Consider the following 230686-nt stretch of genomic DNA (forward strand, 5'->3'; position numbering starts at 1 on the left):
GTATAAAAAAGGCCTGGTGTACAAGAAAACCTCCGCGGTGAACTGGTGCCCTAACGACCAGACCGTTCTCGCCAACGAACAGGTTATCGACGGCTGCTGCTGGCGCTGCGATACCAAAGTTGAGCGCAAAGAGATACCGCAGTGGTTTATCAAAATTACCGCCTACGCCGACGAACTGCTGAGAGATCTGGATAACCTGGATCACTGGCCGGATACCGTTAAGACTATGCAGCGCAACTGGATCGGTCGTTCTGAAGGGGTAGAGATCTCCTTCAACGTCAACGACTACGCCGACAAGCTGACGGTCTACACCACCCGTCCCGATACCTTTATGGGCTGCACCTACCTGGCCGTAGCCGCGGGCCACCCGCTGGCGCAGCAGGCGGCGGCCAGTAACCCGGCGCTGGCCGCGTTTATCGACGAATGCCGCAACACCAAAGTCGCAGAAGCTGAAATGGCGACGATGGAGAAAAAAGGCGTCGATACCGGCTTTAAAGCGATTCACCCGCTGACCGGCGAAGAAATTCCGGTATGGGCGGCCAACTTCGTGCTGATGGAGTACGGTACCGGCGCGGTGATGGCGGTTCCAGGCCACGACCAGCGCGACTACGAGTTTGCCAGCAAATATGGCCTCAACATCAAGCCGGTTATCCTCGCGGCAGACGGCTCAGAGCCCGATCTGTCCGAACAGGCAATGACGGAAAAAGGCGTACTGTTCAACTCCGGCGAATTCAGCGGGCTGAGCTTTGAAGCGGGCTTCAACGCCATCGCCGACAAGCTGGCGGCGATGGGCGTCGGCGAGCGTAAAGTGAACTACCGTCTGCGCGACTGGGGCGTTTCCCGTCAGCGCTACTGGGGCGCGCCGATCCCGATGGTCACCCTCGAAGACGGCACCGTTATGCCGACCACGGAAGATCAGCTGCCGGTTATTCTGCCGGAAGACGTGGTCATGGACGGCATCACCAGCCCGATTAAGGCCGACCCGGAGTGGGCTAAAACCACCGTTAACGGCCAGCCTGCGCTGCGTGAAACCGATACCTTTGATACCTTTATGGAATCCTCCTGGTACTACGCGCGCTACACCTGCCCGCAGTACGACCAGGGCATGCTGGATCCGGAAGCGGCAAACTACTGGCTGCCGGTTGATATTTATATCGGCGGCATCGAACATGCGATCATGCACCTGCTCTACTTCCGCTTCTTCCACAAGCTGATGCGCGACGCGGGCATGGTGAACTCTGACGAACCGGCTAAGCAGCTGCTGTGTCAGGGTATGGTGCTGGCGGACGCGTTTTACTACGTCGGCGACAACGGCGAGCGTAACTGGGTCTCCCCGGTTGACGCCACCGTCGAGCGCGATGAGAAAGGCCGTATCGTCAAAGCCTTCGACCCACAGGGCCGCGAGCTGGTGTATACCGGCATGAGCAAAATGTCCAAGTCGAAGAACAACGGCATCGACCCGCAGGTGATGGTTGAGCGCTACGGCGCGGACACCGTGCGTCTGTTCATGATGTTCGCCTCTCCGGCGGATATGACCCTCGAATGGCAGGAGTCCGGCGTTGAAGGGGCAAACCGCTTCCTGAAGCGCGTCTGGAAGCTGGTGTACGAGCACACGACTCAGGGGCCGGCCATCGCCCTCGACGCTGCCAGCCTGAGCGAAGATCAGCAGGCGCTGCGCCGCGACGTGCACAAAACCATTGCAAAAGTCACCGATGATATCGGCCGTCGTCAGACCTTCAACACCGCGATCGCGGCGATCATGGAGCTGATGAACAAGCTGGCGAAAGCGCCGCAGGAAGGCGAGCAGGATCGCGCGCTGATGCGTGAAGCGCTGCTGGCGGTGGTGCGTATGCTCAACCCGTTCACCCCGCACGCGAGCTTCACCTTATGGCAGGAGCTGGGCGGCGAAGGCGATATCGACAGCGCGCCGTGGCCGGTCGCCGACGACAGCGCAATGGTGGAAAATACCACTCTGGTCGTCGTCCAGGTTAATGGTAAGGTTCGTGGTAAAATTACCGTACCGGTCGATGCCACCGAAGATCAGGTCCGCGCCCGCGCGGGTCAGGAACATCTGGTCGCGAAGTATCTTGACGGCGTCACCGTACGTAAAGTGATCTACGTTCCGGGCAAACTGCTCAATCTGGTCGTTGGCTAAGCGCAGGAGGAAGCGTGCGATATCTGGCAACATTGTTGTTATCTCTGGCGGTGTTAATCACCGCCGGATGCGGCTGGCACCTGCGCAGTACTACCCAGGTCCCGACCGCAATGAAAACCATGATCTTCCAGTCGGGCGATCCAAACGGTCCGCTGAGCCGCTCGGTGCGTAACCAGCTGCGCCTGAACGGGGTTGAACTGATCGATGGCAGCACGCTGCGTAAGGATGTTCCTTCTCTGCGTCTGGAATCATCGTCTATTCAGAAAGATACGGCCTCCATTTTCCAGGACGGACGTACCGCTGAGTACCAGATGGTGATGACGGTTCATGCCAGCGTGCTGATCCCGGGCCATGATATCTATCCGATCACGACGAAAGTCTACCGCTCCTTCTTCGATAACCCGCAGGCGGCGTTAGCGAAGGATGCCGAGCAGGATATGATAATTCAGGAGATGTACGACAAAGCGGCGGAGCAGCTGATTCGTAAGCTGCCAAGCGTCCACGTTGCGGATGTCGAAGCCACCAAAGGCGAGGAGAAGCCGGTCACCACGGCCCCAGCCTCCTCCACCTCCGGCAACCGCGTCTCCACCACGCTGGGTAACTGATGATTCGGCTGTACCCTGAACAACTCCGCGCGCAGCTTACCGAAGGGCTGCGCGCGGCCTATTTACTGCTGGGCAGCGACCCTCTGCTGCTGCAGGAAAGCCAGGATTCTATTCGCGAAGCCGCTACGCCCCAGGGCTTTACCGAACACCACACCGCGACCCTCGATGCCAGCACCGACTGGCCCGCCCTCTTCTCGCTGAGCCAGGCCATGAGCCTGTTCGCCAGCCGTCAAACGCTGCTTCTCGTCCTGCCGGAAAACGGCCCCAATGCGGCCATTAACGAACAGCTGGCGACGCTTATCGGTATGCTGCATGACGATTTGCTGCTGATAGTGCGCGGCAATAAGCTGACCAAAGCCCAGGAGAACGCCGCGTGGGTCACCGCCCTCGCCAGCCGCGCGGTGCAGGTAAGCTGTCAGACGCCGGAACATGCGCAGCTCCCACGCTGGCTGGCGGCGCGGGCCAAACAGCATAATCTGCAGCTTGACGACGCCGCCAGCCAGTCTGCTGTGCTACTGTTACGAAGGCAACCTGCTGGCGCTGTCGCAGGCGCTGGAGCGTTTGTCCCTGCTGTGGCCAGACGGCAAGCTCACGCTGCCGCGCGTAGAGCAGGCGGTAAACGATGCCGCCCACTTTACGCCGTATCACTGGGTCGATGCGCTACTGGCGGGCAAAAGCAAGCGCGTGCTGCATATTCTGCAGCAGCTCAGGCTCGAGGGCAGCGAACCCGCAATCCTGCTGCGCACGCTGCAGCGAGAACTGCTGCTGCTGGTAAACCTGAAGCGCCAGTCGGCCCATACGCCGCTGCGCGCGCTGTTCGATAAGCATCGCGTGTGGCAAAACCGCCGACCGCTGTTAACCGACGCGCTCACCCGCCTCGGTAGCGACCAGCTGCGGCAGGCCGTCACCCTGCTTACCCGCACGGAGCTCACCTTCAAGCAGGATTACGGAACCAGCGTCTGGCCCGAATTAGAGAGCCTTTCTTTATTGCTCTGCCACAAAGCGCTGGCGGACGTGTTTATCGATGGTTGATATGACTCAGCTGCAGGCAATGTACGGTGGCACCTTCGATCCGGTGCATTACGGTCACCTCAAACCGGTCGAGATTCTGGCCAATCAGATAGGCCTGGCGAAGGTGATTATTGTGCCTAACAACGTGCCGCCGCATCGCCCCCAGCCGGAAGCAACCAGCGCCCAGCGCAGGCATATGCTCGAACTGGCTATCGCCGATAAGCCGCTGTTCGTGCTGGATGAGCGCGAGCTGCAGCGCCAGACGCCCTCCTGGTCGGCGCAAACGCTGCAGGAGTGGCGCCAGGAGCAGGGGCCAAAGCCGTCGCTGTCATTTATCATCGGCCAGGACTCTTTGCTCACCTTCCCGACCTGGCACAACTACGCCAGCATTCTGGATAACGTGCATCTGATCGTCTGCCGTCGTCCGGGCTACCCGCTGCTCATGCAGCGCCCGGAGGACCAGCGGTGGCTCGATAAACACTTAACGCACGATGTCGAGCAGCTGCGCCGCCGCCCCGCCGGGGCTATCTATCTGGCGGAAACGCCGTGGTTTGATATTTCAGCCACCCTCATTCGCCAGCGGCTTGAGCGCGGCGAATCCTGTGCCAATATGCTGCCGGCCGCCGTTCTGGACTATATTCATCAGCAAAAGCTCTATTGCTAACCCTCCGCGCGGGCGCCCGAGCGGCGCTCCCCTTTCGGCTCAGCGAGGATAATCATGAGATTATGGTTAGTTCGTCATGGCGAAACCCAGGCTAACGCCGCCGGTCTGTACAGCGGACGGGCCCCCACGCCCCTGACCGAACGCGGCGAGGCCCAGGCCGCCCGGCTTGGCCAACGCCTGCGGGCGGTGGCGTTCGACCGCGTTCTTTGCAGCGAGCTTGAGCGCACCCGGCGCACCGCCGATCTGCTGCTCGGCGACAGGCCGATCCCCCGCGAGATTGTTCCCAACCTCAACGAGATGTTCTTCGGCGACTGGGAAATGCGCCACCATCGCGATTTGCAGCATGAAGATGCGGAAAACTATGCCGCCTGGTGCGCGGACTGGCAGCACGCGGCGCCCACCAACGGCGAAAGTTTTCAGAATTTTGCCCGGCGGGTCGCGGCATTTCGCGAGGAGCTGACGCAGTATCAGCATCTTGACCATCTGCTTATCGTCGGCCATCAGGGCGTGCTTAGCCTGTTAACCGCCCTGCTGCTGGAAATGCCGGCGGCGGCTATGTGGCGCTTTCCCATCGCGCAAGGCGCGTGGAGCATGCTCGATCTGCGTGCAGATTTCGCCACCCTGCGGGTACTAAATAGCCGGGCCGTCTGGCGGGCGGAAGAAGAATTCAGCCCAGACCATTGACAGGTCGGAGCAGGCTGCTATTCTCCGCAGCCTGAAGGTATCCGCCATACAGATGTTTTACAAAAATGGCGATGCAATCGGCGGCGATGGATGGGATGATAGCCGCCTCCAACGCCCGCTGGCAGACATTTATCCCGACTTTTTTATGAGTTCAGGTATACTGCCGGGCTGTTTGTTATTATCACTCTTCACTCACCCAGGGGGAACTCTTGCAGGGTAAAGCACTCCAGGATTTTGTTATCGACAAAATTGATGACCTGAAAGGTCAGGACATCGTAGCCATTGACGTTCATGGCAAATCCAGCATTACAGATTGCATGATTATTTGCACCGGCACGTCTACGCGCCACGTCATGTCCATCGCCGACCATGTGGTGCAAGAGTCCCGCGCCGCCGGCATGCTGCCGCTGGGCGTAGAAGGCGAAAGCGCCGCCGACTGGATTGTTGTTGACCTTGGCGACGTCATGGTTCACGTCATGCAGGAAGAGAGCCGTCGTCTGTACGAGCTGGAAAAACTCTGGAGTTAATGCGTGAAGCTGCAGCTGGTGGCCGTTGGCACCAAAATGCCGGACTGGGTTCAGACCGGCTTTAGTGAATATCTGCGTCGTTTTCCAAAAGATATGCCGTTCGAGCTGTTGGAAATCCCCGCCGGTAAGCGCGGTAAAAACGCCGATATCAAGCGCATCCTCGAAAAAGAAGGGGAGATGATGCTGGCGGCGGCGGGTAAAAACCGCATCGTGACCCTGGATATTCCGGGGAAGCCGTGGGATACGCCGCAGGTGGCGCGCGAGCTGGAGCGCTGGAAGCAGGATGGCCGCGACGTCAGCCTGCTGATCGGCGGCCCGGAGGGGCTTTCTCCGGCGTGTAAAGCCGCGGCGGAACAGAGCTGGTCGCTCTCTACCCTGACTCTGCCTCACCCGCTGGTGCGCGTACTGGTTGCGGAGAGTCTGTATCGGGCGTGGAGTATTACAACCAACCACCCTTACCACCGTGAATAATGATGACCAGGGTAGACTAAGCAGCGAATGAAATTACAGAATTCTTTCCGCGACTATACGGCTGAATCCTCGCTGTTTGTGCGCCGGGCGCTGGTCGCTTTTTTGGGGATTTTGCTGCTTTCCGGCATACTGGTTGCCAATCTTTATAACGTACAGATAGTCCGCTACACGGACTATCAGACGCGCTCGAACGAAAACCGCATCAAGCTGGTTCCCATCCCGCCAAGCCGCGGCATTATCTATGACCGTAACGGCACGCCGCTGGCGCTGAACCGCACCATCTATCAGCTGGAAATGATGCCGGAAAAAGTCGATAACGTGCAGCAGACGCTGGACGGGCTGCGTGACGTCATTGACCTGACGGATGACGACATCGCCGGCTTTAAAAAGGAGCGCGCGCGTTCCCATCGCTTCACCTCTATTCCGGTCAAGGTTAACCTGACGGAAGTGCAGGTGGCCCGTTTCGCGGTCAACCAGTACCGCTTTCCCGGCGTCGAAGTTAAAGGCTATAAGCGCCGCTATTATCCCTACAACTCCGCCCTCACCCACGTCATCGGCTATGTCTCGAAAATTAACGATAAAGACGTCGATCGCCTGGATAAAGAAGGCAAGCTGGCGAACTACGCCTCAACCCACGATATCGGCAAACTGGGTATCGAACGCTACTATGAAGACGTCCTGCACGGGCAGACCGGCTACGAAGAGGTCGAGGTCAACAACCGCGGCCGCGTCATTCGCCAGCTCAAAGAGGTGCCGCCGCAGGCCGGGCGCGATATCTATTTAACCCTCGATCTCAAGCTGCAGCAGTATATTGAAACGCTGCTGGCCGGCAGCCGCGCCGCGGTGGTGGTCACCGACCCGCGCACCGGTAGCGTTCTGGCGCTGGTTTCCACCCCGAGCTACGATCCGAACCTGTTCGTGGACGGGATCTCCAGCAAGGACTACTCCGGGCTGCTCAACGATCCGAATACGCCGCTGGTCAACCGCGCCACCCAGGGGGTCTACCCGCCTGCCTCAACGGTGAAACCTTACGTTGCCGTCTCGGCGCTGAGCGCCAACGTCATCACCCGCAATACCAGCCTGTTCGATCCCGGCTGGTGGCAGCTTGCCCGGCTCCGATAAACGCTATCGCGACTGGAAAAAGTGGGGCCACGGGCACCTGAACGTGACCAAAGCGCTGGAAGAGTCTGCGGATACCTATTTCTACCAGGTTGCCTATGATATGGGCATCGACCGCCTGTCGGAATGGATGAATAAATTCGGCTACGGCCACTATACCGGTATCGACCTGGCGGAAGAGCGCTCCGGGAATATGCCCACCCGCGAATGGAAGCTGAAGCGCTTTAAAAAGCCCTGGTATCAGGGGGACACCATTCCGGTCGGTATCGGCCAGGGCTACTGGACCGCAACGCCGATTCAGATGAACAAGGCGCTGATGATCCTGATTAACGATGGCGTGGTAAAAGTGCCGCATCTGCTGCAAAGCACCGTCGAAGACGGCAAGCAGGTGCCGTGGGTTCAGCCGCACGAGCCGCCGGTCGGCGATATTCACTCCGGCTTTTGGGAGATAGCCAAAGACGGCATGTTCGGCGTTGCCAACCGCGGCAACGGCACCGCGCATAAGTACTTCGCCAGCGCGCCTTATAAAATCGCGGCGAAATCCGGTACGGCGCAGGTATTCGGCCTGAAGGCCAATGAAACCTATAACGCGCACAGAATCGCTGAGCGCCTGCGTGACCATAAACTCATGACGGCGTTCGCGCCTTACAACAACCCCCAGGTTGCCGTGGCGATCATTCTCGAGAACGGCGGCGCGGGTCCGGCGGTCGGGACGATTATGCGCCAGATTCTCGATCACATTATGCTGGGCGATAACAACACGAATCTGCCGAGTGAAAATCCGGCGGTGACGGCGGGGGAGGATCAATAATGACCGATAATCCAAACAAAAGATCGCTATGGGATAAAATCCATCTCGATCCCACCATGGTGCTGATACTGCTGGCGCTGCTGACCTACAGCGCGCTGGTTATCTGGAGCGCGAGCGGCCAGGATATCGGGATGATGGAGCGTAAAATTGGCCAGATCGCGATGGGCATCGTGATTATGATCGTTATGGCGCAAATCCCGCCGCGCGTGTATGAAGGCTGGGCGCCCTATCTCTATATCTTCTGTATTATCTTGCTGGTGGCGGTAGATGCCTTCGGCGCCATCTCGAAAGGCGCCCAGCGCTGGCTGGATCTCGGCGTCGTGCGCTTTCAGCCCTCGGAAATCGCCAAAATCGCCGTTCCGCTGATGGTGGCGCGCTTTATTAACCGCGACGTCTGCCCGCCCTCGCTGAAAAATACCGCCATTGCGCTGGTGCTGATTTTCCTGCCGACCCTGCTGGTTGCGGCGCAGCCTGACCTCGGGACCTCTATTCTTATCGCCCTCTCCGGCCTGTTTGTGCTGTTCCTTTCCGGGCTGAGCTGGCGTCTGATCGGCGTCGCGGTGGTGCTGGTCGCCGCCTTTATCCCTATTCTGTGGTTCTTCCTGATGCACGACTACCAGCGTCAGCGCGTTATGATGCTGCTCGATCCGGAAACCGACCCGCTGGGCGCCGGCTATCACATTATTCAGTCTAAAATTGCTATTGGCTCCGGCGGATTGCGCGGCAAAGGCTGGCTGCACGGCACCCAGTCGCAGGCTGGAGTTTCTGCCGGAACGCCATACCGACTTTATCTTCGCGGTCCTGGCCGAAGAGCTTGGGCTGATTGGCGTGCTGGTTCTGCTGGCGCTCTATATTCTGCTCATTATGCGCGGGCTGTGGGTTGCCGCCCAGGCGCAAACCACCTTCGGTCGGGTCATGGCCGGTGGTTTAATGTTGATTTTATTCGTTTATGTCTTCGTAAATATTGGTATGGTGAGTGGTATTTTGCCAGTGGTGGGGGTACCGTTGCCGCTGGTCAGCTACGGGGGCTCAGCCCTGATCGTCTTGATGGCCGGGTTTGGTATCGTAATGTCGATCCACACCCACAGAAAAATGTTGTCGAAAAGCGTTTAAAGGGGTTCGCAATGCGTAAGCAATGGCTGGGGATCTGCATAGCAGCGGGGCTGCTGGCGGCATGTTCGGGTGAAGACGTTCAACAAAAAACCGTCAGCACGCCGCAGCCGGCGGTTTGTAATGGCCCAAGCGTCGAAATCAGCGGCGCCGATCCGCATTATGAAGCGCCGAATCCGACGGCGAATCAGGATTACGAACGCGACGGTAAAAGCTATAAAATCGTGCAGGACCCGTCTAATTTTACCCAGACTGGCCTGGCGGCGATTTATGATGCAGAGCCTAACAGCAACCTGACCGCATCCGGTGAAGCCTTCGATCCTACCCAGCTCACCGCGGCGCATCCGACGCTGCCCATTCCCAGCTACGCGCGTATTACTAACGTCGCCAACGGCCGGATGATCGTGGTGCGTATTAACGATCGCGGCCCGTACGGCAACGATCGCGTGATCTCGCTTTCGCGCGCCTCCGCCGATCGCCTGAACACCTCGAACAATACCAAAGTGCGCATCGACCCGATCGTCATCGCGCCGGACGGCTCGCTCTCGGGCCCGGGAATGGCCTGTACCACCGTCGCCAAACAAACCTATGCGCTACCGGCGCGTCCGGATCTCGACGGCGGCGCCGGCGTCTCGACCGATCAGCCGGCGCAAACCGACGTGCGCGCCATCAGCAACTCAACGCTGAAATCCGACGATAGCATCGGCGCACCGGTCAACAGCAGCGGCTTCCTTGGCGCCCCCACGCCGCTGAATAACGGCGTGCTGGAAGGCAGTGAACCCGTCGCTCAGCCCGCGGCCGCAACCGCGCCGGTCACCGCTCCGGGTTCCATCCAGGGCAGCGTTGCGCCAGCTGCCGCCGCAGCGACGGCGACGACGGCTGTCGCCGCCTCCACCAGTTCCAGCGCTGCCGCCAGCGGCGATTATGTGGTGCAGGTTGGTGCCGTGAGCGACCAGGCCCGCGCCCGGCAGTACCAGCAGCGCCTGAGCCAGCAGTTCTCCGTTCCCGGCCGCGTGGTGCAAAACGGCGCGGTGTGGCGCATTCAGCTGGGCCCGTTCGCCAGCAAACCGCAGGCCAGCACCGTTCAGCAGCGTCTGCAAAGCGAAGCTCAGCTGCAGTCATTTATTACTCACGCCAACTAAACGCGTCGGACCGCCGTCCGTAGCGCATTGCGCATGACAAAATCGTTAACAAAGTCATGCGCAATGTCGGATGCCGGTCCGCAGAGCATTTGTTATAGTAAGGCACTTTTTTTAACTCCATCACGGATGCCGTTGTTCAGACCATGAAGATCTCTTTCACCGCACGTTTACTCGTTACGGCCCTCTCCGTTGCCGCGCTCACCTCCGCAGCCCACGCCGATGACCTGAATCTCAAAACCATGATCCCAGGCGCGCCGCAGATTGACGCCGAATCCTGGATACTTATCGATTACAATTCAGGCAAAGTGCTGGCGGAAAATAACGCCGATTCCCGCCGCGATCCGGCGAGTCTGACCAAAATGATGACCAGCTACGTGATTGGTCAGGCCATGAAGGCGGGTAAGTTCAAAGAGTCTGATTTGGTCACCGTGGGCAACGACGCATGGGCCACCGGTAACCCGGTATTTAAAGGCTCCTCCCTGATGTTCCTCAAGCCGGGAATGCAGGTGCCGGTTTCTCAGCTGATTCGCGGCATCAACCTGCAGTCAGGTAACGACGCCTGCGTGGCGATGGCGGACTTCGTTGCCGGCAGCCAGGACGCCTTCGTCAGCCTGATGAACAGCTACGTCAACGCCCTCGGCCTGAAAAACAGTCATTTCCAGACCGTGCACGGCCTGGATGCCGAAGGTCAGTTCAGCTCCGCGCGCGATATGGCGCTGATTGGCCAGGCGCTGATCCGCGACGTGCCGAACGAATACACCATCTACAAAGAAAAAGAGTTCACCTTTAACGGCATCCGCCAGCTCAACCGTAACGGGCTGCTGTGGGACAACAGCCTCAACGTCGACGGCATCAAAACCGGCCACACCGATAAAGCGGGCTATAACCTCGTCGCCTCGGCGACCGAAGGCCAGATGCGCCTGATCTCCGCCGTGATGGGAGGCCGCACCTATAAAGGTCGCGAGTCCGAGAGCAAAAAACTGCTGACCTGGGGCTTCCGCTTCTTTGAAACCGTCAATCCGCTGAAGGCGGGCAAAGAGTTCTCTTCCGAGCCGGCTTGGTTTGGCGATAGCGATCGCGCATCGCTGGGCGTCGATAAAGACGTGTACCTGACCATTCCGCGCGGCCGCATGAAGGACCTGAAGGCCAGCTACGTGCTGAGTAATACCGAGCTGCACGCGCCGCTGCAGAAAAACCAGGTTGTCGGCACCATTAACTTCCAGCTGGACGGCAAAACTATCGACCAGCGCCCGCTGGTGGTGCTGCAGGAGATCCCGGAAGGTAATTTCTTCGGCAAAATGATTGATTACATTAAATTAATGTTCCATCACTGGTTTGGTTAAAAATCGAACGCTTGAAAGTGTGATTTACATCCCCATATACTAACTATCAAAGTAACCTGATAACTCCCGCATCTTGTGGGAGTTATTATTTTTTGTCGTAACACCGGAGCTGACATGAAAACCAAACTTAACGAACTGCTTGAATTCCCTACTCCATTTACTTACAAAGTAATGGGGCAGGCGTTGCCTGAGCTGGTTGATCAGGTGGTGGAAGTGGTACAGCGCCATGCGCCTGGTGATTACTCTCCGCAGGTAAAGCCGAGCAGCAAAGGTAACTACCACTCGGTTTCTATCACCATCAACGCCACCCACATCGAACAGGTCGAAACCCTGTACGAAGAGCTGGGTAATATCGAGATCGTCCGGATGGTGCTGTAACCATCCCCTTGCCCGGCCCCGCGCCGGGCAATCCCCCTCCCCGCTGTGATATACTCGCTGATCTAAATCACTTCTCTGTGCGGAGACGTTGTTTTGCAGCACAATAAAATCCTCATTCGTCAACTCGGCCTGCAGCCTTACGCCCCCGTCTCGCAGGCAATGCACGACTTTACCGACGCGCGCGATGAGACCACTCTCGATGAAATCTGGCTGGTTGAGCATCATCCGGTCTTTACCCAGGGCCAGGCGGGGAAAGCGGAACACGTTCTGGTGGCGGGGGATATTCCGGTCATTCAAAGCGATCGCGGCGGCCAGGTGACCTATCACGGGCCAGGCCAGCAGGTGATGTACGTGTTGCTCAATCTCAAACGCCGCAAGCTTGGCGTACGCGAACTGGTGACGCTGCTCGAGCAGACCGTGGTTAATACGCTAGCGGAGTACGGCATTGAGTCGCACCCGCGCGCCGATGCGCCCGGGGTTTACGTCGGCGAGCAAAAGATCTGCTCGCTGGGCCTGCGCATTCGCAAAGGGTGCTCGTTCCATGGCCTGGCGCTCAATATCGCGATGGACCTCTCGCCGTTCCTGCGGATTAACCCCTGCGGCTATGCCGGCATGGAGATGGCGCAAATGCGCCAGTGGCAGCCCGAAGCGATGCCGCAAATCGTGGCGCCGCGCCTGGTTGCCAACCTGCTGGCGCTGCTCGACAACCCGCCGCACGAGTACATTTCCGTAGAATAAATCCCGGCGGTCCCGGCTTTCCGGGGCCCGCTTTTAGGTCGGACCTTCGTTAAGCCATTATATTTGCAATTAATTGCCGCCAGGCGGCGACGCTGCCCGAGGGCCAGCGCTATCCGGCGCCGCTGAGCGCGAGCGATATGCCGGGGCTGATGCCGAAGCGAATGTTTTCGCTATTGGCTAAAACCTGGACTCTGGCAGCGCTGGACTACCCGCCGATCGCGGATGAAACTATCGATATTTCACTGTATTACAACAAGCTCAGCGCCCGGGAACCGCTGCTAAATGAGGTTATCGAGGCGGTTCGTCAGGCTTTTTAAGCTATACCGCACGTGAGGGAAAGCATAAAACAACAACTATTTTACAATTTGCCGAACAGGTAGGCTGCTTTCTGTCCCATATCAATGGTATACTGCCTCTCCCTAATTCAAAAATAGTTGATAAATACAACATTTACTTGAATTAATTCGCTTTCCTTCGTACTCGCAACTGGAACACGCACGCTATGAGTAAACCCATTGTGATGGAACGCGGTGTTAAGTACCGCGACGCCGATAAAATGGCCCTTATCCCGGTGAAAAACGTGGCAACTGAGCGTGAAGCTCTGCTCAGAAAACCGGAATGGATGAAAATCAAACTTCCGGCTGACTCGTCCCGTATCCAGGGTATCAAAGCAGCGATGCGTAAGAACGGTTTGCACTCCGTGTGCGAAGAAGCTTCTTGCCCAAATCTTGCGGAATGCTTCAACCACGGAACGGCAACCTTTATGATCCTCGGTGCTATCTGCACCCGCCGCTGCCCGTTCTGCGACGTCGCGCACGGTCGTCCGGTGACCCCGGATGCCAATGAACCGCAGAAGCTCGCGCAAACCATCGCCGACATGGGCCTGAAGTACGTCGTCGTCACCTCCGTCGACCGCGATGACCTTCGCGACGGCGGCGCTCAGCATTTCGCCGATTGCATCAGCGCCATCCGGGAGAAAAACCCGTCGATTAAGATTGAAACCCTGGTTCCGGACTTCCGCGGCCGTATGGATCGCGCGCTGGACATCCTCAAGGTTACGCCGCCGGACGTCTTTAACCACAACCTGGAAAACGTGCCGCGTCTCTATCGCCAGGTACGCCCGGGCGCCGATTACAACTGGTCGTTAAAGCTGCTGGAAAGCTTCAAAGAAGCGCATCCGGAGATTCCAACCAAATCGGGTCTGATGGTCGGCCTTGGCGAAACCAACGCTGAAATCGTCGAAGTTATGCGCGACCTGCGTCGCCACGGCGTCACCATGCTGACCTTAGGCCAATATCTGCAGCCGAGCCGTCACCACCTGCCGGTACAACGCTACGTTAGCCCGGACGAGTTCGAAGAGATGAAAGCCGAAGCGATGGCCATGGGCTTCACCCACGCCGCCTGCGGCCCGTTCGTCCGTTCGTCCTATCACGCCGATCTGCAGGCCAAAGGGATGGAAGTGAAGTAATTCTCCCCTCGACCGCCGCGCGTTTCCCGCATGCGGCGGTCAGCTCTCCTTGCGTTATGCCATCTTTTCGCCAACAGCGAATCCGCCGGCGCGGTTACAGTCGGTTGCATTTTTTCTGTCAATGACCTTGCAGGATACAAAAAGAGGCCGCAACGATAATCGCTGCGGCCTCTTATCCGTGCAGGCTGACGCCTGGCGGTAACCTGTTCCCGCTGTCGGGGAGCAGGCGTTTAATTACTCTTTATGAGAGAGCTTCTGTGCCGGAGTTTCTTCTTCCGCACTGGTTTTCTTCGCACTATCGTCATCGTCGTTCATGGCTTTCTTAAAGCCTTTGATAGCCGAACCCAGGTCTCCACCCAGCGTACGTAGTTTTTTGGTACCAAACACTAAAATAATCAGTGCTGCGACAACCAGCAGTTTGGTAATACTAATCTCACCCATAGCTAACCTTCTTCTCTAAAACAATCTGCGAATACGCCATCATACACGCGAACAATTAACGGCTATTTGACGCGCGGACACAATAGCAATCTGTAACAAGGTGAATCAAGCTCTGTTTAAAAAAACGTCACAATAATTGCGGTGGCGCAAAGCGGCGGTTCTGCAGCACCGGCAGGCGCTCGCGCACCTGACGAAGATAATCCACGGAAACGTCGGCAAAAATCATCTGCGGCCGCTCCCCCGCGCCGGCCAGCGTCGTGCCGAGCGGATCGATAATCCGGCTTTGGCCAATATTACGGTTGCCGCACTCGCCCGCCGCCACGATATAGCAGGTCGTATCCAGAGCGCGAGCGGCCAGCAGCGTCGCCCAGTGATGCTCCTTCATTGGCCCTCTCACCCACGCGGTGGGGAGAACGAGGATCCCGGCGCCGCTCAGCGCGAGGCTTAACGCCAGCTCCGGGAAACGCAAATCATAGCAGGTCATCAGGCCAACCCGAACCCCGTCGACGTCAATCAGCGCCGGGATCTGCCGGCCGGCATCAACCCGCCGCGACTCCTGTATAGTAAACGCATCGTATAAGTGTAGCTTCTGATATTGCGCGATAACCTCGCCGCGGCGTATCGCCACCAGCGTATTAGCCGCGCGTCCCTCGCCAGAAGGCACGTGAATCGTCAGAATGGTGGTTAAGCCGTTATTACGGCTCTCCTCGCGCAGCAGCCGCAAGAAGCCGCCATCCACCTCCTGCGCCGATTTAACCGATAGATCCGGGTCGTTATCGTCACGCGCCAGCAGCGCCTCGGGCAGCACCAGTAGCGACGCGCCCCGTTCAGCGGCTTCGGCCATCAGCGCTACGCAGGTTTGCGCATTCACCCGCCACTCCGGGGTGACGGCAAATTGTCCAGCAGCAACCAGCATCTTAGTCTCCCGTTTGCGAATTCATAGCCAGCGACGCATTCTGCGCGCTACACTCACTCCCCATTATTAACCAAATAGCAGGGAACACGCGTGTCACAACTACTTTTAGCCGTTTTTCTTGGCGGCGGCACCGGCAGCGCACTGCGCTGGTGGTTAGGAATGAAGTTTAACCCCATGCATCACGCCATTCCCGTCGGTACGCTAACGGCCAACCTGCTGGGCGCATTTATCATCGGCGCCGGTCTGGCCTGGTTTAACCGGCTGACCGATATTGACCCGATGTGGAAACTGCTCATCACCACCGGCTTCTGCGGCGGATTGACGACCTTCTCCACCTTCTCAGCGGAAGTGGTGTTTCTGCTGCAGCAGGGGCGCTTCAGCTGGGCCCTGCTCAATATTCTGGTCAACCTGCTGGGCTCTTTCGCCATGACGGCAGCGGCATTCTGGCTGTTTTCTCACGCCGCCAGCCGTTAAAAGCGAGCAAAAAAAAACCCGCTAAGCGCGGGTTTTTATATTCTGCTGACGCGTTGCTTAGATAGCGTTTACGTTTGCAGCAGAAGGGCCTTTGGCACCGTTAGTGATTTCGAACTCTACGCGCTGACCTTCAGCCAGAGTTTTGAAACCGTTGGACTGGATTGCAGAGAAATGTACGAATACATCTTTGCTGCCATCTTCCGGAGTAATGAAACCGAATCCTTTGGACTCATTAAACCACTTAACGTTACCTTTAATCTTAGACATCAAAATTACCTTTATATGAAAAAAAGACACTGATACTGTGTCGCGGTCCAGTACATCAATTGTGGTGCCTTTTGTCCAGTCGAACTTTGCTAAAAAGTGACAAAAGTCGCTATCTTTTTTAGTGGTTGCGCTTTAGTTATTGTTTTTCCACATAAGATAACGCTCAGCTCTTTTATCGCTAAGCTATTGCGGATTTAAAACTGAAAGCGGGCCCAGGCAAAATAAACGTTACCGTTGTTATAGGTGCCGGGGATATAGGTCATCTGGAACGTCGCCGGGCCGTAGCCGATAGACGCCAGCGGCAATACCAGCGGCAGCGGAATATAGTGCCAGTTGTCGCGCGCGGTCACCCCAAGCGTATAGCCGAGCCCAAGGTGAAAGTTATCGTCGGCGAGCGGACGCCAGGTTTTCTCCCAGCCGTAGCCTGCGATGGGTTCCCATTTGTTATATGAGTCCTTAAACGCCATCGCATACAGGCCGTGCCAGTTGCCTTTATCATCCCAGCGCGACACGCCGAAACCCGCTCCCCAGGGACGCTCGTTGTAGCGGTCGGTTTTCTCTTTGTCATAGGCAAAGCGGGCGTGCCAGGTGATCGCGGGAACATACAGGTCGTAGTGTTCCGGCTCCTGCCAGGTCTCTGCAACGTTATCGCTTAAGGTGTTATAGCCGTCGCGAAGCGTCGAGTCTGAATGAGGCATTTGCCACCCCGCCAGAGAGTAGCAGGCCGGAAAAACTGAGCAAAAACAGTACAACACAACGTAGTCTTAACACTTATCTGTTACCAATATCGATTTTAAAGCGGAATAAAGTAGCAAATATAATCTTAATATAACCTTAACGAAATAAGGCAAAGTCTTGATTTACCGCCCACGAAATCGCAACAAGCCCGCCCACTGACTTTGTGATAGCGCCCTCGCGCCGGCTGATGATTAGATAATTCTCATCGGTTTATTGATTTGCATCAGCATGTTTCGCCGATTTATTCGGCACATTCCCTCACTTAATTTTTCACTACTTTATTTATCAGCAGATTCTTTGGGTTAATGCCTCAGGGGTAAAATAATGCTTACGCTAGTTGAGATCCTTATCGGGATTGTGGTCATTGTGGGCGTCGCCCGCTATATCATCAAAGGGTATTCCGCCACCGGCGTGCTCTTTGTTGGCGGTCTGACGCTGCTTATCATCAGCGCGCTGATGGGACATAAAATTTTGCCCGGCGATGCGAAAAGCACGGGATACTCAGCAACCGACATCATCGAATACATCAAAATTCTGCTGATGAGCCGCGGCGGCGACCTCGGCATGATGATCATGATGCTCTGCGGATTTGCCACCTATATGACGCATATTGGCGCCAACGATATGGTGGTCAAGCTGGCCTCAAAGCCGCTGCGCTACATTAACTCCCCCTACCTGCTGATGATCGCCGCCTACTTTGTCGCCTGCCTGATGTCGCTGGCCGTCTCTTCGGCGACCGGCCTCGGCGTTCTGCTGATGGCAACGCTGTTCCCGGTGATGGTCAACGTCGGGATCAGCCGCGGCGCGGCGGCGGCTATTTGCGCCTCCCCGGCGGCCATTATCCTCTCCCCGACCTCCGGCGACGTCGTCCTCGCCGCGAAGGCCGCCGAAATGCCGCTCATCGATTTTGCCTTTAAGACCACGCTGCCGATCTCCATCGTGGCGATTGTCAGCATGGCGATTGCCCACTTTTTCTGGCAGCGCTATCTGGATAAGAAAGAGAACGCCTCCCACGAAATGCTCGACGTCAACGAGATCACCACAACCGCCCCCGCCTTCTACGCCATTCTGCCCTTCACGCCCATTATCGGCGTACTGATCTTCGACGGAAAATGGGGCCCGGAGCTGCATATTATTGCCATCCTGGTTATCTGCATGCTGCTGGCGGCGGTGCTGGAATTCTGCCGCGGCTTTAACACCAAAAACGTCTTTAACGGACTGGAAGCCGCCTATCGCGGCATGGCCGACGCCTTTGCCGGCGTGGTTATGCTGCTGGTCGCCGCCGGCGTTTTTGCCCAGGGCCTGAGCACCATCGGCTTTATCAATAGCCTGATTTCGATTGCCACCTCGTTTGGCTCCGCCAGCATTATTCTGATGCTGGTGCTGGTGGTGCTGACGATGCTGGCAGCCATGACAACCGGCTCGGGCAACGCCCCGTTTTACGCCTTCGTGGAGATGATCCCGAAGCTGGCGCACTCATCGGGCATTAATCCGGCCTATCTGTCAATCCCGATGCTGCAGGCCTCCAACCTCGGACGCACCATTTCCCCGGTATCGGGCGTGGTGGTTGCCGTCGCCGGGATGGCAAAAATCTCGCCATTTGAGGTGGTGAAGCGGACCTCGGTACCGGTTCTTGTGGGCCTGCTGGTGGTAATTATCGCCACCGAAATTCTGGTGCCCGGAACCACCGTTCAATAAACGTGAAAAGGCGCCAGCAGGCGCCTTTTTTATGCTTTAATAATTCGAGGAACTCATTACTATCCACTATCAGGAATAAAAATGTTCAGGAAGGATTTCGTCGCCATTGCCCTCTTGCTAACGGCAACTCAGGTCGGCGCTGAACCGCTCACCGCAACACAATACGGCGATTTCGACCGCTATGTACTGGCCCTCTCCTGGCAAACCGGCTTCTGCCAGAGCATGCATGACCGAAACCGCAGCGAACCGGAAGAGTGCCGCCTGCAGCAGGAAACGGCCAACAAAACCGATTACCTCACCGTACACGGCCTGTGGCCGGGTCTGCCGAAATCCATCGCCGCTCGCGGCGTGGACGATCGCCGCTGGATGCGTTTTGGCTGCGCCACGCGCCCGGTGCCCAATATGCCGGAGGTCAAAGCCGGGCGGAAATGCCAGGCGGCGGAAACCGGCCTGTCGCTGGAGATGGCCAATAAGCTCAATAGCGTGATGCCCGGCTCCGGCGGCAACTCCTGCCTTGAGCGCTACGAATACGCGAAGCACGGCGTCTGTTTTGGCTTCGATCCCGACAGCTACTTCGGCACCATGGTCCGCCTCGGCGGCGAAGTGAAGCGCAGCGCCCTCGGGGCGTTGCTGGCGAAGCGCTACGGGCAGAGCGTCAGCCGCGACGACTTCGATGCGGCCATCGCCGAGGCCTACGGCAAACAGAGCGTTAAGGCCTTCAAGCTGACCTGCAGCGGCAATCCGGCCTATCTAACCGAAATCCAGATCGCCATCAAGGCCTCGGCCATCAATGCGCCGCTCTCCGCCGATGCCTTCCTGCCCCAGCCCCATCCGGGCAACTGCGGCAAGCAGTTCGTTCTGGATAAGGTCGGTAATTAAAATAGAGATAGCAGCCGTCATCGCGAGTGAATTTATCAAAAGCGCTCACCGGCGCTCCTGCATGTACCGGAAGGGGCGAGCCGACGATTTTTCCCGCGATGACGGCTGCGGCATAAATTTCACATCCCCCTTTCGCGATCGTTGCTTAATGTGCGTTTAATCACTTCAAACCGCCGACAAGTCTCAGTATGATGGGAAGACATTAACCCTTGCCATTTTCGGTAAGGGTTTTCTTTTACGGACAGGTTCCTGGATAACATGGAGTATGCAATGACCAGACCCGCAATCATCATTAATGAGTTCGATGCCGAACGCATCGACAGGCTGCTCGAGCAGCCGGCGTTCGCCAGTTCCCCGGTCGCCGATGCGCTGAACGATGAGCTGGACCGCGCGCAGATGCTGGCACCGGAAGCGATGCCGCATGATGTTGTCAGCATGAACAGCACCGTCAGATTCCGCGATTTGTCCAGCGGCGAAGAGCGCGTGCGGACGCTGGTTTTTCCCTCTCAGGTCACCGATAGCGCCACCCAGCTTTCGGTACTCGCCCCCGTCGGTGCCGCGCTGCTGGGCCTGAAGGTCGGCAGCGCCATTCACTGGCAATTACCCGGCGGCGCCTCCGCGCACCTCGAAGTCCTGGAGCTGCTGTACCAGCCGGAAGCCGCGGGCGAGTTTCACCGCTAACCCTCCCGTCGCCTGAGGCGTTCCGCGCCTTATCCAGAGGATGTCTTCGCATCCTCTTTCTGTCCCTCCCCGCCCTGACAAACCTTTACGCCTCCCTGAAGCGGATCTGACAGTTTTGCGACCTGAATGGCACAATATCTTCATATAATATGTTGATATAGAAACAGTCAAACAAGGAGGAATGCATATGTATAAAACAATCATTATGCCGGTTGACGTTTTCGAGATGGAGTTAAGCGACAAGGCCATCCGCCATGCGGAGTTTTTGGCCCAGCAGGACGGAATTATTCACCTGCTCCACGTATTGCCGGGCTCATCCAGCTTCACCATGAGCCGATTCACCGCCGACCTGCGCCGCTTTGAAGAGCATCTACAGCATGAAGCGGAAACCCGGCTAACCACCATGGCCGGGCACTTCAGCATCGATCCCTCGCGAATTAAAAAGCACGTTCGCTTCGGTAACGTGCGGGATATGGTGAACGAGCTGGGCGATGAAATTAACGCCGACGTGGTCGTCATTGGCTCACGCAATCCGTCTATCAGCACCCATTTGCTTGGTTCTAATGCCTCGAGCGTCATTCGCCACGCGCATATTCCGGTAATGGTGGTCAGATAAGCGAAAGGCGTGTAGAAAGGCGATAAAAAAAGAGGCTACCGTCGGGTAGCCTCTTTACTGTGCAGGTTAGTCTTACTTGCTTTTATTATGCGGTTTTAGTCCGAATCAGATAATCGAACGAGCTCAGGGAGGCTTTTGCCCCTTCGCCGGCGGCGATAATAATCTGCTTGTACGGTACGGTGGTGCAGTCGCCCGCGGCGAACACGCCCTTGACGTTAGTTTCGCACTTCGCATCGATGATAATTTCACCCATCCGATTACGTTCAAGCGCGCCTTCCAGCCAGGTGGTATTAGGCAGCAGGCCAATTTGAACGAAGATCCCCGCCAGCTCGACGTGATGCTCATCACCGCTCAGCCGATCGCGATACTGCAATCCGGTCACTTTACTACCATCGCCGACCACTTCCGTGGTCTGCGCGCTAAGAATGATATCGACGTTTTTCAGGCTGCGAACTTTGTCCTGCAGCACCTGGTCCGCCTTCATCTCAGGGGCGAACTCCAGCAGCGTCACGTGTTCAACCACGCCCGCCAGATCGATTGCCGCCTCAACGCCCGAGTTCCCGCCGCCGATCACCGCCACGCGCTTGCCTTTAAACAGCGGGCCGTCGCAGTGCGGGCAGTAGGTCACCCCTTTCGTCCGGTACTGATCTTCCCCCGGCACGTTCATGTTACGCCATTTAGCGCCGGTGGCGATGATCACGCTGCGCGCTTTCAGCACCGCGCCGGAGGCGGTTTCAACCTGATGCAGGCCGCCTTCTACCGCCGCCGGGATCAGTTTCGACGCGCTCTGCGAGTCAATGACGTCCACATTATAGTCATTGACGTGAACCTTCAGCGCCGCGGCCAGCTTCTGGCCTTCGGTTTTAGGTACCGAAATGTAGTTTTCGATATCCACGGTATCCAGCACCTGGCCGCCGAAACGTTCGCCCATCAGGCCGGTACGAATGCCTTTACGCGCCGAGTAAACCGCCGCCGCCGCGCCGGACGGACCGGAGCCGACGATCAGCACATCGTAAGCATCGCGCTTGTTCAGCTCTTCCGCCGCGCGTTTCTCTGCGCCGGTGTCAACTTTCGCGACGATCTCCGCCAGCGTCATGCGCCCCTGGCCAAACTCCTGGCCGTTGACAAAGACCGCCGGAACGCCCATCACGTTACGATCGGTAATCTCATTCTGGAAGGTCCCGCCGTCAATCGCCGTATGCTTAATGCGCGGGTTCAGCACCGCCATCAGGTTCAGCGCCTGCACCACGTCCGGGCAGTTATGGCAGGTGAGCGAGTAGTAGGTTTCAAACTCAAAATCACCGTCAAGGTCGCGGACCTGTTCCAGCAGCGCCTGGGCCTCTTTCGACGGATGACCGCCGGTCCATAGCAGCGCCAGAACCAGAGAGGTAAACTCGTGCCCCAGCGGCGAGCCGGCAAAGCGCGGCCCCTGGGTAGAACCTGGATTAGTAATCAAGAAAGACGGTTTGCGCACGGCGAGCGCGTTGTCTTCTTTAAACGTCACTTTCTCAGACAGCTCGGCGATTTCCGCCAGCAGTTCTTTGATTTCTGCCGATTTAGCGCTGTCGTCCAGCGTGGCAATCAGCTCAACAGGCTTAGTCAGTTTCTCAAGGTAGGCCCTGAGCTGGGTTTTCATATTTGCATCGAGCATCTCGTGTCCCTCTCTTAAAACGTCATCATGCAAGCGGCCTCGCGGCTGCCTGAATGCGGCTTGCATTATGATTTTTTGAATTAAAACGGGCGTAATAAAACACCCGTTATTCGTTATCAATTTCCGGCGGATTTCGCGTCAGGGCAAGGCGGCTAGCCTGGGAATCCCCGGGAGCTTACTCAAGTAAGTGACCGGGGTGAGCAGGTGACGCCAGCGCCGCCATGGCGTGAAAGACATGGAAATTTTAGATTTTGCCGACCAGGTCCAGGGACGGAGCCAGAGTCGCATCGCCTTCTTTCCATTTAGCCGGGCAAACTTCGCCTGGGTGGGAAGCAACGTACTGCGCGGCTTTGATTTTACGCAGCAGGTCAGACGCATCGCGGCCGATACCTTCAGCGGTAACTTCGATCGCCTGAATGATGCCCTGCGGGTCAACGATAAAGGTGCCGCGGTCAGCCAGGCCCTGGTCTTCACGCATGTTTTCGAAGTTACGGGTCAGGGCGCCAGTCGGGTCACCAATCATCGCATACTTGATTTTAGCGATGGTGTCAGAGTCTGCTGTGCCATGCTTTGTGAGTAAAGTGGGTATCGGTGGAGACAGAGTAGACGTCTACGCCCAGTTTCTGCAGCTCTTCGTGATGGTCAGCAACGTCGCCCAGTTCAGTCGGGCATACGAAGGTGAAGTCAGCCGGATAGAAGAAGAAAACGCTCCAGCGGCCTTCGGTATCTTTCTCGGTAACTTCGATGAATTCACCGTTTTTGAACGCCTGGTTTTTGAAAGGTTTGATTTTAGTGTTAATTAAGGACATCTATACTTCCTCCGTGTTTTCGTTGAGGTCTAAGGTAACTAATTTTTCCTGACCCGACCAATGCGTTTGCATTATCAAATCAATAAGCAATATCTAACAACCGCAACAAGACAACTTTGTGAACCCGTCGGGACAAGTCGCGCCGCCGATAACGTAAAAAGGCCGCCCTCTCAGGCGGCCCTATTACCTGAAATACCCGCAGGTAGCTTCAGCGCCAGGCAGGCTGGCTATGCGTTGCGCTCTACATTACCTTAATGTAACAGCATGGGCGATTACACCATTCGCCTCCGCAAAGGGCAATCCGCCCGGATGCAGGTCTTGCCTATAGCTGCGATAGGTTCCATCATCTGCCGTACCTTCTATATTGATTTTACAAGGAATAATCATGTTAAAACGTCTGCTTTTCCTGAGCCTCTTCCCCTTATGCAGCTATGCAGAAGATCTCCCGGCTCCCGTAAAAGCGATTGAAAAACAGGGTATTACTATCATTAAACCCTTCGAAGCGCCGGGCGGAGTGAAAGGCTGGCTGGGTAAATATCAGGATATGGGCGTCGCTATCTATCTGACGCCCGACGGCAAGCACGCCATCTCCGGCTACATGTATGACGAAAACGGCACCAATCTTAGCGAACAGCTGTTCCAGAAAGAGCTCTATACTCCGGCAGGCCAGCAGATGTGGCAGCAGATGGAGGCCGCCAGCTGGCTGCTCGACGGCAAAAAAGAGGCGCCGATTATTCTCTACGTCTTCGCCGATCCCTTCTGCCCGTACTGCAAGCAGTTCTGGCAGCAGGCCCGGCCCTGGGTAGAGTCGGGGAAAGTGCAGATCCGCACGCTGCTGGTCGGCGTTATCAAACCGGAGAGCACGCCGACAGCCGCCGCCATTCTCGCCAGCGGCGATCCGGCAAAAACCTGGCACGATTACGAAAAATCGGCCGGGAAAATGAAAATTGAGATCCCGGCAAACATCCCGGCGGAAAAAATGCGCATCCTCAACCAAAACCAGCAGCTGATGGATCGACTGGGGGCTAACGCCACGCCGGCTATTTACTATATGAATAAAGAAAATATGCTGCAGCAGGTTGTCGGCCTGCCGGAGGCGGATAAGCTGCAGGTGATGATGGGCGAAAAATAAAGCGTCCCGCTATATTTCGTTTAGCCAGACTATTCACCCGAAAAGGGTCTGGCTAAATCACTTTTGGTCGTATACATTCAGAGCTATTAATAAAACCGGCCTTAAATAATTCAGCCCACCAATTGCCACGCAAATTAAATACAATAAACAAATAGAATAACAAGATAATAATTCACACCGGACACAGCAACGGACAGGATGCTAGCAATGGCTAAACTTTACGAACTTAAAAAGTTCGATCTTAACCTACTGGTTATTTTTGAATGTATCTATCAGCATTTAAGTATAAGCCAGGCCGCGGGAACCTTATTTATTACCCCTTCCGCCGTCAGCCAGTCGCTGCAGCGCCTGCGCAATCAGCTCAACGATCCGCTGTTTATCCGCACCGGTAAAGGGATGAGCCCCACCACCCTGGCGGTTAACCTTCATCACCATCTGGAAAAAAACCTCAACCAGCTGGAGCAGACGATTAATATCGTCCACGGCGCCGAGCTGAGAAAACGCTTTGTTATCTACAGCCCGCAGTTTTTCCTCTCGCCCTCCTCCGCAACGCTCATCAGCGCGCTCTACCGTGACCCCAACCTGCAGGTGGAGCACCACGACCTGCAGCTCGCCGCGGAGTCGGCGGAGAGCCTGCTCGCCTACCGCAAAGCCGATCTGATTTTTAGCCTCTCGCCGCTCGTCAGCCCGACCACCGTGTGCCTGCCGTTTCAGGAAATAGAGATGGTGCTGGTCTGCCGGCAGAATCATCCACGAATAGCCGAATTCACTTCCACAGAAGCCATTGCGCGGGAGAGCTTTACTGACTATCTGCCCAAAGAGGCGGGAATGCAGGCGGTTGACTACTGGCTTGAAAAACGGTTCCCCGAACGAAATATTGCCTTCAGCAGCGACTCACACATTGCCATCCTCAATATTATTAGTCAGACTGATTTTATCGGCTTAATGCCCAAAATTGCGTCAACGCCGCAACTCTTCGATCTCAGGCTGAGAATAATATCGCTTCCGGCGGATATTCCCCGGGCGATGATTCATATGATTTATAATCGGGTGCAGATGGACCATCCTGCTTTAGCCTCTCTGATTAAAGAGGCGGCATTATAATAAAAGTAGCCGCCGTTAATTATCGACCACGTGAATATCCGCACATAAATCAGAAAATAAAATAGCGAAAACAGCCAGCGGAGAAAATTAATGGTCGGCTTAAAACGTCCGGCGACCATCAATTCTCTCAGCGACCCGACGCCGGCGCGCTACAGCTGGCGCAGACGCTCCGCGGCGGCCAGCAGGGTTGCCGGCTGCTTGGCAAAGCACAGCCGAATCAGCCGATGCGGGAACGGATCGGCGCAGAACACCGACAGCGGGATCGCCGCCACGCCGATTTCCGTGGTCAGCCAGCGGCAAAAGCTGACGTCGTCGAGATCGGAAACCGCGCTGTAGTCCGCCAGCAGGAAGTAGGTACCCTCGCAGGGAAGTATCTCCAGACGGGTGGCGCGCAGGGCCTCGATAAACAGGTCGCGGCGCTGCTGGTAAAACTCGGGAAGCTGACGATAGTGCTCCGGCTCATGGCGCAGCATATCGGCGATGGCCAGCTGCGCCGGCGTGTTCACCGAAAACGTCAGATACTGATGCACCTTACGCAGCTCGGCGCTGATTGCCGCAGGGGCGACGCAGTAGCCGACCTTCCAGCCGGTCATATGGAAAGTTTTACCAAACGACGAGACCGCCACCGCCCGCTCGCGCAGCTGCGGATGGGCCAGCACGCTGGCGTGTCCCTGCGCCGCAAAGCAGATATGTTCGTAGACTTCGTCGCTGATCACGTAAATCTCACGCTCGGCAATCGCCTGCCACAGCGCGGCGAAATCCTCGCGCTGCCAGACCGTCGCCGACGGGTTGTGCGGGGTATTGAGGATCACCAGCCGGGTACGCTCGCTCAGCGCGGCGGCAAACTGCTGCCAGTCAACGCGAAAATGCGGCGGCTGCAGGGCAATGCGCTTCAGCACGCCGCCGGAGAGCTCAACCGCCGGGGCATAGCTGTCGTAGCTCGGGTCAAAGCAGATCACCTCATCCCTGCTACGCACCAGGGCGGTAATGGCCGCATACAGGGCCTCGGTTGCGCCCGCCGTCACGGTCACATCGCTGTCGGCGTCCGGTCGGTAGCCGTAAAGCTCGGCGGTTTTATCGGCGATGGCTTCGCGCAGCGCCGGCACGCCGGTCATCGGGGCGTACTGGTTGGCGCCCTGGGCGACATGAAAAGCCAGTCGCTCCTGCAGGTAGCGCGGCCCGTCAAAATCCGGGAAGCCTTGCGAAAGGTTTATCGCCTGATGCTGCTGCGCAAGCGCGCTCATCTGGCTAAAAATAGTGGTGCCCAGTGAAGGGAGTTTACTCTCAGGAATCAGTCGCTTATTGCTCATTTTGTTATTACCGATTGTAATGCCGTTGTTGAAGCCACTATAACACGATGTTAATATTTGGCAATCGAGACGCTTAGACGTCTATATGCGCCGTTATGCAAAAAAGCCGCAGCGCGCTTTGCGCAATGGCGTGTATAAATGATGATGTCAGGCCGGCTAAGGTCTGCCGCCACCATCAATGCGGCGTAACGCCCACTCTGGAGAAACCATGATCCGCGCCATCGTGACCGATATTGAAGGTACCACCAGCGACATTCGCTTCGTACATAACATTCTGTTTCCGTACGCCCGTGAGCGATTAGCGAGCTTCGTGACCGCCCGGCAGTACGCTGAGCCGGTCAAAACGATCCTTGATAACCTGCGCCAGGAGATCGCCGCTCCCGCCGCCGGCACCGCCGAGCTTATCGATACCCTATTTGCCTTTATGCAGGAGGATCGCAAATCCACCGCGCTGAAGGCGCTGCAGGGGATGATCTGGCGCGATGGCTACCTTAACGGCGACTTTACCGGCCATCTGTATCCCGATGTTCTGCCGGCTCTGGAAAAGTGGAAGTCGCAGGGGATTGATTTATATGTATATTCCTCGGGCTCGGTCGCCGCGCAGAAATTGTTATTTGGCTACAGCGACGAAGGTGATATTACTCATCTGTTCAGCGGCTATTTCGACACCCTGGTAGGGGCGAAGCGCGAAACGCAGTCCTACCGCAACATTGCTGAACAGCTGGGTCATCACCCCGCCGCCATCCTGTTCCTTTCCGATATCCATCAGGAGCTGGATGCCGCCGAGGAGGCCGGTTTTCGCACCTTGCAGCTGGTGCGCGGCGATCGCGACCCCGCCAGCCATCATCCGCAGATTCAGCGTTTTGACGACATTCATCCGGAGCAAATACCTGCATGAGCGCATTAACGATTTTTTCTGACCACGACGCCGCAACCGCCATCTGGCACAGCACCGACGCCGACGAAATTCAGCAGCAGCTAAAAGCGAAAGGCGTCCGCTTTGAGCGCTGGCAGGCCGACCGCGATTTAGGCGTCGCGCCAACGCCGGAAACGGTGCTTGAGGCCTACCAGCACGCGATTGATAAGCTGGTTGCCGAAAAGGGCTACCAGAGCTGGGACGTTATCAGCCTGCGCGCGGACAACCCGCAGAAAGAGGCGCTGCGCGCGAAGTTCCTCAACGAGCACACCCACGGCGAGGACGAGGTGCGTTTCTTCGTCGAGGGCGCCGGGCTGTTCTGCCTGCATATCGGCAATGAGGTGTTCCAGGTGCTGTGCGAGAAGAACGATTTAATCTCCGTCCCCGCCGACACGCCGCACTGGTTTGATATGGGCTCGGAACCGAACTTCACCGCCATCCGTATTTTCGATAACCCGGAAGGCTGGGTGGCGAAGTTTACCGGGGATGATATTGCCGACGCCTATCCGCGGCTGGCGTAATCTCCTTCATCCAGCCCGGCGGCCCTGCGCCGCCGGGCTGCCGTTCAGGACAACGCGTCCGCGCTGATAAACGCCGGCGGATCGAACGCGGTAATGGGCGGCAGCGCCTCGCGCCACGGGACAATCTCAACCCAGCAGCTCTGCGCGCTACAGCCCTGGCCCAGCCGCGAGCTGCCGCGATCTTCGGTCAGCACGTTCGGATTACCGTGCTTATCCAGGGAGCCTTTTTCGCTGGGGTCCAGCGGATCGTACCAGGCGCCGGTGGCCATCTGCACGACCCCCTGGCGGATCCCTTCGCTGAGATGCACCCCGGCCAGAATCGCTCCGCGGGCGTTATGTACCTTCACCACGCTGCCTTCGGTTACTCCCCGCGCCTGCGCATCCTGCGGATGCATCCACAGCGGCTCGCGCCCCTGAATTTTGGTCGCCCGGCTGACGCTGCCATGATCGTACTGGCTGTGCAGACGCGTGCGCGGCTGGCTGGACAGCAGATGCAGCGGCCAGCGGCTGGCCTCTTCCCGCTGCCAGCTCGCTTCCTCTTCATCCCACCACGGATGGCCCGGACACTCGCGGTAGCCGAAGTCGGCGACGGTTTGCGAGAAGAGCTCAATCTTGCCGGACGGCGTGGAGAGCGGAGCGCCCAGCGGGTCGGCGCGGAAATCGGCCAGGAAGACCTGCGGCTGCTCCGGCGCGCTGTACTCCAGCACCCCCTGCTGCCAGAAATCCTCAAACGACGGCAGCTCAATGCCCTCTTCCCGGGCCCGCGGGCGCGACTCATCATAAATATGCCGCAGCCACTGCCCGACGCTGCGCCCTTCGCTGAAACGCTCGCCGCAGCCCAGCCGGGCGGCAAGATCGCAGAAAATCGCGTAGTCGTCGCGGGCTTCGGCCACCGGCGGGATCTGCGCGCTCATGGCAATCATAAATCCGTCATGCCCGCCGCTGCCGATATCCTCCCGCTCGAGGGAGGTGGTCACCGGCAGCACGATGTCGGAAAACTTGGCCTGCGCGGTCCAGTACTGCTCATGCACCACCACCGTTTCCGGCCGTCTCCACGCCTCGCAGAGCTGGTTAAGGTCCTGATGGTGGTGAAAGGCATTGCCCCCCGCCCAGTAGACCAGGCGGATATCGGGATAGCGCAGATGCTGGCCATCAAACTCATATTCGCCGCCGGGGTGCAGCAGCATGTCCGCCAGCCGGGCCACCGGGATCGCACTGTTAACCGCATTTTTTCCCGCCGGCAGACGGGGGCCGGAAAAGGCTTTGCGCGCCGCGCCCGCCAGGTTGGTACAGGCGTAGCCGAAGCCCAGCCCTCCGCCCGGGGTGCCAATCTGCCCCAGCAGCGCGGTCAGGGCCACCGTTGCCCAGTAGGCCTGCTCCCCCTGGCGGGCGCGCTGAATGGACCAGGAGATATTAACCATCGTGCGCTGGCTGGCCATGTCGCGCGCCAGGGAGACAATCTGCTCCGCGGAAATCCCCACGATCGCCGCCGCCCAGCGCGGCGTTTTTGCCACCCCGTCACGCTCTCCCAGCAAATAGGCGCGATAGGGCGCAAAGCCCACCGTGTGGCTGGCCACAAAGTCGCTGTCGTACAGGGATTCGGTAATCAGGACGTAGCACAGCGCCAGCAGCAGCGCGGTATCGGTCCCCGGACGCACCGGCAGCCACTGCGCGGAGTCGACGGCGCTTAGATCGTTGCTGACCGGGCTGATATTGATAAAGCGCGTGCCGTTGGCCTGCATCTTCTCCAGCCAGTGCTTCAGCATATGGTCGTTGGCGCCGCCGCCGTTAACCTGAGAGTTACGCAGCGGCAGGCCGCCAATCGCCACGAACAGTCTGACACTCCCGCGCCAGCTCAGAGAAGTGCGTATGCTGACGATGCAGCGGACTCAGCGGCCCCAGCACATGCGGCAAAATACGCTCGCCGGCGGCGCTGCTGTAGGTATTGGTACTGGCGGTGTAGCCGCCGAAAGACTTCAGGAAACGATGCAGCTGGCTCTGGGCGTGATGAAAACGCCCGGCGCTGGCCCAGCCGTAGGAGCCGCCGTATATGGCTTCGTTGCCGCAGCGCGCCTTCACCGAAGTGAGTTCACGGGCCAGCAGGTCGAGGGCCACCTCCCAGCTCACCTCGACAAAGGGCTCTTTGCCGCGACCTTCCCGCGACGCGGGACCATTTTTCAGATAGCCGGCCCGTACCGCCGGACGACGAATGCGCGTTTTGCTGGTGACCGCATCGGTGAGGGACTGACCGATGCGCGAGGGATTTTTATCCCAGGCGACCGGTACGACGGCATCAATGGCGCCATCGCGGGTTTGCACCTGCCAGGTTCCCCAGTGCATCACCGCCAGATTATGTTGTTTATTCATGTTGCCCGTTTTTTTGTCACCCGATAAAGGCCGCTATAATAAGTCGGGAGCTGGCTGAAGATAAAATGCCGATGACACTATAATATCCTGTCGCTTTAGCCAATAACCATCCGCATGACGCGAGCCCTGGGTTATATTCACCATATCCCACCATAAATATAGTCATCATTAAGCAGCAATTACCGTTTGCAATAAAAGGCGGCGTTTTTATCCTATACCCACAATATAAATATGGCTTAATTCCGGCATCATGAAATAATTTCAGGTTACCGCGAGTAAAATTAATTTTCCCGGCCCTATTCCGTCGATATACCATTATTGGTATAACTTAGACATATTTTGTATTTGAGGTTGCGTGGTCGTTATTGTCATGCTACGAATCCGCAAACACCTTTATCACAGGACTATAATAAGAATGTCGCAGAGAATAAAATTACTGCCCGCCGCGCTGGGACTGATGACGCTCGTCTCCGTCGGCGCCTCCGCCGCAGAACCCCTGTCGCTGCAGGGGAAAACCATCGGCGTCGCCGTTGTCGGCACCCAGCACTTCTGGGATCGCGAAGCCTATAAAGGCGCCACCGAAGAGGTTGAAAAGCTGGGTGGTAAAGTCATCGGCGTCGACGGCGGTCGTGATAATCAGGTACACGCCAATAACCACGATATTTTATTATCCCGTAAGGTCGATGCCGTAATTAGTATTCTCGGCGACAGCGCCGTTGAACCTAAATTTAAAGCGCTGCGCGATGCCGGCATCCCGGTATTTACCGTGGACCACGTCTCTAAATACTCCGTCAATAACACGACCTCCGACAACTACACCCTGGGTTCAACCATTGGCCGCTATATGGCCGATGAATTAGGCGGCAAAGGTAACGTTGCGGTATTTAATGCGTTCTCCAGCTCACTGCGAATTTGCGGCATCCGCTACGACCAGTGGAAATATGTCCTTAAGGATTACCCGGATATTCATATTATTCAGCCGGAGCTGGCCGAACAGTTTGCCAACTCTCCGGAAGATGCGCGTAAGAAAACCCTCGAACTGCTCAGCCAGTATCCGAAAGGCAAACTCGATGCCATCCACGTCGCCTGCTGGGATCAGCCGGCCATCGGGATCGTGCAGGCGCTGGAAGAGACCGGACGCGATAAAGACGTGAAGGTCACCGCCATCGATGCCGGCCCGGAAACGCTGGAGATTATGGCCGAACCCGGCAGCCCGTTCGTCGCTAACGTCGCTCAGCAGCCGCACCTGATTGGCCAGACGTCGGCCGACAACGTGGCGCACTACTTCGCTAAACAGGCTCTGCCGCTGCAAACCTTTATTCCGGTGGTGCCGGTGAAGGGCCCGCAGGAAGCGAAAGCGGTCTACAAACAGCTGGGATATGGCGAACTGCAGTGATTAATCAACCCCTCGGCGGGGAGCGCCCCGCCGCTGGTCTGGTCATGAGCCAGATCGGCAAAAGCTTTGCCAACGTGACTGCATTAAATGCGGTCACGCTGCTTCTTAACCCCGGTGAAATTCACGGTCTGATCGGCGAAAACGGGGCGGGAAAATCCACCCTGATCAAGATCCTTGCCGGCGTGTACCAGGCCGATAGCGGCAGCGCCACCCTCGACGGCGCGGCGATCCCGTTCGGCAACCCTGCGGCCATTGAAGCAATGGGCATCCGCGTGATCCACCAGGAACTCAACCTGATTGCCCACTTCACGGTGGCGGAATCCGTTTTTCTCGGCCAGGAGTATCGCCACCGCTGGGGCGCGCTGGACAGAAAGCGCATGAACGCCGCCACCGAGGCCTTTTTCCGCGAGAGCTGGCAGCTGAGCATTAACCCGCGGCGGCTGATTCGCGATCTCAGCCTTGCCGAGCGCAAGCTGGTGCAAATCGCCCGGGCGCTGATCGACGGCGCCGCGAAGCTGGTGGTCTTTGATGAACCCACCGCGCCGCTGGAAGCGCAGGAGGCCAGCCTGGTCTCCTCGGCGATCCTGCGCCTGCGCGAGCAGGGGATCGCCATTCTCTATATTTCCCACTATCTGAACGAAATCGCCGCCCTCTGCGATCGCGGAACCGTGCTGCGCAACGGCGAGGTGGTGGGCTACCCTGACCGCTCGCTGCTGCAGGATACCGATGCGCTGATCAAAATGATGGTCGGCCGGGAAATAGAGCAGCTCTATACCCCGCGCCAGTCCGCGCCGCCTGAAGCCGACGCCAGCGCGCCGCTGCTGTCGGTGCGCGCGCTCGGCGACGGCCATCAGCTGCGCGACATTACCTTTGATATTCAGCCCGGAGAAATCGTCGGCGTCGCCGGCCTGCTGGGCGCCGGGCGGGACGTGCTGGTCGACCTTCTCTACGGCCTCAAGCGCGTGGATAGCGGCGTGATTAGCATCGACGGCCAGCCGAAGCGCATACGCACGCCGAAGCAGGCGATTCGCGCCGGCATGGCGCTGGTGCCCCGCGACCGCCGTCATCAGGGGCTAATCCTCCCCTTCACCACCGCCGATAACATTAATCTGGCCTCCCTGGCGGACACCGCCACCTTCGGCTGGGAACATCGAGGCCGGGCGCTGGAGAAAGCCCGCAGCTGGATTGAGCAGCTCTCTATCCGCCCCGGCCGCCCGGAGTTGCCGGTGCGGCTGATGAGCGGCGGCAACCAGCAAAAGGCGATTCTGGCCCGCTGGCTCGGCACCGATGCGCGGCTCTTTATTCTCGATGAACCGACCCTCGGGGTCGATATCGGCGCCCGCAGCGACATCTATCAGCGCACCCGTCAGCTGGCGGATCGCGGACGCGCGGTGCTGGTCTCCTCCAGCGATGCGCCGGAGCTGCTGGGACTATGCGATCGGATCCTCGTGATGTGGCGCGGCGAGCTGGTGGCCAATCTCACCACCCGTGGACTGACGCTCGACGCCCTGCTGGCAACGATTAACGGTGGACAGGAACAACAGCTATGAGTACGGATATCCAGCGCCGCGGCCTGCCGGGCATAACGACGCTTATCGAAAAATTTCCGCTGATTCTTTTCTTTGCCCTGCTGGTCTGGCTTAGCCTCCAGTCGCCCTTCTTTTTAAGCTGGCAGAATATCAGCATGATGCTGGTGCAGAGCGTGCCGCTGGCCATTCTCTGCTTCGGACTGGTTTGCGTGATTGCCGTCGGCGGCGATGACGTGGTCACCGGCGGGATCGACCTCTCGCTTCCCGCCATCGCGGTGCTCGGGGTCGCGCTTTTGAGCCTCGGCATGGTGGAGTGGCAGATGTCCTATCTGTGGCTGCTGCTCCTGCCGCTGGTGGTCTGCCTCGCCTGCGGGGCGATCAACGCCGGGCTGGTGCTGGTCGCCGGGCTGCCGCCGCTGCTGGCAACGCTCTCAACCTCCGTGGCCTTTACCGGCCTGACCGATTTGCTCACCGGCCAGCGGCGTATTGCGGTCAGCGATCCGCTGATGGTGGCTTTTCGCGACCAAGCGCTGCTCGGCATCCCCTGGCCGCTGATCTATCTGCTGGCGGTCTTCGTCCTGTTCCAGCTGCTGGTGCACCACTCGCGCTTCGGCCAGCATCTGCAGGCGGTCGGCGGCAACCGCGATATGGCGCAAATGAGCGGGCTTAACGTGCGCCGGCTGACGGTTTACGTCTGGCTGCTGGCCGGCATCGCCGCCGGTCTGGCGATCCTGCCGCTCTTAAGCCAGGGCTCGGGCAGCTCCAGCGGCACCGCCACGCCGCTGCTGCTGGAGACCGTGCTGGCGACCTTTATCGGCGCCGCCTTCTCGCGCCGGCGCGTCGTCACCATCTGGGGCGCGCTGCTTGGCGCGGTGCTGGTCAACGCCCTCTCCAACGGCCTTGGGCTGCTGGGGGTCAATATTTTCTGGATGGGCGCCATCAAAGGCATCCTGATCCTTATCGTGCTGGCGGCTTCTGCGGTCAGACATCACGGAGGCAATCAATGAGCCAGCTGACGCTCAAATCCTCATCGCCGCAGCAGACCGCCGGCGGCCCGCTGGCCTATCTGTCGCGGGCGGGCTTCGGCATTATCACTCTGCTGGCCATTGCTCTGTTCGGCTGGGCTAACCCGGTATTTCTCACCGTTGATAACTGGGCAAACCTGCTGCAGGGCAGCGCGATTCTGCTGATTGTGGCGATGGCGATGACCCTTATCGTCAGCGCCGGGGCCATCGATCTCTCGGTTGGCGTCGCCCTCGACTTTGGCGCCGCCTTTGCGCTGGTGGCCCTGAAAACCTGGCACCTGCCGTGGCAGGCCGCGGTGGGCTATGCCCTGCTCGGCGGGGCGATCATCGGTCTGCTGAACGCCTTTCTGATCCTGATTTGCCGGATCCGTCCGTTCCTTGCCACCCTCGGGACCTGGTTTATTGCCAGCAGCGTGGAGCGGATCTATACCGACGGCGGCGGCTCGATCGCCTATCGCCGGATGGCGCCGGAGTACCACGATCTGGCGGTGGGGAATATCGCCGGTATTCCGACGCCGGTGGTTATCGTGCTGGCGCTGTGGCTGGTTGCCTGGCTGATTACCGAGCGCACGATCTTCGGCAAGTACGTTCGCGCCATTGGCCAAAACGGGGAAGCGGCGCGGATCGCCGGGATCCGCGATCGGCTGACCATGCTGTGGGTGCTGGTCGCGGCCTCAGCGCTGTGCGCCATCGGCGGCGTGATCCTCTCCGCTAACCTGCGGCAGTTTACGCCGCTGGCCGGCCAGTCCTATCTGATGGATGCGATTGCCGCCGTCTTCATCGGCACCGCCTTTAACCGCCAGGGGCGGGCCAGCATCGCCGGTACCCTCGGCGGGGTGCTGTTCCTCGCCATCATTGATAACGGCCTGAACCTGATGGGTCTTAACTACCTGGTTAAAGACGCGCTGGTCGGCGTCATTCTGGTGGTCGCGCTGGCCCTCTCTTTCTGGCAGGCGCGTCTGCGTCAGCAGCATCGTTAACGGAGTATCTATGGCAGCCTTTGACGCCGTTTTTGTCGGCCTGACGATCCTTGATATCGCCGGTTGCCCGGTTCTCGACATCCCGCCCCGCGGCGGGGTGGCCTTTATCGAACAAATTCGCCTGAACCCCGCGGGCACCGCCGCCGGAGCGAATATCAACGCCGCGAAGCTCGGCGTTCGCACCGCCGCCGTCGCCTGTCTTGGCCACGATGAAAAAGCCGATTTTATTCTCGCCAGCTACGCGCGCCTGGGGATCGACTGCTCGCTGATCCAGCGCACGACGCAAAAGGAGACTTCGGCAACGATCCTGCCTATCCGCCCGAACGGCGAGCGGCCCGCGCTGCACTGCCGCGGCGCCTCGGATGCGCTGTTTGTCAGCGAAGAGGCCTTTGCCTCGATTCTCGACTGTCGCTTCCTGCATCACGGCGGCACGGGTCTGCTGGCGGCGATGGATCAGGGTCAGAGCGCGCGGCTGCTGACGGCGGCCAGGGCGCGCGGCGTCACCACCAGCTTCGACCTGATCGCCCCTGACGAACGAACCCTGGAGCTGCTGCGCCCGCTGCTGCCGTCGGTAGACTACTTTATGCCCTCGCTGGAGGAGGCCGCCTATCTGTCGGGACGCAGCGAGCCCGCCGAAATCGCCCGTTTCTTCTTCGACCTCGGCGTGGGCACCTGTATTTTGAAAGACGGCGCCAACGGCTCCTGGCTGCTGACTCGTGACGGTCGCGTCGAGCATATCGCCCCGTGGCGCGTAGAGGCGGTGGATACCACCGGCTGCGGCGATAGCTACTGCGGCGGCTTTATTGCCGCGCTGGCCCGCGGGTTGAACGAAAAAGAGGCCTGCGAAGTGGCGTCGGCCGTGGCGGCGCTGGTCGCCACCGGCCTGGGATCGGATGCGGGCGTGATCGACTGGGATCACACCCTGGCGTTTATGGCCGCGAATCGGGCCGGATAGCCCGCGGCCCCGCGCTTAGCGCCACTGGTATAGCAGCGGCTCGCCGGCGACGTAGCGCTGGAGATCGGCGGCAATCATCGCCGTATGCTTGCTGATGCTTTCGCGGGTCGCGCCGGCAATATGCGGCGTAATAATCACGTTAGCAAACTCGGTGACAAACGGGTGATCGCGCCACAGGGGTTCGCGATGATAAACGTCCAGCGCCGCGCCGCCCAGCGGTCCGTGGCGCAGAGCGTGAATAAGCGCCTCCTCGTCAACCACCGCCGCGCGGGAAGTATTAATCAGCAGCGCGCCGGGCTTCATGCTGTTCAGCAGCGGCGCGTTTACCAGGCCGTCGCTGCCGGCGCCGCTGCTCAGATGCAGGCTGACGATATCCGCCTCGCGGAACAGCGCTTCGAGCGTGGTTTTCCGCAGCCCCGGCTCGTTGATATCCTCGCCCGCCACGAACGGGTCCACCACCAGCACCGCCATACCGAACGCGCGGGCGATACGCGCCACCCGGCGACCAATATTACCGTAGCCAATCAGCCCCAGCGTTTTATTGCGCAGCTCGCTGCCTTTAAACACTTCGTAAGGGCTCTGCGGGCTCACGTCCCACACCACGTCGCGGCGCAGCCCGGCCTGAGTGACCGCCGCCGCATTGTCGGCGTTGGTAAACTCGCCGCGCTTCAGCGCCGCGTGCGCCTGCGGGATATGCCGCGCCAGGCTCAGCATCAGCCCAAGCGTCAACTCCGCCGCGGCGTCGGCGTTGCGGCCCGGCGTGTAGAGCACGCGAATGTCGCGCGCCGCGGCGGCTTTAACGTCGATATTCACCGGATTGGCGCGGGTACAGGCAATCACCTTCAGACGCGGGCAGGCGGCGATCACCTCTTCCGTCACGTCATCGTAGCTGGTCACCAGCACTTCGGCATCGTGGGCCAGATCGATCAGCTGGCCGGCGCTGAGCTTCGGTTTACCCAGCGCCCATCCCTCCACCCGCAGCTCGCCCAGTTGCTGGAACGCGGTGAGATCGCCGGAGTGTTCGGCGGTAAATACAATTTTCATTGGTCTGATTCCTGAGAAATACGTTGAAGCGCCTCCTGCCGGGCCTGCCAGACGAGCAACAGACTGTTCGCGCAGCAGGCGATAAACCGGATAGAGCGCGGCGTAGCGGGCGTGCGCCCGCGGATCTGGCTGATAGCGCGTCTGCTCCAGTGCGGGTCGTGCGAGAGTCCGTTAACGCTACGGGCAGCCAGAATCGCCGCCCCGCGGGCGCTGAGTTCGTTAAAAGTGCTGGAGACCACCGTTCTGCCGCTGCAGTCGGCAATAATCTGTAACCAGGTCGCGGAGGCCGCGCCGCCGCCGGTCAGATACAGTTCGCCGCCCTGCGGATAGCCCTGCAGCGAGTCGACGATGGCGTATGCCAGCCCTTCAAACACCGCCCGCTGCAGCTCGGCGCGGGTGGTATGCTGGCTGATGCCAAAATAGCCGGCTCGCGCATCCGGGCTATAGAACGGCGCGCGTTCGCCGTTCAGATAGGGCTGCCAGAACACGCCCCCGCTGCCCGGCTCGACGTCGGCAATCGCCCGCTCAAGCTGCTGGAGATCCGGGCTCAGGGAGATATGCTGCTGCAGCCAGTCGATATTCGGCGTTCCGGCCTGCATCGGGAAGAGGTTAATAAAGCTCCCCGCTTCGGTATGGGTGACGTAGCGCGTTCCTTCGTTCACCGTCTGACGACCGTGACAGACGATGCCGGTACAGCAGGTGGTGCCGAGGATCGTATAGATATCGCCGTCATTCACCGCGCCGCAGCCGAGCGCCGCGCTGCACACGTCGAGCGCGCCGGCGGCCACCGGCGTACCGGCCGCCAGCCCGGTCAGCTCCGCCACCTCGTCGCGCAGAACGCCGGCCTGCGCATCCGGCGCCAGCAGCGGCGGGAAGAGATGCTGCAGATCGGCAAGCCCCATTTCATTCAGCACCACCGCCGACAGCTCCCCGCTCTGCTGATTGAGCAGCGAGGTGCTGGCATCGGTGATATCCAGCGCCGCGACGCCGGTGAGACGAAAACGGATCCAGTCTTTAGCAAAAAACAGATAGCGCGCCGCCGCCAGCCGCTCCGGCTGATAATGCCGGAGCCAGCATAGCTGCATGCTGGTATTGCACGGCTGCAGATGGGTGCCGGTCTCGGCAAAAAAGCGGCGATCGAAGCCCGGGCGGCGCAGCAGATCGCTCATCAGCTCCCGGCTGCGGGTATCGCTCCACAGGATCCCCGGCCCGACCGGCTCGCCTTCGGCATCGCTTAGCCACACCCCTTCGCCCTGCCCGGCAAGGCCAATGGCTCTTAAGCGCCCGCCCTGCAGCTCCGGGCGTTGCGCAATCTGGCGCAAAATAGCGATGACCGACTGCCACAGCTGCGCCATATCCTGCTCGGCGTAGCCGTTAGCCGACAGACGCGGCCCGGTACTCTCCGCCGCGCTGGCCCGCGCCTGAAAATGCTCATCAAACAGCACCGCCTTGACCCGCGAGGTGCCGATATCGATACCCAGATAAAAATCCATGCCTGATCCGATCGCTTAGTGAAAATTAGTCGCGCTCGTAGCGGCGACGCATCAGCTCGCACTCGAACAGGAATTCCAGACCTTCCAGCTGACGACGCGCCTCGTTAATATCTTTCCCCCAGCAGGTCAGACCGTGGCCGCGCAGCAGGAAGCCGTAGCGCAGCGGGCGGGTTTGCGCATAGTCTTCGATGCGCGCCGCCAGGGCGTCGATATCCTGATCGTTATCGAAAATCGCTACCGGGACGGTGTCGAGATGGCTGTGCTGGCCGGTCAGCGTTTTCTGCATTTCGTAGCCCTGCAGCGCCAGCGTCCCGCTCTTCTCGATGCGCGACAGCACCGTCGCGTTGACGGTATGGACGTGCAGCACGACGTTAGCTTCGGGGAACAGGCGATAGACCAGGGTATGCAGCCCGGTTTCCGCCGAGGGCTTGCGCCCGGAAGGCGCGGTATTGCTGGCAATATCCACCTGCAGAAAATCGTCGCTGGTCAAGCTGCCCTTATCGCGTCCCGACTCGCTGAGCCAGCACCAGGTCTCATCCTGGCGCACGGACATATTGCCGCCGGTCGCCGGCGCCCAGCCCTTCGCGCCGATCCAATGACAGGTGGTGACCAGTTGCGCGAGTCTCTCTTGCCACATAGCAGTTCCTTAGTTTAGCGATGGTATTTGGCCCGAGCGCCGCGGAGGCGGCTGTGACGCAAAATGGCAGACAGACTCGCCCGGGACAAGATTATTTAGCCGTCTAAATGGCTATTTATCCGATACTAACACCGCCTGCCCGGCTGAACAATATTTCAGGAAAGGCTTACATTAAGAATGGTTATATCAGAAACGAATATGAAATTACCGTTTTTAACAGCGATACAACTGAACGTTTTCATGACGCCAATATTACCCGCTGCCGGTCGCTAAAAAGACGGGGGATCGTTCTGCGTTCAGCTTGCGTAAATTTCAGCGCCGGCGATAGCGACCGCCCGCGATGGCAAAGACCGAACGGCTGCCCCACGCTGGTGCAAAACTTTGCACCATGCACACCATTCTGGCAAAACGGCGCCGTTTAACGCCTTTTTATGTGCATACTGCCCACCCCAATATGTTCCCGTTGCCCCGCTTTTTTTGGCACACCTCTTGCTACCCCTCTGCCATCGCCATTCGGGTGACCACTCAGAGGTTCCACTATGTCAAACAGCAACGATTTCCCGCTCGTCGAAGCGCCGGCCTCAGGGCGCAAGGGCCTGTTTTCAATCTCCATGGTTCTGTTCAGCTTTACCTTTTTTACCGGCACGATGTTCGCAGGCGGTAAGCTCGGCGTCTCCTTTTCCATCGTTAACCTGCTGTGGATTGCGGTTATCGGAAACTTTTTGCTGGCCCTGTACGCGGCGTCGCTCGGCTGGATTGCCGCCCGCAGCGGGCTGAACACCGTACTGATGGGGCGTTTTTGCTTCGGCGAGATCGGCAGCAGGCTCGCCGATTTTATTCTCGGTTTCGCCGAGCTGGGCTGGTACGCCTGGGGTACCGCCACGGTGGCTATTTCGCTGGTCAAAATACTCGCCCTGCCCGAGGCGATGACCATTCCGCTGATGGTGCTGTTCGGCATCCTGTTCTGCGTCACCGCGCTGGTGGGCTATAAGGGGCTGGATGCGCTATCAAGGGTTTCGGTCCCGCTGATGTTTATCCTGCTGGTGCTCTCGATGTACCTTGCCGCCCACCACGCCGGCGGCTGGCAGGCGATGACCAAAATCGAACCGGGCGAAACCATGACCTGGTCGGCGGCCATCACCATGGTATTTGGCACCTTCGCCAGCGGCGCGACCCAGGCGACGAACTGGACGCGGCTGGCTAACTCCAGCCGCACCGCCATCCTCGCCAGCATGGGCAGCTTCCTTATCGGTAACGGGTTGATGATTGTGGCCGGGGCCTGGTGCGCCATCGTTTATCAGCAGGCCGATATCGTGGAAGTGCTGATTTTGCAGGGGCTCTCCGTCGCCGCGGTGGTGATGCTGTGCCTCAATCTGCTGACGATTCAGGGGCCGACGATCTATAACGTTTCGGCCGCCGCCTGCCACCTGCTGCGCAGCGAACGCCGCCGGACCCTGACCGTTGTCGCCGCCGGCGTCGGCATTCTGCTGGCCATTGGCGGGATGTACGAAATGCTGATCCCGTTCCTGGTTCTGCTGGGCAGCATCATCCCGCCCATCGGCGGCGTGATCCTCGCCGACTACTGGTTTTATCGCGGCGGGAGCGATCCTCTGCTGCACACCGCGCGCTTACCGCGCTTCAACTGGCTGGGCCTGGGCGCCTATGCCGTCGGCGCGCTGGTGGCCTACCTGTCGCCGTGGGTTGCGCCGCTGGTCGGTATCTCCGTCTCCGCGCTGGTCTATATCGTCCTGACCCGCCTGAGCAAACGCCAGCCCGCGGCTGACGCGGCCGCGGAGCAGTAGCCATGAGCCTGACGGTCAGCGAAATCCTCGCGCTGGAGGGACTCTCGGCGATGCGGCTACGCGCGGGGCGGCAGGGGCTCCAGCTGGCGGTGCGCTGGTACTACGTCGCGGAAAATGAAAATATCGCCGAGTGGATCATGGGCGGTGAGCTGGTGTTTATCACCGGGATCAACCATCCCCGCAATGAAGAGAACCTGATCCATCTGCTGATGGAGGGCAAGCAGCGCGGGATCGCCGGCATGGTGATCCTCACCGGCGACGCCTATATCCAGACGATCCCGCCGCGGTTGATCGCCCTGGCCGACGAGCTGGGCATTCCGCTGATCGAACAGCCCTATCTGCTCAAAATGGTGATCGTCACCGAGCGCATCGGTACCGCGCTGGTGCGCAGCGAAAACGCGCTGCAGTCGCAGCGCGATATTCTGCTGCAGCTGTTAACCGGCGACTATCCCGACCTGCAAATCCTGCATCAACGCGCGCTTCATCAGCAGCTGGATTTTACCCGCCCGCTGCGGGTGGCGGCGCTGCGCCTTGAGGGTATTCAGCGCCTGTTTCGCCAGTTTCCGCCGGAGCAGGCCGAAGCCTGGCTGCAGCAGGCCCGTCGCACCGTGCGCCAGCGGTTGCAGCAGCAGCTTAACCAGCAGGACAACCCTTTCCCGCTGGTCGAGCGCAGCAATATGTTGCTGTTCCTGCTCCCGGGTGAGGAAGGCGAATTTTATCAGCAGAAAAAGTGGCTACAGCAGTGGCTGCTCCAGCTGGCGGAGGGCGATGACGGGCTGTCGCTGCTGTGCGGCCTCTCCGCGCCGGTGCAGGAGCTGCAGGGCTATCAGCGGGCGCTGTCGCAGGCGCGCCAGGCGCTGGATCTCAGCGATACCCTGCGCCCGGCTCAGCGCATCAGCGACTATCAGCAGCTGGGCTTTATCAAGCTGCTCTCCGCCGTCGGCGATCCGACGCTGCTGAGCGATTTTATGCACGACACCCTTGGCTGCCTGATCGAACCCGATCGCAAAAGCCCGTGGCTGCTGATGGAGACCCTGGAAACCCTGCTCCAGGAGAACGGCAACGTGATGAGGGCCGCCGAGCGGCTGGGCATTCACCGCAACACCCTGCATCAGCGTATCCAACGTATTGAAAAGCTGACCCGCTATCCGGTCAGCCATCCGCAGTTTCATCTCAACGCCTCGGTCGCCTTAGCGATCTGGCGTATGTCGCAAAACCATTTACGGGAACAACCATGAAAATTATCAACGCGCGCCTGCGCCATAAAGAAGCGCTCTATACCCTTGAGTTACAGGACGGCGTGATTAAAAGCATCGCCCCGCAGGCCGCCGTGCGGGCGGCTGACGCCAGCGATATCGACGCGCAGCAAAAGCTGGTTATCCCGCCGTTCGTCGAGCCGCATATCCATCTGGACGCCACCCTCACGGCGGGCGAGCCGGAGTGGAATATGAGCGGCACGCTGTTTGAGGGCATCACCCGCTGGAGCCAGCGTAAAGAGAGCGTCACGGTAGAAGATACCCGTCAGCGCGCGCTGAAGACCATCGGCATGCTGCGCGATAACGGCGTGCAGCACGTGCGCACCCACATTGATGTCACCGACCCTTCCCTGACGGCGCTGGAGGCGATGCTGGAGGTGAAAAAAGAGGCTGCCGATCTTATCGACCTGCAAATCGTCGCCTTCCCGCAGGAGGGGATCGAGTCGTTCCCCGGCGGACGAGAGCTGATGATCCGCGCCATTGAAATGGGCGCCGACGTGGTGGGCGGCATTCCGCACTACGAGAACACCCGCGACAAGGGCGTCAGCTCGCTGGTCTTTCTGATGGACCTGGCCCAGCGCCACGGCTGCCTGGTGGACGTGCACTGCGATGAAATCGATGACCCGCAGTCGCGCTTTCTCGAAGTGCTGGCGGAGGAAGCCCGGGTTCGCGGCATGGGCGCGCAGGTCACCGCCAGCCATACCTGCGCGATGGGTTCCTACGATAACGCCTATTGCTCGAAGCTGTTCCGCCTGCTCAAGGCCTCGGGCATCAACTTTATCTCCTGCCCCACCGAAAGCATTCACCTGCAGGGGCGCTTCGACGGCTGGCCGAAACGCCGCGGCGTGACGCGGGTAGCGGAGCTGGACCGCGCCGGGATTAACGTCTGCTTTGCCCAGGACTCCATTCAGGATCCGTGGTACCCGCTGGGCAACGGCAACATCATGCGCATCCTCGATGCCGGGCTGCACATCTGCCATATGCTGGGATATGAAGATTTGCAGCGCTGTCTCGATTTGATTACCGATAACAGCGCCCGGGCCCTGTGCCTCGGCGATAATTACGGTATCGCCGAAGGCCGCCCGGCGAACCTGCTGATCCTCGATGCGCAAAATGACTATGACGCCGTGCGGCGTCAGGCCAAAGTGCTGACCTCCATTCGCGGCGGCAAAATCATTCTGCAGCGCCAGCCGGAGCAGATCCGCTATCCGGCGCCAGACCCGCGCCGTTAGCCAATATTTGGCGCAAATGCCCCGGCCGCCACCTGCTCGCGGGTAACGACGCCGCTGTCCAGCACCCAGCCGCTGATTAATGCCGCCGGGGTGACGTCAAACGCCGGGTTATAAACCGAGGCATCCGCCGGCGCCCACTGCACCGCGCCGAAGCTGCCGGCCACGCCGGTTACTTCCGCCGCCGCGCGCTGTTCAATAGGAATGGCCTCGCCGTCCGGGCAGCCGCGGTCGAGCGTGGTTTGCGGCGCGGCGACATAGAACGGAATGCCGTGATATTTCGCCAGCACCGCCAGCGAATAGGTACCGATTTTGTTGGCCACGTCGCCGTTGGCGGCAATGCGATCGGCGCCAACCCACACCGCATCAACCTGCCCTTTAGCCATCAGGCTGGCGGCCATCGAATCAGTAATCAGCTGATAGGGCACCCCCAGCTCACCCAGCTCCCAGGCGGTCAGACGGCCGCCCTGCAGCAGCGGGCGGGTCTCGTCGACCCACACGTTCGCCACCAGGCCGCGCTGATGGGCCAGCGCGATCACCCCTAACGCCGTGCCCACCCCTGCGGTCGCCAGCCCGCCGGTGTTGCAGTGGGTCAGCAGGCGACTGCCCGCTTTAACCAGGCTGACGCCGGTTTCCGCGATGCTGGCGCACAGCTGCTTATCTTCAGCGATCAGGCGTAACGCTTCTTCTTCAAGAGCCGGAATATAGTTTTCTTTCGCCAGCGCCAGCTTCATGCGGTCGAGGTTATTCATCAGGTTGACCGCCGTCGGACGCGCGGCGCGCAGCGTATCCAGCGCCTGCGATAGCTCATCGCGGGTCAGGCCGCGCTGCGCCAGAAGGGCTAACAGCAGACTGGCAGAGAGACCGATTAACGGCGCGCCGCGCACCCGCAGAGCGTGAATATGGTCAACCAGTAACGAAACGTTATCTGCCGCCAGCCAGCGTTTTTCCTGCGGCAATGCCTGCTGGTCAAGAATAAAAAGCTGATTTTCGCTTACCCGCAGGCTGGTGGTCTGTAGTGTCTGCATGTCGTTAAATCCCTGTTGCGTTGTTGTATCACATTGTGTCAGGATGGAATCCAGAAGTATAGACGTCTGAACGGCTTAATCAGAACTTTGAGGATCGAGGCAATGTCGCAATACCATACCTTCACGGCCAGCGATGCGGTGGCTTATGCACAACAATTTGGCGGTCTCGACGACCCGTCGGAACTGGTGTCCGCGCAGGAAGTGGGTGACGGTAACCTCAACCTGGTATTTAAAATTTTTGATGCCGAGGGCGTGAGCCGCATTGTGGTGAAGCAGGCGCTGCCCTATGTCCGCTGCGTCGGAGAGTCCTGGCCGCTGACTCTCGATCGCGCCCGGCTCGAGGCGCAGACGCTGGTCAGCCACTATCAGCACTGCCCGCAGTACACGGTGAAAATTCACCATTTCGATCCCGAGCTGGCGGTGATGGTGATGGAAGATCTTTCCGATCACCGCATCTGGCGCGGCGAGCTTATCGCCAACGTTTACTATCCGCAGGCGGCGAGCCAGCTGGGCGAATACCTGGCCCAGGCGCTGTTCCATACCAGCGATTTTTATCTCCATCCCCACGATAAAAAAGCCCAGGTCGCGCGCTTTATTAACCCGGAGATGTGTGAAATAACCGAGGATCTGTTCTTCAACGACCCCTATCAGGTGCATGAACGCAACAGCTATCCGCCGGAGGCTGGAGGAGGATGTTGCCGCCCTGCGCCACGATAGCCAGCTCAGGCTGGCGGTGGCCTCGCTCAAGCACCGCTTCTTCTCGCAGGCGGAAGCGCTGCTGCACGGCGATATCCACAGCGGCTCCATTTTCGTTGCCGAAGGCAGCTTTAAAGCCATCGACGCCGAGTTCGGCTATTTCGGCCCGATTGGCTTTGATGTCGGCACCGCCATCGGCAACCTGCTGCTCAACTACTGCGGCCTGCCGGGCCATCTGGGCATTCGCGACGCCGCCGCCGCGCGCGAACAGCGCCTGAACGATATTCAGGCGCTGTGGACGACCTTTGCCGAACGCTTCCAGGCGCTGGCGGCGGAGAAGAGCCGCGATGCGGCGCTGGCGTACCCCGGCTATGCCTCGGCGTTCCTGAAAAAAGTGTGGGCGGATGCGATTGGCTTCTGCGGAACCGAGCTGATTCGCCGCAGCGTCGGCCTGTCGCACGTTGCCGATATCGACAGCATTGAGGATGAGGCCATGCGCCACGAGTGCCTGCGCCACGCGATTTCGCTCGGCAAAGCGCTGATCGTGATTGCCGAACGTATCGACAGCGTCGAGGATCTGATCGCCCGCATTCGCCAGTACGGCTAAGCCGTTCCCCGTCTGTTCCCGGGCAGCGCGCTGCCCGCACTTCCTTAGCCCAAATACTCAATCACCGACAGCCCGCCGTTATAGTCGGTGCTGTAGATAATCCCCTGCGCATCAACGAACACGTCGCAGGACTGGATCACCCGCGGACGACCCGGGCGAGTGTCCATCATCTTCGCCGGCGCCGCGGGCACCAGCGCCCCGGTTTCTACCGGCCGGTACGGGTCGGAGATGTCGTAGGCCCGCACGCCCGCGTTTTGGTAAGTGGCGAAAATCAGCGTCGAGCTCGACAAAACTCCCGGGGCGATTCTCATGCAGATTATGCGGGCCAAAATGCGCCCCTTTCGCCACGTAGTCGCTCTCCCGCGGCTGCGGGAAGGTCGAGATGCTGACCGGATTCGCCGGGTCGCGGATATCGAACAGCCAGATCAGCTTCTCGCCATCCTGCTGGTTGTCGAGCACCGCCTCGTCCAGCACCACCAGTAAATCGCGATCCGGCAGCGGCAGCGCGGTATGGGTGCCGCCGCCAAACGGCGGACTCCAGTTGCGGTGGCTAATCAGCTTCGGCTGGGCGCGGTCCTTGACGTCGAGCAGGGTCAGACCGCCGTCGCGCCAGCTGCCGTAGGCGGTATCCCCGGCGATAATGGCGTGATGCAGGGCGTAGCGTTTACCCTGCGGCCAGCTCGCCGTCTCCCCTGCCGCCTGGTTCATCCCCGGCAGCCACCAGCGCCCGGCGACCTGCGGCTTGCGCGGATCGGCGAGATCGATGGTCAGGAAAATATAGTCGCTAAAACCGTCGATCAGCGCGGAAACGTAGGCCCAGCGGCCGCCGACGAACCAGATCCGATGAATGCCGATCCCGTCGAGCGACAGAAAGCTGATTTCACGCGGTTTATCCGCAACGGAGATATCAAAAATACGCAGCCCGGCGCTCCAGCCCTTCTCCCGCACGTCGCTGACCGTCTCCCCCACCGAACGGGTGTAGTAGACCTTCTCGTCGGCAAAGCGGGCGTCGGCAAACAGATCCCGGGCGTTAATCACCAGCAGCAGGTCGTCGTGCGCCTGCAGGTGGACGTTCCAGGTGCCGGGCGGGGCGGCGACGTAGTTCACCGCTTTGGGGTTTTTCGGGTCGCGAACGTCCACCACCGAAAAACCCCGGGACACCATGTGGCCGATATAGGCGAAACCACGATGCACCATCAGCTGGACGCCATCCGGGCGTCCGCCCTGATCGCTATGCCCAATCAGCCGCATATTGCGGCTGTAATCGGGACGCGGGAGTTCCGTCGCCATACCTGCTCCTTACTTGTTTTTAGCTTCCAGGGTGGCGAACCACGGGGCGATAAAGTCTTCGGTCTGGCCCCAGCCCGGAATGATTTTACCCAGCGACGCCACGTTTACCGTTCCCGGCTGCGCGGCCAAAAGCGCCTGAGGGATTGCCGCGGCTTTAAAATCGTAGGTTGCAGGCGTCGGCTCCCCGGCAATCTTGTTGGCCACCAGGCGTACGTTGGTCGCCCCGATAAGCTTCGGATCGACGGCCACGCTCACCTTCCACGGGCTGCCGGATTCGCGCATCAGCTGCAGATCCTGGTTAGAGATATCAATGCTGTAGAGCTTAATTTCGGTACGGCCGTTCTCTTTCAGCGCCTTATAAGCTCCCTGGCTGAAGGCGTCCCAGGTGCCCCAAATCGCGTCAATTTTGCCTTTCGGGTATTTCGCTAAGATCGCCCCGACTTTGTTGGCGGTATCGCCCTGCACGTCGGAGGAGACGGCGCCGATCGACTCCAGCTCTTTGATGCCGGGGTTCTGCTTGAGCAGCGCCTGGTAAGCCACCTGACGGCGCTCCATCGGCGGGAAGCCGGCGACCCACAGCTTGATAATGTTGGCTTTGCCGTTGAAATCTTTCACCAGCTGACCAAAGGAGAGATCGGTCAGGGAGGCGTCATCCTGCTGGGTCACGGTCACGCCCGGGATCTCGCCGCTGACCGCGGTGTCGAATACCGCGACCTTAATCCCGGCGTCCACCGCCTTCTTCACCAGCGCGGTTGAGTAGGGATCGCGCCCCTGGGAGAGAATAATGCCGTCATATTTCTGGCTAATGGCCTGATTGACGAAGTCCTGGAATTTCGCGTCGTCGCCGTTGCTCAGAAAGGTGCTCATTTTAAAGCCGAGCTTCTTGCCTTCCTGGATCGCCCCGGCCACAAACTGGGTGGTGTTATCATCGGAACCCAGGTTGCGGATCACCGCAATGCGGATCGGCCCGCTGTGTTCAGCGATAGCGGCCGGCACCGGCGTTGGGGTCTGAGCATAGGCGGCTACGGAGTTGAGCAGCCCCAGCGCAATAAGAGAAAGCGTTATTTTTTTCATCATGTTTACCCTGTTTATAATTAGGTACGGCGCTGAAAATAGGTCAGTGCTAACGCGCCAGCCAGCACCAGCCCTTTAATAATGTCCATTGCGTAGTACGGCACCGAGAGCATCACCAGGCCGTTGGAGAGTACCCCGAGGATCACCGCCCCCACCAGCGTGCCCAGCGCGTTCGGTTTGCCCGAGCCCGCCAGTGAGAAGCCGATCCACGCCGCCGCCACCGCGTCCATCAGGTAGCCCCCGCCGGCGTTAACCTGGGAGGAGCCGATGCGCGACGCCAGCAGGATGCCGCCGAGGCCCGCCAGCAGCGAGGCGATAACGTACGCCGCCACCTTATAGCGCGTGATGCGCAGGCCGGAGAGGCGCGCGGCCTCCGGGTTGCCGCCGATGGCGTACATCCGCCGTCCGTGGGTGGTGAAAGAGAGCGCCAGCTGCGCGATAACCGTCACCACCAGCATTACGATAACGATGGTTGGCACCTGGCCCAGCGCGCCAAAGGCCGCCGGAATGGTCCCTTCCGCCATCTCGCCGCTCGGCAGCACCATGTTCTCGGTAATCGAGCCGCCGTAGCTGTAGGTCATCGCCACGCCCTGAATCACGAACAGGCTGGCGAGGGTCGCAAGCATGTCGGGAATGCGCAGCACCACGATCAGAAAGGCGTTAAACAGCCCCACCAGCGTACACAGCGCCAGGGTGATCAGAATCGCCTCTGTGGTGCCAAATCCGTGCCAGACGAACAGCGAAATCACCAGCGCGTTCGCCAGCGAGGCGGTTGAGCCGACCGACAGGTCGAATCCGCCGATGGTGAGCGAAATCGACACCCCGATGGCGATCACCGTCACGATGGCAATCGAGCGCAGGATGTTGATGATGTTGAACGGGTCGAGGAAGTTATCCGATGCGAGGCCAAAAACGGCGATCAGCAGCACAACGGTCAGCAACATGCCCCATTTGTAGAGAAAATCGAAAAATCGCTGACGGCTCGATGCCGTCGCGGTAGCGGTCAGGGCCTTGCTCACGCTGCTGCTCCTCCGGTGGAGTAATAAAGTAGGGTCTCTTCGCGGGCCTCTGCGCCCGCTATTTCTGCCACAATGCGGCCATCCCACAGCACGCAAATGCGGTCGCACAATCCAACCAGCTCCGAGAATTCGCCCGAGGCGTAGATCACCCCTTTGCCTTCTCGCGCCAGGCCGTCGATTAAATTGAACAGGTCGGTCTTTGCCTTCACGTCGACGCCTTTGGTCGGCTCATCAAAAATCAGCACGTTGGCGCTGCCGCGCAGCCATTTACCGATCGCCACCTTCTGCTGATTGCCGCCGGAAAGACGACGCAGCGTCTGGCCTGGACCGGTGGTGCGAATACCGATCCGGGCCACCACCTCCTCCGCCCAGCGCCACGCCTGGCGATGGCCAAACAGGCTCCAGCGAGAAAAGCTGCGATCGGCGCTCACAGCGAGGTTCATGGCGATAGGCTCTTCGATAAAAATCCCCTCCTTGCGCCGCTCCTCTGGCACCAGCGCCAGCCCGCGAGTGACGGAGTCCGCCGGGTCGCGCGGGCGCCACGGCTGGCTGTTCAGCTCGCCGCGCGTCAGACGGCTTTTACTGGCGCCGAACAGCGCCTTGCACAGCTCGGTTTTACCGGCTCCCGCCAGCCCGGCGATGCCGAGAATTTCGCCTTTGCGCAGGCGCAGCGAGATATCCTGCAGCAGCCCCTCGTCGTGCAGCCCTTCCACCTGGAGCAGCACCTCTTCACCGTGCGGCGGGCGCTTCGGCGGAAAAATATCGCTAAGCTCATGGCCAAGCATCTTTTCCACGATCTGCTCGCCGCTAAGCTCCGCCATCGGGCCGCTTTCGATCAGCCGTCCGTCGCGCAGCACCGTTAAGGTGTCGCAAATGGCCTTCAGCTCGTGAATGCGGTGCGAGATAAACACCACCCCGATCCCCTGCAGCTGCAGGCGGCGCACCACGGTAAACAAGCGTTCGCTTTCGTGGCAATCCAGCGGCGCCGTCGGTTCATCAAGGATCAGGAAGCGGCAGTGGTGCGACAGGGCGCGGGCCAGCAGGATTTGCTGCTTCTCAGCCAGAGAGCAGCTATCGATAGCGCGCCGCACGTCAAGAACGATATCCAGGCTGGGCCAGCGCGGCCCGTGCCTGCTCGCGGACCCGCCGCCAGCTAAAGCCCTGGCCCGGCAGCGCCAGCCGGTCCAGCATGATGTTCTCGGCAATGCTCAGGCCCGGCACCAGCGCCACGTCGACTTCCTGCTGCACCAGATGAATGCCAAGCTGCTTTGCATCGCGGGGAGAACGAATATTGACCGGCTGATTATTGATGACAATCTCGCCCTCATAGTGCGCATGCGTCCCGCAGAGCACCGCCATCAGCGTCGATTTTCCCGCGCCGTTGGCGCCGGTCAGCGCGTGCACGGTTCCCCCCATCAGGGAAAATGCCACGTTGCTCAGCGCCCGAAAGCCGGAAAAGGCCAGGTTAATGTTGTGCATCTCGAGGCGATTGGCTGTCATCCCCTGCTACCCTTTACGATTAATATTTTGATTTAATGAATTTTTCACAGCCGCCCTTGACTGACAACTGCGTAAAAGGCATAAGATAAAACGAAATAATATTAGCCATCCGGATGTCCAGACATAACATCAGGTTAGCGAAACGACAATAAGGTCAGCTTCTATGAGCAACAGCGATATCCGCGTGGTCCCCGGCCCCGCCAACTACTTCTCCCATCCCGACAGCCTCTCGCGGCTGCATGATTTTTACAGCGCAGAGCAGCTTTCCCGGGCACTGTGGATCTACGGCGAGCGGGCCATCGCGGGCGCCGAACCCTTTTTACCCGCGGCCTTCAATGCGCCCGGCGCCAAAAAAATCCTCTTTAAGGGCCACTGCAGCGAAAGCGACGTCGCCCGGCTGGTTCGCGAGGCCGGTGACGACCGCTCGGTGGTGATTGGCGTCGGCGGCGGCGCGCTGCTGGATACCGCCAAAGCGCTGGCCAGACGGCTTGCGCTACCGGTGGTGGCGATCCCGACCATCGCCGCCACCTGCGCGGCGTGGACTCCGCTATCGGTGTGGTACAACGACGCCGGCCAGGCGCTGCATTTTGAAATTTTCGACGACGCCAACTTCCTGGTGCTGGTGGAGCCGAGGATCATCCTCAACGCGCCGCAGGAGTATCTGCTGGCGGGGATCGGCGATACGCTGGCGAAATGGTATGAGGCGGTGGTGCTGGCGCCGCGGCCGGAAGCCCTGCCGCTGACCGTACGCCTGGGGATTAACGGCGCGCTGGCGATCCGCGACGTCCTGCTGGAGAGCAGCGAAACGGCGCTCGCCGACCGGCAGCGCGGCGAGCTGAGCCAGCCGCTACGGGACGTTATCGATGCGATTATCGCCGGCGGCGGAATGGTCGGCGGCCTCGGCGAGCGCTACACCCGGGTTGCGGCCGCCCACGCGGTGCACAACGGTCTGACGGTGCTACCGCAGACGGAGAAATTTCTCCACGGCACCAAGGTCGCCTACGGCATCCTGGTACAGAGCGCCCTGCTCGGCCAGGACGATGTATTAGCCCAGCTGGTGAGCGCATATCAGCGCTTTAACCTGCCGACCACCCTCGCGGAGCTCGACGTGGATATCCACAACCAGGCCGAGCTGGAGAAGGTGATAGCCCATACGCTGCGCCCGGTGGAATCGATCCACTTCCTGCCGGTGGAGCTGACCCCGCAGACCCTGATGGCCGCCTTTGAGAAAGTGGAAAATTTCCGCCGACAGGTGCACTGAGCGCGGGAAAGCGTGAGAAATGACCGGCCGCCGGGAAGATTTCCGGCGCCGGTCTGGACGTAGATGGCGGGTTTAACGCCTCAGGGAGCGGCCTAGCAGCACTTAGCGCCGCCCTTGCCGCCGTAGCGCGCGTCCTGGCGCTCGCGGAAGAACTCTTCGTAGGTCATCGGCGTCTGCTCAGGGTGAGTCTGGCGAATATGCTCGACGTAGTTATCGTAATCAGGCACGCCAATCATCATTTTTGCCGCCTGGCCTAAGTATTTTCCCGCTTTCGAAAGGCTATCGAACATTTTCATCTCTCACATCATCCTCTCCCTTGCGGGAGAGGATTGGGCTAACAAAAAGCGGCTGGCTAATGCGCGCGTTTCGCCTGGCCGACCAGGCGCTCGGCGCCGGCGGGCATCGCTTCGTAGGGCGTCTCTTTGGCCGTTGGCCGGTCCTCTTTCAGCGCCGCCAGCGCGGTTTTGATTGAGAACAGCGCCAGCACCACTACCACCACCATAAAGAAGATGGTCAGACCGGCATCCAGACGGTTGTTAAAGACCAGTTGCGCCAGCTGGGATTCGCTGTACTGCGGCGGGATAGCGCCGCTGTCGATCATCGCCTGGAACTTATTGGCGATGGCCAGGAAACCGACTTTGGTATCCGGGCTGAACGACTTCTGCCAGCCGGCGGTCAGGGTACAAATCAGCAGCCACGACGTGGGCAGCAGCGCGACCCACGCATAGCGCTGACGCTTCATTTTAAACAGTACCACCGCACAGAGCATCAGCGCCATCCCTGCCAGCATCTGGTTGGCGATGCCGAACAGCGGCCACAGGGTGTTGATCCCGCCTAGCGGGTCCACCACCCCCTGGTGCAGGAAGTAGCCCCACGCCAGTACGCACAGCGCCGTCGCCAGCAGGTTCGCCGGCAGCGAGCTGGTTCTCTTCAGCCCCGGGCTTATCACGCCGAGCAGATCCTGCAGCATAAAGCGCGCCGCGCGGGTGCCGGCATCCACCGCCGTCAGAATAAACAGCGCTTCAAACAGAATGGCGAAGTGGTACCAGAAGGCGACATCCATCAAGCCGCCCAGCGAACCGTGCAGGATGTAGGCCATCCCGACCGCCAGCGTCGGCGCGCCGCCGGCGCGCGAGATGATCGACTGTTCGCCGACCTCGCTGGCTATCTGGCGCAGCGTATCCGGGGTGATGCTAAAGCCCCAGCCGCTGACCACTTGCGCGGCGGACGCCACCACGTCGGTGGTTCCGGCCGGCGCCAGCACCGCCATCGGGCTGTTCATCGCGAAGTAGACGCCGGGGTCGATCACGCAGGCCGCCACCAGCGCCATAATGGCGACAAATGATTCCATCAGCATGCCGCCATAGCCGATAAAGCAAGCCTGGCCTTCGTTGGCCAGCATTTTCGGCGTGGTGCCGGAGGCGATCAGCGCGTGGAAGCCCGACACGGCGCCGCAGGCGATAGTGATAAACAGGAACGGGAACAGGCTGCCGCTCCACACCGGGCCGGTGCCGTCAATAAATTTGGTCAGCGCCGGCATGGTTAGCGTCGGGCGCATAATCAGAATACCGATCGCCAGCCCGACGATGGTGCCGATTTTCAGGAAGGTCGAGAGGTAGTCGCGCGGGGCCAGCAGCAGCCAGACCGGCAGCACCGAGGCGATAAAGCCGTAGCCCACCAGAATCCAGGTCAGCTGTACGCCGGTGTAGTCAAACCACGGCGCCCAGGTCGGGCTTTCGGCGACCCATCCGCCGGAGACGATGGCAAACACCAGCAGCACCAGGCCAATCACCGACACTTCGCCAATGCGCCCAGGACGCAGATAGCGAATGTAGATCCCCATAAAAATCGCCAGCGGGATGGTGAAGGCGACGGTATAGGTTCCCCACGGGCTGTGGGTCAGCGCTTTCACCACGATCATCGCCAGCACCGCGAGGATGATCACCATGATCATAAAGCAGGCCACCAGCGCCAGCACCCCGGCGGTAGGCCCCATCTCCTCTTTCACCAGCTCGCCGAGCGAGCGGCCGTCGCGGCGGGTCGAGACGAACAGCACCATAAAGTCCTGCACCGCGCCGGCCAGCACCACGCCGGCGAGGAGCCAGATCATCCCCGGCAGGTAGCCCATCTGCGCCGCCAGCACCGGACCGACCAGCGGCCCCGCGCCGGCAATAGCCGCAAAATGGTGACCGAACAGCACTTTTTTATCGGTCGGAACGTAGTCGAGGCCGTCGTTGTGCCGCACCGCGGGCGTCATCCGCGTCGGGTCAACCGCCAGCACGTTTTTGGCGATATAGAGGCCATAGAAGCGATAGGCAATCAGATAGATACAGACCGCCGCCACGACAATCCATAGCGCATTAATCTGTTCGCCGCGGTTTAAGGCTATGTAGCCGAGGGCAAAGGCTCCGATGACGGAGAGCAGTGTCCAGATGAGGTATTTCCCTGAATTATTCATTATCGGGTTCCACGGGTAGGGTAATCAATCTGTTACATTTTGTTTCTAGAACACAACGCAGATTTTAACAACTTCGAAACCCTGGAGATGTCGCCCGAAGGCAGGGATTTATCTCACATTGCTAGCGAGATCACTTCTGGCAGGAAAATGGATGAAAATCGCGGCGTCAGAAAGACGCTCGTCCGGGCGACAGAAATAAAACCGTAGCCCGGACGGGACCCGGCGCGAGCCGGAGAAAGGCAGAGAGCTAGCCGAGCACCGCGGTGCCCAGGCGGCAGGTGCAGCAGCGCCGTCCGCGGGCGTCGAAAACGGCAATTTCCCAGCTTTGCCCCTGGCGGCCGAGGTGCAGAGGACGGCACTCGCCGCGGACTTTACCGCTGGAGACCGCCCGATGATGGCTGGCGTTCAGCTCGGTCCCGACCACGCACTGCCCCTCTTCGGTCATCAGCCAGCCGGCCATCGAACCCAGCGTCTCCGCCAGCGCCGCCGAGGCGCCGCCGTGCAGCAGGCCAAAGGGCTGATGGGTGCGGGTATCGACCGGCATTTCGGCCTCCAATAGCCCCTCTTCCAGCCGGGTATAGACAATCCCCAGATGGGCCACCATCGTATTCGCGCTGGTGGCGTTAAGCTCCTCCAGCGTCAGCTGACGTTTCCAGGCCATTTATGCCCCCAGCGTCGAGCCGCCGTCAACCACGATATCCTGCAGCGTGATATGGCTGGCGTGATGGGAGGCGAGGAACAAGATGGTGCTGGCAATCTCCTGCGGCCGGGCGATCTTACCCAGCGGAATGCCGAGCTTGAACTGCTCGCCAAAACCGCGAATGCGCTGCTGCTCGGCGTCATCGCTAACCCACAGCGTGCGCTGCATATCGGTGTCGGTGGAACCCGGCGAGACGAGGTTACAGCGCACCCCGCTGCCCGCCAGCTCAAGTCCGACGGTCAGCGCCAGGCTCTTCAGCGCGGCCTTCGACGCGCCGTAGGCGCTCATGCCGATGCGCGGCGTATGCGCGGCGTCGGACGCCACGGTGACAATCGCCCCGCCCCGCTGGCGGCGGAACTGGGCCATCGTCTGCTGAAACAGGTTAAACGCGCCGCCGACGTTAACGGCGAAGGTCTGCTGCCACTCTTCAACGCTCAGCGCATCGGTCGCGCCCATGCGTAAAATACCGGCCGCATTAACCAGCACGTCGAGACGCTCAATACCGTTCAGCAGGCGCCCGCACACCTCGGCCACCTGCGGCGCGTCGGCCACGTCCAGCGTCTCGGTGGCGAACGGATAGCTTTCGCCCGCGAACGCGAGGTCAAAGCCGGTTACCTGCGCCCCGGCCTCGACGAAGGCCAGCGCGGTGGCGTAGCCGATGCCCTTCCCCGCTCCGGTAACCCATACGGTCTGGCCCTGAAAATCGAGAGCGGCCATTATTTCACCTCGCGGGAGAGCAGCGCCCACCAGGCGTCAATCGACGGATTTTTCGCCAGCATCACGAAGTCGATATCGCCGTGCACTTTGCGCCAGCGCGCGGCCAGCGCCATCATGCGCACCGAATCCAGGCCGTAGTCGATCAGATTTTCATCATCCATCGGCTCGTCCGACTCATCGAGCAGCGGCAGGATCAGCGCGCGCAGCGCCGCCTTTGACGCCGGCAGCGGCAGCAGCTCTTCGGTCATGACCACCCGACCGCAGCGTCCGGCGACATATTTCAGCGCCATCAGATGATCTTCGCGGTTAAAGTCCGCCAGCGCGTCGGCCACGAAGAACGGCTTGATGTCGCGCATAAACGCGTCGGTCGCGGTCGTCATGCAGCCGATATGGGCATACACACCGGTGACGATCAGCTGGTCGCGTCCGCTCTCTTTCAGCATCTCTTCCAGCGGCGAACGGTGGAACGCGCTGTAGCGCCACTTCACCAGCACGGTGTCGTTTTCGTCCGGCGCCAGGGCGGCAATCACCCGCTGCTGCTCCGGCGAGCGGGTCAGGCCCGGTCCCCACATATCGTTCAGCAGGGCGCGGTCTTCATCGCTCTGCTCTTTCGGCTGCGCGGTGTAGAACACCGGAATACCGTGCTGCTTGCAGAAATCGCGCAGCGCGGCAATGTTGGCGACCACTTTCGCCATCATCGCGCTGTCTTCACCCCAGAAGTTGAGGAAATACTCCTGCATATCGTGGATAAGCAGCGCGGCGCGGGACGGCTCAAAGGCCCAGCTCACTTTGTTCGCCGGGATATCGCTGGCTTCCGGCAGCGCGTAAGCCTGTAATTGAGGAATGGCCATTCTGTCTTCTCCTTCAGCCCAGCTTGCGTTCAGCCAGCCACTGACGTAATTGTTTTTTATCGACTTTGCCCACCGGCGTCAGCGGCAGCGCGTCCACGCACTCCACGCGATCCGGCAGCTTAAATTCAGCCACGCCCTGCTCGCGCAGAAAGCGGCGGACCGCGACCGCGCGCAGCGGCTCTTTGACCACCAGATACGCACAGCTTTTCTCGCCCAGCAGGCTATCCTCCATGCTCACCAGCGCGGCATGGATCGTCGCCGGGTGGCGCAGCAGCAGATTTTCAATCTCTTCCGCGGCGATCTTCTCCCCGCCGCGGTTGATCTGATCTTTCTCACGCCCCTGCACGGTGATATAGCCGTCTTCGTCGATCGAGATCAGATCGCCGGAGCAGTAGAACCCGTCGGCGTCAAACGCCTCCAGATTATGCTGCGGGCTTTTATAGTAGCCGCGGAAGGTGTAGGGCCCGCGGGTCATCAGGCGGCCGACTTCGCCGCGCGGCAGCGGGTTGCCTTCGGCATCGGCGACCCACACTTCGTCGTCGGGGCTCATCGGGCAGCCCTGGGTATTGATAATGCGTTCCGGGCTATCGTTGAGGCGGGTGTAGTTCACCAGCCCTTCCGCCATGCCGAAGACCTGCTGCAGCTGGCAGCCAATCTCCGCCGGAATGCGCGCGGCGAGCGTCGCGGACAGGCGCGCTCCGCCAACCTGCAGCAGCCGCAGCGACCGCAGCTGCGCATTGCTGCCCCATTCGTGGATCGCCTGCAGCCACAGGCTGACCGCCGGCGGCACCAGCGCGGCAACGTTAATCTGATGCTTTTCAATCAGCGGGAAGCACAGCGTGGCGCTCGGGTCGGCGGCAAGGATCACCCGGCCTCCGGCCAGAAACACCCCCAGCGATCCCGGCGAGCTCAGCGCATAGTTGTGCGCCGCGGGCAGCGCGTTGAGATAGCACGTATTGGCGCTAATCGCACAAATTTCATTGCTGCGGCGAATGCTGTATTCGTAATCGTTGTGGGTACGCGGGATCAGCTTAGGCGTGCCGGTGCTGCCGCCGGAGAGCTGGAAAAAAGCCACCTCATCGGCAGGCGTCGGGTTCGCAATGAAGCCATTGGCCGGCTGGGCGATCGCCGCGGCCAGGTCATACTCGCCGCTATCGCCGCGCAGCAGCGCCACCCGCACCGACGGATGCTGATCGATAAATCCGTTGAGGAAGCTATCGTCGGCAAACAGCGCGTGCTGGCGATCGGCAATCAGCAGCGCGGGTTCAATTTGCGTAGCGTAGGCGTTGAGCTCGCTGCGCTGATGGCTGAACAGCGCGTTGACCGGCGCCACGCCGATGCGCAGCAGCGCAAAGAAGGTGATATAGAATTCGGCGACGTTGCCCAGCTGCACCAGCGCGGTTTCCCCGCGTTTGAGCCCCATGCCCTGCAGGGAGCAGGCGAGATTATCCACCCGCTGGTTGAACTGGCGATAGCTGTACTGAACTTCGCCGTCGATAATCGCCACGGCATCGCTCGCCGCGTGACGGGTAATCAGCTCGGTTAACGGCCGATCCTGCCAGTAGCCTTTTTCACGGTAGCGGGCGGCAAAACTTTCCGGCCAGCGGTTAAATGCAATCATCATCGCCTCTTAATACAAGCCAAATACGTTCAGCATAGTGGTCAGTTTGACGCCGGTTTCGCGCCACTCTCCCAGCGGGGAGGAGGCCGGAACGATCCCCGCGCCGGCAAACAGGCGCAGCGTGTTCTGCTGCAGGCGGGCGCAGCGGATGGTCACAACCCACTCGCCGTTGCCTTCGTCATCACACCAGCCGACGATGCCGCCGAACAGCTGGCGATCGAACGGTTCCAGTTCGCGGATCAGGCGCGTGGCGGCCTGATGCGGGAAACCGCTGAGGGCCGGCGTCGGATGCAGCAGGCACGCCAGCGACATGGCGTTCTCCCCGGCCGCGGCGGTCCCGGCGATGGGCGTCGCCAGATGCCATAAAGTTGGGGTGGTGATCAGCTGCGGAGAGTCCGGCAGCGACAGCTCGCGGCAGCGCGGCGCGAGCACCGCTTTCATCGCCTGGGTCACCAGACTCGTGCTCGTGGCGATCTTTGCCGGAGGCCAGCAGCTTATTGCCGGCTTCGCGATCCAGCACATCGTCCGGCTGGCGCCGGGCCGATCCCGCCAGCGGCAGAGAGCTAAAGCTATCGCCCTCTTTGCGCAGCAGCAGACTCCGGGCTGGCGCCGAGCAGCACGCCGCCGTCCGAGAGCGGCACGTGGAAGTTATAGCTGGCGGGGTTTTGCGCAATCAGGCGCTCCAGCAGCGCACCGCTGTCCACGCGATCGCGGGTGGTGATATCGATCAGGCGCGACAGTACGACCTTATCGACTTCCGGCGTCGCGGTCAGCGCGGCGGCGCGCTCGACCATCGCCATAAATGCGTCCTGCTCGGGGATCTCCCGGCGGGCCACCACGTCCATCGCCGCCTGGCCCGACGCGTAGCGCGCAGAGCGCTGCTTGCCGGTGCGGGAGAAGGTTTCCCAGCGCTCGGGAATAAACAGTTCGGACGGCTGGCGGGTATCAAAGGGGATCGCGCCGACCATCACCGGCTTGTCGATCCCGGCGGCCTTCGCCTCCCGGAACGCGGCGGCCATTTGCTGCTGGAACTCGCCGGTCAGGGCCTCGCCGTCGGCGGCGGAATGAGAGAAGCGCCTGAAACAGCCCGAAGTGCTAAAACTGCGGTACGGCGACATAAAGAAGAAGCTTTCTGCTGCCAGGGTCATGTTTTGCTCCCGTGCATCCTCGGCTATTGACGTTTCCATATCATCCTCCAAAAAAACGATAAAGATATTAAGAATAATTATCATTTATATTTTGGTTGGCTAACCTAAAAGGTATTGCTCTGCATGTCAACCGTACAAACAGCATGTTGTGCTACTTAGGCTTGCATCCCTGTGGCACAAAGCTGAAAATGAGACGCATTTATTCCAACTCAATCAGGATGCGAATTCGTGAATTTCTCCACTTTGTGCCGCCGTACTCTGCTGGCCTGCGGGCTGGCCTGTTTAGGAATGACCTCAGCGTTCGCCGCCGACTGGCCGCGTCAGATCGCCGACAGCCGCGGCGCGCATACCCTCGAGCACCGGCCGCTGCGCATCGTCTCCACCAGCGTCACCCTCACCGGCTCGCTGCTGGCGATTGACGCCCCGGTGGTAGCCAGCGGGGCCACTACGCCGAATAACCGCGTGGCCGATGCGCAGGGATTCCTGCGCCAGTGGAGCGGCGTCGCCCGGGAGCGTAAGCTGGCGCGGCTCTATATCGGCGAGCCGAGCGCCGAAGCCGTGGCCGCGCAGATGCCGGACCTGATCCTGATTAGCGCCACCGGCGGCGACTCCGCGCTGCCGCTCTACGATCAGCTTTCTACTATTGCGCCGACGCTTATCATCAACTACGACGATAAGAGCTGGCAGGCGCTGCTCACCCAGCTCGGGGAGATCACCGGCCAGGAGAAGCAGGCCGCGGTGCGCATTGCCGAATTTGATAAACAGCTGGCGGCGCTGAAGCAGCAGATGAAGCTGCCGCCGCAGCCGGTCAGCGCGCTGGTGTATACCGCCGCAGCCCATAGCGCCAATCTGTGGACGCCTGAATCGGCCCAGGGCCAGATGCTCGAACAGCTGGGCTTTACGCTGGCCACCCTGCCCGCCGGGCTGCACGCCAGCCAGAGCCAGGGTAAACGCCACGATATCATCCAGCTGGGCGGGGAGAATTTAGCCGCCGGCCTCAATGGCCAAAGCCTGTTCCTGTTCGCCGGCGACGAGAAGGACGCTAAGGCGATTTACGCCAATCCGCTGCTCGCCCACCTGCCGGCGGTCGCAGCCAAACGCGTCTATCCGCTGGGCACCGAAACCTTCCGTCTCGACTACTACAGCGCCATGCTGGTGCTGCAGCGCCTCTCAGCCTTATTCGGCTAAACCCCGTTCCCGGCCGGCGCCATGCCCGGCCGGGAAGCCAATCAACTTTCGCTCACCGTCTCCGGGCGCTGAAAACGGCGTAGTTCGCTCAGCAGCCCGATCAGGATCGCACCAACGATAACCAGCACCCAGCCGCTGGCGCTTGCCGACGCGACCGGGGTCATCATCACGCCGAGGCCGCCCAACAGCGCGGCGCCAATGGCATCGCCGGTAACGTTCTGCGCGGTCCACAGGCCGTTAATGCGCCCGAGCATCGCCTCCGGCGTCTGGGTTTGGATCAGGGTGTACTGCAGCAGCGAGTCTGATGGCGCTCAGCCAGCCAAACAGCGCCAGACACAGCGCGCCCAGCTGCCACAGCGGCATCAGGCTAAACAGCGCGATGGCAATAAAGGAGCCGACGGTGGTGGCCAGCATCAGCGCGCCCGGCCTGGCGGTCTGCGCCAGCCGGCCGCTGGTGAGCGCCCCGAGCGCTGCGCCCAGCGGGATCGCGGCGTACAGCAGGCCAATCTGCGAGGCCGACATCCGCCAGCCTTCAGCCAGCGCCGGGTAGAGCACGCGCACCGCGCTCGCCATCGTCAGCAGGCCGCCGAGCAGCGCGATACCGCCAATCAGCGGGCTATTAAAGAGGAACTTAAGCCCCGCCAGCAGCGACCTCAGCGGATGCTCGCGCGGCTGCGGCGGCGGCGGTAGCTGCGGTAAGCGCAGCAGGGTCAAGGTGGTGATAAAGGTTCCGGCCGCCGCCAGGCCGTAGTTCCAGGCCACGCCGCCGGTCGCCAGCAGCAGGCCGCCGATCATCGGCGAAATCACCGAGCCCAGGCGTACCGTCAGCATGGTAATCGCCCCGGCCTGCATCAGATTTTCCCGCCCGACCAGCGCGGGGGTTGCCGCCAGCAGCGCCGTCACGCCCAGCGAGGCAAAGAAGCCGTCCCAGATGCCCAGCAGATAGATGGCGATCAGCGAAGGCTCGGGCAGCAGCGCGTTCAGGCACAGGCCGACAAAACCGATTCCGCAGGTACCGCGCGCCAGCAGGATCAGACGCTTGCGCTCGTAGCGATCCGCCAGCACGCCCCCCACCATCAGGCCGACAAACATCGAACCGCCGGTCAGAGTGACCGAGAGGCCGACCTGCAGGGTGGAGTGGGTCATCAGCTGGATTTGTAGCGGGATGGCAACGCCCAGCAGGCCAAGCGAGAGAATAGAGATAAAGCGGGCGATAAAGACGGCGCGAAACGCCGGATGCGTTTTCAGCAGGCTCAGGTCCAGCAGACGGGATTGTCGGTTCATTACAACACCTTGTTATTATTTTCCATCGATACTCGTCATACGGCGGGCTACCAATGAGCCGGCGGCGACCGAACGACCCGCCTGGCGACGCCCTGGGCCATGACGGGTGAATTGACTCTGCGCCCGCAGACTTACGCCCCGGCCGTCGCGACGCATCCCGAATGATTTGCGTATACCACTCTTAGGGGCCGCCATGCTAACATAACTGAATAGAATCGATAACGATAATTACTATCGTTATCATGTCAGGGATGTGAACTATGTCGTTTTCTACGACCACGGTGCGCGCCGTTGCCGTGCCTGGTCTGCTGCTGGTTTTAGCCGTTGCGATTGCGCTCAGCCTGCTGGTCGGCGCCAAACCTCTGCCACTCAACGTCGTTGTGGATGCCTTTAGCGGCGCCTGTCAGAGCGCTGACTGCACCATCGTGCTCGATGCCCGCCTGCCGCGCACCCTTGCCGGGCTGCTCGCCGGCGTCGCGCTGGGCCTGGCGGGGGCGCTGATGCAGACCCTCACCCGCAATCCGCTGGCCGACCCCGGCATTCTGGGCGTCAACTCCGGCGCCAGCTTCGCAATCGTGCTGGGCGCCGCGCTGTTCGGCATTCATTCTCCGCAGGAACAGCTGCTGATGGCCTTTTGCGGCGCCTTTGCCGCCTCGCTGCTGGTGGCCTTCACCGGCAGCCAGGGCGGAGGTCGAGCTGAGCCCGGTGCGCCTGACGCTGGCCGGCGTCGCGCTGGCGGCGGTGCTCGAAGGCCTCTCGAACGGCATTGCGCTGCTTAACCCCGATGTATACGACCAGCTGCGCTTCTGGCAGGCCGGCTCGCTGGATATCCGTACCCTACAAACGCTTAAAATCGTCCTGATCCCGGTGCTGATCGCCGGCGCCGTCACGCTGCTGCTCAGCCGGGCGCTGAACAGCCTGAGCCTCGGCAGCGATACCGCCACCGCGCTCGGCAGCCGGGTGGCGCGCACGCAGTTTATCGGCCTGCTGGCGATCACCGTCCTGTGCGGCAGCGCCACGGCGGTGGTCGGCCCCATCGCCTTTATCGGCCTGATGATGCCGCACATGGCGCGCTGGCTGGTGGGCACCGACCACCGCTGGTCGCTGCCGGTCACCCTGCTGGCCACCCCGGCGCTGCTGCTGTTTGCCGATGTTCTTGGCCGCCTGCTGGTGCCCGGAGAGCTGCGGGTCTCGGTGGTCAGCGCCTTTATCGGCGCCCCGGTGCTGATCTGGCTGGTGCGTCGTCAGCCGCGCGGAGGTGCAATGTGATCGCCCCTGCCCGTCGTTTGCTGCTCAGCTGTTTTATCCTGATCGTCGCCAGCGTGCTGGTTTCCCTTTGGGGGCTCGGCAGCGGCCTGGTGCCGCTGCGGGTGGAGCAGGTTATCTCCGCGCTGCTGGGCGATGCGCCGCGGAATATCACCATGGTCGTTACCGAATGGCGGCTGCCGCGGGTGCTGATGGCGCTGCTGATCGGCGCCGGGCTGGGCGTCAGCGGCGCGATTTTTCAGTCGCTGATGCGCAACCCGCTGGGCAGCCCGGACGTCATGGGCTTCAACACCGGCGCGTGGAGCGGCGTGCTGGTGGCGATGGTGATCTTTGGCCAGAACCTGACGGCTATCGCGCTGGCGGCGATGGCCGGCGGCGTGCTGACCGCCCTGCTGGTCTGGCTGCTGGCCTGGCGTAACGGGATTGAAACCTTCCGGCTGATTATTATCGGCATCGGCATCCGCGCGATGCTGGTGGCGTTCAATACCTGGCTGCTGCTGCGCGCGTCGCTGGAGACCGCGCTCTCCGCCGGGCTATGGAACGCCGGCTCGCTCAACGGGCTGACGTGGAGTAAAACCTGGCCGTCGGCGCCGCTTATTGTGCTGATGCTGGTCTGCAGCGCGCTGCTGGCGCGGCGCATGCGCCTGCTGGAAATGGGCGACGACACCGCCTGCGCGCTGGGCGTACGCGTTGAACGCTCTCGCCTGCTGCTGATGCTGGTGGGGGTGGTGCTGACCGCCGCCGCCACCGCGCTGGCGGGCCCGATCTCCTTTATTGCGCTGGTGGCTCCGCATATCGCCCGCCGCCTCAGCGGCACCGCGCGCTGGGGCCTGACCCAGTCGGCGCTGTGCGGCGCGCTGCTGCTGGCGCTGGCTGACTATAGCGCCCAGCGCCTGTTTATGCCCTATCAGCTGCCGGTGGGGGTCGTCACCGTCAGCCTCGGCGGCATCTATCTCATCGCACTGTTAATTCAGGAGTCCCGCAAAAAATGACCGCTGTAACCCCCCGTTTGCGCGGCGACCAGTTGACCCTCGCATACGGTAAAAAGATCATCGCCGAATCGCTGAACGTGACCATTCCCGACGGCCACTTCACCGCCATCATTGGCCCCAACGGCTGCGGAAAATCGACGCTGCTGCGCACCCTCAGCCGCCTGATGACCCCGACCAGCGGCCATGTTTATCTCGACGGCGAGCAGATCCAGCGTTACGCCAGCAAGGACGTGGCCAGGCGCATCGGCCTGCTGGCGCAAAACGCCACCACCCCGGGCGATATTACCGTCCAGGAGCTGGTCGCCCGCGGCCGCTATCCGCATCAGCCGCTGTTCACCCGCTGGCGTAAAGAAGATGAGGACGCGGTCAATCGGGCGATGGAGGCCACCGGCATCACCAATCTTGCGCAGCAGAGCGTCGATACGCTCTCCGGCGGCCAGCGGCAGCGCGCGTGGATTGCGATGGTGCTGGCGCAGGAAACCGCCATCATGCTGCTCGACGAGCCGACGACCTGGCTGGATATCAGCCATCAGATCGATCTGCTGGAACTGCTGAGCGAGCTAAATCGCGAGAAGGGTTATACCCTGGCGGCGGTGCTGCACGATCTCAACCAGGCCTGCCGCTACGCCAGCCATCTGATCGCCCTGCGCGACGGCAAAATTATCGCCGAAGGGGCGCCGAAAGAGATCGTTACCGCCGAGCTTATCGAGCGGATTTACGGCCTGCGCTGCACCATCATCGACGATCCGATCGCCCATACGCCGCTGGTGGTGCCGCTGGGCCGCCGCTAGCCGCCCCTTTTCTCCCTGGCCAGAGCATAAAAAAACCCCGGTACGCGCGACGCCTACCGGGGGCTGCCGGGCTATACGCCGGGGGCCGGGGTCGCCCGGAAAGCCCGGACGACGCTCGGCCTATCCCAGAATCTCCCGTACCACCGGACCTATCGACTCAAAGGCCTGGGGCGAGATGATCTCGACGTGCGCGCACGCCTGGCTGAAGATCTCCAGCTCGCCGACCCACGGCCCCCACAGCGCCTGCGGGTCCATCCCCGGCTGGCGCGTTTTTTCCGCCACGAACAGGGTCGCCTTGCCGTCGAACTTCGCGCTGTGCGCGGTGGTCAGCAGGCGCACCGCGTCGGCGTAGTTGCCCTCGATGGTGCTAAACAGCTCGCCGGACGGCTGCCCCTGCTGGGCGGCGAGGAACGCTTCCCGCTCGCGGTCGATTTCGGCCAGCACCTGCGGGTCGAGGCCGTTGGCCTCTTTTTCCGCCCAGTTTTGCGACTCCGGCGGCCAGGTATCCAGCAGCCCGAGGAACGCTACCGCTTCGCCGCGCTGGCGTAAGCGCGCGGCAATTCCCTGCGCCAGGGTGCCGCCGAGGGAGTAACCGAACAGGTAATATGGCCCGTGCGGCTGCTGCGCCAGTAAAGTTTGCAGATGAGACTCGCAGACTTCATCCAGGGCAGCGGCGCTCGCCATCGGCCCCTGCGGGCGCGGCGACTGAATGCCGGTAATTGACCAGCGCGGGTTGAGATAGCGCGCCAGCACGCTGAACTGCCAGGCAAAACCGGAGGCCGGATGGAAGCAGAACAGCGTCGGGCCGTCGCTTTTACGCAGGGGTAAAAGCGTATCAAAGCCCAGACGCTGCGCCTGCTCGTCGCTCAGATCGGAAGCCAGCAGCGCGCTCAGCTGGCCGACCGTCGAGGCGACCATCACCTGGCCCGGCGTCACCTGGCGCGCAAAGCGGCGGCTCAGCTGCGCCGCCAGGCGCATCGCGAGCAGCGAGTGGCCGCCAAGGGCAAAGAAATCGGCTTCGATGTCGTTCACTTCGCAGCCCAGCAGCTGGCTGAACGCCTCGGCAACCGCGCGCTCGCTCTCTGACGCCGGCGGCCGGCCGCGACGCTCCTGGCTCAGCGTGGGCAGCGGCAGCGCTTTACGATCCAGCTTGCCGTTAGCGCTCAGCGGCAGCGCCGGCAGCGGGATCAGCACCACCGGCACCATATGCGGCGGCAGCTGCTCGCCGAGACGCGCTTTCAGCGCCGCGGTATCCAGCGGCAGCCCGGACTCAGACACCAGGTAACCGACCAGCTGGCGGGCATCGCCGCCGGTCGCCGCCGCCTGATTAAAGACGCAGGCGTGGGCGACCGCCTGGGCCACGCCCGGCAGCGCCGCCATGACGCGATCTATTTCCCCCACTCGATGCGCTGACCGCGAATTTTCAGCTGATCGTCGCTGCGCCCCAGATACTCCACCGCCCCGTTATCGAGCCAGCGCGCCACGTCCCCGGTACGGTACATGCGCTCGCCGGCGCTAAACGGATCGGCAATAAAGCGGCTGGCTGTCAGGTCCGGTCGTCCGAGATAGCCCTGCGCCAGCTGGATGCCGGTGAGATACAGATCCCCCGCGACGCCGGGCGGTACCGGGCGCATCGCGGCATCAAGAATGCGTAATCCGGTGTTCCACACCGGCCAGCCGATCGGCACGCTGCTGCCGGTCACCGCCGCCAGCCTCCGCGCCGCAGGCCGGGTACCAGCTGACGTCTACCGCCGCTTCGGTCGGACCGTAGAGGTTATGCAGCGCCACGCCGGTCAGCTCTTGCCATTCGCGGCACAGCCCGGTCGGCAGCGCTTCGCCGCTGCAGAATACCCGCCGTAGCGTGTGGCAGGCGGCGACGTTTTCCGCGTCGAGCGAAGCGACGAACGCCGCCAGCATCGACGGCACAAAGTGGGTCGTGGTCACGCCGTAGCGGGCGAAGAACTGCTGCATCGCCAGCGGATCGCGATGCGCTTCGGGTTCCGCCATCACCAGCCGGGCGCCGGCGATAAACGGCCACCAGAACTCCCATACCGAGACGTCAAAGCTGCACGGCGTTTTCTGCGCCACCACGTCATCGGCGCCGAGCGGATAGTGATTTTGCATCCACAGCAGGCGGTTGACGATCGCGGTCTGCCCCACCATCACCCCTTTCGGGCGTCCGGTGGAGCCGGAGGTAAAGATGATATAGGCGGTATGCTCCGGCGCGGAGAGCGCCAGCGGCGCGTCATCCCCCGCCGCCAGCGGCTGCTGATAGCACAGGCTGGCAAGCCCGGGGATATCGCTAAAGCGCGCCAGCTGATCGTCGGAAGTCAGCAGTAGCGTCGGACGCGCGTCTTCGAGCATCATACGCAGGCGATCGTCAGGATAGCCGGTATCGAGCGGCAGCCAGGCGGCGCCCGCTTCAACGATGGCGTGCAGCGCCAGGGTGAGGAAAACCGAACGCGGCAGCGCCACCGCTACGCTATCGCCGGGCTTAACCCCGCGCGCGCGCAGCACCTCTGCCAGCGCCACCACCTGCTGGCGCATTTCGCGGTAGCTGAACTGCCAGCTGGCGTCCGCCAGCGCGGGCGCATCCGGGGTCTTCATCGCCTGCTCCGCGACCAGCGCGCTCAGCGTGGTAGCGGGCAGCGCGATGCCGGTATTATTGATTTCCGCCAGCCGCTGCGTTTCCCGCGCGGACAGCATGTCCGCTTCGCCGCAGCGCAGCGCCGGGTCGGCGGCAAACTGGGCCAGCAGCGCGGAGAGGCGCTCAACGTGCGCGCGCAGCGTGGCCTCATCGTAGCGCTGCTTATTGGCCAGCACTTCCAGCGACAGGCCGCCGGCTTCGTCCGGGAACAGCGCCAGCTCAAGATCGTTAACCGGGCCGGTCGCCAGGGTGTGCGTTACCGCCTGCACGCCGTCAATATCGAGAACGTAATCGAAGACTTTAATATTTAATACCGGGCCAAACAGCGGCTCATCGCCCGCGGCCTTGCCGCTATCGCGGACGATTTGCTCCGCATCATAGCGCTGGTGGCGACGTATTTTTTTCAGCCTGTCCGGCGAGGCGCAGCGCCAGCTCGGCCAGGGTTTCCTGGGCATCGATGTTGATCGCCAGCGGCAGGACGTTAAGTACCGGGCCGGTCGCGGTCAGCGCCGCCGAGCCCATGCGGCGCATAAAGATAAAGCCGGCGGCATAGTCCATCCGCCCGCACAGGCGTCCCAGCCACAGGGCGGTAAGCGCCAGCGCCAGGTCGGCGCGCTGGCACTGCGGGGCGCCGGCGGCCAGACGGCTGAAGGTCGCGGCGTCAGCGTCAAGCTTCAGGCGCCAGATCTCCGTGCCCGTTGCTCGTCCCGCCAGCGGCGCGGCGGAGAGCGAAACCGGCGCCGGCAGCGCCCTGCGCTGCTCCTGCCAGAACTGCTTGTCCCGCTGCCAGCCATCGCTGCCGTAGTAGCGCTGATACTCTTCCACCACCTCGGCGAACGGCGTAAACGGCGACTCCGGCGTCGCCTCTCCGCGCTGCCAGGCGCGATAAATGGCGGCGATCTGGCGGGTAATGGCGGGGAAACTAAAGCCATCGACGAGTAAATGATGATAGCGCTGATACCAGTACCAGCGATTATCCGCCGTGCGCAGCAGACTGGTGGCAGACCAGCGGATTTCCGCTATCGACGCGCAGGTTCTGTCCGAGGTCGGCCTGCATAATGGCCAGCGCCGCCGCGTGCGGATCGTCCGCCGCGCGCAGGTCGCGGTACTGCGGTTCGTCGAAGGCGCGGTCCTCATCGACCCACTGCCAGGCTTCGCCGTTGTCTTCGCAAAAGCGCATGCTTAGCGTATCGGCCTGGCGCAGGCCGGCGACGATCGCCCGACCGAGCAGCGCCGGATCGAGGCTGCCGCTGAGCTCGACGTAGTGAGCAACGCTCCAGGCCCCGGGCAGCGTAGACAGCCGCTCCGCCATCCAGATCCCCGGCTGCGCGGCAACCAGCGGTAAACGAGTGGTCATCATCGGCTCCTTAGGACGCGTAGTGCGCGGGGGTGAGGGTTGACCAGTTCGCCGCCAGCCAGGCATTGCACGCTTCCAGCGACTGCGGCGGACACTCTACCGCCCAGCCCTCCGGCAGCGCGCAGTGATGAGGCCACAGACTGTACTGCTGCAGCTCGTTACGTAGAATGTAAAACTGCCCTTGCGGATTATCGAAGGGGTTACTGAATTGCATTTCAAACTCCTGTTAATACTCGCTATCCTGCTGGCCGCCTCGGCAGCCCTCGCGCATGATCAATGATTGGGTTCCGAAGGGGCGGATTCGGTAGATTGCCACAGCTGAATCAGTCCCGCCGTCAGCCCGCCGCGCCAGCACAGCGCATCGTGCCCGCCGTCAATCTGACGCCAGAACACCGTCCCTTCCGACCGCCGCAGCAGGGCTAAAAGCGCCTGATTCGCGCGGAAAATAAGGGGCTCCCGCTCGCCGGCTTCGAGCCACACCCGCAGCCCGTCGGCGCGCAGCTCGCCCGATCTCAGGCCTTCAATCAGCACGCCATCCTGCGCGCCGCCGCGGTGCGGCCACCAGTAGGAGCCGGACTGGCTGAGCGCGCAGCCAAAACGCTGCGGCCAGTTCAGGGCGGCGAACAGCGCCGCCAGGCCGCCAAAGCTTTGCCCGGCGACGACGGTACGCTCGGCCCGCTCGCTAAAGGCTGCGATTTGACGCACCTGCGGCAGCAGCTCCTCCTGTACCGCCAGCCAAAAATCGCGGTTGCACGGCAGCTCGCGGCCGCGGTGCGCGTTATCAATCACGTCGATCAGCAGATATACCGCCGCCGGCAGCCGGCCCTCGCGGGTGAGTCCGGCCAGCGGCGACCACACCGGCATGCTCTCGGCCCAGAACTGGCCGTCCAGCAGCACCGCCAGCGGGCGCTCTTCCGCCGCGCCGTCGCCGGTGGCATAAATCCATACCCGACGGCTGTTGCCAAGCCGCGCGCTGCGCCACTGGATGCAGACCGGCGGGGCATAGTTTTCATCGCGCAGCGCCCAGCCGGGCTGCTCCGGCGCCTGCGCAAGCTCCAGCGCCGAGACCGCGTGGCCGCGCCCGCCCTTCCAGCTTTGCGGGTTGAGCGGGTCGGCTACCGCGCGCGGCAGCAGGCGTCGCCAGCCCTCGCGCAGCAGGGTGCGGTCTGGAGCGTCGCCGTTAAAAATCTCAGGAGCAAAATCGTCATCGCGTTCGGAGGGGATAAAACAGTAGCTGCCGCGCCAGGTCGACGAGAGCGTGGTCTGCCATTGCCAGGCATCGGTGCCCAGGACGCGCCGCAGGGTTTGCGGGACGGCATTTTTGTGGTGGTCGGTGACGCCGGTGATGTAAATCCACACCCGCCGCGTCGCCGAAGTGGCCTCGCTGCCCGCCGGATCCCGCCACCAGAACGTTACCCGGTACGCCTCGCCAGACGCCTCCGACTGCGGGCCGCTCAGGCTTTGCCACCACTCATCGCTTCCTGTCTCGAGCATTAAATAACCCTATGTTTATCATGATATTTATCAATAAACGTAATGTTTTGTTGATAATATTATTGATAACTATTTGTATTTGCAATAGCGTACTACCGCGCGTTGGTATGAGTAACTTCTAAAAACATGTCAGAGATGGCGGGCATTTGTCCTCTACTGGCAACATTTGTGTATGCCGTCACCTCTCCCGGTGGGAAGAGGCCTTTGGGGAAAGCGGCAACAGACAGCAGGATTTAATAAAATGAATAACAGGATCAAATCCCTGGCCTTGCTGGTCAATCTGGGTATTTATGGTGTTGCCCTCCCGCTGTGCGCGGAAGAGACCACAAACAGCAAAAAAACGGCCGCCGAAGAGACCATGGTCGTTACCGCAGCGGAGCAGAACCTACAGGCTCCCGGCGTCTCCACCATCACCGCCGATGAAATTCGTAAACGTCCACCGGCCCGCGATGTCTCAGAAATCATCCGCACCATGCCGGGCGTTAACCTGACCGGCAACTCCACCAGCGGCCAGCGCGGCAACAACCGCCAGATTGATATTCGCGGCATGGGCCCGGAAAATACCCTGATCCTGATTGACGGTAAGCCGGTCACCAGCCGTAACTCCATTCGTCTCGGCTGGCGCGGCGAGCGCGATACCCGCGGCGATACCAGCTGGGTGCCGCCAGAGCTTATTGAGCGCATTGAGGTCATTCGCGGCCCGGCGGCGGTACGCTACGGCAACGGCGCGGCGGGCGGCGTGGTCAATATCATCACCAAAAAAGGCGATAGCGAGTGGCACGGTTCATGGAATACCTACATGAACGCCCCGGAGCATAAAGACGAAGGCTCGACCAAACGTACCAACTTCAGCCTTAACGGCCCGCTGGGCGGCGATTTCAGCTTCCGCCTGTTGGGTAACCTCGATAAAACGCAGGCCGACGCCTGGGATATTAACCAGGGACATCAGTCCGAGCGTACCGATACCTACTCCGATACCCTGCCGGCCGGGCGCGAAGGGGTCGAGAACAAAAACATCAACGGCGTCGTGCGCTGGGACTTTGCGCCGATGAACTCGCTGGAGTTTGAAGCAGGCTACAGCCGCCAGGGCAACCTGTACGCCGGGGATACGCAGAACACCAACAATGATAACAGCAGCAGCGGCCTGGTGAAGAAAAACTACGGCAAAGAGACTAACCGTCTCTATCGCCAGAACTATGCGATCACGTGGAACGGCGGCTGGGATAACGGCATTACCACCAGCAACTGGGCGCAGTACGAACACACCCGCAACTCGCGCCTCGGCGAGGGGCTGGCGGGCGGCCTGGAAGGCCTGTTTAACAGCGATAAGTTTAGCGATATCGACCTCTCCGACGTGATGCTGCACAGCGAAATCAGCATTCCGTTTGACCTGCTGGTCAATCAGAACCTGACCCTGGGCACCGAGTGGAACCAGCAGCGGATGAAGGACATGTCCTCTAACGGCCAGGCCCTACAGGGCGGCCCAATTGGAGACATGAGCAACGATCGTAGCCCGTACTCGCAGGCGGAGATCTTCTCGCTGTTTGCCGAAGATAACCTTGAGCTCACCGATTCCACCATGCTCACCCCGGCATTGCGCTTCGATCATCACTCTATCGTCGGCAATAACTGGAGCCCGTCGCTGAACCTGTCCCAGGGCCTGGGCGACGACTTTACCCTGAAGATGGGCATTGGCCGCGCCTATAAGGCGCCAAGCCTCTACCAGACCAACCCGAACTATCTCCTGTACAGCAAAGGCCAGGGCTGCTACGCCAGCGCCGATAACGTCGGGTGCTACATGCTGGGTAACGATAACCTGAAGGCAGAAACCAGCATTAACAAGGAGATTGGCCTCGAATTTAAACGCGACGGCTGGCTGGCGGGCGTGACCTGGTTCCGTAACGACTACCGCAACAAGATTGAAGCCGGCTATGCGCCAATTGGTCAGACCGGAACGGGTAAAGTCGTCACCGATATTTACCAGTGGGAAAACGTGCCGAAAGCGGTGGTTGAAGGACTGGAAGGTACGTTAAACGTTCCGGTTAGCGAAACCGTTAACTGGACCAATAACATCACCTGGATGCTGCAGAGTAAGAATAAGGAGACCGGCGATCGCCTGTCGATTATCCCGGAATATACCCTCAACTCGACCCTCAGCTGGCAGGTATACGACGATGTTTCCGTGCAGTCGACCTTTACCTGGTACGGTAAGCAGCAGCCGAAAAAGTATAACTACAAGGGTCAGCCGGTCACCGGCAGCGAGAAGAACGAGGTTAGCCCATACAGTATCCTCGGCCTGAGCGCGACCTGGGACGTGACCAAAAACGTCAGCCTGACCGGCGGCGTGGATAACGTCTTCGATAAGCGCCACTGGCGTGCGGGTAACGCCCAGACAACGGGTAACGCAACGACCGGCGCTTATATGTACGGCGCAGGTGCCGAAACCTATAACGAGTCGGGCCGTACCTGGTATCTGGGCGTCAACACTCACTTCTGATTGCTCGTCTGAATCCCGCCGCCCTCTTGCCATAGAGGGCGGCGGGCAAATCGGTTAACATCCCTTCATGCAGACACGTCACAGCACCCTTTTACTTGCCGGGCATCTTATCCAGCGGATTGATTTCGACCCTGCCAGCTTCCAGCCAGCGGATCTGCTGTGGCTGCCACATCACGCCCTGCTCGCCGCAAGCGGCCGTAAGCGTCAGGCTGAACATCTTGCCGGACGCATCGCCGCCGTTCACGCCCTGCGCGAAGTTGGCGAAAAAACGCCCCCGCCGCCCGGCGAGCGGCGCCAGCCACAGTGGCCCGCGCCGTGGTTCGGCAGCATCAGCCACTGTGAAAATAGCGCCCTGGCGGTGGTCTCTTCTCAGCCGGTGGGGATTGATATTGAGCGCTGCTTTACGCCGGCGCTGGCGACGGAGCTCGAAAGCAGCATTATCAGCGCCGCGGAAAAAACGCGGCTGGCGGCCAGCGGCCTGCCCTTTGCGTTGGCGCTGACGCTGGCGTTCTCGGCGAAAGAGAGTGGGTTTAAGGCGCTCCCTCTTCCCCGTCAGCCTCGGGATGGATTTTCTGCGCATGCGAGTGACGTATATAAAGGAAGGAACGCTGCGGATGCAAATTGATGATGAGATAGTTCAGGTGCACTGGCTGCAAAGCGACGCGCGGGTCATCACCCTCTGCGGGACGGCAAAATAGCGCCACCCGCGCGGCTGCCCGCACGGGTTTTCGCCAGGGTTAGCGCAGCGTGCGGGCCAGCGCCGCGATCGCCGGCGCGTCGAAACCGTGATGCTGACGAAGCCAGCCGCGATCCGCCGCCGCCGCATACTCGCCGTCAGGGATCCCTAGGCGCTTCAGAGGGATACCGGCGCCGCCTTCGGCCAGCACTTCGGCAACCAGGCTGCCAAGCCCGCCGTTGACGTTGTGCTCTTCAACCGTGATGACCGCGCTACAGCCCTTCAGCGCCGCCAGCAGCGCTGCGGTGTCGCAAGGGCGAATCGACGGTACGCTCACCACCTTCGCGTCAACGCCCTGTTCCGCCAACAGTTGCGCAGCGTCAACGATCTCATGCACCGTCGAGCCCGTCGCAACCAGCGCAATATCCCGGCCTTCGCGCAGGGTAACCACCACCCCCGGCACAAAGCGATAGCTCTCGTCGAGCAGTTCCGGCAGCGCCTTGCCGTCAAGGCGGATATAGACCGGCCCCTGATACTGAATGGCGTAGTCGATTATCTGCCGACATTCGCGCGGCGTAGAGGGGGCAAAGATTTGGATATTGCCGAACCCGCGCATCACGGCCAGGTCGTCAATGGAGTGATGGGTGCTCGCCAGCGGGCCGTAGCTGGCTCCGGCGTTCAGGCCAAACAGCTTAACGTTGGTGTTGTTGTAGCAGACGTCGACTTTGATCTGCTCATTGGCGCGAGAAATCAGGAAGGGCGCGGCGTTACAGGTCACCGCAACTTTCCCCCCCAGCGCCAGCCCGGCCGCCATGCCGACCATACTTTGTTCGGCAATCCCGACGTTAACCAGACGACCGGGGAATTGTTTAATAAAAGGCGCAATTTTCGCCGTCGAGGTGGAATCAGCAACGACCGGCACCAGATCAACGCCGCTTTCTACCGCGTCAATAAACGCTTGCACCATTACGCTTGCCAGGTGTTCTGCATTACTCATCTTTCAGTTCCTCCAGTGCCAGTTCAATCTCTTCGCCTTTCGGTACCCGGTGGTGCCATTCCGGACGCCCCTGGATAAAGGAAATACCGGCGCCTTTTGTCGTATTCGCGATAATAACGTTAGGTTTACCCGCCTGCTGCAGCCCTTCCAGAGCGGCCACCACTGAGGCCATATCGTTTCCCTGACACTCGGTCACGGCCATGCCAAACGCTTTCCATTTATCGGCAAGCGGGTCGGTATTCATAATCTCGCGGGTCGGCCCGGCAAGCTGGAGATTGTTTTTATCGTTGATAATAATCAGGTTATCGAGCCCGTAGTGCGCCGCGGCCAGCGCCGCTTCCCAGTTGCTGCCCTCCGCCAGTTCGCCATCGCCGGTAATTAAAAAGATGCGCCGGGCGCTGTTGCTCTTTTTCGCCGCCAGCGCCAGCCCCACCGCAACCGGCAAACCGTGGCCCAGCGCCCCGGTATTCAGCTCAATGCCGGGAGTTTTTTGACGAACCGGGTGGCCAGGAAGGTGCGAGTTGGCATGCTGATAGGTCGCCAGCCACTCGACCGGGAAAAAACCGGCTTCCGCCAGCACGCAGTAATAGCACCCCACCGCATGGCCTTTAGACTGGATGTAAATATCCCGCTCAGGGTCGGCAATCTGCTCCGGGGAGACGTTTAGCACGCGGAAATAGAGGGCGGTTAAAAGTTCTACCTGCGACAGATCGGCGCCGGTGTGGCCCCCGGCCGGGCTGTTGGCGTTCAATCTGATAATATGGCGGCGCACCGCGCGAGCTTGACGCTCAAGAGCCTGGACATCGTAGCTATAGGGATTCATTTAATACCTCTGAATTTAATTTCAACTTGGAATATTTATTCCGTCAGGGACTAAAAAAACCAGACATCCCCAGGCAGCGCATCATCAGGCTTCCGCCGCTGCATCATACTCAGGAACATTCTGCCTCCTTACTATCAGGCCTGTCTGCGCCTGGATAAGTTTTCAGTTGACTTGATATCACCATGAATATATATTCAATGATGATTCTTTATTCAATTATGCGACAGATGTTCTGTTTTTGTCCATAGCTGATTTTGAGGATTGATAAAAGTTAGAGTTTCATCACACTTAGTTCTCTTTCTTTTTCACGTATGATAAAAGCCTCTATACCCTGAATTATTCGCACTGCAGTCTGCTCAGGCAGAGGGCCGGCGCGGTAGATGCGCAACGCCAGCGGACGGGCAATTTTCGGCCTGACGGGTATAGCATAATGGATAGACGTTAATGATTTTCGGGGATATATATGGCTAAGCAGGATGAACAAAGGCTGTTAGTTAAGATTGCCACGCTTTACTATCTTGAAGGACGAAAGCAGTCCGACATCGCACAACTTCTGTCGCTCTCCCAGTCATTTGTCTCCCGCGCCATCACCCGCTGCCAGAAGGAAGGGGTGGTAAAAATTAGCGTCGTTCAGCCCTCGAATATTTTTCTTAACCTCGAAAAAGGCATCGAAGATCGCTACGGAATTAAGCAGGCTATCGTCGTCGATACCGAAGAGGATGCCAGCGATCATACCCTCAAGCGCGCAATTGGCTCCGCTGCGGCCCACTATCTGGAAACCCGCCTGCGGCCAAAAGATCTGATCGGCGTCTCCTCATGGAGTTCGACCATCAGGGCGATGGTCGATGAGGTCCACGCGCAGAACCTGAAGGCCAGCGGCGTCATCCAACTGCTTGGCGGCGTGGGGCCAAACGGCAACGTGCAGGCCACCATCCTGACCCAGACGCTCGCCCAGCATCTTAACTGCCAGGCCTGGCTGCTGCCTTCGCAAAGCATTGAAGGTTCGATGGCCGAGAAAAACCGCCTCATTGCCAGTCAGGACGTCGCCGACGTGGTTTCGCGCTTCGATGAGGTCGATATTGCCATCGTCGGGATCGGGATCCTCGAACCTTCACAGCTGCTGAAAACATCAGGTAACTATTACCACGAAGATATGCTGCAGGTGCTGGCCGAACGCGGAGCGGTGGGGGATATCTGCCTGCACTATTACGACAAAAAGGGCCAGGCCGTGTTACGCGATGATGAAGATCCTGTTATTGGCATGGCGCTGGAAAAAGTAAAAAAATGCCCCAACGTCGTGGCGCTGGCCGGCGGTAGCGATAAGGTAGCGGCGATCAAAGGCGCCCTCTCCGGCGGCTATATCGACGTTTTAATCACCGATTACCCGACCGCAAGGCTGCTGATCGCCGGCTAATTTTCCCGCAGATATTTTTTGCATGCCTCTGCGCCGCCCTTTCCGATGCCGAGGCGTGCAAAATAAACATATATATTTCAATGGACTGATAAAATAGCGCCGCGCTTAGCCCGCCAGCCCTCCGCGCATTTATCCATGCAGATAAGTGTGATTGCCAGCACAATTGATAACTTTCCCTCTAGCCCCGGGGAAAGTTTCTGGCTAAGGTATTTAAATAAATAATCACTATCGAATATATATTCAGTGATTACAAAAGTGATAACGAAATGTCACATCATGCCCTGCTAAATCGCAACGCGATAGCGAGGAATGTTCGCCCCTCAGCGCCAGGACGAAATGTGACTCAGGAGACTATCTCATGTCGGCAACACAGCAAGAGTTCATTATTGCACTCGACGAGGGAACGACCAATGCCAAAGCGGTCGTGCTCGACGGCCGTGGCAACGTTATTGTGAAATTTTCACAGCCCCTGGCGATTCAAACCCCGCGCGATGGCTGGGTCGAGCAATCCGGCGAGACGCTGATCGAAGCCTCGCTTGCGGTGATTGCCAAAGCGGTTGCGCACGTTGGCGCGGATAACGTGGCCGCATTAGCCATCAGCAACCAGCGGGAAACCGCCATCGGCTGGTATCGCCACAGCGGAAAGCCGGTTAACGCCGCCATCACCTGGCAATGCACCCGCAGCGCCGCGTTTTGCGACGAGCTGCGCCATGCGGGCAAAGAGCAGCAGATTAAAACCACCACCGGCCTACCGATTGCGCCGCTGTTCTCCGCCTCCAAAATGCGCTGGCTGCTGGAGTCCATCCCCGAGGGTCACCTTCTCGCCGAACGCGGCGAGATCTGCCTCGGCACCATCGATAGCTGGCTGCTGTGGAACTTAACCCACGGCGACGCCTTCTGCTGCGACTACTCCAACGCCGCGCGCACCCAGCTGCTCAATTTGCAAAGCGGGCAGTGGGATGACGACATGCTGGCCCTGTTCCAGATCCCCCGCGCCGCGCTGGCGGAAATTAAGCCATCCAGTGGATTATTTGGCTACACCCGCGGACTCGCGGCGATACCTGACGGCATTCCGATCATGTCAATGGTCGGCGACTCCCACGCCGCGCTTTTTGGCCATGCGCTGGGGGAACTCGGGTGCGTGAAAGCCACCTACGGCACAGGCTCGTCGGTGATGGCGCCGGTTAAATCAGCCCAGTGCGATATTGACGCGCTGGCCACCACCATTGCCTGGCATGACGGCGAGCGCATCACCTACGGGCTGGAAGGCAACATTCCCCACACCGGCGATGCCGTAGCGTGGATGGCTGACAGCACCGGCCTGAGCGAACTCACCGCCGACGAACTGGGCCACGAGCTGAACACCCTGCCCGCCTCGGTTGAGTCGACGATGGGGGTCTATTTTGTGCCGGCGCTGACCGGGCTCGGCGCGCCGTGGTGGGACGATAGCGCCCGCGGCGTGATTTGCGGGCTGAGCCGCGGCGTTAAGCGGGCGCACCTGATCCGCGCCGCGCTGGAATCTATCACCTACCAGATTGCCGACGTGGTTGTCGCCATGCGCCAGCATGATGATTTCAGCCTCTCGGCGCTGATGGTCGACGGCGGACCGACCAAAAACGACTGGCTCATGCAGTACCAGGCCGATCTGCTGGGCTGCCCGGTTATGCGCAGCGATGTGCCCGAGCTCTCGGCCATTGGCGCGGCCCTGCTGGCCCGCAAGGCGCTCAATCCCAATGCGCCGGTCGATTTGACGAGCTTTTTAACCGCACACGGTACATTTAATCCCGACATGGCCCGCCACCAGCGCCTGCAGGCACGATGGCAGGAGTGGCGCCATGCGGTGGAGAGAACATTATGGAAACCGGCGACGTGCGCCTGACGCCCACCAGGGAATCCGCGGGTGACGAACCTTAATCATTAACAGAAGGAGAATTCCGGCCCATACAACCGCCTTTCCGGACTTACGTTGTTTCACCGTACCCGACAATAACAACACAGAGAGAACATTGTCATGAAATTACGTTTAACGCTTTTAACCGCTGCAACCCTGACCGCGCTTTCTTTTACTGCCCAGGCAGTAGAAAAGGGCACCATCATGATCATGGTTAACTCGCTGGATAACCCCTATTACGCTTCTGAAGCCAAAGGGGCCAGCGAGAAAGCAAAAGCACTCGGATATAACACCACCATCCTGTCTCATGGCGAAGATGTAAAAAAACAGAACGAATTGATTGATACCGCTATCGGTAAAAAAGTTCAGGGCATTATTCTGGATAACGCCGACTCCACCGCCAGCGTCGCGGCGATTAAAAAAGCTAAAGATGCGGGTATTCCGATTATATTAATTAACCGGGAAATTCCTGTCGATGACGTAGCTCTGGAGCAGATTACGCATAATAACTTCCAGGCTGGTTCGGAAGTCGCCAACGTCTTTGTTGAGAAAATGGCGGAAAAAGGGAAATACGCCGAACTCACCTGCAACCTTGCGGATAATAACTGCGTTACGCGTTCTAAATCATTCCACCAGGTGATTGACCAATATCCGGATATGGTCAGCGTCGCTAAACAGGATGCTAAAGGTACGCTAATTGACGGTAAGCGCATTATGGACAGCATCCTGCAGGCCCACCCTGACGTCAAAGGCGTGATCTGCGGCAACGGTCCGGTAGCGCTTGGCGCCATCGCCGCCCTCAAGGCGGCAAACCGGACTGACGTCGTAGTGGTCGGCATCGACGGCAGCAACGACGAGCGTGATGCGGTCAAGGCCGGCACGCTGCAGGCAACCGTTATGCTGCAGGCCCAGTCGATTGCGGCGCAGGGCGTTACCGACCTCGATAACTACCTGCAAAAAGGCGTCAAACCCGCGAAGCAACGCGTCATGTTCCGCGGCATTCTGATAACCAAAGATAACGCAGATAAAGTTCAGGACTTCAACATCAAATCCTGAGTTCGGGTTGTTGCGCCCCTTCGGGGGCGCGTAGGAGAGTAATATGTACAAAAAAACCTGGCTGGCACTGGCCGTACTTGCTCTCGGAGGCTGTCGTATCGTCTCCCAGCAGGAGCTGGCCGATCTTAAATCCCCGCCCAATCCGCATATGGCAAATATCGATCAAACGTGGCAGAACAAAATCGTACCGCAGGTTGTGGCTCAGGCCCGCCCGGTCAGCGAACTGATGGCCGCGCTGCGCGCCGCTAAGGATTTCGATAGCGCCTGTCAGGCTCTGGGCTATCGCGCCCAGGAGGAGAATCCCTGCATTTTTTACGTCAAGGTCGCAGGTAAAATCGACAAGATCGACTCTACCTCCCGCAGCGGAAAAATGACGGTTGCAGATAGCGCCGGCGGCCCGGTAGTGGTGCAAATTGGCCCGACGCTTCGCGGCACCCAGCTGCGGGATGGCGATAAAGGCACCAGCTATCAGGACTTTAATGACCAGGTGCTGTTTGGCGAATACGGCCGGGCCATTAATGAACAGGCGGTGAAAATGATTCAGACTGCGCAGGTAAAAAGCGGTGAAACCGTCGAGATATACGGCGTCTTCTCCGCCTGGGATATTCCACAAGCGGTTCCCGATATTACGCCAGCGAAAATCGTACGCTCCGGAGGACAATAAGATGCCGTCGCAATCCCTCGTCGCTCCCCAACCAGTCGAATCTGAAGTTATTATCGAAACGCGCGCCCTGTCCCGCGTTTATCCGGGCGTTATTGCCTTAGATAACGTTAATTACCGGGTATATCGAAATAAAGTAAACGTTCTGATCGGAGAAAATGGTGCGGGTAAATCCACCATGATGAAAATGCTTGCCGGTGTCGAAACGCCCTCCTCCGGACAGATTATTCTCGACGGTGCCGAAGTGTCATTAAGCTCAACTCACCAGGCCGAAAGCCAGGGAATTAGCATTATTTTCCAGGAGCTCAATTTATTCCCCAATATGAACGTCATGGATAATATTTTCATGGCGAACGAATTTTTCCAGAAAGGCCGGATTAACGAAAAATATCAGTACGAACTGGCGAAATCGCTGCTGGAAAGGCTCGAACTTAATGTCGACCCCTACACCCCGCTGGGCGAGCTGGGGATCGGCCATCAGCAGCTGGTGGAGATCGCCCGCGCGCTCTCAAAGGACACCCGGGTGCTGATCATGGATGAGCCCACGTCGGCGCTCAGCCAGTCGGAAGTTAAGGTCCTGTTTAACGTTATTGAGCAGCTAAAACGACGCGGCGTCACCATCATTTATATCTCCCATCGCCTGGAAGAGCTGATGGAGATTGGCGACCACATCACGATTTTCCGCGACGGCCGCTTTATCAGCGAACGTACCGTTAGCGAGGCCAGCATTCCCTGGATCATTGAGCAGATGGTCGGGGATAAGAAAAAGCACTTCGACTATCAGCCGGCGCCGCAGGGCGAAGCGGTGCTTGCCGTGGAGGGCCTGACCGCGCTGCATCACAGCGGCGGCTACAAGCTTAATGACGTGACCTTCACGCTGAATAAAGGCGAAGTCATCGGCATCTATGGCCTGCTGGGCGCCGGGCGCACCGAACTGTTTAAGGGGCTGATCGGCCTGATGACCTGCCAGACCGGTAGCGTCCATCTTAACGGAGAAAATATCGCTAAAGCTCCGTTTCAAACCCGGCTAAAAAAGGGGCTGGCGCTGGTACCGGAAGACCGCCAGGGCGAAGGCGTGGTGCAGATGATGTCCATTCAATCCAATATGACGCTCTCTGACTTTAGCCTGCAGGGCTTTCGCCGGGCGTGGAAATGGCTGAATCCGCATAAAGAGAACGCCAGCGTGAAGGAGATGATCCGCCAGCTCGCCATCAAGGTCAGCGATCCCGAGCTGCCTATTACCTCCCTGAGCGGCGGCAACCAGCAGAAGGTTGTGCTGGGTAAAGCGCTGATGACGCAGCCGCAGGTGGTACTTCTCGATGAGCCCACCCGCGGGATTGACGTCGGCGCCAAAACGGACGTCTATCACCTGATTGGCAAAATGGCGCATCAGGGGCTGGCCGTCATGTTCTCCTCCTCGGAGCTGGACGAAGTGATGGCCCTGGCCGATCGCATTCTGGTGATGGCCGATGGCCGTATTACCGCCGATTTACCGCGCCATGCGGTTACCCGCGAAAAGCTTATCGCGGCTTCAACACCCCAAGATTAATCAGGCTGGAAACCATCATGAACCAGAAATATATGATTTATATGTACCTGCTGAAGGCCAGAACGTTTATCGCTCTGCTGCTGGTCATTGCATTCTTCAGCGTGATGGTACCGAATTTCCTGACCGCTTCTAACCTGCTGATTATGACCCAGCACGTGGCGATCACCGGCCTGCTGGCCATTGGGATGACGCTGGTGATCCTCACCGGCGGTATCGACCTCTCGGTCGGGGCCGTCGCCGGGATCTGCGGCATGGTCGCCGGGGCGCTGTTGACCAACGGGCTGCCCCTGTGGAACGGCAGCATTATTTTCTTCAACGTGCCCGAAGTGATCCTCTGCGTGGCCATTTTTGGCATCCTGATCGGCTTTATTAACGGCGCCGTGATCACCCGCTTTGGCGTGGCGCCCTTTATCTGCACGCTCGGCATGATGTACGTCGCCAGGGGCTCTGCGCTGCTGTTCAACGACGGCAGCACCTACCCTAACCTCAACGGTATGGAAGCGCTGGGGAATACCGGCTTCTCAATCCTCGGTTCCGGTACCGTGCTCGGCATTTACCTGCCCATCTGGCTGATGATCGCCTTCCTCGTGCTCGGCTACTGGCTGACGACCAAAACGCCCCTCGGTCGCTACATCTACGCGATCGGCGGCAACGAATCCGCCGCCCGCCTCGCCGGGGTGCCTATCGTGAAGGCGAAGATCTTCGTCTACGCCTTCTCCGGCCTCTGCGCGGCATTCGTTGGGCTGATCGTCGCATCCCAGCTGCAAACCGCCCACCCGATGACCGGCAATATGTTTGAAATGGACGCCATCGGCGCCACCGTGCTCGGCGGCACGGCGCTGGCGGGCGGCCGGGGTCGGGTCACCGGCTCTATTATTGGCGCCTTCGTTATCGTATTCCTCGCCGACGGCATGGTCATGATGGGGGTCAGCGATTTCTGGCAGATGGTCATAAAAGGCGTGGTGATTGTGACCGCCGTCGTCGTTGACCAGTTCCAGCAAAAGCTGCAGAACAAAGTCATCCTGATGCGTCGTCACGAAGAGAAGCAGGCCGACGCGCTGCCCGGCGGCGCCGCCTCCAGCTAACATTGCGCCGGGCGTCGCCCGCCCGGCCTCGCTAAAGGGAAAATAATATGAACAGAAATTTTCACAACAAAACGATTGTTATTACCGGAGCCTGTCGCGGTATTGGCGCGGGAATCGCCGAGCGCTTTGCGCGCGATGGCGCCAGGCTGGTGATGGTCTCTAACGCCGACCGCGTTCATGAAACCGCGGAAACCCTGCGCCAGCGCTACCAGGCGGACATTTTGTCACTGGTGGTCGACGTGACCAACGAAGCCCAGGTTCAGTCTCTTTATGAACAGGCCGCCGCGCGCTTTGGCACCATTGACGTCTCCATTCAAAATGCCGGGGTGATCACTATCGACTACTTCGATCGTATGCCAAAGGCTGATTTTGAGAAGGTGCTGGCGGTGAACACCACCGGCGTCTGGCTGTGCTGCCGCGAAGCGGCTAAGTACATGGTCAAGCAAAACCACGGCAGCCTGATTAATACCTCCTCCGGTCAGGGCCGTCAGGGCTTTATCTATACCCCGCACTACGCCGCCAGCAAGATGGGCGTTATCGGGATTACCCAAAGCCTGGCCCATGAGCTGGCGCCGTGGAATATCACCGTCAACGCCTTCTGCCCCGGGATTATCGAGAGCGAAATGTGGGACTACAACGACCGCGTGTGGGGGGAAATCCTCAGCAGCGATCGCAAACGCTACGCCAAAGGCGAGCTGATGGCCGAGTGGGTTGAAGGTATTCCGATGAAGCGCGCGGGGAAACCGGAGGATGTCGCCGGGCTGGTGGCGTTTCTCGCCTCCGACGACGCGCGCTACCTCACCGGACAAACGATTAACATCGACGGCGGCCTGATTATGTCCTGATGCCCACAGGGGATTGTCGGGCAGCGCCGTTACGCGATGGTTCACAACGGATAGCCCGGAAAGCGCGCACTGCGCCGCTCCGGGCAACGGGATATTCATTAAAAGAGTAATTACTATGATCGCCAAAGATTTTGCTCAGCAGCTGTTTAATCTGCAGGGACGCGTCGCCTTCGTCACCGGCGCGGGCAGCGGGATCGGTCAGACCATTGCTTACGCGCTTGCCAGCGCGGGCGCGCGGGTCCTGTGCTTCGATCTGCGGGAAGACGGCGGGCTCACCGAGACCGTGAATAACATCGAAGCCATCGGCGGCCAGGCCTGCCTGTACACCGGGGACGTGCGCCAGCTCGGCGATCTCCGCGCCGCCGTCGCGCTGGCGAAAAGCCGCTTCGGCCGCCTCGATATCGCCGTTAACGCCGCCGGTATCGCCAACGCCAACCCGGCGCTGGAGATGGAGACCGAACAGTGGCAACGGGTGATTGATATCAACCTCACCGGGGTGTGGAACTCCTGTAAAGCCGAGGCGGAGATGATGCTGGAATCCGGCGGCGGCTCGATCATTAATATCGCCTCCATGTCCGGCATTATCGTTAACCGCGGCCTTGAGCAGGCGCACTACAACAGCTCTAAAGCGGGCGTCATCCACCTGTCAAAAAGCCTGGCGATGGAGTGGGTCGATAAAGGGATCCGCGTCAACTCCATCAGTCCCGGCTATACCGCCACGCCGATGAACACCCGCCCGGAAATGGTCCACCAGACCCGCGAGTTCGAAAGCCAGACGCCGATTCAGCGGATGGCGAGAGTTGAGGAGATGGCGGGCCCGGCGCTATTCCTCGCCAGCGACGCCGCGTCATTCTGCACCGGCGTCGACCTGGTGGTCGATGGCGGATTTATCTGCTGGTAAACAGCGCCTCCCCCTCCGTCCTGTTCAGGAGGGGGACATCGCTGACCTGAACTCCTCCAGCCGCTTTATCTGCCGCCCCTGGGCATCAAAATTGTCCGCCGCCAGCCACGCCCGCAGCGCCGCCTACCACCCTGGTCGTTGCCCAGGGCCTCGACGACATCGTCAGCCTCGACCCGGCGGAAGCCAACGAACTCTCCAGCATCCAGACGGTCCCAAGCCTCTACCAGCGTCTGGTGCAGCCGGACCGCGACAACCCTGAAAAAATCACCCCTATTCTGGCAGAGAGCTGGCAGGCGGACCCGGCGGCGAAAACGCTGACCATTAAGCTCAAGCCCGAGGCGAAGTTCGCCTCCGGTAACCCGGTACGTCCGGAAGATGTTATTTTCTCCTACACCCGCGCGGTGACCCTGAATAAATCACCGGCCTTTATCCTCAACGTCCTCGGCTGGCAGGCGGACAACATTGCCGGCCAGCTGAAAAAGGTCGATGACCACACGCTGACGCTGCACTGGACCGCCGAGGTGAGCCCGGCGGTGGCGCTGAATATTCTCTCCACGCCTATCGCCTCTATCGTCGATGAGAAGCTGGTGGCGCCGAATGCCAAAGATAACGATTTCGGCAACGGCTGGCTGAAGATGCACTCGGCGGGCAGCGGGGCCTTTAAAATGCGCGGTTACCAGCCGCATCAGGCCATCGTGCTGGAGGCTAACGACAGCTCGCCCACCGGCGCGCCGAAGCTGAAAAGCATCATCATCAAAAACGTTCCCGATCCGGCCTCCCGCCGCCTGCTGATCCAGCAGGGCGACGCCGACGTGGCCCGCGATCTGGGCGCCGACCAGATTGCCGCCCTGCAGGGCAAGCCCGGCGTGAAGGTGCTGAGCATCCCGTCGGCGGAACAAAACTATCTGGCGTTTAACACCGGCAACGCCGCCAACCCGCTGCTGAAAAACCCGGCGCTGTGGGAGGCCGCGCGCTGGCTGGTGGATTACGACGGCATCACGAAGGACCTGCTCAAAGGCCAGTATTTCGTCCATCAGAGCTTCCTGCCGGTCGGTCTGCCGGGGGCGCTGGACAACAATCCGTTTAAATTCGACCCGGCGAAAGCCAAAGCGATCCTCGCCAAAGCCGGAATTAAAGACGCCCACTTCACCCTTGATGTCGAAAACAAACCGCCGTTTATCACTATCGCCCAGTCCATGCAGGCCAGCTTCGCCCAGGGCGGCGTGAAGATCGACCTGCTGCCGGCGGCCGGTAGCCAGGTGTACGCCCGGGTGCGGGCGAAACAGCATCAGGCGGCGATTCGGCTGTGGATCCCCGACTACTTCGACGCCCACTCCAACGCCAGCGCCTTTGCTTACAACGACGGTAAGTCGAGCACCGTGGCCGGTCTTAACGGCTGGCAAATCCCGGAGCTGAATAAAGCCACCCTCGCGGCGGTGGCCGAGCCGGATGCCGTCAAACGCCTCGGACTCTATAAACAGATGCAGGAGGAGCTGCAGCGCAGCTCGCCGTACGTGTTTGTCGATCAGGGGAAAACGCAGATCGTGGTCCGCGACAACGTCAAGGGCTATCAGCAGGGGCTGAACGCTGATATGGTCTGGTACGATCGGGTCAGCAAATAGCGGTGCTGTAGCTACCCGGAGGCGGGGTTACGCCGCGCTCCGGGGAGTTTATCCGCAACGGCCACACGACACTCTTTATCTACGGAATAACCATGTCTGCTGCTTCACCCACCGGAGCGGAGCGGCGCGTAAAGCGCCCTCTGCTCGCGCTATTTCAGGGGCTTCTCACCCTGGCGCTGACTCTGCTCGGCCTGCTGCTGGTGACCTTCGCGCTCTCGGCGCTGTCGCCGGTTGACCGGGTTCTGCAAATCGTCGGCGACCACGCCAGCCAGTCCACCTACGATCAGGTACGCCATCAGCTCGGCCTTGACCGGCCGCTGCCGGTGCAGTTCTGGCACTATCTCACCCGGCTCGCCCACGGCGATCTCGGCACCGCCAGCGCCACCGGCCAGCCGGTGCTTCACGACCTGCTCTCCACCTTCCCGGCAACGCTCGAACTGGCGACGCTGGCGCTGATTATTGGCGCCCTGCTTGGCGTCATTGCCGGCGTGCTCTGCGCCCGCTACGTCGGCTCGCCGTGGGACCTGGCGGTACGCACCTTTACCCTGCTCGGCAACTCGGTGCCGATTTTTTGGCTCGGCCTGCTGATGCTGGCGCTGTTCTACGCCAGGCTGCAGTGGACGCCGGGTCCGGGGCGGCTGGACGATATCTATCAGTACAGCGTCGAGCCGCGCACCGGGTTTGCGCTGATTGACACCTGGCTTTCTGGCGATAAAGAGGCGTTTAAAAATGCCGTCGGCCACCTGCTGCTGCCGGTGCTGCTGCTGGCCTACTACTCGCTGGCCAGCATCACCCGCCTGACGCGATCCGCTTGCCTGAGCGAGATGAACAAAGAGTACATCCTGCTGGCGCGCGCCAAAGGGGCCGGCGAAATGACGATCCTGGTGCGCCACGTGCTGCCCAATATTCGCGGCACCCTGCTGACGGTGATCGCGCTGGCCTGGACCGCCATGCTGGAAGGCGCGGTGCTCACCGAAACCGTCTTCTCATGGCCGGGAATCGGCCGCTATCTGACCACCGCGCTGTTTGCCGGCGACACCACGGCGATCATGGGCGGCACGCTGCTGATTGGCGTCAGCTTCGTCCTGATTAATAACCTCACCGACCTGCTGGTGCGGTTAACCGACCCGAGGGTACGCTGATGCCAACCTGGCTGTTTTTGCGCCGCCTGTGCCGCTCCCCCGCCGCCTTCTGCGGGCTGGTGATTATTCTGCTGCTGGTGCTGGTGGCGCTGTTCGCGCCGTGGCTGGCGCCGCTGGATCCCAACTGGCAGGATGCCGCCGCCCGCCTGCAGGGGCCGGGAGCCCGGCACTGGCTCGGCACCGATAGCTACGGCCGCGACCTGCTTTCGCGCCTGATCTATGGCGCCCGCCCGCCGATGGCGGAATGGGGGGCGATGATCGCCGATGGAATGCAGGTGATTTTCGATCAGTGGTGGATTGCCGCCGCGCCCGGGGCGGCGATCCTGATCGCCAGCCTGGCGTTTAACCTGCTGGGCGACGGCCTGCGCGACGTACTGGAGCCGCAACATGACTGATATCCGACTCAACGTCCAGGGGCTCTCCATTGATTACCCCGGCGCCCGGGTGGTGAACGATTTAAGCTTTACGCTCGGCAACGAACGCCTGGCGCTGGTGGGCGAATCGGGTTCCGGGAAATCGATGACCGCCCGCGCCCTGATGGGGCTGGTGCGCAGGCCGGGGGTGGTCAGCGCCGGCGCGCTCAACGTGCTGGGCCGCGACGCGCTAACCCTCAACAACCGCGGCTGGCGCGCGCTGCGCGGCAACGATATGGCGATGGTGCTGCAGGACCCGCGCTATGCGCTAAATCCGGTGCTCAGCATCCAGGCGCAGGCTGGAGGAGGCGCTAACGCTGCACCAGCGTCTGAACCGCCGCCAGCGGCTGGAGGCGGTAAAGGCCGCCGTTGCCGCCGTGGGCCTAGATTTACCGGTGCTCGGCCGCTATCCAGGGGAACTCTCCGGCGGCATGGGCCAGCGGGTGATGATCGCCCTGGCGCTGCTCAACAACCCGCAGGTGCTGATTGCCGATGAGCCCACCTCGGCCCTCGACGCCCGCCTGCGCAGCCAGATCCTCGAACTGCTGGTCGAACAGTGCGAGCAGCGGCAGATGGCGATGCTGCTGATCAGCCACGACCTGCCGCTGGTGGCCGAACACTGCCATCGGGTGCTGGTGATGTATCGGGGATCGCAGGTCGACGGGATGGCGGCGCGCGATCTGCCGGCGGCCGGCCACCCCTATACCCGCACGCTGTGGACCTGCCGTCCCGACGCGCGGACCTACGGCCGGATGCTGCCGACCCTCGACAGAAATCAATCCTTTACGGAGGCGGCGCATGACGATCGTTAATCTCGCGGGGTTACGGGTTACTTTCGCCGCTAAAACGGCGGTTTCTGCCGCCAGCTTCAGCGTTGACGCCGGGGAGACCTTCAGCCTGATCGGCGCTTCCGGCTGCGGAAAATCGACCATTTTGCGGGTACTCGCCGGCCTGCAGCGCGACTGGAGCGGCGACGTGGCGCTGTTCGGCAAGGCCATTGCGCCGGGCGTGCGCTTTCAGGGCCAGCTGCGGCGCAACGTGCAGATGGTGTTTCAGGACCCGTACGCCTCGCTGCATCCAAACCATACCCTGTGGCGCACCCTCGCCGAGGCGCTGAAAATTCATGGCATCAGCGATATTGCGCAGCGGGTTACCACCGCCCTGGAGCAGGTAGGGCTGCCCGCCGACGCCGCGCGCCGCTATCCGCACCAGCTTTCCGGCGGCCAGCGCCAGCGAGTGGCGATTGCCCGCGCGCTGCTGCTGCGCCCGCAGATTCTGCTGCTGGATGAGCCGACGTCGGCGCTGGATATGTCGGTACAGGCGGAGATCCTCAACCTGCTGAACCGGCTGAAGCAGGAGCACGGTATGACCTACCTGCTGGTCAGTCACGACGCCGATGTGGTGGCCCATATGTCGGACCGGGCGGCGTTTATGGCTGAAGGGGCGATCCAGCGCTTCTTCGATCGCGAAGCGCTGGTCAACGGCGAGCATCGGATGAGCTGAGGCTGTCGATCCGCAGACCGCTCCCGGCGTAAATGCCCTGGCCGGGAGGTGGCCGCGGCGCGTGTTCTACTGCGCCAGATCGGCAAAGCGGGCGAACACCGCGTCAAAAATAGCCAGCCCTTTGGCGACCTGCTCGGCGCTGATGGTGCACGGCGGCACCACGTGAATGCGGTTTTCCACCACGAAGGCCAGCAGGCCGGCCTCGGTCAATGCACCCTTGATCGCCGCCATATCGGAGGCCGCCAGCGGCGTTTTCCGCGCGCGGCTGCTGACCAGCTCCAGCGCCTGGAACAGCCCGCGCCCGCGCACCTCGCCGATAATAGCGTGCTTTTGCGCCAGCGCCTCCAGCCCCTGACGCAGCACGCCGTTGCCAATCGTCGCCGCGTTTTCGACGATCTTTTCCTCTTTCATCGCGTCGATAGTGGCCACAATGGCCGCCATCGCCAGCGGGTGGCCGGAGTAGGTCAGGCCGCCGGCGAAGAAGTGGTCGTCAAAGTGACGGGCGATCGGCTCGCTAATCAGCACCCCACCCGCAGGCGCGTAGCCGGCGTTAACCCCTTTGGCGAAGGTCACCAGATCCGGCACAACGCCATCCTGCTCAAAGGCGAACCAGCTGCCGGTACGGCCAAAGCCGGCCATCACCTCATCAAGGATCAGCACGATGCCGAACTCGTCGGCCAGCGCCCGCACGCCCTGCATATAGCCATCCGGCGGCACGAGGATCCCGGCGGTGCCCGGAATGGACTCCAGCAGGATCGCGGCGATAGCGCCAGGGCCTTCGCACTCGATCATTCTGCGCAGGTGCGCCAGCGCGCGCCGGCACTCCTCCTCTTCGCTGACGGCATTAAATTCGCTGCGGTAGAGGTACGGGTTGAAGAAGTGAACGTGGCCGCGCGAATACTCGTTCGGCACCCGGCGCCAGTCGCCGGTGGCGGCAATCGCGCTGCCGGTATTGCCGTGATAGGAGCGGTAGGCGGAGAGAACCTTATCGCGCCCGGTATACAGCCGCGCCATGCGGATCGCATTTTCGTTGGCGTCCGCGCCGGCGTTGGTGAAGAACACCTTGCTAAAGCCCTCCGGCGCCAGCTCGACGATGCGCTTCGCCGCTTCGCCGCGGGCGAGGTTGGCGGTAGCCGGCGCGATGGTCACCAGCTCCTCCAGCCTGCGCCTTCATCGCCGCCAGCACCCGGGGATGCTGATAGCCGATATTGACGTTGACCAGCTGGCTGCTGAAATCAAGGTACGTTTTACCTGCGTAATCCCACAGCTCGCAGCCTTTGGCTCCGGCAATCACCAGCGGGTTTAAATTGCCCTGCATCGACCATGAGTGAAATACATAAGCGCGATCCAGTTGGCGTACGTCATCGTTGCTTACCGATACATCGTCTTGTAGTGCCAGCTTCATACCCTGCCCCTCTGATGGCGTTGTTGTTGTCCCTATCATTGGGCGCATTGCCGAAAAAGGGATAGAGCCAGTGCGCGGCAGGCGATGTGACACGGTGTCACAACGTCGCATGACGACTGGCCCTGTGCGCGCCCGTCGCCGGTTTTTATAGTGGATGAACCAGGCACACAGGAGAATGAAATGACGACCAACAACGTGGTATTTATTACCGGGGCAACCTCGGGTTTTGGCGAAGCGGCGGCGCAGGTGTTTGCCGAGGCGGGCTGGTCGCTGGTGCTCAGCGGCCGCCGTCTGGCGCGGCTGGAGAAGCTGAAGGATGCGCTGAGCCAAAAGGTGCCGGTGCATATTATCGAGCTCGACGTGCGCGACGGCTACGCGGTGGAGGCGGCGGTGGCCGCGCTGCCGGCGGCCTTCGCCGATATCAAAACCTTGATAAACAACGCCGGGCTGGCGCTGGCGCCGCAGCCGGCGCAAAAGGTTGACCTGCAGGACTGGAAAACGATGATCGATACCAACGTTACCGGGCTGGTCACCGTCACCCATGCGCTGCTGCCGACGCTGATTAAGCACGGCGCCGGGGCCTCGATTATCAACATCGGCTCGATCGCCGGCCAGTGGCCCTATCCGGGCAGCCACGTCTACGGCGCGAGCAAAGCGTTCGTCAAGCAGTTCAGCTACAACCTGCGCTGCGACCTGCTGGGGACCGGGGTGCGGGTCACCGACCTCGCGCCGGGGATCGCCGAGACCGAATTCACCCTGGTACGCACCAAAGGCGACCAGGCGGCATCCGATAACCTCTATCGCGGCACCACGCCGCTGAGCGCGCAGGATATTGCCGGGCAGATGTTCTACATCGCCACCCTGCCGGATCATATGAATATCAACCGCGTGGAGGTGATGCCGGTGCGTCAGGCCTGGCAGCCGTTCGCCATCGATCGCGATTAAAACAGCGTATTGAGAAAGCCCGGTCGGCCAGCCGAGCGGGCTTTTTAGCGCTAGCGGCTGCTCTGCAAAAACTGCCGCACCCGCTCGGAGTCCGGGTTAGTGAAGAACTTCTCCGGCGGCGCTTTCTCAATCAGCAGCCCCTTTTCCAGAAACACCACCTCGTCGGAGACCTGACGAGCAAAGTCCATCTCGTGGGTCACCACCACCATGGTGTAGCCCTCGGCCGCCAGCGCTTTCATCACCCCCAACACCTCATTGACCAGCTCAGGATCCAGCGCCGAGGTGGGCTCATCGAAGAGAATCACCTCCGGCGACATGGCCAGCGAGCGGGCAATCGCCACCCGCTGCTTCTGCCCGCCGGAGAGGGTGATCGGCCAGACGTCCGCTTTGTGCGCCATGCCGACTTTCTCCAGCTGACGCAGGGCTATCTCATTGGCTTCGCCGCGCTTCATCCCCTTCACGTGCAGCAGCGCTTCGCTGACGTTCTGCTGCACGGTCAGGTGCGGCCACAGGTTAAAGCTCTGGAAGACCATGCCCACCCGCTCTCGTACCTTCGACAGCTGGCGGTGGGACATCGCCCGGCCGCTGCGCTCATCAACTCCGAGGCGCAGGCCGCCGATATGGATCTCGCCGCGATCCGGCTGCTCCAGCCAGTTCATGCAGCGCAGCAGCGTCGATTTTCCGGACCCCGACGACCCCAGGATGCTGACCACCGTGCCTTTTTCAACCGTCAGGTTGATGTCGCGGAGCACTTCAATATTATCGAACTGTTTGGAGACGTTTTTAATGCTGACAGCGGTTGAATCAGGCATGGCTCATTCCTCTTTTCGCTCCCCAGGCGCTCAGCCGCTTAATCAGCAGCTCCAGCAGAATGCCGATCGCCCAGTAGAGCGCAATGGCGACGATAAACGCGTTGAACGGGATAAAATAAGTCGCCTGGACGCTGTTGGCGGCGGCGGTAATTTCCTGGACGGTGATAATGCTCAGAAAGGCGGTATCTTTCAGGCAAATGATCAGCTGGTTGCCGAGCAGCGGCAGCGCCGACGAGACGATATTGGGCAGAATAATGCGGGTAAATATTTTGTAGCGCGAAAAGCCCTGGGCCACCGCCGCCTCAATATAGCCGCTGGAGAAGACCCGCCGCTGGCTGCGCAGTATTTCAAAGAAGTAGGCGCCGTGATAAATAATCAGCGCTACCAGCCCTGCGGTCCAGGCCTCAAGGCTGATACCGACTTCAGGCAGCCCGTAATAGAGCAGGTAGGCGAGAATTAAAAAAGGGATCGCCCGCATCAGGCTGACGAAGCCAATAATGAGCCGGTTAAGACACTTCTTCTGATATTCGCTGAGATAGCACAGCGCAATCCCGATAAATAGACCGGCCAGCGCCGCGATGATAAATAGCTCAAGGGTGGCGAGCAAACCGGCAATAAAGCTGTCGCGCACCGACCAGATAACGGCCCACTGATTCATAGGATCTCCTGTTTTAGCGCGCCAGGCGTTTAGCTTTGCGTTCCGCCATACTCTGCAGCTTCAGCAGCAGCCCGATAATGACCACATACAGCAGCCCCGCGGCGAGGATCGGCGATAGCGGTTCGTAGGTCACCGAGGAGATGCGGTTAGTGACGCGGGTTAAGTCCACCACCCCAATCACCGCAATCGCCGGGCTGCCCTTGATCAGAAAGGACATCTCGTTAACCAGCGCCGGCAGGCTCTCGATCCACATTTGCGGCAGCATAATGTAGCGGAAGTAGGTCCAGCGCCGCATGCCGACGGACTCCGCGGCCTCGCGCTGCTCGCGGGGAAAGGTGCGAAACGCGTTGCGCCAGATCTCGGCGTTAAAGGCCGAGGTATTCAGCGTCAGCGCGGCGATTGCCGCCAGGTTTTTATCGAGGTTAATCCCTATCGTCGGCAGCGAAAGGAACAGAAACAGCACCAGCGTTACCAGCGGCGTGGCGCGGGCGAGGCTGATATAGACGACCAGCAGTTGATCGACAAGCGGAATTCGCAGCATCCGCACCAGGGCGATCAGCAGGCCAATCACCACCCCGAGAGCGATGGCGATGGCCGATATCCAGAGGGTCGTCCACGCGCCTTCAATCAGTAACTGCCAGGAAATTGCGTCCATGTGGCCCTCCTTCGCATCAACAGGCGGCGGTTGCCCGCCGCGACGTGTTACAGACCCGCCAGCTTATGGAACTGCTCGGGGCTGGTTATCGCCTCCGTCGGGAGGTTGTCGTAGGTTTCGCCGAACCACTTTTTCTGCAGCTCCGCCAGGCGACCCGTTTCTCGCATATGGTTGATAAACTTGGTCATATAGGCCAAAAGCTGCGGCGAGCTTTTAGGAATCGGCCACGCCATATAGCCCGGACCGGACACCGCCAGCCCTTTGGCGAATACCTTGGGCTTCGACTTCGCCAGGTCGTTGACCGAAATCACCACGTTAATCACGTAGTCGAGGCGCTTGTTGGCAAGATCCGCGTAGGCTTCCGGATAGGAGGGATACTCCACCACCGGCCCGAGCTTGCCGCCGGTTTTCTCCAGCATCGCTTTCAGCTCCGGCAGCCGCGCCAGCAGCGCGCTCCCGGCCTGCAGGCCAACCTTTTTGCCGCTTAGGGCGGCGATGGTATCGAGGGAGTTATCCCCGGCGCGTTTCACGAAATAGTGCTGGGCCGACGCCCACGGCGGAGTGAAGTCAAACACCTTCAGCCGGTCGTCGGTAATCACCGCGCCGGTGAGGGCCATATCGTACTGGCCGGTTGAGACCGCCGCCAGCAGTCCGGTCCACGGCAGAATGCTCTGGTCGACGTTGAATTTCGCGTATTTGCGTAATTCATCGAGCATATCTTTGTTAAAACCATCCGCCTGGCCGTTATTCATAAAGTTAAAAGGCGCGTAGTCATCCTCGGTCGCGACCTTCAGGGTGCCCGCTTTTTCGATTGCCGGCAGATCGGCAGCGGCGGCGTGATAAGAAAAAGCCATTGCCATAACGGCGCCCAGACATACTGAACCCAATGATTTGTTCATCAATCTACCCCTTATTAATTCGCCAGACTGGTTCACTCCGGAACACGGAAAGGTTTTGCAAAATATGTGCCGACGGACGTTCCGATCCGCGACCGATAGACGGTTTCTTACTGTATGGAGCATTTTCAATTTCTCCATAGAGCCAGATTCACCGCGCAGATGTGTCAGTCATTTTCAGGGTGGTATGGAGATTGCAACATGACCGATATCGTTTTTTGCGTAAGGAGCCGAGCATGATCCGTCACCTTTTACACGTTGATTTCGACCCGCATCGCGGGCTGCAGGAACAGGTGCGAGAGACGCTGATTAACGCCATTCTGGGCGGCATCTTCGCCGCCGATACGCCGCTCCCCTCCTGCCGCCAGCTGGCCAGCCAGCTGCGGGTCTCGCGCAATACCACGGCCCTGGTTTTTGAAAGCCTGGTCAACGAAGGCTATCTCATCAGCCGGCCGCGCAGCGGCTTCTATCTGCACCCGGATTATCCCCCGCCCGTCGCCGTGCAAAGTGCACCGCTGGACGAGGCCGCTGCACCACGCTGGGGCGCCCGGCTGCGCATCACGCCCAGCCAGCAGGAGTCGATCCTCAAACCCGCCGGCTGGATGAACTACCGCTATCCGTTTATCTACGGCCAGCCGGATACCCGCCAGTTCCCGCTGGCCACCTGGCGCTCGGCGGCCAACTGGCTGCACGGCGGCGTGCGCGACCCGGCGTGGGTAGTCGATCACGTTGACCAGGACGTGCCGATGCTGATTGAGCAGATCCGCACCCGGGTGCTGCCGAAGCGCGGAATTGTGGCCGCCGCGGATGAAATCCTGATCACCCTCGGTTCGCAAAATGCGCTGTACCTGCTCACCCGCCTGCTGATGTCCTCCGCCACCCGGGTGGGCGTGGAGAATCCCTGCTTTCGCGAGGCGATTAATACCTTCCTGCTGGCGGATGCCGATATCGTGCCGCATCCGGTGGATGACGAAGGGATCGTGCTCAACGACGCCCCCTGCGATTACTACTACGTGACCCCCGGCCATCAGGTCCCCACCGGCGTGGCGATGAGTAAGGCCCGGCGTAGTCAGTTGCTGGAGTACGCCGCGCGCCATGACGCGGTGATCGTTGAGGATGATTACGATTCGGAGAGTAACTTTATGCTCAACCCGCTGCCGGCGCTGAAGGCCAGCGATCGTAGCGGGCGCGTGGTCTACATCAGCAGCCTGTCAAAGGCGCTGTCGCCGGGGCTGCGCCTGGGCTTTATGGTGGCCGATCCGGATCTTATCGACGAGGCGCGGGCGCTGCGGCGCCTGATCTATCGCCATCCGCCTACCAATATCCAGTATCAAATGGCGCATTTCCTCGCCCAGGGACACTATGAAACGCACCTGCGGCGCTACCATTACGATTCGGCCCAGCGCTGGGAGCGGCTCAATGGCGCCCTGCAGAACTATCTCCCGGAGTGCCGGATCATTCCCGGCAGCGAGTACGCCAACGCCTTTTGGCTGGCGACGCCGGAGCATATCAATACCCAGCAGCTCACCTGGCGCGCCGCCCATGCGGGAGTGCTGATTGAGCCCGGCGCGCGCCATTTTCTCAGCGACGATCCGCCGGATAACTTCTTTCGTATGGGCTTTCACGCCATCAACCCCGACGCCATCGAGCAGGGAGTCGAGGTGCTGTGCGGCCAGCTGGAGCAGATGGGGTAGCCCGGGGCCGGGCTACCGTTACGCAGGACTATACCGCCCGGGCGTACTGCAGCATCACCTGCAGCAGCACGTTAGCGCCGGCGGTGACGTGTTCCGGCGAGGCGTACTCAATTTCGTTATGGCTGATGCCGTCCTTGCAGGGGATAAAAATCATGCCGGTGGGCGCCAGATAGCTCATGTACACCGCGTCATGACCGGCGCCGGAGACGATCGCCCGGGCCGGATAGCCCAGCCGCTGCGCCGCGGCGGCAATCGCCGCCTGGCAATCAGGGTGGAACGGCGCGGCCGGATAGTGGCTGACCTCCTTCAGCGCTACCGCGAGGCCGCTCTCCTGCTCGATTTTGCCGATAAACGCCCGCAGACTGGCGGTCCATCTCATCCACCAGTTCGTCGCTGAGATTGCGCATATCAATAGAGAAGCTCACTTCGCCCGGCACCACGTTGCGGCTGTTCGGATACACCTGCACCCGGCCAACGGTGCCGCGCCCCTCTTCGCTGCGCCCGGCGATCGCCACCACCTCCTGCATAATGTGGGTGGCCACCTGCAGGGCGTCTTTGCGCAGGCGCATTGGCGTCGGCCCGGCGTGAGACTCCTGGCCGCTGACCACGCAGTCGTACCAGCGAATGCCCAGCACGCCCTGCACCACGCCAATCACCTTCTCTTCGGCTTCGAGGATCGGGCCCTGCTCAATATGCGCTTCAAAGTAGGCGCCGATCGGCCGCTCCCCCGGCGTCTGGCTGCCGATATAGCCGATTCGCGCCAGCTCTTCGCCCACCGTTTTCCCTTCCGCGTCCCGCACGGCATAGATATCTTCCAGCGCAAACACGCCGGCAAACACCCCGGAGCCCATCATCACCGGGACAAAGCGCGATCCCTCCTCGTTGGTCCAGAACACCACCTCAATCGGCGCTTCGGTTTCGATATCGAGGTCGTTGAGCGTACGCACCACCTCCAGCGCCGCCAGCACGCCGTAGTTGCCGTCAAACTTGCCGCCGGTGGGCTGGGTATCGATATGGCTGCCGGAAACGATCGGCGGCAGCTGCGCGTTGCGTCCTTCCCGGCGCATAAACACGTTGCCGATTTTATCCACGCTGACGCTCAGCCCGGCCTCTTTCGCCCAGCCGATCACCAAATCCCGCCCCTGCCTGTCGAGATCGGTTAAGGTCAGACGGCAGCAGCCGCCTTTCGGCGTGGCGCCAATCTCCGCCAGCGCCATTAGCGAATCCCACAGCCGTTCGCCGTTGACCCGACCGGCATCAATCCCGGCGGCCGGGGTAAAAAGGACATCACTGCTCATGATCTTCTCCTTGCATAAAAGCGGCGGCCAGCTCCACCAGCAGACGATCGCTGCCGCGCGGCCCCAGGAATGAAATACCCAGCGGCAGGCCGCCCACCTGGGCGACCGGCAGCGTCACCTGCGGGCGCCGGGTCATTACGGAAATCAGCAGCAGATCGTGCGACAGGCGGCGTACCGCCTCAATTTCATCGGCCTGCGCCGTTAGCAGCGGCGCGCCGTCGGGCACCGTCGGCAGCACCAGAATGGCCTCGCCCAGCTGCCGATCCCACCAGGCGCTGAAGCTGGCCCGCTGCTGGCAGGCGCCGTCGAACTGCGCCGCCGTCACCGCTTTCCCCCACAGGAAACGCTCGCGCACGTCCGGCCCCAGCTGCAGCCCGTAGCGCTCAATCGTCTCGCCCTGCGCCTGCCAGGCTTCATAGCCCTGAATCTGGCGGAAGGCGAGATAGATCTCGTCGACGTCCGGCAGCGGTTCGCTGAGCGATTCTATTTCGCCAAAAGCGCGGCTCAGGCGCTGGCGCACCGGCAGCAGCGCCTGCTGGCTGCGCAGCGGCAGGCGGGAAAACAGCGCCTCGTGACAGGCCAGCCTGACGTCATCTAGCGCCGGGCGCTCGCCGCCGAGCAGGCATCCGGCGACGGCGCGAAAGACCTCCGCCGAACGGGCAAAGAAGCCGCAGGTATCCATCGTGGCGCACAGCGGCTGGCAGCCGTCGAGGGAGATCCCCCCGTGGCTTGGCCGCAGGCCGAACAGCCCGCAGTAGCTCGCCGGCGTGCGCACCGAGCCGCCGGTGTCGGTGCCGAGGGCAAAATCACAGACCGCGCTGGAGACCGCCGAGGCCGAGCCCGAGGAGGAGCCGCCGGGGATATGGTTCGGCGCCGCGCCGTTGCGCGGGGTGCCGTAATGCACGTTGTGGCCGCTCATCGAATAGGCCAGCTCGCTGGTGTGGGTTTTGCCCATAAACCGCGCGCCGCTGTCCAGCAGCGTTTGTACGACCGGCGCGGTGCGGCTTTTAATCCCCGAGAGCGCCAGCAGATGCGGATTACCGCCGCCGGTCGGGTAGCCCGCCACGTCGAATAGATCTTTGACCGCAAAGGTCATGCCGCTCAGCGGCCCGCCCTGGGCGTGCGGCACCGGGTGGGCCGGATAGGGCATAAACGCGCGAATATCATCCTGCATATTTTTGTCTCCTTATTGCTTCAGGCGTACTGCGCCTGGTTCTCGACGTCGGCGGCCAGCCTCCGCCAGCGATGGCAGACTCACTACGTGACGCTGGCCAACCTGCTCCGTCGGCGGCTGGCTTTGCCCGCAGGCCGCCCGCGCATGGGGGCAGCGCTCGGCAAACGCGCAGCCCGCCGGCAGGCGCGCTAAGTCCGGCGGCGCGCCGGGAATGCAGCGCAGGGCATCGCCTTTTTTAAGCCCCTCTTTCGGGCGGCTGCCCAGCAGAACCTGGGTATAGGGGTGGCGCGGACGGTAGAGAATATCCGCCATCGATGCCTCTTCGACGATGCGCCCGGCGTACATCACCGCCACGCGGTCGGCAATTTCCACCGCGGCGCCGATATCGTGGGTAACAAAGATAATCGACAGCCCGCGCTCCTTTTGCTGCTCGCGCAGCAGGATCAGGATCTGGATCTGCACCGTCGCGTCGAGGGCGGTGGTCGGTTCATCCGCCAGCAGCAGGCTGCGGGTTGCACGACAGCGCGAGGGCGATCATCGCCCGCTGGCGCATCCCGCCGGACATCTCGTGCGGATAGGCGTCCAGCCGCCGCTCTGGGCTCGGAATGCGCACCTGACGCAGCGCCTCCAGCGCCCGCGCCCTTGCCGCCGGGCGCGAAAGCCCTTCATGGCGGCGCAGGCCTTCGGCGATCTGCTGGCCGACGGTGTAGACCGGATCGAAGGCCAGCAGCGGCTCCTGGAAGATCATGGCGCAGCGCGCGCCGCGGTAGCGCCGCAGTCGGGAAGCGTTCATCTCCAGCACCGCTTCGCCATCCACCCGCAGGGTTCCGGAAAGGACGCTGCTTTTGGGCGGATGCAGGCGCATCAGCGCTCTGAGGGTCACGCTTTTTCCGGAGCCGGACTCGCCAATCAGCGCCAGCACCTCGCCCTTTTGCACGTCAAAAGAGACGCCGTTTACCGCATTGATGGTCTGACCGTCGCGGCGGAACTCAACCCGCAGATCGCGGATATGGACAAAGGCTTCATGCGACATGGCGCACCTCCCGGACGGCAATAGCCCGATGCCAGGGCGACGCCGGCTGCGCCATCAGGCAGGCGCTTTGATGCCCCTCCCCCACGCTTTCGAGGATGGGTTTCACCTCGGCGCAGACCGTTCTGGCGTGCGGGCAGCGGGTATGGAAGCGGCAGCCCGCCGGCGGTGAAATCGGGCTGGGCGGATCGCCGCTAAGCGGCGAGGTCAGGGTGCGGTTTTGCGGGTCCATTGACGGCATCGAGCTCAGCAGCGCCCGGGTATAGGGATGGGCCGAGGCGCTAAACAGCTGCTCCGCGGGCCCGATCTCCACCACCTCGCCGAGATACATCACCAGGATCCGGTCCGACAGCCAGCGCACCACGTGCAGGTCGTGGCTGATAAATACGTAGGTCAGCTCCAGCGTGCGCTTGAGCTCCTGCAAAAGCTGCAGCACCTGCGCCTCCACCGATTTATCCAGCGCCGAGACCGCTTCGTCGAGGATCACCAGCCGCGGCTTCATCGCCAGCGCGCGGGCGATATTCACCCGCTGGCGCTGGCCGCCGGAAAGCTCGTGCGGATAGCGGTGGGCGAAGCGCCCCGGCTCAAGGCCAACGTGCGCCAGCAGATAGCGCGCGTACTCGCCGGCCTCCTTTGCGCTGACCCCGTGCACGCGCTGGCCGAAGGCGATGCTCTCCTCCATAGTCATCCGCGGGTTGAGCGAGGCGTAGCTATCCTGAAACACCATCTGCACCTGGCGACGGTACTCTTTCATCGGCAGGCGGGACGATCCCACCGCCAGCCCGTCGAAAACCAGACTCCCCGCGATCCTGGTTCAGGAGCTGCATCAGCAGCCGCGCGGTGGTGGATTTCCCGCAGCCCGACTCCCCGACGACGCCCAGCGTTTCGCCTTTAACCACCGTAAAGCTGACGTCATCCACCGCCTGCACCACTTCATGTCCCTTCCCGCCGCCGGCGCGAAAGTACTTCAACAGATTGTTGACCTGCAGCAGCGGCTGGGCCGGGCCGCCGAGGTCAATATTGACAAAAGGCTGCATCGTTTACTCCTTGATCGCCATCGCCGCGCGCAGGCGGTCGGCGAGGATATTGAACGAAATGGAGGTGATAAAAATCATCAATCCCGGCAGGGCCGCCACCCACGGCTGGGTGTAAATCGCCGTGCGCAGCGTGTTGAGCATCAATCCCCACTCCGGCTCGGGCGGACGCACGCCGAGCCCAAGGAACGAGAGCCCGGAGGCGAGGATCATGCAGACCGAAATTAAACCGGTTGAGAAGACGAAGATCGGTCCCAGCACGTTGCCCAACACCTGAACCCGGATAATGGTCAGCGCGCTGGCCCCGGTTGCCCGGGCGGCATCGATATAGTCCATGTGCCGCACCTGGGCGGTGACGCTTTCGGCGATGCGCGCCACCTGCGGGACGAACACCAGCGTTAACGACAGCAGCGCGTTGCCGATGCCCGCCCCCAGTGCGCCGGAGAGCGCAATCGCCAGCAGGACCGAGGGAAAGGCGTAAAACACATCGACGGTGCGCATGATGAGGGTGTTGGTTTTACCGCCCGCGTAGCCGGCCACGATGCCGATCGCGCCGCCGATGAAAAAGGCGAAGACCACCGGGACAATCCCCATAAACAGCGACAGCCGGGTGCCGAGAATCAGCCGCGACAGCATATCCCGGCCCAGCTCGTCGGAGCCCAGCGGAAAGCCGTCGCTGCCAATCGGCTTCAGGCGCAGAAACATCGACGTCTGGTAAGGATCTTTCGCTATCAGCCACGGGCCAAACAGCGCCAGAATCAGCAGCAGCAGAATGATTGACCCGACCGCCACGCCGCCGGGATCGCGCAGCAGGCGGCGGAGTACGCCGCGCCAGTAGCCCTGGCGGGCGGGGATGGCCACAGACGCGGGTCGCGCTTTTGTCGTCAAAGTATCCGCCATGGTCAGCTCCTCTTAATACGCGGGTCGAGGGCGGTTTGCAGCATATCCACCAGCAGATTGAGCAGCACAAAGAACAGCGCCAGCACCCAGATGGTGCCCTGCAGCAGCGGCAGATCGCGCTGGAAGATGGCGGTGTTGAGCAACAGCCCGGTGCCGGGCCACGAGAACACCGTTTCCACCAGAATCGAGCCGCCCATCAGATAGCCCACCTGCAGCCCCATCACCGCCAGCGCGGTGGGGGCGGCATTTTTCACCACGTGGAGGAAAATGCGCGATTCGCCCAGACCGCGGGCGCGCAGTCCGACGATAAACTCCTGGCTCAGAATGTCGGCGACCTGCGAGCGCACGGTGCGGGCGATGATCCCGGTCGGGATCACCGACAGGGTTACCGCCGGCAGCAGCATAAACTGCAGATGATCCCAGTCCCACTGCCAGCCGGTTTCGCCGATCGGCCCGCCGCCGGTGGCGGGTAAGACCGCCAGCTTGACGCTAAAGGCGATCACCAGCAGCATTCCCAGCCAGTAGTGCGGCACGCTGACGCCAAACACCGATAGCACCGATGCCAGACGATCGATGATGCTGTTGCGAAAGTAACCGGCGACAAAGCCAAACAGGCTGCCGAGCACGAAGCCGATAATCGTCGCCAGCAGCGCCAGGCGCAGGGAGTAGCTGACGGCGGTCATCACTTCGCCGATCACCGGTCGTCCGGTGGCTACCGACATCCCTAAGTCGCCGTGCAGCGCCCGCCACAGCCAGTGAACGAACTGCAGCGGCAGCGGTTTATCAAAACCATAGGCCTGCATCAGCGTCTGGCGCAGCGCCTCCGAGGCGTCCGGCGGCATCACCGACACCAGCGGATCCCCCGGCGCAATCTGCACCAGCATGAAACAGATTACCGCCACGCCGAGCATGGTTGGCACGGCCAGCAGAACCCGGTACAGCAGCGTCTTGATCATCTTTGGCTCCCGTCACTATTACTCTTTCTTACTCACCAGGCTGAGATCGATAAACCAGCCTCTGCGGCTGCACCACGCCGCTCACCGCCGGCGAGATAGCCCGCGGCCCCACGTCGTGAGCGACAAACAGGAACGGGACCTGGTCCACCAGCGCGGCGTGGAGTTCGCCGGCCGCTTTGTTCATCTCTTCGGGAGTAAAGGCGTGCTTCACCGCCGTCGCCAGCTTTTCGGTTTCCGGGGTGGAGAAGTAGCCCCAGTTGGTCGCCACCGGCGGGAAGGCTTTGGCGGTTGAGAAGCGGATCATGCCGAAGTAAGGGTCGTTAACCGCCGCGCTAACGTTAATGGCATCAATACCTTTTGCCGAAGGATCTTTTGCCCCAAGGCGCCAGTTGGTGAACAGGGTGTTCCATTCGGTCACCTTGATGTCGACGTTAAAGAAGCAGCTTTTCAGGCTCTGCTGAATGTACTCATTCATCGGCAGCGGCTGCATCTGTCCGGAGCCGGAGGCCGAGGTGGCGACGGTAACGTGCAGCGGTTTACCGGCGCTGTACCCCGCTTCGGTCATCAGCTTACGGGCGGCTTCCGGGTCATATTTGATCTGGAAGGTGGGCTTGCCGCGCCACGGGCTATCGGCCTCATAGACGCCGGTCGCTTCGCTCATATAGCCGCCGAGGTAGCTCTTCAGCTCCGCGCGGTTAAGGCACAGGTTGGCCGCCTTGCGCACGCGAATATCCTTCCACGGCGAGCCCTCTTCGAATGAGAACTGCCACGGCCACAGGTGCGGCTGGGTATTGGCATAGATTTTAAAGCCCTGGGCTTTGATTTGATCCACCGCATCCGGGGCCGGGGCCTCAATCCAGTCCACCTGCTTCGACAGCAGCGCCGCGGTGCGGGCATTGGCCTCCGGCAGCGGGATCAGCACCACCTTATCGACCCGCGGAATGCGCTCTTTATTCCAGTAGTCCGGGTTTTTATCGAGGATCAGCTGCTGGCGGGGAACCAGTTTTTCCATTTTGAACGGGCCGCTGCCCACCGCGTGGGCGGCGAACTCCGTCCACGCCAGCTTGCCGCGCGCGGCGGTATCGCCGGCGCTGGCCGGCACCGCGTCATACAGCTTCTGCCATGCGGTCGGCGAGACGATAAACAGGTTGGTAATGTTGTACGGCAGCAGGGCGTCGGCTTCGGAAGTGGTAAGCGCCACGGTGCGATCGTCAATTTTTTCCGCCCCGGTCAGCGTCGGCATGCGGGACAGCGTATTGCCGATCTGCCCCGGGGCATACTGTGGCGCATTTTTGTTTAAGACCTTATCGACGTTCCAGACGATGGCGTCGGCGTTAACCTCGGTGCCGTCATGAAACTTCACCCCAGGGCGCAGGGTAAAGATCCAGCGGGTCTGATTTTGCGGGTCAACGTGCCACTCCGTCGCCAGGCCCGGCACCAGCCCGCTCGGTTTCTCCCCCTGCGAGAGGTCCCACTCCACCAGCGCATCGTACAGCGGAATGCCGGTGAAGCGGTTGCCCTCATAGCCCTGGTCCGGCTGGCCGAGGGTTAACGGGATGTCGGCGGCGGTCATCGCAATTCGCAGCGTTGAGGCGCTCGCCTGCAGGGAGGCCAGCAGCGCCAGCGCCCCAACCGCCGCGGCCACGGGGCGGCGTTTACGCAAGGATAAGGTATTTTTGAGCATCACAATGTCCCTGTTAAATAAAAGTCGTTATTTAACAGGCAAGATGCATACCACATCTGAAAGCAAGAAAAATAAGTGTGAAAGCGCTTATAAAATAAGAATAAATTATACTATCTATATGATATGTATTGATAAAATAATATCACCTTATTCTCCCGCACCGTCAGCGGGAAATCTGTTGCAGAACTGCACCAGATTATTTTTTCGCGGCAGGTAATAATAACGCTGCGGAAGTTTATATAAAATAAATTCATAATCCCCCTCAGTTTATAAGAGTTTGTGCCATTCGCCCGACGGGACAGGCGCTAAGCCGGAGAAATTTTACCTATACTTTTGGCATATCCGTACGCAAGGAATCGCCATGTCATTACCTGATTTTCACGTTTCGGAGCCTTTTACGCTCGGTATCGAGCTGGAGCTGCAGGTAGTCAACCCGCCGGGATACGATCTGAGCCAGGACTCCTCGGCGCTGATTGCCGCCGTGGAGGACGCCATTTCCGCCGGGGAGGTGAAGCACGATATCACCGAGAGCATGCTGGAAGTGGCGACGGGGATTTGCCACGACATTCACCAGGCGATGGCGCAGGCTGACTACTATTCAGCAGGAGATACTGCGCGCCGGCGCGCAGCAGCATTTGCAGATATGCGGCGGCGGCACCCATCCGTTTCAGGCCTGGCAGCGCCAGCAGATCAGCAGCAACCCGCGCTACCTGAAGACCGTCGAGCACTTTGGCTACCTCGCGCAGCAGTCAACGGTGTTCGGCCAGCACGTCCACGTCGGCTGCCAAAACGGCGACGATGCGATCTATCTTGTCCACGGATTATCGCGCTACGTGCCGCATTTTATTGCGCTTAACGCGGCATCGCCGTGGCTCGATGGCGCCGACAGCGGCTTCGCCACCGCCCGCCTGAACCTCTTTTCCGCCTATCCTGACAACGGTCCGATGCCGTGGGTCACCGGCTGGCAGGCGTTTAACGGGCTGTTCCGGCGCCTCAGCTATACCAGCATGATCGACAGCATGAAGGATCTGCACTGGGATATTCGTCCCAGCCCGCGCTTCGGCACCGTCGAGGTGCGGGTGATGGATACCCCGCTGACCGTAGCGCAGGCGGTCAATATTGCCGGCTATATTCAGATCCTTGCCTGCTGGCTGCTGACGGAAAGGCCGTTTAAGCCGCAGCCCGAGGACTATCTGCTCTACCCTTTCAACCGCTATCAGGCCTGCCGCTACGGCCTCGCGGGGATCGTCACCGACGTCCACTCCGGCGAGCGGCGCAGCGTCCGGGAGGAGATTTTACGTCTGGCGGATCGCCTGACCCCCTTCGCCCACCGGCTCAACGCCGCCAGCGCCCTCGACGCCATCGTCCGCCAGGCGCAGCAGGATCGCAGCGAAGCCCGGCGGATGCGCGAATTTGTCGCCAACGGCGGCTCGCTGATCGGCCTGGTGCAAAAGCACTGCGAGATCTGGGCGGCGTAGCGCCGGCAAAAAGGTATACTGCCCGCCTTAGCCGCTTCAAGGAATGCCCATGCTCCCGCGCCTCTCTCCGCGACTCGTCGCGCTGATGCTGTTACCGTTTTCCGCCTTTGCCGCCGGAAAATGTACCCTCACCGACCCGTCGCTGACGCTGCAAAGCTACGCCGTCAATCCGCAGCAGGAGCGGATCGCCATGTACTGGAAAAACGGCGACGGTAGCGCCTGGGGCTCCCTGCGATCGCTGCTGGCGGATATCAACCGCGACGGTCGGGTGCGGATGGCGATGAACGGCGGGATTTACGATAAAGCCTATGCGCCGCTGGGGCTGTATATCGAAAAGGGCAAACGGCTGACCGCGCTCAACCGCGCCTCCGGCGGCGGCAACTTTTTCATTCGTCCCGGCGGGGTCTTTTTTGTTAAAGGCCAGCGGGCGGGGATTGTCAGCATCGATAAATACCGGCCGTCGCCGGCCATCGATTACGCCGTGCAGTCCGGCCCGATGCTGATCGAAAACGGCAGGATAAACTGGCGGCTGAAGCCGTCGGCCGCCTCGCGCAAGCTGCGCAACGGCGTCGGCCTCACCCGCGAGGGCCAGGTAATATTCATGCTCAGCGAGCGGGAAACCAATTTCTACGATTTCGCCTGCTACGCGCAGTCAAAGCTCAACGTCCGGCAGATGCTCTACCTCGACGGCACCATTTCGAAAATGTACCAGCGGGGCGGCGGCGTACCCTGGCAGTACCATCCGTTCGTCAGCATGATTACGGTGGAAGCCCGCTAGCGCCGGACCTACATCCGGCGGTGCCCCCACTCGCGCAGGCGCTGAAAGAGCACGAACAGCGAGGGAATAAACAGAATGCCGATCAGCGTCGCCACCAGCATGCCGCTGAACACGGTGGTGCCGATAATCCGCCGACTCTGCGCCCCGGCGCCGGTGGCGAACATCATCGGCAAAATCCCGATAATAAACGAGACCGCGGTCATCAGCACCGCGCGAAAGCGGCGGATAGCCCCTTCCCGGGCGGCGTCGGCTATCGACATCCCCTCTTCGCGCTTCGCCCGGGCGAACTCGACGATCAGGATCGCGTTCTTCGCCGCAAGGGCGATGAGCAGCACCAGGCCAATCTGCACGTACACGTCGTTGGCGTAGCCGGCTACCCACAGCCACAGCAGCGCCCCGCCGATGGCGAACAGCACCGACAGCATCACGCTCGCCGGCAGCGTCCAGCTTTCATACTGCGCGACGAGGAACAGCCACGCCATCGCCACCGCCGCCAGCACGATCCAGATGGCCTGATTACCGGTCTGCTGCTCCTGCCACGAGATCCCGCTCCAGGCGTAGTCGTAACCTTGCGGCAGATTGGCCTGCAGAATAGCCGCCATCGCGGACATCGCCGCGCGGCTGCTGACCCCTTCAGCCGCCGAGCCGCTTATCGATACCGACGGGGACTGATTGTACTGCTGGATAAACGGCGCCCCCACCGCCGGGGTGACGGCGACCAGATTGCTCAGGCGCACCCGATCGCCGTGGTTGCTGCGCACGTAGAGCTCGCTTATCTGTTCCGCCCGCTCGCGCCACTGCATCTCGTTTTGTATTACCACGTGGTAGACCCGATTATTGAGGCTAAAGTCCCCGGCGCGGGTGCCGCCAAATGCCGTTTGCAGGCTGCTGAAGATCCGCGAAACCGGGACATCCAGCCGGGCGGCGCGATCGCGATCGACGCTCAGCGTCAGCTGCGGCACGTTGCTGCTCCAGGTGGTAAAGACCCGGTTCAGCCTGCGGATGCTGATTGGCAATTTGCAGCACCTGCAGCGCCACGCGCTCCAGCTCCGCCGACGATTGTCCGGCCTGGGCCAGAATGCGCAGGTTAAAGCCCGAGGCGTTGCCCAACCCCGGCAGCGTCGGCGGCGCAAAGGCCATAATCGTCGCCTCCGGCAGAGCCAGCAGCTGCCCCTGCAGCTTTCTCATCACCTGCTCCAGCGGCGGCCGCAGGTGCCAATCTTTCAACATCACCGAGATAAACCCGCCGTTTGAGGCGCTGGTGCCGTTCAAAATATTGAAGCCCGACACCTGAATCACATCCTCCACCGCCGGGTTGGCCAGCAGCAGCTCCCGCGCCTGGGCCATCACCGCTTCGGTACGCTCCAGGGAAGCCGCCTCCGGCAGCTGAACGCTGGCGAAGAAGTAGCCCTGATCTTCCTCAGGCAGAAAGCCCTTCGGCATGGTGCTGAAGCTGAACGCCACCGCCCCGGCGGCCAGCGCGACCGCCGTCAGCGCCAGCCACGGGCGGCGGTTCATGCGCACAACGATCGCTCCGTAACCGTCGCGCAGGCGATCGAGGCCGCGGTTGAATAGCCGCCAGACGGCCGCGGGCTGCGCCGGACGCGGGCGCAGCAGCAGCGCGCAGAGGGCCGGCGTCAGGGTCAGCGCCACGATGCTCGACAGCGTGACCGCCGTGGAGAGGGTGACCGCAAACTGGCGATAGAGCTCGCCGACAATGCCCGGCAGCAGCGCCACCGGCACAAATACCGCCAGCAGCACCAGGGTGGTGGCGATAACCGGCCCGGCGATTTGGCGCAGCGCCTGGGCGGTGGCCTCCAGGCGGCCCGCGCCTTCCGCCATCTGGCTCTCGACGCTCTCCACCACCACGATGGCGTCGTCCACCACCATCGTCAGGGCGAGGATAACGGCAAACAGGCTGAGGGTATTGGCGCTGTAGCCCAGCAGGTAGAGCACCGCGAAGGTGCCGATCAGCGATACCGGGATCGCCAGGGCGACAATCAGCGTCGCCCGCCAGCTTTGCAGGAACAGCGACACCACCGCCACTACCGCCAGCAGGGTGAGCGCCAGCGAAACGCCAATCTCTTTGATGGTCGCCGCCACAAAGCGCGTGGTATCGAATTTCACCTCCCAGGTGAGATCCGGCGGGAAGCGCGCGTGTAGCCGCGTGAGCTCGGCGCGCACCGCGCTGGCAACCTGCAGCGCGTTGGCGGTCGGCGTGGGATAAACCCCGAGATAGGCCGAGTCGCGACCGTTGAGCTGCGCGCCGGAGCTGTAGCTGCGCGCGCCGAGCTCGATAGTCGCCACCTCGGAAAGGCGCACCAGCTGCCCCTGCTCGCCGCTGCGGATCGCTATCTGTCCGAAGCTTGCCGCATCGCTCAGGCGCCCGATACCGTTGATGGTCAGCGTTTGCTGCTGACCGTTAAACACCGGCGGCGTCCCCACCTGCCCGGCGGCGCCCTGCACGTTCTGCTCGCGCAGCGCCTGGGCGATATCTTCGCTGGTGACGTTGAGCGCATTCATGCGATCCGGACGCAGCCAGACGCGCATGCTGTAGTCGCGGGCGCCGAACATCTGCACCTCGCCGACGCCCGGCAGCCGGGCCAGCGCCTCGCGCACCTGGGTACTGGCGTAGTTGCTGACAAACAGCGGCGAGAGCGTTTCCGTCGGCGAATAGAGGCTGATCCCCAACAGCAGATTGGTCGCCCGCTTGCGTACCTGCACCCCGTTCTGCTGCACCTCGGCGGGCAGCTGCGCCACCGCCTGCGAGACGCGGTTTTGCACGTCAATTGCCGCCAGGTCGGGGTCGGTGCCGGCCGCAAAGGTCAGGCTTAGGCTGTAGGTTCCCTCATCGGAGCTGGTGGACTCCATGTACAGCATATGGTCAACGCCGTTGAGCTGGGTTTCCAGCGGCGCGGCGATGGCCTCGGCCACGTCTCCCGCGCTGGCGCCCGGCCAGCTGGCGCTGACGTTGATCACCGGCGGCGTAATTTGTGGATATTGCTCAACCGGAATCAGCTTCAGCGCTACCGCGCCGATAAAGGTTATCAGCAGCGCAATCACCATCGCAAAGCGCGGGCGGCGGATAAAAAACGTCAGCATCCCTTCTCCTTCCTTATTTCAGTAGCCGCACGGCAGTACCGTCACGCAGGCGCTGTACGCCTTCCGTCACCACCCGCTCGCCGACGTCCAGCCCCTGCGCGACCGCGTAGCGCTGCCCCTGCTGCTCGCCGAGGGTCAGCCGACGCAGCGCGACGGTGTCATTTGCCGTCAGCACCCAGCAGTAGAAGCCCTCCACGTCCTGCTGCACGGCCGCCAGCGGGATGGTCAGGCTTTCCTGCTGCTGGCGCGGGCGCAAAATCACCGTCACGCTGCCGCCCGGCAGCAGGCGATGCTGCGGATTGGCAAACTCGGCGCGCATCACCACGCTGGCGGTGCGGCTGTCGATGCGGTTATCAACCGAGGTCAGTACGCCCTCTTCGCGCTCGCCGCCCGGGGCAATCAATGCCTGCCACGCCTGCTTCAGCGCGCCAATATCGTCGTGCTGCCCCGCTTTACGATAAAAAGCGTTTTCATCTAAGGCGAAAGAGACGCGGATCGGGTCGAGCTGGACGATATCCACCAGCGTGCCGCTGGCCGGATTGACCAGGCTGCCGACGTGAAAGAGGCTGTGGCCCACGCGCCCGGTCACCGGCGAGTCAATGCGCGTATAGCCGAGCGTAATCTGCTGCGCGGCAACGCGCGCCTGCGCCTGCTCCACGGCGGCGGCGGCGACATCGCGCTACATCTGCGCGTTATCGACATCGTTGCGGCTAATCGAGTGGTTGTTTTTCAGGCGCTGATAGCGGCTCAGCAGCTGTTCGGCCTGGCGCAGCGAAGCCCGGGCGCTTTTCAGCTCGGCCTGGGCCAGCGCCAGCGCGGCGCGGGGCTGGGCGTCGTCAAGGGTAAACAGGCGCTCGCCCTGCCTGACGTACTGTCCGTCCGCAAAATGGCGCTGGACGATGGCGCCTTCGGTACGGGCGCGGATCGCGACCGCGTGAATCGCCTCGACCCGTCCGGGAAGCTGACGTTCATCGACGTGGGCGGCGCGTTCGACGGTCGCCACGCGGACCGGGATCGCCGGCGCGGCGGCGGCGGCGCTGAGGGTGCTGCCGGCCAGGCCGCAGGCCAGTAAGGCGCAGCGGAGTATTTTTTTCATGAGGGGAATTCCTTGCTGACGTTATCGCGCCCCTCCCGAACGGGGAGAGGCGCGAAGGTTCAGGCGGTTTTACGCCAACGGCGGGTCAGACGCTTCTCAACCTCCACCACCAGGAACATCGCCACGCCGATGGCGAGAGTGACAAACCAGTAGCGCGGCGGCAGCCCTTCGGTGCCGAACATCGTCTGCATCAGCGGGACGTAGATGATGACCAGCTGCATCAGCAGCAGCACGCCGCTCACCAGCCAAATGCCTTTATTACGCAGCAGGCCCATGTTCAGCGAGAAGCTGTCGCTGCTGCGGCAGTTAATCATATACACCCACTGGGCGGTCACCAGCATCTGCAGCAGCACGGTGCGGATAAACTCCGGGCTGTGGCCGCGCGGCGCCAGCCAGGCCTCAAGGATAAAGGCGGCGACGGCGATCATCGTGCCGACGAACGCCACCCGCCAGACGGCAAAGGCGTCCATCACGTGCTGGCCGGTTTTACGCGGCGGACGGTTCATGGCGTTGCGCTCGGCGGCTTCAAAGGCGAGGCCGAAGGAGAGCGTGGTGGAGGTCGCCATGTTCATCCACAGGATCAGCACCGGCGTCAGCGGAATAATGTTTCCCGCCAGCAGGGCGATGATAATCAGCAGCCCCTGCGCCAGGTTGGTGGGCATGATAAACAGGATGGTTTTTTTCAGGTTGTCGTAGACCCGACGCCCCTCTTTTACCGCGCTGGCGATGGTGGCAAAGTTGTCGTCGGTCAGAACCATGTCGGCGGCTTCTTTGGTGACTTCCGTCCCTTTAATCCCCATCGCAATACCAACGTCGGCCTGGCGCAGCGCCGGCGCGTCGTTGACGCCGTCGCCGGTCATCCCGACCACTTCGCCGCTCTCCTGGAGAGCCTTCACCAGCCGCAGCTTATGCTCCGGGCTGGTGCGGGCGAAAATATCGTACTCGACGGCGGCTTTTGCCAGCTCGGCATCATCCATATGCTCCAGGCGGTAGCCGGTCATCGCTTCGCTGCTGTTGGCGATTCCCAGCATCTGGCCGATGCTCATCGCCGTCTGCGGGTGATCGCCGGTGATCATCTTCACGCGGATCCCCGCGTTCTGGCAGGCGTGAATGGCGTCGATGGCTTCCGGACGCGGCGGATCCATCATCCCGGCAATGCCGAGGAACACCATGCCTTCGCGCAGATCATCGTGGGTCAGCGTCGCGCTGCCGGCGGCGGCTGGCTTGCCGGCGGCGGCGACCATGCGCAGGCCCTGACGGGCGAAGCGCGCCATCTCATCTTCCCAGTACTGCAGGTCGAACGGCACCGCGCCCTGCTTACTCATCTGCTGGCGGCACATGGCGAAAATAACGTCCGGCGCGCCGGTCATCAGCACCCGCGTCTCATCGCCAATCTGCTGCAGGGTAGCCATATATTTGTACTGCGAATCGAACGGAATTTTGGCAATCAGATGCGTGTCAACCGGCGCCAGCACCTTCAGCGCGCCTTCGGTTGGCCCGCCGGTGATGCCCCACAGCCCGCGCTCGTCCTGAATAATCTGGCTGTCGTTGCACAGGTCGATGGTCCGCAGCCAGCTTTCCAGCACGCTGCCCGGCTGAATCTGCACCGGCTCGTCGCTGCCTTCGAGGCAGATATCGCCCCGCGGCTCGTAGCTGTCGCCTTCGACGCGGTAGCAGCAGTCGGCGGTCACGATCGCTTTGACGGTCATTTCGTTCATCGTCAGGGTGCCGGTTTTATCCGAGCACACCACGGTCATCGCCCCGAGAGTTTCGACGGTCGGCAGCTTGCGGATAATCGCCCGCTGCCGCGCCATCGCCTGCACGCCGAGGGATAAAATAATCGAGATGATGGCCGGTAAACCTTCCGGTACCGCCGCCACCGCCAGGCTAATCAGCGACAGCAGCAGTTCGCCGATCGGGATGTCGCGCAGCGCCAGGCTAAAGATGAATAGCGCGGCCATCATCGCGAGGATGATGACGAAAATCGCTTTGCCGAGCTTGTCCATCTGCACCAGCAGCGGCGTGCGGTGCTTCTCAATTCCCGCCATCATCTGGTTAATATGGCCGAGTTCGGTCTGCTGGCCGGTGGCGGTCACCACGCCAACGCCGGCGCCGGCGCTGATGGTGGTGCCGGAGAACAGCATATTGGTGCGATCGCCCAGCGGCAGCTCGCCCTGCAGCGCGTCGGTGGTTTTATCCACCACCGTCGATTCGCCGGTCAGGATCGCCTCCTCCACCCGCAGGCTGTGGGTTTCAATCAGGCGCATGTCCGCCGGGACGCGGTCGCCGGCGCGCAGAAGGACGATATCGCCCGGCACCAGCTCGCGGGTCGCCACCGTTTCATGCCTGCCGCCGCGCTGCACCCGCGCATCGCTGGAGAGCATATTGCGAATGCCCTGCAGGGATTTTTCGGCGTTGCTCTCCTGCACGTGGCCAATCAGGGCGTTGATAACGGTGACGCCAAGAATAACCAGCGTATCCACCCAGTGGCCCATCACCGCGGTGAGCGCGGCGGCGGCCAGCAGGACAAAAATCAGGACGTCGTTAAAGTGCGCGAGAAAGCGCAGCCAGCCCGGCTTGCCTTTCTTTTCCGGCAGCGCGTTAGGGCCCCAGGTTTTCAGGCGCTCTGCGGCCTCTCCTGAAGGGGGCGCGCTGCGGGGATTTATCATTCTGCTCAAATTAAATTTTCCTTATAAACGCCGTGAAGCGGAAAACCTGAAATCATTTCTGGCCAATGAAAGATTATAATTTCACGGGGCGAGAGAAATGACTCAGGGGAAATCTTTAATCTCTCGCAAAATTTAAAAAATGTGTTAAGTTGTTTCTCACAGCAACTATTACAGAAGATTAATAAACCTATATTAAACGAGGCCCATTATGTCTAAAATCTACCGCGGACGCCGACTGGCGCTGTACGTCCTGCTGGCCATCCTGATCGCCACGCTGGTGGGCTACAGCACCTATAGTTTTGTAAAAGCGACGATCTAATAATGACTTTAATTTACATTAAAGTGTTATTAACTTAATCACAAAAATTTCGATTTAAATTAACAGAAATATTAAAAATGGAGCATCAGAGATAATACAAAGAGGCGAGAATAATAGCCGGCGAAAGAATATTGCGTTAAATAATATTTTGCCCGACAATATGTTTTTTAACTGACGATTAACAAGTAATGAAACATCCGCTTGAAACGCTGATCTCTGCCGCCGGTATCCTGCTGCTGGCGCTGCTCTCCTGCCTGCTGCTGCCGGCCCCCTCCCTTGGGCTAACGCTGGCGCAGAAGCTGGTTGCGACCTTTCATCTGCTCGATCTCAACCAGTTCTACACCCTGCTGTTTTGCCTGTGGTTTTTAGCGCTGGGCGCGATTGAATACGTGGTGCTGCGCTGGATCTGGCGCCGCTGGTTTTCCCTTGAGCGTTAGGCCGGTAAAATCGCGCATCCCCGCCACCAGCGCCTCACACCACGCGGCGTAATCGTGGCCGCTGGAGAAGGGGTGGAAGCTGACGCGATAGCCTTTGTCGCGCAGCACCCGCTCAAACTCCAGCGTATTGGCATAAATCCCGCCGTCCGGTCCCGCGGTCTCAAACCTGCCCGCCTGCAGCCAGAAGCGCACCGGATAGCGCGGCGACTGCTGATACTGCCGCGTCAGCCAGCTCGCCTCCTCCCCCTTCGGCGCCCACCAGTACGACCCCGACAGGCTGATCACGTTGGCGAACTGGCGCGGATAGCGCAGCGCCACCCATGAAGCGGCCAGGCCGCCGTAGCTCGAACCGGCGACCACGGTCTTTTGCCGCGTCGGGTTCAGCCCCTGCTGGCGCAGCCACGGCAGCAGCTCGTGGGCCATAAAGTCGGCGAAGAAGGGGTTGGGCGGCAGCTCTTTGGCCCGCCGCGGGTGATCGAGGCTATCGATAAACACCACGTTCACCGGCGGCAGCGCGTGGCTGGCGATCAGGCTATCGAGGACGTTGGCGAAGCGGTATTCATCCTGGTAGGTTTTGCCGTCGAACAGCATCAGGGTCCAGCGCGCCGGCTGCGGCAGGCGCGGGCGATAGATCGACACCTCCCGGCTATTTTGCAAAAAGTCGCTGTACAGCTGATGGCGGGTCAGGGTGCCGTAGCGCAGCGGCTGCGCCATCCGCTGCGGGGTGCAGAAACGCGCCGGGTTGAGGGCCAGCAGCGAATAGCGGTTCCAGCGATCGCTGGCGGCGTTGACGCTGTGCGGATTCAGCGGATCGGCCTGGGCGCTGACCAGAATCGCCCGCCGCTGGTCGCGCGCGCTGCCGTCAATCACCGGCACGTCCGGCGCCAGCTTGTACTGCATCAGCGTGTCCGCCGGGACCACGTAGCTGCGGAACCAGACGTCGGAGCTGCCGAGACGAAACAGCGGATCGTGATCGCCCGCCGGCGATCCCAGGATAAACACGTTGCGGCTCGCCCCGCGCCACAGGAAGGTGACGCGCTTATGGCCCGCGTCCAACGCCTCAACCATCGGCGTCCCCTCCTGCTCGCGCTCCAGCCAGAAGCCCGCCGTTGAGCCTCCCGCCGCCAGCTCCCGCATCAGCCGCTGCAGACGCGGGCTAACGGGGTCCAGAGGCTGATTTTTCGCCAGCGCGGTCGTCTCCTTCATCCGCCACTGAAAGCGCCAGCGGGTGCCCTCTTCGCCGTGCAGCAACAGCGCCGAAGGGCGGTTTACCGGCAGCGAGAACAGCAGCGTCTGTTCGCCGTCCGCCGGTCCGCCCGCCAGCAGCGTGCGCAGGCGGCGGCTGTGCTCATCCAGCAGGCGGGCATCCGTCACCCCGGAGAGGGTCGCGGTGACGTAGTTTTCACCCAACGTCGGCAGGTCAAAACAGACCTCACCGCTGGCATCGAATTTTCCCTGCAACTCCCCCTGCAGCGAGGGAGACTCGCAGTTCATTGCCGCCGCCGGTAGCGCGCTCATCCCCACCAGCAGACCACTCCATGCCATCTTCATTGCCCGATTATCCCTGTAAGAATTTGTTGCCAACGCTAATGCAAATGGGAATGATTTGCAATAACATCTATCCGGTTAGTGATGACCGTTAGATTTCCTCTTAACGGAAGAACGGCTTTCTATGGCAATTAAAATCAAGGATGTAGCTAAAAATATGTTTAAAAATAATAAAATAACAAAACTCTGGGTCACGGGTCTGGCGCTGGCCTCATGCGCGGGGCAGGTACGGGCAGCGGAGGAGACGCTGGTGGTCACGGCGGGCAGCGGCGAAGATCCTACCGCGCCGCTCAGCGGCATCGTGGCGACAAAAACGCTGTCGGCCACCAAAACCGCCGCCGAGCTGATCAAAACGCCGCAGTCGGTCTCGGTGGTCACCCGCGATCAGATGAAGGCCCTCGACGTCACCTCGGTATCCCAGGCGCTGCGCTACAGCGCCGGCGTCTTTACCGAGTATCGCGGGTCCTCCAATCGCAATGACGAAGTCTTCGTGCGCGGCTTCAGCTACGTGCCGAAGTATCTCGATGGCCTGAGCTACGGCGCCACCGCCTCCTCGCAAACCGGCACCTTCGATCCGTGGCTGCTGGAGCGCGTGGAGCTGGTGCGCGGCCCGGCCTCGGTGCTGTTTGGTCAGGTCAATCCCGGCGGACTTATCAGCATGACCAGCAAACGCCCCACCAGTCAGCCGGTTCACGAAGTGCAGTTCCGCACCGGCAATAACAATCTGGCCGAAGGAGCCTTCGATTTTGGCGGCCCGCTGAACGATGACGGCAGCCTGCTGTATCGCCTGAACGGTATCGCCCGCAGCCAGAATAACCAGGTCGACGACTACAAAGAGACGCGGATGGCGATTGCGCCGGCGCTGACCTGGTATCCCAACCAGGCCACCCGCTTCACGCTGCTCACCAGCTATCAAAAAGATCCCGATGCCGGCTACCGTAACTTCCTGCCGCGCTACGGCACCGTCAGCAGCGTCGACGGCAGCTATATTCCACGCGATTTTAACGTCAGCGACCCTAACTATAATCAGTCGTGGCGCGAGCAAACGATGATCGGCTATGAGTTTGAGCATCAGCTTAACGACACCTTCACCCTGCGCCAGAACGCGCGCTACGCCACCATCAAGCAGAAGTATCGTTATCTGGTGTACACCACCAGCGACGCCAACAGTTCGGTTCTGTCGCGCCGCGCCCAGCGCGAGGAGCGCCAGACCGACGAGTTCGGCATTGATAATCAGCTTGAGGCGCAGTTTACCAGCGGCCAGCTGACGCATACCGCCATCGGCGGGCTGGACTATAAAACCAGCAAGGATAAACAGTACCTCGGCCGCGCCGGCGGATCGCAGTACGATCTCGACTGGCGCCATCCGGCGTACGGCGTTAACGTCGACGAAAGTACCTTCAGCACCGCCAGCGACGAGCAGCAGAATCTCGACCAGCTGGGCGTCTATCTGCAGGATCAGCTGAACTGGGAGAACTGGGAGCTGCTGCTTTCCGGCCGCTATGACTGGGCGGAAGTGCGGACTACCGATTTTACCAACGCCGGCCGTAGCCAGAAAAACGACAGCAAGTTCACCTGGCGTACCGGCCTGCTGTACGCCTTTGATTTCGGCCTCTCTCCGTATATCAGCTACAGCACCTCCTTTGAACCGAACCTGCAAACCAACCGGGCGCCGGGAGTCGGTCCGTTCGATCCCAGCGTAGGCAAGCAGCTGGAGGTGGGCCTGAAGTATCAGCCAAACCAGAATGCGCTGATGACCCTGGCGATGTACGACCTGACCCAGAGCAACGTCGCCACCTACAACAGCGCGGCGGGATGGTTTGAAAACAGCGGCAAAGTGCGCTCGAAAGGGATTGAGGCCGAGGCGCACGCCACGGTGTTCGACAATCTGAACCTGATTGCGTCCTACACCTGGACCGACGCCGAAACCGTCAGCACCACCGTGGCGGGAACCGAAGGGAAAACGCCGGCACGTATCCCGACGCATATGGCGTCGGCCTTCACCAGCTATACGCTGCCGAGCGGCGTGCTGAAAAGCCTGACCGCCGGGGTCGGCATGCGCTATATCGGCACCAGCTACGGTGACGCCAAAAACACCTTCAAGGTGCCGGCGGTGGATCTGTATGACGCGATGGTGAGCTATGAGCTAGGCGAGCTGAGCCCGCGCCTGCAGGGGGCGAAGGTGCAGTTCAACGTGAATAATATCGCCGATACCAAATACGTCGCATCGTGCGCCAGCGATAGCGCCTGTTTCTACGGTATTGGCAGAACGGTAACGGCGACGGTGAACTACGCCTGGTAAGAAAAGCATCCGCCGGTCTCCCCCGGCGGATGCGTCTCAATGGGCGCGATGGTGGTTCTCTTTGCGGTAGGCGCCCGGCGGCTGGTTAAACGTCCGGGTAAAGATGCGGGTAAAGGTCTGCTGCGAATCAAAGCCGTATTTCAGGCAGATATCGTAAACCCGCTGGTCGGTATCGCGCAGATCGCGCGCCGCCAGCCGTAGCTTACGTTCACGAATATAGCGCCCCAGACTCTCCCCTTTATATTGTAAAAACAGTCGTTGCAGATGCCATTTTGAGTAACCGGAGTGGCGAGCAATATCATCAATACGCAGCGGCTGATGCAAATTGTCATCAATCCACCCGACGATAGTCTCAATCACCTGAGCGGAAATAGTCATAAGTCCTCTCTCCTCTTAAAGCACACTGGCGATTACCGCCACCAGGCATTAAATGATTGTGTCTTATCGGCGACCCAAACCGGCTCGCCCAGCATGGGCGTCAGTAAACGCCATGCCCGTTTTTCGCTGGCCGCAGCCAGCCGTTTGTAGGGATCGTCCCAGCTGTGTCTGGCCAGCACGAAACGCCCGGCATGTCCCGGTAAAACCGCGCGAGCGCCGATATCATCGGCAGCCTGCGCCGTCTCATCCGGCATCATATGAATATATTTCCAGTCCTGGTCATACTGGCCGTTTTCCATAATCGCCAGATCTACCCCGCCGAACCGCTCGCCGATGGCCTTGAAATGCGGGCCGTAGCCGCTATCGCCGCTGTAGTAAATTTTCTGCTGCGGCGTCACCAGCATAAAGCTGGCCCACAGCGTCTGGTTGCGCTTGAGGCCGCGCCCGGAGAAGTGGCGCGCCGGCAGGACGTGCACGGTGAGCTCATCGCTGACCTTCACCGACTCGTTCCAGTCCGCCTCGCTGATAATCGCCCCGTCCATTCCCCAGTAGCGCAGGTGCGAGCCGACGCCCAGCGGCGTGACCACGCGCTTAATTTTCGGCATCAGCGCTCTGATGGTGGCGTAATCGAGATGGTCGTAGTGGTCGTGCGAGATAATCAGCAGATCGATTTCCGGCATCTGCTCGGCGCGCCACGGGTAGTCGCCGGGGAAGGCTTTGTTGATAAACGAAAACGGCGCGGCATAGCTGCTGAAGACCGGGTCAATCAGGATGCGTTTGCCCGCCAGCTGCAAAAACCAGGAGGAGTGGCCGAGCCAGACCATCGCGTCCTCCCCCGCCGGCAGGCCGGCAAGATCGGTATTAACCAGCGGCAGCGGCTGCTGCGGCCTGGCGTTTTCGCGTTTGGTCATCAGGAAATCCCACATCGCGACCAGCATATTTTTCTCTTCGTTAAAGCTCGGAGTGGGCAGACTGGTTATGAAACTGGCCGTCGCGATAGTGCGGCGACTGTTCAACGAGGCTAAGCTGTGCGCCCTGCGGCGCCTTACCAAACCCGGCATTTAACACAAACGGTAAAGCTGTTGCTGAGGCTAATAACATGATGGCGACCACGCTGACGATGACAGGATTCATATTCGGACCAGGCGAAACCCTCTGACTGACCCAAAGGTTTTGCTATAAGACTTGATTATGAGTGAGTAAGCACTCATTATTAGGAAGAAGACGAAAGTCGTCAAGACGATTTTCAATTTTTGACATACACCGTTGCAGTGCCATGACCTGGCATGCTTAGATCCGGGTTTAATTACGTGCGAGGTAAAATGCAGTGGCTCGTCCTAAGAGTGAAGATAAAAAGCAGGCGTTACTGGAGGCCGCAACCGCCGCCTTCGCCCAGTCAGGTATTGCCGCCTCAACGTCGGCCATAGCCCGCAGCGCGGGGGTTGCCGAAGGGACGCTGTTCCGCTATTTCGCCACCAAAGACGATCTGCTCAACGAGCTGTACCTCTCTATCAAAACGGGTCTGGTCGCCTCGATGGTGGCCGGGCTGACGCCGAACGAGAAGCGGCCAAAAGAGAACGCGCGCAACATCTGGAACGGCTATATCGATTGGGGTATTCGCCACCCGACGGAGAACAAGGCCATCCGCCGGATGGCGCTTAGCGAAAGGATCACCGACGAAACGCGAACTCGCGTTAAAGAGATGTTCCCCGAACTCAACGAGATGTGCCAGTCTGTCGATCAAGGCTATCTTCCAGAGCGACGCCAATCGCGCCTTCTGCGACGCGCTGTTTCTGTCGCTGGCGGAAACGACTATCGAATTTGCCAGCCACGACCCGCAGCGCGCCCGGGAGCTGATCGCGCTCGGATTTGAGGCCATGTGGCAGGCGCTGCATGAGGACGCCGCCTGATGACCCCCGCAGCGCTGCACGCCAGCGCCCACCGCATCGCGCTGGCCTACCCCTTCACCGAGCACTGCTGGCCGTTCGGCCCGGAGTACGACGTGTTTAAAGTGGGCGGACGCATTTTCATGCTGACCATGAACATTCGCGGCCGGGCGCTGGTGAACCTGAAGGCCGAGCCGCAAAAATCGCTGCTGAATCAGGAGATTTATCGCAGCATTGAGCCGGGCTACCACATGAACAAGAAGCACTGGATTACCGTGGTTCCCGGCGCCGACATCAGCGAAGATCTGCTGGCGGAGCTGGTTGACGACTCGTGGAACCAGGTGGTGAACAAGCTGCCGAAAAAAGTGCGGCAGCGGCTGCGCCCCGAGTGATTTTCAGCGCAGCGCGATAAGTGTTATCGCATTTTTGTCTCTTATCATTTCCCCGACATCGCTGTACTCTTCCTGCACCGAACGCTCCGTAAGGGGCTGTAAACTCAAATTATCTTGAGATTAAACCTGAGGAAGAGTTATGGATATCGTTTCCGTCGCCCTAAAGCGCCACTCCACCAAGGCATTTGATGCCAGCAAAAAACTGACCGCAGAACAGGCGGAAAACCTGAAAACGCTGCTGCAGTTCAGCCCGTCGAGCACCAACTCCCAGCCGTGGCACTTTATCGTTGCCAGCAGCGATGAAGGCAAAGCGCGGGTGGCTAAAGCGGCCAGCGGCACCTACGTGTTCAACGAACGTAAAATTCTCGATGCTTCTCACGTGGTGGTTTTCTGCGCAAAAACCGAGCTGGACGATGCCTGGCTGGAGCGCGTGGTCGACCAGGAAGAAGCCGACGGCCGTTTCGCGACGCCGGAAGCCAAAGCGGGTAACCACAAGGGCCGCACCTTCTTTGCCGATATGCACCGCAAAGATCTTAACGACGCCAACCACTGGATGGCCAAACAGGTCTATCTGAACGTCGGTAATTTCCTGCTCGGCGTGGCCGCGATGGGCCTCGATGCGGTGCCGATCGAAGGCGTCGACCTGGCGATTATGGATGCGGAATTTGATCTCAAAGCGCAGGGCTACACCAGCCTGGTGGTGGTACCGGTTGGCCATCATAGCGTCGAAGATTTCAACGCCGCGCTGCCAAAATCACGCCTGCCGCAGGCGACCACCATCACCGAGATTTAATCGTCCCCGGCACGCCGCTCGCCGGCGTGCCAGATTCTTTCCGCGTAGCGGCCGAGCGCGGCCAGCGACGCCGCCAGAATCAGGAAGAACGCCACCTTGTGCATGCTCCCCCAGAAGTACTCGAAAAAGCGGGTATAGAGATTAATGGCGAGGAACGTCAGGCCAAACCCTCGCAGCATGCCGTCATCGGTTTTCAGGCTGATATAGAGACAGATACCCGCCGCCGCGCCAAACAGCAGCGCCCACGGCAGCAGCCGCGTCGGCGAAAGGTCGTACCAGCTTTCCAGATCGTGATTGCCAAAAATCGACAGGATCCATAGCGCAATAAACAGGTAGGTCAGGCCCATAGCCTTGCTGACGCTAAACAGCCGACGCTGGCGCAACCGCTTTTGCAGCACAAAACAGAGCGCCAGCAGCGCGCCGCCAAACAGCACAAAGCGAATCGGGTAGCTCATCCCCAGCCAGTAGGCGCCCCATCCTGATACATAGCCGGTTTCCGCACCGAACCAGTTGCCGAGCGCCAGCAGGAAAAACAGCCATACCAGCCCGGATCGGCCGACGTAGCCAATGGCGCCGTAAATCGCACAGCCGACGAGGAACAGCGGGGCGATATGGCCGCTGCCGTCATCCAGCCGCAAGCCGAGCTGCCAGAGCGCCACCGCGGTAAACACAACGCCGGTAAACAGAATCGCCTCGGTGCTGTAGTGCCACCGTGCTTCTCGCCGCTGGCGGCGAAAGCCCCAGGCGTAACACGCCACGGCGATCATCGTCGGCAGGGCAATACGCGCCAGCGCCGAGTCGCTGAACAGGCTCACCAGCCAGTCGATCATGGCGCTATCGGCGAACAGGCTGCCCAGAGCAATAAGCAGGCAGGCCAGCGCCGTCCAGAAGGCGTAGCGGCTCAGGCGCTGCCAGTCGAAGGAAGAACGAACTAAATGCGCGTTTAAGTGCTGCTGCATCCGTTCATCGATAACGTGATCTTGCTGCCAGCGGCTCAGGGCCTCGCGGATAATCTTTTCCTGCCTGCGCGTCACTTTCATTGATAGTCATATCCCTACGGCAATATCGCGTAAGTATGACACGGAAAGCGCGCCGCGGCATGCCGGGACGGAACGGCGACGACGCGAAACTGGCTCATGGATACCCCGCCCGCACGACCGGCGCCAGGATCGACGCCCTCTTAGCCCTGGTTATCCAGCCACGCCAGCGCCCGCTCGCCGGCCTCATCCGTCGGCAGATAGACCAGCAGCCGCGAGCCGTTGCGCGGCGCCGAGTACCAGTACATCTGCTGCAGGCTGAAGCGCCCCAGCTGCGGGTGGTTGAAGTTTTTCACCTGATTTTCCACGCCGCGCACCTCGTAGCGCTGGTGCCAGAGCGCCTCAAACTCCGCCGAGGCGGCGAAAAAGCGCGCCAGCTTATTTTCCCACAGCGGATCGCCCCGATGCTCGGCCATCGCCGCGCGAAAATAGGAGACAAAGGTCGGCAGCACGTCGCGGTTTTCGATCCGGCTGCGCCAGGTCGCGTTGGTCAGATAGAGATAGATACAGTTGCGATCCTCCTCGGGGAGGGTGGCGAAATCGAGACCCATCAGCCGACAAAAGCTCTCGTTCCACGCCACGATATCAAAGTTCGGCTTCTGGATGCTGGCCGGCTGCGGCATCAGGCTATCGAGCATCCGCCGGGTGCCGGGGCTGATCCCTTCGCATACCGGCACCTGGGCGGCTTCCGGCGGCGTCACTCCCGCCAGCACAAACAGGTGCCGGGTCTCCAGCGGGCTGCACTGCAGCGCATTCGCCACCGCGGCCAGCACCGATTCCGAGGGATTAACGTCCCGCCCCTGCTCCAGCCAGGTGTACCAGGTGACGCCGACGTCGGCGAGCATCGCCACCTCTTCGCGACGCAGGCCGGGCGTCCGCCGCCGCCCGACGCGCGGCAGGCCGAGACGCTGCGGATCGAGGCTCTCACGGCGGGCGCGCAGAAAGGCGCCCAGCTGCTTACGGCTATCGTCGGGCGCAACCGGTAGCGGCGCGCGTTGCGGCATTACGGTCATATGACCTCCAGCATGGTAGTGTCAATACCAGTATAAGCAGGAACTGGTACCCGTTTAATTTATCGTTGATGCTACGTCCATCCGCTGAATGACGCAATGGAGAGATCCAATGAATTCGTCTGCTGTTTCACCCGGCCGTGCCGGTTTATTTCTGCTGTTGACCGGTCAGATGCTGCCGCTGATTGATACTTCAATCACCAACGTCGCGCTGGATTCAATTACCCGCTCGCTGGACGCCAGCGCCACCCAGCTGGAGCTGATCGTCGCGCTCTACGGCGTCGCCTTTGCCGTGTGCCTGGCGATGGGCAGCAAGCTCGGCGATAACTACGGTCGCCGGCGCCTGTTTATGTGGGGCGTGACGCTATTCGGCGTCGCTTCTCTGCTTTGCGGGATGGCCAGCTCCATCGGCGAACTGCTGGCGGCCCGCACGCTGCAGGGCGCCGGGGCGGCGCTGATCGTCCCGCAGATCCTCGCCACCCTGCACGTCACCCTCAAGGGCAGCGCCCACGCGCGCGCCATCAGCCTCTACGGCGGCATCGGCGGGATCGCGTTTATCGTCGGCCAGATGGGCGGCGGCTGGCTGGTGTCGGCGGATATTGCCGGGCTGGGCTGGCGCAACGCCTTCTTTATCAACGTGCCGATCTGCCTGCTGGTGCTGGCCTTTAGCCAGCGCTACGTGCCGGAAACGCGCCGCGAAGGCCACTCGACAATCGACTGGCAGGGCACCTTCAGCCTGGCGCTGATCCTCTGCTGCCTGCTGTTCCCGATGGCGCTGGGGCCGGAGCTGCACTGGCCGTGGACGCTGCAGCTGATGCTGGCGGCGGTGCTGCCGCTGCTGGCATGGATGCGCGTAAGCGCGCTGCGCAAACAGCGTCGCGGCGAGCAGCCGCTGCTGCCTCCGCGCCTGCTCAGGCTCACCAGCATTCGCTTCGGCATGGCCACCGCCCTGCTGTTTTTCAGCGCCTGGTCCGGCTTTATGTTCTGCATGGCGCTGACCATGCAGGCCGGAATGGGGATGGCGCCATGGCAGTCGGGCAACAGCTTTATCGCCCTTGGGATTGCCTATTTTGTCTCCGCGCTGTACGCGCCGAAGCTGATTGCCCGCTACAGCATGGGCCGCATTTTGCTGATCGGCCTGACGGTGCAGATTATCGGCCTGCTGCTGCTGATGGCGACCTTTTATCACTTCGGCATCCGCACCTCGCCCCTGGCGCTGGTGCCCGCTACCGCGCTGGTCGGCTATGGCCAGGCGCTGATCGTCAACAGCTTTTACCGTATCGGGATGCGCGACATCAGCGCCAGCGACGCCGGGGCCGGCAGCGCGATCCTCAGCACCCTGCAGCAGGCCTCGCTGGGGTTGGGTCCGGCGCTGCTCGGTTCGCTGTTTTTAGCCCTCGCCCGGCGCAGCGGCGGCGACTACGCGCTGGCGCTGATCGACTTTCTGGCGGTTGAGGTGGGGATGATGCTGCTACTCGGCGCCATCGCCCTGCGCCTGCGTCATCATCTGAATATTCGCTCGCTGGCCGCCGCCTCATAATTCACCGGCGCGCGGCGGAGATTTGCATAATAGACATCCAACGGTCATCATAACCGCTGGATGTAAAGGAGACGTTATGCAGGAATTAATATCGCAAATCGCCGCAGCAGGCATCAAAATTACCCCTACGACCTCGCTCATTATTATCTTCGGCATTATTTTTCTGACCGCCATTGTTGTCCATTTAATATTGCACAAGGTGGTACTGCGGACCTTCGAAAAGCGCGCGCAGGCCAGCAGCCACCTGTGGCTGCAGATCATTACCCAGAACAAGCTGTTTCACCGGCTGGCCTTTACCCTCCAGGGTATTATCGTCAACGTGCAGGCGGTGCTGTGGCTGCAAAAAGGCAGCGAAGCCGCCGGGATATTAACCACCGGCGCTCAGCTGTGGGTGATGATATATGCCCTGCTGTCCTTCTTTTCGCTGCTGGACGTGGTATTCAATCTCTCGCAGAAATTCGCCACCGCGTCGCAGCTGCCGCTGAAGGGCATATTCCAGGGCATTAAGCTGGTCAGCGCCATTATTATCGGGATTCTGGTGATTTCGCTGCTGATTGGCCAGTCGCCGGCTATTCTGATTAGCGGCCTTGGCGCGATGGCCGCGGTGCTGATGCTGGTGTTTAAGGACCCGATTCTCGGCCTGGTCGCCGGTATCCAGCTCTCCGCCAACGACATGCTCAAGCTCGGCGACTGGCTGGAAATGCCGAAATACGGCGCCGACGGCGCGGTTATCGATATCGGCCTGACGACGGTAAAGGTCCGCAACTGGGATAACACCATCACCACCGTGCCGACCTGGTCGCTGGTTTCTGACTCCTTTAAGAACTGGAGCGGCATGTCGGCTTCCGGCGGCCGCCGAATTAAGCGCAGCCTGAATATTGACACCACCAGCATCCATTTTCTCGATGAGCAGGAGCAGCAGCGGTTAATTCAGGCGAAACTGCTGAAACCCTATATGAACTCGCGGCACGAGGAGATCAGCCTGTGGAATCAGCAAAACGCCGCCGACCTCTCGGTGCTCAACCTGCGCAAGATGACCAATATCGGCACCTTCCGCGCCTATTTGCAGGAGTATCTACGCAATCATCCGCGGCTGCGTAAGGATATGACGATGATGGTGCGCCAGCTGGCCCCGGACGCCAACGGCCTGCCGATTGAGATCTACTGCTTCACCAGCACCGTGGTGTGGGCGGAATATGAGAGCATTCAGGCCGATATTTTCGACCACATCTTCGCCGTGGTCGATGAGTTTGGCCTGCGCATTCACCAGTCGCCCACCGGCAACGACATTCGCTCGCTGGCCGGGAGTATCGGCGCCTGACCTCAGGTACTGGCGCGGGTAATCACGCGCCAGTCAATCATCACCCGCTCGGCTTGCGCCGTCGGGTTATCGATTTTCTTCAGCAGCAGAGTCACCGCCGTACGGCCAATATCGCGCGACGGCTGCTCAACGGTGGTCAGCTGCGGCGAGACCATCTCCGCCAGCTCGGTACCATCAAAACCGATCACCGCAATATCTTCCGGCACCCGCAGCCCGGCCAGGGCAATAGCCCGCAGCGCGCCGGCGGCCAGTGAATCCGCCACCGCGAAAACCGCATCGGGCCGCTCTTTCGCCGCCAGCAGGGTTTCCATCGCCGCTTTGCCGGCCGCCGCGCTGAGATCGCTGGCGTAGGCCACCTGCTGGTAGCTGAGATCCCGCACGTGCAGCACGCTTTTATAGCCGCGCTCGCGCAGGCGGGCGTAGCGATAGCTCAGGTCGTGGTTAATCAGGGCGATACGCTGACGACCGCTCTGCGCCAGGCGCAGCACCGCCCCCTGGGCCGCATCAAGATCGTTAATCCCCACGCAGGAGATATTGCCGGCGTCGGCGTATTCGGCGCACTGCACCCAGGGCGCGTCGCCGATAAGCGTGGTCAGCTCCGGCAGGCTGGCGAGCGCGTTCATCGTAATCACGCCATCGACCATTTTCCCGGAGAGCAGCCGCAGCCCGGAAGTCGAGCGCGCCAAATCGGAGCCGGAGTGGCAGAGTAAAATACGATAACCGTGCTTTTCGGCCTCCTCTTCTATCCCCTTCACCACCTCGGCGCAAAAAGGATTGGCAATATTTGAGACCATCACCAGGATCATGTAGCTGCGGGCGGTGCGCAGCTGGCGGGCCAGCAGATTGGGCTGATAGTTACTTTCCGCAATTGCCTGCAGCACGCGCTCGCGGTTTTTCTCTTTAACGCTCTCGCTGTTGTTGAGCACGCGCGATACCGTCGCCACCGAGACGCCCGCCAGACGAGCAATTTTCTGAATTGACATAGGGGCTGCACTTCCTGCGATAAGCGTAATATGACGCAGGCTATCATAAATGAGCGTGCCGCAGGCATCCAGCATCCGTCGGCGGCGGCGCGATGGCCCGCCCGGGCCGTAAAATTGTTCGCGAATATGGCGGCGGCAAAAACTATCAATTATCAGGGCTATTCTCTTCTGCCGTTTACGCTGTCTTTTTTTTATGCAAAATAGGCCTGCAGGAAGACGCAAACGGAGCGTTTTTTGCGCCGCTTATTAATAAATAATAATTAAATTTCAATTAGTTAAATATCAACAATTAGGGATGATGTTACCATGAAATTAAAATCAACGATTATCGCCATCGCCTGCGCGGCGGCCGTTCTTTCCGGCTGCAGCGCCTCAAAGCCTTCCCCCGAGCGCCACGCCTACTATTTTGTCTCCCATCGCTCTGATTTTGTCGGCGGTAATTTTGCCGTCAATGTTCAGGATAATTACCGTTTAAATCTGCCGACGTTCAGCAAAATCTATCAGCTCGGCAAAGCGGATCGCGCGGCGGGAATGAGTGAAAGCGACGCCAGAAGCCGGGCCGAGCAGATTAAGCAGCAGGCCAGCCAGGGGACGAAGACTGAGCACTCTTTTGACCGTAAGTCTGACGATAAGTGGACCTCATCGATGGAGGATAAAGACGCGCAGCTGTTTGGCCGCGAGCTTTCCGCCGCCTATCTCGATGGCTACCTCGGCGTGAAATAGCCCGTCAATGCGCCGCCTCAGGCGGCGCATAATCCCCGCGCTACCTCTCGACGCTGACCCAGCGCTGCTGCTGATGGCTGCGCAAAATAGCCTCAACGATATACATCACGTCCGCCCCTTCATAAAACGAGGCGAACCGCCGGGAGCGCGCATCCGGCATTGCCCCGGCGCGTATCGCCTGGTAGAAGCTCAGCATCATGTTTTTGAAGGCGTCGGGCCAGCCTTCGATATGACCGGCGGGGAAGTGCGCGCTGCCGGCAACGTCCCGCAGCATCAGGGAAGGATCATCGCTTAGGATCTGGTTTGGCTGACCGCGCTGGCCGACCCACAGCCGCTGGGGGATCTCCTGATCCCACGCCAGGGAGCCGGCGCTGCCGCTGATTTCAACCGTCAGCTGATTCTTCCTGCCGGCGCTCACCTGCGAGACGCTGAAGCAGCCTTTGCTGCCGTCATCAAAGCGCACCAGCACCGATCCCCGATCTTCGGTATCTACCGCCCGTCCCTCGTCGCCCCGGCCGCCATCCTGCTGGCCGAAGGTAGCATCTCCCTGCGAAGCCGCCCGGCGGGTCGGCCATACCGTGGAGAGGTCGGCCATCACCTCGGTGATGCGGCGTCCGGTCATAAACTGCACCGTATCGCACCAGTGCGAGCCGATATCCGCCATCGCCCGCGACGCCCCGCCCAGCGCCGACTCCACCCGCCAGTTGTAGTCCGTTTGCAGCAGCATCCAGTCCTGTAAATAGCCGCCGTGCGCCGAAAACAGCCGCCCGACCTGGCCCTCGCGGATCATACTGGCCGCCTGCTGAACCATCGCAAACTGGCGGTAGACAAAGCTCACGCCGTGCACCACCCCGGCCTTTTCCGCCAGCGCCACCAGCTCGCGCGCCTCTTCCGGCAGCATGCACAGCGGCTTTTCCGAGAATACGTGCAGCCCGGCGCGCAGGATCTGGCGATTAATCTCAGCATGCAGATGGTTCGGCGTACAGTTATGCACCACCTGCAGGCCCGGATGAGCCAGCAGGCTTTCGACGCTGCCGTAAGCATGGGCTACGTTCAGCTGGCGGGCCTTTTGCTCCGCCTGCGCCAGACTGTGGTCGCCCAGCGCCACCACCTCAATATCGCCCACCCGCCGCAGCGCCTCAATATGCGCCGGGCCGATAAACCCGCTGCCGATAATGCCGACCTGAATCATCCCCGCACCTCGCTTCCGGCGGCGAAATCGTCAAACGCCCGCCCGGAGACCGGAATGATATGGCGGCGGATAAATTCGCTGCCCTCGCGGGCGCCGGCTTCCGCCTCTTTCAGACAGCACTCCCACTCCAGCACCGCCCAGCCCGCATAGTCATACTCGGCGAGCTTGCTAAAAATACGCTGAAAATCGATCTCCCCGTCCCCCGGCGAACGGAAGCGCCCCGCCCGCTGGAGCCAGTTCTGATAGCCGCCGTAAACGCCGCAGCGGCCGTCGCGGCGGAACTCCGCGTCCTTGACGTGGAAGGCTTTTATCCGCTGATGATAGATGTCGATGTAGGCCAGGTAGTCCATCTGCTGCAGATGCAGATGGCTGGGGTCATAGAGCATATTGCAGCGCGGGTGGTTATCCACCAGCTGCAGAAAACGCTCAAAGGTCACGCCATCGTGCAGATCTTCGCCGGGATGAATTTCGTAACACAGATCCACCCCCTGCTCGTCAAAGGAATCGAGGATCGGCCGCCAGCGGCGGGCCAGTTCGCTAAACGCGTCCTCGAGCAGCTGCGGGTTGTGCGGCGGCCAGGGATAAAAATAGGGCCACGCCAGCGCCCCGGAAAAGGTGGCGTGCGCCGCCAGGCCTAACCGCCCGGAAGCGATCGCCGCCTGTTTCAGCTTTTCGCCGGCCCAGCGCTGCCGCGCCTGCGGATTTCCGCGCAGCGCGGCGGGCGCAAAGCCATCAAACGCCGCGTCGTAGGCCGGATGCACCGCCACCAGCTGCCCCTCCAGGTGCGTGGAGAGCTCGCTAATCACCAGCCCGCGATCCGCCAGCCGCCCCTTAACGTCGTCGCAGTAGGTCTGGCTGGCGGCCGCCTGCTCAAGGTCAAAGATCGCCGGATGATTGCACGGGATCTGCAGCGCGCGATAGCCCAGGCCCGCGGCCCACTCCGCCAGCCCGTCGAGGGTGTTAAACGGCGGCTGCGCGCCGATAAACTGCGCCAGGAAAATGCCCGGCCCCTTGATAGTTCTCATCACCACCTCCGAAATAATTAGCGCTGCTCTTGCTCGCGATACTGGAAAGAGAAAAGGAAAATCAGTGCGATAACCGCCGCCGCAACCGCCGGGATCCACCAGAAGGTGACCCACGCCTGCGGTACGGCCTGCCCGGCAACCAGCCGGTTATACAGGGCGCCGGAAATTTGTGAACCGAGCAGCATGCCGATGCCGTAGGTGAACATCACGATCATGCTCTGCGCCTGGCCTTTTACCTTCTCCCCCGCCACCCGGTCGGTGTAGATAAAGCCGACGACAAAGAAAAAGTCGTAGCACACGCCGTGCAGCAGAATGCCGAGATAAAGCAGGAAGCGCCCCTCTTCGCTGACGCCGAGGGCAAAGAAGGCGTAGCGTACGAACCACGCGATCATCCCCACCAGCAGCATATATTTTACCCCGAGGCGGCGGAACAGCAGCGGGATCACCAGCATAAAGAAAATTTCCGACATCTGGCCGAACGACATCGCGGTGCTGACATCGGCTACCCCCGCGTCCGCCAGGTAAGAAGCGGTGTAGGCATAATAGGTGCCCAGCGGAATGGAGATCAGCGTGGCGCACAGGGAGAAGATAAAGAAGTGGCGCGTTTTCAGCAGCGCAAAGGCGTCGGCGCACAGCAGATCGCGCAGCTGCACCGGGAGCCCTTTCGCCGGCGCCGGGGTATGCGGCAGGGTCAGGCTGTAGATCGCCAGCGCCACCGAGCACAGCGCCGCCAGCGTGAAGATCGCCGTGGTATCGGAAATGCCGGTGACGCCAATACAGATCCCGGCGATAATCCAGCCGATGGTGCCGAAGACGCGCACCACCGGAAAGGTTTTATCGACGTTCGCCAGGCTGTGGAAAGCGATATTATTGGTCAGCGCCAGCGTCGGCATATAGCACAGCGTATAGCCAAACAGCAGGCCGATCAGCAGCGCGCCGTTTTGCGCAACCAGCGCCTGCGGAACAAACCAGAGGATCGCCGCCCCCGCCAGGTGCATCACCGCCATCACCTTCTGCGACGGGAAGAAGCGATCGACCAGCATCCCCAGCACAAACGGCGATAAAATGGAGGCAATCGGCCCGGCGGAGAACGCATCGCCGATCAGCAGCGCCATATCGTAGCGCGTCATCACCAGGCCGAGGGTCACCGACCAGCTCCCCCAGATAAAGAACTGCATAAACATCATTAACGACAGGCGCGGCACCAGAAACCGGTGCTGTACGCGGGCACTTTCACGACCTTCTGCTGTTGCTACCATTTTGACCGCCCTCAAAAAGTAATCGATTACAAAACCGCTCGACAAACAAAGTAATCGATTACAAGAAGAAGATCCTTAAGCAAATGCGCTAAGCGCGAAGAAGATCACAATAAAGGATAACGGCTCCGCCGGACGACGGAGCCGCGGGCGTTACGCCGGGCGGCGCAGCACCTTGAAGACGATAAACAGCAACAGGATCCACGCCGGCAGCAGAATGGCCGACAGCCGCATTCCGTCGATAGTGCACATCAGCGCCAGAATCAGCGCCAGGAAGGCGATGCAGAGGTAGTTTCCGCCCGGCGCCAGCAGCGCCTTAAACTTCGACTCGCGCCCCCTGCGGCGCTGCGCGGCGCGGAATTTCAGATGCGCCATGCAGATCATGATCCAGTTCAGCAGCAGTGTCGCCACCACCAGCGCCATCAGCAGGCCCAGCGCCTTTTGCGGCAGAAGGTAGTTGAGCACCACCACCAGGGAGGTGATCGCCCCGGAGAGGATCAGGGAGTTGACCGGCACGCCGCGCCTGCTGACCCGGGCGAGAAACTTCGGCGCGTTGCCCTGCACCGACAGGCCGAACAGCATCCGGCTGTTGGAATACACGCCGCTGTTATAGACCGACAGCGAGGCCACCAGGATGACGAAATTGAGCGCAGAAGCCACCACGTTGCTGTCGAGATTATGAAAAATCATCACGAACGGGCTGCTGTCAGATTTGATATCCACCCACGGGTAGAGCGCCAGCAGCACCACCAGCGAACCGATATAGAACAGCAGAATACGGTAGACTACCTGGTTCACCGCCTTGGGGATGCTCTTTTCCGAGTTCTGCGCTTCCGCCGCGGTAATGCCGATCAGCTCGAGGCCGCCAAAGGAGAACATAATCACCGCCAGCGACATCACCAGGCCGTGCCAGCCGGTGGCCAGAAAGCCGCCGTGACGCCACAGGTTATCGAATCCCGCCTTGCTGCCGCCGTGGCTGCCAAACAGCATCCACAGGCCGAAGCCGATCATTCCGACAATCGCCAGCACTTTAATCAACGCGAACCAGAACTCCGCCTCGCCGTACAGGCGCACGTTCACGAGGTTGACGGCGTTGATGATAATAAAGAAGACTGCGGCCCACACCCAGGTCGGCACGTCCGGCAGCCAGTACTGCATGTAGATGCCGGCGGCGGTCAGCTCCGCCATGCCCACCAGCACGAACATCACCCAGTAGTTCCAGCCGGAAAGAAAGCCGGCAAACGGGCCCCAGTATTTATAGGCAAAGTGGGCAAACGAGCCGGAGACGGGCTCTTCCACGACCATTTCGCCAAGCTGGCGCATGATCAGAAAGGCGATGATCCCGGCGACGGCGTAGCCGATAAGAACCGCCGGTCCCGCCATTTGAATCGCCGGACCAATGCCGAGAAACAGGCCGGTGCCGATAGCGCCGCCGAGGGCGATGAGTTGGATATGTCGGTTCTGTAAACCGCGATGAAGCATCGGGCCGCTCTGCTCTGCGGCGTCCGACTGCGTTGACGCGTCTTTCACGTCGATCCCCTGTCAGTTTTAGTGAAGGGGCACCTTTTACACTTATGCTCGTCCGACTTCAAGCCGCAGATGCGTTTGTTGCCGGCGATGCGGGGCGAGCCGTTCGGGCCCGCCCCGCGGTTTGGGCTTAGAAATCGTAGCTCATTGATACGCGAAGGGTACGCGGATCGCCCACCGACAGATAGGTGCCGGAATCATCGACGCCGGACCAGTACTTCTCGTTGGTGACGTTGGTGACACCCGCGCGCAGGACCATCTCGTTACGATCGGCGTTGAGGCGCATGCGGTAGCGAACTCCCAGATCGAGGGTGGTATAGCTGTCGAGCTTTTTGGTATTCGCCGCATCGGCGTACTGCGAACCGGTGTGGTTAACCCGGGCAGTCGCCGTCAGGCCCTCGACCGGCTTGATGTCATATTCGGCCCCCAGCACCGCGTAGAAGCGCGAGACCCCCACCGCGTCTTTACCGTCGTTGGCGCCCTGAGCCGTTTTGCTCTGCTCAGGGTCGAGCCACTGCATGCTGCCGTTGAGGCGCAGCCCCAGCATCGGCTCGCCGAAGACGTTCAGCTCGGCGCCGCGGTTGCGCTGCTCGCCGTCCAGACCGTAGTAGCCGTTGGCATCGGAAATCGCGTTCGGCTTTTTGATTTCAAACAGCGCCAGCGAGCCGCCGACGGTGCCGTAATCAATTTTTACCCCCACCTCATTCTGCTTCGAGTGTGCGATCCCGGTACTCTGTCCGGCGTTGGCGGCGGTATTCGGCGCCACGCTCCCCGGCTGCAGCGCTTCGGTGTGGTTGGCGTAGAGCGAAATCTCGTCCCATGGCTTGTAGACGAGGCCAACGGTCGGCGTCCAGCGGCTTTGGGTGTAAAGCGAAGTGGGGTCTTCCACGCCGGTTTTATTGCTGTAGTTGCGCACCACCACCTTCTGATGACGGGCGGCGGCGGTCAGCAGCACCTTATCGTTAAAGAAGCCCAGCGTATCGCTCAGCAACCAACCCTGGGTGCGGCTGCGCGAGGTGGTCAGCGGGTCGAAGTAGTTGCCGCCAAAAAGGGTGTTATCCGGCATCGGCACGTCATGGCCGTCATAAATATTGATCGCCGGGTTTTTCGTCGACATCCGCCACGCGGTTTTATCGCGCTTGATCTGCGCCGAGTAGCCGACGTTGATCTGATGGGAAATTGCGCCAGTGTTGAAATTGCCGCGCACGCCGCCCATGCCGCTGAAGGCGTCGATAATCCGGTTGGTATCCAGGCGCCCGGCGGTGGCGTCGCCGTTTTTATTCAGCAGCTTCGCCGTGCTGTAGGTGCCGGTCTCGTGCGAATGCTGGCCGCCGAGGGCGCCGTACAGCGTCCAGCTGTCGCTGAGATCGTACTCCGCCTTCGCCATCCCGAATTCGTTTTCGATATCGCTATAGCCCCACTTCTGGCCGTAGTTTTTGCGGTTATCCGGCACCGCGGGCACGAAGTCGACGCCGCTGACGTTAACCCCCATCTCCCCGCCGTGGAAGGTCTTTTTCTGGTAGCCAAAATCGAGCGAGGAGCGCAAGCGGTCGCTGCGATAGTCCAGCCCCAGAGAGGCCAGCGTCGTACGGCGGCGGTCGTTTTCCACCGCCGCCTCGCCTTCGCGATGCACCAGGTTTACGCGCGCGCCGAACTGGTTATCGTCGCCAAAACGACGGCCGAGGTCGAGGCTGCCGCCAACCTGAGAATCGGAGGTGTAGTCGACGCCCACCCGGGCGGTGGGAATATCCTCAGCCCGCTTCGGTTCAAGGTTAATCATCCCGCCGACGCCGCTGCTGGCGGCGCCGTTGAGCAGGCCATTGGCGCCCTTAAAGATCTCCACGCGCTCCAGCATCTGGGTATCCATCACCTGACGCGGCACCACCCCGGCGAGGCCGCCCATGGTCATATCGTCGCCGTCGAGCTTAAAGCCGCGAATGCGGTAGGTTTCGGCAAAGTTGCCGTAGCCCTGGACCAGCTGGATCCCGGCATCGTTGCTGACCACGTCGGCAATGGTGTGCGCCTGCTGGTCCTGAATCAGTTTGGCGGTGTAGCCGATGACGTTAAAGGGGACGTCCATCGCCTTTTGTTCGCCGAGCATGCCGAGGCGGCCGCCGTGAGCAATCTGTCCATCGAGGAAGGCCGGAACCACCAGATCGCCGCCGGCTTTAAAGTCGCCGCCTTCGCTCGCCTGGACGACCATAACCTCTTCGCTTTTTTTGCTGCCGGCCGCGTCGTCCGCCGCCGCGCCCTGGGCGACGGCGCCAATCGTTAGCGCCAGCAGCGTTTTACGCAGTGGGAAGGATGAAGAATGAGTGACGTGCATAATTTGTCCCTGGAGGAGAATAAAGTGCAACAAAAGGCCCGCTGGCGGGCCAATTTTATTTATTAATTCGTCAGGTCGATGCGGACAACGCTGTCCGGACCTTTGGTCGAATGATCTTTATTAAACGGCTGCTTGACGGTAACAAACAGCGTTTGACCGTCGGCTGAGAGCAGCAGGCTGTTGGGGTTAGCCGGAATATCCCACTCGCGCTTCTGCGCGTAGCTGGTGCCGTCGAGGCTGATGACCTTGCCGGATTCGCGCTGGGAGATGTAAATCTCGTTGCGTTTCGGGTTGAACAGCACCGACAGCGAGTCGCCCACGTCGAGCTGCTTAATCACCTTGCCGCTGTGAATATCCAGCACCAGGGTGGTTTTCGCTTTTGAGTTATCGGTGACGAACAGACGGCCGGTCTCGCTATCTTCGGCGATATTCAGCAGCAGCGCCGGCTTGTCGCCCAGCGGCTTCCAGCGCTGTTCAATGCGGTTATTGCGCGGGTTGATCACGAGGATTTCTCCGCCGCCGTTGGCCGCGTACAGGCGCCCGGTTTGCGCGGAATAGTGCAGGCCGGTCATCCATTTGCCGGTGTTTTTAATCCGCGTTTTCAGCTTCAGGGTGTTGGCATCGACCACCCAGATTTGCGCCGGATCGGCAACGGCGCCGACGTAGAGGGTATTGTCCAGCAGCAGGATCTGACGCGCGCCGTACGGCAGGCCTTTATCGTTGCGCTCGCTAAACAGCAGGCGCTTTTTGACCTTGCCGGTGGCGGTGTCAATGGCGCTGATGCCGCCGTCAAGCGAGTTGGTGACGAACAGCGTTTCGCCATCCGGGGTTATCTGGACGGCAAAGTTTTTCAGGTCGGTGTGGCTCAGGCCGATGGTTTTCAGCGTTTTCGGGTCGAGCTTATAGACCGCTCCGCCCTGCACGTCTTTAAAACCTTCCGCGCTGGCAACGTACAGCGCATCGCCTTTCGGGCTCAGCGCCATTTCGTAGAGACCTTCGGCCAGCTCGCGCTTCAGCGACTGCGCCGCGGTGGCGGCGGCGGTGGTTTCGACAGCCGGTTGAGCAGCGGGAGGGGTATGGGTAGCGGCGCAGCCGCTCAGAACCGCGGAGATAGCCAGCGCGAGGGCCGGGATAGCGTATTTCACAGGAGGTATCCTTTACAAAATCAATGACCTGATGGAAGCTCCTGGCCGATATTGTTTTCTTCAGCCTTATCGTACCGAGCCCCACCCTACGCCTTCGCTGTTTCCCTGTGAGCAACTCACTAACGCAGGTCATTCCCTACTTAGCCTGCAAACCAAAAGAAGAATGAGAACTATACTCATTATCGACACTCAGGCAAGCGTAATCGCCTCCGCTGAGGGGAAAAACAATAATCTGCTGATTTTAGAGCATGATACGTGGAGGGTTTTGTCTCCGGATTTAACGCCTCCCGGACCGCCGCCGTCCGGGAGGTTATCTCATCGTTAGTGCAGCTTGAGGCGCGGACGAATGATGCGGTTGATCCCGCCGGAGAGCATCAGCAGGCCGGTTTTCGCATAGCCGTGCAGCGTCACCTGGTGCATACGGTACAGCGAATCGTAGACAAAGCGCGCCAGACGCCCCTCCACCATCATCGGCCCCGGCAGCAGATGGCCCATAATGCTCCCGAGGGTGGTATAGCCGGAGAGCGAGACCAGCGAGCCGCGGTCGCGATAGACGAAGGATTTCAGCGGTCGGCCTTTCATCCGGGCAATAATGTTATTTGCCGTGAAGAGAGCCATCTGGTGCGCCGCCTGGCCGCGCGGGGGAATAAATCCGCCCTCCGGACGCGGGCAGGCGGCGCAGTCGCCGAAGGCAAAAATATTGGCATCGCGCGTGGTCTGCAGCGTCGGCTCAACCACCAGCTGATTGATTCGGTTGGTCTCCAGGCCCGCAATCTCGCGCATAAAGTCCGGCGCCTTGATGCCGGCCGCCCACACCATCAGGTCCGCGCTAATCAGCTTGCCCTCTTTGGTATGCAGGCCCTGCGCGTCGGCGCGGGTAATCAGGGTTTGGGTCAGTACCTTGACGCCCAGCTTCGTCAGCTCGTCGCGCGCCGCCAGGGAGATGCGCTCCGGCAGCGCCGGCAGAATACGCTCCCCGGCTTCAACCAGGCTGACGTTCAGCGCCTCGTTGCTCAGGCGCTTATAGCCGTAGCGCCGCAGCTCTTTCACCGCATTGTGCAGCTCCGCCGACAGTTCGACGCCGGTCGCCCCGCCGCCGACAATCGCAATGTTCACCTTGCCGGGATCCTGCGGGTTAGCCGAATGCCTGAGGAACAGATTAAGCATCTGCTGATGGAAGCGCTTTGCCTGTTCGGCGCTATCGAGGAAAATACAGTTCTCCTTCACGCCCGGGGTATTAAAGTCGTTAGAGGTGCTGCCCAGCGCCATCACTAAGGTGTCCCAGCCAAGCGTGCGTTCGGCAACCAGCAGCTCGCCGCTTTCATCGCGCAGCTCCGCCAGCACGATGGTTTTCGCGTCGCGATTAATATCGATAACGGAACCATGCTGGAACTCAAAATAGTTCTTACTGGCATGCGCCATAAAGCTCAGGGCGTCCACGCCGGCATCCAGCGATCCGGTCGCCACCTCATGCAGCAGCGGCTTCCACAGGTGGCTCTGGCTGCGATCGACGAGGATAATCTTAGGCTGTGTCCCTTAATTACATAACCTCTTGTAAAACAATCGGATGCAACCCAGTTTCACCATCGCCAGATAATTCCTCGCCGTTTTGTCGTAACGTGTGGCAATGCGGCGGTATTCTTTCAGGCGACCAAAGCACCTCTCAACAACATTGCGATTGCGGTAGGCTTCACGATCGAGTGGTGAACGACCATCTGTGGCCATTTTTTCATTGGATTTACGCGGGATGACAACTTTTATCCCTCTTCTTTTCAGTTCGTTACGTAACGCATGTCCGGAGTAGGCTTTATCAGCCAGTACTGCATGACCACGGCGCTTGATACTTCCGTTCTGGCGCTGAACACCGATACCGTCCAGAAGACGTTGTGCAAACTGGCTTTCGTGAGCCTGACCGGGACTCAGTACGATGTTTAACGGCAGACCACTTCCGTCTGTCGCCAGATGAATTTTGGTGCCAAAACCACCGCGAGAGCGACCCAGCCCATTATCTCCGGTGATATCGGGTTGTTTTTTTGCGCACCGGCAGCACATTTCAGCGCCCGGATATTGCTGCCATCCAGTGCAGTGGCCGACCAGTCCACGAGGCCATGTGCATCCAGAGTCTGAAAGTAACTTGTTGAAAATAATGTTAATCACACCCGATTTTGACCATCGGTTAAAGCGGTTATAAACGGTCTTCCATGGGCCGTACCGTTCAGGTAAATCACGCCATGGTGCACCTGAACACAGCACCCAGAACATGCCGTTGATGATCATACGATGCTCCGCCCACGGACGCCCGGCCTGTGGAGAGGCAGACGCTGCTGGCAGAAAGGGTTGGATGATAGTCCATGCTTCATCGGGAATGTCGTAGCGAGCCATAGTTTAATATGTTGTGGAAACAGACAGTTACTATAGCTCAGGTGATTACGGGACACAGCCTAATCCCCGCTTACCTGACTTGAGTTCCGGGGACTCGCCGCGCTGGCGCCTTGATGCCGCGCAAAATCTATGGGGTGAAAGTATCGACATAATTCACGGTCCAGAGGCGCTGAAACCTGATGGACGAAGAATATATGCAGAGTAAATAACTTATCTGGATAAGCGTTTAATGCAAGCAGCATTTCTAATTCCTGAGGGCGTCATCATCTTATTTACTAATAATTATTCAGCGCCTTAACAACCGGCCTGCAAACATTGCCGCGGCGCCCGGCGCATTAAAAAACACGCCGCCAGGCAGGCTATTTCCGCGCACAGCAAGCAGCCGCTGCCATCGTGACCTTCTATGACAAAACGGCGCGCGGAAATTTTATCAGCGGCGGGCGAGGATTAACGGCGACGGCGCGGGCCGGGTGACAAGCTAAGTAAAGGTGCCTGAGATCGTGCGGATTGGGGATGGGGAGCGCGCGCCGACCGCGGCGCGCAGTGGGCGCACCCGGAGACGCTAAGGCATAGCGCTCCGGGATATCGCCCGTTAGTTGCTGAGAAGACCATTCACCAGAATTGAGGTGATGATCCCGGTCGCCGCCGCAATCAGGACGTAGTTACCGTCAATATAGGACCAGTGCTGCCCCTGAGGAGGCGCCGGCAGGCCGCGATCGTTCCAGTCATTAATCCGATACGCATTGCCGCGGAAGCGCTCAGGCGCGGGCTGGCCTTTGCGGAAGTCATGACCGTTCCAGGCAAAATGATCCTGCTCGTGGCGCTCCTGACGATGCTGCGACTGCTCGCCGCCATTCGGCCCGCGATGATTGCCACTATCCTGACGGCCGTTCGCCTGGTTACCCTGCGGCCCGCCGCCGGGACCCTGCTGACGATTGCCGTCGCTTCTTCCGTGCCCGGACTCATTTTGCCATACCTGCTGCTGGCCGGGGCCTTTGTTGCCGTTCGGGCCGTCGGCGTAGGCCAGCGACGTTAACGTGCAGGATAATATAACCGCCAGAGTAATAATCTTTTTCATTGTCCACCTCCTGATGTATTTCCTTTTTACCGCCAGAATGTGGAGAAACGGTGAGTATTAGGATAACCAGGAGTATTCCTGGCATATTATCCAGGGGAGCTAACCTTAATGACCCGGTGAGTTTGCGGCTGCAATAGCGCAATAAAAAAAGGCCGCTTACGCGGCCTTTTTATGCGGAACAGTCAGAAATTACTCAGTGACTTTCTTTTTTAAATCTTCAGCACCCTGCTTGGTTTTATCCCAGCCTTTTTCGGTGGCGGCTTTGGTTTTATTCCAGCCTTTTTCAGTCCCTTCTTTGGTCTTATCCCAACCCTTCTCAGTACCCTCTTTGGTCTTGTTCCAGGTTTTCTGCGTGCCTTCGCTGACCTTGCTGCTCAGGCTATCGCTTTTGCCTTCCGCCGCGTGTTTGGACTTAAGCTTCAGCTCATCGCCTTCGTTCTGGGCCTTATGCAGTTTTTCCTTCGCCGTGTTCGCCCCTTCATGGGCCGCCGCGACGGTTTCATCAGTAGCGTGTGTGGTGGTTGCAGCAAAAACGGGGGCTGCTACCAGAATCGCAGATAACGCAATCATTGCCTTTTTCATAATTTCCTCTCTAACGTGCTTAATGTTATGAGTCGCATTCAGCATGGCACAAGATTCTGCCGTTTGGCTTTAGGGATAGTTCTTAAAACTTAATCTGCCGCTGATTGCCTGTTTTTTAGGCAATCAGCAGCCAATGGCGGTCGCTTTTATAAATTCCAGCAAAGTTGTTACATTTTATGAAATCGACGTTTCATATAGCTGCCGTTTATTTTCACACGAGAATAATTATCAAAATCATTATATTTATAATTAGCAAACGGAACTCACATTATGGCAATAAAATCAGTAGGTTCGCTTATTTTCACTGCGCTAATCGCCGCTCCGCTGTACGGCTATGCCACCCAGTACCCGCTCACCGTGACCGACCTCGACGGCCGCAGCATTACCCTCCAGCACGAGCCGCAGCACATTATCCTGCAGGACGGGCGGGATATCATGGCGCTGGCGCTTCTCGACCGGGACAATCCCTTCAAGCGGCTGGTTGCCTGGAATAATCTGGCGAAAAAACAGGATGTTGAAACCTGGAAGATGCTGCAGCAAAAGTGGCCGCAGGCGGCGAGCATTCTGGATATGGGCTTCAGCGACAAGGGCAATATCGACCTTGAAAGCGTGATTTCCCGCCAGCCGGACCTGATGATTGCCCAGCTGCGCGCGAAGCCGGCGCTGGAGGAGAGCGGCGTGATCGGCAAGCTCAGCGCGCTCAATATTCCGGTGCTGTTTGTCGATTACGAAGTGAACCCGGCGAAGGATACCGCCCCGAGCATCGACCTGCTGGGCCAGGTGCTCAACCGCGAAAGCAACGCCAAAGCCTATACCGACTACTATCGTCAGCAGCTGCAGACCATTCGCCAGAAAACCGCGGCCATCGCGCCAAAGGCCAACGTCTTCGTCGAGGCGCTGGCGGGCAATAGCGACGCCTGCTGCTTTACCCACGGACACAGCGGCTGGGGCGGGCTGGTTGAAGCGGTCGGGGCCAACAACATCGGCGCGCAGGTGCTGCCAGGCGCCTCCGGCTTTGTGGCGCTGGAGAAGGTGATTAGCATGAAGCCCGACGCCTACATCATGACCGGCTCAAAACGCGGCAACAGCCAGGTTCTGCCGCTGGGCTACCGGGTTAACCAGCAGGAGGTGAACGCCCAGGCTCAGGTCCTGCTGTCGCGAACCGGCGTCAGCGACATTCCGCCGGTGAAGGCCGGACGGGCCTACGGGATTTATCACCACTTCTACAACCATCCGTGGAATATCGTCGGCATGGAGTATCTGGCGAAAGATATCTATCCGCAGGCGTTTAGCAGCCTCAACCCGGATGACAGCTACCGCTATATCGTGCGCCACTTCACCTCTCTGCCCGATCTGCCCTTCGTCTTTTCCTGGAAACAAGGTGAGTAAGCGCCCATGAGTTCGACGACTGAATCCGCCCTCGGCGCTCTCGGAACCGGGGAGGAGGTGACGGCCAGCTACCGCCGGATCGTGCGCCGCCGCATCGGTTTTATACTGCTGCTGGCGGCGCTGATTATCGCCTCTCTGCTGCTCGATTTTACGATGGGTCCGTCCGGGATGCCGCTGCATACGCTGTGGCAAACCCTGCTCGATCCTGCCGGCGCCAGCGCCGGAACGCGGGTCATCGTCTGGGATATCCGCATGCCGTACGCCCTGATGGCGATTATTGTCGGCCTCGCGCTCGGCCTCGCCGGCGCGGAGATGCAGACTATCCTCAACAATCCGCTGGCCAGCCCCTTTACCCTTGGCGTCTCCTCGGCGGCGGCCTTCGGCGCCGCGCTGGCCATCGTGCTGGGGATCGGCATTCCCGGGATCCCCAGCCAGTGGTTTATCTCGGCCAACGCCTTTATCTTCGCGCTGCTGGCCGCGCTGCTGCTCGACGGCATTACCCGCTGGACCCAGGTGGCCTCCTCCGGGGTGATCCTGTTCGGCATCGCGCTGGTCTTTACCTTCAACGCGCTGGTCTCGATGCTGCAGTTTGTCGCCAACGAAGATACGCTGCAGGGGCTGGTGTTCTGGACCATGGGCAGTATTGACCGCGCCTCGTGGCAGAAGGTCGGCATTTTACTCGCGGTGCTGGCGGTGGTGATGCCGCTATCGATGCTGAGCTCATGGAAGCTGACGGCGCTGCGTCTCGGCGAAGATCGGGCCATGAGCTTCGGGATCAACGTGCGTCGCCTGCGCTTAACCACCCTGCTGCGGATCAGCATTTTGTCGGCGATTTCGGTGGCCTTCGTCGGCCCGATTGGCTTTATCGGCCTGGTGGCTCCGCACATCGCGCGCCTGATTTTCGGCGAAGATCACCGCTTTTACCTCCCCGCCAGCGCCCTGATCGGCGCCCTGGTGCTGTCGTTGGCCTCCGTGGCGTCGAAGAATCTGATCCCCGGCGCCATTATTCCGGTCGGGATCGTCACCTCGCTGGTGGGCGTCCCGTTCTTTCTGAGCATCATTTTGCGCCATCGGGGGAACGTATGAATTCACGCATCTCGAGCGGGCTGGCGCTGGCGCGCTTTAGCGCCGGCTATCCGAAGCGCCAGGTTATCCGCGACCTGACGGTGCCGCAGCTGCCGCGCGGTGAAATTACCGCCCTGCTGGGCCCCAACGGCAGCGGTAAATCGACCCTGATGCGGGCGATGGCCGGCCTTGGTCCTTCGACCGGCGAGTCTGTCGCTCGACGGGGAGAATCTGCTGACGCTGCCGTTTGCCCGGCGGGCGGAAAAGGTGGTCTATCTGCCGCAAACGCTGCCGGCGGGCGTCCATCTGCACGTGCTGGAATCGATTATCGTCGCCCAGCGCGCGGCCGGCGGCGTGCACGATGCCCAAAGCCAGCAGCAGGTGATGTCCCTGCTGCGCCAGCTCGGCATTGAGCATCTGGCGCTAAGCTATCTCGACCGGCTTTCCGGCGGGCAGAAGCAGCTCGTCGGCCTGGCCCAGTCGCTTATCCGCCAGCCGGCGCTGCTGCTGCTCGACGAGCCGCTCAGCGCGCTGGATTTGAACTATCAGTTCCACGTGATGGATCTGGTGCGCAGAGAGACCCAAAGACGCAACATCGTCACCCTGGTGGTGGTGCATGACATTAATATCGCCCTGCGCCATGCCGACCGCGTGCTGATGTTAAAAGAGGGGCGCCTGCTGGCCGAGGGGCCGCCGTCGCAGGTTATCACGCCGCAGATATTAGCCGAGGTATACGGCGTGCGCGGACGCATTGAGCCCTGCTCTCAGGGGGTTATGCAGGTGATAATTGACGGCCTGGTCGGTAGCGCGGCGTAGGCGACAACGACGCCGGGCAGCGTCGCCTTCTCCCCTGACTGCAGGCATGGCAAAGCGTTCTGGCAAAACGCCGCGACGTATTCGCGGAACCGATTCCCCGTAACCGGCACAAAGGTCATGACCGCCCGCCAAACGAGCCTGTTCCCGCCCGGCCAGGACGCGCCCGGCGGCCATTTTGCGGCGTCCATCCCGGCGCCGCGGTTTTTTGCCCCGTCTCCCACTTTAGGCATCCCGGCGTTTCGCTCTGCGCCGGGCTATGCTTTAATAAAAGCTAAACCGGTTTAATATAGTTTAGCAACGAGGTAAAAAGAGCATGAGCGCAAAAGTTTGGGTGGTCGGAGATGCGGTGGTGGATCTGCTGCCGGAGAGCGGAGGACGGCTGCTGCAGTGTCCCGGCGGCGCGCCGGCCAACGTCGCGGTGGGCGTTGCCCGGCTCGGCGGAGAGAGCGGATTTATCGGCCGCGTCGGCGACGATCCCTTCGGCCGCTTTATGCACCAGACGCTGGAGCAGGAACGGGTCGACGTGAGCCATATGCGTCTCGACCCGCAGCAGCGAACCTCAACCGTGGTGGTCGACCTCGACAGCCACGGCGAGCGAACCTTTACCTTTATGGTGCGCCCCAGCGCCGATCTTTTCCTGCAGCCGGAGGACTTACCGACCTTCGCCCCCCGCCAGTGGCTCCACGTCTGCTCTATTTCCCTCAGCGCTGAGCCGAGCCGGGGCACCACCTTCGCGGCGATGGAGCAGATAAAAAGCGTCGGCGGCCGGGTGAGCTTCGACCCCAATATTCGCGAGGAGCTGTGGCAGGACCCGGCGCTGCTGCAGGCCTGCCTCGACAGGGCGCTGTCGCTTGCCAACGTGGTGAAGCTCTCTGAGGAGGAGCTGGTCCTTATCAGCGGCAGCAGCGATCTGGCGCAGGGTATCGCCATCTTAACCCAGCGCTACCGCCCGGATCTGCTGCTGGTCACTCAGGGCAAAGCCGGCGTGCTGGCGGCCTTCCAGCAGCGGACGATCCACTTTGCGGCAAAACCGGTGGTCAGCGTCGACACCACCGGCGCTGGCGATGCCTTCGTCGCCGGACTGCTCGCCAGCCTCGCCGCTAACGGCATACCCACCGACCTGGCGTCGCTGGAGGCGGCGCTACTGCTGGCGCAGACCTGCGGCGCGCTGGCGACCACCGCCAAAGGCGCCATGACCGCCCTCCCCCGGCTGCACGATCTCGATCGCTCGTTTTGATCCCCCGCGGGCCGTTGCCGACGGCCCGCTTTGTCGCCTCCGTCACAATTATTAAATCGGTTTAGCAAAATTAATTTCATGATGCCTGCTGTCGTGTTTAACATATAACTTAAACCGGTTTAGCAAAAAAAACACATTACTCAATTTCACCTTTGGGATGCGAACAGCATGTACAGAAAACGCACACTTGCCGTCCTTATTGCTTTGCTAACCGGAGCCGGTTCGGCCCACGCGCAAACGGATTTAAGCACCATCGAAGCCCGTCTGATCGCCCTGGAAAAACGCCTCCAGGAGGCGGAAAAACGGGCACAGACCGCGGAAAACCGCGCCGACTCGGCCGAGAAGAAGGTTGAGCGGCTCACTACGCAGCAGCAGAAAACCCAGGACAACACCCAGCAGGTGGCCCAGCGCACCGCCCGGCTGGAGAAGAAGGCCGATGAAAAAAGCGGCTTTGAGTTCCACGGCTACGCCCGCTCCGGCGTAATCATGAACGACTCAGCCTCCAGTACTAAATCCGGCGCATATATGACGCCGGCGGGGGAAACCGGCGGGGCTATCGGCCGCCTGGGGAACCAGGCCGACACCTATGTTGAAATGAATCTTGAACATAAGCAGACCCTGGATAACGGCGCGACGACCCGCTTCAAAGTGATGGTGGCCGACGGACAAACCACCTACAACGACTGGACGGCAAGCACCAGCGATTTGAACGTTCGCCAGGCCTTCGTAGAGCTGGGCAACCTGCCGACCTTCGAAGGACCGTTCAAAGGTTCAACCCTGTGGGCCGGTAAGCGCTTCGACCGCGACAACTTCGATATTCACTGGGTCGATTCCGACGTGGTATTCCTCGCGGGTACCGGCGGCGGTATTTACGACGTGAAGTGGAACGACAGCCTGCGGAGTAACTTCTCTCTTTACGGACGCAACTTCGGCGATATTGATGATTCGAGCAATAGCGTGCAGAACTACATCCTCAGCATGAACCACTTCATCGGCCCGGTGCAGGTGATGGTCAGCGGGATGCGGGCGAAAGATAATGACCAGCGGAAAGATACCAACGGCAATCTGGTCAAAGGCGATGCGGCAAATACCGGGGTACATACGCTACTCGGTTTGCACAACGACAGTTTTTACGGCCTACGGGAAGGGAGCAGCAAAACGGCCCTGCTCTACGGGCACGGTCTGGGCGCAGAAGTAAAAGGCGTCGGCTCCGACGGCGCGCTGCGTCCGGGCGCCAATACCTGGCGCTTCGCCAGCTACGGCACCACGCCGCTTAGCGAGAACTGGTTTATCGCCCCGGCGGTACTGGCGCAGAGCAGTAAAGACCGTTATGTCGATGGCGACAGCTACCAGTGGGCAACCCTCAACATGCGTCTGATTCAGGAGATCAACCAGAACTTCGCCCTCGCTTACGAAGGCAGCTACCAATATATGGATCTTAAACCCGAGGGCTATAACGACCGTCATGCGGTGAACGGCAGCTTCTATAAACTCACCTTCGCGCCGACCTTTAAGGTCGGCAGCATCGGTGATTTCTTCAGTCGTCCGGAGATCCGTCTCTACACCTCCTGGATGGACTGGAGCAAAAAACTGGATAATTACGCCAGCGATGACGCTTTAGGCAGCAGCGGTTTTAAATCGGGCGGCGAATGGTCGTTCGGTATGCAAATGGAGACCTGGTTCTGACGGCAAGGGCCTGAAACCAGCTTAAAACCGCGGCATCAGTCCTCTGCTGCCGCGGAAATAAAACCAACAAATAATAATGCATTCAGAGGGTACTATGGATTTCGAACACATTTCCCGCTCGCTGCTTCCGCTGTTGGGAGGTAAGGAAAATATCGCCAGCGCCGCGCACTGCGCCACTCGCCTGCGCCTGGTGCTGGTCGATGATTCGCTGGCCGACAAGAAGGCCATCGGCGAAATTGAAGGGGTGAAGGGCTGCTTTAATAACGCCGGTCAGATGCAGATTATCTTTGGCACCGGCATCGTCAACAAAGTCTACGCCGCGTTTATCCAGGTCGCCGGGATCGGCGAGTCCAGCAAGTCGGAAGCCGCCAATATTGCGGCGAGAAAGCTCAACCCCTTCCAGCGTATTGCGCGCCTGCTATCGAACATCTTCGTTCCGATTATCCCGGCTATCGTCGCCTCCGGCCTGCTGATGGGCCTGCTGGGGATGGTAAAAACCTACGGCTGGGTCGATCCAAGCAACGCCATCTATATCATTCTCGATATGTGCAGCTCGGCGGCCTTTATCATTCTGCCGATCCTGATTGGCTTCACCGCCGCGCGCGAATTTGGCGGCAACCCTTACCTCGGCGCAACCCTCGGCGGCATCTTAACCCACCCGGCGCTGACCAACGCCTGGGGCGTGGCCGCCGGTTTCCATTCGATGAACTTTTTCGGTCTGGAAATCGCCATGATCGGCTACCAGGGCACGGTATTCCCGGTGCTGCTGGCGGTATGGTTTATGAGCATCGTCGAGAAACAGCTGCGTCGGGTCATTCCTGACGCCCTCGACCTGATCCTGACGCCGTTCCTGACGGTTATCATTTCCGGTTTTATCGCTCTGCTGATTATCGGCCCCGCCGGCCGCGCGCTGGGCGATGGCATCTCGTTTATTCTTAGCACCCTGATCGCCCACGCCGGCTGGCTGGCCGGGCTGCTGTTCGGCGGCCTCTACTCGGTTATCGTCATCACCGGCATTCACCACAGCTTCCACGCCATTGAGGCCGGACTGCTGGGCAACCCGTCGATCGGCGTCAATTTCCTGCTGCCGATTTGGGCCATGGCCAACGTCGCCCAGGGCGGCGCCTGTCTGGCGGTATGGTTTAAAACCAAAGATGCCAAAATCAAAGCCATCACCCTGCCCTCGGCCTTTTCCGCGATGCTCGGGATCACCGAAGCGGCGATATTCGGTATTAACCTGCGCTTCGTGAAGCCGTTTATCGCGGCCCTTATCGGCGGCGCGGCGGGCGGCGCATGGGTGGTGTCGATGCACGTCTACATGACCGCGGTCGGGCTAACGGCGATCCCGGGAATGGCTATCGTGCAGGCCAGCTCGCTGCTGAACTATATTATCGGGATGGTTATCGCCTTCGGCGTGGCCTTCACCGTTTCCCTGCTGCTGAAATACAAAACGGACGCTGAATAATGTCACTTCCTTCACGTTTGCCGGCAATTTTACGCGCCGTAATGCAGGGCCAGCCGCGCGCGCTGCGCGATCGCCACTATCCGCAGTGGCACCTGGCCCCTACCACCGGCCTGATGAACGATCCTAACGGCTTTATCGAATTTGCCGGGCGCTATCATCTGTTTTATCAGTGGAACCCGCTGGCCTGCGATCATAAGTTCAAGTGCTGGGGGCACTGGAGCTCCGCAGACCTGCTGCGCTGGCAGCATGAGCCGATCGCGCTGATGCCGGACGAAGAGTACGACCGCAGCGGCTGCTACTCGGGGAGCGCCGTCGATAACGCCGGAAAATTGACCCTGTGCTACACCGGCAACGTGAAGTTTGACGACGGCAGCAGAACCGCGTGGCAGTGCCTGGCGACGGAAAACAGCGACGGCACCTTTAGCAAAAGCGGCCCGGTGCTGGCGCTGCCGAAGGGCTATACCGGCCACGTCCGCGACCCGAAGGTCTGGCAGCATGAGGGCCGCTGGTACATGGTCCTCGGCGCTCAGGATCTGCAAAAGCGCGGTAAGGTGCTGCTGTTCAGCTCCGCGGATTTACGCCAGTGGGAGGCGGAAGGCGAAATTGCCGGCTGCGACGTCAACGGCCTGCACGATGCCGGCTATATGTGGGAGTGTCCGGATCTGTTCCCGCTCGCCGACCAGCATATCCTGATCTGCTGCCCCCAGGGCATCGCCCGCGAGGCCGACCGCTACCTCAACACCTACCCCGCCGTATGGATGGCGGGCCGCTTCGACTACGCCAGCGCCGGCTTTGACCACGGCGCGCTTAATGAGCTGGATGCCGGGTTCGAATTTTACGCCCCGCAGACCATGCTGGCAGCCGACGGCCGGCGGCTGCTGGTCGGCTGGATGGGGGTTCCGGACGGCGAAGAGATGCGCCAGCCGACCCTCGCCCACGGCTGGATCCACCAGATGACCTGCCTGCGGGAGCTGGAGCTACGCGACGGAAAACTCTACCAGCATCCGCTGCGCGAACTGGCGGACCTGCGCGGCGCGGCCCGCGGCTGGCAGGGGCCAGTCCTGCCGCTGGCGCCAATGGACATCATCTTTGAGGTGCCCCCCGGCGACGAGCTGGCGATGGATTTCGGCGGCGCCCTCAGGCTCATCCTCGACGCCGACGGCATTCGCCTCGAACGACGCAGCCTGGCCTCCGACGAAGCGCTCTACCGCTACTGGCGGGGAGAGGTGCGCACGCTGCGGATTTTGGGCGATAGCTCAAGCATTGAAGTGTTCATCAACGATGGCGAAGGCGTGATGAGCAGCCGCTACTTCCCGCCCTATCCTGGAGAACTGATTTTCAGCGGTGCGACGCCGGCCGCATTCTGCTACTGGCCGCTGCGGCCATGCATGGTAGAATCAGCGTTTTAATTTCTGGCGCATGCTGTCGTAATGAAAACCAAACGCGTTACCATTAAAGATATCGCCGAGCTGGCTGGCGTTTCGAAGGCGACCGCCAGCCTCGTGCTGAACGGCCGCGGCAAAGAGCTGCGCGTGGCGCAGGAGACCCGCGAACGCGTTCAGGCCATCGCCCGCGAGCAGCACTATCAGCCGAGCATTCACGCCCGCTCGCTGCGCGATAACCGCAGCCATGCCATCGGGCTGGTGGTGCCGGAAATCACCAACTACGGCTTCGCGGTCTTCTCCCACGAGCTGGAAATGCTGTGCCGCGAGGCGGGCGTTCAGCTGTTGATCTCCTGCACCGACGAAAACCCGGCCCAGGAAAGCATGGTGGTCAATAATATGATTGCCCGCCAGGTTGACGGCCTGATCGTCGCTTCCTGCATGCACAACGACGCGGATTACCTCAAGCTCAGCGAACAGCTGCCGGTAGTATTATTTGACCGCAGCCCCAGCGGCAGCAGCCTGCCGCTGGTGATGACCGACTCCATCGCCCCCACCGCCGAGCTAATCTCGCGGATCGCCCCCCGGCACGCCGACGAGTTCTGGTTTCTCGGCGGCCAGCCGCGGCTCTCCCCTTCGCGGGACCGGCTGGCCGGCTTTACCCAGGGGCTGGCGCAGGCGGGGGTTGAGCTCCGCCCGGAATGGGTGATCAACGGCAACTACCATCCCAGCTCCGGCTACGAGATGTTTGCCGCGCTCTGCGCGCGGCTGGGGCGACCGCCTCAGGCGCTGTTCACCGCCGCCTGCGGCCTGCTGGAAGGGGTGCTGCGCTATATAAGCCAGCATAATTTACTGGATTCCGGCATCCACCTCGCCAGCTTTGACGATCACTATCTGTATGACTCGCTGTCGCTGCGCATTGATACCGTCCAGCAGGATAATCGCCAGCTGGCCTGGCACTGCTATGACCTCATCAGCCAGCTGATCGACGGCGGCACCCCGGAGCCGCTGCAGCGCTATCTGCCGGCGACGCTGCAAATTCGTCACCGCCAGCCTTCCCAGGGCGCTTAATTCAGCGCCTCGCCGCGCAGCCAGCTCTGCAGCAGCCGGCCGTTAGGCGTCATTTCGCTGTCCTGGCGCACGCACAGATAGTAATCCCGGCCGTCATCGATCGCCGCGTCGAAGATTTTCACCAGCTCGCCGCTGTTGAGATACGGCGCGATCAGCGGCTCGCGCATCAGCGCGCAGCCCAGCCCGGCCTGCACGCCGGCGAGGGTTAACAGTCCGTCCTCGAACAGCGGCCCCGTCGATCGCGGCGGGCGCTTCACCCCCTGCTGCACAAACCACTGGTTCCAGGTGCTGCGCTCCTCGTCATGCAGCAGCGGCATCTGCAGCAGCTGCTCCGGGGTATCAATATGCCCGTGCAGGCGGATAAACGCCCGGCTGCACACCGCCACCATTCGGCCGGAAATCAGCTTTTCGCTCTGATATCCCGCCCACTGCCCGTTGCCGAAGCGAATCGACATATCCGAGGCGTCGCTGAGGTAGTTACGGTGGTTGGCGTAAACCACGTTGATTTCGGTCTGCAGGTTGGCGTGGACAAATGACGGCAGGCGTGGAATAAACCAGCCCATGCCAAACAGCGGGATCAGGCTGATCGTCACCTGCTGGCTCTGGACCTGATCGACCAGATGCTCGGTGGCCTGGCGCAGAACGTTAAACGCCGCGCGAATCGAGCGGTAGTATTCGCGCCCCTGCAGGCTGAGGGTCAGCCGTCGCCCCTGCCGCTCGGTGAGCGGGATCTGCAGGTATCCTTCCAGCACCTTCAGCTGATGACTGACCGCCGACGGCGATATCGCCAGTTCCCGGGCGGCGAGGGTGATGCTGCCGAGGCGGGCGATAGCTTCAAAAGCGCGCACCGCCCGCAGCGGCGGATCGTTGACCAGGCCGCTTTCCGTCCACTCTTCCCGCCCCATCGACTGCTCTGTTTTTTTCATATATTGATTTTCTTAGCGCTAAATGAGATCCGATACGTTATTTAATTATATTAAATATCATAAAGATAGATAAATTCGCGATCATAATAAGAAAGAATATATCCGTATTTTACAATTTAATTCATTTATTGGATGGTAGCCGTAATTTGAGCACATTGTCGGGTAATTCGGTTGGACACTCTCATACAACAACTCATCAACGGCATCATGCTGGGAAGCATCTATGCCCTTATCGCGCTCGGCTACACCATGGTGTACGGCATCCTGCGCATCATTAACTTTGCCCACGGCGATATTCTGATGGTCGGCGCGCTGACGACCCTGTCGGCCATGAACGCGCTGCACGCCCATTTTCCCGGCCTGCCGCCGCTGGCCCAGCTGAGCCTGGCGCTGATGCTGGCGATGATCGTATGCGCGCTGCTGGCGATGGCGGTTGAGCGCTTTGCCTACCGCCGTCTGCGCCACGCTCCGCGCCTGGCGCCGCTGATCTCGGGGATCGGCGTATCGGTGCTGCTGCAAACCGCGGCGATGATTATCTGGACCCGCAACCCGCAGATGTTCCCGCAGATCCTGCCGATGGATCCGATCGCCGTTACCCACGGCAGCGCGGCGCATCCGCCGGCGATCGTCACCGTGACCGGCATCGTCACCGTTGCGCTGGCCTTTGCGGTCATGCTCGGCCTGTGGCTGCTGGTGGAATTTACCCGCTTAGGCCGCGGCATGCGCGCGGTGGCGGAGAACCCGCGCATCGCCACGCTGATGGGGGTGAACCCCAACGCCATTATCACCCTCACCTTCGCGATTGGCGGCGCTTTTGCGGCGCTGGCGGGCGTCATGATGGCCAGCAACTACGGCAGCGCCAGCTTCTCAATGGGTTTTCTCCCCGGCATTAAGGCCTTCACCGCGGCGGTACTCGGCGGCATCGGCAATATTCGCGGCGCGATGCTCGGCGGCCTGCTGCTGGGGATCATCGAATCGCTGGGCGCCGGCTATCTCGGCGACCTGACCCACGGCGTCTTCGGCAGCAACTACCAGGATATCTTCGCCTTTATGGTGCTGATTGTGGTGCTGGTGTTCCGTCCTGCCGGTTTACTCGGCGAGCGCGTCGCGCATCGGGCATAGGAAAAAATATGACAACGGCACAACTCGTCGCGGCCCCCGCCGCCTCCCGTCGCTTCTGGTCCGGCATGGCCCTGTTTATCTGCGCGCTGCTGGTGGCGCCGATGGTCGCCAGCCAGCTCGGCGGCAACTACTGGGTGCGGGTCATCGACTTCGCCCTGCTGTACATCATGCTGGCGCTGGGGCTCAACATCGTGGTCGGCTACACCGGCCTGCTGGATATGGGCTTTATCGCCTTTTACGCCGTCGGCGCCTACCTCGCGGCGCTGCTGGCCTCCCCGCATCTGCTGGAGGCGTTTCCGCAGCTGCTGGCCTGGTTCCCGGACGGCCTGCACGCCTCCTGGCTGCTGATTATTCCGTTCGCCGCGCTGGCGGCGGCGGGCTGCGGCATCGTGCTGGGCGCGCCGACCCTCAAACTGCGCGGCGACTACCTGGCCATCGTCACCCTCGGCTTTGGCGAGATTATCCGTATTCTGATGCGCAACCTCGATCGCCCGGTGAATATTACCAACGGCGCAAAGGGCATTTCCGGCATCAATACGCTCAGCCTGTTTGGGCTGAAATTCAGCGGCGTCTATCACTGGTTCGGCGTTAAGGTTCCGGCGCTGTGGCTGTGGTACTACCTGCTGATGCTGGCGATCGTGGCGATTATTTTCGTCTGCCTGCGCCTGCAGAACTCGCGGATCGGCCGCGCCTGGCACGCCATCCGTGAGGATGAGGACGTTGCCCGGGCGATGGGCATTAATCTGCGTAACTATAAGCTGCTGGCGTTCGCCATCGGCGCGTCGTTCGGCGGCGTCGCCGGGGCGCTGTTCGGCGCCTTCCAGGGCTTTGTCTCCCCGGAATCCTTCACCCTGCAGGAGTCGATTGCGGTGCTGGCGATGGTGGTGCTCGGCGGCATGGGGCATATCCCGGGCGTGATCCTCGGCGCCGTGCTGCTGACCGCCCTGCCCGAGCTGCTGCGCAGCCAGGCCGCCCCGCTGCAGCAGGCGCTGTTTGGCGAAGTGCTGATTGACCCGGAAATTCTGCGCCAGCCTCTTTTACGGCCTGGCGCTGGTGCTGGTGATGCTGCTGCGCCCGCAGGGCATCTGGCCCACCGGACATAAAGGAGGCAAAGCATGAGCCTGCTCAGCGTCAGCCATATGTCCAAGCGCTTCGGCGGCCTGACGGCGGTCGATAACGTCTCGCTCACCATCAACGAGGGCGAAATCTACGGTCTTATCGGCCCCAACGGCGCGGGTAAAACCACCTGCTTTAACCTGATAACCGGGCTCTATCCGGCGGACAGCGGCAAGTTCGCTATTGCCGGTGAGCCCTACTTCCCGAAGAACATTGAGAAAGTCACCGCCGCCGGTATCGCCCGCACCTTCCAGAACGTGCGGCTGTTTAACCAGATGTCGGTGCTGGAAAACGTGATGGTCGGCCGCCACGTACGTACCCGCAACGGCCTGTGGGCGGCGCTGAGCCGTCACCGCCGCGCCCGCGCCGAAGAGGCGAAAACCCGCGAGCTGGCGTGGCACTGGCTGGAGTATACCGGCATCGCGCAGTTCGCCCACTACCGCGCCTGCGACCTCGCCTACGGCCACCAGCGGCGGCTGGAGATTGCCCGCGCGCTGGCCACCGATCCGCGCCTGCTGGCGCTCGATGAGCCGGCCGCCGGGATGAATGCCGCGGAAAAAGTGGCGCTCGGCGAGCTGCTGCTGCGCATCCGTAACGACGGCAAAACGCTGCTGATGATTGAGCACGACGTCAAGCTGGTGATGGGGATCTGCGATCGCCTGATGGTGCTGGACTATGGCAAAACGCTGGCCAGCGGCACCCCTGAAACCGTACGTCGCGACCCGGCGGTGATCGCCGCCTGGCTGGGAGGAAGCGCGCATGTCTGATCTATTAACCGTCAGCGATCTGGGGGTGCACTACGGCGGCATCCAGGCGGTACGCGAGGTGTCGTTTAGCGTTAAAGAGGGTGAGCAGACCACGCTTATCGGCGCCAACGGCGCGGGCAAAAGCTCCACCGTCCGCGCCGTTACCGGCCTGGAGCCGTTTAGCGGCGACATCTTCTTCAACGGCAGGCCGGTACGCAAACGCCGGGCCGAAACGCTGCTGCGCGAAGGGCTGGTGATGGTGCCGGAAGGCCGCGGCATTTTCGCCCGCATGACGGTGCTGGAAAATCTGCAGATGGGCGCCTGGCTGCGCCGCGACGGCGCGGCGGTTAAGCGGGAGATGGACGACATCTTCAGCCAGTTTCCCCGCCTCGGCGAGCGCCAGCATCAGCTGGCCGGGCTGCTCTCCGGCGGCGAACAGCAGCTGCTGGCGCTGAACCGCGCCCTGCTCAGCCGGCCGCGGCTGCTGATCCTCGACGAGCCGTCGATGGGGCTGGCGCCGCTGATGGTAGAGAACGTTTTTCGCGTGATTGCCACCCTGCGCCAGCGCGGCGTGGCGCTGCTGCTAATCGAGCAGAACGCGCGCCTGGCGCTGGAGGCCACTGACAGCGCGTGGGTGATGGACAGCGGCAGCATCGTTGAGCGCGGCGCGTCTCAGGCGCTGCTGGCCGACGACCGCATTGCACAGATTTATTTGGGCGAAATGCCCGTCTAACACACCAACCAACAGCAGGGAAAAACAATGAAAACAGCAAAAATCAGTGCGCTCAGCGCCGCTATTGTGCTCAGCGGTTTTGCCTCTTCCGCCGCGTGGTCCGCCGCCGACGAAACCGTCACTATCGGCCTTGCCGGCCCGCTAACCGGCCCTTCCGCGCGTATCGGCAAGGACCTGGAAAACGGCGCGCAGCTGGCCATCGACGATATCAACAAGCAGCACCCGACGATCGGCGGCAAGGCGGTAACCTTTAAGCTGCAGTCGGAGGATGACCAGTCCGACCCGCGCACCGCGGTCGCCGTGGCTCAGCGCCTGGTGGATAGCGGCGTGGCGGGAGTAGTCGGCCACTGGAATACCGGCACCAGCATTCCGGCGGCGCGGGTCTATCACGATGCCGGAATCGCCCAGGTTGCGCCGGTGGCGACCGGTCATGCGTATACCAAACAGAGCTTCGATACCAGCTTCCGGGTGATGGGCCATGACGATGACGGCGGCCAGTTTGCCGGCCAGTACGCGGTACAGACCCTGAAGGCCAAACGCATTGCGGTGATCGACGATCGCACCGCCTTCGGCCAGGGCCTGGCGGATGAGTTTATTAAGTCGCTGAAGGCCCAGGGGATCGATATCGTCGATCGCCAGTACGTCGATGACAAAACGGTGGACTTCAGCGCCGTGCTGACGGCGATTCGCAGCAAAAACGCCGATCTGATCTTCTTCGGCGGCGTCGATAGCCAGGCCGCACCGCTGGCGCGCCGCATCAAGCAGCTGGGGCTCAGCGCCACCCTGATGGGCGCAGGCGGCTTCGTCAGCCAGACCTTCCTGCAGGCTGGCGCAAAAAGAGGGCAACGGCGTGGTGGCGCTGGAGCCGGGGCTGCCGGTGGAGCAGATGCCGGGCGGCAAGGCCTTTGAGCAGGCCTATCAGTCGCGCTATCACACCCATATCGAGCTGCACGCGCCGTTCGCCTACGACGCTACGCGCGTGCTGGTCGCGGCGATGGAAAAAGCCGACTCCGTCGATCCGGCCGTCTACCTGCCCGCCCTGCGCGCCATCAGCTACTCCGGCGTCACCGGACAGATCGCCTTTGATAAAGAGGGCAACCTGAAGTCGCCAACCTTTACCGTCTACAAAGTCGTCGACGGTAAATGGCAGCCGCAAACCGTACTAGGCGGCGCCACGAAGTAACGCAGTGAGGCAACGTGATGAGTGATAATAATGAGCTGGGCATTCTCGCCCGCCGCAAAATTGAAGCCGAGATTATTAAGCCGATTTACGACATCCTGGTCCGCGAGATAGGCAAAGCTCGCGCCCAGGCGGTCATCGGCGAGGCGATTGAAAACGCCGCCATTGAGGCGGGGAAATCCTTCGCCGCCAAAGAGCCCAACGGCGCGGATATCCAGAGCTTTGTCGCCCTGCAGTATCTGTGGGAAAAGGACAACGCGCTGGAGGTCACCGTGCTGGATGCCGACGATCGGCAGTACAACTACAACGTTAACCGCTGCCGCTATGCCGAAATGTATCACCAGATGGGCCTCGGCGAGATTGGCCACCTGCTCTCCTGCGCCCGCGATGACAAGTTTATCGTCGGCTATGCGCCGGAGGTTGAGCTGACCCGCACGACGACCATTATGCAGGGCGCGCCGTGCTGTGATTTCCGCTATCGCGTAAAAAAGGACCCATCATGATAACCGTCAACGGCGAGCGCCTGTGGGCGACGCTTAACGCAATGGCGACCATCGGCGCGACGCCCGCCGGCGGCGTCACCCGGCTGACGCTGAGCGAAGAGGACCGCCAGGCCCGGGATCTGCTGCGCGACTGGGCGCTGGAGGCGGGATTTGGCTACCGGGTCGATAGCATGGGCAATATGTTTATCCGCCGGGCGGGTAAAAACCCGGCGCTGGCGCCGGTGCTGACCGGTTCGCACGTCGACTCCCAGCCGCTGGGCGGCCGCTATGACGGTATCTACGGCGTGCTGGCGGGGCTGGAGGCGCTGCGGGCGCTTAACGAACGCGGCAGCGAAACCGAGCGCGATATCGTGCTGGTGAACTGGACCAACGAAGAGGGCGCGCGCTTTGCCCCGGCGATGCTCGCCTCCGGCGTGTGGGCCGGGCAGTTCAGCGAAGAGTGGGCCCTCGCCCGCGAAGATCGCGCCGGCGTCAGCGTCGGCGCGGCGCTGGAGGCTATCGGCTATCGCGGCCAGCACCCGACGGCGGCGTTTCCCCTGCACGCCTGCTACGAGGTGCATATCGAACAGGGGCCGATTCTGGAAGACGAAGGGATTGATATCGGCCTGGTGCACGCGGCGATGGGCCAGCGCTGGTTCAACGTCAGCCTGACCGGCTTCGCCGCGCACGCCGGCACCACGCCGATGGGCAGCCGCCGCGATGCGCTAACCGCTTTTGCCGAGCTGGCGCTGGCGGTGGAAGAGATCGGTATTGCCCACCAGCCCGACGGCCGCGCGACGGTCGGCAGCGTGCAGGTGACGCCGGGGTCGCGCAACGTGGTGCCCGGCCGCGTTGAATGCAGCGTTGAGTTTCGCCATCCGCAAAGCGACGCCCTGCAAGCGATGGAGCGCGCGCTGCGTCACGCCGCCGCGGCGCTGGGCCAACGCGGCGTGACGGCAGAGGTCGAGCGCATTTTTGACTACGCGCCCATCGCCTTCGATCCCGAGTGCCTGGCGCGCAGCGAACGGGCCGCGCTGGCGCTCGGCTATAGCGCTAAACGGATGGTTTCCGGCGCCGGACACGATACCTGCTATATCAGCAAGGTGGCGCCCGCCAGCATGATATTTATCCCCTGCGAGAGGGGGATTAGCCATAATGAGGCGGAGAATATTCTGCCCGCCTGGGCCGAAAAAGGGGCTAACGTCCTGCTGCACAGCCTGCTGCTGGCGGCAAACGAGGCATAGCCCCGCGCGCATAAAAACCAATGGCCCGCGGCGGGCCATTTTTACAAGCTAGTGTTTTTTACGGTTGCGGCGCATATCGATGGTCACCGCGGCGACGATAATGATGCCTTTAATAATATCCTGCACGTAGGCATCGACGCCGACGAAGGTGAAGCCGCTTTTAATCAGCCCGAGGATCACCGCCCCTATCAGCGTTCCGGTAATCCGCCCAACGCCGCCCATCAGGCTGCTGCCGCCGATCACCGCGGCGGCGATGGCGTCCAGCTCATAGGACATCCCCATGCTCGACTGGCCGCTGCTGACGCGCGCCGCCAGCACCACGCCGGCGAGGCCGGAGAGCGCGCCGGCAATGGTATAAACGATAACCAGATACTTGTTGACGTTGATGCCGGAAACTTTCGCCGAGGTCATGTTGCCGCCGATGGCGTAGACGTATTTACCGTAGCGGGTATGCTTTAGCGCGACATGGAACAGCGCGGCGATGACGAAGAAAATAATGACCGGCATCGCCCCCTGCCCCACGGCGGTAAAGCTGTCGGACAGGAAGCTAATCGGGTTGCCCTGGGTGTAATACTGCGCGAGGCCGCGGGCGGAGACCATCATCCCGAGGGTGGCGATAAACGGTGGGATCCCGGTGCGGGTCACCAGAAAGCCGTTGGTCAATCCGCAGAGCAGGCCGACGCCGATCCCGGCCAAAACGGGGATCGCCGCCGGCAGGTTGACCAGCGACGGAAACATCGGCGTCAGGCTGTCCGAGGTCTGCGCCAGGCTCGCCGCCACCACCGCCGCGAGGGCAATAACCGAACCGGAGGAGAGGTCAATCCCGGTGGTAATAATCACCTGGGTCACCCCCACGGCGATAATACCGATGATCGCCACCTGTAAAACGATCAGCACCAGGCGGTTGCTATTCATTAAAAATGATTGGTCGCGAACGAACCAGCCGGCAATTTCAAACGTCAGGGCAATCGCCACCATGACGATAAATATCCCGGTATCTTTCGGCATTTTATGCCGTAGCTGACTCAAGAAAGAGGATTTCTCATTTACGGGAGCTGCGGTCAGTTTCATATTGCTCATTCTCTACGCCTCAATTGGATGCCAACGACAAAATGGTTTCCTGATCGGCCTCGTCTTTTTCAAGGATGCCGGTAATCCGCCCTTCGTGCATGACCATCACGCGGTCGCTCATCCCGAGGATTTCCGGTAGTTCAGAAGAAACCATAATCACCGCGACGCCACGGTTCGCCAGTTCGCTAATCAGATGGTAAATTTCAGCCTTCGCCCCCACGTCAATACCGCGGGTCGGCTCATCGAGAATTAATATTTTGGGCTGGGCTAAGAGCCAGCGGGCAATCAATACTTTCTGCTGATTACCGCCGCTGAGGTTATTAATAATTTGATCCATCGTCGGGGTTTTAATATTCAGACGGCGGATCTGCTCCATGCAGTCTTCCGCCATCTTCATATGCTTAACAAACCCGCTTTTGCCGACATATTCCGGCATATTGACGATGCTCATATTCTCCAGCACCGACAGGACGAGGAACAGGCCGGACTTTTTGCGATCCTCGGTCAGCAGCGCCATCCCCTTTTCAATGGCCATGGAGGGAGAATCGATCTTCACCGGGACGCCATCAATCAGCACCTCTCCGGCGTCAAAGCTCTCCATGCCGAACAGACACTCCATCACCTCGCTGCGCCCGGCCCCAACCAGTCCGGCAACGCCGAGGATTTCGCCGCGGCGCACGCTGAAGCTGACGTCGTCGAAGTAGCCCCTGCGCGACAGATTGCGCACGCTCAGCACATCCTCGCCGATCGTATTATTGAATTTAGGGAACAGCTGGGTTAATTCCCGCCCAACCATCTGGGTAATCAGCGACTGGCGGGTGTACTCCGCCGTCTGTTTACTGGCCACCCAGCTGCCGTCGCGAAAGACGCTGACTTCATCGGTAATCGCAAAGATCTCATCCATCTTATGGCTGATATAGATGATCGCTTTGCCCTGCGCGCGGAGGTCGCGAATAATCGTAAACAGGTGCGCCACCTCCCCTTCGGTTAACGCCGAGGTCGGCTCATCCATGATCACGATATCGGCGTTCCACGAGACCGCTTTGGCAATTTCGACCATCTGCTGGGCGGCGATACTAAGATCGCCCACCAGCCGATCGGCAGCGAGACGAATATTGAGCTTATTCAGCAGCGCCTGGGTCTGGCTAAGCAGACTGGCGATGATCGACAAAGCCATACTTCATCGGCTCGCGGCCGAGCCAGATATTTTCCGCCACCGTCATATGCGGCACCAGATTCAGCTCCTGGTGGATCATCGAGATCCCCGAACGCAGCGCGTCCATCGTGTCCTGAAACTGCACCGGCTGGCCTTTCACTTTTATCGCGCCCTTATCGGGACGGTAAATCCCGATAAGGCACTTCATTAGCGTCGATTTACCGGCCCCATTTTCGCCCATCAGCGCGTGCACCGTTCCCGGGCGCACGCGCAATGAGACATTATCGAGCGCTTTCACGCCGGGAAAAAACTTGCTGATACCTTCGGCTTCTAGGGCAAAAGCGTTCATACATCAACCTCCGTACCGCTGGGCCTGGAATGGTTATTTTTGGTTGCGGCTGACGAAGTCAGACATGTTTTCTTTGGTAATCAGCTGGTAGGGAACGTCGATGAATTTTTCTACTTTCTCACCGTTAGCCAGCTTGATGGCGGCGTTGACCGCGCCTTCCCCCTGCCCCTTCGCGTCCTGGAAAATCGTGGCGATCATCTTGCCGTTTTTGAGCATCTGCAGCGCGTCGGGGGTGCCGTCAACGCCGGCGATCAGAATATGGTTCGGATTGCTGCCCAGCGCCTGCAGCGCGCCGATGGCCATTTCATCATTGTTTGAGGCAATGGCCTGGATATCTTCCCCGCTGGTCATCCAGTTGCTCACCACGTCCACCGCGTCGTTACGCATAAATTTGGCGGTCTGCTTCTGCACGATTTTGATATTCGGGTATTTTGCCACCACCTCTTCCACGCCCTTCGTCCGGTCGCGGGTTGATTCATTCGCCAAATCGCCCAGCAGAATCGCGACGTTTCCTTTACCGTTCATCGCCTTCGCCAGCGCTTCCATCTGCAGGCGCCCGGCGAGGACGGAATCCGAGCCGACGTAGGCCATTTTGTCCGTCAGCGGCAGCTGCGGGCGGCGGTTAACGAACACCAGCGGGATACCGGCTTTGGTTGCCTGATCTATAATCGGTTTCACCGCGTTGGTGTCGACCGGGGCAACGATGATGGCATCAACGCCCTGGCCGATGAAGTTCTGAACCTGCTGCAGCTGCTGCGCCACGTCGCCCTTGGCATCTTCAACCTGCGACTTAACGCCATCTTTTTGCATCTCTTTTTGCATGGCGGTACGCAGGATCGTCAGAAAGTTATCGTCAAAAAGCGCCATCGAAACGCCGACGGAGATATCTTTTGCCATTACAACCGCAGGCAACATACAGGCTAACAAAGAGGCAACAATCGTTTTCTTGATATTCACAGTTGATCCTTGAGCGTTGTTGATACGCCAGTTTATTGAGATAAATGAAAAATTCATTTCATAAAAAACGGGTCAAGCACCTGTCTGTCCTTCGGCCGGAGCACGCGTCTCCGTCAGCGCCGTCGGCTCACTTTTCGCCAAAAACCACCAGAATCGGTTGATTTATAATTAATTATTAAAAAAGCAGTTCATTAACCATCTATGCCTGGGGCCACCACATTTCAGTCAGTTTGTTTCATTAACAGCTCATTTGAAACTTTTATAATTAAATAACTGAAATGAAAATTTTAAAACCACGCAGTCACAGAACTTTGACAGATATCTAACATTGCTACATAAACGAGCGAAAAATGAGAGGCAACCAGCAGTTTGCTCACCTGCCGGAGGGACGGGACTGGCATTCAGCAGGAGATGATTTCATTGGGGGAATCATTCATGAATGGACATGCTTTATCATGGATAGACGCTGGAAAGATGCGGCGCCGGGCTCAAACAGGCGGATATAAAAAAGCCCCGGGACGCTAACGCGCCTCGGGGCTTTGCTTTTTGCGGCCTGTTATTTCTGCGGACGCATCGCCGGGAACAGGATCACGTCGCGGATGGTGTGGCTGTTGGTAAACAGCATCACCATCCGGTCGATCCCAATGCCCAGACCGGCGGTCGGCGGCAGACCATACTCCAGCGCGGTCACGTAGTCTTCGTCGTAGAACATCGCTTCGTCGTCGCCGGCGGCTTTGGCGTTCACCTGGTCGAGGAAACGCTGCGCCTGGTCTTCGGCATCGTTCAGCTCGCTGAAGCCGTTGCCGATTTCACGGCCGCCGATAAAGAACTCAAAGCGGTCGGTGATTTCCGGATTAACGTCGTTACGCCGCGCCAGAGGCGAAACTTCTGCCGGATACTCGGTGATGAAGGTCGGCTGGATCAGGTGCGCTTCCGCCACTTCGTCAAAGATTTCGGTGACGATGCGGCCCAGGCCCCAGCTCTTCTCAACCTTGATGCCAATAGATTCGGCGATCGCTTTCGCCGCGTCGAAGCTATCAAGATCCGCCATTTCGGTCTGCGGACGGTATTTCTTGATCGCCTCGCGCATGGTCAGCTTTTCAAACGGCTTGCCGAAGTCGAAAACCTGGTCGCCGTACGGCACTGCGGTTTTACCCAGCACGGTCTGCGCCAGGGTGCGGAACAGCGACTCGGTGAGTTCGATCAGATCTTTGTAATCCGCGTACGCCATATAGAGTTCCATCATGGTGAACTCGGGGTTATGGCGCACGGAGATGCCTTCGTTACGGAAATTACGGTTGATCTCGAACACGCGCTCGAAGCCGCCAACGACCAGCCGTTTCAGGTACAGTTCCGGCGCGATACGCAGGTACATGTCCAGATCCAGCGCATTGTGGTGGGTGATAAACGGACGGGCGGAGGCGCCGCCGGGGATCACCTGCATCATCGGGGTTTCGACCTCCATAAAGCCGCGAGCCACCATGAACTGACGCATCGTCGCGAGGATCTGCGAGCGCACTTTAAAGGTGTGACGCGAGGCGTCGTTGGAAATCAGATCCAGATAGCGCTGGCGATAGCGCGCTTCCTGATCCTGCAGGCCGTGGAACTTGTCCGGCAGCGGGCGCAGCGCCTTGGTCAGCAGGCGCAGCTCGCTGCAGTGGATCGACAGTTCGCCGGTTTGGGTTTTGAACAGCCTGCCGCGGGCGGCGATGATGTCGCCGAGATCCCACTTTTTAAACTGCTCGTTGTAGACGCCTGCCGGCAGATCGTCGCGCGCCACGTACAGCTGGATACGGCCGCCGACGTCCTGCAGGGTGACGAAGGAGGCTTTCCCCATGATACGGCGGGTCATCATGCGGCCGGCCACGGAAACTTCAACGTTCAAGGAGGTGAGTTCTTCGTGGTCCTTGCCGTCAAATTCAGCGTGCAGCTGGTCAGAGGTATGGTCCCGGCGAAAATCGTTCGGGAACGGAATGCCCTGCTCGCGCAGCGCAGCCAGCTTTTCACGACGGCTTTTCAGTTCATTATTAAGGTCAATTGCCTCATCGGCACTTTGTGCTTGTTGTTCAGACATGTTGGTTCCTCATAACCCTGCTTTCAAACTTGCTTCTATAATTGAACCAGGTCACCATCCAGCGCGGCCCGTCTCGGGCGATATCGCCGGAGAACAATCTTAACGAACCTGGCTTCACTCCCGGCTGATTTCACTCAGCCATCGCTTCACTAACGATTTTTAGTCTTAGGCTTCCGCGCCCGCCAGAATATCCTCCTCCTGATTATCGATCGGTGCAAGGAGCGCATTTGCGTTAACCTCCCCCTCAGGCGCCGCCGCCGGGAACTTCGCCGGCGGCGCGACGCCTGCCGAGGCTGAAGGTGGCGGCAAACGCCAGCAGCACAATTACCGCCACGCAGCCGAGCGTCCATGCGCCCATTTGCGAGAAAAAGTGCTGATAAGCGGCAATGGCCGTTTCGCTGATTTGTGATTCGGTGGTCCGCTGCGCCACTATCCCCGCCAGCCAGTTGGCGACCGCGCCGGTGGCGAGCATGTAAATACCGGTCAGCACCCCGGTCACGCCGGGCATGTTGAGGCGGGTGATCTGCGCCATCGCCACCGGGTCGATAAACAGCTCGGCAAACCCCATCAGCGCCAGCCCGCCGACCATCAGCCCCATTGAGGCCTGGCCGTCGATGCTCGCGTGGCGGACGTTAAGCGCCAGCAGCATAAACCCGCAGCCCATCAGCACCAGACCAAAGGCAAATTTCAGCCATACCCGCAGCGCGGAGCGGGCTGCGCCTTCCGGGCGCATCAGCCACGCCAGCACTACCCCTGCCGCCATCACCGCCACCGCGTTGACCGACTGGAACAGCGCCGTCGGCACTTCGATATTCAGCAGCCGCCGGTTAACGAAGTGGTCGATAAACAGGCTGATCGAGCTGCCGCCCTGCTGCGCCAGCACCCAGAACAGCGTACCCGTCAGCATCAGCAGTACGATTTGCCACAGCGCGCGGCGGTGCTGCGGAGAGGCGATCATGATCCGCGCCACCATCTGGGCGGCAAACACGCAGACGATCGCCAGCAGATAGCCGGACCAGTTATTTTCCAGCAGCAGGGTAAAGAACAGCGGCGCCACGCCCAGCATCACCGCCAGCCAGCCCCAGGCCGGCAGCACGAACTTCACCGCCCGCAGCGCCTGCCTGTCGACGCCGCGGGTGTGCCTGAAGTAGCGGCTGCCGCTTAAGAAAATCAGCAGCCCGATAAACATGCCGATCCCCGCCAGCGCAAAGCCAATGTGCCAGCCATACCGCTGGGCGGTCAGCCCGCAGGCAATCGGCGCGGCGATTGAGCCGACGTTCCCCGCCGCGTAGAGCAGCGAAAAACCGCCGTCGCGACGACGATCGTCAACGGCATACAGTTCGCCGAGCAGGCAGCTCGATGTTGGATTTGAACAGGCCATAGCCGCAGATAATGATCGCCAGCGCGAGATACAGGCTCCAGGTTGCGTCGGATTCGACGCCGAGCACCACGTGGCCGAGCGTCATCAGCAGCGCGCCGGCAATGACCGCCGTGCGATTGCCAAGCAGGCGGTCGGCAAGCCAGCCGCCAAGAATGGGGGTAACGTAAACCAGAGAGGCGTAGGCGCTAAACAGGCTAATGGCGTGGCTGTCATCAAAGCCAAGCTGATGGGTGAGATAGAGGATAAGTAGGGCACGCATGCCGTAAAAGCTGAAGTATTCCCAGATTTGAATCGCCACGATGTAATAGATCGCGCGCGGCTGTGAGGGTGTTTTCATGAGGTCTCCTTGCAGCGTGAAAAAGGGAAGCGGCAGGCCACTTCCCTTCGGTGCTTCAGTTACTTGGTGTTTTCGTCTTTCAGCACCTTAACGGTGTAGCGACCATCCGCCTGACGGTATGCGCCGTGGATATCGGTTTCGAAGCCCGGGTAGTGGGCGCCGATTTCGCACAGCATCTGCAGGAATTCCAGCACCGGACGGCTCTCTTCGGCGATCATTTCCCCCGGCATAACCAGCGGAACTCCCGGAGGATACGGCAGGATCATGTTGGCATTGACGCGACCGACCATCTCGTCGAGATAGACCTCTTCCGTCTGACCGTGCAGCACTCTTTCTGGAACGCGGCGTACGGCGTGACCACCATTTTTGGCAGCACTTCGAACGCGCGGAACATCAGGTCTGGCAGGTTGTGATGCTCAACCAGTTTGTGAATGTTCTGCGCCAGCTCCTGAACGCGCATGTTTTCATAGAATTCAGGATCTTCACGGTACAGCGACGGCAGCATGTTTTTCACGCGCAGGTTGAGGTCGAACGCGCGTTTGAAGTCGGTCAGCGCGCGCAGCAGGCTCAGGGCCTTGGTTTTGTCGATCCCAATGCTGAACAGGAACAGCAGGTTGTACGGCCCGGTTTTCTCTACCACGATGCCGTGTTCGTCGAGGTATTTCGCCACGATGCTGGCCGGAATACCGAACTCATCCATGGTGCCGTCTTTTTTCATCCCCGGAGTCAGCAGAGTGACCTTAATCGGGTCGAGGTACATGTGCTCGTTATCGATGTTTTTGAAACCGTGCCATGCGCTGTCGGAGCGCAGCGGCCAGCATTCGGCCCCGTCGATGTGCTCCGGCTGCCATACGTCGAAGAACCAGCCTTCAGACTCGCTTTTCAGGCGTTTGATCTCTTTACGGAACTTGATAGAACGTTCAATTGAGCCGTCGATCAGGCGCTTGCCGGCGTTGCCTTTCATCATCGCCGCGGCGGTTTCGGTGGAGGCCACGATCCCGTAGTGCGGGGAGGTGGTGGTGTGCATCATGTAGGCTTCGTTAAAGGTCTCTTCGTTGATATCGCCTTTCACGTGGATCATTGAAGCCTGGGAGAACGCCGCCAGCAGCTTGTGGGTGGACTGGGTTTCGTAGATGATTTTCCCTTCCACCCGGCCGCCGCTCATCCCGCATTTGCCGGCATATATTGGCGAGAAGTTGGTGTAAGGCACCCACGCCGAGTCAAAGTGGATAGATTTGACGTCGAGGTTTTTCTTGATGAAGTCGGTGTTGTACAGCAGGCCGTCGTAGGTGGAGTTGGTGATCACCGCGTGCACCGGCCATGTGGCGTTCGGGGTCTCTTTCACGCGCTTCGCGATGGTCGCGTGCTGGAATTCGCTCTGCGGGATCACGCCGAGGATGCCGTAGGCGTTACGGGTCGGGCGGAAGTAGATTGGCGTAATGTCGCTCATCATCATCAGATGAGTCAGCGATTTGTGGCAGTTACGGTCAATCAGCACGGTGCTGCCGGCCGGGGCGGAGTACATGCCGACGATTTTGTTGGCGGTAGAGGTGCCGTTGGTCACCATGTAGCTACGTTCGGCGTTGAATACGCGGGCGATATACTCTTCCGCCTCTTTATGCGGGCCGCTGTGATCGAGCAGGGAGCCGAGCTCGGAAACCGAGATCGAGATATCCGATTTCATAGTGTTCGGGCCAAAGAAATCGTAGAAGATGCTGCCGACCGGGCTTTTCTGGAAGGCGGTACCGCCCATGTGGCCCGGAGTACAGAAAGTGTATTTGCCTTCACGCACGTATTTGAACAGCGCTTTGGTCAGCGGCGGCAGAATCGCATCGATATATTCATCGGTGTTCTGTTTGATTTTGTCGGCGATGTCGTCAGCCGCGCCCAGCGCATATTCGAAGAAGCGAACCTGCATGCGCAGATCGTTGAGGCTGACGTCCAGCGTGGAGTAGGTGTTGGCGAAAGCGTACAGCGGCATATATTCGTTGAGCTTGCTGATCTCTTCGCACAGTTCGAGATTGTATTTATCCCAGTCGAAGATAACGCCGCACAGGCGGGAGTTATTTTCGATAAGTTTCAGTAAATCTTCGCGGTCGTTCGGATAGACAATGCGGAAGTCCAGGCGTTCAAGGGCGCGATGCAGTTCACGGATAGGCTCTTCTTTGAAGTAGACGCCCATGTGATTCATGATTGCGATAACGTTCATAGTCAAATCTCCAGATATAGAAAGCCCCTCCCGTCGCGTGGTGACAGGTGCAGGAAGGAGCTCCAGGAAAAGGGGTTACTGATTAATGCGCGCCGGCGGTAGAGTTGTCAGCAGGGTCGTTTTCATGCTGGCGCTGGTGCATTTTGCGGCCGTAGAACATCAGGATAATCAGGCTGACGATAAAGGTACCGGCCAGTTCGAAGGAGCTTGCCCCCATCAGGGCGATAAAGCAGAAGCCGCAGCCCAGAATCGAACAGATCAGGCTCACCAGGTTGCGAATGTTGATGCCTTCGAAGCGAATCAGGTCCACGCAGGAGTAGAAGTAAGGCAGCATGGTCAGCAGGACGGCGATACCGGTCAGCTCGCCGAACAGGTCGGAGGCTTTACCGCCGCTGGAGTTCATCAGGGTAATCAGCACCATCAGCACGGTCATTTTCACCGCCGCCAGCAGCAGGCCTTTTTTCGGGTTACCGTTGCTATCAAGCTCGCCGTAGATTTTCGGGAAGTTGCCGTCGTTGGCGGCGCGCACGCCGGCCTGGCCAACCAGCATCATCCAGGAGCCGAGAGAGGTCAGGCAGGCAAAGGCGGTGAAGGCGGACACCATCGGAGCGGCCCAGCCGCCGAGCATAGTTGAAGCGCTAATGGCGAACGGCGCGCCCGATGCGGCCATCTGGGCTGCGGGGTACATCCCGGCAATCACCTGCGTTGCGGCGATATAAACGATACCCGCCAGCGCGGTCCCCAGCATGGTGGCCAGAGGCACGGTACGTTTCGGGTTGTTCACCATCCCGGTACTGACGGCGGCGGATTCGACGCCGACGAAGGCCCACAGGCACAGCAGGATACTTTTAATGACCGCGTGGCTGTCGGTAGTGGCGGAGGTGTTCCAGTTGGCCTGATAGGTGGCGGCGTCAAACCAGTGCCAGCCGACTACCGCCGTCATTACCACCGGAATTAATACCAGCACCAGCCCAATAGTCGTCAGGCGGCTGACCCAGGTTCCCCCGAGCATATTAACGAAGGTAAATACCCAGACGATTGCAATACAGGCGATACCGGCCGGAATCGGGTTATTTAATATAGGGAAAAATGTCGACAGATAAGAGACGGCGGTAATCCCGATCGCCAGGTTACCAATCCAGTTAGCATGATAATAAAGGACGCCGGTCTGGAAGCCGAACGCCGGAGATATTTCACCGGCGTACGCAATAGGGCCGCCCTGCTGTGGATTTTTGGTCGCCAGTCGGGCATAAACATAAGCCAGAGACATTGCGCCAATAATAGAAATCACCCATCCCCAGATAGCAATTGAACCAATACTGGCGAGGTTCGCGGGTAATAGTGCAATACCGCTCCCCATCATATTACCGGCGACCACGCCGGTACAGGCAAATAGCCCGATCTTTTTGGCAGAACTCATGTTTGCTTTTCTCCTAAGTTTATTTTGGAGGTACAGATCATGATCGTGAACCTTTTACTGACCCGACCAACTGCCAACCAGATTACTGACTCAAAGGAGATAAGTCCTAAAGATAAAGTGAAATAACGGCAAACGTCAGACAAATGATATTTTGACCTTTTTGGATTAACATATCAGGATGACATATTGATATCATAAAAAGATAAACATCATTAAATTACAGTAGGTTATGAGAGATGCACGGTGTTGGAAAAGTGTTATAATTAACGCTTAAACCACTCCATAAATATAACAATCAGCGGCCGCATGAGAAACATAAGTTTAACCTCACCATGCCCAAAACCATTCGCGCGGTGAGGGTTTACTTATTCTGAAGAGAGGAAGTTATCGAGATATGGCACAACCCGGGTAACCGCGGTCTGGAATACCGCGTTTTCAATCCAGTAAAAGGTGTTTTCGCCCGGACGTAAATTAAAGGCGGTCAGATAAGCATCGGCGGCTTCCCGGTTCTCCCCTTTCATTTCGTAGACTTTACCCAGCAGCACATAATTCATCCACGACATTTCCAGGTCGATGCCGGTATTAATCGCATGATACGCTTCGTCGACTTTCCCCTGCCCCAGCATATCGACAGTTTTAATTTGGTAAAATACCGCCAGATCTTTAATACCCGGCATATCGCCAACCCGGTTTATTTCCGCATACAGCGCCGCAAGCTGCTGTTCATCCAGCGGCTGTTGCGAATGGCGTAATACATCCACCAGCGCCTTTTCCGCATACGCATAGGAAAAGTCAGGGGCCTGCTTAATCACGTCATCGAGCAGCGCGCTGGCTTTGCCTAATGAATCGACATCCCCGTTCATTAATAGCTGATGCGCCTGGTAAAAGTGGGTCAGCGCGATGCTTTGCGACGGCTGGTACTGCTTAAGCATGGTCTGCATGCGTTCCGGCCACGGCTGCTTCAGCGCTTCCGACAGGCTATTCAGCAGGTCGCTTTGAATCGACAAGCTGGTTGTCGCTGGTGATGAAGTAGCGCTTGTCCATCATGGTGGAACCGTCGGCGTTATCCACCATCTGCACCGACATAAAGCACTGCTGGGCGCGATAGTGGCGCTGGTTGACGAACTCAATGGTCAGGGTTTTACCCGAGCTGCTCGGCTCGTTGATGTTGTAGTTGGTTTTGTCATGCACCATGAAGGTGGAAAAAGTATTCAGCGAGGTGGTGACCAGGCTGCCAAGCCCTACCGCGTAGGAGTGCTGGGACGCCCAGTTGGTGCAGGAGTTGCCGTTAAGCAGGTGGATATCGATGTCTCGCGGGTTTAGCAGCAGGCGGGCTTTATTGACCGGCGGGCGCGATTCGATGCTCGACAGCGCCACCAGCGCGACGCAGGTTGCCAGCGCCAGCAGGAACAGACCCCAGACGATAAAGGTGCTGAGCCGCTTACGTTTCTCGGTTCTGGTTAGCGGCTGAACGTCGGGCTCGGCGGGCGAAGATGGCGCAGCGGCTTCCGGCGGCGGCGCCTGCGGAGACAGAAGCGGCGTCAGCTCCTCCCCCTCCTCCGTACACCAGATTACCGGCACCGTTAGCTTATAGCCGCGCTTCGGTACCGTTGCGATATATTCGAGGCTGCCGTCGTCGCCGTCCTTCAACGACTTGCGCAGTTCCGAAATGCTCTGGGTGACGACGTGGCTGGTTACAACGTTGCGCGTCCAGACGTTATCAATAAGCTCGTCTCTGCTGAGCACTTCGCCAGGATGGCGGGCAAAGAAAACCAGAAGATCGATCAAGCGCGGTTCAAGAGTGAGCTGGCGTCCCTTCCGGCTAATTTGGTTAACAGAGGGGGCAACCAGCCATTCTCCAACGCGAACAGCGGGTTGTTGCATAAAAAGGGCCCAAACGAAAAGGGAAAGGCGCGATGATACCACATTTACCCTGGCGATTTATGATAGGGGTCATGACCTTGAACACGTTATATCGCTCTGCGTTTATTAAATTTAGCCATTTTTTGTTTTTAGACAAAGTCAGCAATGGCTCATTAACACTTTTGTCATTTCATTAAAAACAGGTGCAAACTACTCTGCCTCCACCATTGATTTCACGTCCGTTCCGCGAGGCGCGATGGCAAACGGGCAGATGACGGGTTAGCGGCAGGGATCCGGCGCCGGCGCCGTCATATCCTCCCCGAACGGCCACCTCTTGCGGCAAACATAGCGGTTCAGCACCAGCTGACGAAAGCCGTTGCATCGCCTAAATCGTCGGTCCCTCGCGCAGCGATCTCCGCCGAATCGGCAAAGCCCCGTATTTACTGTGACCGAGACAACGTCCTGAGAAATGACTGCGGGCCGCGGGGTGTACAAATATCGTGAACCGTTCATACTTAACTGCATAGATGAGTCATTGATTTTAATATTAAATTAGCATTAGCACTGTCGTGTAGCACAATAAATAAAAAGGAACACCGGCCAATGAAATACAAATTAGTCAAACAGGTTATGGATAATGATGCCTTAAGAAATAGCTTCATTGACCTGGCTATTAAGACCTTTGATCTCTCATTTAAGGACTGGTACAAAAAGGGCTACTGGACCGGGTCATACATTCCCTACGCTTTCGTTGATAATAATAAAGTGATTGCTAACGCCTCCGCCAACGTCATCGACCTCAAGTGGCAAGGGAAGATGGTTCATTATATCCAGATCGGTACCGTAATGACCGATACCGACCATCGCGATAAAGGCCTCGCGACGCAGCTGATTAACCATATTCTCGATGACTGGAAAGAGAAAGCCGATGCGATTTTTCTGTTTGCTAACTCCACGACCGTCGATTTCTACCCACGATTTGGTTTCGCGCAGTACGATGAATATCAATATACCCTGCCGGTGACGCCGACCCCGGGCGACTTCCGCCGGCTTGATATGGATAAAGAGAGCGATGTGGCGATCCTCAAGCACTATTATGAGAAATCCAATCCCTTCTCTCAGCCTCTCGGCACATAATAACTTCGGCCTGCTGATGTTCTACTGCTCGGCGTTTATGAAGCACTTCGTCTACTATTCGGAAAAAAATCGCGCCGTGGCCATCGCGATGCAAAACGACCGCGCGCTGATCTGCTTTGATATTTTCTGCGACGCCGGCGGTTCGATGTCAGCCATCATCAATGAACTCGCCGACCAGCGAACCCTGCTGGCGATTTTAGGCTTCACCCCCGTTGAAGGTCGTATCGGCGAGTATGAAAAAATCGAGGGCGACGACTTTTTATTTATCTATACGGCCAAAGAGAACATTTTTAAGGACAACAGGCTGATGTTTCCGACGCTATCGCACGCCTGAGCCGAGTTATTGTCAAATCTGGTGTACGAAGACATCAGGCGACGCTCCGATCTGATGCTTCATCTTCCACCTGTTCGCCGTCTTTAAACGGCACGTTGTTGACCACCAAAGTCAACAGCTCGAATCCCTTAAGTCGATTCCAGTTTTTCTGCGCTGACTGGAGCAACTTGAATACCATCGCCAACGTCGTCGCTCTCGAGCCACAGTTCTTAGCTCGTTTGCTGCGTAACCGAACTGTCGCAAATGCCGATTCGATGGGGTTAGTCGTCCTTATTGACGCCCAGTGTGCCGCCGGGAAATCGTAGAAGGCGAGCAGCTCTTCTCGATCCTTCGTCAGCTTCTTCATCGCTGCCGGATATTTGTCGCCATACTTCACCAGCATCGCATCCAGCGCCGTGTCTGCTGACACACGGTTCTCTGCCAGCCAAATATCCCTCAATTCACTTTTTATCTTCGGCTGCACCGACTTCGGCAACGAGGTCAGTATGTTAGCGGTTTTATGTACCAGACAGCGTTGGTGCCGGGTGTCAGGAAACACTTTCGACAGTGCATTCCAGAAGCCCATTGCGCCATCACCGGTTGCCAGCTTCGGTGATATCGTCAGGCCACGTGTGCGCAGCCCGCTCAGGAGCTCGTACCAACTCGCCTCCGACTCCCTGTAACCATCTTCAACAGCAATCAGCTCCTTACGACCGTGTTCCGTGACCCCGATGACAACCAGCAGGCACAGCCGATCGTCCTGCCGTACGTTGCTGTAAATACCATCAGCCCAAAGATAGGCATACCGCGTATCGCTCAGGTCGCGTTGTGCCCAGATATGGTGCTCATCCAGCCACTGAGCCTTAAGACGACTGATGGTGCTGGCCGAGAGGCCGGAAGCCCCTTCGCCGAGCAGAGCCGACAGGGCTTCGTGGAAATCGCCGGTAGAAATCCCACGAAGGTACAGCCAGGGTAGCAACTCGTCTACGGATTTAGCCCGCTTCAGGTAGGGCGGTAACAAGGCACTGTTGAAGCGTATGCCGTTGCCACTGCGATCCCTGACCTTCGGGACTTTGACGCTGACATCGCCGATACTGGTCTGAATGCGTCGCTCAGGTAGAAAACCGTTACGCACCACCGCCTGGCGGCCATCATCGAGTCGGCGCCCGGCAAACCGGGCGAGCATAACTGCCAGTTCTGCTTCAACGGCACTGGCGATCAACTGCTGTGCGCCGGTTCGAAGTAAATCATGGAGTGGGTCGGTGGCCTCAAGTAGCTCAGGCAACACCTGTAGGGTAGACTTGGTCATGGCGTATCATCTCTCTGTTGTTGAAATCCGGGAAGAAATCAATCAGCAGGATACGCCACCCTCTTCGGATCCCCATACACCACAAATGAACATAACTCGCCTGAGCCGCCGCGGCCCACGGGCTTGCGCGGCGGAAAATCCCCTCATGAGGGTTCATGAGGGAACAAAATCGGGACCACGCGGGGAGAAAGCGGCGAGTGAACGCCCCCCGCAGCCCTTGATGATTTATTGTTATACCCGTGATCATTGAAACTGCTTGATTTCATGCAGTCAGGGGATCATGCTTAATTCATGAACATCAGACTCTCACCCGAACAGATTGCAGCCCTTGAGGCTCAGCACCGCCTAAGCCGTGACCGCCGTGTCTGCGACAGAATTCGCTGCGTACTCCTCTCTGCTCAGGGCTGGTCAACGACCATGATTGCGCAGTCCCAGCTTATCCATGAGACCACCGTCCTGCGCCATATCGCGGATTATCTTGATGAGGGTAAGCTGACCTCTGAAAACGGTGGTTCTCAGGAGCATCTCAGTTCTGCGCACTCAGCAGAGTTAATCTGTTTGCTGACCGATGACGTACATGTGAGTACAGCCAGTATTGTTGCCCTCGTCAGCGAGCGTTTCGGTGTGTCTTACTCCATTCCGGGGATGAACAAGTGGCTTCACCGCAATGGTTTTTCATGGAAAAAGCCGACGGGCGTCCCGCATAAGTTCAGCGAAGAAAAACAGCAGCAGTTCATGGCTGAATATGAGGCTCTGAAGCTGACGGCGGGTGACAGCGAACCCATCCTGTTTATGGATGCGGTGCATCCCACGCAGTCAACGAAACTGAGTGGTGGCTGGATACGCCGGGGTGAGCGCAAAGCGGTTAAAACCACCGGCAGCCGTACCCGGATGAATATCATCGGGGCACTCAGCCTGAACGACATCGCCCGGACAGTGACCTGCGATTATGCGCAGATTAATGCCAGAACCATTTGTGAGTTTTTCATCGCTATCCGGCAGACTTACCCGGTCAGGCAGAAAGTGCATCTTATACTGGATGGTGCACCGTATCACCGTGCCTCACTGGTGCAGGACTGGGCGGTGGTGATGAATATTGAACTGCACTACCTGCCTCCTTACAGCCCGAATCTGAATCCGATTGAGCGGTTGTGGAAGGTCATGAATGAGCATGCCCGGAACAACCGGTATTTTGCCACGGCGAAGGCCTTCCGGGCGGCAATAAACGGATTTTTCAGCGATACCCTGCCAGTGATAGCCGGGCAACTGACCTGTCGGATTAACGATAATTTCCAGACACTCAGACCAGCATCTTCGGTATGATTGGGTAAATGAAATTGTATTCACGCTCAGGCGCTGTTTAATTTGTCCTTTCACCAAAACCAGAGGACTGATCAATGATAGAAACCGAAGCCTTTCTGTGGAAAAAACAAGTATCTCCACTCCTGCTTGTTCGCCACGAAAAAGTCTTACAGGAACCTGGCGATGATCAGGTGCTGATTGAGAATCGGGCTATTGGCATCAATCCTGTAGACTGGAAGTAAGTATCCTCCGGCAGAGCCGGAGGCTTTAGGGGGAGCGCCTCAAAGGCGCCGACAAACCATGAGCCGCCCAAGGCGGCTGCTATACGTTCAGTTTCATTTGATCGTATCGTTCGTCTCTCTCTCCTGGTTGCGTATGTATGCCCTGACCGTGGCTTCATCCAAACCAACGGTTGAAACGAAATATCCTCGTGCCCAGAAAACTTCTCCGGTGAAGTTTTTACCTCTGCCGAAGTGTCGTGCTATCGCTATCGCGCTTTTTCCCTTCAGATAGCCGACGACTGTCGATACCGAGTACTTTGGCGGTATGCTGATGCACATGTGGACATGATCACGCATCAGATGCCCCTCCAAAATCTGACAGCCCTTCTGGCTCGCAAGCTCGTGGAATATTTTTCCCAACTCATGCCGCAGCGCACCATATAACCGCTGTTTCCGGCGTTTAGGGATATAAACCACGTGATATTTACAGTCCCATTTCGTATGGCTTAAGCTCTGATAGTCTCTCATCACGAATCCTCATCTCTTGGCGGAGATTTCAGATTCGCGCGACTGACTTAAAGGTCAAACCTTTCGGAGTCCCCCGGCAATGCCGGGGGTTTACCGGATTTAATTACTGAATGGTCTATCAGATATCTGGCAAATTGACCAAATCCCAGGTGTAGATGGTATGGGTGTCATAGCCGCCACAGGCCGAAACGCCACGCATCTGCGCCTTGGTTCTCGGGTAATGTACCATACCGATCTTCGATTCGACGGCAGTTTTTCCCGCCATACAATAGTCAACGCTCATGCAGTTATTTCTGTTCCCGAGCATATCAGTGATATCAGCGCGGCAGCGTTACCCTGCCCGGGTCTGACGGCCTGGCAGGCAGTGCAAAAAGTCCCTCATCTCTCTGGTGAGAACGTGCTTGTCAGCGGTGCCGGTGGTAGTGCTGGCAGCCTGTTAACACAGATGCTTATTCAGGCAGGCGCTAATGTTTATGTCACCGCCAGCGGCAGGCATCATCAAAAATTGCTCAACCATGGGGTCATCCAGTGCTTTGACTATGGCCATAGGTCATGGACAGATGAGTTGAATCGCGCACTGGGCGAAAAACCGCTGTACGCTGCTTTCGATACCGTCAATCAGCAAAATGCACTATCTCTGGCGGGATTACTGGGTTATTACGGCCATCTTGTATGTATTCAGGACAGATTGGAAAAAGCGCCATTACCACCGTTCACGACCAGTATCTCGCTTCATGAAATTGCTCTGGCAGCCATTCATGCATACGGTAGCAATGTACAGTGGAGTCGGTTACGTCAAGCCGGCGAAAACATGCTGCAACAGATCGGTCGCTGCGAGTTGATTATGCCGTTTATTCAAACCGTTGCGTTTGATGACATTCCACAGACGCTTGAAACGTTAAAAGAGAATAACAATGGCATAAAATATGTTGCGGTAGTGTAGCGGGTTGAGGTGGATTTGGTTTTATTGAATAAAGAAATCCAAAAATCTGCTTTGCTAAAAGGCGGCCATGCACCAAATCCTTAATCAGTTACAGAGTGAATGATTAATATAAGGGAATGAACTTAACAAACTGCAACTTGAAGTATCATGTGTATATCATTAATCACCGCGCGTTATTTTAATTAATAGCGGCGGATCGTTTTAAGTGAGCGCGCAATAAGGCGTAAATAGTGTTGACTTCATCTCAGGACTCTTAGAGGATCGCCTAATTATAAGCCATCTTTACGGCGACGACGAAAATGAACGGTTTACTCCGCTGCATCACCGCTCAAAACGGGGGGCGTCAGTCCTTAAGACCGCCTGCAAACATAACCCGCATTAAATACAATTAAAAATGTCAATGATGTAAGTCAGCATCTAAAGAAAAAATAAGAAATAAAAAGATTTTAGTTTCCATGATTCAAATAACCGCCACCTTCACTAAAGATTACTTAAGATAAATTAACTACCCAAAATAATAGCCCCCGCCTTATCATTTTTATCCATGAGTTCAGACGCGCTCTGATAACAATTAAAATTGCGGGCATTTTCTATGCATGAACAAATAATTGCACCCGGTCTGCGGAGTAAGATAATCAAAGCCGATACGGAACACTACGCTTACTTAGATCTTGAACTATTGTTAAAAAATTATAGCGGCGGCGGCCTTACGGATATTCCGCCGGCAACCGCCGTCTCTTCATATTCCTATATGGCAAATCAGTACCTAAGCGACGGCCTCGAGACGCTAAAATCCGCGATAAGGCCCAGCGGCGCTGAGGATCTCTTTGTGCTTGAAGAAAGCTACTTTCCTAATATCTGCGCGCTCCTCGCGGTTATTCAGGTACTGATCATTCGCGGTAACGCTTCGATTTTAATTATCAGCGACCGCAAAATAAAAGACGGCATGGGCGATTTCTTCATCTCTAAGCAGGCCGGATTACGCGAATGGCGCAGAAAGCTCAAGAGCAACAACGTCGCCAGCATTGGTAAGCTGCTGAGATATTATGCTGAATTACGCAGCGGCGGTCATTTAACTAAAAGAGAGTATGACGTTCTCCGCGCCGCATATACTTCACCGACCCGCGGCGGCGTCGAACGCATGCTCTCCATGAGTAATAAACAGGTATCCCATTACTACCTGAAGATCAAAGATAAGCTGGGCGTAAATAATAAACTCGCGATGCTCAATTATATTGGCTGGCTATTTCCTTAGCCTGCATGAAGCCTGAATTTATAAACATGAGTTTAAAGCCGGGAGGACGGATGAAGAAAATAAATCTCGACATGGACGTTTTTGACGCGACGCTGCTCCGCCTGGACTGGGTGTTTGAATCATTTGAGCAGGTTTGCCTGTCGTTCTCCGGGGGCAAGGACTCAACCGTCTTATTGCATCTGGCGGCAACCGTTGCGCGCGCGAAGCGCAAAAAGTTCGTGGTGCTGTTTATTGACTGGGAGGCGCAGTATTTATTAACGATTGAGCATGTCGAAAGAATGCGGACGCGCTATCAGGACGTTATCAGCCGGTTTTACTGGATCGCCCTGCCGCTGACCACGGTAAGCGGCGTATCGCAGCACCAGCCGGAATGGATCTGCTGGGAACCCGGCGCAGAATGGGTGCGCCAGCCGCCGGAGGGGGCCGTCACCCGAGGCGCCGAGCTCCCCTTCTATCAGTATCCGATGACCTTTGAATCCTTTGTGCCGGCATTTGTTCAATGGCTGGCCGCCGGACGCAGCCTCGCCTCGCTGATCGGCATTCGTACCGATGAGTCGCTACACCGCTACATGGCGCTGACCTCGCAGACAAAATCGCGCTTTGATAATGAAAAGCCCTGGACGACCGCGCTGCCGGGGAGCAAAAGCTATACCTGCTACCCTCTATACGACTGGCGTACCCAGGATATCTGGATCTTCAACGCTAAATCAAAGCTCCCCTACAACCCGCTGTATGATTTGATGTACCGCGCCGGCGTGACGCTAAAAAACATGCGCGTTTGCGAACCCTTTGGCCCGGAGCAGCGCCGCGGATTGTGGCTTTACCACACGCTCGAACCTGACACATGGGAGAAGATGTGTCGCCGGGTGTGCGGCGCGCACGGCGCGGCGAAATATGCCAACGAAAGCGGCGATTATTTCGCCCTCAGAACGCAAATGCGCAAGCCGGAGCAGCATACCTGGCGCAGCTACGCGCTGTTCCTGCTTGAAAGCATGCCGGATAAAACCGCCGAGCATTACCGCAACAAGATAGCCATCTACCTGCGCTGGTATCAGACGCGCGGCTTCCCGCAGGATATTCCCGATGCCCAGGAGAAGGATCTTGGCTTTCGCGATATTCCCTCCTGGCGCAGGATCTGCAAAACAATTCTTAAGAATGATTACTGGTGCCGGACGCTCTCATTCAGCCCGACCCAGCCCGTGCATTACAAAAGATACTGCAACAATATCAGCAACAAACGAAAGACATGGGGGACGCTGTAATGTCGACGGATATCAGCAAGGTTGTGGCCGACTACCTTGAATCTTTCTCAGATATGAAAAGTAAGATTGACGCCATTAACCAACTCAAGATGCTTATCCACCGGCACAGCCCCTTCTGCGACGAGCCCGTGGATTGCGTATTATGGATTGACGCCGGGTCGGTCACGGCAAATGACTATAATCCCAATAGCATGAGCGCAACGGAAAAAAAGCTGCTGGAGCGCTCGGTAGAAATGGACGGCTTCACCCAGCCGGTGGTGGTCGCGCGCCAGCAGGAGCTGTATCTGGTTGTCGATGGCTTTCATCGACATCTGATAAGCGCTGCCAACCCGCAGATTCACCAGCGCCTGCGCGGCTATCTGCCGGTTACGCTGATCAACTCATCGCGTCAGGGGAAGAAAGAGCGTATCGCCGCAACCATTCGCCACAACCGCGCCAGAGGCAAACACCAGATCGCGGCCATGTCGGATATTGTGCGCGACCTTTACCGCCTGGGCTGGGACGATCGACGCATCGGCCAGGAGCTGGGAATGGACCAGGACGAAGTTTTGCGCCTGAAGCAGATTAGCGGGCTGGCGGAGATTTTTATCAATGATAGCTTCAGCCAGGCCTGGACGGTTGAATAGCCCGACGGCCTGAATCCGTCATGACGATGCGCTCCCTACTCTTCGGTGGGGATAACCGATATATGGCCGTTACGCTCCAGAATGGCATATTTTATTTTGCGAAATTCCGTGATGCCCTGATTTTGACGGGCGGCGACCAGGATATCGTCGCAGGAGACATCGACCTTTTGCAGGTTATCGGTTAACGGCACCCCGTCGGCCACCAGCACAACGGGAGAGCCGTCGAGCGCCGACTCCGCGCCAGAGATATACTTTTTCATTAGCCCAAACAGGATATCGACCACTACCAGGGTAATAATCGTCAGCATCGCCCCGGTAACCGAAAAATCGTTGCCCAGCAGCGCCTGCTGCGTCGCCTCGCTGATAATCAGCAGCAGGATCAGGTCGAAGCTGGTCATTTGTAATAATGCGCGGCGTCCGGCAATTTTAAATACCACCAGCAGGATTAAATAAATGGCTAACGCCCGGAAAACCATCTCCATACCAGCCCCCTAAGGATAAATAAACTGCCAATAGCGGATTTCAGGCTCGGCGTTCACCTGGATGGAATTCTCCGATTTACCCGGTTTCGCCGGCGTGACGTACAGCCAGAGGGAGAAATCACCTTTATTTTTAACATTGTTATAAATCAGATACAGCGTCTTTCCCTGGCTATACATACCGTCCGGCTGCGGCCAGATGCCGCCCGGCTCATAGTTTTCAATAAAATCGCCGCCGAGGCTGAAGACATATTTATCGGCCGGGAGCGGATGCGCCGTGATTTTGAGGCGAAACTCTTTTTGCAACCGACCAAAATATTCATAGTCGACTTTTACCGTTCGCGGCTGATTGGTTTTTTCAGCCTCGCTAAAATAGCCGACAGAAAATCCGCCGGCCAGCGCGGCGCAGATAATAGCCAGCAGAATAGCCAGACCCACCTTCCTTACGGCTGCCTCAAAATTCAGCAGGCGCCGGCTCTCTTTGATACCGGGCAACTTCACCTTATGACCTGCCATTCACCCCTCGCCGCCGCGCCATAAACCATAAATACGATATTTTACAAGGAGATAATTATTTAAGGCGCATCGTCTTTGCCTGATTAAGCAATAGCAAGCACGCTTAATATGTCAAGCCGATAGCGGCATAAAGGCAGCGTGAGGTTATTCACCGCCGCTCGATGGTGGCCGCTTTTCATTCCGGCGCATGCGGAGGGCTGGGTAAAGGCGCCGCGCCCCCTAAGAAATAACGGGCAGCGGCGCAAACGAGTTTTAACTATAATCATCCGGCTCCCACATTTTCAGCGAGGCCTGCCGTGTTAGCCAATATCCTTATCGCCCTGGTGGCCGCCATCCACCTCTACATCCTGATCCTCGAAATGTTTCTATGGGATACCAAAACGGGCCACAAGGCATTTAACCTGAGCGCTGATTTTGCTCGCGACAGCCGGGTGCTGGCCGCTAACCAGGGACTGTACAACGGCTTTCTAGCGGCGGGCCTGCTGTGGGGATTGTGGGCGGGAGAGAGCGGCTTGCAGTTTAAAATCTTTTTCCTGTGCTGCGTTCTGCTTGCCGGGATATACGGTTCGGTGACGGCAAGCAGGAAAATACTCTATATTCAGGCGCTCCCGGCCTTAGCGGCGCTGGCCGCTCTGCTGATCGGCTGACGGCGGATAAAATAAGCCGGCATAAGAAGCCGATCGCGCTCAGCGACTTAATAATCAGCCGCGCCTTAATCATGGCCGGCTTTTTCTACTCTTCGCGGAGGTTACTCTGAACACGTTCAGCATTATTGCCATCCCCTTTTTTACCCTTGCCGTTGTTCTCTTAGCCCTCGGCGCGACCAGAAAGAACCGGGCGTGCTTTATCGTTGGCGGCGTGCTGATGTCCTCCGCCGTTGTCAACGCGGTGATTGGCATGTCGCTTTAGCGGGTTGCCGGAAAAACGCCCCGGCCAGCGGCTAAAACGAGCGCGCCGTCCGCCATGTGATGCGCGCTCCCCCGCCTGAGCGGAAAAGGTCCGCGCTTATCAGAAGCGCCATGCGGCAAACAGGACGCCGTTCACCTGCCCTGACTTTTGCGTAATGGGGCTGTCGGCGGCATCGTTCTGCAGACGCTGCGCGCTCACCCGGGCGCCGATCAGCCACGCCGACGTCATCGAGTAGTCCATACCCAGTCTGCCAGCCCACTTTTTCCAGCCCGGCCCCGCTATCGTAGCGTGCGAGGCCGCTGCGCGCCGACTGCGCGGCAGTGACGCCGTACTGCGTCTGCATATAATCGCTATCCCCCCAGCTCAGGCTGGGTCCGGTATAAAAGCGCAGGCTCTCCAGCGGCCGCCACTGCAGATGCGCCCAGGAGATGAGCTTAAAGCCCTGCTGATTTCCCCCGATATCCTGGGTCAAAATCACGCCGCCGCTGAAGAGCTGATTTTCATAAACCGCCGAACTAAAGGCCCGCGGCGAGAAGTGAATATCGCCCAGCCCTCTGAGGTGTTCATCATCGGACTGCTGGCGGGGGGAGATATCCGCGCCCACGCCGAGCGAAAAGGTCCAGCGTTCGGTGCGGGCAAACTCCCAGCCCAGCGCCGTAAGATCGTCCACTCCGCCGAAAAAAAACGGCCCGTAAGCCAGTTTCAACGCGGGAACGAACGTCGTTTTGGACTCTTTGGCGCCGGAATATTTCGGCTTTACGCCCACGCCGCCGCCGATAAAGCCAGAAAAGCCGTTTGCAGAAGGCTCGGCTACGGCGGGAAAGGTTGCCGCAGAGAGCAGGCACAGGAGCGTAAAGGGTTTAGCCAGGGTGGGTAGCATGCAGATAATCCTTACCGTTACAGGAAGCCGACAATCAGGTTGGCTTATTAAAACAGGCTCCTGTAACCCCTCTTTTTACCTCAGGTAAAGTTATGTAACTGCGACAGGTATACGCACCTGAAAACAGGCTCCCCCGCCGCGACGGTTGCGCACCGAAAGGCTGCCCCGGTGATATTCGGTGATTGAACGGACCAGCGCCAGGCCGAGACCGCAGCCCTTTCCGCCGCTGCTGAGCCGATAAAACGGCTCAAAGATACGCTCGATCTCCGCAGCCGGAATGCCGGGGCCGCGGTCTTTCACCTCAAGGATAAAGTGCTGCCGGTCGGTAAGCTTCAGCACGACTGAAATCTCTTTCCCCGCATAGCGCTGCGCGTTTTCAATCAGGTTGCGCAGCAGGCGCCGTATTAGCCGCGCATCCACCTCGGCGAGCACGTGGCCGGCGCACAGCTCAACCTGCGCGCTGGCGCACTCCTCCGCCGCGATAGCGGTTATATCTGCCGATCGGAAATCGCCGCTTATCACGCCGGTGGTCATCGTCAGGCGGCTCAGCGTCAAAATCTCCTCCACCAGCTCATCGAGCTCGCCGACGCTGCGCCGCAGCTCGCGGGAGGCGGGCGACTCCTTCTGCACCAAGAGCGCCGCCGCCATTTGAATACGCATCAGCGGCGAACGCAGCTCGTGCGAGGCATTAGCCAGCATCGTTTTTTGTGCTTGAACCAGCTGCTCGATTTGCCCGGCGGCGCGGTTAAAGCTGGCCGCGAGCTGCGCCACTTCATCGCGCCCGCTAACCTGCACGCGCGCCCCGAGGTTGCCTTTGCCGAGCGACTCGACGCTCTGCTGTAGCGACTCCAGGCGAGCGGTTAAGCGACGGATCACCGGAAACGACACCAGCACCACGCTGGCGGTCATGGCCAACAGCATCAGGATAAACAGCCACGGACGCTTTTGTCGGTCGTTGCTTAGCTGAATAACCAGCACGCGCCCGTCTTTGAGCTGCCAGACAAAACGCGTGCCGTACCAGTCATCAAATCCCCCTCCGGGCGCCACGCGCTGCGGGAAAGAGAGCGGCGGATTGAGCGGGCGGCTAAGCGGAGAGCCGTCGGCGGCGTACAGAGAGAAGCGGGTATGGGTGCGCTGGATCCAACTATCGATGGCCTGGAACTGCACGGCGCGCGGAGCGGAAGCCGGCGGAAGGTTTTGTTCTACCAGCTCGGAGAAGGTGGCGAAGGCTTTCAAATGACGGTTGTTATCGTTGTTCCATAGCCACAGCGCGATAGTGCAGATCACCACCAGCGCAAGCGCGCAGCTAAAGGCGAAAAAGATCTGCAGGTGCATGGGAAAACAGGCGAGCCGCTTCATGCGTAGGGTAATGCCGAGAAGACGTAGCCGACGCCGCGCACGGTAATGATGCGCTTCGGCACCTGCGGGTCGTCCTCGATAGCCTGACGAATGCGCCCGATGTGGACATCGATGGCGCGATCGAAACTGTCATAGCTTTCGCCGCGCACTGACTGCCAGATCTGTTCGCGGTTAAGCACGCGACCCGCATTGCGCGCCAGCGAGACCAGCAGGTCAAACTGTAGGGAGGTCAGGCTGCAGGGGCGCTGGTTAAGCGTGACGCTGCGCGCGGCGGTATCAATCTCCAGCGCGCCGGAACGAATAACGCCGTCGCCGCCCGACGCCGCTCCGGGCTTCATGCGCCGCAGTACCGCGCGCATGCGCGCCAGCAGCTCGCGCGGCTCAAAGGGTTTTGCCAGATAGTCGTCGGCCCCCACTTCGAGCCCGATAATACGATCCGCCGGGTCTCCTCGTCCCGTCACCATAATAATCGCCGGGTCGTACTGGAACCGGGTGCGAATCTGCCGACACAGCGCCAGACCGTCGGCGTCGCCCAGCATCAAATCCAGCAGTACGACATCGAACTTGCGTTGCTTCATCTTATTTTGCGCGTCCTGCGCGCTGGCGCTGTGCACCACGCTAAATTCATACTGGGCAAGGTAGGGCATCAGCATGCCGGCCAGCCGGTTATCATCCTCAATCAACAAAACGGACGTCATCGTTATCTTCCAGACAAAAAGCATTGCGCCAATGAATTAAAGACAGCGCCGCCTGGCAGTTAGTTTCAGGCTGCGGCGCGGCTGCCGATAATTACTTTGTCCGGGTCCTTTTTTTGCGCCTCAGCAGGCTCAGGGAACCCTCCTCCACCGCGATAAGCCGTGGCATTTAGAGTCGAGCGGCGAACAATAAACGGCATTGAACCAAGGATTATGAGCCTGTATCTTTAATCAACATGGACAGTAAGCCAGCTAACGTTGCTGGCGCTTAAAGGGGCTGGCCGCCCTGGCCGGCGTTGTGGATAACGGGAATAATTCCGTTGCTATGGACGAAATAAATGGAGTTAGCCTGTGAGTGACGTCACTTCAGCAGCAAATAACCTCTCCGCCTTTATTAGCGATGAATCATTAAAGCTTTTTTTGGGGGGTGCTTGTCCCGGGCATCATGAAGTACGCCTTCATTGGGCTACGAAAATTTTTTGATATTCAGCCCGCAGAAAAAATGGCGGTGACTGAAAAACGGTCAAAAACCCTTGCTAATATAGCGGGCATGGTTAATGAGAAATTAACCGATGCCAGCCAAAACACCATAAAAGCGCTCTATGAAACTATCGGGATGTACTATCCCATCTCAATCAATGAGCGCCTGCTGACATTTTTGCGAGAAAATAGCATCTCTTATGATGACCGGGACTTCCGGGCTTTTATCAAGACACCGCTCTCCCCTGGCGTTCAAAGTGCCTCAGTGAGTCTTTACAACGTCAGATATAGAAAAGAGAGGAAACAACGAATCGTATTTTCCGTGATTTGTTTTTTGATATTATTTGTCACTTTCATGCTCTTTGCTGGCATGGCCAAAAGCAGCGCAGGCCCGGATAAAACATTCTTCACCGTCATGGCCATAGTCTTTTATCTGCTTAACTTCATCTTTGTTTTTTTCATTATGAATGAATTTGAACGCTTCCGGAGGGCACGGCAGTTTTATAAAAAGTTTGCCCCCTGGCTTAAGCAAAAAATCCATCAAGAGGATGCCGACGCGGCAGCGCCATCGCAGCAAGGGATCAGGATCGCCGCCGGAACTGCACCATCCGGTCAATAACGATCGCGCAGATCAGGATCGCCAGCCCCGCCAGAATGCCTTTCCCCTGGGCGGCGTACTGCAGCGCGGAAAGGACATCCTCACCTAACCCTTTTGCGCCGATCAGCGCGGCAATCACCACCATCGACAGGCTCATCAGCACCGTCTGGCTGACGCCCGCCAGAATCGCCGGGCGGGCAATCGGCAAATCGACTTTAAATAGCATAAACCCTCGCCCGGCGCCAAAAGCCAGGGCCGCCTCCCGCACCGAGGGCGGAACGTTGGCAATTCCAAAGGCCGTCTGGCGAATCACTGGAGCAATGCCGAAGATGATGGTGGCAATAATCCCGGCGGTCTTGCCGATACCAAACAGGGCAATGATCGGGATCAGGTAGACGAAAGCGGGCGTGGTTTGCATAAAATCGAGGATCGGTCGGATAACGGAGGCCACGCGCCGGCGATAGCCGCTCCAGGGCTGTCCGGCAAAATGCTGTCTGACTTCGGCCCCCTGGTAAATACCGTTTTGTTGCCAAAATGCTAGTGTCGATTGTTGCGGGTTGAATGAGTTACTTTCCTGCCTAAATTCAGTAATCAGCACTTTCATTAGTGTTCACCATTCAGTTGATTATAAATATCTTTCAACGCCGGATAGAGCTGCATATAGATAGCGTAATTTTTTTGATAAACATCCCGCCAGGCAGGATTGGGCGTAAATATTTGCCGGGAAGAGCTCCGTTGGGCGAGCGTCGCGACCTCTTCATGCCAGCCCAAGGCTTGAGCTGCGCAGTAATAGGCGCCCAGGGTGCCGCTATAGCGAGGAGAGGCCGGGACTTCTACGCGAATTTGCAGGATATCGGCAAGCATTTGCATCCAGACCGCGCTCATTGCCCCGCCGCCGACAACGCGAATACTTTCGCGAGATTGACCGGTCAGCTTTTCTAATGTCGCCATATTATGGCGGTGGGTGAAGCAGACGCTTTCCATCATGGCGCGGACCATATGACGGCGATCGTGGCGCGTCGTAAGATTGAGAAATAAGCCTTTGGCATTTTTGGCAAAAGGAGTGAGCTCTCCGGTGAGCCAATGGGCCGCGATAAGCCCTTCACAGCCCGGAGGGATTTGGCTCACCTCTTGCTGAATAAACCGGTAGATGTCATGACCCATCTGCTCACGTTCGACGCGGTAAACCTGCTCAATAATCCACTCCAGCGCTAAGCACCCGGTTTGTAGCGGATAGACGGCGCCTTCCTGCTGCGCATTGATCGAAAAATAGAGTGGCGCGGCAAGCTGCGAACGCTGCCGGATGACGTTTACCAGCCATGATGATGTGCCAAAATAGACATGGGCGTCATTCAGCTGTGATTTGTCCGCTCCCCAGGTGATGGCCACCAGATCGCCAAAACCGCTGATAACCGGAATACCGCTGGCGATACCCAGCTGCCGCGCCGCGCGGGGGGTCAGAGAGCCAACGGTGTCGGTTGCCGCGCGGGCCGGGGGAAATTTATCGATATCCCCTGTTAGGTTCGCCGCCTCAAGAATCGATTGATACCAGGCGTGTAGTTGCGGATTCTCAGAACGAATAAAGTCATCCGAAGGTTCGGTATACAGTTTGCCGGTCGCGCGAAATTTAAAGTAGGTATTTAGGCCGACGATATGCGCCGTACGCTGCCATAGCGCGGGGTGCCGCTCTTTTAGCCACATCAACCGCGGCCAGTACTCCTGGCCGCTACCGACAACCTGACCGAGAGTATGATTCAGCCGCTCAGACTGCTCATGGGCACGAGCATCCATCCAGATAATGCTGTTATGCAGCAGGCGCCCCTGGGAATCGAGCGCGATAATGTTTTTCCACGGCGCAACAAAAATCAGCGCGCTGATTTCACTGCTGCTCACTCCGCTACGATCGATCACCTGCCGGCTGGCAACGCAAATTTGTTGCCAGATTTCATCAGGATCCTGTTCAGCCCACCCTGGCTGCGGGTGCGAAACGCGATAGCTCGCACTGCCTTCGGCCACGATGTCACCCGCCCGATTTATCAAGGCTGCTTTCAGGGAGGTCGTTCCAATATCAAATGTCATGATGTGGTTATGCATCAGGCCTCCGCTAATCAATGGGCTGTTTTGGATACACGCTTCTCTTACCTCACCTTTCCGGCCGGTGACTATCTCTACGCTAAATTCGCCTTAGCCCTCTTTTGCTCCCTGTACCGCGGCGTTAAAGATTTCAACGCCCGCATCGCTCAGGGCGGCCTGTAAGCCGGGCTCAGGATCCCCGCTGGTGATAATGCGATCGACCTTATCCAGAGGACACACGGTGAACAGCGCCGTGCGCCCAAGCTTACTGCTATCCGCCAGAACCGTGACCTGATCGGCTTTGGCAACCATGGTCCTGGCGATTTCAGTCTCCTCCAGGTCATAGTCCATTACGCCATGAGTATCCAGAGCACCAACGGTTATGACGGCGTGCGTGGCCTGGAACTGCTTGATTTGCTCCACGGCGATGGGCCCGATGTTTTCTGCTTCTTCTTCGCGGTACTGACCGCCAATCAGGAAAACGCGGTGATTGCGATCGCTGCCGGCAAATATCTGGGTAATAGATACCGAATTGGTCAGAACGGTGAGTTCGGTGGTGCTGATGGCCAGTTCACGGGCAAATGCCAGGGTCGTGGTACCCGTATCAATAAAGAGCGACTCTCCCTGGTGAAATAAGGTTGCCGCAAACTGAGCAATCATCTTTTTTTCATGGGCGCTTTCCGTCAGTCGGGTGCTAAATTTGCCCTCGTGCAGGGTATCGAGAGAGGTTGCGCCGCCATGAAATTTACGCAGTTGTCCGCTAATGGCTAAATCCGTTAAATCCCGGCGGATCGTTTCTCGCGAAGTGCTGAATTTTTCCGACAGAAAATCTACGGTGACTTTTCGCTTTTCATTCACCAGCGCGAGGATTTCGGTGCGTCGCTGCTCAGGCCGCATAATCAATAACTCCTGGAAAATAGTGCAATAAAAATGAGCAAGTCCCATCGCGCCTGCCATCCGTTTTCGTGATGGCCGCGCGTATGTGCAGAGCAGAACTCTGGGCCACGGTGTTTAATATCATATTTGCTTCAGCTTAATAAGCGTGGCCATTATTTTCATAAGCTAAGCCGGTTACTCTTTATTTTTTAGGGCAATCGTAATCGGTTCAGCAGAGTGCAAATTTTTCAGCTGCGATAGTGGAATAAGGATCCGTCTCTCCGGCAACAGGCTCCTTTTTTTCTGCCAAAGAATCTGCCCCTGCTGAATCAGCTGCAGTTCACCCTGTACGGGCTTCCGGACGCGAAGCTGGAGCCTGTCGATCCCCTGACCAATATCCCTGCTGACGATACGCTGTGGTAGCAGCCATTTGATCGCCTCATCGCCGCTCTGCAGTGCGATATCCGCGGGTGGAGCCGCGTTTTCCGCAGCGAGATCGCTGGCGACCATTTCGCCGACCAGTTTTCCTTCACGGAAAGACCAGCCTGCGGTTTCCAGGGCTCTTAACATATTGCCTGTCGCATAGTAGGTAGGGTCGCTGCAGCGGCCGAACTGATCGATCTCAGGACCGCCGGTCGCGGGATCCAGGCGCAGATGGCTGGCGCGAATGAGGGCCGAATCAGGAATAAATTGTCCGGTAAATAACACGCCGTCACAGGAGATATCGCGCTCAACGCCTCGCTGGCGTATACGGACCGACTCTACCCGTTTTACCCCGTCGATATGCACAATCTCACATTGATAATTTACCGGTACCCCCAGCAGGCGGGGTAGCAGCATAAAGGGACGCCGGGTGGTAGGACGGCCGTGGCTCTCGACCATGGCGACCGGTTTAATTCCCGCGTGGCGACAGGTCAGCAGCGCGGAGAGCGACACCAGCTCCGTCCCGACAATTAAGGGCCGTTTAAACGGCTGTAGCCCCCGGAGATAGACCCAGGATTGTAATGCTCCGGTATTCATTATGCCCGTTGGGCGATCGCCGGAGACCAATAGTGCGGAACGCGGCGATTCACGTACGCCGGTAGCCATAATGATGCGCCGGGCCTGGAGTTGCTGCATCCCCTCCGCGGTACTGACCACCAGCGTCGCGTTGGGTTCAATACTGACAACCGTGGTATTGGCCATCACCTCAACGTTGTGAGCTTTCGCCAGCTGGGCTAAACGTCGCGCATATTCACTTCCCTGCAACACACGGCCGAACTCGCGCATACCGAAAGGCGAGTGGCCGCAATGGCGAGGTATGCCGCCGACTTCAGGTTCCCGTTCAAGAACAATGACCCGGCCAACGTTCTGGCGTTTCAGCGCCACCGCAGCCGCAATACCGGCTGGACCGCCGCCAATAACGAATACATCGGCAACTATATTATTCTTCATCGACGTCCCCTGTTATCAATAAATCGCCCCACTTTTCGCGACTCAATTCAGCGACGCGGCTACTGCAGTAAAAACCCTGGCAGCGCCCCATACAGGCCCGCGTTCTTCTTTTTAATCCCCCAAGATCTCTTGCCGGAAGCTGGCCGCTTAATGCCGCGTCGATTTCACGACGCGTGACTCGTTCACAGTGACAAACCATCTCGTCGTTGCCGGGTTGCTGCCAGTCGCGTGGTAAATGTTCGGCGAGGTTAGGAACGGGATGACAAACGGGCTCAGCTAAAGGCGTCAGGTTTTTGCCTGGACGATCGCTATACAGGTCAAATAAGTGTGCGGCGAGACCCAGCGCGGCGGTCAGACCGGTCGAGCGAATCCCTCCCGCCGCAAGGTAACCCTTTTCCGCATCATGATAGAGGCGATATTCTTTGCGCTCTGTGGCCGGACGAAGCCCGGCATAAACTGCGGTGACGGGCACATCAGACAAGGCAGGGATAAGCGAAACGGCTTTCGCAATCAGCTGTTCTAGCGTCTCTTTTTCAACCGTCGCGTGCTGCCGGTCATCCTGCTCTTCCGCGGTCGGGCCCACCAGCAGATTGCCAAAAATGGTTCTGACCAGCACAATCCCTTTCGTGCGTTCACTCGGTACCGGCAGCAGTATGGTGCTTAGCAGGCGCGAAGCCACTTTATCAAAGACCACGAACTGCCCCTTGCGGGGTTTGATGGTAAAGCGCGATTGGCCCAGCAGCAGGGTTTCGACTTTATCGCCCCACACCCCGGCGCAGTTGATCGCGGTCGCGGCGCGAAACTCACCCTGATTGGTGGTTAACAGCCAGCAATTTTCCTGGCGTACTGCCGATAGCAATTCCGTATTGCACATCACCACGGCGCCGTTATCAACCGCCTGGCGTAGATAGGCAAGGGGCGCGCTCCAGGGATCGATCACATGCTCCCCGGGAACTAAGAGCCCGCCTAAAACATGCGGCGCGAGCTGAGGCTCTCGTTCCAGTAGCTGCTTGCGATCGAGCATTTCTACGTCGTTGACGCCGTTTTGTTTAGCTTGCGCCATGATGTCAGGCAGGCGGCGAAATTCATCTTCATCCCAGGCGGCAACCACGGCTCCGGTATGTAATATCGGCAGGTTAAGCCGTTCCCGGATAGCCTGATATTCGCGATACCCCCTTTGCATACAGGCGAGTTCGTCGCTGTTAACCGGGGCATCGAATCCGGTATGTAAGATAGCGCTGTTGGCTTTGCTGGCGCCGGAGAGAATATCGCTACCCTTTTCAATCAGGAGAACGGTGGCGCCTTCGAGGACAAAGCGGCGCGCGACCGCGCAGCCGACCACGCCTGCACCGACAACCACGACATCAAAGTTTATCCCTTTCATTGAGTTACCTGCTTACGCTGCAAACGGAAATAGTTGATGCACCGATCGAGAAGGAGAATGCCGATGATGATTGCCCCTTTATAGAGATCGAGACTTGAGGGGTCGACGCCGAGGATACGCAGCGCGCCGGTGAGTAAACTGATGATCAACGCTCCGCAAACCACCCCGCTAACGTAGCCGCGACCGCCAAACAGGCTGGTCCCCCCAATCACCGCCGCCGCGATGGCATCCAGCAGGAGGTTTACACCGCCAACGTTAGGATTCACCACCGGGACGCGGGAAATAAACACCACGGCCGTCATAAAAACAAACACCGATGAAAGCGCAAATACCCCAATTTTCTGTTTTACGACGGAGATGCCGGCGAGTTCCGCTCGTTCCAGCGACGATCCGACCGCATAGGTTTTCAGACCAAATGCCGTGCGGCGGGAAATCCAGGCACATAGCAAAGCGGTGATGCCAACAAAGATGACGGTGGGCGGTAGCCCCCATGAAGAGGTAAAGGCGCCGAAGCGACGTAGCACGGGATTCATCACCAGGATGGTGCCGGTTTTCGCCACCATTAAGGTGGCCCCCTGCAGAATCAGCATCGTGGCTAAAGTGGCAATAAAAGAGGGTAACTTTAAAACAGCGACCATTACCCCGTTAAAGACTCCAAATGCCAGGCACGCCAGCAGCCCAATCAGCAGGGTTGGAATTAATTCCGTCCCCGATGACAGCAATGTTCCCATGGTCACCGCGCAAAATGAGACTAAGTGACCGGCAGATAAATCAATTTCGCCGGTAAGCAGGATCCAAAACAGGCCTAATCCCATCAGCGCAATGGTGGTTGCCTGTAACATCACGATGACGAGATTGTTTAATGAAACGATCCTGTTATCTACCGCCGCGAAGAGCAGCAGTAAAACGATCAGCAGCAGTATCGGTGCCAGGTTCAACACCATGCCTATCCATGAATGCGATGATTTCATGATGATTTCTTCCTGTTTAAACGTATTTAAAGGCCAGGCTCATCACCTGCTCTTCCGTGGCGCCCCGGGGAAGTTCCCCGGCAATCCGTCCTTTACTGAGGACAATGATTCTGTCAGCCACGCCAAGCGCTTCGGGAAGCTCGCTGGAAACCATCAAAATGCCCATTCCCTGCTGTTTTAATTGCGCAATGAGATTGTGAATTTCAAATTTAGCGCCGACATCAACCCCGTTAGTGGGTTCATCCAGCAACAACAAACGTGAGTTGGTTGCCAGCCATTTACCAATGACGATTTTTTGCTGATTACCGCCCGATAAACTGCTCACCGGATTCTCGGGATCCGCAGGACGGACGCCGAGTTGGGCAATCAGCTGCTTCGCTAATTTATCGATGGCTGACCGGCGCAGGATGCCAACGAAGCTGTTATGCAAAATCCAGCGAAGAGAAAGGTTATCCTTCAGAGACATACAGCCGATGAAACCTTCTTTATGGCGATCTTCAGGAACATAGGCGACGCCTAATTGGCTGGCTCTGCGGGCATGTCCAGAAGTGATTTGCGATTGATCAACGCGTATCGTCCCGTGATGAAAATGGTCTAAGCCCGCGATGCAGCGCATTAACTCTGTACGACCGCTGCCCATCAGTCCTGTCAACGCCACCAGCTCGCCTCGTTTGACGGAGATATTGATATTCTGTAGCAGACTGCCCATTGAGAGATCTTCAATACTGAGCAAGGTGTCGCCAGGTTCTGCCTGACGCCAGGGGAAAACGTTGCCGATATCACGGCCCACCATCATGTTGATTAACGCAGCCTCTGTTGTTTCAGGTAGCGTGGCCTCGCCCACTTTTTGTCCATCCCGCAGCACCACGGCGCGACTGGCGAGGGTATAGATCTCCTGCATTTTGTGTGAGATATAGAGAACGCAGCAGCGTCTTTTCAACAGGCGTGCAGTAAGTATCCTCCGGCAGAGCCGGAGGCTTTAGGGTGAGCGCCTCAAAGGCGCCGACAAACCATGAGCCGCCCAGGGCGGCTGCTATACGTTCAGTTTCATTTGATCGTATCGTTCGTCTTCTCTCTCCTGGTTGCGTATGTACGCCCTGACCGTGGCTTCATCCAAACCAACGGTTGAAACGAAATAACCTCGAGCCCAGAAAACTTCACCGGTGAAGTTTTTACCTCTGCCGAAGTGTCGTGCTATCGCTATCGCACTTTTTCCCTTCAGATAGCCGACTACTGTCGATACCGAGTACTTTGGCGGTATGCTGATGCACATGTGGACATGATCGCGCATCAGATGCCCCTCCAGAATCTGACAGCCCTTCTGGCTCGCAAGCTCGTGGAATATTTTTCCCAACTCATGCCGCAGCGCACCATATAACCGCTGCTTCCGGCGTTTAGGGATATAAACCACGTGATATTTACAGTCCCATTTCGTATGGCTTAAGCTCTGATAGTCTCTCATCACGAATCCTCATCTCTTGGCGGAGATTTCAGATTCGCGCGACTGACTTAAAGGTCAAACCTTTCGGAGTCCCCCGGCAAAGCCGGGGGTTTACCGGATTTAATTAATAAATAGAGCTGATCGCGTTCAGGATTCGTTAGCGCGCTGGTCGGTTCGTCCATCACAATCAGCCAGGCATCTGCCATCATGGCTTTTGCCACTTCGACCATCTGGCATTGCCCAATAGTGAGATCGGCAATTTTGGCATCAGGATTGATTTCCAGCTGTAGCTCAGCGAGCAAGGCGCGGGCCTGTTGCCGCATTGCGCGACGATTAAGCGAAATGCCGAAATATCGCGGCAGCGTCGATTGCGCGAGGGCTAAGTTTTCCGCTACGGTTAATTCAGGAATCAGGCTGAAATGCTGGTGGATGACCGAAATACCCGCCTGGCGGCTATCGGCAGGAGATTTTAAATTGATCCGGGTATTATCCAGCCATATTTCCCCCTCTTCCGGGTGATAGATCCCGGAGAGTATTTTAACCAACGTTGATTTACCGGCCCCATTTTCCCCCATCAAGGCTACAACCTCCCCACGATTGAGCCGCAGCGACACATTGGACAGCGCTTTAACGCCGGGGAAAATCTTTGAGATGCCTTTTAATTCAAAACTGTGTGCCGACTGGACGCTCGCCGCCGCATCAGGATGGGCCGAGCGTTTAGCCGACAGTAAGGATTTAATATTGATATTTTTCAAAAGACTACGCTGACTAAGCAACACCGCAATCAGCACGAAGCCACCGGTGACAAAGTAATTGACCTGCTGGGAGACCTGTAGAAAGGATAGGCCGGTGTTGATCACCCCGAGTAATAAGGCGCCTAAGGCTGTTCCTAATATGGACCCCTGGCCGCCGGCAAGTCTCGCACCGCCAATAATCGCGGCGGTAATCGCGGCAAATTCGAGTCCTAATCCTGCCAAAGGTTGCGCCGATCCCACCCGGCCGGTCGTTAATAGCGCGCCAACGCCCGCGCTGGCGCCCGCAAAGACGTAAATCAGCGTGGTGGTCACGCGCACCGGGATTAATGAAGCATGGGCGGCTTCTGTATTGCCGCCGGTCGCATAGATCCAGCGACCAAATATGGTGCGGCTAAGTAAAAACATCCAAAGTACGGCGAAGAGCGCGGCGATTAATAAGCTGACCGGAATACCGGCGATAGTTGTCTGGCCAAACCAGAGATACAATGCCGAGTCGACGGCAATAGATTGTGAGCCTGAGAAACTGAGGGCGACGCCTCTGGCAAAAGCATAAACCGCCAGCGTGGTCACAAAAGGGCTGATACCAATCAGGCTAATCAGCGTGCCATTTAGCAGGCCAAAACCCGCGCCGATGGCAATCACCACAATAATACCTAACCAGCCAGGAATACCGCTCGACTGCATAATCAAGGCCGTCAAAATGCCGCTCGCAGCCAGGACGCTGCCGACGGAAATATCAATCCCCTTACAAATAATCACCGCCGTCATCGCATACGCGACGATAGCGATAACTGAAGTTTGCTGGCCAATATTTAACAAATTACCCGGCGATAAATAACCCGGCGTCACTATGCCAAAGATAGCAATAGCCATAACAATCAGCATAAATAAAATAATTTCCTGGTTTAATTTTTTACCGTTTAAGCCAGAAAAAAAAGGCAGCGACTTACGATTTTGCAACATAACGGAATACTCCAAAGCTCGGCTATGCACCGAGCTACGGTTTATTTTATTTTTCAGAGACCGTCATGGCAGAATCAGGCTTCGACGGCGCCATTTCAGCACGATAATCTTTCGCGACGATTGCGGCTTTTTCTGGCGTGATATAAGGGAAAGTCAAACCTTTAGCTTTTAATTCTCCGGCCGTTTTATCCGTGGTGACAAAATAGGTTGGCATGTATAAATCAACCGGATACTTCGCGCCTTTGACGAGACGCGCCGCCACGGCAATATTCCAGTACCCGACACGAGATGCCCCGTTTAATACATCAACGACGTTCGAACCATCGCTGACATAAGGGAACATTTCGGGGTCGCCTTCATAGCTGACAAAGGAGATCTGGCGACCGTTTGAATCAGCAATCGTTTTTGCCGCGACGCAAATCGAATCAGCAAAACAACCGACGCCTTTCAGGTTCGGGTAGGTTGAGAGCCAGGTTTGCATAGCATCCGCGGAACGCGAGCTGTCCCAGTTTGTGGCCTCGACACCGACCAGTTTAATGCCCGGAAATTCTTTACTCATCACATCGCGAAAGGCTTTTTCCCGCGTATCGGAGACATATACCCATGATACTTCAAGTTGCAGGATGGTAGCACTCCAACAACTTACCTCCTACTTCGACCTTGGGTTCAGGCTCCAGCAACTTGAAGTATCATGGGTATAGTTGCCTTTGCCGCCAATCAGTAATGCGACTTCACCCTGACCGCCAAGTTTTTGACCCAATGCGCGGGCAACGGTACTCATGTTTGAATAATCGGGATACAGCGTATTGTAATTCCAGTTACCGTCGACTTTATTACCCATCGCAATAACCGGAATATTTTTTGCTTTTGCCTTTTGCACCGCGGTGGCAATAGCGGCGCGGTCCAGCGGATCGACCAAAATGATATCAACGCCCTGATTGACAAAGTTTTCAATATTGGAGATTTCTTTTTCAAGGCTCCCTTCGGAGCCTTGCCAAATAACTTTAACGCCATAATCTTTCGCCGCTTCATCACCTGCTTGCCTCATACGGACAAAAAATGAGTTTTGCAGATCAATGGCAACTACACCGACAACGGGTTCTTTCTCAGCCGCGAAGGCCGGTGTTGATGCTAATAAGGCCAACATTACAGCGCCGGCAATACCTGTTTTCTTCACAAACATGTTTACCCCTTGCTTGAAATTACGACATCACTGAAATGAAAAACTCATACCTGGTCGGGTAATGAGTGGCGATAAAAAAACACAGCTAACGACCGAAAGGTAATTCACCACCAACCGAACAGTCAATTTAAATGTAGCAAAACAGTGATCCAAACGTTGATTTTTTGGATTTATCAAGATTCGATTAATTTTAACCAATTGAAATTAATCATTAAAAAATAAAAACCAGGACGCCATATGATTTTTGACTGAATGGTCATAACCTAACGCAATGGTTAGCGTAAATCGCTCAACGCGCATGAAGCAGGTATTGAAGGCTTGCGTTTTTATGGCCTGAGACACACCAGAGCCGGCAGGTTAATTCAGTCCGGCGTTCCGCTTTCATTACTGCAGGAAATGGGTGGCTGGGAAAACATTGCGATGGTACGCCGCTATGCTCGTCTTGCGGCGAATCATTTAACGGAGCATGCGCGGAAGATTGAGGTAATTTTTGGCGCCTGCAGGATTCGAATAGATACCTTTCCCCTTTGTTATTGCTGGTTTTTTCTTCGTTCGAAAAACGTCGGCGCCCCCAATTAGCCTCCCACGCATTTCGCTGAAAACTTAAGCGATTTCGAATCGGTAGAGTGTTAGCAATACATTAGCTAAGCGGTGATTTTGAACAATCCGTCGGCCAGCTGACGCAGTTTTGTACGTCAACATAGCGAGTTGATGACAATATTGGGCTGGCGTTTCTGCCGGGTGGCGGCCAGAACCGCCCCCGGAATGAAACTCTACAATATCATTGTGTTACGTTTCTCCATGCCCGTTCAGGCAACTTAAGGCAGCATTTTACCGCGCACAACCACTTTACCCGGCTTGCTCTCCGGGTCCGTCACCCGACGAATCGCCAGATTCAGAGCCTGCCAGGCGATCTCCTGCAGATCGTGAGAAACGCAGGGGAAATGGAAGCCGTAGCTCCCGGCGTGGGAGACTTCATCAATGCTGAACAGAGAGAGCTGTTGCTTAAGATCTAATTGATGCTCAAGACAGGCTTTGATAATCCCCAGCGAAATCTGGTTATTACAGCCGACGAAAAAATCCGGCGCCGGGTTGTTCGCCAACCAACGGCTGGTCTCCTGCCACGCGATATCCATAAAGAAATCCGCATACAGAACTTCGAAATATTCGACTTTCCCCAGCAGCGCCGCCTGTAGACCCGTCACCCTCTCCCGGGCGACATTGGAGTTTTCCGGCCCGGAGACCACCACCACGCGCTGCGCTTTCTGCTCCAGCAGCCAGCGCCCGGCCTGCAGCCCGCAGTCGAGGTTATCAATATAGACCCCGCTACAGTGGCGATCGTCCACTCCCTGTCCACCAGCACCACCGGAATATTGAGCATTTCCAGCCGCTTGAGATAGGACGGACGATACTGATGATCGTTGGAGATCACCGACAAAATGATGGCATCGACGTTATAGCCGATCAGCTTTTCGATAATCCGATCTTCGCTCTCCTGAGACTCATAGGAGTCGAACACCAGCGTGTCGTAGCCCATCTTTTGCGCTTCAAGGGTGATAAGCCGCGTCAGGCCGCCAAAGAACGGGTTAGCCATATCCGGGTTGACGATCCCGATGGTTTTGCTGGTTTTCGCCCGCAGATTACGCGCGGCAGCATTGACCACATAGCCAAGGCTGGCCGCCGTTTCGCGAATGCGCTGCAGCGTTTCCGGATGCACTTTGTCCGGCTGAGAAAATGCCCGCGAGGCAGTAATTTTACTGACGTTTGCCTGCGCGGCGACGCTAGCCAGCGTCGCCTTCCGTCCACGACCGACTGCCAAATGCAGCTCCTTAGTTAAAACATATCATTTTGTATCATTACGTCATCATGACAGAACTCTCATGCGGATGCTAACACTTTACGCCGGCCAGACGATTTACCCGCGGATCGGTAAAGATATCCAGCTCATCGCGGCTTTCAGAGGAAAACTCCGACACCACCGCCCCCTGCTCTCCGGCCTGGAACCAGTGGCGGGTGTTGGGCGCGATCGTATACTGCTCGCCCGGACGCAGCCGGATGTAGCGATCGCAGGTATACCAGGCCTCGCTGCCTTCCGGAACCCGACAGACCGGCTCGCCGTCGGCGTCATTTAGCGTCAGACTGGGGTCATCGACAAACAGATACACTTCACCCCAACGGCAGCGGAAGGTCTCCTGCTTTCCGGGCGTGCCGGCAAACGGCGGATGCAGATGCTCCGGGCAGGTCTGGCGTGGAAACAGCACCAGCTCTTTCGCACAGTAGCGCGAGGAGTTGATGTAGGTTAGAAGCTGCAGGCCGGAAAGCGGGTAATCCGGCAAGCCAAATGTCGCAATTTCAATACGTTGCTTTTCCTCCTCCGTCAAAACGATCTCAGCTAATTGCAGGAAATGAAGCGTGCGTTGGACGGCATCAGTCGGTGTATTCATCGTATCCTCTGCATTAAAAACGGTATCGGTAACACTGTCGTCAGCATTAAACCCGTCATTAAGGTTTCATTTCCGTGATGTGAATCGCTTCAGTGCGTTACATGCACTCATGATGATTAACATATTTTGAGTATTTTTAACTTCAGTCACAGTTTTCACTTCATATTTACTCCAGGATCGTCGCAACTGAATGATATCGATACCATTAAAATGATTGCAAAGAGAGGTCACATGAAAGCATTAGTGTTGGCAGAAGCCGGTAAAATCGCTATCGAAGATCGCAGCTTTGACGAAGTGCTCGGCGACAACGATGTGCAAATCAAAATTCACTCCGTCGGCATTTGCGGTAGCGACGTGCATTACTATCAGCATGGCCGTATTGGTCCCTTTGTGGTTGAAGCGCCGATGGTACTCGGTCACGAAGCTGCAGGCGTGGTGCTGGCGACGGGTAAAAACGTCACCCACGTTAAAACGGGCGATCGCGTTTGCATGGAACCGGGGATCCCGGATTTTAACTCTGCGCAAACCCGCGCCGGGATCTACAACCTCGATCCGGCGGTTCGCTTCTGGGCTACCCCGCCGATCCACGGCTGCCTGCGTGAAACCGTGATTCACCCGGGCGCATTCACCTTTAAATTACCGGATAACGTCAGCTTTGCCGAAGGCGCCATGGTAGAGCCGCTGGCGATCGGGATGCATGCCGCCACCAAAGCGGGGATCAAGCCCGGCGATATCGCGCTGGTGATCGGCGCAGGACCGATTGGCGTTGTGACCGCGCTGGCGGCGCTCGCAGGGGGCTGTTCCGATGTAATCATCTGCGATCTGTTCGATGAGAAGCTGGCGGTGGCCGCCAACTACGAAGGCCTGCACGCGGTGAATATCAAAACCGGCGATCTGGCAGGCAAAGTGGCCACGCTGACCAGCGGTAACGGCGCGGATATCGTCTTCGAGTGCAGTGGCGCAAAACCGGCAATTGCCACCCTGGCTGAACACGCCGCGCCGGGCGCGACCGCCGTTCTGGTGGGGATGCCGATCGATGCTGCGCCGATGGATATCGTCGCCGCCCAGGCCAAAGAGATCACCTTCAAAACCATTTTCCGCTACGCCAACATGTATCCGCGCACCCTGCGCCTGCTGAGCAGCGGCAAACTGCAGGTACAGCCGCTGATTAGCCAGACCTATAAGTTTGTCGACAGCGTTACCGCCTTCGAACGCGCCGCCGCCGGCCATGCGTCTGATATCAAAATCATGCTGGAAATGGAGTGATCCCATGGCGCTCTATGCTGGCATAGACTGCGGTACGCAGGGGACAAAAGTGGTGATTGTCGACAGCCAACAGGGCGCGATCCTCGGTGAGGGCAGCGCGCCTCACCGCCTTATCAGCGACTCTAACGGACGTCGCGAGCAGGAAGCCGACTGGTGGGTCGAGGCGCTAATCGTGGCCTTCCGCCAGGCGGTTATCCAGGCTCAGGTCGATCCTCTGGATATTCAGGCGCTGGGCGTTTCCGGCCAACAGCATGGTTTCGTGCCGCTGGACGAACAGGGCCACGTATTGCACAGCGTCAAGCTGTGGTGCGACACCGAAACGGCGGAAGAGAACGCCCTGCTGCTGCAACAGCTCGGCGGCGTTGAGGGGTCGCTGGCAAAGCTCGGCCTGATGGTCGCCACCGGCTACACCGCCTCAAAAATTCTCTGGTTTAAGAGCCACCATCCGGCGCTGTGGGCGCGGCTGCATACCGTGCTGCTGCCCCATGACTATCTGAACTTCTGGCTTACCGGCGAGCGGGTTGCCGAGTATGGCGATGCCTCCGGTACTGGCCTGCTTAACGTCCGCACCCGCCAATGGGACAAAGCCACGGTCGACCTTATCGATGACAGCGGCCGTTTGTGGCAAGCGCTGCCGCCGCTGAAAAGCGCAGAGAGCTGCATCGGCACCCTGCGCCCGGAAGCCGCAGCAAAGCTCGGCCTTAGCCCGGCAACCCGAGTCTCTACCGGCGGCGGCGATAATATGATGGCGGCCATCGGCTGCGGCAATATCGCGGCGGGCACGGTCACCATGAGCCTCGGCACCTCAGGTACGCTGTTCGCGTGGTCTGGCGAACCGGTCAGCGCGGAATCCGAAATGATTGCCGGCTTCTGCTCCAGCACCAACGGCTGGCTGCCGCTGATTTGTACCATGAACGTCACTTCGGCCACTACCGCTGTCCAGACGTTGCTGAACGAGGATATCGCCGGTTTCAACGCCCTGCTGGCCCAGGCCACGCCGGGCGCGGGCGGCGTCGAGATGCTGCCGTTCTTCAACGGCGAACGGGTTCCGCAGCTGCCGCACGCTCGCGCCAGCCTGCATAACCTCGATAGCGATAACTTTACCCGCGCCAACCTTTGCATGGCGGTGGTGGAGAGCGCCACCTACGGCCTGCGCTGCGGCATCGAACTGTTCCGCCGTCAGGGCATTGACCCGCGCGAAATCCGTCTTACCGGCGGCGGCGCGCGCAGCGCCGGCTGGCGGCAGATTGTTGCCGATGTGATGGGCTGCCCGGTGGTCTGTTTAAGCGTCAAAGAGGCCGCAGCTCTCGGCGGAGCGATTCAGGCAATCTGGGCCACCAGCCTGGCGGATCGTCCCGGACAGGATGCCCGCGCCCTGCTGGCCGAACTGTGCCAGCGCTTTGTCGCGCTGGACCCGGCAACCTACACCCGACCTGACGCCAGCCGTCAGGAACAGTACGAAGCACTTTATCAACGGTATCTACAACGCCTGCAGCGGACTTATCCGGAGGTACAACTGTGACGCGCGATCCGCATACCCAACAGCCCGCTTATCTGCTGGAAGTCACCGGGGTCAGGAAAGCTTTTGGCCCGGTAGTGGCGTTGAAGAATGCCGAATTCTGCCTGCGCCGCGGTTCCATTCACGCGCTGTGCGGCGGCAACGGCGCGGGCAAATCGACGTTTCTCAGCATTCTGATGGGCTTTATTCAGCCCGACGGCGGCGACATCTTTATTAACGGCCAGCGGCGCGAGTTTCATCATCCTCGCGAAGCGTTGGAGGCCGGGGTGGCCATCGTTCAGCAGGAGCTGAGCGCCATTCCGGACCTGACGGTGGCGGAGAACATCTGGCTGGGCCGCGAGCCGAAGCGCTTTGGTTTTGTCGATTTCACAACCCTCAATCAGCGCACCACCGCCCTGCTGAAGGAGCTGGAATTCAATATCAGCGCCACGGAGAAGATGCGCAACCTGAGCGTCGCCGAGCAGCAGCTGGTGGAGATCGCCAAGGCGCTGTCCCATGCCAATGCCGACATCATCATCATGGATGAGCCAACCTCAGCGATTGGCGAAGAGGACGCGCAGAAAATCTTCCAGACCATTAAGCGTCTGGCCGCCAAAGGGAAAGGGATCATTTACGTCTCGCATCGCCTGTCGGAGATTTTTCAGATTGCCGACAGCTACACCATCTTCCGCGACGGCACCTATATCCATGAGGGCTATATCGCGGACATCACTCGCGAGCAGCTGATTGAGCACATCATCGGCGGCGAGTACGACAGCGAATTCGCCAAGTTCAACCAGCCTGGCGATGAAGTGATGATGGAGGTGAAGAACCTGCGCTGGCGCAACAAGATCAAGGACATCAGCCTGCAGCTTAAGCGCGGAGAGATCCTCGGCATCTACGGCCTGGTCGGCTCGGGACGCAGCGAGTTTCTCGACCTGGTGTTCGGCATTCAGCACGCCGACAGCGGCACCATCCGGCTGGGAGAGAAAACCCTGGCCCGCCACTCGCCGAAAGAGGCGATCGGCTGTGGTATCGCCTACGTCACCGAGGATCGCAAAGAGACCGGCCTGGTGCTGTGCCGCTCGGTCAGCGAGAACATCAATATTTCATCCTTCGCCGCCATCAGTCGCTCCGGTTTTGTTAACGAAAAACAGGAGCAGGCGCGCACCGAAGAAATGATTAAACGCTTCAACGTCAAAACCCATGATGGCGAGCAGCCGGTAGGCAACCTCAGCGGCGGTAACCAGCAGAAGGTGGTGCTGGGACGCTGGGCGCTGCTCGACCCGGAAGTGCTGCTGCTGGATGAGCCGACCCGCGGGATCGACGTCGGCGCCAAAAAAGAGATCTACCGCTTTATGTCGGAATTCGCCCTGAAAAATAAGGGGATCATCATGGTCTCGTCTGAGCTATCGGAAATTATCGGCATGAGCGATCGCATTTTAGTGTTTCGCGACGGCCAGCTGGCCGGCGAGCTTACCGCCGCCGACGCAACCCAGACCGAATTGATGAAACTCGCGGTTTAACAGAGAGATAAAACATGAACAGTACCCACTCCTTAACACCCGGGATTTCGTTTTTTACCCGTAATAAGCGTCGTATGCACAAGTACGGCATTATCATCGCCTTCTTCGTTCTGTGCCTGATCGTGGCGCTGATTGGCGAATATCAGGTCACCCAGGGAGCCTGGAGCAGCAACTATTTTCTTAGCGATGAAAACATGCTGATCGTTCTGCGTCAGGTGTCGATCAACGGCATCCTGGCGATCGGTATGACCTTTGTCATTATCACCGCCGGGGTGGATCTGTCGGTCGGGTCGGTGCTGGCGCTCAGCGGCATTGTCGCCGCCCGTTTCGCCACCAATAACAGCGGACTGGCGATCGGCGATACCGCCACCGCGGTGATGATGCCGCTGATCGTCGCGCTGGCTATCGGTATCGTCTGCGGGCTGATCAACGGCACCGTCTTATCCCGCTATCGCCTGCAGCCGTTCATCGTCACCATGGGGATGCTGTCTGCCGCCCGCGGTTTGACCATGCTGACCACCAACGGCAACCCGGTTTCGCAGCTCAATAGCGATTTCCGCTGGCTGGGCAACGGCTATGTCGGCGGCATCCCGGTGCCGGTGATCATCTTTATTTTGCTGTTCGCCCTCGCCTGGCTGCTGCTGAATAAAACCATTTTTGGCCGCTACGTTTATGCCGTCGGCGGCAACCCGAAAAGCGCCCGCACCTCCGGAATTAGCGTTATCCGCATCAAGGTGCTGGTGTATACCCTGTGCGGCGCCCTGGCAGGCATCGCGGGGCTGATCCTCACCGCCCGTACCGGTTCGGCGCAGACCAACGCCGGCGCGGGCTATGAGCTCGACGCCATCGCCGCGGTGGTCATTGGCGGCACCAGCATGGCCGGCGGCGTCGGCACCCTGGTGGGGACCTTTTTTGGCGTGCTGATTATCGGGGTGATGAATAACGGCCTCGACCTGCTCGGCGTGCAATCGTACTACCAACAGATTATCAAAGGCGCGCTGATCGTAGTCGCCGTCTTGCTCGACCCATCGCGTAAGCAACAGCGCGATTAATTAAACTGCAACCCCCCTACAGGAGAAGAATAATGAATAAGACCAAAATTGCGTTGTTTGCTTCAGCAATGATGATGGGAAGTCTGGCGGCGGCTCAGGCGGCGCCAGTGAAAATTGCGGTGCTGATGTACGGCAACAAAGCCGAGTTCGTGCAGCTGATGGAGCGCTACGCGAAGGAGCATCCGGCGGTGAAAAGCGGCGAAGCGGTGCTGACGTTCTATGACGGACGTTACGACGCCTCGGTGCAGAACGACCAGGCTGCCACGGCGATTCAGACCCGCGCCGACGCAATTATCGTTAACCCGATGGATTATGAAGCCAACATCGATATCGTCACCAACGCCAATGAGGCGAAAATCCCGGTGGTGGTTACCAACGCGCGCCTGCACACCGACGATATGACCTCGGAAGTGGTCTCTAACGATGAGCTCGGCGGCTATCTGGAAGCCAAAGCGGTGCTGGATAAGCTCGACTGTAAGAACCATAAAGTGAACGTGGTGATTATCGAAGGGCCGAAAGGCGGCAGCGGCGAGATTCAGCGCGGTAAAGGCAACGATAAGGCCATCGCGGAGTGCGGCGCAGGCCAGGTGACGGTGCTGGAGCGTAAGACCGCTAACTGGTCGCGCGCCGAAGCCCAGCCGCTGATGGAGAACTGGCTGCAAAAACATCGCGGCAAAATCAACGGCGTGATTGGTCAGAACGATGAGATGGCGCTGGGGGCGATTGAAGCGATTAAGGGCGCAGGCCTAAACGTCAAAGACTTTGCCATCGCGGGCGTTGACGGCGTCTCCGATGCCATCCACGCGGTACAGGCCGGAGAGATGGTCTCCATCCTCCAGGATGCGAAGGGCCAGATGCAGGGTTCTATCGACGTGGCGCTGCGGGCGGTGAAGGGCGAGAGCTACCAGCCGCAGTCCGAGATCTGGAAGCAGTACGCCAAAGACCTGAAATGGGATGGCGGTACGCAGAAGCACTACTATATTCCGTGGACCGTGGTAACCGCCGACAACGCGCAGCAGTTGCTGGACGCGCGTAAGTAATCACTTTCCCCCGATCTCCCCCCAGCACTTGCCCTGGTAGATGCTGGGGGGAGATATTTTTTCTTTTCATTTCACCTGGTTAATTTATATTCTTAACATCCGCCATCCAGGTGGGTAAATCCCAGGCCTCCCCGGACGCCAATACCGACACATGCCGGTCGTCGTCTCGCGGCTTTTGCACAACGTCGTGTCATCCCAGCCCCGGCAATCGACCGGATAGTTCATTTACACCCGCGGTAAGGTGATGATAACCGTGCATGGAACCCGGCATGTAAGCGGGCCGGCACTGAACACTTCCGTTTTCATTACTGCAGGAAATGGGTGGTGGGAGAGCGTTGAGATGATACGTCGCTATGCGCACCTTGCGCCGAATCATTTAACGGAACATGCGCGGAAGATTGACTGGATTTTTGAGGAAGTTGTCCCAAATATGTCCCACAAGGGAAAATCAGCGGCTGGAGGAAATGGATAACTCATTGAGTTTAAATGGTACGCCCTACAGGGCTCGAACCTGTGACCTACGGCTTAGAAGGCCGTTGCTCTATCCAACTGAGCTAAGGGCGCACTGAGAAGCGGGAGCTTCATGATGTGCAATCGCCGGGAATTATACGGTGCACGCCTGATGAGTCAATGCATTTTGCCACCAAACTGTTTTCTGCAGCCCACTTGCCTACTTATGCGCCAGCCGGCGCATAAGGATTATCCAATCCTCTTCGTCATTTCCCGGCATAACATCGGCTTAAATGCGTACTGGTCCGCCATTTATTGCGCTTAAATCCGCCTCAACGATATGGTTTATCGTCTCCCCTCGCGCCGAAAAGCGATAAAAAATCAAACGAGGACTGACAGGGAGGCTGGCTTCTGACAAAATATCCGCATCCCCCTTTCGTTAAGATACAGATGGAATCCTCTCTCTGATGGCAGCAAAAATTATTGACGGTAAAACGATTGCGCAGCAGGTGCGCTCTGAAGTCGCGGAAAAAGTGAAGGCGCGCACTGCGGCCGGAAAACGCGCTCCAGGGTTGGCCGTCGTGCTGGTTGGCAGCAACCCGGCATCGCAGATTTATGTCGGCAGCAAGCGCAAAGCGTGTGAAGAGGTGGGGTTCATCTCCCGCTCATACGATCTCCCGGAAACCACCAGCGAAGCGGAGCTGCTGGAGCTTATCGATACGCTGAATGCCGATTCGACGATCGACGGTATCCTGGTGCAGCTGCCGCTGCCTGCCGGGATCGATAATGTGAAAGTGCTGGAACGCATTGCGCCGGATAAAGACGTCGATGGTTTCCATCCCTACAACGTCGGCCGCCTGTGCCAGCGCGCTCCGCGTCTGCGCCCGTGTACGCCGCGCGGTATTGTAACGCTGCTTGAGCGCTACAACATTGATACCTACGGCCTGAACGCGGTGGTGATCGGCGCCTCTAACATCGTCGGCCGCCCGATGAGCATGGAGCTGCTGCTGGCAGGCTGCACCACCACCGTGACCCACCGCTTCACCAAAAACCTGCGCCAGCACGTCGAAAATGCCGATCTGCTGATCGTCGCGGTCGGTAAACCGGGCTTTATTCCGGGCGAATGGATTAAAGAAGGGGCGATTGTGGTCGATGTCGGGATTAACCGCCTGGAAAGCGGCAAAGTTGTTGGCGACGTGGTCTACGAAGATGCCGCCGCACGCGCGTCATACATCACGCCGGTCCCCGGCGGCGTCGGCCCAATGACCGTTGCCACCCTCATTCAGAACACGCTGCAGGCGTGCGAAGAGTATCACGACATTCAGGAGGCCTAAGATGGCGACCTTTTCTCTGGGTAAACACCCGCACGTTGAGCTGTGCGATCTGCTGAAGCTGGAAGGCTGGAGCGAAAGCGGCGCGCAGGCAAAAATCGTCATTGCCGACGGTCTGGTTAAAGTCGACGGCGCGGTTGAAACCCGCAAACGCTGCAAGATCGTTGCCGGCCAGACGGTGAGCTTTGAAGGCCAGAGCGTAACCATCACCGCCTGATTGCCGTCGCTGAATAAAAAAATGCCGGGCCCCTGAAGGTCCGGCATTTTTATTTCGCTTAATTTATTTCGCGAAAGGCTCCGATCTCCCCGGACTCCCCGTCCGGGGTACGGCTCCAGCCTACTTGCGGCGCCAGGTGGTGCCCTGAGCGCCATCTTCCAGCACGATCCCCATCTCGTTGAGACGGTCACGCGCGGCATCCGCAGCGGCCCAGTCCTTCGCTTTACGCGCATCGAGACGCTGCTGAATCAGCGCTTCAATCTCAGCCACTTCGCCGTCGTCCGCCTGCGCCCCGCTCTGCAGGAACGCATCCGGCTCCTGTTCCAGCAGGCCCAGCACGCCGGAGAGCTTACGCATATGCGCAGCCAGCGCGTTCGCCGCCTGCGCATCTTCGGTTTTCAGACGGTTCACTTCGCGCGCCATATCGAACAGCACCGAATAGGCTTCCGGGGTGTTGAAATCGTCGTCCATCGCTTCCACAAAGCGCGCTTCAAACGCCTCGCCGCCAGCCGCGGCTACGCCGCTGTCGGTACCGCGCAGCGCGGTGTACAGCCGCTCCAGCGCGGAACGCGCCTGCTTCAGGTTCTCTTCGCTGTAGTTCAGCTGGCTACGATAGTGGCCGGACATCAGGAAGTAGCGGATGGTTTCAGCATCGTAGAACTTCAGCACATCGCGCACGGTAAAGAAGTTGCCCAGCGATTTCGACATCTTTTCGCGGTCAATCATCACCATGCCGGAGTGCATCCAGTAGTTCACGTATTCACCGTCGTGCGCGCAGGTGGACTGCGCGATTTCGTTTTCGTGATGCGGGAACATCAGATCCGAACCGCCGCCGTGAATATCAAAATGGTTGCCCAGCTGCTTGCAGTTCATCGCCGAACATTCGATGTGCCAGCCCGGACGCCCGGCGCCCCACGGCGACGGCCAGCTCGGCTCGCCCTCTTTCGACATCTTCCACAGCACGAAGTCCATCGGGTTACGCTTGACGTCAACCACGTCAACGCGAGCGCCCGCCTGCAGCTGCTCCAGATCCTGGCGCGACAGCTGACCGTAGTTCGGATCGGTCGGAACCGAGAACATCACGTCGCCGTTGTCCGCCACGTAGGCGTGCTCGCGGGCGATCAGCTGCCCGGTGATTTCAATAATTTCCGCAATATGATGCGTCGCGCGCGGCTCGAGGTCCGGGCGCAGAATATTCAGCGCATCAAAATCTTGGTGCATTTCGCCAATCATGCGATCGACCAGCGTCACGAAGCTTTCGCCGTTCTCATTTGCACGCTTAATGATTTTGTCGTCAATATCGGTAATGTTGCGCACATACTTCAGCTTATAGCCGAGAAAGCGCAGGTAGCGCGCCACCACGTCAAAAGAGACAAAAGTACGGCCGTGGCCGATGTGACAGAGATCGTAAACGGTGATACCACACACGTACATGCCAACTTCCCCGGCATGAATAGGTTTAAACTCTTCTTTTTGGCGCGTCAGTGTATTAAAAATTTTTAACATCGAAGATTCCGTGTAAACGTGCGTAGTGATAAGCCGCGTATTCTAACCTGAATTCAACCCCGAAGCAGCACACAATGCAAGGTGATCCAACCCCGCGGTTATGCTATAACAGCCCCCTATGTCACGCCCAACCTTGGGTTCAAGCACCACAATCATCGGAACAGGATGCAAAAATGGTTACTTTCCACACTAATCATGGCGATATCGTAATCAAAACCTTTGACGAAAAAGCGCCGGAAACAGTTAAAAACTTCCTGGACTACTGCCGCGAAGGTTTCTACAACAACACCATTTTCCACCGTGTTATCAACGGCTTTATGATCCAGGGCGGCGGTTTTGAGCCGGGCATGGAGCAGAAAACAACCAAGTCTCCGATCCAGAACGAAGCTAACAACGGTCTGAAAAACACCCGCGGTACGCTGGCGATGGCCCGTACTCAGGCGCCGCACTCCGCCACCGCGCAGTTCTTCATCAACGTAGCCGATAACGACTTCCTGAACTTCTCCGGTGAAAACCTGCAGGGCTGGGGCTACTGCGTATTTGCTGAAGTCGTTGAAGGCATGGACGTAGTCGACAAAATCAAAGCGGTCTCTACCGGACGCAGCGGCATGCATCAGGATGTGCCGAAAGAAGATGTGGTGATCAAAAGCGTCAGCGTCAGCGAATAATTCGTGGCGACACTTTTTATTGCCGATCTGCATCTGCAAACCGAAGAACCGGCGATTACCGCCGGTTTTCTCCGCTTTTTACGCGGCCAGGCCCGCGAGGCCGACGCGCTCTATATCCTCGGCGACCTATTTGAAGCCTGGATGGGCGATGACGATCCTAACCCGCTGCATCAGGAAATCGCCGCCGCGCTCAGCGCATTGACCCACTCCGGCGTCCCCTGCTTTTTTGTCCACGGCAACCGCGATTTTCTTATCGGCCAGCGCTTTGCCCGCGCCTGCGGTATGACGCTGCTGACGGAAGAGAACGTGCTCGATCTCTACGGCCGCCGCGTTTTAATTATGCACGGCGATACCCTGTGCACCGACGATGCCGGCTACCTGGCGTTTCGCGCTAAGGTGCATACGCCGTGGGTCCAACGCCTTTTCCTCGCCCTGCCGCTGTTTATTCGCCGCCGTATCGCCGCGAAAATGCGCGCCAGCAGCAGCGCGGCCAACAGCAGTAAGTCGATGGAGATAATGGACGTTAACCCGCAGGCGGTAACGGCGGTCCTCGAAAAGCATCGCGTCCAGTGGCTGATCCACGGTCATACCCATCGCCCGGCCATCCATCAAATGGAGGCTAACGGCATGCCGGCTTTTCGCGTGGTCCTCGGCGCGTGGCACAGCGAAGGCTCGATGGTTAAGGTCACCAAAGACGACGTTGAGCTGATCCCTTTTCCGTTTTAATTATCGCGCTATTTTCCGCCGCCATCAGCCTACGCAACCGTTTTCCTCTCCCGTATATCGTGTTATTCTCTGTGGCCTCTAAAGCAGTGTGAAGCACACCCACAGGAGTTTTAAGACGCATGTCTTCCCGCAATAATTCGGCGCGTATCGCCATCGTGATGGGGTCCAAAAGCGACTGGGCTACCATGCAGTTTGCCGCAGAAATCCTTGATGCCCTGAACGTTCCGCACCACGTTGAAGTGGTCTCCGCGCACCGTACTCCCGATAAGCTGTTCAGCTTCGCCGAAGGCGCGGAGAGCAACGGCTATCAGGTGATTATTGCCGGTGCGGGCGGCGCGGCGCATCTGCCGGGCATGATTGCGGCGAAAACGCTAGTCCCGGTCTTAGGCGTGCCGGTACAGAGCGCGGCGCTGAGCGGCGTTGACAGCCTCTACTCCATCGTCCAGATGCCGCGCGGGATCCCGGTCGGCACCCTGGCTATCGGCAAAGCCGGCGCCGCCAACGCCGCCCTGCTGGCGGCGCAGATTCTGGCGCAGCACGACGCCGAACTGCACCAGCGCCTGAGCGCATGGCGTCAGGCGCAAACCGATGAAGTGCTGGAGAATCCGGACCCACGGGGTGCGGCATGAAGCAGGTTTGCATCCTCGGCAACGGCCAGCTCGGCCGCATGCTGCGCCAGGCCGGAGAACCGCTGGGTATCGCGGTGTGGCCGGTTGGCCTTGAGGCCGATCCTGAAGCGGTGCCGTTTCAGCAAAGCGTCATCACCGCGGAAATCGAACGCTGGCCGGAAACGGCCCTCACCCGCGAACTGGCGCGTCACCCGGCGTTTGTTAACCGCGATGTGTTTCCCATCATTGCCGATCGCCTGACGCAAAAGCAGCTATTCGACCGGCTGGGCCTCGCCACCGCGCCGTGGCAGACTGCTGGCGGATAAAAACCAGTGGCCGGAGATTTTCGCGACCCTCGGCGAGCTGGCTATCGTTAAACGCCGCGTCGGCGGCTACGACGGCCGCGGCCAGTGGCGTCTGCGTGAAGACGACTGCGCGCAGCTGCCTGACGATAACTACGGCGAATGTATCGTCGAACGGGGCATTAACTTTTCTGGCGAAGTGTCGTTGGTTGGCGCCCGCGCTCAGGACGGCAGTACGGTGTTCTATCCGCTGACCCGCAACCTGCATCAGGACGGGATCCTGCGCACCAGCGTGGCCTTCCCGCAGGCCAACGCCCGCCAGCAGGATCAGGCCGAAGGTATGCTCTCCGCCATTATGGACGAACTGCAATACGTCGGCGTGATGGCGATGGAGTGCTTCGTCACCGCCGACGGTCTGCTGATCAACGAACTGGCCCCGCGCGTGCACAATAGCGGCCACTGGACGCAGAATGGCGCCTCCATCAGCCAGTTTGAGCTGCATCTGCGGGCCATTACCGACCTGCCGCTGCCGCCGCCGGTGGTCAACAGCCCGTCGGTGATGATCAACCTGATTGGCACCGATCTTAACTACGACTGGCTGAAGCTGCCGCTGGTGCATCTGCACTGGTATGACAAAGAGGTTCGTCCGGGCCGCAAGGTGGGCCACCTGAACCTCACCGACAGCGATACCGACCGCCTGAGCGCCACGCTCGAGGCGTTAAAACCGCTGCTGCCGCCGGAGTACGCCAGCGGTATTTTCTGGGCGCAGTCGCAGCTCAGCTAAGCCTTTCGTGCCGGGGGAAGCGCGTTATTCCTTCCCCGGCACGCCTTCAGGCGCGTAGAATCCCTCCTTCGCTTGACAGAAAATCTCGGTTTCACTGTAAAAGGAAGACCCATGAATAATGGGACGGATTACCGCGCCATTCTCGCCGCGGAGACCCCGCTGATTGACGTGCGCGCCCCGGTTGAATTCAGCCAAAGCGCTCTCCCCGCGGCGATCAACCTGCCGCTGATGGACGATAAAGAGCGCGCCGCCGTCGGCACCTGCTATAAACGTCAGGGGGCAGAGGCCGCCCTGGCGCTCGGCCATCGTCTGGTCAATGGCGACCTTCGCGCCCAACGTCTGCAGGCGTGGCGTGAAGCCTGCCTGCGCAATCCTCAGGGCTATCTTTGCTGCGCCCGCGGCGGCCAGCGCTCGCACATTGTTCAGCAGTGGCTGCGCGAAGCGGGCATCGATTACCCGCTAATCGTCGGCGGCTATAAGGCGCTGCGTCAGGCCGCCATCCAGGCTGACGCAGGAGCTGGTCCAGCGCCCGATAGTGCTGATCGGCGGCTGCACCGGCAACGGGAAAACCCAGTTGGTCAGCGCGCGGCCCGACGGAATCGACCTCGAAGGGCTCGCCCACCATCGCGGCTCTTCGTTCGGGCGCACGCTGCGCGACCAGCATGCTCAGGCAACGTTTGAAAACCACCTCGCGGTAGCCATGCTGAAAAAAGCGGCCAGCCAGCGCCGCTGGGTGCTGGAAGATGAGGGGCATATGATAGGCGCCAACCACCTGCCGGAATGCCTGCGCGAGCGCATGGCGCAGTCGCCGCTGGCGGTGGTGGAGGACCCGTTTGACCTCCGCCTGGCACGCCTGCGGGAGGAGTATTTTGACCGGATGCACCGTGACTTTATCGCCGCGTACGGGGAAGATCGGGGCTGGCAGGAGTACGGCGCCTATCTGCACCACGGCCTGTTCGCTATCCGCCGTCGCCTGGGGCTCCAGCGTTTTGCCCAGCTCAGCGCCCTGCTTGATGACGCGCTGGCCGAACAGCTGCGTACGGCGAGCACCGACGCGCATTTTGCGTGGCTCGTTCCGCTATTGAAAGAGTACTACGACCCGATGTATCGCTATCAGCTGGGTAAAAAGGCAGAGAAGATTATCTTTCGCGGAACCTGGCAGGACGTTGCCTGCTGGCTGGCACGCTAGCCCGGGAAAACGCAGCGCAATCCGGGATTTGCCGCATCGCGCTGCGCGGGAGATCGCGGTTTAGAAGTCGTAGCGCAGACGCACCAGGTTCATATCGCCCAGGTTGTCGGTGCTCGACGTAAAGACGTGCTCGTAATCAACGCTGAAGCCATAATCCAGCTGGAAGCTAACCCCGAGACCGTTATCAATGCGCTGGTAGTTACGTCCGTTCACGTATTCCAGGCGGTCGCCCATAAAGTACGGCTGAACGGATTTAAGCGCGTACTGGCCAACCGGGATTTTATACCCCGCGAAGTACTCAATACCCCAGGCATCGCCGGCGAAGTAGTTATTCACATCGACTTTTTTGGTGGTCAGGAAGTTCTGATACCAGCCGCGGCCGAAGGAGAAGGTCCAGCGATCCGGCGTCCAGCTTAGGGCGGTACCGAGGATATTCTGGTCATAGGTTTTATTCTCAGCGCTGGACGGATCGCGCATTTCAGCGCGCGTATAGTTCCACGCCGTCCCCCAGCTCAGGTCCTTCATGATGTGGTAATCCACGCCCACGGAGCCTCCGCCTTTACGCTTATAGCGCAGACCGTTCCCCGGTAGATACTCATTATCGTCAAACAGATAAGAAGCATACAGATCGACGTCGCCGGCGGATTTCTTATACTTGAGCATATTGCGCGAGCGATAAGAACCGTCGTAATCGCCATTGATGCCGTTACCCGGCGCCTGGGCGACCATGTCGTAATCCCAGATATCGGTCTTAGCGCCGACCACATCGTAATAAATACTGTTTTGCTGACCGTAGGTTAACGTCCCCCAGGTGTCGCTCTTCAGCCCGGTATAGAGCATACGGCGGGAGGTGTTATTGGCGCCTTCCGCATAGTGATTATCCCAGTCGAACAGCGCCGGAATATTAACCCCCAGCTCGTAATAGCTTATCCAGCTAGGCTGTGTCCCGTAATCACCTGAGCTATAGTAACTGTCTGTTTCCACAACATATTAAACTATGGCTCGCTACGACATTCCCGATGAAGCATGGACTATCATCCAACCCTTTCTGCCAGCAGCGTCTGCCTCTCCACAGGCCGGGCGTCCGTGGGCGGAGCATCGTATGATCATCAACGGCATGTTCTGGGTGCTGTGTTCAGGTGCACCATGGCGTGATTTACCTGAACGGTACGGCCCATGGAAGACCGTTTATAACCGCTTTAACCGATGGTCAAAATCGGGTGTGATTAACATTATTTTCAACAAGTTACTTTCAGACTCTGGATGCACATGGCCTCGTGGACTGGTCGGCCACTGCACTGGATGGCAGCAATATCCGGGCGCTGAAATGTGCTGCCGGTGCGCAAAAAAACAACCCGATATCACCGGAGATAATGGGCTGGGTCGCTCTCGCGGTGGTTTTGGCACCAAAATTCATCTGGCGACAGACGGAAGTGGTCTGCCGTTAAACATCGTACTGAGTCCCGGTCAGGCTCACGAAAGCCAGTTTGCACAACGTCTTCTGGACGGTATCGGTGTTCAGCGCCAGAACGGAAGTATCAAGCGCCGTGGTCATGCAGTACTGGCTGATAAAGCCTACTCCGGACATGCGTTACGTAACGAACTGAAAAGAAGAGGGATAAAAGTTGTCATCCCGCGTAAATCCAATGAAAAAATGGCCACAGATGGTCGTTCACCACTCGATCGTGAAGCCTACCGCAATCGCAATGTTGTTGAGAGGTGCTTTGGTCGCCTGAAAGAATACCGCCGCATTGCCACACGTTACGACAAAACGGCGAGGAATTATCTGGCGATGGTGAAACTGGGTTGCATCCGATTGTTTTACAAGAGGTTATGTAATTAAGGGACACAGCCTAATATCGTCGAAGAGGTAATAATCAGCGGCGAAGCGGAAACGGGTCCCGCCATCAAAGCCGTTACGCTTATAGGAGCCTTTATCGCCATCGCCGGACATCATGTTGAACTGTGGACGAATGCTCCCGCCGACGGTGAAGTTCAGGCGGCTTAACGGGTCGCCGGCCTGCGGATCTTGTTTCAGCAGCGTAATCTCAGCCCGGGAAGCAAACGACGTCACTGTCAGTACTGCGCCGATCGTCATCGCCAGCGCTTTTATTTTATGTGCCATGCTTTTTCCTTAAGTAATAAGCAACCTTATATTTGCAATATGAATATTACCCAGGATTATTAACGACGTGTTGTCGCGTTTTTATGCTTTAGTGCTCTTAAAAATCAGTCACTTAACATTTCGTGCCGTTAACAGAAAGCCGCCGAGGATTTCATCAAACAGTCATTAACCTGCGCTATTTTCCGCCGCGCTTTGCGGTCGCTGAACAATAAATGAACCGCTAACCGCGCGTCAGGCTGAAACGGAACGCAGTAAAAAGCCCGGAGCGTTGAGACTCAACCCCGGGCCTGCAGATGCGAAGCGCGCTGAATTACTGGCTAAACTGGCGGAACAGCGCTTTGCCCTTTAATAAACGCAGCCCCAGCCAGCCGCCGCACAGGGAGAGCAGTAGCGCCCCGCAGAGCGGCAGCATCACCCACAGCCGCCAGTCCGGAGACCAGGGGAAATCAAAGACTTTGCTCTGCAGCATCGCCAGCGCCACCTCAGCCCCTATCGCCGCCACGATCCCGGACACCACGCCCAGCAGGGCAAACTCCGCCCATAGCGTGGCGCGCAGCAGCGACTTTCCGGCTCCCAGCGTGCGCCAGACCACCAGTTCCTGATAGCGCTGGCGCATCCCGACCTGAACCTGCGCCAGCAGCAGTAAAATACCGCAGGCGGTCACCAGCACCACCATCACTTCCAGCGCGCGGCTGACCTGCGTCAGCACCTGACCCACCTGACGCAGAATAGCGCCAATGTCCAGCAGGCTGACGGTCGGGAATTCACGGTTCAGCTGCGTCAACATGCCGCTGCCGTTATCCCAGCGGAAGCTGGTCAGCCAGCTCTGCGGCTGTCCGTCGAGCGCGCCCGGCGGGAAGATAAAGAAGAAGTTGGGCCGCAGGCTCTCCCAGTCAACTTTGCGCACGCTGGTCACCTTAGCGCTGAACTCCTGGGTATCGCCGGTAAAGGTGACGCTATCGCCGGGCTTAATCCCCAGCCGCTGCGCCAGCCCTTCTTCGATCGACACCTCGCCCGCTTTTGGCGGCCAGCTGCCGGCAACCAACGGATTATGATCCGGCCGGTCGTTACTCCAGGTCAGGTTCAGCTCGCGATTCAGCGCTTCGTCCTTATTGCCCTCCGTCGCCTGACCGTTAATCTGCGTCAGGCGCGCGCGGACGATCGGGTAAAACTCCGTCGCCGCCGTCTGCTGCCCGGCGAGGAAGACTTTAACCGGCGCGACCTGATCCGGGGCGATATTAATCAGGAAGTAGTTGGGGCTTTCCGGCGGCAGTCTGCTGCTGCCAGCGATCCAGCAGATCGCCGCGCAGCACCAGCAGCAGGGCGAGCAGCATAAACGATAGCGAGAACGCCGCCAGCTGGCTGAGGGTCGACAACGGCTGGCGTAGCAGCCGGTTGACCGCCAGGCGCAGCGGCAGCGCCTTTAGCGTCACGCGCTTCAGCAGCCACAGCAGCCCCCATCCCAGCAGGCCGCACAGCAGCGCCAGCACCACCGCGCCGGCCAGCACCGCCCACAGCAGCGGGCTGCCGCCCAGCAGCCAGGCCAGCAGAACCACCACCACCGCGCAGACCAGCGGAATATAGACCTTCAGCGGCCAGACGTTAGCCACCACGTCCTGACGAAGGACCCGCAGCGGCAGCGTCGCCAGCAGTAGCCGGTAGGGCCGCAGGCCCACCAGCAGCGAAATCACCGCCATCGCGCCAATCGCCCACAGCCACGGCCAGAGGCTGGCGGCCGGCAGCGCGCCCGGGAGAACCGGTTTCAGCATCACCAGCAGGATCTTTTCCAGCCCCATCCCCATCGCGCCGCCGGTAATCGCCGCCAGCGCCAGCAGCAGCAGCCACTGCCCGACGATCAGCTTGCGCAGCTGCGCCCGCCCGGCGCCTAAGGTTTTAAGGATCGCCACCAGATCGTAACGGCTGCGGCAGTAGTGGCTCATGGCCACCGCCACCGCTGCTACCGCCAGCAGGAGGGTGAGCAGCGCCGAGAGCAGTAAGAACTGCTGCGAGCGTTCGAGCGATTTACCCAGCGCGCTATCATCCTGCTGCAGGCCGATCCAGCGATGTTCCGTGCCCAGCTTTGGCAGCAGCCACTGCTCATACTCCGCCAACTGGGGCGCGGTTCCGGCGAACTTATAGCGCCAGGAGACGCGGCTGCCGGGCTGCACCGCCCCGGTCTTTGCCACATCGGCAGTGTTCATCATCAGCCGCGGCGCCATCTGGAAAGGGTTGAACCCGGCGTCCGGCTCCTGAATCACTTCGCCGGCAATGCGCAGCGTGGCGTCGCCGACATCAATGGTATCGCCGGTTTTTAAATTCAGCAGCGCCATTAAGCGCGGGGCCAGCAGCACGCTGCCCGCCTGCGGCTTTAAGCCCGGCGGCTGGGTTTCCAGCTGACCGTAAAGGGGATAGGTGTCGTCAACCGCCTTGACGTCGGCCAGCTGCGGCGTATCGCCGGCAAAGGTCATGGTGGCGAAGCTGAGCTGCTCGCCAACCGTTAATCCCAGCCGACGCGCCTGCGCCAGCCAGTCGGCGGGAACCTCGCGCGAGCTGCGCAGCGTCCGGTCCCCGGCCATAAATTCACGGCTCTGCTGGCTGAGCCCCTTTTCCATGCGATCGCTTATCGACCCCAGCGCCAGCACGCAGGCCACCGCCAGGCTCAGCGCCAGCCAGACGATCAGCAGCGATGGCGATCGCCATTCGCGCCAGAACCAGCGGGCAATCATGCTTCCTCCCGCAGCTGGCCATCAACCAGCCGCAGCCGCCGGTCGCAGCGCGCCGCCAGCAGCGGATCGTGCGTCACCAGGATCAGCGTCGTACCGTGCTCGCGATTGAGCGAAAACAGCAGGTCGGCAATTTTGTCCCCGGTCTGCCGATCGAGGTTGCCGGTCGGTTCATCGGCAAACAGCAGCTCCGGACGCCCGTTGAAGGCGCGGGCCAGCGCCACCCGCTGCTGCTCGCCGCCGGAAAGCTGCGCCGGCAGGTGGTTCAGGCGTTTACCCAGCCCCAGCTGCTCCAGCAGCGCCCTGGCGCTGCCCCGGCTCTGGCTGTCGCTCTCGCCGCGCAGCAGCGCCGGAAGCTCGACGTTTTCCAGCGCGTTGAGGGTCGGGATCAGCATAAAGGACTGAAAGACAAAGCCGATGTGCTTCGCGCGCAGCTGCGCCCTCGCCTCTTCGTCCATGCGGTGCAGCGGCTGCCCGAGTAAAGAGACCTCACCGCCGCTGCCGTCATCCAGCCCGGCAAGGATCGCCAGCAGCGTGGATTTGCCGGAACCCGACTCGCCAATCAGGGCGATGGTCTGCGCCGGTTTGACAACCAGCTCAACTCCGGTGAGGATGGAAAGCTGATGCTCTCCCTGACCGACGGACTTCTTAAGATGATGAACTTCAAGTATGTTTTCCGCTGGCATTTGCCTTTCCTGTTTCTGGTCCTGTTTACCTGCCGCGCGATAGCGGCGGATACGCTGTTAGTTCTCGGCGACAGTCTGAGCGCAGGCTATCGCATGGCGGCCAACGTCGCGTGGCCTGCGCTACTTAACGATAAGTGGCAGACCAAAACGCCGGTGGTCAACGCCAGCATCAGCGGCGACACGTCGCAGCAGGGGCTGGCGCGTCTGCCGGCGCTGCTTAAGCAGCATCAGCCGCGCTGGGTGCTGGTCGAACTGGGCGGCAACGACGGGCTGCGCGGCTTTCCGCCGCAGCAAACGGAGCAGACGTTGCGCACCGTTTTGCAGGATATCAAAGCGGCGAATGCCCAGCCGCTGCTGATGCAAATTCGCCTGCCCGCCAACTACGGCCGTCGTTATAATGAAGCCTTTAGCGCAATGTATCCCGCACTGGCCAAAGAGTTTGATATTCCTCTGTTACCCTTTTTTATGGAAGAGGTCTACCTGAAGCCGCAGTGGATGCAGGATGATGGCATCCATCCCAACCGCGACGCCCAGCCGTTTATTGCCGACTGGATGGCGACGCGGTTGGCTCCCTTAGTTAATCATGACTCCTGATCCGCAGGGGTTGTTTGCAGGTAAAGTTATGCAAAAAACGGTTTTAGTTACAGGATGTTCCAGCGGTATTGGCCTTGAAAGCGCGCTCGATCTGCAACGTCAGGGCTTTAAGGTTCTGGCCGCCTGCCGCAAGGCCGAGGACGTGGCGCGGATGCGGGAGCTCGGACTGACCGGTATTTTGCTGGATCTCGACGATCCGCTGAGCGTGGAGCGCGCGGCGGCGGAGGTTATCGCCCTGACCGATAACCGCCTGTACGGCCTGTTTAATAACGCCGGCTACGGCGTCTATGGCCCGCTGATCACCATCAGCCGCCGGCAGATGGAGCAGCAGTTTGGCGCCAACTTTTTTGGCGCTCATCAGCTCACCATGCTGCTGCTTCCGGCGATGGAGCCGCACGGCGAGGGCCGTATCGTGATGACCTCCTCGGTGATGGGGATCATCTCCAGCCCCGGACGCGGCGCCTATGCCGCCAGCAAATACGCGCTGGAGGCCTGGTCCGACGCCCTGCGCATGGAGCTGCGCTACAGCGGCATTAAGGTCAGCCTGATTGAGCCGGGGCCGATTCGCACCCGCTTTACGACCAACGTTAACCAAACCCAGCGCGACAAGCCGGTGGAAAATCCCGGCATCGCCGCGCGCTTTACCCTCGGGCCGGAGGCGGTGGTGGAAAAAGTGCGCCATGCTTTCGTTAGCGATAAACCCAGGCTGCGCTACCCGGTGACCTTCGTCACGCACGCGGTCGCCCTGCTCAAGCGCCTGTTGCCCACGCGGATGATGGACAAAATTATCCAGGGCTGAGTTGAAGCTCCGGCCTCCGCCCCCATGTATACAAAAAATTGATTAAAGAGATGCGCCTATGTCAGTACAGAATATTATCAACATTACCGAAGCTAACCTGCATCAGACGCTGGAGCAATCCGTTACCGCGCCGGTGCTGTTCTATTTCTGGTCCGCGCGCAGCCAGCACTGCGAGCAGCTGACGCCGGTTCTGGAGAGCCTGGCGGCGCAGTACAACGGTCAGTTTATCCTGGCGAAGGTGGACTGCGATGCCGAGCAGATGCTGGCTTCGCAGTTTGGCCTGCGCTCGATCCCAACGGTTTACCTGTTCCAGAACGGCCAGCCGGTGGACGGCTTTGAAGGCCCGCAGCCGGAGGCCGCCGTGCGCGCGCTGCTGGATAAGGTGCTGCCGCGCGAAGAGGAGCTAAAGGCCCAGCAGGCGCTGGCGCTGATGCAGGAAGAGAAGTACGCCGAAGCGCTGCCGCTGCTGAAAGAGGCGTGGCAGCTCTCCGCGCAGGAGAGCCAGATTGGACTGCTGCTGGCGGAAACGCTGATCGCCCTGCAGCGTTCCGACGAGGCCGAGGCGGTGCTGAAAAAGGTTCCGCTGCAGGATCAGGACACCCGTTTCCAGGGGCTGGTGGCGCAGATTGAGCTGCTCAAGCAGGCGGCCGATACCCCGGAAATTCAGCAGCTCCAGCAGCAGGTTGAACAAAACCCGCAGGACGCGGCGCTGGCGGCCCAGCTGGCCCTGCAGCTGCATCAGGTTGGCCGCAACGAAGAGGCGCTGGCGCTGCTGTTCAGCCATCTGCAGCTAGATTTAGACGCCGGCGACGGCCAGGTGCGCAAGATGCTGCAGGAAATTCTGGCCGCCCTCGGCACCGGCGACGCGCTGGCCGCCAAATACCGCCGCCAGCTCTACTCCCTGCTGTACTGATCGTTAAACATCCCCGGCGGCGCCTCGCCGACCGGGGCTACGCGATCAGGCGCTCTTTTTCAGTCTGCGTCACCACCAGCTGGTGGCGCGGGTTAAAGAATTTCCGGTAGGTCAGATAGCCGGCGATGATGGTTGACAGGCTGGCGGTCGACAGCAGCATAAACGTGACCATTATCTGATATTTAATCGCTTTCACCGGATCTATCCCGGCAAAAATCAGCCCCGACATCATCCCCGGCAGGCTCACCAGCCCCACCGTTTTCGCCGAATCAATGGTCGGAATCAGCGCGGCGCGAATGCTGCCGCGAATCAGTCCGGCAGAGGCCATTTTCGGCGTCGCGCCGAGGCTCAGCTTCTCCTGGATCTGCTGCTGTTCGCTGCTGAAGCGCTGGCCCATATTGTTGTAGCACAGCCCCACCGCCACCATCGCATTGCCGGCGACCATGCCGGCAATCGGGATCACCTGCATCGGCACGAAGGAGATCGAGCCGGAGAAGACCAGCACCGCCAGGGTCAGCCCTGCGCCGGTGGTAATGGCGATAAACGATGAGATGAAGGCCTTATCGATATATTTGCTGCGCTTTTGCGCATTCCACGCGGCGTTAAAACAGATAAACAGCACCATAAACAGCGTCAGCAGGACGTGATTGACGTTGAAGATATATTTCAGCACGTAGCCGACGATAACCAGTCTGCACCACCGCCCGGCAAATGCTCCAGACGATATCCTTCTCCAGCGCCAGCTTCTCGCGATAGCTCACCACGATGGCCACCAGCACCAGCACCATCGACAGGGCCAGCGATTCGTTAGTGATATTATGCCCGTTCATTGCTAACCTCCTGCCCCTCTACGCTCGCCGGCTGCAGCGTAATCACCTCATCGGCGTGGTCGATTTCATTCCGGTCGTGCGTCACCCACAGCACCGCAATATTCTTTTCCGTCACATAGCGATGAATAATATCGTTAACGTTGCGCTTATTGCTGTCATCGAGGGCGCTGGTAATTTCATCGAGCAGCAGCACCTGCGGCAAAAACTGCAAATTGCGAATAAGCGAAACGCGCTGCTTTTCTCCCCCGGAGAGTTCGTTGATCGATTTGCCCAGCGTACTTTCCGCCAGCCCAAAGCGGCGTAAATCGGCAATCAGCGCCTGCGGATCCGGCTGCTGACGGCGAATTTGCCAGGGAAAAATAAGGTTGTCATAGACCGAATCGCCGAACAGCGCCGGGGTTTGCGCGCAGTATGAGACCTGCTGGCGGTAGGTTTCCGGCGATAGCGTATTGATATCCTTGCCGGAATAAAAAATCTGCCCGCTGGTCGGACTGAGCAGCGAGGCGATAATTTTAAGCAACGTGCTTTTACCGCAGCCGGAGGGCCCGGTAATTAGCTTAAATTCTCCGGCGCCCAGCTCAAGATTAATATTATGCAAAATGACCGACTTATCGATCTGAAAACCAACGTTCTCAAGGCGCAAGATAGCGTTATTTTCCTTCATTATCGTTCCATATATTTCCCAAAACCCGACTAGTTTACTCCACTTTTCTTTCGCCAGGATGAGGAGAAAGATATACTCGATTTAAACATGCGTCGCTTTGCTGACGTTTGGCAGGCAATTAAACAGGAGGTTTTTTGATGCTAATTTTTATCCCCGTTCTTATTTTTGTCGCCCTGGTGATCGTTATTGCCGGGGTGAAAATTGTCCCGCAGGGCTACCAGTGGACCGTCGAGCGCTTTGGCCGCTATACCATGACGCTCCAGCCGGGCCTGAGTCTGGTGGTGCCGTTTATGGACCGCATCGGGCGGAAAATTAATTAAATCCGGTAAACCCCCGGCATTGCCGGGGGACTCCGAAAGGTTTGACCTTTAAGTCAGTCGCGCGAATCTGAAATCTCCGCCAAGAGATGAGGATTCGTGATGAGAGACTATCAGAGCTTAAGCCATACGAAATGGGACTGTAAATATCACGTGGTTTATATCCCTAAACGCCGGAAACAGCGGTTATATGGTGCGCTGCGGCATGAGTTGGGAAAAATATTCCACGAGCTTGCGAGCCAGAAGGGCTGTCAGATTTTGGAGGGGCATCTGATGCGTGATCATGTCCACATGTGCATCAGCATACCGCCAAAGTACTCGGTATCGACAGTCGTCGGCTATCTGAAGGGAAAAAGCGCGATAGCGATAGCACGACACTTCGGCAGAGGTAAAAACTTCACCGGAGAAGTTTTCTGGGCACGAGGATATTTCGTTTCAACCGTTGGTTTGGATGAAGCCACGGTCAGGGCATACATACGCAACCAGGAGAGAGAGACGAACGATACGATCAAATGAAACTGAACGTATAGCAGCCGCCCTGGGCGGCTCATGGTTTGTCGGCGCCTTTGAGGCGCTCCCCCTAAAGCCTCCGGCTCTGCCGGAGGATACTTACATGATGGAGCAGGTGCTGGATATTCCCTCGCAGGAGGTTATTTCGCGCGATAACGCCAACGTCACCATCGATGCGGTGTGCTTTATTCAGGTTATTGATGCGCCGAAAGCGGCCTATGAGGTCAGCAACCTCGAGCTGGCGATTATCAACCTGACGATGACCAACATCCGTACCGTACTCGGCTCGATGGAGCTCGACGAAATGCTCTCCCAGCGCGACAGCATCAACACCCGCCTGCTGCATATCGTCGATGAGGCAACCAACCCGTGGGGGATCAAAATCACCCGCGTGGAAATTCGCGACGTGCGCCCGCCGGCGGAGCTTATCGCCTCGATGAACGCCCAGATGAAGGCCGAGCGTACCAAGCGCGCCTATATTCTCGAGGCCGAAGGGGTACGTCAGGCGGAGATCCTGAAAGCCGAAGGCGAAAAGCAGTCGCAAATCCTCAAAGCCGAAGGCGAGCGCCAGTCGGCGTTCCTGCAGGCGGAAGCGCGTGAACGTTCGGCGGAAGCGGAGGCCCGCGCCACCCAAATGGTCTCTTCCGCTATTGCCTCCGGGGATATTCAGGCGATTAACTACTTCGTTGCGCAGAAATATACCGACGCGCTGCAGCAAATCGGCGCAGCAAATAACAGCAAAGTTGTGCTGATGCCGCTCGACGCGACCAGCCTGATGGGCTCTATCGCCGGAATTAGCGAACTGCTTAAAGAAGGCGCCGGCGAACGGAAAAAACTATGATCGCGATGATACTGGTTCATCCGCACCTCTTCTGGCTGAGCCTCGGCGGGCTGCTGCTGGCGGCGGAGATGCTCGGCGGCAACGGCTATCTGCTGTGGAGCGGCGTTGCCGGGGTGATCACCGGGGCGCTGACCTGGATGCTGCCGCTGGGCTGGGAGTGGCAGGGCACGCTGTTTGCCGCGCTGACCCTGCTGGCGGCCTGGCTATGGTCGCGCTGGCTGCGCGGCCAGCTGAAGCGGCAGAAGCCGGCAGACGCCCGGCTTAACCAGCGCGGAAATCAGCTGATCGGCCGCGTCTTCTCGCTGGAAACGGCGCTGGTCAACGGCCGCGGCCACGTGCGCGTTGGCGATAGCTCATGGCCGGTGGTCGCCGATGAGGACCTCGCCGCCGGCAGTAAGGTCGAGGTGCTGGCCGTTGAGGGCATCACGCTGCGGATCAGGCTCGCCCCTCCCCATCGCTAAATCTGCGCCTTGCGATGGCAGCAGCCGGAGAGATTGTCGATAATCGGGCAATCCGCACCGTCATCGCCGGGACAGGACTCCGCCAGCGCCAGCAGGTGGCTACGCATGCTCTGCAGCTCGCTGATATGGCGCTCAATATCAGCGACTTTATCCAGGGTTCTGCGCTTAACATCGGCGCTATGCCGCGACGGATCGTTAAACAGACCGACCAGCTCGCGGCACTCCTCCAGATTAAATCCGACCTGCCGCGCCTGGCGCAGCAGGGTCAGCTCGTCCAGGTGCCGCTGGCTGTAGCTGCGGTAGCCATTGTCGCTCCGCAGCGGCGGCGTCACCAGCCCCTTCTCTTCGTAGAAGCGAATCGCTTTACTGGTTAAGCCGGTCCTTTTTGCCACATCGCTGATATTCATCGCCTCTGCACCTCGCTGCCTCTCGCACTGCCCCTATTGTAGGACCATTCGCGCAATAACCAACCCTGCACGGGAAGGAAAAAATATAAGCCATATTTTTTATCAGGTTAACCGCGCCCGCGATATTGCATAACGTGATAAGCCTCGCAAAAAGCTATTTACGCAGCGGTAGAAATTGACCCATATCAAAGGTGCATTCCATTTACCTCTTCGCGTCTGGACGAGCCCTTTAGAAACCAATATAAATGCGAATGATAGTAGTTATCATTATAATAAAGGTTAATCTAATGGTGGAAAGGACAAAACGGGGGAGCCTGTTGCTCTCCAGCCTGTCGCTGTTTGTTGCCGCTAACGTTTCTGCGGCAACCCCGACCAGCACAGCTAAAACGACCGGCGACGAGACGCTGATCGTCACGGCCAATCGAACAGAATCAAGCCTCTGGGAAAGCCCGGCGACCGTGCAGGTTATCGACCGGGACACGCTCAACAACTCAACCAGCGTCTCTATCGCCGACGATCTGCAGGATATTCCCGGCGTTGAGGTGACCGATAACTCTCTGGCCGGGCGCAAGCAAATCCGCATCCGCGGCGAGGCCTCTTCGCGGGTGCTGATTTTGATTGACGGCCAGGTGGTCAGCTACCAGCGCGCCGGGCAGAACTACGGCGTCGGGCTGCTGATCGATGAATCCGCGCTGGAGCGAATCGAGGTGGTAAAAGGCCCCTACTCGGTACTGTACGGATCGCAGGCCATCGGCGGCGTGATCAACTTTATCACGAAGAAAGGCGGGACCAGGCCCCTCGCCGGCACGGTGAAAGCGGTGTATAACTCGGCGACCGCGGGCTGGGATGAGTCCGCTGCGGCCTGGGGCAGCATCGGCCAGTTCGACTATCGTATCAACGGCAGCTACTCCGATCAGGGCAACCGCGATACGCCGGACGGCAGATTGCAGAACACCAACTTCCGCAACAACAGCCAGGGCGTGTGGCTTGGCTACACTCTCGACCGGCATAAATTCGGCCTGTCGCTCGACCGCTACAAAACCTCCACGCAAACCTGGTTTGACGATCCGGACGGCCAATATGAAGACTTCAGCGTCCGTATTCCGAAGCTGGAACGTGAAAAAGTCGGCGTGTTCTATGATTACGACGCCGGCGGCGATTATCTGAAAAAAATTCACCTCGACGCCTACAGCCAGACCATTGCGCGTGAATTTGAAAACCGGATTAAGACCACCCAGACGATCCCCAGCCCGGCGATCCAGGCGCTGACGGTCAGCAACCAGACCAATACCAACGATAAGCAATATACCCAGGGCGTAACGCTGCAGGGCAACTTCTCCCTGCCGGCGAACAATGAGCTGGTTATCGGCACCCAGTATCAGCATGACAAAGTGAAGCAGGATACCCGCAGCAGCACGCGGCAGACGGCGGCCACCGGCGCCTTCGATATCCAGACCCTCACGCTATCGCATATTGAGGCGCAGCAAAGCAACGCCTCGGTGTTTGCTCAAAACGACTGGCGCTTCGCCGATGACTGGACCTGGACCGTTGGCGCGCGTCAGTACTGGCTCTCCTCGGAGCTTAACCGCAGCGACAGCCAGAGCGGCGCGGTCAGCCAGTCAATGGGCGGAAAATCGGCCCATGACGATAAGCTGGTCACCTCGACCAGCCTGCGCTATTCCGGCTTTAAAGATATAGAACTGCGCGCGGCGTACGCCCAGGGCTACGTCTTCCCGACGCTGACCCAGCTGTTTATGCAGACCTCGGCCGGCGGCGGCGTCACCTATGGCAACGCCGGACTGAAAGCGGAACACTCCAACAACTACGAGCTGGGCGCCCGTTACAAAGGCAATATGTGGCTGGTTGACGGCGCGATTTACTACTCCGAAGCCAAAGACTATATCGCCAGCCTCGCCTGTTCGGGGCAGACGATTTGCAACGGCAACAGCACCTCTTCCCGCGGCGAGTACTTCTATTACGACAATATCGATCGCGCTAAAACCTGGGGGATGGAGCTGACGGCGGAGTACAACGGCTGGGCCGTTTCACCCTATCTGAGCGGCAATCTTATCCGCCGGCAGTATGAAGGCGAAACCATTAAAACCTGGGATACCGGCGAACCCACCGTGACCGGAAGGGCCGGCCTGAAGCATACGCTGCTGCTGAATAGCGCCAACGTCACCTCCGATCTCTTCGTGCGCGCCGCCGCCAGCGCCAATGATAAAACCGGCAGCAGGGAGATTCGCTATCCGGGATGGGCAACGCTTAACCTCGCGTTCAATACCGAGTTTGGCCCGCAGGATCAGTATCAGGTCAACCTGGCGCTTAACAACCTGACCAACAAACGCTATCAAACCGCCCATGAAACCATTCCGGCGGCCGGATTTAACGCAGCGGTCGGTTTTGCGTGGAACTTCTGATGATGAAAAAAGTGTTGTTCGTCCTGCTGACGCTTTGTGCCGCCTGCGCAACCTCTGCCAGCGAACGTATCGTCGTTGCCGGCGGCTCGCTTAGCGAACTGATCTACGCCCTTGAAGCCGGAAATCAGCTGGTCGGCGTCGATGAAACCACCTCCTGGCCGCCGGAAACGGCCAGGCTGCCGCATATCGGCTACTGGAAGCAGCTCAGCAGCGAAGGCATTTTATCCCTCAGGCCGGACGTTTTTATCACCTGGCGGGATGCCGGGCCGCAGATCGTTCTGGATCAGCTGCGGACGCAAAAAGTTAACATTGTCACCCTGCCGCGCGTGCCGGCCACGGTTGAACAGATGTACGCCAACATTCGCCAGTTGGCGAAGACGCTGCGGGTTCCCGAGCGAGGAGATGCGCTGGTAAACCAGATTCATCAGCGTCTGGCGCGCGTTCAGCACAGCGTTGCGGCGCACAAGGCGCCGGTCAGGGCGATGTTTATTCTCTCCGCGGGCAGCAGCGCGCCGCAGGTGGCCGGTAAGGGCAGCGTTGCCGACGCCATTCTGACCCTCGCGGGCGCACGGAATGTGGCGTCGCACGAGCAATATAAAAGCTACAGCGCGGAATCGCTGATTGCGGCAAACCCGGAGGTTATTGTCGTGACCTCGCAGATGGTGGATGGCGATATTAACCGGCTGCGCGCCGTCGCCGGCATAACCCACACCGCCGCATGGAAAAATCAGCGCATTGTTACCGTCGATCAGGCGCTGATCCTTGGTATGGGCCCTCGGGTTGCCGACGCGGTTGAGTCCCTGCACCAGCAGTTTTGGCCCCAATAACTGGATTTGATGTTGACGCTATGAAGACTAACAACGCCCTGGATCTCTCTGCGCATTTCGCGCTGGAGGGAAACCAGCCCTTTAAAGATCGTCGGGCCACCATGCCGTGGCGCGGCGCGATCCCGGTGGCGAAAGAGCAGCTGGCACAAACCTGGCAGGAGGTCATCAGCCACAGCGCGCCGCCGCGTAAAAGACTGCTGTACCTGCATATTCCCTTTTGCGCCACCCACTGTACTTTTTGCGGTTTTTATCAGAACCGTTACGAAGATGACCACTGCGCCCGCTATACCGACGCGCTGCTGCGCGAAATCGAGATGGAGGCCGATAGCGTCCTGCACCAGTCGGCGCCGATCCACGCGGTTTACTTTGGCGGTGGTACGCCCTCGGCGCTGGCGGCGCGGGATCTGGCGCGAATTATCACCACCCTGCGGCAAAAGCTGCCCCTCGCGCCGGACTGCGAAATCACCATCGAAGGACGGGTGCTTAACTTTGATGACAACCGCATCGACGCCTGCCTGGATGCCGGAGCCAATCGCTTCTCCATCGGCATTCAGTCCTTCAACAGCAAGGTGCGCAAGAAAATGGCCCGCACCTCCGACGGCCCCACCGCCGCCGCCTTTATGCGGGGACTGGTGCGGCGGGATCGCGCGGCCGTGGTGTGCGATCTGCTGTTCGGCCTCCCCGGCCAGGACGCAAAGCTGTGGGGGGAAGATCTCAACATCGCCCGCGATATCGGGCTCGACGGCGTCGATCTCTACGCCCTTAATCTGCTGCCCAACACGCCGCTGGGTAAAGCCGTGGAAAACGGGCGCACCGCCGTCCCCACGCCGGCAGAGCGCCGCGATCTCTACCTTCAGGGCTGCGACTTCATGGACGACGCGGGCTGGCGCTGTATCAGCAACAGCCACTGGGCCCGCACAACCCGCGAACGCAATCTCTACAACCTGCTGATTAAGCAGGGGGCCGACTGCCTGGCCCTCGGCTCCGGCGC

At 59.3% G+C, this 230686-nt stretch carries 165 protein-coding genes, 1 tRNA gene and 47 pseudogenes (2 of these 213 running past the window's edge); 116 read left to right on the forward strand and 97 right to left on the reverse strand.

The window, feature by feature from the left end; translation table 11 throughout:
- The 15 genes and pseudogenes from leuS to lipA all read left to right on the forward strand — a co-directional run.
- Positions 1–2155 carry the 3' portion of a leucine--tRNA ligase gene (leuS, locus tag ABOC21_RS17525; protein ID WP_426812693.1) on the forward strand. 428 nt of this gene lie to the left of the window's left edge, so 2155 of the gene's 2583 nt are visible here — the last part of the coding sequence; its start codon lies off the left edge, out of view; the stop codon is at positions 2153–2155.
- Between the two features lie 14 nt (positions 2156–2169).
- Positions 2170–2760: an LPS assembly lipoprotein LptE gene (lptE, locus tag ABOC21_RS17530; protein WP_426812694.1), complete on the forward strand. Its 591-nt coding sequence runs from the start codon at positions 2170–2172 to the stop codon at positions 2758–2760.
- Positions 2760–3792, forward strand: a pseudogene (gene holA, locus ABOC21_RS17535) (DNA polymerase III subunit delta). Before lptE ends, holA begins: the two are co-directional and overlap by 1 nt.
- Positions 3785–4435, forward strand: coding sequence for a nicotinate-nucleotide adenylyltransferase (gene nadD, locus ABOC21_RS17540; protein WP_426812695.1), 651 nt, complete (start codon positions 3785–3787; stop codon positions 4433–4435). Before holA ends, nadD begins: the two are co-directional and overlap by 8 nt.
- Before the next feature lie 54 nt (positions 4436–4489).
- A complete protein-coding gene (locus ABOC21_RS17545; RefSeq protein WP_426812696.1) occupies positions 4490–5119 on the forward strand; it encodes an adenosylcobalamin/alpha-ribazole phosphatase in 630 nt (209 codons plus the stop codon).
- A gap of 209 nt (positions 5120–5328) precedes the next feature.
- Positions 5329–5646: a ribosome silencing factor gene (gene rsfS / locus ABOC21_RS17550; protein WP_004859547.1), complete on the forward strand. Its 318-nt coding sequence runs from the start codon at positions 5329–5331 to the stop codon at positions 5644–5646.
- Between the two features lie 3 nt (positions 5647–5649).
- On the forward strand, positions 5650–6117 hold the full coding sequence (gene rlmH, locus ABOC21_RS17555) for a 23S rRNA (pseudouridine(1915)-N(3))-methyltransferase RlmH (protein WP_041144581.1): 468 nt from the start codon (positions 5650–5652) through the stop codon (positions 6115–6117).
- A 27-nt stretch (positions 6118–6144) separates the two neighbouring features.
- Positions 6145–8047: pseudogene (gene mrdA / locus ABOC21_RS17560) on the forward strand (peptidoglycan DD-transpeptidase MrdA).
- Positions 8047–9160, forward strand: a pseudogene (gene mrdB, locus ABOC21_RS17565) (peptidoglycan glycosyltransferase MrdB). The pseudogenes mrdA and mrdB overlap by 1 nt, the downstream one beginning before the upstream one ends.
- A gap of 11 nt (positions 9161–9171) precedes the next feature.
- On the forward strand, positions 9172–10299 hold the full coding sequence (gene rlpA / locus ABOC21_RS17570; RefSeq protein WP_426812697.1) for an endolytic peptidoglycan transglycosylase RlpA: 1128 nt from the start codon (positions 9172–9174) through the stop codon (positions 10297–10299).
- A gap of 143 nt (positions 10300–10442) precedes the next feature.
- Entirely contained in the window at positions 10443–11642 is a 1200-nt protein-coding gene (dacA, locus tag ABOC21_RS17575; RefSeq protein WP_426812698.1) for a D-alanyl-D-alanine carboxypeptidase DacA, read from the forward strand.
- Between the two features lie 114 nt (positions 11643–11756).
- On the forward strand, positions 11757–12020 hold the full coding sequence (ybeD, locus tag ABOC21_RS17580) for a DUF493 family protein YbeD (protein WP_041144576.1): 264 nt from the start codon (positions 11757–11759) through the stop codon (positions 12018–12020).
- A gap of 93 nt (positions 12021–12113) precedes the next feature.
- Complete coding sequence (gene lipB, locus ABOC21_RS17585; protein WP_426812699.1) at positions 12114–12758, forward strand: lipoyl(octanoyl) transferase LipB; 645 nt, start codon at positions 12114–12116, stop codon at positions 12756–12758.
- A 149-nt stretch (positions 12759–12907) separates the two neighbouring features.
- Entirely contained in the window at positions 12908–13075 is a 168-nt protein-coding gene (locus tag ABOC21_RS17590) for a hypothetical protein (protein ID WP_426812700.1), read from the forward strand.
- 185 nt (positions 13076–13260) lie between these two features.
- A complete protein-coding gene (gene lipA / locus ABOC21_RS17595) occupies positions 13261–14226 on the forward strand; it encodes a lipoyl synthase (protein ID WP_045854456.1) in 966 nt (321 codons plus the stop codon).
- A 234-nt stretch (positions 14227–14460) separates the two neighbouring features.
- Here the strand turns inward: lipA and tatE are convergent, their stop codons facing one another.
- The gene (tatE, locus tag ABOC21_RS17600) at positions 14461–14667 is read right to left on the reverse strand and encodes a twin-arginine translocase subunit TatE (protein ID WP_041144572.1); all 207 of its coding nucleotides are present in this window, start codon (positions 14665–14667) and stop codon (positions 14461–14463) included.
- 127 nt (positions 14668–14794) lie between these two features.
- Entirely contained in the window at positions 14795–15583 is a 789-nt protein-coding gene (locus tag ABOC21_RS17605; protein ID WP_426812701.1) for a deaminated glutathione amidase, read from the reverse strand.
- Positions 15584–15673: 90 nt separating this feature from the next.
- Between ABOC21_RS17605 and crcB the strand changes: the two genes are divergently transcribed.
- Positions 15674–16057, forward strand: a complete 384-nt coding sequence (crcB, locus tag ABOC21_RS17610) for a fluoride efflux transporter CrcB (RefSeq protein ID WP_426812702.1) — start codon at positions 15674–15676, stop codon at positions 16055–16057.
- Between the two features lie 57 nt (positions 16058–16114).
- On the opposite strand, the gene cspE is transcribed toward crcB, so the two are convergent.
- Together cspE and pagP are read right to left on the reverse strand one after the other, a co-directional pair.
- Positions 16115–16324 carry a transcription antiterminator/RNA stability regulator CspE gene (gene cspE, locus ABOC21_RS17615; protein WP_004859511.1) on the reverse strand — a complete coding sequence of 70 codons (210 nt, stop codon included), beginning with the start codon at positions 16322–16324 and terminating at the stop codon, positions 16115–16117.
- Positions 16325–16518: 194 nt separating this feature from the next.
- Positions 16519–17095: pseudogene (gene pagP, locus ABOC21_RS17620) on the reverse strand (lipid IV(A) palmitoyltransferase PagP).
- 291 nt (positions 17096–17386) lie between these two features.
- On the opposite strand from pagP, the gene dcuC reads away from it, so the two are divergent.
- The 4 genes from dcuC (at position 17387) to uspG (ending at position 20936) form a co-directional block, all read left to right on the forward strand.
- Positions 17387–18760, forward strand: coding sequence for an anaerobic C4-dicarboxylate transporter DcuC (gene dcuC / locus ABOC21_RS17625; protein ID WP_426812703.1), 1374 nt, complete (start codon positions 17387–17389; stop codon positions 18758–18760).
- 81 nt (positions 18761–18841) lie between these two features.
- Positions 18842–19639, forward strand: a complete 798-nt coding sequence (rna, locus tag ABOC21_RS17630; protein ID WP_426812704.1) for a ribonuclease I — start codon at positions 18842–18844, stop codon at positions 19637–19639.
- A 270-nt stretch (positions 19640–19909) separates the two neighbouring features.
- A complete protein-coding gene (gene rnk / locus ABOC21_RS17635) occupies positions 19910–20320 on the forward strand; it encodes a nucleoside diphosphate kinase regulator (protein WP_426812705.1) in 411 nt (136 codons plus the stop codon).
- A 187-nt stretch (positions 20321–20507) separates the two neighbouring features.
- On the forward strand, positions 20508–20936 hold the full coding sequence (gene uspG / locus ABOC21_RS17640) for a universal stress protein UspG (protein ID WP_426812706.1): 429 nt from the start codon (positions 20508–20510) through the stop codon (positions 20934–20936).
- A gap of 85 nt (positions 20937–21021) precedes the next feature.
- On the opposite strand, the gene ahpF is transcribed toward uspG, so the two are convergent.
- Both ahpF and ahpC read right to left on the reverse strand, forming a co-directional pair.
- On the reverse strand, positions 21022–22587 hold the full coding sequence (ahpF, locus tag ABOC21_RS17645; RefSeq protein WP_426812707.1) for an alkyl hydroperoxide reductase subunit F: 1566 nt from the start codon (positions 22585–22587) through the stop codon (positions 21022–21024).
- 244 nt (positions 22588–22831) lie between these two features.
- Positions 22832–23396 (reverse strand): annotated as a pseudogene (gene ahpC, locus ABOC21_RS17650) (alkyl hydroperoxide reductase subunit C).
- 385 nt (positions 23397–23781) lie between these two features.
- Between ahpC and dsbG the strand changes: the two are divergent.
- Both dsbG and citR read left to right on the forward strand, forming a co-directional pair.
- The gene (dsbG, locus tag ABOC21_RS17655) at positions 23782–24528 is read left to right on the forward strand and encodes a thiol:disulfide interchange protein DsbG (protein ID WP_426812708.1); all 747 of its coding nucleotides are present in this window, start codon (positions 23782–23784) and stop codon (positions 24526–24528) included.
- Between the two features lie 207 nt (positions 24529–24735).
- Positions 24736–25632 (forward strand): DNA-binding transcriptional repressor CitR, encoded by an 897-nt coding sequence (gene citR, locus ABOC21_RS17660; RefSeq protein WP_426812709.1) that lies wholly within the window; start codon positions 24736–24738, stop codon positions 25630–25632.
- A 149-nt stretch (positions 25633–25781) separates the two neighbouring features.
- Here the strand turns inward: citR and ABOC21_RS17665 are convergent, their stop codons facing one another.
- Positions 25782–26927 (reverse strand): pyridoxal phosphate-dependent aminotransferase, encoded by a 1146-nt coding sequence (locus tag ABOC21_RS17665; protein ID WP_426815524.1) that lies wholly within the window; start codon positions 26925–26927, stop codon positions 25782–25784.
- 223 nt (positions 26928–27150) lie between these two features.
- Between ABOC21_RS17665 and mtnC the strand changes: the two genes are divergently transcribed.
- Positions 27151–27840, forward strand: a complete 690-nt coding sequence (mtnC, locus tag ABOC21_RS17670; protein WP_426812710.1) for an acireductone synthase — start codon at positions 27151–27153, stop codon at positions 27838–27840.
- The gene (locus ABOC21_RS17675; protein WP_426812711.1) at positions 27837–28379 is read left to right on the forward strand and encodes a 1,2-dihydroxy-3-keto-5-methylthiopentene dioxygenase; all 543 of its coding nucleotides are present in this window, start codon (positions 27837–27839) and stop codon (positions 28377–28379) included. The genes mtnC and ABOC21_RS17675 overlap by 4 nt, the downstream gene beginning before the upstream one ends.
- 44 nt (positions 28380–28423) lie before the next feature.
- On the opposite strand, the pseudogene ABOC21_RS17680 reads toward ABOC21_RS17675, so the two are convergent.
- Positions 28424–30746, reverse strand: a pseudogene (locus ABOC21_RS17680) (molybdopterin-dependent oxidoreductase).
- A 415-nt stretch (positions 30747–31161) separates the two neighbouring features.
- Between ABOC21_RS17680 and ABOC21_RS17685 the strand changes: the two are divergent.
- The 5 genes from ABOC21_RS17685 to ABOC21_RS17705 are packed head-to-tail and all read left to right on the forward strand — an operon-like array spanning position 31162 to position 36631.
- Complete coding sequence (locus ABOC21_RS17685; protein WP_426812712.1) at positions 31162–32142, forward strand: sugar ABC transporter substrate-binding protein; 981 nt, start codon at positions 31162–31164, stop codon at positions 32140–32142.
- A gap of 44 nt (positions 32143–32186) precedes the next feature.
- Complete coding sequence (locus tag ABOC21_RS17690) at positions 32187–33692, forward strand: sugar ABC transporter ATP-binding protein (protein WP_426815525.1); 1506 nt, start codon at positions 32187–32189, stop codon at positions 33690–33692.
- Positions 33689–34678 (forward strand): ABC transporter permease, encoded by a 990-nt coding sequence (locus ABOC21_RS17695; RefSeq protein WP_426812713.1) that lies wholly within the window; start codon positions 33689–33691, stop codon positions 34676–34678. The genes ABOC21_RS17690 and ABOC21_RS17695 overlap by 4 nt, the downstream gene beginning before the upstream one ends.
- A complete protein-coding gene (locus ABOC21_RS17700) occupies positions 34675–35676 on the forward strand; it encodes an ABC transporter permease (protein WP_426812714.1) in 1002 nt (333 codons plus the stop codon). Before ABOC21_RS17695 ends, ABOC21_RS17700 begins: the two co-directional genes overlap by 4 nt.
- A 10-nt stretch (positions 35677–35686) precedes the next feature.
- Positions 35687–36631: a carbohydrate kinase family protein gene (locus ABOC21_RS17705; protein WP_426812715.1), complete on the forward strand. Its 945-nt coding sequence runs from the start codon at positions 35687–35689 to the stop codon at positions 36629–36631.
- A 15-nt stretch (positions 36632–36646) separates the two neighbouring features.
- Here the strand turns inward: ABOC21_RS17705 and ABOC21_RS17710 are convergent, their stop codons facing one another.
- The 3 genes and pseudogenes from ABOC21_RS17710 to ABOC21_RS17720 form a co-directional block, all read right to left on the reverse strand.
- Positions 36647–37675 carry a 2-hydroxyacid dehydrogenase gene (locus ABOC21_RS17710; RefSeq protein WP_426812716.1) on the reverse strand — a complete coding sequence of 343 codons (1029 nt, stop codon included), beginning with the start codon at positions 37673–37675 and terminating at the stop codon, positions 36647–36649.
- Positions 37672–39168, reverse strand: a pseudogene (locus ABOC21_RS17715) (FGGY-family carbohydrate kinase). Before ABOC21_RS17715 ends, ABOC21_RS17710 begins: the two are co-directional and overlap by 4 nt.
- A gap of 25 nt (positions 39169–39193) precedes the next feature.
- Entirely contained in the window at positions 39194–39805 is a 612-nt protein-coding gene (locus tag ABOC21_RS17720; RefSeq protein WP_426812717.1) for a methylthioribulose 1-phosphate dehydratase, read from the reverse strand.
- Positions 39806–39912: 107 nt separating this feature from the next.
- Between ABOC21_RS17720 and ABOC21_RS17725 the strand changes: the two genes are divergently transcribed.
- The 4 genes from ABOC21_RS17725 (at position 39913) to codA (ending at position 44095) form a co-directional block, all read left to right on the forward strand.
- The gene (locus tag ABOC21_RS17725) at positions 39913–40227 is read left to right on the forward strand and encodes a hypothetical protein (protein ID WP_426812718.1); all 315 of its coding nucleotides are present in this window, start codon (positions 39913–39915) and stop codon (positions 40225–40227) included.
- 117 nt (positions 40228–40344) lie between these two features.
- Positions 40345–41607, forward strand: coding sequence for a cytosine permease (gene codB, locus ABOC21_RS17730; protein WP_426812719.1), 1263 nt, complete (start codon positions 40345–40347; stop codon positions 41605–41607).
- A gap of 2 nt (positions 41608–41609) precedes the next feature.
- Complete coding sequence (locus ABOC21_RS17735; protein WP_426812720.1) at positions 41610–42845, forward strand: PucR family transcriptional regulator; 1236 nt, start codon at positions 41610–41612, stop codon at positions 42843–42845.
- A complete protein-coding gene (gene codA, locus ABOC21_RS17740; protein WP_426812721.1) occupies positions 42842–44095 on the forward strand; it encodes a cytosine deaminase in 1254 nt (417 codons plus the stop codon). Before ABOC21_RS17735 ends, codA begins: the two co-directional genes overlap by 4 nt.
- On the opposite strand, the gene mtnA is transcribed toward codA, so the two are convergent.
- Positions 44092–45120, reverse strand: a complete 1029-nt coding sequence (gene mtnA, locus ABOC21_RS17745; protein WP_426812722.1) for an S-methyl-5-thioribose-1-phosphate isomerase — start codon at positions 45118–45120, stop codon at positions 44092–44094. The two genes, codA and mtnA, sit on opposite strands and share 4 nt — an antisense overlap.
- A 102-nt stretch (positions 45121–45222) precedes the next feature.
- On the opposite strand from mtnA, the pseudogene mtnK reads away from it, so the two are divergent.
- A pseudogene (mtnK, locus tag ABOC21_RS17750) lies at positions 45223–46423 on the forward strand (S-methyl-5-thioribose kinase).
- Between the two features lie 44 nt (positions 46424–46467).
- Here mtnK and ABOC21_RS17755 read toward each other — a convergent pair.
- The 4 genes and pseudogenes from ABOC21_RS17755 to ABOC21_RS17770 form a co-directional block, all read right to left on the reverse strand.
- Positions 46468–47713: pseudogene (locus tag ABOC21_RS17755) on the reverse strand (LVIVD repeat-containing protein).
- Positions 47714–47722: 9 nt separating this feature from the next.
- The gene (locus ABOC21_RS17760; RefSeq protein ID WP_426815526.1) at positions 47723–48787 is read right to left on the reverse strand and encodes a sugar ABC transporter substrate-binding protein; all 1065 of its coding nucleotides are present in this window, start codon (positions 48785–48787) and stop codon (positions 47723–47725) included.
- Positions 48788–48807: 20 nt separating this feature from the next.
- Positions 48808–49806 (reverse strand): ABC transporter permease, encoded by a 999-nt coding sequence (locus tag ABOC21_RS17765; protein WP_045854425.1) that lies wholly within the window; start codon positions 49804–49806, stop codon positions 48808–48810.
- Positions 49803–51306 (reverse strand): annotated as a pseudogene (locus tag ABOC21_RS17770) (sugar ABC transporter ATP-binding protein). Before ABOC21_RS17770 ends, ABOC21_RS17765 begins: the two are co-directional and overlap by 4 nt.
- Before the next feature lie 163 nt (positions 51307–51469).
- Between ABOC21_RS17770 and ABOC21_RS17775 the strand changes: the two are divergent.
- On the forward strand, positions 51470–52567 hold the full coding sequence (locus ABOC21_RS17775; RefSeq protein WP_426812723.1) for an oxidoreductase: 1098 nt from the start codon (positions 51470–51472) through the stop codon (positions 52565–52567).
- Between the two features lie 92 nt (positions 52568–52659).
- Here the strand turns inward: ABOC21_RS17775 and ABOC21_RS17780 are convergent, their stop codons facing one another.
- The 7 genes and pseudogenes from ABOC21_RS17780 to entC form a co-directional block, all read right to left on the reverse strand.
- Positions 52660–52857 carry a YbdD/YjiX family protein gene (locus ABOC21_RS17780; protein WP_095097970.1) on the reverse strand — a complete coding sequence of 66 codons (198 nt, stop codon included), beginning with the start codon at positions 52855–52857 and terminating at the stop codon, positions 52660–52662.
- 62 nt (positions 52858–52919) lie between these two features.
- Positions 52920–55025 (reverse strand): pyruvate/proton symporter CstA, encoded by a 2106-nt coding sequence (gene cstA / locus ABOC21_RS17785; RefSeq protein ID WP_426812724.1) that lies wholly within the window; start codon positions 55023–55025, stop codon positions 52920–52922.
- Positions 55026–55272: 247 nt separating this feature from the next.
- Positions 55273–55686, reverse strand: a complete 414-nt coding sequence (entH, locus tag ABOC21_RS17790; protein ID WP_426812725.1) for a proofreading thioesterase EntH — start codon at positions 55684–55686, stop codon at positions 55273–55275.
- Complete coding sequence (gene entA / locus ABOC21_RS17795; RefSeq protein WP_133596749.1) at positions 55687–56442, reverse strand: 2,3-dihydro-2,3-dihydroxybenzoate dehydrogenase EntA; 756 nt, start codon at positions 56440–56442, stop codon at positions 55687–55689.
- Positions 56442–57293, reverse strand: coding sequence for an isochorismatase family protein (locus ABOC21_RS17800; RefSeq protein WP_426812726.1), 852 nt, complete (start codon positions 57291–57293; stop codon positions 56442–56444). Before ABOC21_RS17800 ends, entA begins: the two co-directional genes overlap by 1 nt.
- Positions 57294–57306: 13 nt before the next feature.
- Positions 57307–58914, reverse strand: coding sequence for a (2,3-dihydroxybenzoyl)adenylate synthase EntE (entE, locus tag ABOC21_RS17805; protein WP_426815527.1), 1608 nt, complete (start codon positions 58912–58914; stop codon positions 57307–57309).
- 9 nt (positions 58915–58923) lie between these two features.
- Positions 58924–60101: pseudogene (entC, locus tag ABOC21_RS17810) on the reverse strand (isochorismate synthase EntC).
- 189 nt (positions 60102–60290) lie between these two features.
- Between entC and fepB the strand changes: the two are divergent.
- Positions 60291–61250 carry a Fe2+-enterobactin ABC transporter substrate-binding protein gene (gene fepB, locus ABOC21_RS17815; protein WP_426812727.1) on the forward strand — a complete coding sequence of 320 codons (960 nt, stop codon included), beginning with the start codon at positions 60291–60293 and terminating at the stop codon, positions 61248–61250.
- 41 nt (positions 61251–61291) lie between these two features.
- On the opposite strand, the pseudogene entS reads toward fepB, so the two are convergent.
- Positions 61292–62534 (reverse strand): annotated as a pseudogene (gene entS / locus ABOC21_RS17820) (enterobactin transporter EntS).
- A 260-nt stretch (positions 62535–62794) separates the two neighbouring features.
- Between entS and fepD the strand changes: the two are divergent.
- The 3 genes and pseudogenes from fepD to fepC all read left to right on the forward strand — a co-directional run bounded on the left by fepD (position 62795) and on the right by fepC (position 65583).
- Positions 62795–63803 (forward strand): annotated as a pseudogene (gene fepD / locus ABOC21_RS17825) (Fe(3+)-siderophore ABC transporter permease).
- The gene (gene fepG / locus ABOC21_RS17830; RefSeq protein ID WP_426812728.1) at positions 63800–64792 is read left to right on the forward strand and encodes an iron-enterobactin ABC transporter permease; all 993 of its coding nucleotides are present in this window, start codon (positions 63800–63802) and stop codon (positions 64790–64792) included. The pseudogene fepD and the gene fepG overlap by 4 nt, the downstream one beginning before the upstream one ends.
- On the forward strand, positions 64789–65583 hold the full coding sequence (gene fepC / locus ABOC21_RS17835; RefSeq protein ID WP_426812729.1) for an iron-enterobactin ABC transporter ATP-binding protein: 795 nt from the start codon (positions 64789–64791) through the stop codon (positions 65581–65583). Before fepG ends, fepC begins: the two co-directional genes overlap by 4 nt.
- A 120-nt stretch (positions 65584–65703) precedes the next feature.
- Here the strand turns inward: fepC and entF are convergent.
- From entF to fes, 3 genes and pseudogenes are all read right to left on the reverse strand, one after another.
- Positions 65704–69587: pseudogene (entF, locus tag ABOC21_RS17840) on the reverse strand (enterobactin non-ribosomal peptide synthetase EntF).
- A 10-nt stretch (positions 69588–69597) separates the two neighbouring features.
- Entirely contained in the window at positions 69598–69801 is a 204-nt protein-coding gene (locus tag ABOC21_RS17845; protein WP_426812730.1) for an MbtH family protein, read from the reverse strand.
- A 59-nt stretch (positions 69802–69860) separates the two neighbouring features.
- Positions 69861–71081, reverse strand: a complete 1221-nt coding sequence (gene fes, locus ABOC21_RS17850) for an enterochelin esterase (RefSeq protein WP_426812731.1) — start codon at positions 71079–71081, stop codon at positions 69861–69863.
- Between the two features lie 241 nt (positions 71082–71322).
- Between fes and ABOC21_RS17855 the strand changes: the two genes are divergently transcribed.
- Together ABOC21_RS17855 and entD are read left to right on the forward strand one after the other, a co-directional pair.
- Positions 71323–73578, forward strand: coding sequence for a TonB-dependent siderophore receptor (locus tag ABOC21_RS17855; RefSeq protein ID WP_426812732.1), 2256 nt, complete (start codon positions 71323–71325; stop codon positions 73576–73578).
- A 67-nt stretch (positions 73579–73645) separates the two neighbouring features.
- Positions 73646–74203 (forward strand): enterobactin synthase subunit EntD, encoded by a 558-nt coding sequence (gene entD, locus ABOC21_RS17860; RefSeq protein ID WP_426812733.1) that lies wholly within the window; start codon positions 73646–73648, stop codon positions 74201–74203.
- 112 nt (positions 74204–74315) lie between these two features.
- Here the strand turns inward: entD and ABOC21_RS17865 are convergent, their stop codons facing one another.
- Both ABOC21_RS17865 and ABOC21_RS17870 read right to left on the reverse strand, forming a co-directional pair.
- Positions 74316–75251, reverse strand: a complete 936-nt coding sequence (locus ABOC21_RS17865) for a transketolase family protein (protein WP_426812734.1) — start codon at positions 75249–75251, stop codon at positions 74316–74318.
- Positions 75244–76074: a transketolase gene (locus ABOC21_RS17870; RefSeq protein WP_426812735.1), complete on the reverse strand. Its 831-nt coding sequence runs from the start codon at positions 76072–76074 to the stop codon at positions 75244–75246. Before ABOC21_RS17870 ends, ABOC21_RS17865 begins: the two co-directional genes overlap by 8 nt.
- A gap of 463 nt (positions 76075–76537) precedes the next feature.
- Here ABOC21_RS17870 and ABOC21_RS17875 point away from each other — a divergent pair, with 463 nt between their 5' ends.
- The 13 genes and pseudogenes from ABOC21_RS17875 (at position 76538) to ABOC21_RS17935 (ending at position 90156) form a co-directional block, all read left to right on the forward strand.
- Complete coding sequence (locus ABOC21_RS17875; protein ID WP_426812736.1) at positions 76538–77488, forward strand: sugar-binding transcriptional regulator; 951 nt, start codon at positions 76538–76540, stop codon at positions 77486–77488.
- A 358-nt stretch (positions 77489–77846) separates the two neighbouring features.
- Entirely contained in the window at positions 77847–79367 is a 1521-nt protein-coding gene (locus tag ABOC21_RS17880; RefSeq protein WP_426812737.1) for an FGGY family carbohydrate kinase, read from the forward strand.
- A 132-nt stretch (positions 79368–79499) separates the two neighbouring features.
- Complete coding sequence (locus ABOC21_RS17885) at positions 79500–80435, forward strand: D-ribose ABC transporter substrate-binding protein (RefSeq protein ID WP_426812738.1); 936 nt, start codon at positions 79500–79502, stop codon at positions 80433–80435.
- A gap of 43 nt (positions 80436–80478) precedes the next feature.
- On the forward strand, positions 80479–81099 hold the full coding sequence (locus ABOC21_RS17890) for a DUF2291 family protein (protein WP_426812739.1): 621 nt from the start codon (positions 80479–80481) through the stop codon (positions 81097–81099).
- Position 81100: 1 nt separating this feature from the next.
- A complete protein-coding gene (locus tag ABOC21_RS17895) occupies positions 81101–82645 on the forward strand; it encodes a sugar ABC transporter ATP-binding protein (protein WP_426812740.1) in 1545 nt (514 codons plus the stop codon).
- A gap of 17 nt (positions 82646–82662) precedes the next feature.
- On the forward strand, positions 82663–83730 hold the full coding sequence (locus ABOC21_RS17900) for an ABC transporter permease (RefSeq protein ID WP_426812741.1): 1068 nt from the start codon (positions 82663–82665) through the stop codon (positions 83728–83730).
- 47 nt (positions 83731–83777) lie between these two features.
- Positions 83778–84575: an SDR family oxidoreductase gene (locus ABOC21_RS17905; protein WP_426812742.1), complete on the forward strand. Its 798-nt coding sequence runs from the start codon at positions 83778–83780 to the stop codon at positions 84573–84575.
- 115 nt (positions 84576–84690) lie between these two features.
- The gene (locus ABOC21_RS17910; RefSeq protein WP_426812743.1) at positions 84691–85476 is read left to right on the forward strand and encodes an SDR family oxidoreductase; all 786 of its coding nucleotides are present in this window, start codon (positions 84691–84693) and stop codon (positions 85474–85476) included.
- A gap of 67 nt (positions 85477–85543) precedes the next feature.
- Positions 85544–87098: pseudogene (locus ABOC21_RS17915) on the forward strand (ABC transporter substrate-binding protein).
- A 92-nt stretch (positions 87099–87190) separates the two neighbouring features.
- Positions 87191–88240: an ABC transporter permease gene (locus ABOC21_RS17920; protein ID WP_426812744.1), complete on the forward strand. Its 1050-nt coding sequence runs from the start codon at positions 87191–87193 to the stop codon at positions 88238–88240.
- The gene (locus tag ABOC21_RS17925) at positions 88240–88635 is read left to right on the forward strand and encodes a hypothetical protein (protein ID WP_426812745.1); all 396 of its coding nucleotides are present in this window, start codon (positions 88240–88242) and stop codon (positions 88633–88635) included. Before ABOC21_RS17920 ends, ABOC21_RS17925 begins: the two co-directional genes overlap by 1 nt.
- A pseudogene (locus ABOC21_RS17930) lies at positions 88628–89465 on the forward strand (ABC transporter ATP-binding protein). The gene ABOC21_RS17925 and the pseudogene ABOC21_RS17930 overlap by 8 nt, the downstream one beginning before the upstream one ends.
- Positions 89452–90156, forward strand: coding sequence for an ABC transporter ATP-binding protein (locus ABOC21_RS17935; RefSeq protein WP_426812746.1), 705 nt, complete (start codon positions 89452–89454; stop codon positions 90154–90156). Before ABOC21_RS17930 ends, ABOC21_RS17935 begins: the two are co-directional and overlap by 14 nt.
- Before the next feature lie 66 nt (positions 90157–90222).
- Here the strand turns inward: ABOC21_RS17935 and ABOC21_RS17940 are convergent.
- Positions 90223–91561 (reverse strand): annotated as a pseudogene (locus ABOC21_RS17940) (aspartate aminotransferase family protein).
- 180 nt (positions 91562–91741) lie between these two features.
- On the opposite strand from ABOC21_RS17940, the gene ABOC21_RS17945 reads away from it, so the two are divergent.
- Complete coding sequence (locus ABOC21_RS17945; RefSeq protein ID WP_426812747.1) at positions 91742–92506, forward strand: SDR family NAD(P)-dependent oxidoreductase; 765 nt, start codon at positions 91742–91744, stop codon at positions 92504–92506.
- Positions 92507–92556: 50 nt separating this feature from the next.
- Here the strand turns inward: ABOC21_RS17945 and ABOC21_RS17950 are convergent, their stop codons facing one another.
- The 4 genes from ABOC21_RS17950 to ABOC21_RS17965 are packed head-to-tail and all read right to left on the reverse strand — an operon-like array spanning position 92557 to position 95530.
- The gene (locus ABOC21_RS17950; protein WP_426812748.1) at positions 92557–93318 is read right to left on the reverse strand and encodes an amino acid ABC transporter ATP-binding protein; all 762 of its coding nucleotides are present in this window, start codon (positions 93316–93318) and stop codon (positions 92557–92559) included.
- Positions 93311–93976, reverse strand: coding sequence for an amino acid ABC transporter permease (locus ABOC21_RS17955; RefSeq protein WP_426812749.1), 666 nt, complete (start codon positions 93974–93976; stop codon positions 93311–93313). Before ABOC21_RS17955 ends, ABOC21_RS17950 begins: the two co-directional genes overlap by 8 nt.
- A 13-nt stretch (positions 93977–93989) precedes the next feature.
- Entirely contained in the window at positions 93990–94631 is a 642-nt protein-coding gene (locus tag ABOC21_RS17960; RefSeq protein ID WP_426812750.1) for an amino acid ABC transporter permease, read from the reverse strand.
- A gap of 47 nt (positions 94632–94678) precedes the next feature.
- Positions 94679–95530: a transporter substrate-binding domain-containing protein gene (locus tag ABOC21_RS17965; protein ID WP_426812751.1), complete on the reverse strand. Its 852-nt coding sequence runs from the start codon at positions 95528–95530 to the stop codon at positions 94679–94681.
- A gap of 233 nt (positions 95531–95763) precedes the next feature.
- Here ABOC21_RS17965 and ABOC21_RS17970 point away from each other — a divergent pair, with 233 nt between their 5' ends.
- Complete coding sequence (locus tag ABOC21_RS17970) at positions 95764–97221, forward strand: PLP-dependent aminotransferase family protein (RefSeq protein ID WP_426812752.1); 1458 nt, start codon at positions 95764–95766, stop codon at positions 97219–97221.
- A gap of 28 nt (positions 97222–97249) precedes the next feature.
- Here the strand turns inward: ABOC21_RS17970 and ABOC21_RS17975 are convergent.
- The 7 genes and pseudogenes from ABOC21_RS17975 to ABOC21_RS18005 form a co-directional block, all read right to left on the reverse strand.
- Positions 97250–98519, reverse strand: a pseudogene (locus ABOC21_RS17975) (Zn-dependent hydrolase).
- The gene (locus tag ABOC21_RS17980; protein ID WP_426812753.1) at positions 98509–99693 is read right to left on the reverse strand and encodes an amidase; all 1185 of its coding nucleotides are present in this window, start codon (positions 99691–99693) and stop codon (positions 98509–98511) included. The pseudogene ABOC21_RS17975 and the gene ABOC21_RS17980 overlap by 11 nt, the downstream one beginning before the upstream one ends.
- Before the next feature lie 20 nt (positions 99694–99713).
- Positions 99714–100726 (reverse strand): annotated as a pseudogene (locus ABOC21_RS17985) (ABC transporter ATP-binding protein).
- Positions 100716–101760, reverse strand: a pseudogene (locus tag ABOC21_RS17990) (ABC transporter ATP-binding protein). The pseudogenes ABOC21_RS17985 and ABOC21_RS17990 overlap by 11 nt, the downstream one beginning before the upstream one ends.
- Positions 101761–101763: 3 nt before the next feature.
- Complete coding sequence (locus tag ABOC21_RS17995) at positions 101764–102657, reverse strand: ABC transporter permease (RefSeq protein WP_426812754.1); 894 nt, start codon at positions 102655–102657, stop codon at positions 101764–101766.
- Positions 102658–102659: 2 nt separating this feature from the next.
- Entirely contained in the window at positions 102660–103613 is a 954-nt protein-coding gene (locus ABOC21_RS18000) for an ABC transporter permease (RefSeq protein ID WP_426812755.1), read from the reverse strand.
- Between the two features lie 18 nt (positions 103614–103631).
- Positions 103632–105297 (reverse strand): annotated as a pseudogene (locus tag ABOC21_RS18005) (ABC transporter substrate-binding protein).
- Between the two features lie 361 nt (positions 105298–105658).
- Between ABOC21_RS18005 and ABOC21_RS18010 the strand changes: the two are divergent.
- Positions 105659–106775 (forward strand): annotated as a pseudogene (locus ABOC21_RS18010) (YbdK family carboxylate-amine ligase).
- 49 nt (positions 106776–106824) lie between these two features.
- On the forward strand, positions 106825–107553 hold the full coding sequence (locus ABOC21_RS18015; protein ID WP_426812756.1) for a phosphodiester glycosidase family protein: 729 nt from the start codon (positions 106825–106827) through the stop codon (positions 107551–107553).
- An 8-nt stretch (positions 107554–107561) separates the two neighbouring features.
- Here the strand turns inward: ABOC21_RS18015 and ABOC21_RS18020 are convergent.
- From ABOC21_RS18020 to ABOC21_RS18030, 3 genes and pseudogenes are all read right to left on the reverse strand, one after another.
- A pseudogene (locus tag ABOC21_RS18020) lies at positions 107562–110655 on the reverse strand (efflux RND transporter permease subunit).
- 13 nt (positions 110656–110668) lie between these two features.
- Positions 110669–111751 (reverse strand): annotated as a pseudogene (locus ABOC21_RS18025) (efflux RND transporter periplasmic adaptor subunit).
- Between the two features lie 59 nt (positions 111752–111810).
- Positions 111811–114420: a cation-transporting P-type ATPase gene (locus tag ABOC21_RS18030; protein ID WP_426815528.1), complete on the reverse strand. Its 2610-nt coding sequence runs from the start codon at positions 114418–114420 to the stop codon at positions 111811–111813.
- A 507-nt stretch (positions 114421–114927) separates the two neighbouring features.
- On the opposite strand from ABOC21_RS18030, the gene ABOC21_RS18035 reads away from it, so the two are divergent.
- Positions 114928–115176 carry a DUF1158 domain-containing protein gene (locus ABOC21_RS18035; RefSeq protein ID WP_426812757.1) on the forward strand — a complete coding sequence of 83 codons (249 nt, stop codon included), beginning with the start codon at positions 114928–114930 and terminating at the stop codon, positions 115174–115176.
- Here ABOC21_RS18035 and ABOC21_RS18040 read toward each other — a convergent pair.
- On the reverse strand, positions 115105–116727 hold the full coding sequence (locus ABOC21_RS18040; protein ID WP_426812758.1) for an alpha/beta hydrolase-fold protein: 1623 nt from the start codon (positions 116725–116727) through the stop codon (positions 115105–115107). The genes ABOC21_RS18035 and ABOC21_RS18040 overlap by 72 nt on opposite strands.
- Positions 116728–116881: 154 nt before the next feature.
- Here ABOC21_RS18040 and ABOC21_RS18045 point away from each other — a divergent pair, with 154 nt between their 5' ends.
- A complete protein-coding gene (locus ABOC21_RS18045) occupies positions 116882–119026 on the forward strand; it encodes a TonB-dependent siderophore receptor (protein WP_426812759.1) in 2145 nt (714 codons plus the stop codon).
- Positions 119027–119062: 36 nt separating this feature from the next.
- Here the strand turns inward: ABOC21_RS18045 and ABOC21_RS18050 are convergent, their stop codons facing one another.
- Positions 119063–119404: a RamA family antibiotic efflux transcriptional regulator gene (locus tag ABOC21_RS18050; protein ID WP_041144482.1), complete on the reverse strand. Its 342-nt coding sequence runs from the start codon at positions 119402–119404 to the stop codon at positions 119063–119065.
- Between the two features lie 32 nt (positions 119405–119436).
- A pseudogene (locus ABOC21_RS18055) lies at positions 119437–120538 on the reverse strand (MBL fold metallo-hydrolase).
- A gap of 193 nt (positions 120539–120731) precedes the next feature.
- Between ABOC21_RS18055 and ABOC21_RS18060 the strand changes: the two are divergent.
- The 3 genes and pseudogenes from ABOC21_RS18060 (at position 120732) to nfsB (ending at position 122475) form a co-directional block, all read left to right on the forward strand.
- Positions 120732–121314 (forward strand): annotated as a pseudogene (locus ABOC21_RS18060) (TetR/AcrR family transcriptional regulator).
- On the forward strand, positions 121314–121682 hold the full coding sequence (locus ABOC21_RS18065; protein ID WP_426812760.1) for an MmcQ/YjbR family DNA-binding protein: 369 nt from the start codon (positions 121314–121316) through the stop codon (positions 121680–121682). Before ABOC21_RS18060 ends, ABOC21_RS18065 begins: the two are co-directional and overlap by 1 nt.
- A 139-nt stretch (positions 121683–121821) precedes the next feature.
- Positions 121822–122475, forward strand: a complete 654-nt coding sequence (gene nfsB, locus ABOC21_RS18070; protein ID WP_426812761.1) for an oxygen-insensitive NAD(P)H nitroreductase — start codon at positions 121822–121824, stop codon at positions 122473–122475.
- On the opposite strand, the gene ABOC21_RS18075 is transcribed toward nfsB, so the two are convergent.
- Positions 122472–123515, reverse strand: a complete 1044-nt coding sequence (locus tag ABOC21_RS18075; protein WP_426812762.1) for a DUF2157 domain-containing protein — start codon at positions 123513–123515, stop codon at positions 122472–122474. The two genes, nfsB and ABOC21_RS18075, sit on opposite strands and share 4 nt — an antisense overlap.
- Positions 123516–123655: 140 nt before the next feature.
- Positions 123656–124525: a helix-turn-helix transcriptional regulator gene (locus ABOC21_RS18080; RefSeq protein WP_426812763.1), complete on the reverse strand. Its 870-nt coding sequence runs from the start codon at positions 124523–124525 to the stop codon at positions 123656–123658.
- Positions 124526–124634: 109 nt separating this feature from the next.
- On the opposite strand from ABOC21_RS18080, the gene ABOC21_RS18085 reads away from it, so the two are divergent.
- A complete protein-coding gene (locus tag ABOC21_RS18085; RefSeq protein ID WP_426812764.1) occupies positions 124635–126062 on the forward strand; it encodes an MFS transporter in 1428 nt (475 codons plus the stop codon).
- A gap of 76 nt (positions 126063–126138) precedes the next feature.
- Positions 126139–127383, forward strand: a complete 1245-nt coding sequence (locus ABOC21_RS18090; RefSeq protein WP_426812765.1) for a mechanosensitive ion channel family protein — start codon at positions 126139–126141, stop codon at positions 127381–127383.
- Between the two features lie 2 nt (positions 127384–127385).
- Here the strand turns inward: ABOC21_RS18090 and ABOC21_RS18095 are convergent, their stop codons facing one another.
- Positions 127386–128366, reverse strand: coding sequence for a LacI family DNA-binding transcriptional regulator (locus tag ABOC21_RS18095; protein ID WP_426812766.1), 981 nt, complete (start codon positions 128364–128366; stop codon positions 127386–127388).
- Positions 128367–128458: 92 nt separating this feature from the next.
- Between ABOC21_RS18095 and ABOC21_RS18100 the strand changes: the two genes are divergently transcribed.
- Together ABOC21_RS18100 and ABOC21_RS18105 are read left to right on the forward strand one after the other, a co-directional pair.
- A complete protein-coding gene (locus ABOC21_RS18100; protein ID WP_426812767.1) occupies positions 128459–128623 on the forward strand; it encodes a hypothetical protein in 165 nt (54 codons plus the stop codon).
- Between the two features lie 49 nt (positions 128624–128672).
- A complete protein-coding gene (locus ABOC21_RS18105) occupies positions 128673–129089 on the forward strand; it encodes an Exc2 family lipoprotein (RefSeq protein ID WP_426812768.1) in 417 nt (138 codons plus the stop codon).
- A gap of 40 nt (positions 129090–129129) precedes the next feature.
- Here the strand turns inward: ABOC21_RS18105 and ABOC21_RS18110 are convergent, their stop codons facing one another.
- The 10 genes and pseudogenes from ABOC21_RS18110 to ABOC21_RS18155 all read right to left on the reverse strand — a co-directional run bounded on the left by ABOC21_RS18110 (position 129130) and on the right by ABOC21_RS18155 (position 141602).
- Positions 129130–130281: a Gfo/Idh/MocA family protein gene (locus tag ABOC21_RS18110; protein WP_426812769.1), complete on the reverse strand. Its 1152-nt coding sequence runs from the start codon at positions 130279–130281 to the stop codon at positions 129130–129132.
- A complete protein-coding gene (locus ABOC21_RS18115; protein WP_426812770.1) occupies positions 130278–131306 on the reverse strand; it encodes a sugar phosphate isomerase/epimerase family protein in 1029 nt (342 codons plus the stop codon). Before ABOC21_RS18115 ends, ABOC21_RS18110 begins: the two co-directional genes overlap by 4 nt.
- 17 nt (positions 131307–131323) lie before the next feature.
- Entirely contained in the window at positions 131324–132565 is a 1242-nt protein-coding gene (locus ABOC21_RS18120) for an MFS transporter (protein ID WP_426812771.1), read from the reverse strand.
- A 150-nt stretch (positions 132566–132715) separates the two neighbouring features.
- Positions 132716–134092 (reverse strand): phenylalanine transporter, encoded by a 1377-nt coding sequence (gene pheP, locus ABOC21_RS18125; protein ID WP_426812772.1) that lies wholly within the window; start codon positions 134090–134092, stop codon positions 132716–132718.
- Between the two features lie 127 nt (positions 134093–134219).
- A complete protein-coding gene (locus ABOC21_RS18130; RefSeq protein ID WP_426812773.1) occupies positions 134220–136415 on the reverse strand; it encodes a TonB-dependent receptor in 2196 nt (731 codons plus the stop codon).
- A gap of 62 nt (positions 136416–136477) precedes the next feature.
- Entirely contained in the window at positions 136478–137560 is a 1083-nt protein-coding gene (locus tag ABOC21_RS18135; protein WP_426812774.1) for a YncE family protein, read from the reverse strand.
- A 321-nt stretch (positions 137561–137881) separates the two neighbouring features.
- Positions 137882–139084, reverse strand: a pseudogene (locus tag ABOC21_RS18140) (NAD(P)/FAD-dependent oxidoreductase); the annotation flags it as partial.
- Between the two features lie 12 nt (positions 139085–139096).
- Positions 139097–139942, reverse strand: coding sequence for an IS5 family transposase (locus ABOC21_RS18145; protein WP_426812496.1), 846 nt, complete (start codon positions 139940–139942; stop codon positions 139097–139099).
- Positions 139943–140534: 592 nt separating this feature from the next.
- Positions 140535–141020: an RcnB family protein gene (locus tag ABOC21_RS18150; protein ID WP_426812775.1), complete on the reverse strand. Its 486-nt coding sequence runs from the start codon at positions 141018–141020 to the stop codon at positions 140535–140537.
- A 189-nt stretch (positions 141021–141209) separates the two neighbouring features.
- Positions 141210–141602, reverse strand: coding sequence for a hypothetical protein (locus tag ABOC21_RS18155; protein ID WP_426812776.1), 393 nt, complete (start codon positions 141600–141602; stop codon positions 141210–141212).
- Between the two features lie 270 nt (positions 141603–141872).
- Here ABOC21_RS18155 and ABOC21_RS18160 point away from each other — a divergent pair, with 270 nt between their 5' ends.
- The 8 genes and pseudogenes from ABOC21_RS18160 (at position 141873) to ABOC21_RS18195 (ending at position 151713) form a co-directional block, all read left to right on the forward strand.
- Positions 141873–142991 (forward strand): ABC transporter substrate-binding protein, encoded by a 1119-nt coding sequence (locus ABOC21_RS18160; RefSeq protein WP_426812777.1) that lies wholly within the window; start codon positions 141873–141875, stop codon positions 142989–142991.
- Between the two features lie 57 nt (positions 142992–143048).
- The gene (locus tag ABOC21_RS18165) at positions 143049–144077 is read left to right on the forward strand and encodes a FecCD family ABC transporter permease (protein WP_426815529.1); all 1029 of its coding nucleotides are present in this window, start codon (positions 143049–143051) and stop codon (positions 144075–144077) included.
- Positions 144074–144872, forward strand: a pseudogene (locus tag ABOC21_RS18170) (ABC transporter ATP-binding protein). Before ABOC21_RS18165 ends, ABOC21_RS18170 begins: the two are co-directional and overlap by 4 nt.
- 313 nt (positions 144873–145185) lie before the next feature.
- Positions 145186–146109 (forward strand): aminoimidazole riboside kinase, encoded by a 924-nt coding sequence (locus ABOC21_RS18175; RefSeq protein ID WP_426812778.1) that lies wholly within the window; start codon positions 145186–145188, stop codon positions 146107–146109.
- Positions 146110–146277: 168 nt separating this feature from the next.
- Positions 146278–147795: a carbohydrate porin gene (locus tag ABOC21_RS18180; protein ID WP_426812779.1), complete on the forward strand. Its 1518-nt coding sequence runs from the start codon at positions 146278–146280 to the stop codon at positions 147793–147795.
- 94 nt (positions 147796–147889) lie between these two features.
- Positions 147890–149260: a sucrose-specific PTS transporter subunit IIBC gene (locus ABOC21_RS18185; protein ID WP_045854347.1), complete on the forward strand. Its 1371-nt coding sequence runs from the start codon at positions 147890–147892 to the stop codon at positions 149258–149260.
- Positions 149260–150669 carry a sucrose-6-phosphate hydrolase gene (locus ABOC21_RS18190; RefSeq protein WP_426812780.1) on the forward strand — a complete coding sequence of 470 codons (1410 nt, stop codon included), beginning with the start codon at positions 149260–149262 and terminating at the stop codon, positions 150667–150669. Before ABOC21_RS18185 ends, ABOC21_RS18190 begins: the two co-directional genes overlap by 1 nt.
- A gap of 21 nt (positions 150670–150690) precedes the next feature.
- Positions 150691–151713, forward strand: coding sequence for a LacI family DNA-binding transcriptional regulator (locus tag ABOC21_RS18195; RefSeq protein WP_426812781.1), 1023 nt, complete (start codon positions 150691–150693; stop codon positions 151711–151713).
- On the opposite strand, the gene ABOC21_RS18200 is transcribed toward ABOC21_RS18195, so the two are convergent.
- On the reverse strand, positions 151710–152639 hold the full coding sequence (locus tag ABOC21_RS18200; RefSeq protein WP_426812782.1) for a LysR substrate-binding domain-containing protein: 930 nt from the start codon (positions 152637–152639) through the stop codon (positions 151710–151712). The two genes, ABOC21_RS18195 and ABOC21_RS18200, sit on opposite strands and share 4 nt — an antisense overlap.
- Positions 152640–152846: 207 nt before the next feature.
- On the opposite strand from ABOC21_RS18200, the gene ABOC21_RS18205 reads away from it, so the two are divergent.
- From ABOC21_RS18205 to ABOC21_RS18235, 7 genes and pseudogenes are all read left to right on the forward strand, one after another.
- Positions 152847–153761, forward strand: a complete 915-nt coding sequence (locus tag ABOC21_RS18205; RefSeq protein ID WP_426815530.1) for a branched-chain amino acid ABC transporter permease — start codon at positions 152847–152849, stop codon at positions 153759–153761.
- Between the two features lie 8 nt (positions 153762–153769).
- Positions 153770–154880 (forward strand): annotated as a pseudogene (locus ABOC21_RS18210) (branched-chain amino acid ABC transporter permease).
- Positions 154877–155644, forward strand: coding sequence for an ABC transporter ATP-binding protein (locus ABOC21_RS18215; protein ID WP_426812783.1), 768 nt, complete (start codon positions 154877–154879; stop codon positions 155642–155644). Before ABOC21_RS18210 ends, ABOC21_RS18215 begins: the two are co-directional and overlap by 4 nt.
- Positions 155637–156356, forward strand: a complete 720-nt coding sequence (locus ABOC21_RS18220) for an ABC transporter ATP-binding protein (protein WP_426812784.1) — start codon at positions 155637–155639, stop codon at positions 156354–156356. The genes ABOC21_RS18215 and ABOC21_RS18220 overlap by 8 nt, the downstream gene beginning before the upstream one ends.
- A gap of 27 nt (positions 156357–156383) precedes the next feature.
- Positions 156384–157539, forward strand: a pseudogene (locus ABOC21_RS18225) (branched-chain amino acid ABC transporter substrate-binding protein).
- A gap of 17 nt (positions 157540–157556) precedes the next feature.
- Complete coding sequence (locus ABOC21_RS18230; RefSeq protein ID WP_426812785.1) at positions 157557–158039, forward strand: L-2-amino-thiazoline-4-carboxylic acid hydrolase; 483 nt, start codon at positions 157557–157559, stop codon at positions 158037–158039.
- Positions 158036–159262, forward strand: coding sequence for a Zn-dependent hydrolase (locus tag ABOC21_RS18235; protein WP_426812786.1), 1227 nt, complete (start codon positions 158036–158038; stop codon positions 159260–159262). The genes ABOC21_RS18230 and ABOC21_RS18235 overlap by 4 nt, the downstream gene beginning before the upstream one ends.
- A gap of 48 nt (positions 159263–159310) precedes the next feature.
- Here ABOC21_RS18235 and ABOC21_RS18240 read toward each other — a convergent pair whose 3' ends face one another.
- The 8 genes and pseudogenes from ABOC21_RS18240 to cadC form a co-directional block, all read right to left on the reverse strand.
- Positions 159311–160333 carry an ABC transporter permease gene (locus tag ABOC21_RS18240; protein ID WP_426815531.1) on the reverse strand — a complete coding sequence of 341 codons (1023 nt, stop codon included), beginning with the start codon at positions 160331–160333 and terminating at the stop codon, positions 159311–159313.
- Positions 160334–160352: 19 nt separating this feature from the next.
- Positions 160353–161838: pseudogene (locus ABOC21_RS18245) on the reverse strand (sugar ABC transporter ATP-binding protein).
- Positions 161839–161871: 33 nt separating this feature from the next.
- On the reverse strand, positions 161872–162795 hold the full coding sequence (locus ABOC21_RS18250; RefSeq protein WP_426812787.1) for a sugar ABC transporter substrate-binding protein: 924 nt from the start codon (positions 162793–162795) through the stop codon (positions 161872–161874).
- 556 nt (positions 162796–163351) lie between these two features.
- Positions 163352–164869 (reverse strand): lysine--tRNA ligase, encoded by a 1518-nt coding sequence (gene lysS, locus ABOC21_RS18255; RefSeq protein ID WP_426812788.1) that lies wholly within the window; start codon positions 164867–164869, stop codon positions 163352–163354.
- Positions 164870–165113: 244 nt separating this feature from the next.
- A pseudogene (gene dtpD, locus ABOC21_RS18260) lies at positions 165114–166587 on the reverse strand (dipeptide permease DtpD).
- 59 nt (positions 166588–166646) lie between these two features.
- Positions 166647–168796, reverse strand: a pseudogene (gene cadA, locus ABOC21_RS18265) (lysine decarboxylase CadA).
- A gap of 82 nt (positions 168797–168878) precedes the next feature.
- Positions 168879–170216, reverse strand: a complete 1338-nt coding sequence (gene cadB / locus ABOC21_RS18270; protein ID WP_426812789.1) for a cadaverine/lysine antiporter — start codon at positions 170214–170216, stop codon at positions 168879–168881.
- Between the two features lie 365 nt (positions 170217–170581).
- Positions 170582–172100, reverse strand: a pseudogene (gene cadC, locus ABOC21_RS18275) (lysine decarboxylation/transport transcriptional activator CadC).
- A gap of 582 nt (positions 172101–172682) precedes the next feature.
- On the opposite strand from cadC, the pseudogene ABOC21_RS18280 reads away from it, so the two are divergent.
- Positions 172683–173550 (forward strand): annotated as a pseudogene (locus ABOC21_RS18280) (GNAT family N-acetyltransferase).
- A gap of 34 nt (positions 173551–173584) precedes the next feature.
- Here the strand turns inward: ABOC21_RS18280 and ABOC21_RS18285 are convergent.
- Positions 173585–174838, reverse strand: a complete 1254-nt coding sequence (locus ABOC21_RS18285) for an IS256 family transposase (protein WP_426812790.1) — start codon at positions 174836–174838, stop codon at positions 173585–173587.
- Positions 174839–175129: 291 nt separating this feature from the next.
- On the opposite strand from ABOC21_RS18285, the gene ABOC21_RS18290 reads away from it, so the two are divergent.
- Both ABOC21_RS18290 and ABOC21_RS18295 read left to right on the forward strand, forming a co-directional pair.
- Positions 175130–176161, forward strand: a complete 1032-nt coding sequence (locus ABOC21_RS18290; RefSeq protein ID WP_426812791.1) for an IS630 family transposase — start codon at positions 175130–175132, stop codon at positions 176159–176161.
- A 74-nt stretch (positions 176162–176235) separates the two neighbouring features.
- Positions 176236–176382: a hypothetical protein gene (locus tag ABOC21_RS18295; RefSeq protein WP_426812792.1), complete on the forward strand. Its 147-nt coding sequence runs from the start codon at positions 176236–176238 to the stop codon at positions 176380–176382.
- A 93-nt stretch (positions 176383–176475) separates the two neighbouring features.
- Here ABOC21_RS18295 and tnpA (ABOC21_RS18300) read toward each other — a convergent pair whose 3' ends face one another.
- Entirely contained in the window at positions 176476–176889 is a 414-nt protein-coding gene (tnpA, locus tag ABOC21_RS18300) for an IS200/IS605 family transposase (RefSeq protein ID WP_426812793.1), read from the reverse strand.
- Positions 176890–177049: 160 nt separating this feature from the next.
- Between tnpA (ABOC21_RS18300) and ABOC21_RS18305 the strand changes: the two genes are divergently transcribed.
- From ABOC21_RS18305 to ABOC21_RS18320, 4 genes are all read left to right on the forward strand, one after another.
- On the forward strand, positions 177050–177832 hold the full coding sequence (locus ABOC21_RS18305) for an alcohol dehydrogenase (protein WP_426812794.1): 783 nt from the start codon (positions 177050–177052) through the stop codon (positions 177830–177832).
- Between the two features lie 592 nt (positions 177833–178424).
- Complete coding sequence (locus ABOC21_RS18310) at positions 178425–179087, forward strand: hypothetical protein (RefSeq protein ID WP_426812795.1); 663 nt, start codon at positions 178425–178427, stop codon at positions 179085–179087.
- A 50-nt stretch (positions 179088–179137) separates the two neighbouring features.
- The gene (locus ABOC21_RS18315; protein WP_426812796.1) at positions 179138–180349 is read left to right on the forward strand and encodes a phosphoadenosine phosphosulfate reductase; all 1212 of its coding nucleotides are present in this window, start codon (positions 179138–179140) and stop codon (positions 180347–180349) included.
- Positions 180349–180975: an IbrB-like domain-containing protein gene (locus tag ABOC21_RS18320; protein WP_426812797.1), complete on the forward strand. Its 627-nt coding sequence runs from the start codon at positions 180349–180351 to the stop codon at positions 180973–180975. Before ABOC21_RS18315 ends, ABOC21_RS18320 begins: the two co-directional genes overlap by 1 nt.
- Positions 180976–181010: 35 nt before the next feature.
- On the opposite strand, the gene ABOC21_RS18325 is transcribed toward ABOC21_RS18320, so the two are convergent.
- Positions 181011–181457 (reverse strand): DUF421 domain-containing protein, encoded by a 447-nt coding sequence (locus tag ABOC21_RS18325; RefSeq protein WP_426812798.1) that lies wholly within the window; start codon positions 181455–181457, stop codon positions 181011–181013.
- Positions 181458–181466: 9 nt separating this feature from the next.
- Complete coding sequence (locus ABOC21_RS18330; RefSeq protein ID WP_426812799.1) at positions 181467–181970, reverse strand: hypothetical protein; 504 nt, start codon at positions 181968–181970, stop codon at positions 181467–181469.
- 296 nt (positions 181971–182266) lie between these two features.
- Here ABOC21_RS18330 and ABOC21_RS18335 point away from each other — a divergent pair, with 296 nt between their 5' ends.
- Entirely contained in the window at positions 182267–182617 is a 351-nt protein-coding gene (locus ABOC21_RS18335) for a DUF1304 domain-containing protein (RefSeq protein ID WP_426812800.1), read from the forward strand.
- Positions 182618–182910: 293 nt separating this feature from the next.
- Here the strand turns inward: ABOC21_RS18335 and ABOC21_RS18340 are convergent, their stop codons facing one another.
- The 3 genes from ABOC21_RS18340 to ABOC21_RS18350 form a co-directional block, all read right to left on the reverse strand.
- Complete coding sequence (locus ABOC21_RS18340) at positions 182911–183759, reverse strand: MipA/OmpV family protein (RefSeq protein WP_426812801.1); 849 nt, start codon at positions 183757–183759, stop codon at positions 182911–182913.
- Between the two features lie 90 nt (positions 183760–183849).
- Positions 183850–185094: a sensor histidine kinase gene (locus ABOC21_RS18345; RefSeq protein WP_426812802.1), complete on the reverse strand. Its 1245-nt coding sequence runs from the start codon at positions 185092–185094 to the stop codon at positions 183850–183852.
- 20 nt (positions 185095–185114) lie between these two features.
- Complete coding sequence (locus tag ABOC21_RS18350; protein WP_426812803.1) at positions 185115–185816, reverse strand: response regulator; 702 nt, start codon at positions 185814–185816, stop codon at positions 185115–185117.
- A 442-nt stretch (positions 185817–186258) separates the two neighbouring features.
- On the opposite strand from ABOC21_RS18350, the gene ABOC21_RS18355 reads away from it, so the two are divergent.
- Positions 186259–186912: a hypothetical protein gene (locus ABOC21_RS18355; protein ID WP_426812804.1), complete on the forward strand. Its 654-nt coding sequence runs from the start codon at positions 186259–186261 to the stop codon at positions 186910–186912.
- Here ABOC21_RS18355 and ABOC21_RS18360 read toward each other — a convergent pair.
- The 10 genes and pseudogenes from ABOC21_RS18360 to ABOC21_RS18405 form a co-directional block, all read right to left on the reverse strand.
- Positions 186875–187495, reverse strand: a complete 621-nt coding sequence (locus tag ABOC21_RS18360) for an ABC transporter permease subunit (protein WP_426812805.1) — start codon at positions 187493–187495, stop codon at positions 186875–186877. The two genes, ABOC21_RS18355 and ABOC21_RS18360, sit on opposite strands and share 38 nt — an antisense overlap.
- Positions 187495–188985: a xylulokinase gene (locus ABOC21_RS18365; protein ID WP_426812806.1), complete on the reverse strand. Its 1491-nt coding sequence runs from the start codon at positions 188983–188985 to the stop codon at positions 187495–187497. The genes ABOC21_RS18360 and ABOC21_RS18365 overlap by 1 nt, the downstream gene beginning before the upstream one ends.
- A gap of 90 nt (positions 188986–189075) precedes the next feature.
- Complete coding sequence (locus ABOC21_RS18370) at positions 189076–189861, reverse strand: DeoR/GlpR family DNA-binding transcription regulator (RefSeq protein ID WP_426812807.1); 786 nt, start codon at positions 189859–189861, stop codon at positions 189076–189078.
- A 174-nt stretch (positions 189862–190035) separates the two neighbouring features.
- Positions 190036–191274, reverse strand: coding sequence for an NAD(P)/FAD-dependent oxidoreductase (locus tag ABOC21_RS18375; protein WP_426812808.1), 1239 nt, complete (start codon positions 191272–191274; stop codon positions 190036–190038).
- Positions 191264–192658 carry an NAD(P)/FAD-dependent oxidoreductase gene (locus ABOC21_RS18380; protein ID WP_426812809.1) on the reverse strand — a complete coding sequence of 465 codons (1395 nt, stop codon included), beginning with the start codon at positions 192656–192658 and terminating at the stop codon, positions 191264–191266. Before ABOC21_RS18380 ends, ABOC21_RS18375 begins: the two co-directional genes overlap by 11 nt.
- Positions 192655–193602, reverse strand: coding sequence for an ABC transporter permease (locus ABOC21_RS18385; protein WP_426812810.1), 948 nt, complete (start codon positions 193600–193602; stop codon positions 192655–192657). The genes ABOC21_RS18380 and ABOC21_RS18385 overlap by 4 nt, the downstream gene beginning before the upstream one ends.
- 43 nt (positions 193603–193645) lie before the next feature.
- Positions 193646–194530 carry an ATP-binding cassette domain-containing protein gene (locus ABOC21_RS18390; RefSeq protein ID WP_426812811.1) on the reverse strand — a complete coding sequence of 295 codons (885 nt, stop codon included), beginning with the start codon at positions 194528–194530 and terminating at the stop codon, positions 193646–193648.
- Positions 194531–194662: 132 nt separating this feature from the next.
- Positions 194663–195091, reverse strand: a complete 429-nt coding sequence (tnpA, locus tag ABOC21_RS18395) for an IS200/IS605 family transposase (protein WP_426812394.1) — start codon at positions 195089–195091, stop codon at positions 194663–194665.
- A 47-nt stretch (positions 195092–195138) separates the two neighbouring features.
- Positions 195139–196788, reverse strand: a complete 1650-nt coding sequence (locus ABOC21_RS18400; protein WP_426812812.1) for an ATP-binding cassette domain-containing protein — start codon at positions 196786–196788, stop codon at positions 195139–195141.
- 46 nt (positions 196789–196834) lie between these two features.
- Positions 196835–197971 (reverse strand): annotated as a pseudogene (locus ABOC21_RS18405) (sugar ABC transporter substrate-binding protein).
- 300 nt (positions 197972–198271) lie between these two features.
- Here ABOC21_RS18405 and ABOC21_RS18410 point away from each other — a divergent pair.
- Positions 198272–198550 (forward strand): annotated as a pseudogene (locus tag ABOC21_RS18410) (tyrosine-type recombinase/integrase); the annotation flags it as partial.
- Positions 198551–198789: 239 nt separating this feature from the next.
- Here the strand turns inward: ABOC21_RS18410 and ABOC21_RS18415 are convergent.
- Together ABOC21_RS18415 and ABOC21_RS18420 are read right to left on the reverse strand one after the other, a co-directional pair.
- Positions 198790–199790, reverse strand: a pseudogene (locus tag ABOC21_RS18415) (LacI family DNA-binding transcriptional regulator).
- A gap of 70 nt (positions 199791–199860) precedes the next feature.
- Positions 199861–200415, reverse strand: a complete 555-nt coding sequence (locus ABOC21_RS18420) for a D-lyxose/D-mannose family sugar isomerase (RefSeq protein ID WP_426812813.1) — start codon at positions 200413–200415, stop codon at positions 199861–199863.
- A 231-nt stretch (positions 200416–200646) separates the two neighbouring features.
- Between ABOC21_RS18420 and ABOC21_RS18425 the strand changes: the two genes are divergently transcribed.
- From ABOC21_RS18425 to ABOC21_RS18450, 6 genes and pseudogenes are all read left to right on the forward strand, one after another.
- Positions 200647–201681 (forward strand): NAD(P)-dependent alcohol dehydrogenase, encoded by a 1035-nt coding sequence (locus ABOC21_RS18425; protein WP_426812814.1) that lies wholly within the window; start codon positions 200647–200649, stop codon positions 201679–201681.
- A 4-nt stretch (positions 201682–201685) separates the two neighbouring features.
- Positions 201686–203203 carry a xylulokinase gene (xylB, locus tag ABOC21_RS18430; protein ID WP_426812815.1) on the forward strand — a complete coding sequence of 506 codons (1518 nt, stop codon included), beginning with the start codon at positions 201686–201688 and terminating at the stop codon, positions 203201–203203.
- Complete coding sequence (locus ABOC21_RS18435; protein WP_426812816.1) at positions 203200–204705, forward strand: sugar ABC transporter ATP-binding protein; 1506 nt, start codon at positions 203200–203202, stop codon at positions 204703–204705. Before xylB ends, ABOC21_RS18435 begins: the two co-directional genes overlap by 4 nt.
- Before the next feature lie 74 nt (positions 204706–204779).
- Positions 204780–205757: an ABC transporter permease gene (locus tag ABOC21_RS18440; RefSeq protein ID WP_426815532.1), complete on the forward strand. Its 978-nt coding sequence runs from the start codon at positions 204780–204782 to the stop codon at positions 205755–205757.
- A gap of 32 nt (positions 205758–205789) precedes the next feature.
- The gene (locus tag ABOC21_RS18445; protein ID WP_426812817.1) at positions 205790–206797 is read left to right on the forward strand and encodes a substrate-binding domain-containing protein; all 1008 of its coding nucleotides are present in this window, start codon (positions 205790–205792) and stop codon (positions 206795–206797) included.
- Between the two features lie 191 nt (positions 206798–206988).
- Positions 206989–207269: pseudogene (locus ABOC21_RS18450) on the forward strand (integrase); the annotation flags it as partial.
- 15 nt (positions 207270–207284) lie between these two features.
- On the opposite strand, the gene ABOC21_RS18455 reads toward ABOC21_RS18450, so the two are convergent.
- Positions 207285–207361 (reverse strand) — tRNA-Arg (locus tag ABOC21_RS18455).
- 353 nt (positions 207362–207714) lie between these two features.
- Here ABOC21_RS18455 and folD point away from each other — a divergent pair.
- Complete coding sequence (folD, locus tag ABOC21_RS18460) at positions 207715–208581, forward strand: bifunctional methylenetetrahydrofolate dehydrogenase/methenyltetrahydrofolate cyclohydrolase FolD (RefSeq protein ID WP_426812818.1); 867 nt, start codon at positions 207715–207717, stop codon at positions 208579–208581.
- Between the two features lies 1 nt (position 208582).
- On the forward strand, positions 208583–208795 hold the full coding sequence (ybcJ, locus tag ABOC21_RS18465; RefSeq protein ID WP_095094561.1) for a ribosome-associated protein YbcJ: 213 nt from the start codon (positions 208583–208585) through the stop codon (positions 208793–208795).
- A gap of 120 nt (positions 208796–208915) precedes the next feature.
- On the opposite strand, the gene cysS is transcribed toward ybcJ, so the two are convergent.
- Complete coding sequence (cysS, locus tag ABOC21_RS18470) at positions 208916–210301, reverse strand: cysteine--tRNA ligase (RefSeq protein ID WP_426812819.1); 1386 nt, start codon at positions 210299–210301, stop codon at positions 208916–208918.
- 173 nt (positions 210302–210474) lie between these two features.
- On the opposite strand from cysS, the gene ppiB reads away from it, so the two are divergent.
- The 5 genes and pseudogenes from ppiB to mnmH all read left to right on the forward strand — a co-directional run bounded on the left by ppiB (position 210475) and on the right by mnmH (position 214578).
- Positions 210475–210969 (forward strand): peptidylprolyl isomerase B, encoded by a 495-nt coding sequence (ppiB, locus tag ABOC21_RS18475; RefSeq protein WP_095094557.1) that lies wholly within the window; start codon positions 210475–210477, stop codon positions 210967–210969.
- A gap of 3 nt (positions 210970–210972) precedes the next feature.
- Positions 210973–211695: a UDP-2,3-diacylglucosamine diphosphatase gene (lpxH, locus tag ABOC21_RS18480; protein ID WP_426812820.1), complete on the forward strand. Its 723-nt coding sequence runs from the start codon at positions 210973–210975 to the stop codon at positions 211693–211695.
- Positions 211696–211814: 119 nt separating this feature from the next.
- A complete protein-coding gene (gene purE / locus ABOC21_RS18485) occupies positions 211815–212324 on the forward strand; it encodes a 5-(carboxyamino)imidazole ribonucleotide mutase (protein WP_426812821.1) in 510 nt (169 codons plus the stop codon).
- Positions 212321–213389, forward strand: a pseudogene (gene purK / locus ABOC21_RS18490) (5-(carboxyamino)imidazole ribonucleotide synthase). The gene purE and the pseudogene purK overlap by 4 nt, the downstream one beginning before the upstream one ends.
- Before the next feature lie 111 nt (positions 213390–213500).
- Positions 213501–214578, forward strand: a pseudogene (gene mnmH, locus ABOC21_RS18495) (tRNA 2-selenouridine(34) synthase MnmH).
- 60 nt (positions 214579–214638) lie between these two features.
- Here the strand turns inward: mnmH and ABOC21_RS18500 are convergent.
- Positions 214639–215514 (reverse strand): annotated as a pseudogene (locus tag ABOC21_RS18500) (porin); the annotation flags it as partial.
- 61 nt (positions 215515–215575) lie between these two features.
- On the opposite strand from ABOC21_RS18500, the gene ABOC21_RS18505 reads away from it, so the two are divergent.
- On the forward strand, positions 215576–216421 hold the full coding sequence (locus tag ABOC21_RS18505) for an IS5 family transposase (RefSeq protein WP_426812496.1): 846 nt from the start codon (positions 215576–215578) through the stop codon (positions 216419–216421).
- Positions 216422–216433: 12 nt separating this feature from the next.
- Here ABOC21_RS18505 and ABOC21_RS18510 read toward each other — a convergent pair.
- The 3 genes and pseudogenes from ABOC21_RS18510 to ybbA form a co-directional block, all read right to left on the reverse strand.
- Positions 216434–216703: pseudogene (locus tag ABOC21_RS18510) on the reverse strand (porin); the annotation flags it as partial.
- Positions 216704–217013: 310 nt separating this feature from the next.
- Positions 217014–219429, reverse strand: a pseudogene (ybbP, locus tag ABOC21_RS18515) (putative ABC transporter permease subunit YbbP).
- Positions 219426–220112 (reverse strand): putative ABC transporter ATP-binding protein YbbA, encoded by a 687-nt coding sequence (gene ybbA, locus ABOC21_RS18520; protein WP_041144387.1) that lies wholly within the window; start codon positions 220110–220112, stop codon positions 219426–219428. The pseudogene ybbP and the gene ybbA overlap by 4 nt, the downstream one beginning before the upstream one ends.
- Between ybbA and tesA the strand changes: the two genes are divergently transcribed.
- The 3 genes from tesA to ABOC21_RS18535 are packed head-to-tail and all read left to right on the forward strand — an operon-like array spanning position 220080 to position 222418.
- Complete coding sequence (gene tesA, locus ABOC21_RS18525; RefSeq protein WP_426812822.1) at positions 220080–220706, forward strand: multifunctional acyl-CoA thioesterase I/protease I/lysophospholipase L1; 627 nt, start codon at positions 220080–220082, stop codon at positions 220704–220706. The genes ybbA and tesA overlap by 33 nt on opposite strands.
- Entirely contained in the window at positions 220696–221505 is an 810-nt protein-coding gene (locus tag ABOC21_RS18530; RefSeq protein ID WP_426812823.1) for an SDR family oxidoreductase, read from the forward strand. The genes tesA and ABOC21_RS18530 overlap by 11 nt, the downstream gene beginning before the upstream one ends.
- Positions 221506–221563: 58 nt before the next feature.
- Positions 221564–222418, forward strand: coding sequence for a co-chaperone YbbN (locus ABOC21_RS18535; RefSeq protein WP_426812824.1), 855 nt, complete (start codon positions 221564–221566; stop codon positions 222416–222418).
- Between the two features lie 37 nt (positions 222419–222455).
- On the opposite strand, the pseudogene fetB reads toward ABOC21_RS18535, so the two are convergent.
- Positions 222456–223248, reverse strand: a pseudogene (gene fetB / locus ABOC21_RS18540) (iron efflux ABC transporter permease subunit FetB).
- A complete protein-coding gene (gene fetA, locus ABOC21_RS18545) occupies positions 223235–223912 on the reverse strand; it encodes an iron efflux ABC transporter ATP-binding subunit FetA (protein WP_426812825.1) in 678 nt (225 codons plus the stop codon). The pseudogene fetB and the gene fetA overlap by 14 nt, the downstream one beginning before the upstream one ends.
- 137 nt (positions 223913–224049) lie before the next feature.
- Between fetA and ABOC21_RS18550 the strand changes: the two are divergent.
- The 4 genes and pseudogenes from ABOC21_RS18550 to ABOC21_RS18565 all read left to right on the forward strand — a co-directional run.
- Positions 224050–224229 (forward strand): annotated as a pseudogene (locus ABOC21_RS18550) (SPFH domain-containing protein); the annotation flags it as partial.
- A 102-nt stretch (positions 224230–224331) separates the two neighbouring features.
- Entirely contained in the window at positions 224332–224745 is a 414-nt protein-coding gene (gene tnpA, locus ABOC21_RS18555) for an IS200/IS605 family transposase (RefSeq protein ID WP_426812793.1), read from the forward strand.
- A gap of 97 nt (positions 224746–224842) precedes the next feature.
- Positions 224843–225580: pseudogene (locus ABOC21_RS18560) on the forward strand (SPFH domain-containing protein); the annotation flags it as partial.
- Positions 225577–226041, forward strand: coding sequence for an NfeD family protein (locus ABOC21_RS18565; protein WP_426812826.1), 465 nt, complete (start codon positions 225577–225579; stop codon positions 226039–226041). The pseudogene ABOC21_RS18560 and the gene ABOC21_RS18565, both read left to right, overlap by 4 nt.
- Here ABOC21_RS18565 and cueR read toward each other — a convergent pair.
- A complete protein-coding gene (gene cueR / locus ABOC21_RS18570) occupies positions 226038–226448 on the reverse strand; it encodes a Cu(I)-responsive transcriptional regulator (RefSeq protein ID WP_426812827.1) in 411 nt (136 codons plus the stop codon). The two genes, ABOC21_RS18565 and cueR, sit on opposite strands and share 4 nt — an antisense overlap.
- 287 nt (positions 226449–226735) lie before the next feature.
- On the opposite strand from cueR, the gene ABOC21_RS18575 reads away from it, so the two are divergent.
- The 3 genes in view from ABOC21_RS18575 to hutW are tightly spaced (at most 20 nt apart) and all read left to right on the forward strand, a layout consistent with a single transcriptional unit that may run on beyond the window.
- A complete protein-coding gene (locus tag ABOC21_RS18575; RefSeq protein WP_426812828.1) occupies positions 226736–228868 on the forward strand; it encodes a TonB-dependent receptor plug domain-containing protein in 2133 nt (710 codons plus the stop codon).
- Positions 228868–229695, forward strand: a complete 828-nt coding sequence (locus tag ABOC21_RS18580) for a heme/hemin ABC transporter substrate-binding protein (RefSeq protein ID WP_426812829.1) — start codon at positions 228868–228870, stop codon at positions 229693–229695. Before ABOC21_RS18575 ends, ABOC21_RS18580 begins: the two co-directional genes overlap by 1 nt.
- Before the next feature lie 20 nt (positions 229696–229715).
- Positions 229716–230686, forward strand: partial view of a heme anaerobic degradation radical SAM methyltransferase ChuW/HutW gene (gene hutW / locus ABOC21_RS18585; RefSeq protein WP_426812830.1) — the 5' portion only. The gene runs 367 nt beyond the window's last position; 971 of the gene's 1338 nt are visible here — the first part of the coding sequence; it begins with the start codon at positions 229716–229718; its stop codon lies off the right edge, out of view.

It is taken from the genome of Klebsiella sp. WOUb02, from assembly GCF_050058015.1.
In the GTDB taxonomy this organism is placed as follows: domain Bacteria; phylum Pseudomonadota; class Gammaproteobacteria; order Enterobacterales; family Enterobacteriaceae; genus Klebsiella.

Bases quoted from the DNA above. Each gene is read 5' to 3' on its own strand.
- nadD (WP_426812695.1), top strand. From the start codon at position 3,785: ATGGTTGATATGACTCAGCTGCAGGCAATGTACGGTGGCACCTTCGAT.
- ABOC21_RS17545 (WP_426812696.1), top strand. From the start codon at position 4,490: ATGAGATTATGGTTAGTTCGTCATGGCGAAACCCAGGCTAACGCCGCC.
- rlpA (WP_426812697.1), top strand. From the start codon at position 9,172: ATGCGTAAGCAATGGCTGGGGATCTGCATAGCAGCGGGGCTGCTGGCG.
- dacA (WP_426812698.1), top strand. From the start codon at position 10,443: ATGAAGATCTCTTTCACCGCACGTTTACTCGTTACGGCCCTCTCCGTT.
- ybeD (WP_041144576.1), top strand. From the start codon at position 11,757: ATGAAAACCAAACTTAACGAACTGCTTGAATTCCCTACTCCATTTACT.
- ABOC21_RS17590 (WP_426812700.1), top strand. From the start codon at position 12,908: ATGCCGAAGCGAATGTTTTCGCTATTGGCTAAAACCTGGACTCTGGCA.
- lipA (WP_045854456.1), top strand. From the start codon at position 13,261: ATGAGTAAACCCATTGTGATGGAACGCGGTGTTAAGTACCGCGACGCC.
- tatE (WP_041144572.1), bottom strand. From the start codon at position 14,667: ATGGGTGAGATTAGTATTACCAAACTGCTGGTTGTCGCAGCACTGATT.
- ABOC21_RS17605 (WP_426812701.1), bottom strand. From the start codon at position 15,583: ATGCTGGTTGCTGCTGGACAATTTGCCGTCACCCCGGAGTGGCGGGTG.
- cspE (WP_004859511.1), bottom strand. From the start codon at position 16,324: ATGTCTAAGATTAAAGGTAACGTTAAGTGGTTTAATGAGTCCAAAGGA.
- dcuC (WP_426812703.1), top strand. From the start codon at position 17,387: ATGCTTACGCTAGTTGAGATCCTTATCGGGATTGTGGTCATTGTGGGC.
- rna (WP_426812704.1), top strand. From the start codon at position 18,842: ATGTTCAGGAAGGATTTCGTCGCCATTGCCCTCTTGCTAACGGCAACT.
- rnk (WP_426812705.1), top strand. From the start codon at position 19,910: ATGACCAGACCCGCAATCATCATTAATGAGTTCGATGCCGAACGCATC.
- uspG (WP_426812706.1), top strand. From the start codon at position 20,508: ATGTATAAAACAATCATTATGCCGGTTGACGTTTTCGAGATGGAGTTA.
- ahpF (WP_426812707.1), bottom strand. From the start codon at position 22,587: ATGCTCGATGCAAATATGAAAACCCAGCTCAGGGCCTACCTTGAGAAA.
- dsbG (WP_426812708.1), top strand. From the start codon at position 23,782: ATGTTAAAACGTCTGCTTTTCCTGAGCCTCTTCCCCTTATGCAGCTAT.
- citR (WP_426812709.1), top strand. From the start codon at position 24,736: ATGGCTAAACTTTACGAACTTAAAAAGTTCGATCTTAACCTACTGGTT.
- mtnC (WP_426812710.1), top strand. From the start codon at position 27,151: ATGATCCGCGCCATCGTGACCGATATTGAAGGTACCACCAGCGACATT.
- ABOC21_RS17675 (WP_426812711.1), top strand. From the start codon at position 27,837: ATGAGCGCATTAACGATTTTTTCTGACCACGACGCCGCAACCGCCATC.
- ABOC21_RS17685 (WP_426812712.1), top strand. From the start codon at position 31,162: ATGTCGCAGAGAATAAAATTACTGCCCGCCGCGCTGGGACTGATGACG.
- ABOC21_RS17690 (WP_426815525.1), top strand. From the start codon at position 32,187: ATGAGCCAGATCGGCAAAAGCTTTGCCAACGTGACTGCATTAAATGCG.
- ABOC21_RS17695 (WP_426812713.1), top strand. From the start codon at position 33,689: ATGAGTACGGATATCCAGCGCCGCGGCCTGCCGGGCATAACGACGCTT.
- ABOC21_RS17700 (WP_426812714.1), top strand. From the start codon at position 34,675: ATGAGCCAGCTGACGCTCAAATCCTCATCGCCGCAGCAGACCGCCGGC.
- ABOC21_RS17705 (WP_426812715.1), top strand. From the start codon at position 35,687: ATGGCAGCCTTTGACGCCGTTTTTGTCGGCCTGACGATCCTTGATATC.
- ABOC21_RS17710 (WP_426812716.1), bottom strand. From the start codon at position 37,675: ATGAAAATTGTATTTACCGCCGAACACTCCGGCGATCTCACCGCGTTC.
- ABOC21_RS17720 (WP_426812717.1), bottom strand. From the start codon at position 39,805: ATGTGGCAAGAGAGACTCGCGCAACTGGTCACCACCTGTCATTGGATC.
- ABOC21_RS17725 (WP_426812718.1), top strand. From the start codon at position 39,913: ATGGCTATTTATCCGATACTAACACCGCCTGCCCGGCTGAACAATATT.
- codB (WP_426812719.1), top strand. From the start codon at position 40,345: ATGTCAAACAGCAACGATTTCCCGCTCGTCGAAGCGCCGGCCTCAGGG.
- ABOC21_RS17735 (WP_426812720.1), top strand. From the start codon at position 41,610: ATGAGCCTGACGGTCAGCGAAATCCTCGCGCTGGAGGGACTCTCGGCG.
- codA (WP_426812721.1), top strand. From the start codon at position 42,842: ATGAAAATTATCAACGCGCGCCTGCGCCATAAAGAAGCGCTCTATACC.
- mtnA (WP_426812722.1), bottom strand. From the start codon at position 45,120: ATGCAGACACTACAGACCACCAGCCTGCGGGTAAGCGAAAATCAGCTT.
- ABOC21_RS17760 (WP_426815526.1), bottom strand. From the start codon at position 48,787: ATGAAAAAAATAACGCTTTCTCTTATTGCGCTGGGGCTGCTCAACTCC.
- ABOC21_RS17775 (WP_426812723.1), top strand. From the start codon at position 51,470: ATGAGCAACAGCGATATCCGCGTGGTCCCCGGCCCCGCCAACTACTTC.
- ABOC21_RS17780 (WP_095097970.1), bottom strand. From the start codon at position 52,857: ATGTTCGATAGCCTTTCGAAAGCGGGAAAATACTTAGGCCAGGCGGCA.
- cstA (WP_426812724.1), bottom strand. From the start codon at position 55,025: ATGAATAATTCAGGGAAATACCTCATCTGGACACTGCTCTCCGTCATC.
- entH (WP_426812725.1), bottom strand. From the start codon at position 55,686: ATGGCCTGGAAACGTCAGCTGACGCTGGAGGAGCTTAACGCCACCAGC.
- entA (WP_133596749.1), bottom strand. From the start codon at position 56,442: ATGGCCGCTCTCGATTTTCAGGGCCAGACCGTATGGGTTACCGGAGCG.
- ABOC21_RS17800 (WP_426812726.1), bottom strand. From the start codon at position 57,293: ATGGCCATTCCTCAATTACAGGCTTACGCGCTGCCGGAAGCCAGCGAT.
- entE (WP_426815527.1), bottom strand. From the start codon at position 58,914: ATGATTGCATTTAACCGCTGGCCGGAAAGTTTTGCCGCCCGCTACCGT.
- fepC (WP_426812729.1), top strand. From the start codon at position 64,789: ATGACCGCTGTAACCCCCCGTTTGCGCGGCGACCAGTTGACCCTCGCA.
- ABOC21_RS17845 (WP_426812730.1), bottom strand. From the start codon at position 69,801: ATGCAATTCAGTAACCCCTTCGATAATCCGCAAGGGCAGTTTTACATT.
- fes (WP_426812731.1), bottom strand. From the start codon at position 71,081: ATGCTCGAGACAGGAAGCGATGAGTGGTGGCAAAGCCTGAGCGGCCCG.
- ABOC21_RS17855 (WP_426812732.1), top strand. From the start codon at position 71,323: ATGAATAACAGGATCAAATCCCTGGCCTTGCTGGTCAATCTGGGTATT.
- entD (WP_426812733.1), top strand. From the start codon at position 73,646: ATGCAGACACGTCACAGCACCCTTTTACTTGCCGGGCATCTTATCCAG.
- ABOC21_RS17865 (WP_426812734.1), bottom strand. From the start codon at position 75,251: ATGAGTAATGCAGAACACCTGGCAAGCGTAATGGTGCAAGCGTTTATT.
- ABOC21_RS17870 (WP_426812735.1), bottom strand. From the start codon at position 76,074: ATGAATCCCTATAGCTACGATGTCCAGGCTCTTGAGCGTCAAGCTCGC.
- ABOC21_RS17875 (WP_426812736.1), top strand. From the start codon at position 76,538: ATGGCTAAGCAGGATGAACAAAGGCTGTTAGTTAAGATTGCCACGCTT.
- ABOC21_RS17880 (WP_426812737.1), top strand. From the start codon at position 77,847: ATGTCGGCAACACAGCAAGAGTTCATTATTGCACTCGACGAGGGAACG.
- ABOC21_RS17885 (WP_426812738.1), top strand. From the start codon at position 79,500: ATGAAATTACGTTTAACGCTTTTAACCGCTGCAACCCTGACCGCGCTT.
- ABOC21_RS17890 (WP_426812739.1), top strand. From the start codon at position 80,479: ATGTACAAAAAAACCTGGCTGGCACTGGCCGTACTTGCTCTCGGAGGC.
- ABOC21_RS17895 (WP_426812740.1), top strand. From the start codon at position 81,101: ATGCCGTCGCAATCCCTCGTCGCTCCCCAACCAGTCGAATCTGAAGTT.
- ABOC21_RS17900 (WP_426812741.1), top strand. From the start codon at position 82,663: ATGAACCAGAAATATATGATTTATATGTACCTGCTGAAGGCCAGAACG.
- ABOC21_RS17905 (WP_426812742.1), top strand. From the start codon at position 83,778: ATGAACAGAAATTTTCACAACAAAACGATTGTTATTACCGGAGCCTGT.
- ABOC21_RS17910 (WP_426812743.1), top strand. From the start codon at position 84,691: ATGATCGCCAAAGATTTTGCTCAGCAGCTGTTTAATCTGCAGGGACGC.
- ABOC21_RS17920 (WP_426812744.1), top strand. From the start codon at position 87,191: ATGTCTGCTGCTTCACCCACCGGAGCGGAGCGGCGCGTAAAGCGCCCT.
- ABOC21_RS17925 (WP_426812745.1), top strand. From the start codon at position 88,240: ATGCCAACCTGGCTGTTTTTGCGCCGCCTGTGCCGCTCCCCCGCCGCC.
- ABOC21_RS17935 (WP_426812746.1), top strand. From the start codon at position 89,452: ATGACGATCGTTAATCTCGCGGGGTTACGGGTTACTTTCGCCGCTAAA.
- ABOC21_RS17945 (WP_426812747.1), top strand. From the start codon at position 91,742: ATGACGACCAACAACGTGGTATTTATTACCGGGGCAACCTCGGGTTTT.
- ABOC21_RS17950 (WP_426812748.1), bottom strand. From the start codon at position 93,318: ATGCCTGATTCAACCGCTGTCAGCATTAAAAACGTCTCCAAACAGTTC.
- ABOC21_RS17955 (WP_426812749.1), bottom strand. From the start codon at position 93,976: ATGAATCAGTGGGCCGTTATCTGGTCGGTGCGCGACAGCTTTATTGCC.
- ABOC21_RS17960 (WP_426812750.1), bottom strand. From the start codon at position 94,631: ATGGACGCAATTTCCTGGCAGTTACTGATTGAAGGCGCGTGGACGACC.
- ABOC21_RS17965 (WP_426812751.1), bottom strand. From the start codon at position 95,530: ATGAACAAATCATTGGGTTCAGTATGTCTGGGCGCCGTTATGGCAATG.
- ABOC21_RS17970 (WP_426812752.1), top strand. From the start codon at position 95,764: ATGATCCGTCACCTTTTACACGTTGATTTCGACCCGCATCGCGGGCTG.
- ABOC21_RS17980 (WP_426812753.1), bottom strand. From the start codon at position 99,693: ATGCAGGATGATATTCGCGCGTTTATGCCCTATCCGGCCCACCCGGTG.
- ABOC21_RS17995 (WP_426812754.1), bottom strand. From the start codon at position 102,657: ATGGCGGATACTTTGACGACAAAAGCGCGACCCGCGTCTGTGGCCATC.
- ABOC21_RS18000 (WP_426812755.1), bottom strand. From the start codon at position 103,613: ATGATCAAGACGCTGCTGTACCGGGTTCTGCTGGCCGTGCCAACCATG.
- ABOC21_RS18015 (WP_426812756.1), top strand. From the start codon at position 106,825: ATGCTCCCGCGCCTCTCTCCGCGACTCGTCGCGCTGATGCTGTTACCG.
- ABOC21_RS18030 (WP_426815528.1), bottom strand. From the start codon at position 114,420: ATGATAAATCCCCGCAGCGCGCCCCCTTCAGGAGAGGCCGCAGAGCGC.
- ABOC21_RS18035 (WP_426812757.1), top strand. From the start codon at position 114,928: ATGAAACATCCGCTTGAAACGCTGATCTCTGCCGCCGGTATCCTGCTG.
- ABOC21_RS18040 (WP_426812758.1), bottom strand. From the start codon at position 116,727: ATGAAGATGGCATGGAGTGGTCTGCTGGTGGGGATGAGCGCGCTACCG.
- ABOC21_RS18045 (WP_426812759.1), top strand. From the start codon at position 116,882: ATGTTTAAAAATAATAAAATAACAAAACTCTGGGTCACGGGTCTGGCG.
- ABOC21_RS18050 (WP_041144482.1), bottom strand. From the start codon at position 119,404: ATGACTATTTCCGCTCAGGTGATTGAGACTATCGTCGGGTGGATTGAT.
- ABOC21_RS18065 (WP_426812760.1), top strand. From the start codon at position 121,314: ATGACCCCCGCAGCGCTGCACGCCAGCGCCCACCGCATCGCGCTGGCC.
- nfsB (WP_426812761.1), top strand. From the start codon at position 121,822: ATGGATATCGTTTCCGTCGCCCTAAAGCGCCACTCCACCAAGGCATTT.
- ABOC21_RS18075 (WP_426812762.1), bottom strand. From the start codon at position 123,515: ATGAAAGTGACGCGCAGGCAGGAAAAGATTATCCGCGAGGCCCTGAGC.
- ABOC21_RS18080 (WP_426812763.1), bottom strand. From the start codon at position 124,525: ATGACCGTAATGCCGCAACGCGCGCCGCTACCGGTTGCGCCCGACGAT.
- ABOC21_RS18085 (WP_426812764.1), top strand. From the start codon at position 124,635: ATGAATTCGTCTGCTGTTTCACCCGGCCGTGCCGGTTTATTTCTGCTG.
- ABOC21_RS18090 (WP_426812765.1), top strand. From the start codon at position 126,139: ATGCAGGAATTAATATCGCAAATCGCCGCAGCAGGCATCAAAATTACC.
- ABOC21_RS18095 (WP_426812766.1), bottom strand. From the start codon at position 128,366: ATGTCAATTCAGAAAATTGCTCGTCTGGCGGGCGTCTCGGTGGCGACG.
- ABOC21_RS18100 (WP_426812767.1), top strand. From the start codon at position 128,459: ATGGCCCGCCCGGGCCGTAAAATTGTTCGCGAATATGGCGGCGGCAAA.
- ABOC21_RS18105 (WP_426812768.1), top strand. From the start codon at position 128,673: ATGAAATTAAAATCAACGATTATCGCCATCGCCTGCGCGGCGGCCGTT.
- ABOC21_RS18110 (WP_426812769.1), bottom strand. From the start codon at position 130,281: ATGATTCAGGTCGGCATTATCGGCAGCGGGTTTATCGGCCCGGCGCAT.
- ABOC21_RS18115 (WP_426812770.1), bottom strand. From the start codon at position 131,306: ATGAGAACTATCAAGGGGCCGGGCATTTTCCTGGCGCAGTTTATCGGC.
- ABOC21_RS18120 (WP_426812771.1), bottom strand. From the start codon at position 132,565: ATGGTAGCAACAGCAGAAGGTCGTGAAAGTGCCCGCGTACAGCACCGG.
- ABOC21_RS18130 (WP_426812773.1), bottom strand. From the start codon at position 136,415: ATGCACGTCACTCATTCTTCATCCTTCCCACTGCGTAAAACGCTGCTG.
- ABOC21_RS18145 (WP_426812496.1), bottom strand. From the start codon at position 139,942: ATGGCTCGCTACGACATTCCCGATGAAGCATGGACTATCATCCAACCC.
- ABOC21_RS18150 (WP_426812775.1), bottom strand. From the start codon at position 141,020: ATGAAAAAGATTATTACTCTGGCGGTTATATTATCCTGCACGTTAACG.
- ABOC21_RS18155 (WP_426812776.1), bottom strand. From the start codon at position 141,602: ATGAAAAAGGCAATGATTGCGTTATCTGCGATTCTGGTAGCAGCCCCC.
- ABOC21_RS18160 (WP_426812777.1), top strand. From the start codon at position 141,873: ATGGCAATAAAATCAGTAGGTTCGCTTATTTTCACTGCGCTAATCGCC.
- ABOC21_RS18175 (WP_426812778.1), top strand. From the start codon at position 145,186: ATGAGCGCAAAAGTTTGGGTGGTCGGAGATGCGGTGGTGGATCTGCTG.
- ABOC21_RS18180 (WP_426812779.1), top strand. From the start codon at position 146,278: ATGTACAGAAAACGCACACTTGCCGTCCTTATTGCTTTGCTAACCGGA.
- ABOC21_RS18185 (WP_045854347.1), top strand. From the start codon at position 147,890: ATGGATTTCGAACACATTTCCCGCTCGCTGCTTCCGCTGTTGGGAGGT.
- ABOC21_RS18190 (WP_426812780.1), top strand. From the start codon at position 149,260: ATGTCACTTCCTTCACGTTTGCCGGCAATTTTACGCGCCGTAATGCAG.
- ABOC21_RS18195 (WP_426812781.1), top strand. From the start codon at position 150,691: ATGAAAACCAAACGCGTTACCATTAAAGATATCGCCGAGCTGGCTGGC.
- ABOC21_RS18200 (WP_426812782.1), bottom strand. From the start codon at position 152,639: ATGAAAAAAACAGAGCAGTCGATGGGGCGGGAAGAGTGGACGGAAAGC.
- ABOC21_RS18205 (WP_426815530.1), top strand. From the start codon at position 152,847: ATGCTGGGAAGCATCTATGCCCTTATCGCGCTCGGCTACACCATGGTG.
- ABOC21_RS18215 (WP_426812783.1), top strand. From the start codon at position 154,877: ATGAGCCTGCTCAGCGTCAGCCATATGTCCAAGCGCTTCGGCGGCCTG.
- ABOC21_RS18220 (WP_426812784.1), top strand. From the start codon at position 155,637: ATGTCTGATCTATTAACCGTCAGCGATCTGGGGGTGCACTACGGCGGC.
- ABOC21_RS18230 (WP_426812785.1), top strand. From the start codon at position 157,557: ATGAGTGATAATAATGAGCTGGGCATTCTCGCCCGCCGCAAAATTGAA.
- ABOC21_RS18235 (WP_426812786.1), top strand. From the start codon at position 158,036: ATGATAACCGTCAACGGCGAGCGCCTGTGGGCGACGCTTAACGCAATG.
- ABOC21_RS18240 (WP_426815531.1), bottom strand. From the start codon at position 160,333: ATGAAACTGACCGCAGCTCCCGTAAATGAGAAATCCTCTTTCTTGAGT.
- lysS (WP_426812788.1), bottom strand. From the start codon at position 164,869: ATGTCTGAACAACAAGCACAAAGTGCCGATGAGGCAATTGACCTTAAT.
- cadB (WP_426812789.1), bottom strand. From the start codon at position 170,216: ATGAGTTCTGCCAAAAAGATCGGGCTATTTGCCTGTACCGGCGTGGTC.
- ABOC21_RS18285 (WP_426812790.1), bottom strand. From the start codon at position 174,838: ATGACCAAGTCTACCCTACAGGTGTTGCCTGAGCTACTTGAGGCCACC.
- ABOC21_RS18290 (WP_426812791.1), top strand. From the start codon at position 175,130: ATGAACATCAGACTCTCACCCGAACAGATTGCAGCCCTTGAGGCTCAG.
- ABOC21_RS18295 (WP_426812792.1), top strand. From the start codon at position 176,236: ATGATAGAAACCGAAGCCTTTCTGTGGAAAAAACAAGTATCTCCACTC.
- tnpA (WP_426812793.1), bottom strand. From the start codon at position 176,889: ATGAGAGACTATCAGAGCTTAAGCCATACGAAATGGGACTGTAAATAT.
- ABOC21_RS18305 (WP_426812794.1), top strand. From the start codon at position 177,050: ATGGGTGTCATAGCCGCCACAGGCCGAAACGCCACGCATCTGCGCCTT.
- ABOC21_RS18310 (WP_426812795.1), top strand. From the start codon at position 178,425: ATGCATGAACAAATAATTGCACCCGGTCTGCGGAGTAAGATAATCAAA.
- ABOC21_RS18315 (WP_426812796.1), top strand. From the start codon at position 179,138: ATGAAGAAAATAAATCTCGACATGGACGTTTTTGACGCGACGCTGCTC.
- ABOC21_RS18320 (WP_426812797.1), top strand. From the start codon at position 180,349: ATGTCGACGGATATCAGCAAGGTTGTGGCCGACTACCTTGAATCTTTC.
- ABOC21_RS18325 (WP_426812798.1), bottom strand. From the start codon at position 181,457: ATGGAGATGGTTTTCCGGGCGTTAGCCATTTATTTAATCCTGCTGGTG.
- ABOC21_RS18330 (WP_426812799.1), bottom strand. From the start codon at position 181,970: ATGGCAGGTCATAAGGTGAAGTTGCCCGGTATCAAAGAGAGCCGGCGC.
- ABOC21_RS18340 (WP_426812801.1), bottom strand. From the start codon at position 183,759: ATGCTACCCACCCTGGCTAAACCCTTTACGCTCCTGTGCCTGCTCTCT.
- ABOC21_RS18345 (WP_426812802.1), bottom strand. From the start codon at position 185,094: ATGCACCTGCAGATCTTTTTCGCCTTTAGCTGCGCGCTTGCGCTGGTG.
- ABOC21_RS18350 (WP_426812803.1), bottom strand. From the start codon at position 185,816: ATGACGTCCGTTTTGTTGATTGAGGATGATAACCGGCTGGCCGGCATG.
- ABOC21_RS18355 (WP_426812804.1), top strand. From the start codon at position 186,259: ATGAAGTACGCCTTCATTGGGCTACGAAAATTTTTTGATATTCAGCCC.
- ABOC21_RS18360 (WP_426812805.1), bottom strand. From the start codon at position 187,495: ATGAAAGTGCTGATTACTGAATTTAGGCAGGAAAGTAACTCATTCAAC.
- ABOC21_RS18365 (WP_426812806.1), bottom strand. From the start codon at position 188,985: ATGCATAACCACATCATGACATTTGATATTGGAACGACCTCCCTGAAA.
- ABOC21_RS18370 (WP_426812807.1), bottom strand. From the start codon at position 189,861: ATGCGGCCTGAGCAGCGACGCACCGAAATCCTCGCGCTGGTGAATGAA.
- ABOC21_RS18375 (WP_426812808.1), bottom strand. From the start codon at position 191,274: ATGAAGAATAATATAGTTGCCGATGTATTCGTTATTGGCGGCGGTCCA.
- ABOC21_RS18380 (WP_426812809.1), bottom strand. From the start codon at position 192,658: ATGAAAGGGATAAACTTTGATGTCGTGGTTGTCGGTGCAGGCGTGGTC.
- ABOC21_RS18385 (WP_426812810.1), bottom strand. From the start codon at position 193,602: ATGGTGTTGAACCTGGCACCGATACTGCTGCTGATCGTTTTACTGCTG.
- ABOC21_RS18390 (WP_426812811.1), bottom strand. From the start codon at position 194,530: ATGCAGGAGATCTATACCCTCGCCAGTCGCGCCGTGGTGCTGCGGGAT.
- tnpA (WP_426812394.1), bottom strand. From the start codon at position 195,091: ATGAGAGACTATCAGAGCTTAAGCCATACGAAATGGGACTGTAAATAT.
- ABOC21_RS18400 (WP_426812812.1), bottom strand. From the start codon at position 196,788: ATGTTGCAAAATCGTAAGTCGCTGCCTTTTTTTTCTGGCTTAAACGGT.
- ABOC21_RS18420 (WP_426812813.1), bottom strand. From the start codon at position 200,415: ATGAATACACCGACTGATGCCGTCCAACGCACGCTTCATTTCCTGCAA.
- ABOC21_RS18425 (WP_426812814.1), top strand. From the start codon at position 200,647: ATGAAAGCATTAGTGTTGGCAGAAGCCGGTAAAATCGCTATCGAAGAT.
- xylB (WP_426812815.1), top strand. From the start codon at position 201,686: ATGGCGCTCTATGCTGGCATAGACTGCGGTACGCAGGGGACAAAAGTG.
- ABOC21_RS18440 (WP_426815532.1), top strand. From the start codon at position 204,780: ATGCACAAGTACGGCATTATCATCGCCTTCTTCGTTCTGTGCCTGATC.
- ABOC21_RS18445 (WP_426812817.1), top strand. From the start codon at position 205,790: ATGAATAAGACCAAAATTGCGTTGTTTGCTTCAGCAATGATGATGGGA.
- folD (WP_426812818.1), top strand. From the start codon at position 207,715: ATGGCAGCAAAAATTATTGACGGTAAAACGATTGCGCAGCAGGTGCGC.
- ybcJ (WP_095094561.1), top strand. From the start codon at position 208,583: ATGGCGACCTTTTCTCTGGGTAAACACCCGCACGTTGAGCTGTGCGAT.
- cysS (WP_426812819.1), bottom strand. From the start codon at position 210,301: ATGTTAAAAATTTTTAATACACTGACGCGCCAAAAAGAAGAGTTTAAA.
- ppiB (WP_095094557.1), top strand. From the start codon at position 210,475: ATGGTTACTTTCCACACTAATCATGGCGATATCGTAATCAAAACCTTT.
- purE (WP_426812821.1), top strand. From the start codon at position 211,815: ATGTCTTCCCGCAATAATTCGGCGCGTATCGCCATCGTGATGGGGTCC.
- ABOC21_RS18505 (WP_426812496.1), top strand. From the start codon at position 215,576: ATGGCTCGCTACGACATTCCCGATGAAGCATGGACTATCATCCAACCC.
- tesA (WP_426812822.1), top strand. From the start codon at position 220,080: ATGATGAACTTCAAGTATGTTTTCCGCTGGCATTTGCCTTTCCTGTTT.
- ybbA (WP_041144387.1), bottom strand. From the start codon at position 220,112: ATGCCAGCGGAAAACATACTTGAAGTTCATCATCTTAAGAAGTCCGTC.
- ABOC21_RS18530 (WP_426812823.1), top strand. From the start codon at position 220,696: ATGACTCCTGATCCGCAGGGGTTGTTTGCAGGTAAAGTTATGCAAAAA.
- ABOC21_RS18535 (WP_426812824.1), top strand. From the start codon at position 221,564: ATGTCAGTACAGAATATTATCAACATTACCGAAGCTAACCTGCATCAG.
- fetA (WP_426812825.1), bottom strand. From the start codon at position 223,912: ATGAAGGAAAATAACGCTATCTTGCGCCTTGAGAACGTTGGTTTTCAG.
- tnpA (WP_426812793.1), top strand. From the start codon at position 224,332: ATGAGAGACTATCAGAGCTTAAGCCATACGAAATGGGACTGTAAATAT.
- ABOC21_RS18565 (WP_426812826.1), top strand. From the start codon at position 225,577: ATGATCGCGATGATACTGGTTCATCCGCACCTCTTCTGGCTGAGCCTC.
- cueR (WP_426812827.1), bottom strand. From the start codon at position 226,448: ATGAATATCAGCGATGTGGCAAAAAGGACCGGCTTAACCAGTAAAGCG.
- ABOC21_RS18575 (WP_426812828.1), top strand. From the start codon at position 226,736: ATGGTGGAAAGGACAAAACGGGGGAGCCTGTTGCTCTCCAGCCTGTCG.
- ABOC21_RS18580 (WP_426812829.1), top strand. From the start codon at position 228,868: ATGATGAAAAAAGTGTTGTTCGTCCTGCTGACGCTTTGTGCCGCCTGC.